This window comes from Nonomuraea sp. NPDC049141 (assembly GCF_040648415.1).
GTDB lineage: Bacteria > Actinomycetota > Actinomycetes > Streptosporangiales > Streptosporangiaceae > Nonomuraea.
Genome location: NZ_JBEZDR010000004.1, coordinates 167,653 through 398,338, shown reverse-complemented (window position 1 = coordinate 398,338; position 230,686 = coordinate 167,653). Strand labels below are relative to the sequence as shown.

Annotated in this window: 202 protein-coding genes, 2 tRNA genes and 1 riboswitch (1 of these 205 cut by a window edge); of the genes, 71 read left to right on the top strand and 133 right to left on the bottom strand. The window is 70.2% G+C overall.

Translation table 11 applies throughout. The features are described from left to right. The first annotated feature begins 308 nt into the window (after window positions 1-308). From AB0B91_RS14075 to AB0B91_RS14035, 9 genes are all read left to right on the top strand, one after another. The gene (locus AB0B91_RS14075) at window positions 309-1,178 is read left to right on the top strand and encodes an RIO1 family regulatory kinase/ATPase (RefSeq protein WP_358318666.1); all 870 of its coding nucleotides are present in this window, start codon (window positions 309-311) and stop codon (window positions 1,176-1,178) included. A gap of 322 nt (window positions 1,179-1,500) precedes the next feature. Next, window positions 1,501-2,805: a helix-turn-helix domain-containing protein gene (locus AB0B91_RS14070; protein ID WP_358318665.1), complete on the top strand. Its 1,305-nt coding sequence runs from the start codon at window positions 1,501-1,503 to the stop codon at window positions 2,803-2,805. Window positions 2,806-2,816: 11 nt separating this feature from the next. Continuing rightward, window positions 2,817-4,145, top strand: coding sequence for an extracellular solute-binding protein (locus AB0B91_RS14065; RefSeq protein WP_358318664.1), 1,329 nt, complete (start codon window positions 2,817-2,819; stop codon window positions 4,143-4,145). A 2-nt stretch (window positions 4,146-4,147) separates the two neighbouring features. Beyond that, window positions 4,148-5,053 carry a sugar ABC transporter permease gene (locus tag AB0B91_RS14060; RefSeq protein WP_358318663.1) on the top strand — a complete coding sequence of 302 codons (906 nt, stop codon included), beginning with the start codon at window positions 4,148-4,150 and terminating at the stop codon, window positions 5,051-5,053. Then, window positions 5,050-5,943 (top strand): carbohydrate ABC transporter permease, encoded by an 894-nt coding sequence (locus tag AB0B91_RS14055; RefSeq protein WP_358318662.1) that lies wholly within the window; start codon window positions 5,050-5,052, stop codon window positions 5,941-5,943. Before AB0B91_RS14060 ends, AB0B91_RS14055 begins: the two co-directional genes overlap by 4 nt. A 5-nt stretch (window positions 5,944-5,948) precedes the next feature. After that, a complete protein-coding gene (locus tag AB0B91_RS14050) occupies window positions 5,949-7,040 on the top strand; it encodes an ABC transporter ATP-binding protein (protein ID WP_358318661.1) in 1,092 nt (363 codons plus the stop codon). Window positions 7,041-7,075: 35 nt separating this feature from the next. Beyond that, complete coding sequence (locus AB0B91_RS14045) at window positions 7,076-8,002, top strand: acetylxylan esterase (RefSeq protein WP_358318660.1); 927 nt, start codon at window positions 7,076-7,078, stop codon at window positions 8,000-8,002. A 4-nt stretch (window positions 8,003-8,006) separates the two neighbouring features. Continuing rightward, window positions 8,007-8,852: an acetylxylan esterase gene (locus tag AB0B91_RS14040; RefSeq protein WP_358318659.1), complete on the top strand. Its 846-nt coding sequence runs from the start codon at window positions 8,007-8,009 to the stop codon at window positions 8,850-8,852. Further along, on the top strand, window positions 8,849-9,970 hold the full coding sequence (locus AB0B91_RS14035) for a hypothetical protein (protein ID WP_358318658.1): 1,122 nt from the start codon (window positions 8,849-8,851) through the stop codon (window positions 9,968-9,970). Before AB0B91_RS14040 ends, AB0B91_RS14035 begins: the two co-directional genes overlap by 4 nt. Window positions 9,971-10,573: 603 nt before the next feature. On the opposite strand, the gene uvrB is transcribed toward AB0B91_RS14035, so the two are convergent. The 5 genes from uvrB to AB0B91_RS14010 all read right to left on the bottom strand — a co-directional run bounded on the left by uvrB (window position 10,574) and on the right by AB0B91_RS14010 (window position 16,154). Then, window positions 10,574-12,682, bottom strand: coding sequence for an excinuclease ABC subunit UvrB (gene uvrB, locus AB0B91_RS14030; RefSeq protein ID WP_358318657.1), 2,109 nt, complete (start codon window positions 12,680-12,682; stop codon window positions 10,574-10,576). A gap of 343 nt (window positions 12,683-13,025) precedes the next feature. After that, a complete protein-coding gene (locus AB0B91_RS14025) occupies window positions 13,026-13,826 on the bottom strand; it encodes a hypothetical protein (RefSeq protein ID WP_358318656.1) in 801 nt (266 codons plus the stop codon). Between the two features lie 241 nt (window positions 13,827-14,067). Next, entirely contained in the window at window positions 14,068-14,301 is a 234-nt protein-coding gene (locus tag AB0B91_RS14020; protein ID WP_214637574.1) for a helix-turn-helix transcriptional regulator, read from the bottom strand. An 87-nt stretch (window positions 14,302-14,388) separates the two neighbouring features. Beyond that, a complete protein-coding gene (locus tag AB0B91_RS14015) occupies window positions 14,389-15,243 on the bottom strand; it encodes an ABC transporter permease (protein ID WP_358318655.1) in 855 nt (284 codons plus the stop codon). After that, window positions 15,240-16,154 (bottom strand): ABC transporter ATP-binding protein, encoded by a 915-nt coding sequence (locus AB0B91_RS14010; protein ID WP_358319190.1) that lies wholly within the window; start codon window positions 16,152-16,154, stop codon window positions 15,240-15,242. The genes AB0B91_RS14015 and AB0B91_RS14010 overlap by 4 nt, the downstream gene beginning before the upstream one ends. A gap of 151 nt (window positions 16,155-16,305) precedes the next feature. On the opposite strand from AB0B91_RS14010, the gene AB0B91_RS14005 reads away from it, so the two are divergent. The 3 genes from AB0B91_RS14005 to AB0B91_RS13995 are packed head-to-tail and all read left to right on the top strand — an operon-like array spanning window position 16,306 to window position 19,898. Beyond that, window positions 16,306-17,889, top strand: a complete 1,584-nt coding sequence (locus tag AB0B91_RS14005) for an SPFH domain-containing protein (protein WP_358318654.1) — start codon at window positions 16,306-16,308, stop codon at window positions 17,887-17,889. Further along, complete coding sequence (locus AB0B91_RS14000) at window positions 17,886-19,115, top strand: SPFH domain-containing protein (RefSeq protein ID WP_358318653.1); 1,230 nt, start codon at window positions 17,886-17,888, stop codon at window positions 19,113-19,115. Before AB0B91_RS14005 ends, AB0B91_RS14000 begins: the two co-directional genes overlap by 4 nt. Window positions 19,116-19,124: 9 nt before the next feature. Beyond that, on the top strand, window positions 19,125-19,898 hold the full coding sequence (locus AB0B91_RS13995) for a sporulation protein (protein WP_358318652.1): 774 nt from the start codon (window positions 19,125-19,127) through the stop codon (window positions 19,896-19,898). Here the strand turns inward: AB0B91_RS13995 and AB0B91_RS13990 are convergent. Beyond that, the gene (locus AB0B91_RS13990) at window positions 19,807-20,814 is read right to left on the bottom strand and encodes a PIG-L family deacetylase (RefSeq protein WP_358318651.1); all 1,008 of its coding nucleotides are present in this window, start codon (window positions 20,812-20,814) and stop codon (window positions 19,807-19,809) included. The genes AB0B91_RS13995 and AB0B91_RS13990 overlap by 92 nt on opposite strands. Window positions 20,815-21,022: 208 nt before the next feature. Here AB0B91_RS13990 and AB0B91_RS13985 point away from each other — a divergent pair, with 208 nt between their 5' ends. The 3 genes from AB0B91_RS13985 to AB0B91_RS13975 are packed head-to-tail and all read left to right on the top strand — an operon-like array spanning window position 21,023 to window position 23,503. After that, a complete protein-coding gene (locus AB0B91_RS13985) occupies window positions 21,023-22,063 on the top strand; it encodes a hypothetical protein (RefSeq protein ID WP_358318650.1) in 1,041 nt (346 codons plus the stop codon). Then, window positions 22,060-22,677, top strand: coding sequence for a hypothetical protein (locus AB0B91_RS13980; RefSeq protein ID WP_358318649.1), 618 nt, complete (start codon window positions 22,060-22,062; stop codon window positions 22,675-22,677). The genes AB0B91_RS13985 and AB0B91_RS13980 overlap by 4 nt, the downstream gene beginning before the upstream one ends. Before the next feature lie 10 nt (window positions 22,678-22,687). Next, window positions 22,688-23,503 (top strand): inositol monophosphatase family protein, encoded by an 816-nt coding sequence (locus tag AB0B91_RS13975; RefSeq protein ID WP_358318648.1) that lies wholly within the window; start codon window positions 22,688-22,690, stop codon window positions 23,501-23,503. Here the strand turns inward: AB0B91_RS13975 and AB0B91_RS13970 are convergent. After that, window positions 23,496-23,948 (bottom strand): hypothetical protein, encoded by a 453-nt coding sequence (locus AB0B91_RS13970; RefSeq protein ID WP_358318647.1) that lies wholly within the window; start codon window positions 23,946-23,948, stop codon window positions 23,496-23,498. The genes AB0B91_RS13975 and AB0B91_RS13970 overlap by 8 nt on opposite strands. A gap of 31 nt (window positions 23,949-23,979) precedes the next feature. Next, complete coding sequence (locus AB0B91_RS13965) at window positions 23,980-25,152, bottom strand: SLC13 family permease (protein WP_358318646.1); 1,173 nt, start codon at window positions 25,150-25,152, stop codon at window positions 23,980-23,982. A gap of 171 nt (window positions 25,153-25,323) precedes the next feature. On the opposite strand from AB0B91_RS13965, the gene AB0B91_RS13960 reads away from it, so the two are divergent. Continuing rightward, window positions 25,324-30,891, top strand: coding sequence for a TIR domain-containing protein (locus AB0B91_RS13960; RefSeq protein WP_358318645.1), 5,568 nt, complete (start codon window positions 25,324-25,326; stop codon window positions 30,889-30,891). A 14-nt stretch (window positions 30,892-30,905) separates the two neighbouring features. On the opposite strand, the gene coaE is transcribed toward AB0B91_RS13960, so the two are convergent. Together coaE and AB0B91_RS13950 are read right to left on the bottom strand one after the other, a co-directional pair. Then, window positions 30,906-31,508 carry a dephospho-CoA kinase gene (gene coaE, locus AB0B91_RS13955; protein ID WP_358318644.1) on the bottom strand — a complete coding sequence of 201 codons (603 nt, stop codon included), beginning with the start codon at window positions 31,506-31,508 and terminating at the stop codon, window positions 30,906-30,908. A gap of 9 nt (window positions 31,509-31,517) precedes the next feature. Next, window positions 31,518-31,979: a GNAT family N-acetyltransferase gene (locus AB0B91_RS13950; RefSeq protein ID WP_358318643.1), complete on the bottom strand. Its 462-nt coding sequence runs from the start codon at window positions 31,977-31,979 to the stop codon at window positions 31,518-31,520. Window positions 31,980-32,171: 192 nt separating this feature from the next. Here AB0B91_RS13950 and AB0B91_RS13945 point away from each other — a divergent pair, with 192 nt between their 5' ends. Together AB0B91_RS13945 and AB0B91_RS13940 are read left to right on the top strand one after the other, a co-directional pair. After that, window positions 32,172-33,899 (top strand): NAD-dependent malic enzyme, encoded by a 1,728-nt coding sequence (locus AB0B91_RS13945; protein ID WP_358318642.1) that lies wholly within the window; start codon window positions 32,172-32,174, stop codon window positions 33,897-33,899. 66 nt (window positions 33,900-33,965) lie between these two features. Then, window positions 33,966-34,157: a hypothetical protein gene (locus AB0B91_RS13940; protein WP_358318641.1), complete on the top strand. Its 192-nt coding sequence runs from the start codon at window positions 33,966-33,968 to the stop codon at window positions 34,155-34,157. Between the two features lie 44 nt (window positions 34,158-34,201). Here the strand turns inward: AB0B91_RS13940 and AB0B91_RS13935 are convergent, their stop codons facing one another. Continuing rightward, window positions 34,202-34,909, bottom strand: coding sequence for an SDR family oxidoreductase (locus AB0B91_RS13935; RefSeq protein ID WP_358318640.1), 708 nt, complete (start codon window positions 34,907-34,909; stop codon window positions 34,202-34,204). Between the two features lie 59 nt (window positions 34,910-34,968). Here AB0B91_RS13935 and AB0B91_RS13930 point away from each other — a divergent pair, with 59 nt between their 5' ends. Continuing rightward, entirely contained in the window at window positions 34,969-35,364 is a 396-nt protein-coding gene (locus tag AB0B91_RS13930; RefSeq protein ID WP_358318639.1) for a MerR family transcriptional regulator, read from the top strand. A gap of 185 nt (window positions 35,365-35,549) precedes the next feature. Here the strand turns inward: AB0B91_RS13930 and rpsA are convergent, their stop codons facing one another. From rpsA to polA, 3 genes are all read right to left on the bottom strand, one after another. Next, entirely contained in the window at window positions 35,550-37,034 is a 1,485-nt protein-coding gene (gene rpsA, locus AB0B91_RS13925) for a 30S ribosomal protein S1 (protein WP_214637589.1), read from the bottom strand. 199 nt (window positions 37,035-37,233) lie between these two features. After that, entirely contained in the window at window positions 37,234-38,373 is a 1,140-nt protein-coding gene (locus AB0B91_RS13920; protein ID WP_358318638.1) for a polysaccharide deacetylase family protein, read from the bottom strand. Window positions 38,374-38,592: 219 nt separating this feature from the next. Continuing rightward, a complete protein-coding gene (gene polA / locus AB0B91_RS13915) occupies window positions 38,593-41,283 on the bottom strand; it encodes a DNA polymerase I (protein WP_358318637.1) in 2,691 nt (896 codons plus the stop codon). A gap of 131 nt (window positions 41,284-41,414) precedes the next feature. Between polA and AB0B91_RS13910 the strand changes: the two genes are divergently transcribed. The 6 genes from AB0B91_RS13910 to AB0B91_RS13885 all read left to right on the top strand — a co-directional run bounded on the left by AB0B91_RS13910 (window position 41,415) and on the right by AB0B91_RS13885 (window position 46,658). Beyond that, complete coding sequence (locus AB0B91_RS13910; RefSeq protein ID WP_358319187.1) at window positions 41,415-41,759, top strand: hotdog fold thioesterase; 345 nt, start codon at window positions 41,415-41,417, stop codon at window positions 41,757-41,759. A gap of 402 nt (window positions 41,760-42,161) precedes the next feature. After that, entirely contained in the window at window positions 42,162-43,445 is a 1,284-nt protein-coding gene (locus AB0B91_RS13905) for a branched-chain amino acid ABC transporter permease (protein WP_358318636.1), read from the top strand. A 13-nt stretch (window positions 43,446-43,458) separates the two neighbouring features. Continuing rightward, complete coding sequence (locus AB0B91_RS13900; protein ID WP_358318635.1) at window positions 43,459-44,445, top strand: branched-chain amino acid ABC transporter permease; 987 nt, start codon at window positions 43,459-43,461, stop codon at window positions 44,443-44,445. A gap of 25 nt (window positions 44,446-44,470) precedes the next feature. Next, window positions 44,471-45,391 carry an ABC transporter ATP-binding protein gene (locus tag AB0B91_RS13895; protein WP_358319185.1) on the top strand — a complete coding sequence of 307 codons (921 nt, stop codon included), beginning with the start codon at window positions 44,471-44,473 and terminating at the stop codon, window positions 45,389-45,391. 50 nt (window positions 45,392-45,441) lie between these two features. After that, window positions 45,442-46,197 (top strand): ABC transporter ATP-binding protein, encoded by a 756-nt coding sequence (locus AB0B91_RS13890; protein ID WP_308168430.1) that lies wholly within the window; start codon window positions 45,442-45,444, stop codon window positions 46,195-46,197. A 62-nt stretch (window positions 46,198-46,259) separates the two neighbouring features. After that, complete coding sequence (locus AB0B91_RS13885; RefSeq protein ID WP_358318634.1) at window positions 46,260-46,658, top strand: hypothetical protein; 399 nt, start codon at window positions 46,260-46,262, stop codon at window positions 46,656-46,658. Between the two features lie 66 nt (window positions 46,659-46,724). Here the strand turns inward: AB0B91_RS13885 and AB0B91_RS13880 are convergent, their stop codons facing one another. Continuing rightward, complete coding sequence (locus AB0B91_RS13880; RefSeq protein ID WP_358318633.1) at window positions 46,725-47,861, bottom strand: ABC transporter substrate-binding protein; 1,137 nt, start codon at window positions 47,859-47,861, stop codon at window positions 46,725-46,727. 343 nt (window positions 47,862-48,204) lie between these two features. Between AB0B91_RS13880 and AB0B91_RS13875 the strand changes: the two genes are divergently transcribed. Continuing rightward, window positions 48,205-49,065, top strand: coding sequence for a hypothetical protein (locus AB0B91_RS13875; RefSeq protein WP_358318632.1), 861 nt, complete (start codon window positions 48,205-48,207; stop codon window positions 49,063-49,065). A 3-nt stretch (window positions 49,066-49,068) separates the two neighbouring features. Here the strand turns inward: AB0B91_RS13875 and AB0B91_RS13870 are convergent, their stop codons facing one another. The 3 genes from AB0B91_RS13870 to AB0B91_RS13860 all read right to left on the bottom strand — a co-directional run bounded on the left by AB0B91_RS13870 (window position 49,069) and on the right by AB0B91_RS13860 (window position 52,475). Continuing rightward, window positions 49,069-50,349 carry an ABC transporter substrate-binding protein gene (locus tag AB0B91_RS13870; protein ID WP_358318631.1) on the bottom strand — a complete coding sequence of 427 codons (1,281 nt, stop codon included), beginning with the start codon at window positions 50,347-50,349 and terminating at the stop codon, window positions 49,069-49,071. Between the two features lie 120 nt (window positions 50,350-50,469). Beyond that, window positions 50,470-51,759, bottom strand: a complete 1,290-nt coding sequence (locus tag AB0B91_RS13865) for an ABC transporter substrate-binding protein (protein ID WP_358318630.1) — start codon at window positions 51,757-51,759, stop codon at window positions 50,470-50,472. Between the two features lie 149 nt (window positions 51,760-51,908). Further along, complete coding sequence (locus AB0B91_RS13860) at window positions 51,909-52,475, bottom strand: response regulator (protein ID WP_219533667.1); 567 nt, start codon at window positions 52,473-52,475, stop codon at window positions 51,909-51,911. A 134-nt stretch (window positions 52,476-52,609) separates the two neighbouring features. On the opposite strand from AB0B91_RS13860, the gene AB0B91_RS13855 reads away from it, so the two are divergent. Continuing rightward, window positions 52,610-52,683, top strand: a tRNA-Leu gene (locus tag AB0B91_RS13855). 54 nt (window positions 52,684-52,737) lie between these two features. Here AB0B91_RS13855 and AB0B91_RS13850 read toward each other — a convergent pair. Continuing rightward, window positions 52,738-52,986 (bottom strand): hypothetical protein, encoded by a 249-nt coding sequence (locus AB0B91_RS13850; RefSeq protein ID WP_358318629.1) that lies wholly within the window; start codon window positions 52,984-52,986, stop codon window positions 52,738-52,740. Between the two features lie 11 nt (window positions 52,987-52,997). Between AB0B91_RS13850 and AB0B91_RS13845 the strand changes: the two genes are divergently transcribed. The 3 genes from AB0B91_RS13845 (at window position 52,998) to AB0B91_RS13835 (ending at window position 55,233) form a co-directional block, all read left to right on the top strand. Continuing rightward, on the top strand, window positions 52,998-53,204 hold the full coding sequence (locus AB0B91_RS13845; protein ID WP_358318628.1) for a hypothetical protein: 207 nt from the start codon (window positions 52,998-53,000) through the stop codon (window positions 53,202-53,204). Window positions 53,205-53,441: 237 nt separating this feature from the next. Then, window positions 53,442-54,674, top strand: a complete 1,233-nt coding sequence (locus AB0B91_RS13840) for a hypothetical protein (RefSeq protein WP_358318627.1) — start codon at window positions 53,442-53,444, stop codon at window positions 54,672-54,674. A 115-nt stretch (window positions 54,675-54,789) separates the two neighbouring features. Next, window positions 54,790-55,233, top strand: coding sequence for a hypothetical protein (locus tag AB0B91_RS13835; RefSeq protein WP_358318626.1), 444 nt, complete (start codon window positions 54,790-54,792; stop codon window positions 55,231-55,233). 298 nt (window positions 55,234-55,531) lie between these two features. On the opposite strand, the gene AB0B91_RS13830 is transcribed toward AB0B91_RS13835, so the two are convergent. The 3 genes from AB0B91_RS13830 to AB0B91_RS13820 all read right to left on the bottom strand — a co-directional run bounded on the left by AB0B91_RS13830 (window position 55,532) and on the right by AB0B91_RS13820 (window position 58,055). Continuing rightward, window positions 55,532-56,182: a helix-turn-helix domain-containing protein gene (locus AB0B91_RS13830; RefSeq protein ID WP_358318625.1), complete on the bottom strand. Its 651-nt coding sequence runs from the start codon at window positions 56,180-56,182 to the stop codon at window positions 55,532-55,534. A 539-nt stretch (window positions 56,183-56,721) separates the two neighbouring features. Then, complete coding sequence (locus tag AB0B91_RS13825; RefSeq protein ID WP_358318624.1) at window positions 56,722-57,318, bottom strand: TIGR03086 family metal-binding protein; 597 nt, start codon at window positions 57,316-57,318, stop codon at window positions 56,722-56,724. Continuing rightward, a complete protein-coding gene (locus tag AB0B91_RS13820) occupies window positions 57,312-58,055 on the bottom strand; it encodes an SDR family NAD(P)-dependent oxidoreductase (protein ID WP_358318623.1) in 744 nt (247 codons plus the stop codon). The genes AB0B91_RS13825 and AB0B91_RS13820 overlap by 7 nt, the downstream gene beginning before the upstream one ends. A gap of 70 nt (window positions 58,056-58,125) precedes the next feature. Here AB0B91_RS13820 and AB0B91_RS13815 point away from each other — a divergent pair, with 70 nt between their 5' ends. Then, window positions 58,126-59,043, top strand: a complete 918-nt coding sequence (locus AB0B91_RS13815; protein WP_358318622.1) for a LysR family transcriptional regulator — start codon at window positions 58,126-58,128, stop codon at window positions 59,041-59,043. A gap of 168 nt (window positions 59,044-59,211) precedes the next feature. After that, window positions 59,212-60,174: a 2,3,4,5-tetrahydropyridine-2,6-dicarboxylate N-succinyltransferase gene (gene dapD / locus AB0B91_RS13810; RefSeq protein WP_358318621.1), complete on the top strand. Its 963-nt coding sequence runs from the start codon at window positions 59,212-59,214 to the stop codon at window positions 60,172-60,174. A gap of 714 nt (window positions 60,175-60,888) precedes the next feature. Here the strand turns inward: dapD and pyk are convergent. From pyk to gltB, 7 genes are all read right to left on the bottom strand, one after another. Then, window positions 60,889-62,316 carry a pyruvate kinase gene (pyk, locus tag AB0B91_RS13805; RefSeq protein WP_219533618.1) on the bottom strand — a complete coding sequence of 476 codons (1,428 nt, stop codon included), beginning with the start codon at window positions 62,314-62,316 and terminating at the stop codon, window positions 60,889-60,891. A gap of 35 nt (window positions 62,317-62,351) precedes the next feature. Further along, window positions 62,352-62,702 carry a DUF2784 domain-containing protein gene (locus AB0B91_RS13800; RefSeq protein WP_358318620.1) on the bottom strand — a complete coding sequence of 117 codons (351 nt, stop codon included), beginning with the start codon at window positions 62,700-62,702 and terminating at the stop codon, window positions 62,352-62,354. Further along, window positions 62,699-64,303 carry a S8 family serine peptidase gene (locus AB0B91_RS13795; protein WP_358318619.1) on the bottom strand — a complete coding sequence of 535 codons (1,605 nt, stop codon included), beginning with the start codon at window positions 64,301-64,303 and terminating at the stop codon, window positions 62,699-62,701. The genes AB0B91_RS13800 and AB0B91_RS13795 overlap by 4 nt, the downstream gene beginning before the upstream one ends. Window positions 64,304-64,493: 190 nt before the next feature. Then, window positions 64,494-65,894: an MDR family MFS transporter gene (locus tag AB0B91_RS13790; protein WP_358318618.1), complete on the bottom strand. Its 1,401-nt coding sequence runs from the start codon at window positions 65,892-65,894 to the stop codon at window positions 64,494-64,496. A gap of 173 nt (window positions 65,895-66,067) precedes the next feature. Next, window positions 66,068-66,649: a TetR/AcrR family transcriptional regulator gene (locus tag AB0B91_RS13785; protein WP_358318617.1), complete on the bottom strand. Its 582-nt coding sequence runs from the start codon at window positions 66,647-66,649 to the stop codon at window positions 66,068-66,070. Window positions 66,650-66,938: 289 nt separating this feature from the next. After that, window positions 66,939-68,417, bottom strand: a complete 1,479-nt coding sequence (locus tag AB0B91_RS13780; protein ID WP_358318616.1) for a glutamate synthase subunit beta — start codon at window positions 68,415-68,417, stop codon at window positions 66,939-66,941. A 14-nt stretch (window positions 68,418-68,431) separates the two neighbouring features. Then, window positions 68,432-72,940 carry a glutamate synthase large subunit gene (gltB, locus tag AB0B91_RS13775; RefSeq protein WP_358318615.1) on the bottom strand — a complete coding sequence of 1,503 codons (4,509 nt, stop codon included), beginning with the start codon at window positions 72,938-72,940 and terminating at the stop codon, window positions 68,432-68,434. A gap of 211 nt (window positions 72,941-73,151) precedes the next feature. Here gltB and AB0B91_RS13770 point away from each other — a divergent pair, with 211 nt between their 5' ends. Further along, a complete protein-coding gene (locus AB0B91_RS13770; RefSeq protein WP_358318614.1) occupies window positions 73,152-74,693 on the top strand; it encodes a bis-aminopropyl spermidine synthase family protein in 1,542 nt (513 codons plus the stop codon). 199 nt (window positions 74,694-74,892) lie between these two features. Here AB0B91_RS13770 and AB0B91_RS13765 read toward each other — a convergent pair whose 3' ends face one another. The 14 genes from AB0B91_RS13765 to AB0B91_RS13700 form a co-directional block, all read right to left on the bottom strand. Next, window positions 74,893-75,486: a hypothetical protein gene (locus AB0B91_RS13765; RefSeq protein ID WP_358318613.1), complete on the bottom strand. Its 594-nt coding sequence runs from the start codon at window positions 75,484-75,486 to the stop codon at window positions 74,893-74,895. Beyond that, window positions 75,486-76,304, bottom strand: a complete 819-nt coding sequence (locus tag AB0B91_RS13760; protein WP_358318612.1) for a hypothetical protein — start codon at window positions 76,302-76,304, stop codon at window positions 75,486-75,488. Before AB0B91_RS13760 ends, AB0B91_RS13765 begins: the two co-directional genes overlap by 1 nt. Next, window positions 76,301-77,005: a VIT1/CCC1 transporter family protein gene (locus AB0B91_RS13755; protein ID WP_358318611.1), complete on the bottom strand. Its 705-nt coding sequence runs from the start codon at window positions 77,003-77,005 to the stop codon at window positions 76,301-76,303. Before AB0B91_RS13755 ends, AB0B91_RS13760 begins: the two co-directional genes overlap by 4 nt. Beyond that, window positions 77,002-78,189, bottom strand: a complete 1,188-nt coding sequence (gene lgt / locus AB0B91_RS13750; RefSeq protein ID WP_358318610.1) for a prolipoprotein diacylglyceryl transferase — start codon at window positions 78,187-78,189, stop codon at window positions 77,002-77,004. The genes AB0B91_RS13755 and lgt overlap by 4 nt, the downstream gene beginning before the upstream one ends. Window positions 78,190-78,215: 26 nt before the next feature. Then, on the bottom strand, window positions 78,216-78,989 hold the full coding sequence (locus AB0B91_RS13745) for a thioredoxin domain-containing protein (RefSeq protein ID WP_358318609.1): 774 nt from the start codon (window positions 78,987-78,989) through the stop codon (window positions 78,216-78,218). Beyond that, window positions 78,989-79,528: a MauE/DoxX family redox-associated membrane protein gene (locus tag AB0B91_RS13740; protein WP_358318608.1), complete on the bottom strand. Its 540-nt coding sequence runs from the start codon at window positions 79,526-79,528 to the stop codon at window positions 78,989-78,991. The genes AB0B91_RS13745 and AB0B91_RS13740 overlap by 1 nt, the downstream gene beginning before the upstream one ends. Window positions 79,529-79,707: 179 nt before the next feature. Then, the gene (locus AB0B91_RS13735; RefSeq protein WP_358318607.1) at window positions 79,708-83,592 is read right to left on the bottom strand and encodes an endo-alpha-N-acetylgalactosaminidase family protein; all 3,885 of its coding nucleotides are present in this window, start codon (window positions 83,590-83,592) and stop codon (window positions 79,708-79,710) included. A 137-nt stretch (window positions 83,593-83,729) separates the two neighbouring features. After that, window positions 83,730-84,530: a tryptophan synthase subunit alpha gene (gene trpA, locus AB0B91_RS13730; RefSeq protein ID WP_214637618.1), complete on the bottom strand. Its 801-nt coding sequence runs from the start codon at window positions 84,528-84,530 to the stop codon at window positions 83,730-83,732. A 112-nt stretch (window positions 84,531-84,642) separates the two neighbouring features. Then, entirely contained in the window at window positions 84,643-85,848 is a 1,206-nt protein-coding gene (gene trpB / locus AB0B91_RS13725; protein ID WP_358319182.1) for a tryptophan synthase subunit beta, read from the bottom strand. Window positions 85,849-85,886: 38 nt separating this feature from the next. Next, window positions 85,887-86,726, bottom strand: coding sequence for an indole-3-glycerol phosphate synthase TrpC (trpC, locus tag AB0B91_RS13720; RefSeq protein WP_358318606.1), 840 nt, complete (start codon window positions 86,724-86,726; stop codon window positions 85,887-85,889). 119 nt (window positions 86,727-86,845) lie between these two features. Continuing rightward, window positions 86,846-87,277, bottom strand: a complete 432-nt coding sequence (locus tag AB0B91_RS13715) for a DUF2752 domain-containing protein (RefSeq protein WP_358318605.1) — start codon at window positions 87,275-87,277, stop codon at window positions 86,846-86,848. Then, window positions 87,277-87,873: a CD225/dispanin family protein gene (locus AB0B91_RS13710; RefSeq protein ID WP_358318604.1), complete on the bottom strand. Its 597-nt coding sequence runs from the start codon at window positions 87,871-87,873 to the stop codon at window positions 87,277-87,279. Before AB0B91_RS13710 ends, AB0B91_RS13715 begins: the two co-directional genes overlap by 1 nt. 126 nt (window positions 87,874-87,999) lie before the next feature. Continuing rightward, a complete protein-coding gene (locus AB0B91_RS13705; protein WP_358318603.1) occupies window positions 88,000-88,536 on the bottom strand; it encodes a DUF4190 domain-containing protein in 537 nt (178 codons plus the stop codon). An 89-nt stretch (window positions 88,537-88,625) separates the two neighbouring features. Continuing rightward, window positions 88,626-90,080, bottom strand: a complete 1,455-nt coding sequence (locus AB0B91_RS13700; RefSeq protein WP_358318602.1) for an MFS transporter — start codon at window positions 90,078-90,080, stop codon at window positions 88,626-88,628. Between the two features lie 60 nt (window positions 90,081-90,140). On the opposite strand from AB0B91_RS13700, the gene AB0B91_RS13695 reads away from it, so the two are divergent. Further along, window positions 90,141-90,506 carry a MerR family transcriptional regulator gene (locus tag AB0B91_RS13695; RefSeq protein ID WP_358318601.1) on the top strand — a complete coding sequence of 122 codons (366 nt, stop codon included), beginning with the start codon at window positions 90,141-90,143 and terminating at the stop codon, window positions 90,504-90,506. Here AB0B91_RS13695 and AB0B91_RS13690 read toward each other — a convergent pair. The 3 genes from AB0B91_RS13690 to AB0B91_RS13680 are packed head-to-tail and all read right to left on the bottom strand — an operon-like array spanning window position 90,503 to window position 91,881. After that, the gene (locus AB0B91_RS13690) at window positions 90,503-91,141 is read right to left on the bottom strand and encodes a Trp biosynthesis-associated membrane protein (RefSeq protein WP_358318600.1); all 639 of its coding nucleotides are present in this window, start codon (window positions 91,139-91,141) and stop codon (window positions 90,503-90,505) included. The two genes, AB0B91_RS13695 and AB0B91_RS13690, sit on opposite strands and share 4 nt — an antisense overlap. Continuing rightward, window positions 91,138-91,488 carry a phosphoribosyl-AMP cyclohydrolase gene (gene hisI / locus AB0B91_RS13685; protein ID WP_358318599.1) on the bottom strand — a complete coding sequence of 117 codons (351 nt, stop codon included), beginning with the start codon at window positions 91,486-91,488 and terminating at the stop codon, window positions 91,138-91,140. The genes AB0B91_RS13690 and hisI overlap by 4 nt, the downstream gene beginning before the upstream one ends. Window positions 91,489-91,536: 48 nt before the next feature. Continuing rightward, window positions 91,537-91,881, bottom strand: coding sequence for an STAS domain-containing protein (locus tag AB0B91_RS13680; protein ID WP_358318598.1), 345 nt, complete (start codon window positions 91,879-91,881; stop codon window positions 91,537-91,539). A 154-nt stretch (window positions 91,882-92,035) separates the two neighbouring features. Here AB0B91_RS13680 and AB0B91_RS13675 point away from each other — a divergent pair, with 154 nt between their 5' ends. Together AB0B91_RS13675 and AB0B91_RS13670 are read left to right on the top strand one after the other, a co-directional pair. Continuing rightward, window positions 92,036-92,842 (top strand): MEDS domain-containing protein, encoded by an 807-nt coding sequence (locus AB0B91_RS13675; RefSeq protein ID WP_358318597.1) that lies wholly within the window; start codon window positions 92,036-92,038, stop codon window positions 92,840-92,842. Continuing rightward, on the top strand, window positions 92,835-93,257 hold the full coding sequence (locus AB0B91_RS13670; protein WP_358318596.1) for an ATP-binding protein: 423 nt from the start codon (window positions 92,835-92,837) through the stop codon (window positions 93,255-93,257). Before AB0B91_RS13675 ends, AB0B91_RS13670 begins: the two co-directional genes overlap by 8 nt. A 2-nt stretch (window positions 93,258-93,259) precedes the next feature. Here AB0B91_RS13670 and AB0B91_RS13665 read toward each other — a convergent pair whose 3' ends face one another. Further along, complete coding sequence (locus tag AB0B91_RS13665; RefSeq protein ID WP_358318595.1) at window positions 93,260-95,044, bottom strand: ABC transporter ATP-binding protein; 1,785 nt, start codon at window positions 95,042-95,044, stop codon at window positions 93,260-93,262. Beyond that, window positions 95,041-96,819: an ABC transporter ATP-binding protein gene (locus AB0B91_RS13660; RefSeq protein WP_358319179.1), complete on the bottom strand. Its 1,779-nt coding sequence runs from the start codon at window positions 96,817-96,819 to the stop codon at window positions 95,041-95,043. The genes AB0B91_RS13665 and AB0B91_RS13660 overlap by 4 nt, the downstream gene beginning before the upstream one ends. Before the next feature lie 113 nt (window positions 96,820-96,932). On the opposite strand from AB0B91_RS13660, the gene AB0B91_RS13655 reads away from it, so the two are divergent. From AB0B91_RS13655 to AB0B91_RS13645, 3 genes are all read left to right on the top strand, one after another. After that, on the top strand, window positions 96,933-97,562 hold the full coding sequence (locus AB0B91_RS13655; protein WP_358318594.1) for a TIGR03085 family metal-binding protein: 630 nt from the start codon (window positions 96,933-96,935) through the stop codon (window positions 97,560-97,562). A 171-nt stretch (window positions 97,563-97,733) separates the two neighbouring features. Further along, window positions 97,734-97,895 (top strand): hypothetical protein, encoded by a 162-nt coding sequence (locus AB0B91_RS13650; protein ID WP_358318593.1) that lies wholly within the window; start codon window positions 97,734-97,736, stop codon window positions 97,893-97,895. Window positions 97,896-97,956: 61 nt separating this feature from the next. Then, window positions 97,957-99,318 (top strand): glutamine synthetase family protein, encoded by a 1,362-nt coding sequence (locus AB0B91_RS13645; RefSeq protein ID WP_358318592.1) that lies wholly within the window; start codon window positions 97,957-97,959, stop codon window positions 99,316-99,318. Here AB0B91_RS13645 and hisF read toward each other — a convergent pair. From hisF to hisD, 9 genes are read right to left on the bottom strand one after another with little or no spacing between them, the layout of a single operon-like run. Beyond that, on the bottom strand, window positions 99,315-100,076 hold the full coding sequence (hisF, locus tag AB0B91_RS13640; protein WP_358318591.1) for an imidazole glycerol phosphate synthase subunit HisF: 762 nt from the start codon (window positions 100,074-100,076) through the stop codon (window positions 99,315-99,317). The two genes, AB0B91_RS13645 and hisF, sit on opposite strands and share 4 nt — an antisense overlap. Further along, window positions 100,073-100,465 carry a Rid family hydrolase gene (locus AB0B91_RS13635; RefSeq protein ID WP_358318590.1) on the bottom strand — a complete coding sequence of 131 codons (393 nt, stop codon included), beginning with the start codon at window positions 100,463-100,465 and terminating at the stop codon, window positions 100,073-100,075. The genes hisF and AB0B91_RS13635 overlap by 4 nt, the downstream gene beginning before the upstream one ends. Before the next feature lie 28 nt (window positions 100,466-100,493). Beyond that, complete coding sequence (gene priA / locus AB0B91_RS13630) at window positions 100,494-101,216, bottom strand: bifunctional 1-(5-phosphoribosyl)-5-((5-phosphoribosylamino)methylideneamino)imidazole-4-carboxamide isomerase/phosphoribosylanthranilate isomerase PriA (RefSeq protein WP_358318589.1); 723 nt, start codon at window positions 101,214-101,216, stop codon at window positions 100,494-100,496. After that, on the bottom strand, window positions 101,216-101,545 hold the full coding sequence (locus AB0B91_RS13625) for a hypothetical protein (RefSeq protein WP_358318588.1): 330 nt from the start codon (window positions 101,543-101,545) through the stop codon (window positions 101,216-101,218). The genes priA and AB0B91_RS13625 overlap by 1 nt, the downstream gene beginning before the upstream one ends. Then, complete coding sequence (gene hisH, locus AB0B91_RS13620) at window positions 101,538-102,173, bottom strand: imidazole glycerol phosphate synthase subunit HisH (protein WP_358318587.1); 636 nt, start codon at window positions 102,171-102,173, stop codon at window positions 101,538-101,540. Before hisH ends, AB0B91_RS13625 begins: the two co-directional genes overlap by 8 nt. Then, window positions 102,170-102,325 (bottom strand): hypothetical protein, encoded by a 156-nt coding sequence (locus AB0B91_RS13615; protein WP_358318586.1) that lies wholly within the window; start codon window positions 102,323-102,325, stop codon window positions 102,170-102,172. The genes hisH and AB0B91_RS13615 overlap by 4 nt, the downstream gene beginning before the upstream one ends. After that, a complete protein-coding gene (hisB, locus tag AB0B91_RS13610; RefSeq protein ID WP_219538427.1) occupies window positions 102,322-102,915 on the bottom strand; it encodes an imidazoleglycerol-phosphate dehydratase HisB in 594 nt (197 codons plus the stop codon). The genes AB0B91_RS13615 and hisB overlap by 4 nt, the downstream gene beginning before the upstream one ends. After that, on the bottom strand, window positions 102,912-104,006 hold the full coding sequence (locus AB0B91_RS13605; protein WP_358318585.1) for a histidinol-phosphate transaminase: 1,095 nt from the start codon (window positions 104,004-104,006) through the stop codon (window positions 102,912-102,914). The genes hisB and AB0B91_RS13605 overlap by 4 nt, the downstream gene beginning before the upstream one ends. Further along, a complete protein-coding gene (gene hisD, locus AB0B91_RS13600; RefSeq protein WP_358318584.1) occupies window positions 104,003-105,325 on the bottom strand; it encodes a histidinol dehydrogenase in 1,323 nt (440 codons plus the stop codon). Before hisD ends, AB0B91_RS13605 begins: the two co-directional genes overlap by 4 nt. A 134-nt stretch (window positions 105,326-105,459) precedes the next feature. Between hisD and ligD the strand changes: the two genes are divergently transcribed. Then, window positions 105,460-106,449 (top strand): non-homologous end-joining DNA ligase, encoded by a 990-nt coding sequence (gene ligD / locus AB0B91_RS13595; RefSeq protein ID WP_358318583.1) that lies wholly within the window; start codon window positions 105,460-105,462, stop codon window positions 106,447-106,449. A 246-nt stretch (window positions 106,450-106,695) separates the two neighbouring features. Here the strand turns inward: ligD and AB0B91_RS13590 are convergent, their stop codons facing one another. Beyond that, complete coding sequence (locus tag AB0B91_RS13590; protein WP_358318582.1) at window positions 106,696-107,931, bottom strand: MFS transporter; 1,236 nt, start codon at window positions 107,929-107,931, stop codon at window positions 106,696-106,698. On the opposite strand from AB0B91_RS13590, the gene AB0B91_RS13585 reads away from it, so the two are divergent. Both AB0B91_RS13585 and ybaK read left to right on the top strand, forming a co-directional pair. Next, entirely contained in the window at window positions 107,917-108,657 is a 741-nt protein-coding gene (locus tag AB0B91_RS13585) for a helix-turn-helix transcriptional regulator (RefSeq protein WP_358318581.1), read from the top strand. The two genes, AB0B91_RS13590 and AB0B91_RS13585, sit on opposite strands and share 15 nt — an antisense overlap. 20 nt (window positions 108,658-108,677) lie before the next feature. Continuing rightward, the gene (gene ybaK / locus AB0B91_RS13580) at window positions 108,678-109,172 is read left to right on the top strand and encodes a Cys-tRNA(Pro) deacylase (protein ID WP_358318580.1); all 495 of its coding nucleotides are present in this window, start codon (window positions 108,678-108,680) and stop codon (window positions 109,170-109,172) included. Here the strand turns inward: ybaK and AB0B91_RS13575 are convergent. Together AB0B91_RS13575 and murA are read right to left on the bottom strand one after the other, a co-directional pair. After that, window positions 109,153-111,402 (bottom strand): transglycosylase domain-containing protein, encoded by a 2,250-nt coding sequence (locus tag AB0B91_RS13575; RefSeq protein WP_358318579.1) that lies wholly within the window; start codon window positions 111,400-111,402, stop codon window positions 109,153-109,155. The two genes, ybaK and AB0B91_RS13575, sit on opposite strands and share 20 nt — an antisense overlap. 57 nt (window positions 111,403-111,459) lie before the next feature. Continuing rightward, entirely contained in the window at window positions 111,460-112,770 is a 1,311-nt protein-coding gene (murA, locus tag AB0B91_RS13570; RefSeq protein ID WP_358318578.1) for a UDP-N-acetylglucosamine 1-carboxyvinyltransferase, read from the bottom strand. 75 nt (window positions 112,771-112,845) lie between these two features. Between murA and AB0B91_RS13565 the strand changes: the two genes are divergently transcribed. Further along, window positions 112,846-113,343, top strand: a complete 498-nt coding sequence (locus AB0B91_RS13565; RefSeq protein ID WP_358318577.1) for a hypothetical protein — start codon at window positions 112,846-112,848, stop codon at window positions 113,341-113,343. 19 nt (window positions 113,344-113,362) lie between these two features. Here the strand turns inward: AB0B91_RS13565 and AB0B91_RS13560 are convergent, their stop codons facing one another. Next, complete coding sequence (locus tag AB0B91_RS13560) at window positions 113,363-114,730, bottom strand: amidase (RefSeq protein WP_358318576.1); 1,368 nt, start codon at window positions 114,728-114,730, stop codon at window positions 113,363-113,365. Here AB0B91_RS13560 and AB0B91_RS13555 point away from each other — a divergent pair. Then, window positions 114,721-115,935, top strand: a complete 1,215-nt coding sequence (locus tag AB0B91_RS13555; RefSeq protein WP_358318575.1) for an SGNH/GDSL hydrolase family protein — start codon at window positions 114,721-114,723, stop codon at window positions 115,933-115,935. The two genes, AB0B91_RS13560 and AB0B91_RS13555, sit on opposite strands and share 10 nt — an antisense overlap. Here AB0B91_RS13555 and AB0B91_RS13550 read toward each other — a convergent pair. Beyond that, window positions 115,932-116,222 (bottom strand): chorismate mutase, encoded by a 291-nt coding sequence (locus AB0B91_RS13550; protein WP_358319176.1) that lies wholly within the window; start codon window positions 116,220-116,222, stop codon window positions 115,932-115,934. The two genes, AB0B91_RS13555 and AB0B91_RS13550, sit on opposite strands and share 4 nt — an antisense overlap. Window positions 116,223-117,126: 904 nt before the next feature. Here AB0B91_RS13550 and AB0B91_RS13545 point away from each other — a divergent pair. The 6 genes from AB0B91_RS13545 to AB0B91_RS13520 are packed head-to-tail and all read left to right on the top strand — an operon-like array spanning window position 117,127 to window position 123,691. Then, window positions 117,127-118,857: a serine/threonine-protein kinase gene (locus tag AB0B91_RS13545; protein ID WP_358318574.1), complete on the top strand. Its 1,731-nt coding sequence runs from the start codon at window positions 117,127-117,129 to the stop codon at window positions 118,855-118,857. A gap of 10 nt (window positions 118,858-118,867) precedes the next feature. Continuing rightward, complete coding sequence (locus AB0B91_RS13540; RefSeq protein ID WP_358318573.1) at window positions 118,868-120,448, top strand: serine/threonine-protein kinase; 1,581 nt, start codon at window positions 118,868-118,870, stop codon at window positions 120,446-120,448. 5 nt (window positions 120,449-120,453) lie between these two features. Next, complete coding sequence (locus tag AB0B91_RS13535) at window positions 120,454-121,299, top strand: AraC family transcriptional regulator (RefSeq protein WP_358318572.1); 846 nt, start codon at window positions 120,454-120,456, stop codon at window positions 121,297-121,299. 10 nt (window positions 121,300-121,309) lie between these two features. Then, entirely contained in the window at window positions 121,310-121,972 is a 663-nt protein-coding gene (locus AB0B91_RS13530; RefSeq protein WP_358318571.1) for an AzlC family ABC transporter permease, read from the top strand. Next, a complete protein-coding gene (locus tag AB0B91_RS13525; RefSeq protein ID WP_358318570.1) occupies window positions 121,969-122,280 on the top strand; it encodes an AzlD domain-containing protein in 312 nt (103 codons plus the stop codon). Before AB0B91_RS13530 ends, AB0B91_RS13525 begins: the two co-directional genes overlap by 4 nt. Window positions 122,281-122,290: 10 nt before the next feature. Beyond that, on the top strand, window positions 122,291-123,691 hold the full coding sequence (locus AB0B91_RS13520; RefSeq protein ID WP_358318569.1) for a protein kinase: 1,401 nt from the start codon (window positions 122,291-122,293) through the stop codon (window positions 123,689-123,691). A gap of 8 nt (window positions 123,692-123,699) precedes the next feature. Here AB0B91_RS13520 and AB0B91_RS13515 read toward each other — a convergent pair whose 3' ends face one another. Genes AB0B91_RS13515 through AB0B91_RS13505 form a run of 3 tightly spaced genes read right to left on the bottom strand, consistent with a single transcriptional unit; the run spans window position 123,700 to window position 125,553 of the window. Continuing rightward, window positions 123,700-124,629 carry an RluA family pseudouridine synthase gene (locus AB0B91_RS13515; RefSeq protein ID WP_358318568.1) on the bottom strand — a complete coding sequence of 310 codons (930 nt, stop codon included), beginning with the start codon at window positions 124,627-124,629 and terminating at the stop codon, window positions 123,700-123,702. Then, complete coding sequence (gene lspA, locus AB0B91_RS13510) at window positions 124,622-125,200, bottom strand: signal peptidase II (protein ID WP_308127526.1); 579 nt, start codon at window positions 125,198-125,200, stop codon at window positions 124,622-124,624. The genes AB0B91_RS13515 and lspA overlap by 8 nt, the downstream gene beginning before the upstream one ends. Next, the gene (locus AB0B91_RS13505) at window positions 125,164-125,553 is read right to left on the bottom strand and encodes a TraR/DksA C4-type zinc finger protein (protein WP_214637658.1); all 390 of its coding nucleotides are present in this window, start codon (window positions 125,551-125,553) and stop codon (window positions 125,164-125,166) included. The genes lspA and AB0B91_RS13505 overlap by 37 nt, the downstream gene beginning before the upstream one ends. A 441-nt stretch (window positions 125,554-125,994) precedes the next feature. Here AB0B91_RS13505 and ileS point away from each other — a divergent pair, with 441 nt between their 5' ends. Then, a complete protein-coding gene (gene ileS, locus AB0B91_RS13500) occupies window positions 125,995-129,141 on the top strand; it encodes an isoleucine--tRNA ligase (RefSeq protein ID WP_358318567.1) in 3,147 nt (1,048 codons plus the stop codon). 253 nt (window positions 129,142-129,394) lie between these two features. On the opposite strand, the gene AB0B91_RS13495 is transcribed toward ileS, so the two are convergent. The 18 genes from AB0B91_RS13495 to mraZ form a co-directional block, all read right to left on the bottom strand. After that, the gene (locus AB0B91_RS13495) at window positions 129,395-131,554 is read right to left on the bottom strand and encodes a hypothetical protein (protein WP_358318566.1); all 2,160 of its coding nucleotides are present in this window, start codon (window positions 131,552-131,554) and stop codon (window positions 129,395-129,397) included. Window positions 131,555-131,595: 41 nt separating this feature from the next. Further along, window positions 131,596-132,471, bottom strand: a complete 876-nt coding sequence (locus AB0B91_RS13490) for a DivIVA domain-containing protein (RefSeq protein ID WP_219538410.1) — start codon at window positions 132,469-132,471, stop codon at window positions 131,596-131,598. 107 nt (window positions 132,472-132,578) lie between these two features. Beyond that, on the bottom strand, window positions 132,579-132,872 hold the full coding sequence (locus AB0B91_RS13485) for a YggT family protein (RefSeq protein ID WP_219538409.1): 294 nt from the start codon (window positions 132,870-132,872) through the stop codon (window positions 132,579-132,581). Between the two features lie 80 nt (window positions 132,873-132,952). Then, complete coding sequence (sepF, locus tag AB0B91_RS13480) at window positions 132,953-133,453, bottom strand: cell division protein SepF (RefSeq protein ID WP_358318565.1); 501 nt, start codon at window positions 133,451-133,453, stop codon at window positions 132,953-132,955. A gap of 142 nt (window positions 133,454-133,595) precedes the next feature. Beyond that, window positions 133,596-134,318 (bottom strand): YggS family pyridoxal phosphate-dependent enzyme, encoded by a 723-nt coding sequence (locus AB0B91_RS13475; RefSeq protein ID WP_358318564.1) that lies wholly within the window; start codon window positions 134,316-134,318, stop codon window positions 133,596-133,598. Between the two features lie 312 nt (window positions 134,319-134,630). Then, window positions 134,631-136,079, bottom strand: coding sequence for a cell division protein FtsZ (gene ftsZ / locus AB0B91_RS13470; RefSeq protein WP_358318563.1), 1,449 nt, complete (start codon window positions 136,077-136,079; stop codon window positions 134,631-134,633). Between the two features lie 458 nt (window positions 136,080-136,537). Further along, window positions 136,538-137,200 (bottom strand): FtsQ-type POTRA domain-containing protein, encoded by a 663-nt coding sequence (locus tag AB0B91_RS13465; protein WP_358318562.1) that lies wholly within the window; start codon window positions 137,198-137,200, stop codon window positions 136,538-136,540. Between the two features lie 246 nt (window positions 137,201-137,446). After that, window positions 137,447-138,847, bottom strand: a complete 1,401-nt coding sequence (gene murC / locus AB0B91_RS13460; protein WP_358318561.1) for a UDP-N-acetylmuramate--L-alanine ligase — start codon at window positions 138,845-138,847, stop codon at window positions 137,447-137,449. Beyond that, on the bottom strand, window positions 138,844-139,920 hold the full coding sequence (murG, locus tag AB0B91_RS13455; RefSeq protein ID WP_358318560.1) for an undecaprenyldiphospho-muramoylpentapeptide beta-N-acetylglucosaminyltransferase: 1,077 nt from the start codon (window positions 139,918-139,920) through the stop codon (window positions 138,844-138,846). Before murG ends, murC begins: the two co-directional genes overlap by 4 nt. Before the next feature lie 12 nt (window positions 139,921-139,932). Continuing rightward, entirely contained in the window at window positions 139,933-141,165 is a 1,233-nt protein-coding gene (gene ftsW, locus AB0B91_RS13450; protein WP_358319174.1) for a putative lipid II flippase FtsW, read from the bottom strand. Window positions 141,166-141,224: 59 nt separating this feature from the next. Next, window positions 141,225-142,604 (bottom strand): UDP-N-acetylmuramoyl-L-alanine--D-glutamate ligase, encoded by a 1,380-nt coding sequence (gene murD / locus AB0B91_RS13445; protein WP_358318559.1) that lies wholly within the window; start codon window positions 142,602-142,604, stop codon window positions 141,225-141,227. Beyond that, on the bottom strand, window positions 142,589-143,647 hold the full coding sequence (gene mraY, locus AB0B91_RS13440; protein WP_358318558.1) for a phospho-N-acetylmuramoyl-pentapeptide-transferase: 1,059 nt from the start codon (window positions 143,645-143,647) through the stop codon (window positions 142,589-142,591). The genes murD and mraY overlap by 16 nt, the downstream gene beginning before the upstream one ends. Then, window positions 143,644-145,299, bottom strand: a complete 1,656-nt coding sequence (gene murF, locus AB0B91_RS13435) for a UDP-N-acetylmuramoyl-tripeptide--D-alanyl-D-alanine ligase (protein ID WP_358318557.1) — start codon at window positions 145,297-145,299, stop codon at window positions 143,644-143,646. Before murF ends, mraY begins: the two co-directional genes overlap by 4 nt. Continuing rightward, the gene (locus AB0B91_RS13430) at window positions 145,296-146,828 is read right to left on the bottom strand and encodes a UDP-N-acetylmuramoyl-L-alanyl-D-glutamate--2,6-diaminopimelate ligase (protein WP_358318556.1); all 1,533 of its coding nucleotides are present in this window, start codon (window positions 146,826-146,828) and stop codon (window positions 145,296-145,298) included. The genes murF and AB0B91_RS13430 overlap by 4 nt, the downstream gene beginning before the upstream one ends. Window positions 146,829-146,868: 40 nt before the next feature. Then, on the bottom strand, window positions 146,869-149,571 hold the full coding sequence (locus AB0B91_RS13425) for a penicillin-binding transpeptidase domain-containing protein (RefSeq protein ID WP_358318555.1): 2,703 nt from the start codon (window positions 149,569-149,571) through the stop codon (window positions 146,869-146,871). Then, window positions 149,568-150,092, bottom strand: coding sequence for a hypothetical protein (locus tag AB0B91_RS13420; RefSeq protein ID WP_358318554.1), 525 nt, complete (start codon window positions 150,090-150,092; stop codon window positions 149,568-149,570). The genes AB0B91_RS13425 and AB0B91_RS13420 overlap by 4 nt, the downstream gene beginning before the upstream one ends. After that, window positions 150,076-151,047, bottom strand: coding sequence for a 16S rRNA (cytosine(1402)-N(4))-methyltransferase RsmH (gene rsmH / locus AB0B91_RS13415; RefSeq protein ID WP_358318553.1), 972 nt, complete (start codon window positions 151,045-151,047; stop codon window positions 150,076-150,078). Before rsmH ends, AB0B91_RS13420 begins: the two co-directional genes overlap by 17 nt. A 214-nt stretch (window positions 151,048-151,261) precedes the next feature. Then, window positions 151,262-151,693 (bottom strand): division/cell wall cluster transcriptional repressor MraZ, encoded by a 432-nt coding sequence (gene mraZ, locus AB0B91_RS13410; RefSeq protein ID WP_214637671.1) that lies wholly within the window; start codon window positions 151,691-151,693, stop codon window positions 151,262-151,264. Window positions 151,694-152,167: 474 nt separating this feature from the next. Here mraZ and AB0B91_RS13405 point away from each other — a divergent pair, with 474 nt between their 5' ends. Genes AB0B91_RS13405 through AB0B91_RS13395 form a run of 3 tightly spaced genes read left to right on the top strand, consistent with a single transcriptional unit; the run spans window position 152,168 to window position 156,830 of the window. Further along, window positions 152,168-153,145, top strand: coding sequence for a MoxR family ATPase (locus AB0B91_RS13405; RefSeq protein ID WP_358318552.1), 978 nt, complete (start codon window positions 152,168-152,170; stop codon window positions 153,143-153,145). Next, the gene (locus AB0B91_RS13400) at window positions 153,142-154,404 is read left to right on the top strand and encodes a DUF58 domain-containing protein (protein ID WP_358318551.1); all 1,263 of its coding nucleotides are present in this window, start codon (window positions 153,142-153,144) and stop codon (window positions 154,402-154,404) included. The genes AB0B91_RS13405 and AB0B91_RS13400 overlap by 4 nt, the downstream gene beginning before the upstream one ends. Then, complete coding sequence (locus AB0B91_RS13395) at window positions 154,401-156,830, top strand: DUF3488 and transglutaminase-like domain-containing protein (RefSeq protein ID WP_358318550.1); 2,430 nt, start codon at window positions 154,401-154,403, stop codon at window positions 156,828-156,830. Before AB0B91_RS13400 ends, AB0B91_RS13395 begins: the two co-directional genes overlap by 4 nt. A gap of 75 nt (window positions 156,831-156,905) precedes the next feature. Here the strand turns inward: AB0B91_RS13395 and AB0B91_RS13390 are convergent, their stop codons facing one another. The 3 genes from AB0B91_RS13390 to AB0B91_RS13380 form a co-directional block, all read right to left on the bottom strand. Further along, window positions 156,906-157,301, bottom strand: coding sequence for a DUF3040 domain-containing protein (locus AB0B91_RS13390; protein ID WP_214637675.1), 396 nt, complete (start codon window positions 157,299-157,301; stop codon window positions 156,906-156,908). Window positions 157,302-157,504: 203 nt separating this feature from the next. Further along, window positions 157,505-158,746 (bottom strand): DNA polymerase IV, encoded by a 1,242-nt coding sequence (gene dinB, locus AB0B91_RS13385; RefSeq protein ID WP_358318549.1) that lies wholly within the window; start codon window positions 158,744-158,746, stop codon window positions 157,505-157,507. A 42-nt stretch (window positions 158,747-158,788) separates the two neighbouring features. After that, window positions 158,789-159,508, bottom strand: coding sequence for a methyltransferase domain-containing protein (locus AB0B91_RS13380; RefSeq protein WP_358318548.1), 720 nt, complete (start codon window positions 159,506-159,508; stop codon window positions 158,789-158,791). A 239-nt stretch (window positions 159,509-159,747) separates the two neighbouring features. Between AB0B91_RS13380 and AB0B91_RS13375 the strand changes: the two genes are divergently transcribed. Then, entirely contained in the window at window positions 159,748-160,428 is a 681-nt protein-coding gene (locus AB0B91_RS13375) for a hypothetical protein (RefSeq protein ID WP_358318547.1), read from the top strand. Between the two features lie 326 nt (window positions 160,429-160,754). Here the strand turns inward: AB0B91_RS13375 and nusB are convergent, their stop codons facing one another. Genes nusB through AB0B91_RS13360 form a run of 3 tightly spaced genes read right to left on the bottom strand, consistent with a single transcriptional unit; the run spans window position 160,755 to window position 162,801 of the window. Beyond that, complete coding sequence (gene nusB, locus AB0B91_RS13370) at window positions 160,755-161,165, bottom strand: transcription antitermination factor NusB (RefSeq protein WP_358318546.1); 411 nt, start codon at window positions 161,163-161,165, stop codon at window positions 160,755-160,757. Window position 161,166: 1 nt separating this feature from the next. Then, entirely contained in the window at window positions 161,167-161,727 is a 561-nt protein-coding gene (gene efp, locus AB0B91_RS13365) for an elongation factor P (RefSeq protein ID WP_358318545.1), read from the bottom strand. A gap of 24 nt (window positions 161,728-161,751) precedes the next feature. Further along, the gene (locus AB0B91_RS13360) at window positions 161,752-162,801 is read right to left on the bottom strand and encodes a Xaa-Pro peptidase family protein (protein ID WP_358318544.1); all 1,050 of its coding nucleotides are present in this window, start codon (window positions 162,799-162,801) and stop codon (window positions 161,752-161,754) included. A 102-nt stretch (window positions 162,802-162,903) separates the two neighbouring features. On the opposite strand from AB0B91_RS13360, the gene AB0B91_RS13355 reads away from it, so the two are divergent. After that, window positions 162,904-164,781, top strand: coding sequence for a glycoside hydrolase family 9 protein (locus tag AB0B91_RS13355; RefSeq protein ID WP_358318543.1), 1,878 nt, complete (start codon window positions 162,904-162,906; stop codon window positions 164,779-164,781). Between the two features lie 32 nt (window positions 164,782-164,813). Here the strand turns inward: AB0B91_RS13355 and AB0B91_RS13350 are convergent, their stop codons facing one another. From AB0B91_RS13350 to AB0B91_RS13335, 4 genes are all read right to left on the bottom strand, one after another. Further along, window positions 164,814-166,298, bottom strand: coding sequence for a protein kinase (locus AB0B91_RS13350; protein WP_358318542.1), 1,485 nt, complete (start codon window positions 166,296-166,298; stop codon window positions 164,814-164,816). Between the two features lie 248 nt (window positions 166,299-166,546). Beyond that, the gene (locus tag AB0B91_RS13345; RefSeq protein WP_357639637.1) at window positions 166,547-166,852 is read right to left on the bottom strand and encodes a hypothetical protein; all 306 of its coding nucleotides are present in this window, start codon (window positions 166,850-166,852) and stop codon (window positions 166,547-166,549) included. Between the two features lie 646 nt (window positions 166,853-167,498). Then, window positions 167,499-167,575 (bottom strand) — tRNA-Met (locus tag AB0B91_RS13340). Between the two features lie 53 nt (window positions 167,576-167,628). Then, on the bottom strand, window positions 167,629-168,669 hold the full coding sequence (locus AB0B91_RS13335) for an LLM class F420-dependent oxidoreductase (RefSeq protein ID WP_358318541.1): 1,041 nt from the start codon (window positions 168,667-168,669) through the stop codon (window positions 167,629-167,631). A 104-nt stretch (window positions 168,670-168,773) separates the two neighbouring features. On the opposite strand from AB0B91_RS13335, the gene AB0B91_RS13330 reads away from it, so the two are divergent. Beyond that, window positions 168,774-169,661 carry an endonuclease/exonuclease/phosphatase family protein gene (locus tag AB0B91_RS13330; RefSeq protein WP_358318540.1) on the top strand — a complete coding sequence of 296 codons (888 nt, stop codon included), beginning with the start codon at window positions 168,774-168,776 and terminating at the stop codon, window positions 169,659-169,661. A 46-nt stretch (window positions 169,662-169,707) separates the two neighbouring features. Here AB0B91_RS13330 and AB0B91_RS13325 read toward each other — a convergent pair whose 3' ends face one another. From AB0B91_RS13325 to AB0B91_RS13275, 11 genes are all read right to left on the bottom strand, one after another. Next, window positions 169,708-170,271, bottom strand: a complete 564-nt coding sequence (locus AB0B91_RS13325) for a nucleotidyltransferase family protein (protein ID WP_358318539.1) — start codon at window positions 170,269-170,271, stop codon at window positions 169,708-169,710. Next, entirely contained in the window at window positions 170,268-171,359 is a 1,092-nt protein-coding gene (locus AB0B91_RS13320) for an XdhC/CoxI family protein (protein ID WP_358318538.1), read from the bottom strand. The genes AB0B91_RS13325 and AB0B91_RS13320 overlap by 4 nt, the downstream gene beginning before the upstream one ends. Next, window positions 171,352-172,422: a VWA domain-containing protein gene (locus AB0B91_RS13315; protein ID WP_358318537.1), complete on the bottom strand. Its 1,071-nt coding sequence runs from the start codon at window positions 172,420-172,422 to the stop codon at window positions 171,352-171,354. The genes AB0B91_RS13320 and AB0B91_RS13315 overlap by 8 nt, the downstream gene beginning before the upstream one ends. Beyond that, on the bottom strand, window positions 172,415-173,281 hold the full coding sequence (locus AB0B91_RS13310; RefSeq protein ID WP_358318536.1) for a MoxR family ATPase: 867 nt from the start codon (window positions 173,279-173,281) through the stop codon (window positions 172,415-172,417). Before AB0B91_RS13310 ends, AB0B91_RS13315 begins: the two co-directional genes overlap by 8 nt. Window positions 173,282-173,374: 93 nt before the next feature. Beyond that, the gene (locus AB0B91_RS13305) at window positions 173,375-173,827 is read right to left on the bottom strand and encodes a PH domain-containing protein (protein ID WP_358318535.1); all 453 of its coding nucleotides are present in this window, start codon (window positions 173,825-173,827) and stop codon (window positions 173,375-173,377) included. 20 nt (window positions 173,828-173,847) lie between these two features. Further along, window positions 173,848-174,318, bottom strand: a complete 471-nt coding sequence (gene ribH, locus AB0B91_RS13300; protein ID WP_358318534.1) for a 6,7-dimethyl-8-ribityllumazine synthase — start codon at window positions 174,316-174,318, stop codon at window positions 173,848-173,850. After that, on the bottom strand, window positions 174,315-175,532 hold the full coding sequence (locus AB0B91_RS13295; protein ID WP_358318533.1) for a bifunctional 3,4-dihydroxy-2-butanone-4-phosphate synthase/GTP cyclohydrolase II: 1,218 nt from the start codon (window positions 175,530-175,532) through the stop codon (window positions 174,315-174,317). Before AB0B91_RS13295 ends, ribH begins: the two co-directional genes overlap by 4 nt. Beyond that, the gene (locus AB0B91_RS13290) at window positions 175,529-176,188 is read right to left on the bottom strand and encodes a nicotinamide mononucleotide transporter family protein (RefSeq protein WP_358318532.1); all 660 of its coding nucleotides are present in this window, start codon (window positions 176,186-176,188) and stop codon (window positions 175,529-175,531) included. The genes AB0B91_RS13295 and AB0B91_RS13290 overlap by 4 nt, the downstream gene beginning before the upstream one ends. Further along, complete coding sequence (locus tag AB0B91_RS13285) at window positions 176,185-176,775, bottom strand: riboflavin synthase (RefSeq protein ID WP_219538381.1); 591 nt, start codon at window positions 176,773-176,775, stop codon at window positions 176,185-176,187. The genes AB0B91_RS13290 and AB0B91_RS13285 overlap by 4 nt, the downstream gene beginning before the upstream one ends. Next, window positions 176,775-178,289, bottom strand: coding sequence for a bifunctional diaminohydroxyphosphoribosylaminopyrimidine deaminase/5-amino-6-(5-phosphoribosylamino)uracil reductase RibD (gene ribD, locus AB0B91_RS13280; protein WP_358318531.1), 1,515 nt, complete (start codon window positions 178,287-178,289; stop codon window positions 176,775-176,777). The genes AB0B91_RS13285 and ribD overlap by 1 nt, the downstream gene beginning before the upstream one ends. A 102-nt stretch (window positions 178,290-178,391) precedes the next feature. Next, a riboswitch (FMN riboswitch) is annotated at window positions 178,392-178,522 on the bottom strand. A gap of 99 nt (window positions 178,523-178,621) precedes the next feature. Then, a complete protein-coding gene (locus AB0B91_RS13275) occupies window positions 178,622-179,431 on the bottom strand; it encodes an oxygenase MpaB family protein (RefSeq protein WP_358318530.1) in 810 nt (269 codons plus the stop codon). Between the two features lie 269 nt (window positions 179,432-179,700). Between AB0B91_RS13275 and AB0B91_RS13270 the strand changes: the two genes are divergently transcribed. The 5 genes from AB0B91_RS13270 to AB0B91_RS13250 are packed head-to-tail and all read left to right on the top strand — an operon-like array spanning window position 179,701 to window position 185,574. Beyond that, window positions 179,701-180,702, top strand: a complete 1,002-nt coding sequence (locus AB0B91_RS13270; protein WP_358318529.1) for an ABC transporter permease — start codon at window positions 179,701-179,703, stop codon at window positions 180,700-180,702. Window positions 180,703-180,711: 9 nt separating this feature from the next. Then, a complete protein-coding gene (locus tag AB0B91_RS13265; protein WP_358318528.1) occupies window positions 180,712-182,499 on the top strand; it encodes an ABC transporter substrate-binding protein in 1,788 nt (595 codons plus the stop codon). A gap of 53 nt (window positions 182,500-182,552) precedes the next feature. Next, window positions 182,553-183,533 (top strand): ABC transporter permease, encoded by a 981-nt coding sequence (locus tag AB0B91_RS13260; protein WP_358318527.1) that lies wholly within the window; start codon window positions 182,553-182,555, stop codon window positions 183,531-183,533. After that, on the top strand, window positions 183,533-184,546 hold the full coding sequence (locus AB0B91_RS13255; protein ID WP_358318526.1) for an ABC transporter ATP-binding protein: 1,014 nt from the start codon (window positions 183,533-183,535) through the stop codon (window positions 184,544-184,546). The genes AB0B91_RS13260 and AB0B91_RS13255 overlap by 1 nt, the downstream gene beginning before the upstream one ends. Then, entirely contained in the window at window positions 184,543-185,574 is a 1,032-nt protein-coding gene (locus AB0B91_RS13250) for a dipeptide ABC transporter ATP-binding protein (protein ID WP_358318525.1), read from the top strand. Before AB0B91_RS13255 ends, AB0B91_RS13250 begins: the two co-directional genes overlap by 4 nt. 204 nt (window positions 185,575-185,778) lie before the next feature. On the opposite strand, the gene rpe is transcribed toward AB0B91_RS13250, so the two are convergent. From rpe to pyrR, 23 genes are all read right to left on the bottom strand, one after another. Then, complete coding sequence (gene rpe / locus AB0B91_RS13245; protein ID WP_358318524.1) at window positions 185,779-186,447, bottom strand: ribulose-phosphate 3-epimerase; 669 nt, start codon at window positions 186,445-186,447, stop codon at window positions 185,779-185,781. Window positions 186,448-186,633: 186 nt separating this feature from the next. Continuing rightward, on the bottom strand, window positions 186,634-188,169 hold the full coding sequence (locus tag AB0B91_RS13240) for a transcription antitermination factor NusB (RefSeq protein ID WP_358318523.1): 1,536 nt from the start codon (window positions 188,167-188,169) through the stop codon (window positions 186,634-186,636). Continuing rightward, entirely contained in the window at window positions 188,127-188,477 is a 351-nt protein-coding gene (locus tag AB0B91_RS13235) for a hypothetical protein (RefSeq protein ID WP_358318522.1), read from the bottom strand. Before AB0B91_RS13235 ends, AB0B91_RS13240 begins: the two co-directional genes overlap by 43 nt. Window positions 188,478-188,537: 60 nt before the next feature. Then, window positions 188,538-189,467, bottom strand: coding sequence for a methionyl-tRNA formyltransferase (fmt, locus tag AB0B91_RS13230; RefSeq protein WP_358318521.1), 930 nt, complete (start codon window positions 189,465-189,467; stop codon window positions 188,538-188,540). A 2-nt stretch (window positions 189,468-189,469) separates the two neighbouring features. Next, complete coding sequence (gene def / locus AB0B91_RS13225) at window positions 189,470-190,018, bottom strand: peptide deformylase (RefSeq protein ID WP_219538371.1); 549 nt, start codon at window positions 190,016-190,018, stop codon at window positions 189,470-189,472. 26 nt (window positions 190,019-190,044) lie between these two features. After that, the gene (locus AB0B91_RS13220) at window positions 190,045-191,382 is read right to left on the bottom strand and encodes a hypothetical protein (RefSeq protein WP_358318520.1); all 1,338 of its coding nucleotides are present in this window, start codon (window positions 191,380-191,382) and stop codon (window positions 190,045-190,047) included. Window positions 191,383-191,419: 37 nt separating this feature from the next. After that, complete coding sequence (locus AB0B91_RS13215; protein WP_358318519.1) at window positions 191,420-192,925, bottom strand: hypothetical protein; 1,506 nt, start codon at window positions 192,923-192,925, stop codon at window positions 191,420-191,422. A gap of 49 nt (window positions 192,926-192,974) precedes the next feature. Beyond that, complete coding sequence (locus AB0B91_RS13210) at window positions 192,975-195,779, bottom strand: primosomal protein N' (RefSeq protein ID WP_358318518.1); 2,805 nt, start codon at window positions 195,777-195,779, stop codon at window positions 192,975-192,977. Window positions 195,780-195,857: 78 nt separating this feature from the next. Further along, window positions 195,858-198,062, bottom strand: a complete 2,205-nt coding sequence (locus AB0B91_RS13205) for a LuxR C-terminal-related transcriptional regulator (RefSeq protein ID WP_358318517.1) — start codon at window positions 198,060-198,062, stop codon at window positions 195,858-195,860. A 137-nt stretch (window positions 198,063-198,199) separates the two neighbouring features. After that, a complete protein-coding gene (gene metK, locus AB0B91_RS13200; protein ID WP_358318516.1) occupies window positions 198,200-199,387 on the bottom strand; it encodes a methionine adenosyltransferase in 1,188 nt (395 codons plus the stop codon). A gap of 119 nt (window positions 199,388-199,506) precedes the next feature. Further along, entirely contained in the window at window positions 199,507-199,875 is a 369-nt protein-coding gene (locus AB0B91_RS13195; protein ID WP_358318515.1) for a hypothetical protein, read from the bottom strand. A 27-nt stretch (window positions 199,876-199,902) separates the two neighbouring features. Next, window positions 199,903-201,120, bottom strand: a complete 1,218-nt coding sequence (gene coaBC / locus AB0B91_RS13190) for a bifunctional phosphopantothenoylcysteine decarboxylase/phosphopantothenate--cysteine ligase CoaBC (protein ID WP_358318514.1) — start codon at window positions 201,118-201,120, stop codon at window positions 199,903-199,905. A gap of 8 nt (window positions 201,121-201,128) precedes the next feature. Then, the gene (gene rpoZ / locus AB0B91_RS13185; protein WP_214637710.1) at window positions 201,129-201,398 is read right to left on the bottom strand and encodes a DNA-directed RNA polymerase subunit omega; all 270 of its coding nucleotides are present in this window, start codon (window positions 201,396-201,398) and stop codon (window positions 201,129-201,131) included. A 5-nt stretch (window positions 201,399-201,403) separates the two neighbouring features. After that, window positions 201,404-201,976 (bottom strand): guanylate kinase, encoded by a 573-nt coding sequence (gene gmk / locus AB0B91_RS13180; RefSeq protein WP_358319171.1) that lies wholly within the window; start codon window positions 201,974-201,976, stop codon window positions 201,404-201,406. Between the two features lie 139 nt (window positions 201,977-202,115). After that, the gene (mihF, locus tag AB0B91_RS13175) at window positions 202,116-202,439 is read right to left on the bottom strand and encodes an integration host factor, actinobacterial type (protein WP_214637712.1); all 324 of its coding nucleotides are present in this window, start codon (window positions 202,437-202,439) and stop codon (window positions 202,116-202,118) included. 966 nt (window positions 202,440-203,405) lie between these two features. Then, window positions 203,406-204,104, bottom strand: coding sequence for an orotidine-5'-phosphate decarboxylase (pyrF, locus tag AB0B91_RS13170; RefSeq protein WP_358318513.1), 699 nt, complete (start codon window positions 204,102-204,104; stop codon window positions 203,406-203,408). Then, window positions 204,101-205,078 carry a dihydroorotate dehydrogenase gene (locus AB0B91_RS13165; RefSeq protein WP_308127197.1) on the bottom strand — a complete coding sequence of 326 codons (978 nt, stop codon included), beginning with the start codon at window positions 205,076-205,078 and terminating at the stop codon, window positions 204,101-204,103. Before AB0B91_RS13165 ends, pyrF begins: the two co-directional genes overlap by 4 nt. Window positions 205,079-205,194: 116 nt before the next feature. Next, on the bottom strand, window positions 205,195-206,046 hold the full coding sequence (locus AB0B91_RS13160) for a dihydroorotate dehydrogenase electron transfer subunit (RefSeq protein WP_358318512.1): 852 nt from the start codon (window positions 206,044-206,046) through the stop codon (window positions 205,195-205,197). Window positions 206,047-206,102: 56 nt separating this feature from the next. After that, on the bottom strand, window positions 206,103-209,399 hold the full coding sequence (carB, locus tag AB0B91_RS13155) for a carbamoyl-phosphate synthase large subunit (RefSeq protein WP_358318511.1): 3,297 nt from the start codon (window positions 209,397-209,399) through the stop codon (window positions 206,103-206,105). Beyond that, complete coding sequence (carA, locus tag AB0B91_RS13150; protein ID WP_358318510.1) at window positions 209,386-210,492, bottom strand: glutamine-hydrolyzing carbamoyl-phosphate synthase small subunit; 1,107 nt, start codon at window positions 210,490-210,492, stop codon at window positions 209,386-209,388. The genes carB and carA overlap by 14 nt, the downstream gene beginning before the upstream one ends. Beyond that, window positions 210,489-211,775, bottom strand: coding sequence for a dihydroorotase (locus tag AB0B91_RS13145; protein WP_358318509.1), 1,287 nt, complete (start codon window positions 211,773-211,775; stop codon window positions 210,489-210,491). Before AB0B91_RS13145 ends, carA begins: the two co-directional genes overlap by 4 nt. Next, window positions 211,772-212,689 carry an aspartate carbamoyltransferase catalytic subunit gene (locus AB0B91_RS13140; RefSeq protein WP_358318508.1) on the bottom strand — a complete coding sequence of 306 codons (918 nt, stop codon included), beginning with the start codon at window positions 212,687-212,689 and terminating at the stop codon, window positions 211,772-211,774. Before AB0B91_RS13140 ends, AB0B91_RS13145 begins: the two co-directional genes overlap by 4 nt. Further along, window positions 212,686-213,255, bottom strand: a complete 570-nt coding sequence (gene pyrR / locus AB0B91_RS13135) for a bifunctional pyr operon transcriptional regulator/uracil phosphoribosyltransferase PyrR (RefSeq protein ID WP_219532878.1) — start codon at window positions 213,253-213,255, stop codon at window positions 212,686-212,688. The genes AB0B91_RS13140 and pyrR overlap by 4 nt, the downstream gene beginning before the upstream one ends. Before the next feature lie 237 nt (window positions 213,256-213,492). Between pyrR and AB0B91_RS13130 the strand changes: the two genes are divergently transcribed. Genes AB0B91_RS13130 through AB0B91_RS13120 form a run of 3 tightly spaced genes read left to right on the top strand, consistent with a single transcriptional unit; the run spans window position 213,493 to window position 217,135 of the window. Further along, window positions 213,493-214,737 (top strand): arginine deiminase, encoded by a 1,245-nt coding sequence (locus AB0B91_RS13130; protein ID WP_358318507.1) that lies wholly within the window; start codon window positions 213,493-213,495, stop codon window positions 214,735-214,737. A gap of 3 nt (window positions 214,738-214,740) precedes the next feature. Further along, window positions 214,741-215,676, top strand: a complete 936-nt coding sequence (gene arcC / locus AB0B91_RS13125) for a carbamate kinase (RefSeq protein ID WP_358318506.1) — start codon at window positions 214,741-214,743, stop codon at window positions 215,674-215,676. Window positions 215,677-215,695: 19 nt separating this feature from the next. Beyond that, entirely contained in the window at window positions 215,696-217,135 is a 1,440-nt protein-coding gene (locus AB0B91_RS13120; protein WP_358318505.1) for an amino acid permease, read from the top strand. Here the strand turns inward: AB0B91_RS13120 and AB0B91_RS13115 are convergent. After that, window positions 217,118-218,353, bottom strand: a complete 1,236-nt coding sequence (locus tag AB0B91_RS13115) for a transposase (RefSeq protein WP_358318504.1) — start codon at window positions 218,351-218,353, stop codon at window positions 217,118-217,120. The genes AB0B91_RS13120 and AB0B91_RS13115 overlap by 18 nt on opposite strands. Before the next feature lie 122 nt (window positions 218,354-218,475). Between AB0B91_RS13115 and AB0B91_RS13110 the strand changes: the two genes are divergently transcribed. The 3 genes from AB0B91_RS13110 (at window position 218,476) to AB0B91_RS13100 (ending at window position 221,255) form a co-directional block, all read left to right on the top strand. Next, window positions 218,476-219,342: a universal stress protein gene (locus tag AB0B91_RS13110; RefSeq protein WP_358318503.1), complete on the top strand. Its 867-nt coding sequence runs from the start codon at window positions 218,476-218,478 to the stop codon at window positions 219,340-219,342. Window positions 219,343-219,817: 475 nt separating this feature from the next. Continuing rightward, window positions 219,818-220,312: a transcriptional regulator gene (locus tag AB0B91_RS13105; protein WP_026214021.1), complete on the top strand. Its 495-nt coding sequence runs from the start codon at window positions 219,818-219,820 to the stop codon at window positions 220,310-220,312. Between the two features lie 661 nt (window positions 220,313-220,973). Continuing rightward, window positions 220,974-221,255 carry a hypothetical protein gene (locus AB0B91_RS13100; RefSeq protein ID WP_358318502.1) on the top strand — a complete coding sequence of 94 codons (282 nt, stop codon included), beginning with the start codon at window positions 220,974-220,976 and terminating at the stop codon, window positions 221,253-221,255. Between the two features lie 692 nt (window positions 221,256-221,947). Here the strand turns inward: AB0B91_RS13100 and AB0B91_RS13095 are convergent. From AB0B91_RS13095 to AB0B91_RS13085, 3 genes are all read right to left on the bottom strand, one after another. Further along, a complete protein-coding gene (locus AB0B91_RS13095) occupies window positions 221,948-222,394 on the bottom strand; it encodes an SAV_6107 family HEPN domain-containing protein (RefSeq protein ID WP_214637724.1) in 447 nt (148 codons plus the stop codon). A 967-nt stretch (window positions 222,395-223,361) separates the two neighbouring features. Beyond that, a complete protein-coding gene (locus AB0B91_RS13090; protein WP_214638051.1) occupies window positions 223,362-223,553 on the bottom strand; it encodes a ferredoxin in 192 nt (63 codons plus the stop codon). A 7-nt stretch (window positions 223,554-223,560) separates the two neighbouring features. Further along, window positions 223,561-224,751: a cytochrome P450 gene (locus tag AB0B91_RS13085; protein ID WP_358318501.1), complete on the bottom strand. Its 1,191-nt coding sequence runs from the start codon at window positions 224,749-224,751 to the stop codon at window positions 223,561-223,563. 101 nt (window positions 224,752-224,852) lie between these two features. Between AB0B91_RS13085 and AB0B91_RS13080 the strand changes: the two genes are divergently transcribed. Further along, window positions 224,853-225,458, top strand: a complete 606-nt coding sequence (locus AB0B91_RS13080; RefSeq protein WP_358318500.1) for a helix-turn-helix domain-containing protein — start codon at window positions 224,853-224,855, stop codon at window positions 225,456-225,458. Here AB0B91_RS13080 and AB0B91_RS13075 read toward each other — a convergent pair. After that, entirely contained in the window at window positions 225,447-227,525 is a 2,079-nt protein-coding gene (locus AB0B91_RS13075) for an alpha-galactosidase (protein WP_358318499.1), read from the bottom strand. The genes AB0B91_RS13080 and AB0B91_RS13075 overlap by 12 nt on opposite strands. A gap of 71 nt (window positions 227,526-227,596) precedes the next feature. On the opposite strand from AB0B91_RS13075, the gene AB0B91_RS13070 reads away from it, so the two are divergent. Further along, complete coding sequence (locus tag AB0B91_RS13070; protein ID WP_358318498.1) at window positions 227,597-228,760, top strand: ROK family transcriptional regulator; 1,164 nt, start codon at window positions 227,597-227,599, stop codon at window positions 228,758-228,760. Beyond that, on the top strand, window positions 228,760-230,517 hold the full coding sequence (locus tag AB0B91_RS13065; RefSeq protein ID WP_358318497.1) for a glycoside hydrolase family 36 protein: 1,758 nt from the start codon (window positions 228,760-228,762) through the stop codon (window positions 230,515-230,517). The genes AB0B91_RS13070 and AB0B91_RS13065 overlap by 1 nt, the downstream gene beginning before the upstream one ends. Here AB0B91_RS13065 and AB0B91_RS13060 read toward each other — a convergent pair. Next, a protein-coding gene (locus AB0B91_RS13060; RefSeq protein ID WP_358318496.1) for a hypothetical protein crosses the window boundary here: on the bottom strand, window positions 230,500-230,686 show its 3' end. The gene runs 1,397 nt beyond the window's last position; the window shows 187 of its 1,584 coding nt (coding positions 1,398-1,584); its start codon lies off the right edge, out of view — the gene reads right to left on this strand; its stop codon occupies window positions 230,500-230,502. The two genes, AB0B91_RS13065 and AB0B91_RS13060, sit on opposite strands and share 18 nt — an antisense overlap.

The window sequence follows — 230,686 nt, the reverse complement described above, 5'->3', positions numbered from 1 at the left end:
AACACACTCCGGAGCACCAGCCGGTTCCCAGTGGGAGCATTCCTCGCATCGTCGCACTCCAGCACCGTACCGGCGGCGAAAAGCCGACTTCACCTGATTATCGCGAGCCCGTAGATATTCGGTTGCACCGATCAGACGCCGCTCGGCATAATCGGCCAAGCTGATCGCAGGGCGTGTGTGGAGGGAGGTTGAGACCGTGATGACGACGACTGTTCGCGTGCCGTTTTCCGCGTCCTCTGACCTCCCCACCGGGATCTCGCCAATCTGATCGCTGAGCCGGTGGGCCTCATTTCTGGAGAAATCCCACCGTGCCCAAGCACTCCTCGCCCCGCCGCCGGGGCAAGTACGCCCTCGACGCCGATGATCTCGAATGGCTCGACAGCACTCCCGTGGACGACGGACCACCTGTGGGTGACCGCTGGTCGACCTGGGACCAGAGCACCCCCACCGAGCGCGGCCCGAAGCCGCACCCGGACTGGCTCGTCACCGAGCTAGCCGCCGTGGACACCGAACTCGGCATCCTCAAAACCGGCAAGGAAGCCGACGTCCACCTGCTCTCGCGCGGCGTACCGGATACGGACCGCGTCTGCCTGCTGGCCGCCAAACGCTACCGCTCAGCGGAACACCGCTTGTTCCACCGGGACGCCGGCTACCTGGAAGGCCGCAGCACCCGCGAAAGCCGCATGAACCGGGCCATGGCCAACCGCACCGCCTTCGGCAAGCAACTCATCGCCGGCCAGTGGGCCGCGGCCGAATTCGGCGCCCTGTGCCGGTTGACCGAGCTCGGCCTGCCGGTCCCCTACCCGGTGCAGATCGTCGGCACCGAGATCCTCCAGGAATTCATCGGCACCCCGGACGGCTACGCGGCTCCCCGCCTCGCCAACGTCTCGGACGACCTCGACGACCTGTGGGCGCAACTGGTGGAGGCGCTGGTCATCCTGGCCAGGGAGGGACTGGCGCATGGCGACCTGTCGGCGTACAACCTGCTGGTCCGCGAGGGCAGGCTGGTCATCATCGACCTTCCCCAGATCGTCGACGTGATCTCCCACCCCACGGGCCCGCAGTTCCTCGACCGGGACGCCCGCAACGTGGCCACCTGGTTCGCCGCGAAGGGCGTCGCGTCGGCGGACCCCGACGCCCTTTCCGTCCTGCTCCAGTCAGAAGCCGGGATGCTCTGACACCCACGCGCTGGACCCGCGCCGCACACACGCATCGCCTGCCGTACGCGCGAATAGCGCCCGGCCAATGATGCGCGGGCACAGCCGGCGGAGGGCGTTGACGTGAGGGTCGTGGACCAAGACCGCCACGACCCTCCAGGGGCGCGGGCCGCTTATCTCCCATAGGTCCCCGTTGACCCCACCACACCACTGCCCCTCGGCGGCCAGCTTGTTACTGGGGAATTTCATTGGGCTGATCCCTTGACCTGGGCCCCGGAAGGGGGGAGTTTGGTCGGCATCGGATTTACGAGTCACTTCCGAACCTAGTTCGCAAAGGGGTGTCGTGGCGATTGTGATCGGAGTGGTGACCCACTCGACGCACAGGGAGTTGTTCCGGGAAGCCGCGAACACGCTCGGCGGGGTCGACCTGGAGTGGGTCAGTTACGACCACGAGGACGAGATCCGCGCCAAGGTCGCCGAGTTCCTGAGCACGACCCGGCTCGACGGCTTCCTGGCCGGCCCGGTCCCGTACACGGCCAGCCGCGAACTCCTCCCACCCGACCTCCCGGTCGGTGTGATCCGCTCGTCGGCGCTTGACCTGACCCTCGCGCTCTATCGCGCCCAGGAGCGTGGCTGGGGTCGCACCCCGGTCAGCATCGACACCTTTCCCGCCGAGGCGGTCGAGGCGGTCGCCACCGCGCTCGAACTCGACGCCGACGCCATCGACTGCCTGCCGTATGCCCCCACGCAATCCGTGGAGGACATCGTTGAGTTCCACCGTTCCGCGTACCACCGGTTCGGCGACCGCAGCTACGTGATCAGCGTCCGCGCCGACGTCCGCGAGCAACTGTCCGGCGAGATCCCGATCATGAGCGGCATGCCGGTGCCGGCGACGATCCGGACCGAGCTGCACGAGCTCGCGCTCCGGATCGAGTCCGAGCGAGCCAGCGCACAACGCTTCGCCGCCGGCGTCTTCCTGATCTCGCATTCGCAGGACGAGGAACGGGCCCGGATCGGCCTGATGAATCTGTTGCTCAACACCCCCGAGTTCGCCGGCGCGTGGATCGAGGACCGCGGCCGGCGCGGTGTCGTCGTCTTCGCCCACAAGGCCTTGTTCGAGCGCATCACCCGCAACTGGGTCGCCGTACCCGCGCTCACCGAGGCGGCCACGGCGCTCGGTGCGCAGGTCTCGGCCGGGTTCGGCGTCGGCGCGTCCGCCCGCAACTGTGTGGCCCTGGCCGAACAAGCGGCCGCCCGGGCCGAGCAGGAGGGCGGGCCATGCGGCTACCTGATCGAGGACAGCGGCGTGATCATCGGCCCGATGGGTCCGGTCCGGGCGGCGCTCAGCTACTCCTACCGCGAGCACGGCGACGACATCGAACAGCTCGCGAAGTCCGTCGGCCTCAGTGCCGCGACCGTCTCCCGGCTGGCGGCACTGGACCACGAACTGGAAGGTCGCGCGATCTCGCCCGGTGAGCTCGCCGACCATCTCGGCATCACGGATCAGAGCGGGCGCCGACTGATCCGGACACTCGACGCTGGGGGCCTCGTGAGCGTCGAAGGCACAGCTCAGCACCATCCGAAAGGACGCCCGACGCGTCTGTACCGGCTACGCATCGCCCAAGCGCTACTGCGCCCCTCCCGTTGAAGGGACCCCCCATGGAGTTCAACCGCCGCCAGATCCTGAAGTACGCAGGCCTCGGCCTGGCCCTGCCCGCCGCATCGCCCCTGCTGTCCGCCTGCTCCAACGACAAGTCCGGAGGCTCAGGCGACGGCAGCGTGAAGTTCGAGGGCTGGGACTACGAGGCCGCACTCGTCCAGCAGAACCTCGACAACTTCACCAAGACCAGCAACATCAAGGTCAACTACACCCCGATCACGAGTGCGCAGTACGTGCAGAAGGTCGTCGCCGAGTTCACCGGTGGTGGCGGCCCGGACGCCCTTTACGTGTACGACGATTCCCTCGCGGGCTGGGTCGAGGGGGACTACCTGCAGCCGCTCGACGGCATGCCCGGCGTCGACGAGGTGTACGCCGCGATCTACCCGGGCAACGCGGCCGCGATGACGTACCAGGGCAAGCGCTACGGCCTGCCGTACTACACAGACTCCAACTGCCTGACCTACAACGCCGGCATCCTGGCCAAGGCCGGAATCACGAAACCCCCTGCCAGTTTGGAGGAACTGGAAGCGCAGGCGATCAAGATCAAGAAAGCCGGCCTCCTGCAGTATCCCATCGGCGTGCCGGCGCAACTGTCCGACACCTGGTGGTCCTGGGTGTGGGCGCTGGTCTTCGGCAGCGGCGGCAACATGTTCGACGACCAGCAGGCGCCGATCATGAACACCACTGACACCGTGGTGAAGGACGTCTTCGCCTGGCTGCAGCAGGCGGCGAACAAGTCGAAGGTGATCGACCCGGCTTGCCTGCAGATGACGGCGGTTCCGATAGACAACGCGATGAAGGCGAACCGGTACGCGTACACGATCGGCGCGCGGTACGCGAGCCGCGACTACAACGACGCGACCAAGTCCAAGGCCGCGGGCAAGATCCGGATGGCGCTGGTACCGAGCCTCGATGGTCAGGTGCACGGGACGGTCAGCAACACCCGGCTCTATGCGCTGGCCAAGGACACCGAGGTGAAGGACAACGCGTTCAAGCTGCTCACCTACCTGGGCGGACTCGACGCGAACAAGCAGCCTTACACCGCGAAGTTCTGGTTCCTGCAGCGTGGTCTCGGGTTCGCCTACAAGTCGATGGCGACCGACCCGGAGATCACCGCATCGCTGAAGAAGTTCGCCGACCCGGCGATCTACGCCCACCTGGGCGAGATCGCCAAGCCGCGCAACGTGCTCGGCGTGCCGTGGTACACCGAGTTCGAAATCGAGATGCACAAGGTCGTGCAGGGCGTGCTGAGCAACCAGACGCAGCCGTCCGCGGCGGTGGCGAGCTTGGCGCAGTCCGTTGACGCGCTGAAGAAGAAATACAACTGAGGATGGCTGCCCTCGCCGAACGCCGGCCGCTGGGCGACAACGCCAAGGCCTGGGCGCTGAACGCGCCGGCCATGATCGTGATCGCCCTGCTGGTTGCCTACCCGATCGCGTACTCGTTCTGGGTCAGCCTGCAGAAGAACAACCTGAAGCGCCCGCGGGCGAACAAGTTCATCGGCTTCGACAACTACCAGGCCCTGCTCAGCGATCAGGCCTTCCTGTCCGCGCTGAAGGTGTCGGCCCTGTTCGTCCTCGTGGTGCTCGGGCTGACCGTCGTACTCGCGCTGATCCTGGCGCTGGTGCTGAACGAGCAGTTCCGCGGCCGTGGTCTGTTGCTCAGCCTGGCTCTGTTGCCTTGGGCGATGCCGGGGGTGGTGAACGGCCTGATGTGGCGGACCATCTTCGACGCGAAGACCGGGGCCCTGAACGGTCTGCTGACGCAACTCGGACTGATCGACGACTATCACGCCTGGCTGACGTCCGGGACCGGCGCGTTCCTGTTCACCGCACTGGCCCAGGTGTGGAACACGCTCCCGTTCTCGGTCATCATTCTGCTCGCCGGACTGTCAACGATCCCCTCAGAGTTGTACGATGCCGCCACCGTCGACCGAGCGGGTGCGGTGCAGCGGTTCGTCCAGGTGACGTTGCCGTGGTTGCTGCACCCCCTGCTGATCGTGCTGATTCTCGAGACGATGAACGCGTTCCGCGCCTTCGACACCATCTACGTCCTGACCGGTGGCGGACCGGGGGACGCGACCACCACCATCGCCCTGCTCGACGTGCAGACCGTCCTGACCTTCACCGACTTCGGCCTGGGCAGCGCCTACGCCTGGGTGATCACCGCGATCACCCTCCTGATCTCGGTCGGCTACATCGGCCTGCTCTACCGGAAGGGGAACTTCGAGGTATGAGCACCGTGGTGAAGGTCCCCCTGCGCTACCGAATCCCCTGGAAGAAGATCTTCCTGTACGTGCTGGCGGTCGCGTTCGCGCTGTATCTGGTGTTGCCGTTCTACTGGATTGTCGCGATGAGCTTCATGCACGAGGTGGATGCGATCTCCGTTCCGCCGCACTGGATTCCGGTCCACCCGACAGTGGAGAACTATCTCGGTTTCCTGCATCCGAGTGAGGCCCAGCAACTCGTCGGCGGCCGGGCGATCGACGAGACGCCGTACTCCTTGCGGAACAGTCTGATCGTCGCCACCTCGACGGCGATCCTGAATCTCGTGCTGGCCACGTTCGCGGCGTACTCGTTCTCACGGCTGAAGTTCCGCGGCAGTCAGGTGCTGCTGATGCTCTACCTGCTCACCCGGATGGTGCCGGGGATCGCGATCATCATCCCGTTCTACCTGCTGATGCGGACGTTCGGGCTGCTGGACACCTACCTGGCGCTGATCCTTTCGTACACGACGTTCGCGCTGCCGATCACGATCTGGATCCTGAAGGACTTCTTCCGCTCGGTGCCGCGCGAGCTCGAGGAGGCGGCCCGGGTGGATCGGTGCGGCTGGTTCCGGACCATGTGGTCGGTGTTCCTGCCGGTCGCGGCGCCGGGGCTGGTCGCGGCCGCGGTGTTCGCGTTCATGACCGCGTGGAACGAGTTCATGTTCGCGTTGTTCCTGACCAGCTCGAAGGCGGCGAAGACGATCCCGGTGGTGGCGGCGAACTTCGCCACCGACTTCAACACCCAGTTCACCGTGATGGCCGCGGCCGGCGTGCTCGCGGTCGTCCCACCCCTGGTACTGGCCCTGTTCTTCCAGCGCAAGCTGGTCCAGGGCATGGCCGCCGGATCCGTGAAGGGCTGACAGAGATGGCAGAGGTTCGACTCGAAGGCATCACCAAGAGGTTCGGCGGCAAGACCGTGGTGAACGACCTGAATCTGACCATCGAGGATCAGGAGTTCCTCACCCTGGTCGGCCCGTCCGGTTGTGGAAAATCGACAACCCTGCGAATGATCTGCGGCCTGGAACGGGCCTCCGAGGGCAACATCTTCTTCGACGGCAAGCCGGTCAGCTGGCTGCCGGCCAACAAACGCGACGTCGCGATGGTTTTCCAGAGCTACGCGCTCTACCCGCACAAGACGGTCCGGCAGAACATCGGGTTCGCGCTGAAGATGATGCGGGTGCCCAAGGCGACGATCGCCGAGCAGGTGCTGCAGGCGGCCCGGACGCTGGACATCGAGGACCTGCTGGATCGCAAGCCGCGCGAGCTGTCCGGTGGTCAACGGCAACGAGTCGCGCTCGGTCGCGCGATCGTGCGGGACGCCGGTGCGTATCTGCTCGACGAGCCGTTGTCCAACCTGGACGCGCAGCTCCGGGTGCTGATGCGTGCGGAGATCAAGCGGCTGCACGTGGATGTCGCCCGGACCTTCATCTACGTCACCCACGACCAGGTCGAGGCGATGACGATGTCGGACCGGATCGCGGTGATGCGCGACGGCGTGGTCCAGCAGTGCGCGACGCCGGAGGAGATCTACGAACGCCCGGCGAACCGTTTCGTCGCCTCGTTCATGGGCTCGCCGCCGATGAACTTCGTCACCGGCGAGCTGGCCGACGTCGACGGCGTCCGGACCTTCCGCAGCGGCGCGTTGACCCAGGAACTGGGCCGGTACGACGTTTCGCCAGACGACCCGGCCGTCGTCCTGGGCGTCCGGCCGGAGGACGTGACGTTGTCGCCGACCCCGGTCGCGGGCTACCAGCCCGGGAAGGTGTTCGTGTCCGAGCCGCTCGGTCCGGATGTGCTGGTCACGGTCCGCATCGACGGCGAGCTACTGAAGGCCCGCGTCCCGGTGCCGTTCCGGCTAGGTCATGACAGCACGGTGTACGTCGGCTTCAACCAGAACCGCCTGCACTTGTTCAAGGCCTCCGACGGGACCGCGCTGCACGCACCGCAGCGGGTATAGGCACCGCCCCCGATCCCCCATCGAGAGGAACGCTCTTGAGAAACCCCGAGAACGCGATCGTCGAGGTCGAGCTGCCGGACGACTTCGACGACTTCTGGGCGGCCGGCCTGGCGGACTGCGCGTCGTACCCGCTGGACCCGGTCCTCACCGAAATGCCGTCGCTGTCCACGGGCCAGGTTATTGTCTACGATCTGCGCTACACCAGCTATGGCGGTCTGCGGATCGCCGGCTGGTACACCGTCCCGCGCGATCGGCCGGCTCAGTGCCCGGCGTTGGTGACGATCCCCGGCTACATGTCCGAGCCGACGATCCCGAAGGAATGGTCCGAGCTCGGGTACGCCGCGCTCGCGGTGGCGCCGCGCGGAAAGCTGCGGTCGAACGACGTGTTCAACCCGGGCTACCCGGGATTGCTGACGCACAACATCGTCGACCACAACACGTACGGGTATCGCGGGTTCTACCTCGATGTGGTGCGGGCGGTCGAGGTATTGCTCGATCGGCCGGAAGTCGACAGTCTGCGGATCGGACTGCAGGGGTCGAGTCAGGGCGGTGGCCTCGGGATCTCGACAGCCGCCCTCATGCCGGACGTGATCCGGTGCGTCGCGGCGGGCGCGCCGTACCTGTGCGGGATCATGACCGCGCCGACACTGACCCGGTCGTATCCGTACGAGGAGATCAACGAGTACTTGCGGGTGCATCCGAAGGACGTCGACCGGGTGCGGGAGACGGTCGCGTACTACGACGGGCTCAACTTCGCGCCGAAGGTGCGGGCGCCGACGCTGCTGTACCTCGGTCTCGAGGACGATGTGTGCCCGCCGGAGACCGGGTTCGCGCTGCAGCGGGTGCTGACGTGTGAGACCACCCTGCACGCCTACCCGCACTGCGCGCACCACGCCGGGCTGCCGGGCGTGATGCGGATCGTGGAGGACTTCCTTGCCGAACACCTCACCCCGGGACGATGAACCGATGGACTTCGACAGCTACTGGTCCGCCGTCGACGAAGAGTTGGCCACGATCCCTGCTCGGCCCGTGCTCGACCTGGTGCCGGCGCGGACGACGGCCGAGGCGACCAGCTACACCGTGCGGCTCACCAGCATCGGGCCGTACCGCGTCTTCGGTCATCTCAGCGTCCCGGCCGGTGACGGGCCGTTCCCCGCGCTCCTGAAGACGCCGCGCTACGGGAGCGTCAACGACATGCCGCACCCGAACGATCGGAGCCGGTACGTCGTGTTCGGCCTGGTGCACCGTGGTCAACGGCTGGCCGACGAAGGGTTCTCGGCGGCGTACCCGGGATTGCTGACGATGGGCATCGACGACCCGGCGTCGTACATCTATCGCGGGATCGCGGCGGACTGCCTGCGGGCCGCGGAGTTCCTGATGAGCCTGGACGAGGTCGATCCGGCGCGGGTGGCCGTGAGTGGGAACGATCTGGCGGTGCTGACGGCTGCGCGGCGGTCCGGGTTCAGCGCGGTCCGGGTCCCGGAGTTGCTGTTCTACAAGGCGGCAGAGGCACGGCTGAAGTCGAGCCGCTATCCGCTCGAGGAGCTCAACGATCACCTCCGTGCCGGCTCATCGGCGCAGATTGTTGGCAACACTCTTGCCTACTTCGATCCGGTCCGGCATGCGTCCGCGGTGACCGCTCGGACGTTGCTCGCCGTCGACGATCCCGACTGGTGTGCCGCACTGATCGAGGCCTTGCCTGCCGCGAGTGTCTACAAGCTGACCCACCTCGATGGCACCGACAACGACTTCCTGGATGCCTGGCTGGCCGAACACTCCGGCGTACCACCGATGTCGAAGTTCCTCGTATGACCCATCCCTTCGGGGTCCGGCCCGTCATCAACGCCTCCGCGACACTCACCGCACTGGGCGGCTCGCTGATGCCGCCTTCGGTGCTGAAGGCGATGACGGAGGGGGCGGCCCACTTCGTCGACCTGCCCGAACTCCACGACCACGTCGGTGAGCGCCTGGCCGCGCTCACCCGCAACGAGGCGGCCTGCGTGACGTCCGGTGCCGCGGCGGCGATCACCCTCACGGTCGCGTCGTGTGTCGGTGAGCCCGCGCGGGCGTTCCCGGCCGATGCCGAGGTCGTCATGTTCACCGGCCAACGCAACGGCTATGACTACGCGGCCCGCCTGACCGGCGCCCGCATCGTAGAAGTCGGCCCGTCGATCGAGGAGCTCCGAGCCGCCCTGGTCCGACGCCCCGCCTGCGTACTGTGGTTCGCCGGCGCCCACTACGCGGCGGATGCTCTGCCGATCGAGGACGTGATCCGAGTCGCCCGGGAGCTCACCTCGGCCGGCCCGACCCCCGCCGGTCCACCGGCTGTGCCGGTGATCGTGGATGCGGCGGCCCAGATTCCACCCCTCTCCTCGCTGTGGCGATTCACCACGGAGCTCGGTGCGGATGCCGCGATCTTCAGCGGTGGGAAAGGGTTGCGCGGACCGCAGTCCAGTGGGCTGGTGCTGGGGAAGCGGTGGATTGTCGACAGGTGCCGGGCGCACGCGTCGCCGAATCAGCAGATCGGGCGCGGGATGAAGGTCGGCAAGGAAGAGCTGCTCGGGCTGTACGCCGCGGTCGAGTGGACGCTGGAGCAAGACGAGGAGGCACTGCTCGCGAGCTATGAGCAGATCGTCGACCGGTGGATTGCCGGCTTGCGCGGGGTGCCGGGTGTCGTTGCCGAGCGCGGGTACCCGAGTGAGGCGGGCCAGCCGCACGGGCGAGCGGTTGTCCGATTGCTGGCAACCAGCGGCTGGACCCGGGACGGGTTGGTGCGGGCTTTGTGGGACGGGGACCCGCGGATCGCGGTCGGTGTGTCCGGCGTACCCGACGACGCGATCGCGCTGAACCCGCAGACGATCGAGCCGGGGGAAGACCTGGTGGTTCTCGATGCACTGGTTCGGCACCTGAGCTCTGGAGACGGTTCTTAGGGAGGGCCTCGCGGGTGACGGTCTTTGCCTCGTTCACGGTCGTACCCCGTCCGGAACGACAGCGCGCACATGTGCCACCGCACGTCAGGTGGTCGAGGGCCGGGGCCGCAGCGAGGTCTGGGCGCGGCCCCGGCCAGGACCCTGCCGGTCCGGAACGGGCAGGGTCGAATCCGGCAGCGGGCGGTCCTCAGCGGCGAGGCTCCAACTCGTCAGCAACGTTCTCGATCAGCGCGCGAGCCTCGCGACCATAGATCGCCACGTCGGCCAGCTGGGCGAAGGTGCGCAGGTACGTGCCGACTTCGGGAGCCTGGGTGCGCGGGCTTGGGCCGGGGTGGAGCGGCAGGAGTCGGTGCCGGTCTCGATGGTGGTGCCGCCAAGACAGCTCGCTCCGACCAGCCAGCCCGGCGAAGCGTTCAAAAAGGGCGTCCGAGCGGAGCGAGGTCCTTCAGGGGGCGGGCGTCAGCCCGCCTGGGATAACGTCCGGAGCGAAGCGGAGGTCCGTTGCAGGCGGGCGGGCATCAGATGGCCAAGCACCGAATCGGGTAACGGGCGGGGAGAAAGAACGCCCGCAGCAAAGCGAAGGTCCTTCCTCCGGCTGGCCGTCTACTTAACTCCCGCCTCCCGCATGTCCCGCAGCTCCCGCTTGAGCTCCTTGATCTCGTCGCGCAACCGAGCAGCCACCTCGAACTGCAGATCGGCCGCAGCCTGGTGCATCTGCTCGGTCAACGACTCGATCAACGACTCCATCTGTGCCCGGGGCATCTCTCCCGCGATGGTCTTGGCGTGCTGGCCGGCCTGGCGGGCGGCGAATCCGGGCACCGGTGCCTTGCCGCGCGACTGCTGGCGGCCGCCCCCGAGGAGCCGGTCGGTGTCGGCGTCCTCGCGCTGCAACGAGTCGAGGATGTCGGCGATCTTCTTGCGGAGCGGCTGCGGGTCGAGGCCGTTGGCCTGGTTGTAGGCGATCTGCTTGGCCCGCCGCCGGTTCGTCTCGTCGATGGCCCGCTCCATCGACGGCGTGACCTTGTCGGCGTACATGTGGACCTGTCCGGAGACGTTACGGGCGGCCCGGCCGATGGTCTGGATCAGGGAGGTCTCCGAGCGGAGGAAGCCTTCCTTGTCGGCGTCGAGGATGGCCACCAGCGACACCTCGGGCAGGTCGAGCCCCTCGCGCAGGAGGTTGATGCCGACCAGCACGTCGTAGTCGCCGGAGCGCAGCTCGCGCAGCAGCTCGATGCGGCGCAGCGTGTCAACCTCGCTGTGCAGGTAGCGGACCCGGATGCCCAGCTCGAGCAGGTAGTCGGTGAGGTCTTCCGACATCTTCTTGGTCAGCGTGGTGACCAGGACCCGCTCGTCACGGTCGGCGCGCTCGCGGATCTCGTGGACCAGGTCGTCGATCTGCCCCTTGGTGGGCTTGACGACCACCTCGGGGTCGATCAGCCCGGTCGGCCGGATGACCTGCTCGACCACGTCGCCCTTGACCCGGCCCAGCTCGTAGGAGCCCGGCGTGGCCGACAGGTAGACGGTCTGGCCGATGCGCTCCAGGAACTCCTCCCACTTCAACGGCCGGTTGTCGAGCGCCGACGGCAGGCGGAAGCCGTGGTCGACCAGGGTGCGCTTGCGAGAGGCGTCGCCCTCGTACATGGCGCCGATCTGCGGCACGGTCTGGTGGGACTCGTCGAGGACCAGCAGGAAGTCTTCGGGGAAGTAGTCGAGCAGCGTGTTGGGAGCGGTGCCCGCCTCACGGCCGTCCATGTGGCGCGAGTAGTTTTCGATGCCGGAGCAGGTGCCGATCTGGCGCATCATCTCGATGTCGTACGTGGTGCGCATGCGCAACCGCTGCGCTTCCAGCAGCTTGCCCTGCCGCTCCAGCTCGGAGAGCCGCTCGGCCAGCTCCGCCTCGATGCCGTTGACGGCCGCCGCCATCCGCGCCTCGCCGGCGACGTAGTGGGAGGCGGGGAAGATGTAGAGCTCCTCGTCCTCGGTGATGACCTCACCGGTCAGCGGATGCATGGTGGCGAGCTTCTCGATCTCGTCACCGAACATCTCGATGCGTACGGCCAGCTCCTCGTACTTCGGGATGATCTCGATCGTGTCGCCACGCACCCGGAAGGTGCCCCGGGTGAAGGCGAGGTCGTTGCGTGTGTACTGCATGTCGACCAGGCGGCGCAGCAGCTGGTCGCGGTCGATGTCCATGCCGACACGGAGCCGGGCCATGCGGTCGACGTATTCCTGCGGCGTGCCCAGGCCGTAGATGCAGGACACGGAGGCCACCACGATCGTGTCGCGGCGGGTCAGCAGCGAGTTGGTCGCCGAGTGGCGCAGCCGCTCGACCTCGTCGTTGATCGAGGAGTCCTTCTCGATGTACGTGTCGCTCTGCGGAACGTAGGCCTCAGGCTGGTAATAGTCGTAATAAGAGACGAAATATTCAACAGCGTTGTTGGGCAGCATCTCCCGCAGCTCGTTGGCGAACTGCGCGGCGAGCGTCTTGTTGGGCTGCATGACCAGCGTGGGCCGCTGCAACCGCTCGATCAGCCAGGCGATCGAGGCCGTCTTGCCGGTGCCCGTGGCGCCCAGCAGGACGTTGTCCTTCTCCCCGGCCTTGACGCGGCGCTCCAGCTCGGCGATGGCCGTCGGCTGGTCGCCGGAGGGAGTCATCTCGGTGACGACCTCGAAGGGCGCCACCTTCCGCTGCAAATCAGTGACCGGTCGCATGATGCCACTTTAGGCGGCGCCACTGACAGAAACCGTCAGCCGGGTGAGGGGGTACGCCTCTCGCCCGGCTGTGGCTTCTCTGCGCTGGTCAGAGGCTCGGCGGGGACCGCTCTCCTGGTGGCGGTCCGCAGCGCGTCCGGCCGCATGACGATGCCCTTGCCGTCGGCGCTGAGCCCAGGTGCTTTCTCGCGGAGGCAGGGTTGAGGGATATCGGCAGCACAGAAGGCGGCGATATCGGTGGCGGCGGCCACGATGATGTTCCTCGATCCGCCGTTCGCCGGGCCAGATCGCCTCTTCAGCGGTGAACGGACCCTGGGCCTCCTGGGAGAGCTGGGCTGTACGTTCATCCAGCCGTAGGGCGATCGCCGGAGAGGAGGTCGCTGAGCTGTACCACCGTGATCTCGTACTGATCGATGGCGCCGACCCAGCCGGCTACCACTGAGCACTCGAACTTCTCCAGCGGGTTGTCGGCGTCGGCGCCCAGATAGCTGAGGTCCGCGATCGGCGAGGGGTCGGAGAAGCCGCGCAGGTGCGCGCGGAGCGCCGCATCGGCCACAGCGGCGATCCGTTCCTCGCCTTCCGCGTCGATCTTGTCTTCGTAAGGGACAAGGCTTTCGGGGCCGGCACCGATGCCGGTCGCCACTCGGAGAGCGTCCATGAGCGTGCCGTTGGAGGCGATGCGCGCTTGGTAGAGGTACCAGACGTCCTCCGGCAGGTGCGGCGCGGTCAGGTCGACGCTGTGGCGTTGCAGCAGCTGCCCCAGATCGGCACCGCGGATGAGATCGGAGGAGGGCAGACTCATGGCGTCCACGTCGCGGGCGAAATCCTCGGGAAGCCCTTGCGGGTCCACTCCGAACCATGACTCCTTTGCGTCGAACCGCAAGGGCGCGTAGTCCATCTCGCCGTTGAGGAGGAGATGTTCCATGACAAGTGTTGTTTCGCCGGTCAGCGCGGCTGGGTCCAGCCATGCGGCATCTGTGCGCGCGTCGGTTTCGTAGAGCCAGTTGCCACCGTAATAGGCCGCGTAGGTATCGGCGGGGTCGTAGCTCGACAACGGACGGCTCAGCAGGACTCCGAAGGCCTGCTCCAGCGACGCCTGCCAGTCGTGGGAGGTGTTCGCGGCAGTGCGGTCATGTGGCGTCATCGCAGCACTGTAGAAGGTCTCGACGACAGTTCCGCCCCAACCTGACCGCCCCAACCAGCCGACCCGGCGAAGCGTTCTTGGAAGGCGGTCCGAGCGGAGCGAGGTCCTTCAGGGGGCGGGCGTCAGCCCGCCTGGGAGAACGTCCGGAGCGAAGCGGAGGGCCGTTGTGGGCGGGCGGGCATCAGACGGCCGACCACCCAGACGGGTAAGGGGTGGGAAGCGAAGGCCCTTTAAGGAAAGGTCAGGCAGACCGCTCTCCGATCCGTGGAAACGGCGTGGTGGAGAAGACGATCTCGACCGACACTTCGAAGTATTCGGCGATCCGCAGCGCCAGATAAAGGCTGGGGCTGTATTCGCCGCGCTCCAGATACCCCACCGTCTGGTAGTGCACGCCCAGAGCGTCGGCGAGCTGCCTGCGGGTGACACCGCGTTCGGCGCGCAGCAACGCGATGCGGTTGTAGACGATCTCGCTCATCGCCGCCTATCTTCTCAGCCGACCAACCCATCAGTCTTCTCAGCCGACCAGCCGACCAGCCGATCAGCCAGTCAGCCAGTCAGCCAGTCAGCCGATACGTTGCAGTGCTCGGTCGCGGCGCAACTGCATCAGTGAGCCGGCCTCGCGCCGGGCCATCCGGCGCAGGATCGGCGGTGCCAGCAGCAGGCCGGCCACGGACCAGGCGCCCAGTACGCCGACCGTCTCCAGGGTGTGCCAGGAGCCGCCGAGCTCCGCGGCCGCGGCGGAGGCGGGCGACAGCGCCGAGCGCATCCCGAGCCCCAGCCAGTACAGCGGGAACACGTGCGCCAGCGCCTGCAGCCAGCCCGCCAGCGCCGACAGCGGGTAGAAGATCCCGGAAATGGCGGACAAGCCACCGACGGCGAGCATCGACAGCCCGGCAGCCGTCTGCGGGCTGTTGGCCAGCGAGCCGATGATCGCGCCCAGCGGCAGCGTGGCCAGCAGCCCGAGCAGGATCACCCAGGACATGGTCAGCCAGCCGCCCGGACCGGTGCGCGTCAACGACGGCAGCAGGAACAGCCCGGCCACGAGCACGATCAGCACGCTGATCAGGGTGGTGAGCGACACCGACACGATGCGGCCGACCAGATAGCCGACCATGCCCTGCGGCAGGGCCTTGGCCCGGAGCAGCGTGCCGTCCTCCCGTTCGGCGGCCAGCGCGCCGACCGCGCCGAGCAGGGCGTTGAAGGCGGTCAGCATGCCGAGGACGCTCGGCAGGGTGACCGCGGCCAGCGAGAGGGACGTGCCGGGCAGCCTCGCGTCCCGCTGGAAGTACATCACGACGACCAAGGCGATCGAGGTGACGATGGTGAAGCCGACGTCCTGCGGGCTGACCAGGGAGTTCTTGAACTCCGTCCAGCCTCGGGACACCCCGAGCCGGGCGGCGTGCAGCGTGGGGTTCATCCCTCGTCCCTCCTGACGATCGCCATGTAGGTGTCCTCGAGCGTCGCCCGCCGTACCTCCAGATCGCCGACCTCCTCGCCGTGCTGCGCGAACAGGTCGCGGACGAAGCCGGTGGCGTCGTCGGTGGCGTGGACGAAGTGCTCGCCGCCGACGCTCCAGCGCACCTGCGCGTCGCGGGAGACCTGGCGGGCCAGGCGGTCGGCGCTGCCGTCGGCGACGATCTTCCCGCCGGCCAGGATGAGGATCCGGTCGGCGAGCTTCTCGGCCTCGTCCAGGTCGTGGGTGGTGAGCAGGATGGTGGTGTCGTCGAGGTCGGACAGCCGGTGCACGAGGTCGTGGAAGTCGCGGCGGGCCTGCGGGTCGAACCCGGCGGTGGGCTCGTCGAGGAACAGCACGTCAGGGCGCCCGACGATGCCGATGGCGACGTCGAGGCGGCGGCGCTGCCCGCCGGAGAGCCGGGCGACCCGCTTGTCGGCGTGTTCGGTGAGGCCGACGGCGGCCATCAGCTCGTCGGTGGGGAGCGGGCGGGTCCTGGCCTCATCCGAGTACGGCGCGTAGTAGCGGCCGAAGTGGTCGAGCAGGTGGCGGACCCGCCAGCGGCCGTGGTCGCGCCAGGACTGCAGCACCACTCCGAGCCGGGCCCGCCACCGCTCGTCGCCGTGGGCCGGGTCGGTGCCGAGCACGCGTGCGTCGCCGCCGGAACGTACCCGGAAGCCCTCGAGGATCTCGACCGTGGTCGTCTTGCCCGCGCCGTTCGGGCCGAGCAGCGCGATCACCTCGCCCGCGCGCACGGTGAAGTCGACGCCCTGGAGCACCTCCACCGGCCCGTAGCGCATGCGCAGATCACGGACCTCGATGACGGCGGAATCCGCCGGGTCCGCTAAGCCGGAGCCCTCATCCAGCACCCTCATGACCTTCATCAGATCCCTCCCGATAGTAGGACTACTACATTGGTAGCACACCTGCTATCGATTGCAAGAGGAGTGCGATGACCGCTTGCAAGCGAACAGTAAGTGACACCCGATACGGTCGAATCCGCCCGTAGCGGAAGAGGAAGGTGCAATGTCACGACCCAGAGAGGCATTGATCCAGGCAGGTCAGGGCATAGCCCAAGCGGTCGTTCAAGGCGGTGACATGCGTCAAGCCGTCGGCCAGGCCGTGAACCAGGCGGCGCAGGGCCAGTGGACCGGTCAGGCTCAGGCCCAGGGCTTCACGCTCAACCCGTACGACTTCGCGGCCGCCCGTGACGGCGGCGTGTCGGTGGGCACGCTGATCGAGGCCCGGACGGCGTCGCTGAACGAGGCCGGCGAGATCATCAACCGCAGCTTCGCCGAGAACGGCATGCACGTGATCTCGCCGGTGGTGATCCCCAAGGGCACCACCGCGAAGGTGGTCGTGCCGCTGGGCATCCTGGTGGTGCTCGGCCTGATCGGCGCGCTCGGCAACGTCATTCCCCGGACCGACGTGTTCTTCGGCCCGCACTACTGGGTCGTCCTGATCCTGGCCGCCGCCTTCCTGTGGTGGCGGCGCAGCGTGGTGATGGTGCCCGAGGGCTGCAAGGCGCTGATCACCAAGTTCGGCAAGCTGGTGCAGATCGCCGACCCGGGCCGGGTCACGCTGTTCAACCCGTGGAAGCGGGTCAGCTACATCGTCAACACCACCCGCGAGTACCCGTTCAACGCCCCCATCAGCGAGGCCCCCACCCAGCAGGGCGTCAAGGCGAGCGTCGACCTGTTCCTGCAGTTCAGGATCGAGAACCCGGCGGAGTTCATCTTCGTGCTCGGCTCGGTCAGCGGCTTCCAGTCCAAGCTGCAGAACGCCATCAGCGAGGTCACCCGCTCGCTCATCTACGCCCAGCGGGCCGAGGACATCTACGACCTGGTGGGCGAGAGCACCCTGGGCATGCTGGACAACCTCAACCAGCAGTTCCTGCCCGCCGTACGGCTCACCGACGTGAACATCACGCACGCCGAGCCGTCCAGCCAGGAGTACCGGATGGACCTGGCCGCGCCCGAGATGGTGCGCGTCGCCAAGGAGGCCTACACCTACGAGTACGAGCTGCAACTGCGCAAGGAGCAGAATGAGGGCGACCTGATCAAGGAGCTGGCCGGGCTGCAGGAGACGCTGAGCGCGATCCAGGCGGAGATCGCCGGCTACCAGGCGCGCATGGACACGGCGCTGGAGCGGGCATCCCACCAGGCCAAGGCGCAGGCCAGGCAGCGCCTGGTCGAGGCGGAGTCCTCCGCCAACGCCAACTCGGCGCTGCTGGAGGCGCAGGCGCTGGACATCAGGGCGCTCAGCGCGGCCGAGGCGCCGGAGATCCTCGACTACCGCTTCCAGCAGGACCTGCTGGACAAGCTGGAGTCGGTCGCGACCCGGCTGCCGCAGGTGGTGCAGGTGGGCGAGCACTCCGACATCGACTTCCTGGCGCTGGCCCAGCAGCTGGTCGGCGGCAAGGGGGCGGCGCTGTTCTCGGCGGAGGACATGGCCGCGATCCGGGGCCGGTTGGGCGAGATCGGCAAGCGCGTGGAGGGCAGGGAGGCGGAGATCACCGCACTGCTCAGGAAGGTCGCCGAAGAGGTGACCGAGGCGCCCGAGCCCGCGCTCGCCGCCGCACTGCCGACCATCGAGGGTGAGGTCCGATGAGCCGCGAGTTCTCGAAGATCAAGGAGTCGCTGGCCTCCTGGTCCGACATCCGCCAGCTGCTGCGCGGCGGCGAGCAGGGCCAGCTCGTGCCCGTCGTGATCCCCAAGGACCGGCGCGGCTTCGCCTGGATGGCCCTGGTCTTCATCGCCGTCTACTTCGCCGGGATGGCGGCGCTGGGCAACCTCGTCGTGACGGCCGCGCTGGCCGCGGTGTTCTTCCTGGCCGTCGCGCTGGTCTGGATGTGGCGCCGGGCGATCATCGAGATCGAGGAGGGCACCACCGGCGTACGCAGCCGCTGGGGCGCGATCACCGGCACGCTCCCGCCGGGCCGTCACTACCTGTGGCTGCCGTGGGACCGGGTGGACGCGGTCGTCGACACCTCCACCGAGATCCCGTACTCGGCGCCGATCGTGGCCTGCCCGACGGCCGAGAACGTGCCGCTGAAGTCGATCGAGTTCTTCCTCAAGTTCCGCATCGTGGATCCGGTCGCGTTCGTCCGCACGATCGGCGCGGGCAACTTCGACCTGGTGCTGTCGAGCGCCGTACAGGACGCGATCAGGCAGCGCAGCCGCAAGGTCAACACCGAGCGCGCGTACGACCTGCGCGGCTCCGACGTCGGCGACATGCAGGAGGCGCTCAACCGCCAGCTCGGCCGCTACGGCGTGCGCATCACCGGCGCCAACATCCCCGACGTGCAGCTGCCGGACCAGTACCAGCAGCACCTGGCCACCCGCGAGAAGGTGGCCAAGGAGCTGTCGGCCTACGAGCGCGAGTGGGAGCTGACCCGCAAGCGCCGCATCGACACCCTGCTCATGGAGATCGAGCGGTCCAAGAAGACCCGTGACGCCCGCGTGGTCGAGGTCAAGGCCGCGCACAACACCGCGCGCAAGGACGTGGCGCGCATGTTGGAAGAGCAGGAGACGGAGGCCCAGCGGGTGCGCTGGGAGATCGAGGCCCGTGGCCGCGCCGAGCTGACCTCCGCCGAGAACGAGGCCAAGGCCCTGCGCAGGCTGGCCGCCTCCTACCGTGACAACCGGGCCGTGCTGCAGTACGAGCTGGCCCGCAGGCGCCTGGACGTGGGCGCCAAACTGGCGGAGAACGCCCCTCAGCCCCTGGTGGTCCGCACCCAGCAGGGATCCGGCGACTCCGCGCTGTCGACCTTGCTCCTGGCCCAGTTGCTCCCCCGCTTCTCGGGCCATCACAACGGAGAGACCCCCGGGTCATAGGAGAACCCCATGGTGTTTCGCAAGCTGATGGCCGCGTTCGGCGCGGGCGTCGAAGTAGACACGGTGCTGACCGACAGCGGTGTACGGCCCGGCGGGACGTTGCGCGGCGTGGTGCACTTCCGCGGCGGCGGCGCCGACTACAAGGTCGAGGGCATCTACCTCGACCTGACCGCGGTGGTCGAGGTGGAGCGCGGCGACGAGGAGTACAAGACCAGCTACGGCTTCCTGCGCCAGCAGGTCGCCGGAACCTTCCAGCTCGCCGCCGGCGCGCAGCACAGCCAGCCGTTCGAGATCGTCATCCCGTGGGAGACGCCGATCAGCGCCATCGGCGGTCACCCGCTGCACGGCATGCGGCTGGGCGTGCAGACGGAGCTGGCGCTGGCCGGCGCGATGGACAAGGGCGACCTCGACCCGCTGTTCGTCAACCCGCTGCCCGCGCAGGAGCACGTCCTCGCCGCGCTCGACCGCCTGGGCTTCGGCTTCAAGAAGGCCGACCTCGAACGCGGCACGCTGCGCGGCTCGACGATGCCGTTCTTCCAGGAGATCGAGTACTACGCGGGCGGGCAGTGGCGGCGGCACTTCAACGAGCTGGAGCTGACGTTCATCGCCGGGCCGCGGCAGATGGACGTCGTCCTGGAGGCCGACAAGCGCGGCGGCTTCCTGACCTCCAGCCACGACGCCTACAACCGGTTCACGGTCCGCTATGACGACCATCCGGGCTCGGCGGACCAGGCGCTGCAGCACGCCCTGGAGCAGATGGCCCGCCGCCGCGGCTGGCTCTGATCCCTGGCACCCAGCCGCCGGGCGGCGTCGAGCGACCACTCGCGCCGCCCGGCGGCGGCCTCTTGTGAGTGACCCCGGTGATCTTGTACATGCGTTCGAACCAGGCCCCGTAGTGCCAGCCGGACCTGGCCCGGTAGTCGTGGCTCCGGTAGACGCCGAAGATCTCTCGCTTGAGCTCGCGCATCCGCCGCGGCACGTTCGGCGCCCAGACCGTCATCGGGTAGCCCCGGTAGGCCACCAGGCGCACCTGCGCGCCCTCGGCCGCGGCGGCCGCGAAGCGGGCGGAGGCCACGTGGTCGGGGTGGTCGCACATGCGGCAGTGCGGCGGCGGGTCCGGGTCGAGCGTGCGGACCACGTTCGCGTGGTACTTGCGGTAGATGGCCCGCAGCAGCCGCACCACGTCCTCCCGGCGCACGCACGGCCGGTCGGCGCCGCCGAACAGGTGCACGCAGCTCTGGCCCGCCCATAACCGGGTCAGCGCGTCACGGCCGCCGTCGGCGCGCGGGTCGCCGCCGTCCGGCAGCCCGGCGAAGATCAGCATGACCCGTGGCCGCTCGACCAGGGAGTCCACCTGGACGGCCAGCCGCCCGGCCGTCATCATCGTGCTGCGCCACGCGTTGCGCACCCCCGCCAGGTAGGCGTACGCGGCGCGCAGGCCCTCCACGCGGTCCTGCGCGTACACGAACGGATCATGGTGGTCGTCCAGCCCCGCGGTGCCCTCGCCCGCGGTGAGGTAGACCGTGACGCTCGGCCGTTCGCCCCGCACCCCGCCATACAGGTCGGGGCTCATGAACAGCAGGTCGTCGTCCGGATGGGCGACGACCTGGACGAACCGCTCCCCCAGCACCGATTCGTCGGACGGCGCGGCGGCGAGGGCCGGCGGCACCGGGCACACCGTGTACCCGACCAGCCCCATCGCCAGAGAAACCGCGCGAAAGCTCGATAAGAATCCCCTCATTCCCCACCCCCGTGGGGCAAGCGTAAAGATCAGGCGATCTCCGCGCCTTACCTATTAGGGGGAGATGTCAGGTCATCCCAGGGGAGGAGGCACGCTCTATCCGCGCGCTTGTAGCGGTCGTTACCATGATTGCGGAACTGACTGATCGTCGGATGCGGGGCAAGCGATGGCACGGTTCACGGCGGCGCTGAAGCGGATCGCCCCATGGGCGGCCCAGAACGCCGACGGTGCGATCGCGCTCGGTCTGGCCATCGTGGTCGGCGTGCTCGGCATCATGCCCGACAAGATCTTCGGCAAGGACGGCGACGACGTCCAGAAACAGCTCGTCAGCGCCGCGACCCTGGTGATCCTGGCGCTGGTGGCCACCGCGCTGCTCCGCGACCGGGCCCGCCAGGCACCGCTGGAGGAGACCGTCACCTCCGGCGCGCTCGCCCAGCTGCCCGTGCGCCTGGCCCGGCTGGAGGAGATCGAGGGCCTGGTCACCGGCACCCGGCGGGCACTCGACGCGCTGCAGCTGGTCAGGGTGCTCGGCAGCCGGCAGGAGATCGCCCAGGCCCACGCCGACGCCCGCAAGGACGCCACGAGGTGGAGCTTCAAGGGCGGCACCGGCACCTACCTGCGCGCGGTCACCCTGCCCGAGTGCGTGGCGGCGGCCAGGAAGGTCAAGCGCCACCTCACGGTCAGGATCGAGGTCATCGACCCGTCCAACGTCGAGGTGTGCGAGACCTACGCCCACTACCGCCGCTCCCTGTCCGACGTGCCCGACGGCACCGGCGAGACGTGGACGGCCGACCGGGTCAGGAAGGAGTCGTACGCCACCATCCTGGCCGCCTTCTGGCACCGCCAGCGCTACGGGCTGCTCGACATCGGCATCGGCCTGTCGTCCACGATGACGACGTTCCGCTGGGACCTGTCGACCACCCGCCTGATCATGACGGTCGAGGACCCCAACCGGGCGATGACCGCGCTGGCCGGCACCTTCTACTTCGAGAACTGCGACACCGAGCTGCGGCTCAGCTTCGAGCAGGCGCGGCTGGTGCCGCTGGAGATGTACAAGAAGGTGCAACTGAGCGACGAGCCCACGGTCGAGGAGGTGCAGGAGCTGTTCACCCGGATCTCCATCCCGCTGCCCCGGTCCTACGACGACCGCGACGTCGTCGACATCGCCCGCAAGGCGCTGCGCGCCAGGAATCCGTACGACTCATGAGTCATCACGGCGTCTACCAGCAGCTCGCCCGGGGACAGGCCCGCCCGTGGGCGCTGGCGGCGCTGTCGGGCCCCGGCATCAGGGCCGTGCGCCACCCGCTCGGCTTCGTCTGCCTGCCGCTTGAGCGAGACGGCGGCGACGGGGTATGTCTCCATCTGTGGTCGGCCACGTTCGCGCACGCGGAGAGCACCACGTCGGGCATCCACTGCCACAGCTGGGACCTGTTCAGCCACGTGCTCTACGGCCAGGTACACAACGTGCACGTGGAGGTCACCGACGCGGTGCGCGACGCCACGCACCGGGTGTTCGAGGTGGTCAGCGCCGCCGACGGGGACCACATCACGCCCACCGGCCGGACCGTACGACAGGAGACGGGGCTGGTGGAGGTGTTCGGCCCCGGCGACACCTACACGCTGCCCGCGGGCCGTTTCCACAGCAGCGTCGTGCCGGAGGGCGGCGAGGCGGCCACGATCGCACTCGGCCGGGGCCGTCCGGGCAGCCGCGATCTGTCACTGGGCCCGCTCGGCACCGGCGACCACCACGTGTCCAGGCAGCCGCTGGACGACGAGGAGACAGCACTCGCCGTCCGCCTGATAGCCGCCCACCTGAGTTGAGGGATGCCCGATGGATCTGGATCACGCTCGCGCGGTCGCCGTCGCCGCCGCCGAGGCCGCGGGCGCGCTCCTCGTGGCCGGCACCCGTGGCGCGCTCGGCGCCCGGGCCAAGGGCGGCTCGGGTGACGTGGTCACCGAGCTCGACCTGGCCTCGGAGAAACTGCTGGTCGAGCGCGTCCTGACCGCCTTCCCCACGCACTCGGTCATCGCCGAGGAGTCGGGCCTGCTGGGCGCCGCCGGCGGCGAGTGGACGTGGCTGATCGACCCGCTCGACGGCACGAACAACGTGGTGATCGGCCTGCCCGCCTACGTCGTCGGCCTGGCCCTGTGCCACTCGGGACGCCCCATGCTGGGTGTGGTGCACGACCCGGTCTCGGCCCAGACCTGGTCCGCGATCCGCGACCGCGGCGCGGTCACCTCCTCGGGGGTACGGCTGGCGCCGCCGCACCACCCCTCGCCCCACGGCCCGCTGCTGGCGTGGACCCAGGGCTACTCCGTCTCCAGGAGCGACCCGACCGCGCAGGCCATCACGCACGCCTTGGAGCTGCGCGCCCGGCGCGTGCTGCGGCTGTGGGCGCCGCTGCTGTCGTGGGCGATGCTGGCCAGGGGCGACATCGATGGCATCGTCGGCTACCGGGCCGAGGCGATCGACCTGCCCGCGGGCGCGCTCATCGCGCGGGAGGCGGGCATCGAGATCCGGGCGCTCGACGGCGGGCCGTTCGAGGACGCGTTCGACGGCACGCCTGATGACCGCAGTTTCGTGGCCACCCACCCGAGCGCCATGCCCGGCCTCCTCGACCTGCTGCGCACCCGAGCCGCTATTTGACCTTGTACTTGCACAGGCCCTTGCCGGACACGACCGTCTTCCCGTCCACGACGATGCGGCAGGCGGCGGGCTTGAGCAGACCGCTCGCGTCCTTGACCGAGCCCGACACGACGGACACCAGGCGGCCGACGCGCTGCTCGGCGCCGGTGAGCTCGATCGTGGCCGTCTTGGACCAGGGCAGGGTCGCGTCGCTCTCCGAGCCGTCCTCATCGGCCACGTAGATGATCGGCTGCATCACCTTGCCCTTGCCGAGCACCTCCAGCTTGACCGTACGCGCCGCGGCGGCCTGCGGTTCGCCCGAGGCCGAGGCGGAGGTCGAGGCGGAGGTCGAGGCGGAAGCCGAAGCGGACGCGGCGGGCTGGGCGGCGGGTGCGGGCTCCTTGGCCCCGCAACCGGCAAGCACCACGACAAGACCGAAAAATGCCATCAAACGGTAATTAGCCATGGACCGTATTGTCCCGGATCCTGACGGCTGGTCAGCCAAAAGCGACAAGGGCCCAGACGGTGGTGACCATGCCGACGACCGCCAGCCCGGCGCCGGTGGCCAGGAAGCGGCGCATCGGGACCTGTACGTCGTGGCGGCGGCACGACTCGAACCAGAGCAGCGTCGCCAGCGACGCCCACGGCGTGATCACCGGCCCCACGTTGGTGCCGACCAGCAGGGACAGCAGCCGATCCTGGTCGCTCGACGGGATGACGCTCGCGATGGCCTGGAAGGCGGGCAGATTGTTGATCAGGTTGGACAGCCCGGCGCCCACCGCCGCCGTCCGGTAGGGATCTCCCTCGGCGCCGATCATCCAGCGCATCAGGTCGGCCAGGCCGTACCGGCTGAGGGTGGGCACCACCAGGAACAGGCCGGTCGCGAAGATCAGGAGCTGCCAGGGGATCAGGCTCCACGTCAGCCGGGCGCGGTCGCGCACGAAGAAGGCCACCACGACGACCAGCGCCGCCGCCGAGGCCGCCGCGCCGACCTGGACCTTGAGCAGCAGCGCGCCGATGAACAGCAGGCAGCCCGCGCCCGCGGCGGCGAACAGCACCCGGTCGGCGACCGGCTCCAGCACCGGCGGCGTGTAACGCAGGTCGCGCCGCTGGCCCCGGCGCCAGTAGAAGACCCAGAGAAAGGCCATCGTCACGGCGATCGAGACGATCTGCGGCGCCCACATCCGCCCGGCGAACCGCTGCGCGTCAAGAGCGATCTTGTTGATGCCGAGCAGGTTCGTCAGGTTGGAGACCGGGAGCAGCAGGCTGGCGGTGTTGGCCAACCAGATCGTGGTCATCGCCAGGGGCAGCGCGGCGATGCGCGCTCTGGGCGCCAGCGCCAGCATGACCGGGGTGAGCAGCACCGCAGTCGTATCGAGATTAAGAAATATCGTAATAAATGAGGCGAAGGCGGTACAGAGGAAGAAGAGCGCGACGTAGTTACCCCGCCCCAGCACCGCCATCCGCGCCGCGATGGCGTCGAAGACCTGGGCCTCCTTGGTCAGCTCCGCCAGCACGATGATCCCGACCAGGAAGACGAGCAACGGCCCGATCTCGTCCAGGCTCGCGGTGGCCTCCCGCCACGGAAGCAGCCCGGTCGCCACGAAGACCAGGCCGAGCGCGAGCAGCCCGATCCGGATCCAGTCGAGCACACCGAGACGTCGCCACACCCGACGATGATCGCACAACCCTGTTTATGGCCTCACTTCGTGAGGCGGGCTCGGTCGCCCGATGCCGCCGTCTTCCCCCGTCGCTCTGGTCGCTACGCTCCCGGCGCTCCTCCTCCAGACGACGGCGCTCCCTCGCCTGCAAACGCCGGTCCCACAGGGGATACTGACGGAATGGCACGTGACGGCAGGCCGACAGAGATCTTCGTCAGCTATTCCCCCGCCGACACGGCCTGGGCGACCTGGATCGCCTGGGAGTTGGAGGCGGCGGGCTACAAGACCATGATCCAGGCATGGGACTTCGTGCCCGGCACGAACTTCATCGACTTCATGGACCGCGGCGTCAGCGAAGCCCAAGTGGTCGTGGCCGTGCTCTCGCGCAACTACCTGACCTCGCGCTACGGCCGCATGGAGTGGCAGGCCGCGCTCCGCGCCGACCCCGACAACCCGTCCAACAAGCTGGTCACGATCCGGCTCGAAGACGTACGCCTCGAAGGGCTGCTGTCCACGATCACCTGGGTGGACCTGCTCGGCGTCACCGATTCCGGCCAGGCCAGGGCGCTGCTGCTGGGCCGGGTCAGGGAGGCGATGTCGGGCCGGGCCAAGCCCGAGGCGGCGCCCGACTTCCCGAGGGGTGCGGGCCTGCCGCTGCCCGCGCCGACGCTGCCGCCGCCCGGCGAGCGCTCGCGGGCCCGGCGCACCCCGGTGTCGGCGCCGAAGTTCCCGCCGTCGGCCACCGCCGACCGCGGCCGCGAGTCGCTGACCGTGCTGCACATCGGCGGCCCCCGGTTCGGCCGGGCCCTGCCCGATCCGGGCGAGCCGTTCACGCCCGAGGACATGCAGGCGCGGATCTGGGCGGATCTGACGTCGATGTACGACCGGGGCATGCCACGCCCCGACCTCATGATGGTCACCGGCGACCTGACCGAGTCGGGCAGCCTTGGGCAGTTCGGGCACGCGACGCGGTTCATCACCGACCTGCGGCTGCTGATCGGCCTGGAGCCGCACCGGCTGGTGATCGTGCCGGGCCCGCGCGACGTCACCAAGGCCGCGGCCAGCGCCTACTTCCTGACCTGTGAGGCCGACGACGTCTCCCCGCAGCCCCCTTACTGGCCCAAGTGGCGGCACTTCGCGGGCCTGTTCGGCGAGGTGTACCAGGGGCTGGACGACCGGGTGTTCGACGGCGGCCAGCCGTGGACGCTGTTCGAGGTGCCGGACCTGAGGGTGGTGGTGGCCGGGCTCAACTCGACGATGGCCATGAGCCACCTCGAACGCGACGCCTATCCCCTGCTCGGCGAGGGACAGGCGGCCTGGTTCGCCGAGCGGCTGCGTCCCTACGAGGAGAGCGCCTGGCTGCGGCTCGGCGCGATCGGGCATCCGCCGTCCATCCTGCGCGACGCGCCGACCTACGACCGGGTCCTCTCCCGACGGCTCAACCTGCTCTTCCACGGCACGGGTGAGGCAGGTGAGGCGGCCGTCGCCGCGCCGCGTTCCGGCCATCACCACGTCGTCGAAATCACCAAGAACGGCCTGCGCACCTGGCTGCCCGACACCGACCGCCCCGAGCGCGTCTCGCACAGCTGGCGCTCGGCCCAGGCCACCTTCACCGGTGAGGCGCCGGCCGCCCGCGCCCCCGAGCCCGCGCCGGTCGAGCGCGAGCCGGGCCCGGTGGACCTGCTGCTCGACCGGATCACCGAGGTCTGCGAAGCCAGGCACGAGCGGGCCAGGATCCGCCGGTTCACCGCCCACCTGGTCGTCACCCACCCCGAGGACGGGTTCGTCCGGCAGACGATGATCGGCGCGCACGTGGGCGAGCTGACCGCCGCCGAGGCCGACGGCTTCGTCCGGCAGGCGCACGCGGCCGACCTCGCGGCCGAGCTGGTCTACCAGGGGTCGCCCCCGGCCAGGACGCTCCGCGACGAGCTCATGCGCAGAGGCGTGCGGCTACGCAGCTTCACCGAGTTCCAGGGCCTGCTCGACCTGTCGGGTTACGTCGCCGAGCAGACGGCCAGGCTCACCACCGACCGCCGCTACCCGCCCAGCCTGTACGTCCCCCAGCGCTACCGCGAACTCGACCGGCCGGGACACCAGGTCAGAGAAGGCCTGACGGACGAGCTGATGCGGCTGCTGTCCGCCGACCACGGCCGGTTCCTGCTGCTGCTCGGCGACTTCGGCCACGGCAAGACCTTCGCACTGCGCGAGCTGGCCAGGCGCATCCCGGCCGAGCTGCCGCACCTGACGCCGATCCTGATCGAGCTGCGGGCACTCGACAAGGCGCACTCGGTCGACGCGCTCGTCGCCGCCCACCTGGCCGGCCACGGCGAGGAGTTCATCGACCTCAAGGCGTTCCGCTACCTGCTGCGGCAGGGGCGGATCGTGCTGCTGTTCGACGGGTTCGACGAGCTGGTCACCCGGCTCACCTACGACCGGGCGGCCGACCACCTGTCGACGTTACTGGCCGCGGCCGAGGACAAGGCCAAGATCGTGGTCGCCAGCCGTACCCAGCACTTCAAGTCGCACAGCCAGGTGCTCACCTCGCTCGGCGAGATGGTCGGCGTGCTGCCGCAGCGGCGGGTGCTCAGCGTCGAGGACTTCACCCACGACCAGATCCGCACCTACCTGGCCAACCGCTTCGACGACGGCGACGCGGCGGCGGCGCGCATGTCGCTCATGGAGAGCATCACGGACCTGCTCGACCTGGCGCAGAACCCGCGGATGCTGAGCTTCATCGCCGACCTCGACGCCGACCGGCTGCGCACGGTGGCCGGCGCCCGCCACACGATCAGCCCGGCGCTGCTGTACGAGGAGATTCTCGGCTCGTGGCTGGCCTTCGAGGAGCGGCGGGCCAAGGTGCCGGGGTCGCCGACCCCGCTGACCACCGAGGAGCTGTGGCAGGTCGTGACGGCGCTCGCGCTGCGGCTGTGGGACTCGGGCGAGTCGCTGCTGGGCGTCGACGAGCTGACCGAGCTCGCCGAGACGCTGACCGGCCTGGCAGGCGGGCAGCTGTCCGCCGAGCACACCGCCCACGCGATGGGCTCGGGAAGCCTGCTGGTGCGCACCGAGGAGGGCATGTTCGGGTTCATCCACTCCTCGGTCATGGAATGGCTGATCGCCCGGCACGTCGCCGCCACCATCGAGGCGCCCCTGGTGCTGTCGCGCAGGCCGCTGTCGGCGCTGACCGTCGAATTCCTGTGCGACCTGGCCGACATCAGGGCGCTGCGGGCGTGGGTGTCCGACCCGCCCGCCGACGACGTCTCGCGGGCGAACGCGGTCAAGATCTCGGCGCGGCTGCGTACCCCCGCCCGGGCCGACCTGCGGGGCGCGAACCTCAAGGGCGAGGACCTTTCGGCCAGAGACTTGCAGGAGGTCGACCTGACCGGCGCCGACCTGACCGACGCCACGCTCGTCGGCACGAACCTGTCCCGGGCCGTCCTGCGCGACGCCAAGCTGACCGGGGCGCGGCTCGACGGCGCCAAGCTGGCGGGCGCCGACCTGACCGGGGCCGACCTGTCGGGGGCGCGGCTGGCCCATACCGACCTGAGCGACGTCTCCGCCGAGGGCGCCCGCTGGCACCGGGCCACGCTGATCAACGTGACGGGCACGCTGCCACACTTGCCGGGCGCCTCCGTCGTGCCGGGCCAGCCGGTCGAGATCCAGCTCGCGCCCGCGGCGATCGGCGTCCCGTACGGCTACCACTTCCAGACCAGCCGGCTGCCGGAGCCCATCGCGTACAGTCCCGACGGGTCCACCATCGCCGTCGGCAACGAGGACGGCGGCGTGCTGCTGTGCGTCGGCGGCGCGCCCGTACGGACGCTGCAGGGGCATCGGGGCCGCGTCTACGCGGTCTCGTTCGCCGAGAAGGTGCTGGCCACCGGCGCGAGCGACGGCCGGGTCGTGCTCTGGGACGCCCTCACCGGCGAGCACCTGCGCGAGCTGCGCGGCCATGCCGACGGGGTCTGGCCGCTACGGCTCAGTCCGTCGGGCGAGCTGGTCGCGGCGGGCGGCGGCGACGGCGTCATCCGCGTCTGGGACACCGCCACCGGCCGGCTCGTCCACGAGCTCGCGGGCCACCAGGCACCCGTCTACACGGTGTCGTTCGGCGACTCGGTGCTGGTCAGCGGTGACTCGGCGGGCGTGGTGCGGATCTGGGACCTGACGTCCGGACAGGTGACGGGCACGCTCGACGGCCACCGCGGCTCGGTCTTCCGCGCGGTCCACAGCCCGGACGGGTCGCTGCTGGCCACCGGCGACGAGGCGGGAACGGTACGCCTGTGGGACGCGGCCTCCTGGACGCTGCGCCACGAGCTCAAGGGGCACCCCGGCAGCATCTACTGCCTGACCTTCGCACCCGACGGCTCACTGCTGGCCAGCGGGGACACGGCCGGGACCGTACGACTGTGGGATCCGGCCGGCCAGGCGCACGGCGTCCACACCAGCCATGCCGGGTCCGTCTACCAGGTCGTCTTCTCCCCCGACGGCCGGACACTGGCCACCGGCGACTCCAACGGCGTCGTCCGGCTGCAGGAGGTGGGCGGTGGCCGGCGGGTCGAGCTGGCCGGGCATCGCAGCTCGGTCTGGCCGTTCGTGTTCCGCCCCGACGGCGAGCAGCTGGCCACCAGCAGCAACGACGGGACGGTACGCCTCTGGGATCCGGCCAGCGGCCAGTGCCAGCGCGTGCTGCGCGGCCACGGCAGGCGGATCTCCTCGGTCAGGTTCAGCACCGACGGCTCCATGCTGGCCACCAGCGGCAACGACGGCGTCGTGCGCCTCTGGGAGCCGCACACCGGACGCCGCCTGCGCGAGGTCACCGGCACCGCCGACCGGCTCATCTCGGCCCTGTTCTCGCCCGCCGGGCCCGTGCTGGCGACCTCCAGCAACGACGGGGGCGTACATTTCTGGAACGCCGTCACCGGCGACTACGAGCGCGAGCTCAACGCCGAGACCGACCACGTGTGGGCCGAGGCGTTCAGCCCCGACGGCACGCTGCTGGCCACGGCGAACGACGACGACAGCGTGCGGATCTGGTATCGGCCGACCAGCCGCCTGGTGAGCAACCTGGCCGACCATCGAGGCCGGGTCCGCTCGATCGCCTTCAGCCCCGACGGCCGCTTCGTGGCGACGGGCTGCGACGACCGGCTGGTACGCCTGTGGCACGTCGAGTCAGGCGGCCGGGTCGCCACCCTGGAAGGCCATACCGACCGGGTCTACTCGGTCGCCTTCTCGCCCACGGGCCGGCACCTGGCGACCGCCGGCAACGACGGCCGCGCCCTGGTGTGGGAGCTGCGCCCCGGCCAGCCGTGGCAGCCGCTCCTCCAGCACACGCTCGACAAGCACGCCGGACGGTTGTGGAGCATCGCGTTCGACGCCACGGGCGAGCGGCTGGCGACGGGCGGCGACGACCTCATGGTGCGGGTCTGGGACACGGCCACGGGTCGGGAGCTGCGCACACTGGCGGGGCACACGCGACGGGTGTGGTCGGTGGCGTTCAGCCCCGCGGCCGATCTGCTGGCCAGTGCCGGGGACGACGGGGTGGTGATCCTCTGGGCGGGGGCGGAGCGGCGGGCCACCCTGCTGGGCCTGCCGGAGGGCTGGGCGGCGCTCGCCCCCGACGGGAGGTACAAGATCCAGGGGGAGGTTTCCGGGCAGTTCTGGCACGTCATCGGGATGTCGCGGTTCGAGCTGGGTGAGCTGGATCCGTATCTGTCCGGTGTCCGTCAGGTGCCGCTCGACTCCCCGTTCTGAGAACCCCGCCCCGGTCAGCCGCGTCCGGACCGGGTCACCAGATCGTCCCAGACCTGGCTGACCCTGGCCTCCAGGTCGTCCAGATCGCCCTCGTTGTCGATCACGATGTCGGCGACCGCCAGCCGCTCCTGGCGGGTCGCCTGTGCCGCGATGCGGGCCTTGGCGTCCTGCTCCGGCATGCCGCGATGCTCGGCCAGGCGGGCGATGCGCACCTCGTCGGCGGCGTCCACGACGATGACCACGTCGTACATCGGCGCCAGCCGGTTCTCCGCGAGCAGCGGCACGTCGTAGACCACGATCGCGTCGGCGTCCGCCTGGCTCTGCAGGTCGGCGACCCGCTCCCCCACCAGCGGGTGCACGATGGCGTTGAGCGCCGCCAGCCTGTCAGGGTCGGCGAACACGATGGCGCCGAGCTTCTCCCTGTTGAGCGAGCCGTCGGGATGGAGCACCTCCTCGCCGAAGGTGGCGACGACCCGGGCCAGGCCCGGGGTGCCGGGCTCCACCACCTCACGGGCGATCTTGTCGGCGTCGATCACGACGGCGCCCCTGGCCGCGAGGCGCTTGGACACTTCGCTCTTGCCCGAACCGATGCCGCCGGTGAGCCCGATTTTCAGCACCCGGAAAGCCTATCCGTGATCGGGATCACGGCGCATGTGCACCAGCGTGAGGTGATCGTCCATGCGCTCCCTGCGGGTCTCGCGGTAGCCCAGGCGGCGGTAGAGACGCAGGTTGGCCTCAGACAGATGGCCGGTGAACAGGTCGAAGGCCGTCGCCTCCGGCGTCTGCTCGTGCAGCGTCTCCAGCAGCGCCCGGCCCAGGCCGCGACCCTGCCGGTCCGGCGCCACCACCAGGCGCCCGACCAGGCAGGTCGTGCCGGACAGTTGGCCGCGTACGGCGCCCACGATCCGGGTGCCGTCGGTGGCCTTTAACGCGATGCCGGTCTCGATGCCCTTGCGGATCTGCTCCACGGACTCCAGGAGCGGCGGCAGGAACGGGTCGCCGTAGAGCTGCGCCTCGGTCACGTACGCCGCCCGCTGCACGGTGAGGATCTCACCGGCGTCAGCGGCCCGCGCACGCTCGATCTCCACGCGAGCACCCTACTCCAGCCCTGCGCCCGCGTCATTCGCGTCCCTCAAGGTCTCTTCACGTACGACTCGTGGACCCGTGATTGGTCCTTTAGCTGGAGGTCGGCGTCCACGTGCCCGTCCGGGGAACGGCAGAGAGGAGGACATTCGCCCTGGTATGTCCGGGGCTGTGGTGCTTGCAGAAGGGGGATGACCATGTCGCCGGGGAAGAGGATGCCCAACCTGATGTTCGCGGAGCAGCCGGACGGCAGCTACGTGACGTCGCTACGGGGCCTGGCGGTGCTGCGGGAGCCGCTGCTGAACAAGGGCACGGCCTTCTCACAGGAGGAGCGGGCCGAACTGGGCCTGGAAGGGCTGCTGCCACCGGTGACCGAGACCCTGGACGAGCAGGCGCGGCGGGTGTACGCGCAGTACCGGGTACAGCCCACGAATCTGCTCAAGAACGTCTACCTGGAAGCGCTACGGGACCGGAACGAGGTGCTCTACTACCGGCTTCTGGCCGATCATCTGCGCGAGATGTTGCCCATCGTCTACGACCCGACAGTGGCCGAGGCGATCCGTACCTACAGTCACGAGTACCGCCGTCCGAGGGGCGTGTACCTGTCCGTCGACGACCCGGACGGGATCGAGCGGGCGTTCAAGAGCCTCCAGCTGGGGCCGGACGACGTCGATCTGATCGTGGCCTCCGACGCCGAGGAGATCCTGGGCATCGGGGACTGGGGAGTGGGCGGCGGCGCCGGGATCGCGGCCGGCAAGCTGGCTGTCTACAGCGCCGCCGCCGGGATCGATCCCGGCCGGGTCATCCCGGTCGCCCTCGATGTCGGCACCGACAACGAGGCGCTGTTGAACGGCCCCGACTACCTCGGCAACCGGCATGCCCGGGTGCGGGGGCAGCGCTACGACGACTTCATCGACGCCTACGTCACCGCGGCCACCCGGATGTTCCCCGGTGCCCTGCTGCACTGGGAGGACTTCGGCCCGTCCAACGCCCGGCGGATCCTGGAGAAGTACACCGGGCGCATCTGCACCTTCAACGACGACATGCAAGGCACCGGCGCGATCGTGCTGGCCGCCATGCTCAGCGCCGTCAAGGCGTCGATGACCTCGATGCGCGAGCAGCGAATCGTGATCTTCGGGTCGGGCACCGCCGGCATCGGCATCGCCGACCAGCTGCGCGATGCGATGATCCGCGACGGCCTGGACCACGAGGAGGCCATCCGGCGGATCTGGCCGATCGATCAGCAGGGCCTGCTGGTCGACGACATGACCGGCCTGCGCGACTTCCAGCAGCCCTACGCCCGGCCGCGCGACGAGGTCGCCGACTGGACCCGGGGCGAGCAGGGCATTTCGCTGGCCGAGGTCGTCGAGCGCGTCAAGCCGACCATGCTGCTCGGCACCTCCACCGCCCACGGCGCGTTCACCGAACAGATCGTGCGCATGATGGCCGCGGGGGTCGAGCGGCCGATCATTTTCCCGATCTCCAACCCGACCGAACGGATCGAGGCGACGCCCGGCGACCTCATCCGCTGGACCGACGGCCGGGCTCTGATCGCCACCGGCATCCCGGTCGAGCCGATCACCTACAACGGCATCACCTACGCCATTGGGCAGGCCAACAACGCCTTGCTGTATCCCGGCCTGGGGCTGGGTGTGGTGGTGGCACGGGCGCGCCGGGTCAGTCCCGGCATGTTCCAGGCGGCCGCCGAAGCCGTCGGCAGCCTGGTCGACGTCTCTGCCCCGGGGGCCTCGCTGCTGCCCCAGGTGGACAACCTGCGCGAGGTATCGGCCACGGTAGCGGTAGCCGTCGCCGATCGGGCAGCCGAGGAGCACCTGGCACGCACCACGCTGCGCGACACGGTCCAGCAGGTCCAAGACGCCATGTGGCAGCCGCGCTACCGGCCGATCCACGGGAACGGGCGATAGACCACTTCCGCACCTACCTGGTCGAAGGGACTCGGCTGAACACCGAGACGCTGCACCACAACATCGATGATGGTGACCGCGCTCAGCCCCGTCGTCGGTTACGACCAGGCCGCCCGCATCGCCCACTACGCCCTCGACAAGGGCCTGGCGCTCAAGGACGCCGCACTCCCATGCGGCATCACCGCGGGCCTCTACGACAAGATCGTCATCCCCGAACGCCTCACCCAGCCCGGCGTACCAACCCCGGACGGCGACTGAAGAAGGCCACGGCCGCAGGTGCCGTGACCTTCAGGATCAGCGAGTCAGGCCGTGAGGGCGGCCGCCGCCTCCCGGTAGATGACGCTCGGGTCCTTGGACAGCCACGCCTTCACCTGGCGGCTCCAGTCGTCGGCGAGCACCTCGGGCCGGTCCGCCTCGATGCCGTCGAGGGCCGACGCGACGATCACCTCGGGGGCGGTCTTGTCGCCGTTGTACCAGGCCATCATGTCGGTGTCCGCGGCGCCCAGGTGCAGGCCCGTCACCAGGGTGCGCTGGCTGGCCAGCTCCAGGCGTACGGCGTTGGTGAGCGCCCATTCGGCGGACTTCGCCGCATGGTAGGCGCCCGCGCCGTCGAAGGCGAGCCACGAGAGCGCGGACAGGACATTGAGGATCGCGCCGTCGGCCAACTGGGGCGCGAAGGCGCGGATCACGTTGAGGGTGCCGTAGAAATGGGTGTCCATCTCGCGGCGGATCGGGTCCAGGTCTCCGGTGACCAGGTTCGCCCCGGTCGAGATTCCCGCGTTGTTGATAACGATCTTCACGTCGCTCGCCGCGGCGGCCGCGGCGGCGACCGATGCCGGATCCGTGATGTCGAGGTGCAGCGGGATGACCCCTGGCACGTCGATGAGGTCCGGGCGACGGGCGGTGGCGTACACGTTTCCGGCGCCGCGATCGAGGAGGGACAGGACGAATTGCCGGCCCAGGCCGCGGTTGGCACCGGTTACCAGCACATTTGCTCCGTTTATCTTCATACCGGATAGGCTAAAACCTGACGTTGACGTCAGAGGCAAGTCTTGTGTCGGAGGTCACAGTGCGTATCGGCGAGTTGGCGGCGAGGTCGAGCGTCAGCGTGCGGGCCCTGCGCTACTACGAGGAGCAGGGTCTGCTGAACGCGAACCGGAGCGCCTCCGGGCAGCGCCACTACCCGGAGTCGGCGGCCGACCGTGTCCAGCTGATCCAGATGCTCTACGCGGCCGGCCTGTCCAGCCGGACCATCGCCGAACTGCTGCCCTGTGTCGAAGCCAAGGTCAGCACTCCGGAGTCGCGTGCCCGGCTCGCCGCCGAGCGCGAGCGCATCGATGCCCAGATCGCCGCGTTGACCCGTACCCGTGACCGCCTGGACACGGTCATCGCGCTCACGGAAATCCCCGAGAACGGCTGCACGTGGATCGCGGACCGAGGCGTCACCGCAGAGGCGAGTCATTAGCCGATGATCGCCCCTGCGGAACCTCCCCGAGCAGGACCGGCAAGCCCTCACCGCTGACCAGCTAGTTCGCATGACAACCCCGGACAACCTCGGCGGGCCAGCCGTCGAACTCCTTGAACCCTGCGCAAAAGAAAGACCCCGCACCGGATGGTGCGGGGTCCTTCTCTGCTAGCTAGCCAACCAGGTCAGCTCTGGCCACCCGCGAGCTTCTCGCGCAGAGCCGCGAGAGCCTCGTCGGAGGCGAGAGCGCCGGCCGCCGGAGCGGACGAGCCCGAGCTGCTGGCCGGAGCCGCGGTCTCGCCGGTGTAGGACGAGGGAGCGGCCTCGCCCGCCTCGGCCTCCGCCTTGCGAGCCTCTTCGATCTGCTTCTTGTGCGCCTCGAAGCGGGTCTGAGCCTCGGCGTACTGCCGCTCCCACTCCTCGCGCTGCTTGTCGAAGCCCTCGAGCCACTCACCGGTCTCCGAGTCGAAGCCCTCGGGGTAGATGTAGTTGCCCTGGTCGTCGTAGGTCGCCGCCATGCCGTAAAGCGTGGGGTCGAACTCGACCTCGGTGCCGACACCCTCGTTGGCCTGCTTCAGCGAGAGGCTGATGCGACGCCGGTCGAGGTCGATGTCGATGATCTTGACGAAGATCTCGTCGCCGACCTGGACGACCTGCTCCGGGATCTCCACGTGGCGCTCGGCCAGCTCGGAGATGTGGACCAGGCCCTCGATGCCCTCCTCGACCCGGACGAACGCGCCGAACGGCACCAGCTTGGTGACGCGGCCCGGCACGACCTGGCCGATCTGGTGGGTGCGGGCGAACTGCTGCCACGGGTCTTCCTGAGTGGCCTTGAGCGACAGGGAGACGCGCTCGCGCTCCATGTCGACGTCGAGGACCTCGACCGTGACCTCCTGGCCAACCTCGACGACCTCTGAGGGGTGGTCGATGTGCTTCCAGGACAGCTCGGACACGTGGACCAGGCCGTCGACGCCGCCGAGATCCACGAACGCACCGAAGTTGACGATCGAGGAGACGACGCCCTTGCGGACCTGCCCCTTCTGGAGGGTGTTGAGGAACGTCTGGCGAACCTCGGACTGCGTCTGCTCAAGCCACGCGCGGCGGGACAGGACCACGTTGTTGCGGTTCTTGTCCAGCTCAATGATCTTCGCCTCGAGCTCGCGGCCGACGTACGGCTGCAGGTCGCGGACACGGCGCATCTCGACCAGGGACGCCGGCAGGAAGCCACGGAGGCCGATGTCGAGGATGAGTCCACCCTTGACGACCTCGATGACGGTGCCGGTGACGATGCCGTCCTCGTCCTTGATCTTCTCGATCGTGCCCCAGGCCCGCTCGTACTGAGCGCGCTTCTTGGACAGGATCAGGCGGCCCTCTTTGTCCTCCTTCTGGAGAACGAGGGCCTCGACGTGTTCGCCGACCTCCACGACGTCAGCGGGGTCGACATCGTGCTTGATCGAAAGCTCACGCGAGGGGATGACACCCTCGGTCTTGTAGCCGATATCGAGAAGAACCTCGTCTCGATCGACCTTGACGACGGTGCCCTCGACGATGTCGCCGTCGTTGAAGTACTTGATGGTCTCGTCGATCGCTGCGAGGAAGGCTTCCTCGGACCCGATGTCGTTGACCGCTACCTGCGGGGTGCTCGAGGTGGCCTCAGTGCTGGACGTCATGTGTGGAATTGCTCCGAACGCGGACAGAAGTCGATGTGGCGGACGCGCGGCAGGCCCTCTTCCGCATCAAGCCGAGGAATGACGACATCGACGTGACCGAGCGCGAGCCCGCTCCGTCTGAGGCGCGCGCGAGCCCACAGCGCAGCGATCAGCATATGAGACCTTGAGCGTGGGGTCAATCCGACCACCCGGCCACCGGTCAATAGACAACGAGCTGGCCTCTCCGCTTTGGTGCGATATTACCCTGAAGACGCTGCGGGATAGAGATCTTCGTGGGGTCCCCGTCGGACACGTAACGCTCCCCAGGATGCTTGTCCAGCCACCCCAGCCAGTACTGCGAGCACCACTTGCGGCATTCGCCCTTGTTGCCGTTGCTCTGGATGCGCTGGATGGCCACGGGATCGAATTTTTTCGCGTACGGCGAAAGCGAGGGCTCGGCCCCGGCCAGGAAAACTCCGGCGAAGTCATAGGTGGTGCCCTCCCACTTGCCGTGGCGGGCGATCTTCTTGGGGTGCGGCATCGCCCCGAACGGCAGGGCCATGGTGATCGCCGGACCGGCTCCTAACTTCTTCAGCAGCCGTTCGAGCCGGACGATCTGCTCTTTGACCTTCTTCTTCCGCATGGCCGCCAGATTGGGGTGGGACCAGGTGTGGTTGGCCACCTCGAACCCGTGACCGACCAGCCACCGCACGGCCGCCGCCTGTTCCTCGGGCTTGCGTAACCCGAACGGGTCGTGGTTGATCCACAGCGTGGCGACCGGCCGGAATTCGGGATAGCGCCGGGCCACGTCCAAGAGCACGCCGACCGCCGTGTTCGGCTCGGGGTTGCCGCTCGCGTCGAGCCTGAAGTGACTCTCGTGCCCGTCGTCGAAGGTCAGCACGACGGGGAACCTGCCCGCGGGCACCCGGATGTCGCCGGTGGCGAACTCCTTGGCGGTGATCGGCCAGTAGCCCTGCTTGGCCAGCTTCTCCAGCTCCCTGCGCAGCTGATCGGGCGTGCGGTCGATCGAGGCGAACCGCTTCTTGAGTATCCGGTGGTACATCAGCACCGGCACCAGGCCGAGCTCGTTGGCCTTGACCTGCTTGGCGAACTCCGGCGTGGACACCACCCCGGGCGGCTCGGCGACCGTCGGTACGGGCTCGGCGACTGTCGGCACGGGCTCGGCGGGGGTGGGCTGCGCGGACTGCCCGATCCTGGCCGCCGCCGGTGGCCCGGGGACGGCCCGGCCGGAGGGCAGCTGCAGCATCAACCCTATGACCGCCACTGCCATCACACCGATGGCCGCCACCCCGATGTTCGCGATGGCGATGACCCGTGGGTAGGACGCTGACGATCGCACAAGGCTCCCGTGCCAGTCGGTGAAATTTACCCTCAGGGTAGTCCAGAACCCCGTATCGGCCGCTGTTCTCGACACGCCGGACCGCCCTGTTTCATGGCGCCGGGCCGCCGGCCGCCCCACCGTACGGAGATCGATCTGCCCCGGCGTACGGCGATAAACGTCCGGTACGGCGGACCAGAAGTACGGCGGGGCGGAACGAGACGCCCCTTAAGCGGCCCGTCAGTGGCCCGCGTCCTCCCAGGTGCGGCCGACGCCCACGGAGACCTCCAGCGGGACCCGCAGGTGGTAGGCCGCGTTCATCTGGTCGCACACGAGCCCCCTGAGCCGGTCGAGCTCGCCGGGGGCCACTTCGAACACCAGCTCGTCGTGGACCTGGAGCAGCATCCGGGAGCCCAGTCCCTCCGCGCGCATCGCCTGGGAGACGTTGAGCATGGCCACCTTGATGATGTCGGCCGCCGAGCCCTGGATGGGCGCGTTGAGCGCCATGCGCTCGGCCATCTCGCGGCGCTGCCGGTTGTCGCTGGTCAGGTCGGGCAGGTAGCGGCGCCGGCCCATGATGGTCTCGGTGTAGCCGTCGGTGCGCGCCTGCTGGACGATGGCGTGCAGGAAGTCGCGGACCCCGCCGAACTCCTGGAAGTATTCCTCCTTGAGCGCCCGCGCCTCGGCCACCGGGATGTTGAGCTGCCCGGACAGCCCGAAGTCGGACAGGCCGTAGGCGAGGCCGTAGTTCATCGCCTTGATGCGGGCCCGCAGCTCGCCGTCGATCTGCTCGGGCGGCAGGTCGAACACCCGGGCCGCGGTGGCCTGGTGGAAGTCGTGGCCCGACTCGAAGGACGCGATCAGCGCCTCGTCACCCGACAGGTGGGCCATGATGCGCAGCTCGATCTGGCTGTAGTCGGCCGTGAGCAGCGTCTCGTAGCCCTCGCCGACCACGAAGCCCTGCCGGATGCGGCGGCCCTCGGAGGTGCGGATCGGGATGTTCTGGAGGTTGGGCTTCTCCGACGACAGACGACCCGTGGCCGCGATGATCTGGTTGAACGTGGTGTGGATCCGCCCGTCGTCGGCGATCTCCTTGATCAGGCCCTCGACGGTGGTGCGCAGCTTGGTCTGGTCGCGGTGGCGCAGCATGATGATCGGCAGCTCGTGCTCGGTCTGCGTGGCCAGCCAGGCGAGCTGGTCGGCGTCGGTGCTGTAGCCGGTCTTGATCTTCTTCGTCTTGGGCAGGTTGAGCCTGGTGAAGAGGATCTCCTGCAGCTGCTTGGGCGAGCCCAGGTTGAACTGCTCGCCGACGGCCCGGTGCGCCTCCTCTACCGCGTGCTTGACCGCCGCGCCGAACTCGGCCTCCAGAGCGGTGAAGTATGCGCTGTCGACGGCGATGCCGGCGCGCTCGATCTCCGCCAGCACGGTCAGCAGCGGGAGCTCCACGTCGGTCATGAGCTGGGTGCCGCCGCGGCCCGTCAGGAAGGTCTCCAGCGCCTCGGCCAGCTCGCGCACGGCATGGGCGCGCAGCGCCAGGTCCTTGGCGGGGGCGTCCTCGTCGTCGCCGAACAGCGTGGCCTGCCCGCTGGGCTCCTCCTCGGCGCGCAGGTCGCGGTTGAGGTAGCGCCGGGCCAGGTCTTCGAGGGCGAACGTGCGCTGGCCGGGCATCGCCAGGTAGGCCGCCAGAGCCGTGTCGCAGGTCAGGCCCTTGAGGCTCATGCCCTGCGCCCAGAGCGCGAGGATGGGGCCCTTGGCGTCATGGACGGCCTTGGGCCTGTCGGCGTCGCCCAGCCAGGCCCGCAGCGCGCCCTCGTCGGACTCGGTGAGCTTGACCGGGTCGATGTGGGCGGCCGTGCCGTCGGGCGAGGCGATCGCGATGCCGTCGATGCGCCCGGTGCCGCTGCCGTAGGCGCCCTTGAAGGCGAGGCCCGCCCGGCCGGCCGGCAGCGCGGCCAGCCAGCCCGCGACGCGGTCGGGGCCGAGGATGATGGTCTCGACCTCGAAGCCCTGGTCGGGCTCCTGCTCGCCGGTGCCGAGCACCTTGAAGACGCGCTCCCGCAGCTCGCCGCGGATCTGCAGCGTGTCGAAGAGCTTGTTGACCTCTTCGCGCTCCCAGACGCCCTGCTTGAGGTCGCCCAGCTCGACCTCGAGCGGGACCTCGCGCAGCAGCTCGGTGAGCCGGCGGTTCATCAGCACCTGGGCGACGTGCTCGCGCAGCTTGTCGCCGACCTTGCCCTTGACCTCGTCGACCCGGTCGACCAGCGCGGTCAGCGAGCCGAACTCGCGCACCCACTTGGCGGCGGTCTTCTCGCCGACGCTGGGGATGCTGAGCAGGTTGTCGCTGGGGTCGCCGCGGAGCGCCGCGAAGTCGGGGTATTGGACCGGGGTCAGGCCGTACTTCTCCTCGACGGCCTCGGGCGTGAACCTGGTCATGTCGCTGATGCCGCGGCGCGTCATCAGGACCGTGACCTGCTCGTCGACCAGCTGGAGCGCGTCGCGGTCGCCGGTGACGATCAGCACGTTCATGTTCTGGGCGCTGGCGCGGGTGGCGAGCGTGGCGATGAGGTCGTCGGCCTCGAACCCGGCCTTGGACAGGTGCGGGATGCGCAGCGTGTCGAGGAGCTCGTAGATGAGCTGCATCTGGCCCCGGAAGTCTTCGGGGGTCTCGCTCCTGTTGGCCTTGTATTCGGCGTATTCCTCGTGGCGGAACGTCGGCTCCGACCGGTCGAACGCCACGGCCACGTGCGACGGCTGCTCGTCGCGCAGGATGTTGGTCAACATCGAGGTGAACCCGTAGACCGCCTCGGTGTGCTGACCGTCGGTGGTCATGAGGTTGGCGTCCTTGAGCGCGTAGAACGCGCGGTAGGCCAGGGAATGCCCGTCGAGCAGCAACAGGCACGGGCGGCTAGGGGTCACTTCACTCTTCGGCACACCAGCAGCCTAGTCTCCATCTCCGACAGAAAACCTGAGCTCGAAAGACTGGAGGACTCCCCTTGACGCGGATCGACCCGGCCGATTTCCCGGCGTTGAACGCCGTATACGAAGGCACGCTCCCCCACCGGATGGGCATCGAGTTCGTCGAGGTCAGCGCGGAGCGGGTCGTCGCCCGGATGCCGGTCGCGGGCAACACCCAGCCGTACGGCCTGCTGCACGGCGGTGCGTCGGCGGTGCTCGCCGAGACGCTGGGCTCGACCGGCGCGGCCGTCCACGCGGGCGCGGACCGCATGGCGGTCGGCATCGAGATCAACGCCACCCATCACCGATCGGCCACCTCCGGCTTCGTCACCGGCGTGGCGACCCAGTTGCACGGCGGGCGCTCGATCGCCACGTACGAGATCGAGATCACCGACGAGCAGGGGCGGCGCGTGTGCACCTCCCGGCTGACCTGCATGCTGCGTGATCGCTGAACGCCACGCGACTTTACGTCTCTCTTTGCACACGAGCCCCGTGGGTCGCTACGCTCGTCCGAGCGGAGCCCGCGGGGGAGGCCGAGTAGATAACGTGTAAGGCCGGGGAAGCCCTACATGGTCCCAAAGGTCCCCTTCCGCGGGCTCGTTCACGTTCTGCAGCGATCGTTGCGCATTCGCGCCCGGAACCGCCAGGCGTCTAGTGGGATTTAGCCCCTGACCTGGCGTCTTGTTTCCTCACATCAGCGACACGCACGTGTCACTAATTGGTGACGAACGACCCTGAACCGGGCGCGACCAGAATAAGCTCCCGCCATTGCATGCCTGTTGTTGTGCCTGCGATGCCCACGTGTCGAGATGGAGGGGCACAACCCCGCCTTGACCTATTTTGAGGGAGCACCATTGCGCAGAGCCGTGATCGCGTTCACGGCCTTCCTGGGTGGACTCATCTTCCTGCTCGCGGTCCCCGCCCAGGCGGCGGCCCCCGATCAGGGTCTGAGAGGGACACTCAAACTCCAAGGCCAACCAGTGAACGGCGTGAAAATCGTCGTGACCACCGAAGGCGGACAACCCGTCAAGGAGGTTACAAGCAACGCCCAGGGCGCGTGGGTAGTCCCGATTGACAAACCGGGAAAATACAAGGTCACGCTGGATGTCAAGACGCTTCCGCAGAACGCGATGGTTCGCGGCGGCAACGCCGTCCGCACCCCGACCGTCTTCTCCGGCAACGTGTCCACCGTCCTGTTCGCCCTGCAGCCCAAGGGCGCCGCGGGCCAACCGGAGGAGGGCGCCGAGTCCAGTCCCTTCTTGGATCAGGCGGCGCAGCTCACCTTCGAGGGCCTGAACCTCGGCCTGATCATCGCGCTGGCCGCGCTCGGCCTCTCGCTGATCTACGGCACCACCGGCCTGACCAACTTCGCCCATGGTGAGCTGGTCACGCTGGGCGCGCTGCTCGCCTACCTGTTCAACGTGACCTTCGGCCTGCATCTGATCCCGGCCGCGGTGATCGCGGTGATCGCCGGAGGCGCGCTCGGTTACCTTCAGGACCGGTTCTTCTGGGGGCAACTGCGCAGGCGCGGCACCGGCACCATCGCCATGATGATCATCTCGATCGGCGTGGCGCTCTTCCTGCGCTATGTCTTCCTGATCCTGTTCGGTGGCCAGAACGAGTCGTTCGCCCAGTACACCGCGCAGCCGGGCATCGAGATCGGCCCGATCTCCGCGGCGCCCAAGAACTTCGTCGCGATGGGCATCGAGCTGCTGGTCCTCATCATCGTCGGCTTCGCGCTGCTGCGCACCCGCACCGGCAAGGCGGCCCGCGCGGTCGCCGACAACCCGGCGCTGGCCGCCTCCTCGGGCATCAACGTCGACCGGGTCATCCGCATCATCTGGACCACCGGCGGCGCCATCGCCGCGCTGGCCGGCATCATGCTCGGCCTGTCGCAGAACCTGAAATACACCATGGGCCAGGACATCCTGCTGCTCATCTTCGCCGGTGTGACGCTCGGCGGGCTCGGCACGGCGTTCGGCGCCCTGGTGGGCTCCCTCGTGGTCGGCCTGTTCATCCAGGTCTCCACGCTCTGGGTGCCGCCAGAGCTCAAGAGCGTCGGCGCGCTGGCCGTACTCATCATCGTGCTCCTCTTCCGGCCACAGGGCATCCTGGGCCGCCGAGAGCGGATCGGCTGACGGGGGGAGTCACATGGACTGGATCACGATCATCAGCACCACCGTCAAGTCCGCCATCGGCGTCGAGACGGTGCTCTACGCGCTCGCCGCGATCGGCATCAACATCCACTTCGGCTACACGGGCCTGCTCAACTTCGGGCAGGCGGCGTTCATGGGCGTCGCGGGCTACGGCCTGGCCGTCACGGTCACCGTCCTGAACCTGCCCTTCTGGGTCGGCATCGCGGTCGGCCTCATCGCCGCGGTGCTCCTGGCCCTGCTCCTGGGCGCGCCCACACTCCGCCTGCGGGCCGACTACCTGGCCATCGTCACCATCGCGGCGGCCGAGATCGTCCGGCTCGTCTTCCGTTCGGTGCAGTTCAAGGACGTCTTCGGCGGCTCCGACGGCCAGCGCGGCTTCTCCGACGGCTTCTACGCGCTCAACCCCTTCCCGGAGGGCGAGTACGGCATCGGCTGGTTCACCTTCAACCACCGGCTGCTGTGGATCATGCTCGTCGGCTGGGTGCTGGTCGCCCTGTCGTGCGGCATCGTCTACCTGCTCATGCGCAGCCCGTGGGGCCGCGTCCTCAAGGCCATCCGCGAGGACGAGGACGCCGTGCGCAGCCTCGGCAAGAACGTCTTCTCCTACAAGATGCAGTCGCTCATCCTGGGCGGCGTCATCGGCAGCCTCGGCGGCTTCATCTACGGACTGGCGTACGCCTCGGTGCAGCCCGACGTCTTCGGCACCGAGACCACCTTCTTCGCCTACACCATCGTGATCCTCGGTGGCGCGGCCCGCGTGCTCGGCCCCGTCGTCGGATCGATGATCTTTTGGGTGCTGCTGGTGCTGGTCAACGGTGTGCTCAGTGAAGCGGTTCAGGCGGGGTACATCCCCTTCATGACCTCCATCCAGGTCGGGCCGGTCCGCTACATCCTGGTGGGTCTAGGGCTGATCCTGTTGCTCATCTTCCGGCCACAGGGCATCTTCGGTGACAAGAGGGAGATTGCTTTCGATGTCCGCTGAAACGTCGTCGACCGCTGAAACCACGATGTCCGAGCGCAAAGCCGCGGCCCTTGCGGCCTTCAAGGACCTGGCCCGCGACCCTGGTGTGCCGAAGCCCGACCCGATCCTCGTGGTCGACGGCGTCACGCGCCGATTCGGCGGCCTGACCGCCGTCGAGGTGGCGCACGTCGAGATCCAGCGCGGCTCCATCACCGCACTGATCGGCCCCAACGGCGCCGGCAAGACCACGTTCTTCAACCAGCTCACCGGTTTCGACACCGCTGACGCCGGCAAGTGGACGTTCAACGGCCAGAGCATGAGCGGCGTGCCCGCCCACCGGGTGGCCCGCGCCGGCATGGTCCGTACCTTCCAGCTCACCAAGGCGCTGTCCAGGCTGACGGTGCTGGAGAACATGCGGCTCGGCGCGCAGCACCAGCGCGGCGAGAACTTCTGGCGGGCGCTCTTTCCCGGCGCCTGGCGCGCCCAGGAGGACGCGATCACCGAGCAGGCCGAGGAACTGCTGGCCAGGTTCAAGCTCGACGCCAAGCGCGCCGACTTCGCCGGCTCGCTGTCCGGCGGCCAGCGCAAGCTGCTGGAGATGGCCCGCGCGCTCATGGTCAAGCCTGAGCTGGTCATGCTCGACGAGCCCATGGCGGGCGTCAACCCGGCGCTCACCCAGTCCCTGCTCGGCCACGTCAAGGACCTGCGCGATCAGGGCATGACCGTGCTGTTCGTCGAGCACGACATGGACATGGTCCGCGACATCAGCGACTGGGTGATCGTCATGGCCCAGGGCGCCATCATCGCCGAGGGACCACCGGACACGATCATGTCCGACGCCCGGGTCATCGACGCCTACCTCGGCGCCCACCACGACGCGCCGCTGTCGGAGAGCGAGCTCGAAGAGCAGCTCCACCAGGCGGAGGCGGCGCTGGAGGCCGAGATCGAAGAGGAGACGCAGAAGTGAACGCCGTCCCCGAGTCCGCGCCCGGCTCCGCGCCCGAGTCGAAGGCGGCGATCACCGACCGCGCCGCCCACCTGGCGGGCGCCGAGAACGCCGTGCTGCGGTGCGACGAGCTCATCGCCGGCTACCTGCCGGGCGTCAACATCCTCAACGGCTCCGACCTCTACGTCGGCGAGGGTGAGCTGATCGGCATCATCGGCCCCAACGGCGCCGGCAAGTCGACGCTGCTCAAGGCCATGTTCGGGCTGGTCAACATCCGCAGCGGCACGGTGGTGCTGAAGGGTGAGGACATCACGAACATGAAGGCGCACTCGCTGGTCTCCCGCGGGGTCGGCTACGTCCCGCAGACCAACAACGTCTTCCCCAGCCTCACCATCGAGGAGAACCTTGAGATGGGCGCCTTCCAGGTGCCCGGCAAGTTCAAGGAGCGCTTCGAGTTCGTCGCCGAGCTGTTCCCGGCGCTCAAGGAGCGGCGCAAGCAGCGGGCCGGCTCGCTGTCGGGCGGCGAGCGGCAGATGGTGGCGATGGCCAGGGCGCTCATGACCGAGCCATCGGTGCTGCTGCTGGACGAGCCGTCGGCGGGTCTGTCGCCCATGCTGCAGGACCTGGTGTTCATCCAGGCCCAGCAGATCAACAAGGCGGGCGTCACCGTCATCATGGTCGAGCAGAACGCCAGGCGCTGCCTGCAGATCTGCCATCGAGGCTATGTGCTCGACCAGGGCCGCAACGCCTACACCGGCACCGGCCGCCAGCTGGCCAACGACCCCAAGGTGATCGAGCTCTATCTCGGGACCCTGGCGAAGGCCTAGAAAGATTCCAGAACGGCGAAGGGGCTCCCCAGGAGCCCCTTCGCCGTTCTTTAATGAGCGCTGTGAGACGTTTAGCGACAATCGCGCTCCTGCTGCCCATCCTCGTCGGCTGCCAGCACACCGCCGCCTCGGCCGGTAAGTACAGCACCGGTGGAGACCCCACCGACGACCCCTGCGCGCGCGTGGTCTCCGCGATCGGCTACGCGGGCCTCATGCTGAAACCGAAGGGGCAGGAGGACAGCCAGAACTTCGAGGACGCGGTGCTCGGCCGCCTCGCGGAGGCGCGCGGCATCACGCTCCAGTTCGGCGAGCGCCTGCCCCAGTCACTGGCCGCGGCCGTGCGCACGGTCGAGTCCACCACCGCGGGTCTGTCCAGGGCCGATGTCCCGCGCGAGCGCCAGGTGAAGCTGCTGAAGGAGTACCGGGTCGCCGCGGACGAGATCACGGCGGGCTGTAAATAAGCCGAAGGGCCCGATCCAGCGGACCGGGCCCCTCAGGTGTGTCTGTGTATCGGTGTGTCCTGCGGACTAGCCGGCGATGTTGCCGGTGCGGTACTCGAGCGCCTTGGTCGGGTACTTGTTGTCCGCGCCGTACTCGTAGATGCCGATGGTGGCCACGGCCGGGTCACCGGCGTCGTTGAACTCGACCGGACCGCTCACGCCGTCGTAGTCGATGTCCTTGCCGGCCTTGAGCAGGTCGGCGCACGACTTGAAGTTGTTGCACTTCTCGCCGCCCTTGCTGACCTCGGCCAGCTTGGCGCCGATGTCCACGCCCGCGTCGCTCTTGGCGGCCTCGGCGGCCAGCGCGATCAGGTTCATGGCGTCGTAGGACTCAGGCGCGTAGCTGAAGTCCTCCAGCTTGGGGTTGACCGCCGTGAGCTTGCCCTTGAAGTCCTCGGGAGCGGCGGCGCCGGGGATGGTGCCCTTGACGCCCTTCAGGGTGCCCTTGGGCATCTTGACGTAGTTGGTGTTGGAGGTGTTGCCGTCGACCATGTACCACTTGTGCTTGCTGGCCGGCAGACCCTGCTTGATCAGCTCCTGGATGACCTTGGCGGTCTCCTCGAAGCCGATGAGCACGATGGCCTTCGGGTTCTTCGCCTTGATCTTCGCGACGTCGGCGGAGAAGTCGGCGGCCTTCGGGTCGTAGTCCACGCGCTCGACGACCTCGGCGCCACCGTCGGTGACGGTCTTGGCCACCTGGTCGGCCAGGCCGGTGCCGTAGGAGTCCTGCATGGCCAGGATGCCGACCGTGTCACTGCCGTCGGCGATGATCAGGTCGCCCAGCACGCGGCCCTGCAGCTTGTCCGGCGGAGCCGTACGGAAGTACAGCCCGTTGTCCTTGATCGTGGTGAACTTGTCGGAGGTGTTGGCCGGCGAGAAGTGGACCACACCAGCGCCGGTGATCTTGTCGATCACCGATTCCGACACGGACGAGGACGCGGCGCCGATGATGGCGTCGGCCTTCTGCGCGAGCAGCTTGTCCACCGACTGCGAAGCGATGTTCGTGGTGGTGTCACCGGAGTCGGTGTCATATTTGGTGACCGGCTTGCCAAGCACGCCGCCGGCTTCGTTGATTTCCTTGATAGCGGCGTCAACACCGGCGAACTCGGGCGGGCCGAGGAAGGCAAGCGAACCGGTCTGCGGCAGCAGCGTGCCGACGGTCAAAGTCCCGTCGCCCTTCGCTGCCGGAGCCGCACTTGATGGCGCAGCCGAAGAGGAGGCTGGCGCAGCGGTGTCGCCGCCACCACCGCAGGCTGTCAGGGCCAGGCTCGTGGCAGCCACGACAGCCAGCACCCGTCCTGCGGGAGCAATGCGGATCATGGAGTGTCTCCTTCATCTCCAGGCCGGGTCAGGTCAGCACCGCCGACGTTCCCGAACGAATGACGGAAAGCTACAGAACAAAAGGCCAGTTCAACAGACGCCAGGAAGAACTGTCGGCACTTGGATGCGGAGTCGTAATCACTCCTCAACTTACGAGGGACGGAGGATCACGCCTAATGTTCAACGAGTGAAGCGCATCGCGGCCTTCCTGCTCGTGGCGGTCTTCCCAACTGGCCTTCTCACGGCCTGTGGTGCCTCTGAGGCGCCCGCCACGCCGCCACCGGACCCTCCTGCCGGTGTGTCCATCTCGCTGGCCCAGTGGCGCTCAGACGAACCCGTGCACGCTATCGAGGTGGCCGTGCGCAACGCCACCGACACGCCGGTCTACTTCGCCGACGTCCAGCTGGTCACGCCGTCCTTCCAGACGCTTCCGCCCAAGCGGGCCGACGCGCTCCTCAAGCGGACCCCCCGCACCGACCTCCAGATCCCCTACGGCGCGGCCAAGTGCTCGCCCAAGGGCCTGCCGGCGCTCCAGCCGGCCACGGTCGTGGCCCACCTGCGCAGCGGGTCCGATCCGCTGCGCAGGGTGGTCTTCAAGGTGCCGCACCCGGACCCGCTGCTGACCAGGCTGCTGCGCGACGAGTGCTCCGCGTTCCTGATCAAGGAGGCGGCCGACATCGAGTTCGGCGCCGACTGGACGCAGGTCGGCAAGGTGATGCGCGGCAGTCTCGTCCTGACCCGGCACGGCACCGGCGTGGTGGCCGTCCAGGACGTGGGCGGCACCACCCACTACATCGCCACGCCCGTCAAGAAGAGCAAGCCGCTGGCGACCCTGGACGCCGGCGCGCAACGGGCCGAAGTGGCGCTCCAGCTCACCCCCGGCCGCTGCGACCCGCACGCGTTCGCCGAGGGCAAGAAGGCATTCCTGTTCCCCGTGCGGGCCACCATCGACGGCGGCGACGAGCGCGTGGTCATCGTCGTGCCCCCCAAGCCGCTGCAGGAGCGGCTGACCGCCTACGCGCTCAAGACGTGCGGTCTGGCTGGCTGAGCCTCAGCCCTCGATCTTGCCGGTGCGGTACTCGATCGCCTTCGTGGCGTTGTACTTGTTGTCGTCACCGTACTGGTAGATGCCGATGGTGGCGATCGACGGGTCACCGGCGGCGTTGAACTCGACCGGACCGCTCACGCCGTCGTAGTCGATGTCCTTGCCGGCCTTGAGCAGCTTGACGCAGGCCTTGAAGCTCTTGCACTTCTCCCCGCCCCCGCTCACATCGGGCAGCTTGGCCGCGATCGACCGGCCGCTGTCGTCCTTGGCCGCCTCGGCGGCCAGCGCGATGAGGATCGCCGCGTCGTACGACTCCGCCGCGTAGGTGAAGTTGGTCAGCTTGGGATCGATCGCCAGCAGCCTCTTCCGGAAGTCGTCGGGCGCCGCGGCGCCGGGAATGGTGCCCTTGACGTCCTTCAGCGTGCCCTTGGGCATCCTCAGGTAGTTGCTGTTGGACATGTTCCCGTCGACCATGTACCACTTGACCTTGTCGCTCGTCAGGCCCTGCTTGACCAGTTCGGCGATGACCTTGGCGCCCTCCTCGAAGCCGATCAGCACGACCGCCTTCGGGTTCGCCGCCTTGATCTTGGCCACGTCGGCGGAGAAGTCGGCGGCCTTCGGGTCGTAGTCCACCCGCGCCACCACCGAGGCGCCGGCCTCCTCCGCGGTCTTGGTGACCTGGTCGGCCAGGCCCGAGCCGTAGGAGTCCTGCATGGCCAGGATGCCGATCGTGTCGTTGCCGTCGGCGACGATCAGATCGCCGAGCACCCGGCCCTGCAGCTTGTCCGGCGGAGCAGTGCGGAAGTACAGCCCGTTGTCCTTGATCGTGGTGAACTTGTCCGAGGTGTTGGCCGGCGAGAACTGGACCACCCCGGCACCCGTGATCTTGTCGATCACGGACTCCGACACCGAGGACGACGCCGCGCCGATGATGGCGTCCACCTTCTGCGCGAGCAGCTTGTCCACCGACTGCGAGGCGATGTTCGTCGTCGTGTCGCCCGAGTCCGTATCGATCTTCTTCACCGGCTTGCCGAGCACCCCGCCGGCGTCGTTGATCTCCTTCACGGCCAGGTCGACCCCCGCGAAGTCGGGCGGCCCGAGGAAGGCCAGCGACCCCGTCTGCGGCAGCAGCGTGCCGATGGTCAGCGTGCCGTCACCCTTGGCCGCCGGCGCGGTCGGCACGGCCGACGTGGTCCCCTTGGCCCCCGTGCCACCGCCGCCACCGCAAGCCGCCGTCAAGGCCAGGCTGGACGCGGCCGCCAACGCCAGCAGGCGTGTGCGCATCATGAGACTCCCCCTTACCGGGGAGGAGATGTGGAGTTCTTACAATCCGTTTCTACCCATTTGTAATGTCCCAATCGCCGACGGCCCCCGATACTCGGATCGGAGGCCGTCGCTGCGGGGGCGTCACCCGGAGATGTCGCCCTTGCGATATTCGAGCGCCTTGGCGGCGTTGTATTTGTTGTCGGCGCCGTACTGATAGACGCCGATCGTCGCGACCGACGGGTCACCGGCGTCGTTGAAGTCGACCGGGCCGCTCACGCCGTCGTAGTCGATGTCCTTGCCGGCCTTGAGCAGCTCGACGCAGGCCTTGAAGTCCTTGCACTTCTCGCCGCCCTTGCTGACGTCCACGAGCTTGGCCCCGATCGCCGTGCCCGCGTCGTCCTTGGCCGCCTCGGCGGCCAGCGCGATGAGGATCGCCGCGTCGTACGACTCCGCGGCATAGGTGTAGTTGGTCAGCTTCGGGTTGATGGCCAGGAGCCGCTTCTGGAACGCCTCGGGCGCCGCCGCTCCGGGGATGGTGCCCTTGACGCCCTTCAGCGTGCCCTTGGGCATCTTCAGGTAGTTGGTGTTCGACATGTTGCCGTCGACCATGTACCACTTGTACTTGTCCGTCGTCAGGCCCTGCTTGACGAGCTCCGCCACGACCTTGGCGGTCTCCTCGAAGCCGATGAGCACGATGCCCTTCGGGTTCGCCGCCTTGATCTTGGCCACGTCGGCGGAGAAGTCGGCGGCCTTCGGGTCGTAGTCCACGCGCTCGACCACCTTGGCGCCCCCCGCCTCGGCGGTCTGGGTGACCTGGTCGGCCAGACCGGTGCCGTAGGAGTCCTGCATGGCCAGGATGCCGACCGTGTCGTCGCCGTCGGCCACCACCAGGTCACCCAGGACCCGCCCCTGTAGCTTGTCCGGCGGAGCAGTACGGAAATAGAGCCCGTCGTCCTTGATCGTGGTGAACTTGTCGGAGGTGTTGGCCGGCGAGAACTGCACGACGCCCGCCCGCGTGATCTTGTCGATGATCGACTCCGACACCGAGCTCGACGCGGCGCCTATGATGGCGTCCGCCTTCTGCGCGAGCAGCTTGTCCACCGACTGCGAGGCGATGTTCGTGGTGGTGTCGCCCGAGTCGGTGTGGATCTTGGCGACCTGCTTGCCCAGCACCCCTCCGTCGTCGTTGATCTCCTTGACGGCCAGATCGACGCCGGCGTACTCGGGAGGACCGAGATAGGCCAGCGACCCCGTCTGCGGCAGCACCGTGCCGATGGTCAGCGTGCCGTCACCCTTGGCGGTCTGCCCTGTGGGCTGAACACTGGCCGTCCCCGCGGAGGTCGGCGCGGCGGTGGTGCCCCCGCTGGAACAGGCCGCCAGCGCCAGGCCCGCCGCGGTGGCGGCGGCCAGCGCCCGGGAAATGCGGATCATCGAAGCGTCTCCGTCCAGATGAGCGGATCTTCTGTCCGCCCATCAGCATGCGACTGGGACGCCTCGGGCGAAGGAGACCGAGGCCGGTTGGATGCCCACTCGTAATCGCGCCACAACCCACGGGGGTAAATCCGGTGATATGCCGCCCCTCAGCCACGCTCCGCCGCGTCGTCTATAACGATCTGGGCAACCTCGCGCATGCTCAACCGGCGATCCATCGACGCCTTCTGGATCCACCGGAACGCCTGCGGCTCGCTCCAGCCGTGCGCGGACATCAACTGCCCCTTGGCCCGCTCCACCAGCTTCCGGGTCTCCAGCCTGTCGGACAGGCTCGACACCTCGGCGGCCAGCGCCACCATCTCCTCGTGCCTGCTGACCGCCATCTCGATCGCCGGCACCAGGTCCGCCTTGGTGAACGGCTTGACCAGGTAGGCCATGGCCCCCGCGTCCCTGGCCCGCTCGACCAGGTCACGCTGGGAGAAGGCGGTCAGGATGAGGCACGGGGCGATCCGCTCGGCCACGATCCGCTCGGCCGCCGAGATGCCGTCGAGGACGGGCATCTTGACGTCGAGAATCACCAGGTCGGGCCTCAGCTCGGTGGCCAGCTGGATCGCCCGCTCGCCGTCACCGGCCTCGCCCGCGACGATGTAGCCGTCTTCCTCGAGCATCTCCTTGAGGTCGAGGCGGATCAGTGCCTCATCTTCCGCGATCACCACTCGCCGCTGCGTACTCACGAGCAAGAGAGTACCGATGTCCGCTAGATTAGAGCGACGCCGGTGGTGGGTGGCCATGGATTTCGGCTACCCTTTCGCCGTGCGATAAGGACAGATCCGGATATTTCCGGATCTTCGCCTCGGTATCCCAATTGGCAGAGGAAGCGGATTCAAAACCCGCACAGTGTGGGTTCGAGTCCCACCCGGGGCACCTGACCACCCGCCCGGTCTCCACGACCGGGCGGTGGCATGTCTGATGTGGTTCCTACTGCCGCGGCTCCCGGTCGGCTCCGCGAGCCTCCTCGGCACCGTGTCCAGCAGGAGACATCCAGCACAGGCTGGACCGCCACGCGGGCCAGATCACGTGGCGCCCCTTACCGTTCGGCGTCGAACTCGTCCAGCGGTACGTCGTCCGCGTCGGCGGCCAGCGCCCGCCGTCCACGGAGGCGAGCGCGACGACCACCTGCGGCGGCCAGCCGGCGAGCACCCGCACCACCCGTGGACCCTCTCCCACGCTGCCCCCAAGTGAGCGAGCCGCCATGCCCGGCTGTCCACGGCGGCTCGGCCGACCACCCGGCAAGGAAGGACTCGCCCAACCTGCCCGCCACGCGACCCGTTGAAGAACACGCCGACCGACTGCGACGGCTGACCCGCCGGCTCGCCGACCGGCTGCGCATCCAGCCCCACCCACCAGCCGGGCAGATCGTCTCACGCTCATTCTCGACGCCCTGATGGGCGACCGCTGGTCTGGGACGCGAGCGGTGTCTCGGCCAAGCCGCACCGGCTGCGGGCCGAGCGTGAGCGCCTGGCCGCCAAGCATCAGCAGCACGACGTGGGCCCGCTCGACGCCACACCTCTGACGCTCGGGTGATGCCGGGACCGGCGGAGCCATCAAGCCCGCCACCGCCCGCAATTGCCGGGAAACTTACGCGGCCCTGCCGTGCATAGCGGGTCAATGTATTTGCGCGGATGATCAATGACACTATCCCTATTCGTCGGCATTATTGTCCACGCCTCGATGTCCGGGGGAATGGGGAAAGGGCAATAATGCGACTGAGTGGAGCGCTCGTATTGGCGATGTGTATCGCCATGCTCATCACCGGTTGCTCCTCGGGCCGCGGCGGCGAAGGCGCCACGGGCCCGGTCGAGGTGTCGCGTCCGCCGCGAGTTCTGGACGCGAATGGTGGTGGGGCCCTGGTCTTCGATCCCGCGACGGCGACGATCAGCGGATTCGACCGTGTTCACGGCCGGGTATGGCGGGACCGGGAGATCTCGAAGACGGCGACAGACATCGTCTGCCTCGCGCAGTGTCCTGCGGTCGTCGTATCGACCGGTGTCGCGGCAGATCGGCCAAGCGCGGTGGAGGGCGGGAAGGGGACTGCGGCAGTGGTGCCGGAGGTCTCGCCGTTCCAGCTCACGGAGCGTGGACCGGTGCCTTTTCCCGTCTCCAGCCTGCCGGGGGCGCGCGTACTGACCGCCGTCTCACCTGAGGACGCGGTCGTAGAGGAGGTAGGCGCCGGTGGGCGCACCTGGATCAAGATCATCCGGCCTGATGGGAAGGGGGAACGTCGCCAGGTTCCCTACTCCGGCTACCAATGGGTGGAGTCGGCGAACGGGAGTGCCGCGTTGGCCTTCACCGGCCAGCCGAACGCGAAGAACGCCCGGCTTCTCAGATTCATCCGTAAAGCGGACGGTTGGCAGCCGGTCGGCAGAGGAACCGCATGGGATTCCATCTCGAACGCCTGCATAGCCGGAGATGGCGAAACCGTCCTAGTGATCGGGCCAGAGACGATCTTCATGCGTGGGACGTCCGATCGGCGCCGGATGGAGCCCGCGCCACCCGAGGCGCGTGAGTGCGCACTGGGGACGAGTGCGGCGGCGCTGGTCTCTCGTGCGATGAGCAGTCGTGGCGAGTCCCGGACGATCGTGTACGGAGTGGGGCTGGACGGCCGCTTGTCGTGGCAACGCGAGATCTCCGCCGAAGCAAGTGTCACGGTACATCCGACTAAGCCTTATGTCGGTATTTCGGATGGCAAGACTTTTGTCCTCGTGGACGGCCACGGCCGGACCGTGTGGAGGCGAGACGGGGTCGCCACCGCCCGGTTCACCTCCGACGGACAACTCGTCGTCGTCACCCCGGACGAGCGGGTGGCATGGCTCCCAGCCGACCTCATCGGCCAGGCCATGGCGGCACGTTCCTGAGCTCTCCTCCTGCCTTTGCGGACCATCGCCGGCTATGTAGAGAGGTGATAAGAAGCTGCATTAACACATTTCTCCAAAAATCTTATTTTGTGCGAATCCTAATTGAGGAGCAAGAATGCTTAAGAAGATCGTCGGTAGTTCCGTTCTCGCTTCCGCATTGGCGACGGCGGCCATCGTCGGAACCGCAGGCACGGCTCACGCCTCCTCCGCCACTGGCGGGTGCACCGATGGCGGCAAGAGCGGGTCCGGATGGGTTTACTACACCTACGTCTCCAGCAGTGCCCGAGACAGGATCGACAAGTTCACCTGGCAGATCAACGGTCAGGCGGGCTCAACCAAGAACGACGTGATCCTCGAGCTCAAGCAAGACAAAACCGGCTCGGACCCCGTGCTCTACTCATGGTCGACCCCGAACGCGACCAACGGTGCCGGCACCCACGTTCCCTCCCAGGCTCTGAGCGTGCCGGCGAGTTACAAGACCTACGGGCGGTTCCACTTCATCATCGACATCAACAACGCCAACGACCCGGAGTGCATCGCGGAGACCAACCGGTTCTAGCGGCATAGCCGCCAGGGCCTGAGGTCACCGATGGCGGAGCTTCGATGGCGTGCCTTCAAACCACGAAGGCCGCACGAGGCTCCGCCTGTTCGCGCGCCCGGGAGCCGGACGGTCCGGTGCCCGGCGTGATACGCCCCTGAACCGCGCAGCCACCGCGGACTGCCTCGGGGATCGATCTCCAGTCGAGCGGACTGCTCCTCAACGCGGACGGCGACTCCATGGCCATGTACCCGGCCGATGACGGTGCTTTCGCCGCCACGAAACCAAGGCGATTCACGCCTGTGGCAGCATCGTATTGTCAGCACGAGTCGGCGTAATCGCCGTCCTGAGCACGCTGCCGGCCTCTGCGCACTTGCCGGTAGGTGGCCGGAGGCACCCCGTAGGCGGCGCGAAACGCGCGGTTGAAGTGTGCGTCGCTGAGAAAGCCCCACCAGGCGCCGATGGAGCGGACGGGTACGTTGGCTTTCTTGGGATCCGCCAGATCGCGCCGACATCGCTCGAGTCGCCGTTCGCGTATCCATGTCGCGACGCTCAGGCCGTTCTGCTGGAACAGCCTCTGAAGATACCGAAGGGATACGTGATGGGCCGAGGCGATCGTTGCGGGCGACAGGTCGCGGTCTCCCAGTCGCTGCTCGATGAATCGTTGAATGCGCAGCAGCGGGACCATCTGCGGGTCATCGGTCGCCGGCGTGGCGCCCTTGCCGAGTTCGGAAGCCAGGTGGTCGGCCACCGCGTCCTGCAGCGTTGTCGAGATCCGTACCGCGTCCTCGGCGGTCACGGCGCCTTCGTCGATCAGGCGGCGGAGGAAGGCGGCGATATGCGCCCCGAGGTCGTCGCAGGCCTCGAGGAGCCGGTCCGGCGCCGTCGCGCTCGAGGCGACCGCACCATCGATGGCCGATGCGATCGCGACTCCGCAAGAAGTCAGTCCCATGCCGCTGTGGCGGTCCACGCTGACGTGTCAGTGGTCAGCGGGTGGGTATGTCGCGGCCGTTGTTGCCCTTGGCCTGGTCGTCGAGCGGGGTTATCGAGGCGATGGGGAATGCTGCGCATGTCTCTCCCGGTGACTGTCGTCGGTCAGCGCGGAGATGGTGACGCACTTGTTTGGCAAATCTCTGGCACGGCGGCTTGACCCGGGAGCTGAACGCGGAAGCCGGCCGGCAGCCTCGACACCGACGCCCAGGGATACCCCGCCGCACAGTGGCCGAGGCGGGGTTGGACGATCACGTCGAGTTCCGCGTCGAGGACGGGGGCGCGGCGCTCGCCCGCATGCCGGACGGCGCGGTCGACCTGCTCTTCCTCGACGCCGAACGCGTCGAGTACCCCTCCTGGTGGCCGGGGTGCTGCGGCAGGGCGGCGTGCTCGTGGCCGACAACGCCCTGTCTCACCCCGAGGAGATCGCCCCGCTGCGGGCCTCCTCCGATCAGAGCCGTGCCTGACCGTCACCGCCGACGAGCGGCCTCAGCGCAACGACCACGCCGGCGAGCGGCCTCAGCTTGGCGACCAGGCCGGTTGGCGGCCGAGGAGTGCCACCACCCGGTCCAGGGCCGGAGCGTCGTCCGCCGCCGCCACCCCGCTCACGAACGCCTTGCCCTCTCCACGCGTCTCCGGCGTGTCGGGCACTCGGGCGGCCACCGGCAGCGCGGCCTCGGCCAGGTCCTCGTCCACGTTCGCGGGGACGCCGAGCGCCTTGGCGAAGTCCCAGTCATGCACCACGCAGTCGACGAAGTGGAACCCGATCGCCAGCTTCGCGGGGAACGGACCGCCGTCACGGATCTCAGGCAGGTAGAACCTGCGATCGAGCACGCCCTCCACGGCGAAGGCAGCCATCACCGCTCGCGCCGACGCCGCGTACTCCTCCACCGGGTCGTCCCCCACCGGCCGCGGCTCCCACATCTCCAGCCCGGACCGCTCCCCCGAGGCGGCGAATGCGAAGCCGTGGTTCTGCACGATCTGGTGGGCGAGCAGATCGCGCACCGCCCAGCCGGCGCACGGGGTCTGCCGGTCCAGGTCGGCGGGCTTGATGGTCGCCACCAGGTCCACGGTCGCCTGCACGGATCGCCGGTTGAGCTCGATGATGTCTACCAAGGCACTGTCCCGTCATCGTCGAAGAATCCCCCCGTGGGCCCATCAGGACCCAGGGTGGCCAATCTGACGATAACGGCCGCCCCGTCGGCCGCCGTACGAGTGATGCTCAGCCCGAGATCCTTGGTGAAGTCCGTGGCGCAGGCTCCGGGAGCCGCGGCGTTGACCAGGATGCCGTCTTTGCCGAGCTCCTTGGCGTACTGGATGGTCAGCGCGTTGAGCGCCGTCTTGGACGGTGGATACCCGGCCAAGGCCGGGAGTCCTGACATGTAGTGATCTGGGGTCGTGTGGTGGGTCAGGGAGCCGACACCGCTGGAGACGTTCACGATGCGGGCGGCGGGTGCGCGCCTGAGCAGGGGCAGGAACGCGTTCGTCACCATGAGCACGCCGACGACGTTCGTCTCGAACACCTCGCGCACCAACTCGGGCCGGGTGGTGCTGGGCGCCTCGCCGGCTCGGTGGCCGGAGATACCGGCGTTGTTGACGAGCACGTCCAGGTGCCCGTAGCGGTCGGCCACGTGGGCGGCGGCCGCCTGAATGGTGGCGAGGTCGGTGACATCGAGGACGAGCGGGTGAACCTCGGCGCCGGCGGCGCGCAGCCGGGCGGCGGCCGCCTCGCCGCGCTGGGCGTCGCGGGCGGCGAGCAGCACGGTCATGCCGCTGGCCGCCAGTTGAGCGGCGACCTCGAAACCTATGCCCTTGTTCGCCCCGGTCACCAGGGCGATCGTCGTTGCGGTCATTCCCCGAGCACACCACCGCCGGCCGTCACCGGGCCAACACCACCTGGGTCAGGCTCGATACCCTACGGGTATGGAGACGCGTGAGCTGGCCTATTTCGCCGCCGTCGCCGAGGAGCTGCACTTCGGCCGGGCGGCCGAACGGCTGGGGATCGCGCAGCCGCCGCTGTCGAGGGCGATCCAGAAGCTCGAACGGCGGCTCGGCGTACTCCTCTTCGACCGCTCGGGACACCGGGTGGCGCTCACCCCGGCGGGCGAGGTACTGGCCAGGGAGGCCGCCAAGGCCCTGGACGCGGTGGCGGCGGCCGAACACCGCACCCGCAGGGCGGGGCTGACCGAGCCGCGGCTCGTGGTGGCCCTGAAGCCGGGCGGCGACGGCGCGCTGCTCCCGGACCTCCTGGCCGCCTACCAGGAGTGCCCGGACGCGCTGCCGGTGGAGGTGGTGCTGTGCGGGGTGGCGGAGCGGGCCCGGCTGCTGCGTGACGGCACGGCGGACGTGGCGTTCCTGCACAGCCCTTGGGAGGACCTGACGGGGTTCGACACGGAGCCGCTGCTGGTGGAGGGCGGGGTGGCCGTCGTGCCGACCCGGCACCCGCTGGCGGCGCGGCCGTTCGTCCACCTCGCCGACCTGGACGCCGAACCAACCCCGCGCTGGCCCGATCCCCGCACCTCTGAATCCCCAGTCGCGTCCCAGTTCGTGGGCGGGTTCGAGCCGCACGTCGCTTCGGGGCTGCGGGCGGGTGATGCCGCTCAGATCATGCAGCTCGTCGCCCTCGGCAGGCTGATCGCCGTCGTCCCCGAGTCGGCCAAGGAGCAAGTACGCCGCGATCTGGCCTGCGTCCCCGTCGTCGACGCCGCCCCCACCACGGTCGTCCTGGCCTGGCCCGAACAGACGCGCTCTCCGGCCCTGGCCGCCTTCGTCCGCACCGCCGCGGACGTCGCAGCCGGAGCTGTGGCACGGCGGCCCGCGGCCGTGCCGGGGATCAGGTGACCGACCACACGCCGGGGACCACGTGACCGACACGGCACGCGTGACCTATGTGATGCCGTCCGGTTGGAGGGGCGAGGACCGGGTGGCGCGCCCGCGCCTCGGCGGGCCGGTGGTGACACGGAGGGCTCGGGGCTCAGGGGTCAGCCTGGATGACGATAGTTTGTGCCTGTGACAGCTATCGATCCCACCGTGACCGGTGCGCACGCCATCGGGCTCGCGACCATCGCCACTGACGGCACCGTACTTGACACCTGGTTCCCCGCTCCGCAACTGGGCGACCCGCCCGTGACGGGCACCGAGCGGCTTTCCGCCGAGGAGGCCGGTGAGCTGGCCTCGCTGGTGGGGCGCGACCCGGCCAGGGGCGTCGAGGTGGTGGCCGTGCGCACCGGCATCGCCAAGCTCTCCGAGCCGCCGGCGGACGCGCACGACGCCTACCTCAGGCTGCACCTGCTCTCCGCCCGCCTGGTCAGGCCGCACGGGCTGAGTCTCGACAACCTGTTCTCCCTGCTGGCCAACGTCGTGTGGACCAACTTCGGGCCGTGCCCGGTGGAGGGGTTCGAGCAGGCCAGGCTGAGGTTGCGGGCCAGGGGCGCGGTGACGGTGTATGGGGTGGACAAGTTCCCGCGGATGGTCGACTACGTGCTGCCGACCGGCGTCCGGATCGCCGACGCCGACCGGGTACGCCTCGGCGCCCACCTGGCCACCGGCACCACGGTGATGCACGAGGGCTTCGTGAACTTCAACGCCGGCACGCTGGGCGCCTCGATGGTGGAGGGCCGCGTCTCGGCGGGCGTGCTCGTCGGCGACGGCTCCGACGTGGGCGGCGGCGCCTCGATCATGGGCACGCTCTCGGGCGGCGGCAAAGAGGTCATCTCCATCGGCGAACGCTGCCTGCTGGGCGCGAACGCGGGCATCGGCATCTCGCTGGGCGACGACTGCGTGGTGGAGGCCGGCCTCTACATCACGGCCGGCACCAAGGTCGCCCTCCCGGACGGCCGCATCGTCAAGGCCAAGTCCCTGTCCGGCACGAACGGCCTCCTGTTCCGCCGCAACTCCCAGACGGGCGCCGTGGAAGCCGCTCCCCGCGCCGGCGGCCCGGTGGAGCTCAACGCCGCGCTCCACGCCAACTAACTCAAGATCTGTACGGCCAGCCCGTTCTCCTCCAGTGGAGACGGCGCCGCACCGCGTCTTTCATCTATTACGGCCAGCCCGGTGAGCCCCACCCCCCGCACAGGGCTGAGCCCTGTCCAGGGACACGCTCCTCCGGTGGAGAGGGCTGGCCGCCGTGACGTGCGCATGGTCGGCCATGGCTTCCGTATAGTCGGCCAAGTGCGCGATCCCATCCGCTGCGGAGACCAGAGACCCACTCAGGGGCTCACTCCGACCGGGGCGTCGGTGAAGCAGGACCTGGGCGTCGCTGAAGTCGGTCGCTTACTGGTCGGCGGTCCTCGGCCGGCCGGTGCCGGTGGACACGATCTCAGCGGCTCTGTCCTCAGCGGCACTCCCTAGCGGGCAGAACCTCAGTGGACAGGACGTTCAGAAGACCTGCCCCCCGGGCACACTCCTCCAGCGGACAGGCCCCAGTGGACAGCACGTCAGAGGACCTGCCCGCCGGGCACACTCCCCCAGCGGACAGGTCCGGACACCATGACGAGCGCACCCACTCGGCACCGCGATCCACTCACCCACCGGCACGCACTGCCCACGGAGACGGCCAAGAATACGCACGTCGCGGCGGCAAGCCGGTGAGGCGGAGGAGCGTTCCCCTGGAGGGCCCTCAGCCGATCACCCAGGGTGGGTCCTCCCGGGCTGGCCGTAAAATATGCTTAAAAGGTTTTTGACCAATTAATGGTGGGAGACCGCCGAGCCGATCGTGTGGACGCGGAGGGCGTTGGTGGAGCCCGGGGTGCCGGGAGGGGAGCCTGCCACGATCACTACCTTGTCGCCCTTCTCCAGGCGGCCCAGCGTCAGCAGCGACGCCTCCACCTGGCGCACCATGTCGTCCGTGTGATGGACGAACGGCACGTGGAACGTCTCCACCCCCCACGTCAGCGACAGCTGCCCCCGCACGTGCGGCGCCGAGGTGAAGGCCAGCAGCGGGATCGGGGAGCGGTAGCGGGCCAGGCGGCGGGCCGTCTCGCCGGACATCGTGAACGCGATCAGCGCCTTGGCGCCGACGATCGCGCCGACCTCGGCGGCGGCGCGGGCGATGGCGCCGCCCGTCGTCTCCGGCAGGCGCTCCAGCGAGTGGGTGGCGTGCAGCGAGTGCTCCTCCGCCGCGCGGGCGATGCGGTCCATGGTGGAGACCGACTCGATGGGGTAGTTGCCCACCGAGGTCTCGCCCGAGAGCATGACCGCGTCGGCGCCGTCCATGACCGCGTAGGCGACGTCGGACGCCTCGGCGCGGGTGGGGCGGGGCGCGCTCATCATCGAGTCGAGCATCTGCGTGGCGACGATGACCGGGCGGGCCTTCTCGCGGCAGAGCTCGATGATGCGCCGCTGGACGATCGGCACCTGCTCCAGCGGCAGCTCGACGCCCAGATCACCGCGGGCGACCATGATGCCGTCGAACGCCTCGACGATCTCGGGCAGGCGGTCGACCGCCTGCGGCTTCTCGATCTTGGCGAGTAGCGGGAGCCGGACGGCCTCCTGCTCCATGATGTTGCGCACCACGTCGGCGTCGGACGGACGCCGGACGAAGGACAGGGCGATCATGTCGAAGCCGGTGCGCAGTGCCCAGCGCAGGTCGGCCTCGTCCTTGTCGGTGAGCGCCGGTGCGCTGACGTTGATGCCCGGCAGGTTGAGGCCCTTGTTGTCGGAGATCATGCCACCGATGACGACCCGCGTGATGACGCGGTCGCCCTCGACGGCGGTGGCCTCCAGGACGAGGCGGCCGTCGTCGACCAGGATGGTGTCGCCGGGGCGTACGTCACCCGGCAGGCCCTTGTAGGTGGTCGAGACCTGCTCCCGGTCACCCGGCACGTCTTCGGTGGTGATCGTGAAGACGTCGCCGAAACCGAGCCGGACCGGGCCTTCCTCGAACCTGCCGACGCGGATCTTGGGCCCCTGCAGGTCGGCGAGCACGCCTACACCGCGGCCGAGGTCGGCCGCCACCTCCCTGACGCGGTCGTATACCTCTCGGTGCATGTCATGGTCGCCATGACTGAGGTTGAACCGGGCCACGTCCATGCCGGCGGCGATCAGCTCGCGCAGGCGTTCAGGGGAGGACGTGGCGGGACCTAGGGTGCAGACTATTTTCGCGCGACGAGTCACGAGTCCTACCTTAATTGGTACAGACCACTTGGCTGTCATTGACGACGCAGAACGTACCCGACGTAAGAGAACAACACGAGAATGGCAACCCCCAGGCGCGCCAAGTTCGCGTATTCCTCCGGGTAGATCACGCCTTCGATGTAGTGGTCGATGAAGCCGGTGGGTGGGAGGCCCTGGAGGCCGGCGCCGCGGCGCCCCCAATCCTCTACGACCGTAAGCGGGCACTCTACACCTGTGCCCAGCGAGATCAGACCCCAGGTGACGACCGCCAGATGGACCCAGATCGTGCGCCGCCAGCGCCACGCGACATAACCGCCCACGGCCATGTAGGCCAGAAAGGCGAAGTGCACCACCATCGCGGCATCCGCGATGAGGCGATACATCATGGTCTGACGGTAGCCGCCTTCCAGGCGTCGACGATGCCGTGGCCGTAGAAACCGTTCTTGGACTTGCCGCCCTGGCAGGTCTGCTTGTCGCTCTCGCCGAAGACCTCGTAGGTGTACGTGCGGGGCGACGGGCACGCCCTGCGGTCGGCGGTCTTGTACAGGAGCTTCTCGACCGTGGCCGGGGCGAGCGTCAGACCGCCCTTGCCGGGCTTGCCGAAGCGGCTGATCAGGATCGCGGCGACACCGGTCGCGTGCGGGGCCGCCATCGAGGTGCCGTCAAGGTACTGGTAGTAGGAGCAGGTCCCACCGGCGCAGGAACGGACGACCGTGGCGCTCTTCGGCTTGCCCGACTTGTCGAGCATCCCGGTACTCCGGAGCACGGACTCGGGTGCGGCGGCCAGGATCGACCTGGTGGCCGAGGAGCCCTTGCCCTCCGACGCGTCGCCGCCGGGTGCGGCCAGGTCGTTCTGCTCGATCCCGTAGTCGCTGTAACTGGCCTTGCGGCCGGACGGGCCCACCGCGGAGACCGAGATCACGCCCTTGGACTCGGCGGGCACGTTGAGGCAGGAGTTGTCGACCTTGCGGGTCTTCTCGTCGCCGCGCGGGTAGCCGGGGCTGCTCGAGTCGACCTTGGGCTTGCCCAGGTCGGTGGAGCCGTTGCCGAGCGCGGAGATGAGCGTGACGCCCTTGTTGCGGGCGTAGTCGAGTGCCCGCTGCATGCCGGTGATGATCGCGCGCTGCTGCAGCTGCTGCTTCTTGCTGTCGGCCTTGTTGTGGGCGCAGTTGAACAGCCACGGGTCGACGTAGTAGCTCATGTTCACCACGTCCACGCCGATGTCGGCCGCGTACGTGAGCGCGTCGAGGCTGGGCTTGAGGAAGAAGAACCCGGAGTCCTGCCCCGCCCTGATGTTGACCAGCTGCACACCCGGCGCCACGCCCGCGATGCCGATGTGGTTCAGCGGGGAGCCGATCGTGCTGGCCACATGGGTGCCGTGGCCCTCGTCGTCCTCGTCGACCGGGTCCTTGCAGCTCGCCACCTCGCAGGGGCCGTCGAGGGTGTCGCCGTTCTCGTCCTTCGGCTTGTCGGTGACGAAGTTGCGGCTGAGGGCGCGGTTGAAGTTCGGGGCGATGTCGGGGTGCTTGCCGTCGATGCCGGTGTCGATGACGCCGACGAGCACCTTCTTGGTGCCGGGCGCCTTCTTGTTGGCGCGGTCGGCGCCGATCATCTTCATGTCCCACTGGCGGCCGGCGAGCGGCTCTCCCACGACGCCCCTCATGGCCGACGCGTCGGGGAACGCCCGCGGCACCAGCGAGCCCCGGACACCGGACGCGAGCACGCCCGCTGTGCTTAGGGCGCCGGCGGCGGGCGTGGTCGCGAAGCCGATCTCGCGGTCGGTCGTGACGCCGACGACGGACTGGTCCGAGCCCAGGGCGTCGACGAACGCGTCGCCGCCGCCCTTGGCCAGCACGTAGCCGAGCTTGGTGTCGGTGGTGACGATGTGGCCGCCCGCGTGCTCGACGGCGGCGAGCGCCGCACGCGCCCGCCCGTCGGCATAGAAGACGAGGTACTCCTTGTCCGGCCCGGCATCCGGCCCCGCCATGGGAGCAGCCGCGGAAGGCGCGCATGACGCGAGCGAGACTGCGACCGCCAAAGCCATGAGACCCGAGGCGAATCGCCTCATTATTCCCCCATCCACCACGTCACCCCAGAAAATGCATCTTCCCGACCTAAGTCGCCAGATGCAACTTTGTCGCAAAATTTCGTCCGTTGTTGGGCAAAATTGGTCAGCTCTATGAACTGTGCTGAGCCAGGCGAACGTTCTTCAGCGCCACGAGCAGCCCCGCGCCGAGCAGCAGGATCGGCACCAGCCAGGCGAACACCCCGGTGACCGCCCCAGAGAACGCGACCTGAGTGGCGTGCCGCGCCGCCTCCGGCAGGGCCTGGATGGCCTCGGGCGTGACCGACGCCTGCCCCGCCCCTAACCGGCCGCTGAACACGGCGCCCAGCACCGAGACTCCCACAGCCCCGCCGATGCCGCGCGCGAAGGTGACCGCTGAGGTGGCCGCTCCCCTGTCGGCCGCGGGCGTGGTCGTCTGCACGGCCAGGAGCAGGTTCTGCAGCACCATGCCGAGCCCGGCGCCGAACAGCACCATGTACGCGCTGGAGGCGAACGTGCTCGTACTGAGGTCCATGGTCGAGAACAGCGCCGCCGCGACGGCCGCGAGCAGCGTGCCCGTGACGATGAACCACTTGTACGTGCCGAACCTGGTGACGAACTGCCCGACGAAGGTCGACGAGACGATCATCCCGATCATCAGCGGGAGCAGCAGCAGCCCGGAGTTCGACGCGGTCGCGCCGGTGGCGAGCTGCAGGAACAGCGGCAGGAATGTGGCCGCGCCCAGCATGGCCGTGGCCAGCAGCGTCACCGCCGCCGCCCCGAGCGTGAACGTCCGGTCGCGGAACAGCCGCAACGGCAGCACCGGCTCCGCCGCGGTCCGCTCGACCAGCACGAACAGCACGGTCAGCAGCACCGCCCCCGCGCCGAGCCCGATGATGAGGGGCGAGGACCAGGCGTAGGAGGTGCCGGCCCAGGAGGCGAGCAGGGTCAGGCAGGTGAGAACGCCGGAGATCAGCGCGGCCCCGAGCCAGTCCACCCGGTGCGGCGACGTGCGGCGCGGCAGCCGCAGCACGGCGAAGGCCACGGCCAGCGCGACGGCGCCGAGCGGCAGGTTGATGTAGAAGATCCATCGCCACGAGACGTGCTCGGTGAGGTAACCACCGATGATCGGCCCGGCGATCGAGGCCACGCCGAAGACGGCGCCGAAGATGCCCTGGAACCTGGCCCGTTCGCGCGGTGTGGCGATGTCGGCCGAGATCGCCATGGTCAGCACCATGAGCCCGCCCGCGCCGACGCCCTGGAAGGCCCGGAACAGGATGAGCTGCGTCATGGACTGCGCGATCCCGCACAGCGCGGAGCCGATGAGGAACAGCACGATGGCCGACAGGTAGAGGCGTCGGCGGCCGTACATGTCGCTGAGCTTGCCGTAGAGGGGCGTGACGATGCCCGCGGTCAGGGCGAACGCCGTGACCAGCCAGGACAGGTTCGCCAGGCCGTGGAGCTCGCCCACGATGGTGGGCATGGCGGTCGCCACGACCGTCTGGTCGATGGCCGCCAGAAACATGATCAGCATGAGCGAGCCCATACTGATCCAAAGGTTCCGTTGTGGTGGGGACTCCGGGACGGTTGTCGATACCATGGATCGACTCCTTGCTTCTTTCGCGAGGGCAGGAGGAATCGGCGGCGATCGGGGGTGCCACCCCGGTCGCCGCTCTCTGTGGATTGTGTATGTGGGCTATGTGCGGGTCAGAGTCCGCGTTCGAGCAGCGTGAACGCCTCGTCGAGCAGCTCTTCGACCGGCTCGCCCGCGTCCAGCGACTCCTGGATGGCCGAGATCATCGCCCCGAACGACCCGATGACCAGCAGCCTGGCGTGCAGCCCACTGGTGACGCCCGGCCGCCGCCTGACGATGTCGAGGGTCTTCTCCATGACCTTCGACTGGTCGACGGCCCTGACCTTGGCGGACAGCTCCGGATGGCGGTTGTGCAACTCAATGAACGGCTGCATCTCCTCCCACACCGGCCGCTTCCGGACGCCGAGCTCCTTCGAGACCGCTTTCAGGGACTGGAAGACCGGCTCGTCGTCGGGTCGGGCCTGGAGCAGCTCCACGACCTCTTCGGGCTGCCAGACGGGCTCCATGATGAGCGCCTCTTCCTTCGAGGCGAAGTAGTTGAAGAACGTGCGCGGCGAAATGTCGGCCGCCGCGCTGATGACCTCCACCGTCGCGGCCTCGAGCCCACCGTCGAGCGCGATCCGGACGGCGGCCCTCCGGATGGCCTGCCGCTTCTCACGCCGACGCCGTTCCCGCCGCTCCTGCGGACTCTCCATACCGTGCACTCTACGCAAGACTTGCACAGTCTGCAACAGCTACACAAAGTGCAATCCTTGCGGGTTGTGCAAAGAGCAGGCATGGCCAAGAGTACGCACGTCACGGTGCCCGGCCCCGTAAACCGCGGGAGCGTGCCCCTGGACAGAGCCCGGCCACGTATGGCGGGTGGGGTCCACCGGGCTGGCCGTAAAAGAGAAGCGGGTTGAAAAAGAAGCGCCCGCCCGGACGAGCCGGACGGGCGCTTTTGAAACGGACGCGTCAAGGAACGGACGCGGTAGAACGAACGGATCAGACGAGCGGCCGAGCTGTCGGAAGGATCGGGTACGGCAGCGAGGTTTCGCCGGAGAGGAAGCGGTCCACTCCGGAGGCGGCCGCGCGGCCTTCGGCGATCGCCCAGACGATCAGCGACTGCCCACGGCCCATGTCACCGGCCACGAACACCCCCTCGACCTTGGACATGTACGACTTGTCGCGAGCCACATTGCCCCGGGCGTCGTAGAAGCCGTCCGCGCCGAGATCGGCGAGGTCTTCCAGCAGCGGGCCCTTCTCCGGGCCGAGGAAGCCCATCGAGAGCGTGACGAGCTCGGCCGGGATCTCCCGCTCGGTGCCCGGGATCGGCTTGAAGCCGTGCTGCGGCCCCTCGACCTCGACCAGCCGCAATGCGCGGATATTTCCGGACTCATCGCCGACGAACTCGGTCGTCGAGACCGCGTACACCCGCGCGCCCCCGCCGTCCTCCAGCTCCTCGTGCGCGCTCTCCATCTTGAACAGGATGGGGAACGTCGGCCACGGCTGGTTGCCGGCCCGGAGGACCGGCGGCCGCGGCATGATCTCCAGCTGGGTGACCGACTCGGCCCCCTGCCGGATCGCGGTGCCGATGCAGTCGGCCCCGGTGTCGCCGCCGCCGATGACCACGACGTGCTTGCCCTTGGCCGAGATCGGGGACTCGTCGAGGTCGCCCTCCTGCACCTTGTTCGACAGGGGCAGGTACTCCATCGCCTGGTAGACGCCGCCCAGCTCGCGCCCGGTGATCGGCAGGTCGCGCCACTGCGTGGCCCCGCCCGCCAGCACCACCGCGTCGAACTCCGCACGAAGTTGCGACGCCGTGATGTCGACGCCGACGTTCACCCCGGTGCGGAACTCGGTGCCTTCGGCCCGCATCTGGTCCAGGCGCCGCTCGATGTGGCGCTTCTCCATCTTGAACTCGGGGATGCCGTAACGCAGCAGGCCGCCGATGCGGTCCGCGCGCTCGAACACCACCACGTCGTGACCCGCCCGGGTGAGCTGCTGAGCCGCGGCCAGCCCGGCGGGACCTGAGCCGACGACCGCGACCTTCTTCCCCGTCTTGACCAGGACCGGTTGCGGGGTCACCCAGCCCTCGTCGAACGCGCGGTCGATGATCTCGACCTCGACCCGCTTGATCGCCACCGGGTCGGAGTTGATGCCGAGCACGCACGCCGCCTCACACGGAGCCGGGCAGAGCCGGCCGGTGAACTCCGGGAAGTTGTTCGTGGCGTGCAGCCGCTCGATCGCCTCCCGCCAGTCGGTGCGGTAGACGAGGTCGTTCCACTCGGGGATGAGGTTCCCGAGCGGGCACCCGTTGTGGCAGAACGGGATGCCGCAGTCCATGCAGCGAGCCGCCTGCTTGGTCAGCTTGTCCTGGGAGAAGTCCTGGTAGACCTCCCGCCAGTCGCCGATGCGGACGTCGATGGGGCGGCGCGCGGGCAGCTCCCGGTCGTGCGTGAGAAAACCCTTGGGGTCAGCCATCGGTTACGCCTCCCTTAACCCTGAACCGCGGCGGCCATGACCGCCTCGTCGATGTCCCGGCCTTCGATGCGGGCGGCCTCGGCCGCCGCCATGGCCCGCTTGTAGTCGGTCGGCATGATCTTGCCGAACCGGGCGAGCGCCGTCTGCCAGTCGGCGAGCAGCTCCTTGGCGATCGGCGAGCCCGTCTCGGCGAAGTGCTTCTCGACCGTCTCGCGCAGGAACTCGCCGTCCTCTTCGGTGAGCTCCTCGATGGCGACCATCTCGCGGTTGACCCGCACCAGGTTGAGGTCGAGCAGGTAGGCGACACCGCCGGACATGCCCGCCGCGAAGTTGCGTCCCGTCGGGCCGAGGACGACCGCCTTGCCGCCGGTCATGTACTCGCAGCCGTGGTCGCCGACGCCTTCGACGACCGCGGTGGCGCCGGAGTTGCGGACGCAGAAGCGCTCGCCGACGACGCCGCGGATGAACGCCTCCCCGGACGTGGCGCCGTAGAGGGCGACATTTCCGGAGATGATGTGACCGTCGAGCGGGGCCTCCTCGTGCGGCCGCAGCGTGATGCGCCCGCCGGAGAGGCCCTTGCCCAGGTAGTCGTTGGCGTCACCGGTCAGCCGCAGCGTGATGCCACGCGGCAGGAACGCCCCGAAGGAGTTGCCCGCCGAGCCGGTGAAGCCGATGTCGATCGTGTTCTCGGGCAGGCCCGCCCCGGCGTACCGCTTGGTGACCTGGTAGCCGAGCATGGTGCCGACGGTCCGGTTCACGTTGCGGATCGGCAGTTCCAGCGTGACCGGGGTGCCGTTGTTCAGGGCGCCTTCGGCGAGCTGGATCAGCGTGTTGTCGAGCGCGTGCTGCAGCCCGTGATCCTGCTCCACCGTGCGGCGCAGCGGGGTGCCCGCCGGCAGCTCGGGCTGGTGCAGGATCGGCGACAGGTCGAGGCCGCTGGCCTTCCAGTGGTCCTCGGCGGCCGTCATGTCGAGCAGCTCGACATGCCCGATCGCCTCGTCGAGCGAGCGGAAGCCCAGCTCGGCGAGGTATTCGCGGATCTCCTCGGCGATGAACTCGAAGAAGTTCACCACGAACTCGGGCTTGCCGGTGAAGCGCTTGCGCAGCTCGGGGTTCTGCGTGGCGACGCCCACCGGGCAGGTGTCGAGGTGGCAGACCCGCATCATCACGCAGCCGGACACGACCAGCGGAGCGGTGGCGAAGCCGTACTCCTCGGCGCCGAGCAGCGCCGCGATGACCACGTCGCGTCCGGTCTTGAGCTGGCCGTCCACCTGCACCACGATGCGGTCGCGCAGGCCGTTGAGCAGCAGCGTCTGCTGCGTCTCCGCCAGGCCGAGCTCCCACGGCGCGCCCGCGTGCTTCAGCGACGTGAGCGGCGAGGCGCCGGTGCCGCCGTCGTGCCCGGAGATGAGCACCACGTCGGCGTGCGCCTTGGACACGCCTGCCGCGACCGTGCCGACCCCGACCTCGGCCACGAGCTTGACGTGCACGCGCGACTCGGGGTTGGAGTTCTTCAGGTCGTGGATGAGCTGGGCCAGGTCCTCGATCGAGTAGATGTCATGGTGCGGCGGCGGCGAGATGAGGCCGACACCGGGCGTGGAGTGCCGGGTCTTGGCGATCCACGGGTAGACCTTGTGACCGGGCAGCTGGCCGCCCTCACCGGGCTTGGCGCCCTGGGCCATCTTGATCTGCAGGTCCGCGGCGTTGACCAGGTATTCGCTCGTCACGCCGAACCGGCCCGACGCCACCTGCTTGATGGCGCTGCGCCGCGTCGCGTCGTGCAGGCGCTCCGGGTCCTCGCCGCCCTCGCCGGTGTTGGACTTGCCGCCCAGCCGGTTCATCGCGATGGCGAGCGTCTCGTGCGCCTCCATCGAGATCGAGCCGTACGACATGGCGCCGGTGGAGAACCGCTTGACGATCTCGGAGACCGGCTCGACCTCGTCGATCGGGACCGGGGTCCGCCCTTCCTTCAGCTTGAACAGCCCACGCAGCGTCATCAGCCGCTCGGCCTGCGAGTCCACCAGGCCCGTGTACTCCTTGAAGATCTCGTAGCGGCGCGTGCGGGTGGCATGCTGCAGCTTGAAGACCGTCTCGGGGTTGAACAGGTGCGGCTCGCCCTCGCGCCGCCACTGGTACTCGCCGCCGATCTGGAGCCCGCGGTGCGCGTTCGCCACCCTGGGATAGGCGTGGGAGTGCCGCCGGGCGGCCTCTTCGGCCAGCACGTCGAAGCCGACGCCGCCGAGCCGCGAGGTGGTGCCGGTGAAGCAGGCGTCGACGACCTCCTGGCTCAGGCCGAGCGCCTCGAAGATCTGCGCACCGGTGTAGGAGGCCACGGTGGAGACGCCCATCTTGGACATCACCTTGATGACGCCCTTGCCGTAGGCCTTGATGAGGTTCCGTACGGCCTTGTGCTTGTCGACCTTGAGCGCCCCGGTGTCGACCAGGTCCTCGACGGTCTCGATGGCCAGGTACGGGTTGACCGCGCCCGCGCCGTAGCCGATGAGCAGCGCCATGTGGTGGCACTCGCGCGCCTCGCCGGTCTCGACGACGAGACCGATCTTGGTGCGGGTCTTCTCCTGGATCAGGTGGTGGTGGACCGCTCCCGTCAGCAGGAGCGACGGGATCGGCGCCAGCGTGTCGGACGAGCCGCGGTCCGACAGCACGATGATGCGGGCGCCGTTGGCGATCGCCTCCGACGCCTCGGCGCGGATCTCCTCCAGGCGGTGCAGCAGCGCCGCGCCGCCGCCCGCCACCTCGTACAGGCCAGAGATCACGTGCGGGTGGAAGCCGGGCAGGTCGTGCTCGTCGTTGATGTGGATGATCTTCGCGAGCTCGTCGTTGTCGATCACCGGGTACGGCAGGACGAGCTGACGGCACGAGGTGGGCCCGGGGTCGAGCAGGTTGCCCTCCGGCCCGAGCACGCTGGCCAGCGAGGTCACCAGTTCCTCGCGGATGGCGTCCAGCGGCGGGTTCGTGACCTGCGCGAACAGCTGCGTGAAATAGTCGAACAGCAGCCTGGGCTTCTCGCTGAGCACCGCGACGGGCGTGTCGGTGCCCATGGAGCCGATCGGCTCGGCACCGACCCTGGCCATCGGCGCCAGGATGATGCGCAGCTCCTCCTCGGTGTAGCCGAAGGTCTGCTGCCGCTTGACGAGCGCCTCGTGCGTGGGGATCTCCCGCTGCCGCGCCGGCAGCTCCTCGAAGCGGACCAGGCCGGCGTGCAGCCAGTCCTCGTACGGCAGGGCGGCCGCGAGCTCGGCCTTGATTTCGTCGTCCTCGATGATCTTGCCGCGGGCGGTGTCGATGAGGAACATCCGGCCCGGCTGCAGGCGGCCCTTGCGCACCACGTCCTCGGGCTTGAAGTCGAGCACGCCCGCCTCGGAGGCCAGCACGACCAGACCGTCGGCGGTCACCCAGAAGCGGCCCGGGCGCAGGCCGTTGCGGTCGAGCACCGCTCCGGCCAGCGTGCCGTCGGTGAAGGTGATCGACGCGGGGCCGTCCCACGCCTCCATCATCGAGGAGTGGAACTCGTAGAAGGCCCGCCGCGCGGGATCCATCTCGGTGTGGTTCTCCCACGCCTCGGGGATCATCATCAGCACGGCGTGGGGCAGGCTCCGGCCGCCGATGTGCAGCAGCTCCAGGGCCTCGTCGAAGGATGCGGTGTCGCTGCCGTCTGGGTCGCAGATCGGGAAAAGTCGCGACATGTCGCCCGGGATCTGGGCGGATTCGAGCATCGCCTCGCGGGCCCGCATCCAGTTGCGGTTGCCCTTGACCGTGTTGATCTCGCCGTTGTGGGCGATGTAACGGTACGGGTGGGCCAGCGGCCAGCTGGGGAAGGTGTTGGTGGAGAAGCGCGAGTGCACCAGCGCGATCGCGGTCTCGTAGCGCTCGTCCGACAGGTCGGGGAAGAACGGCTCGACCTGGTCAGGGGTGAGCATGCCCTTGTACACGATCGTACGGGCGCTCAGCGAGGGGAAGTAGACGTCCACCTCGTGCTCGGCCCGCTTGCGCAGGCAGTACGCCAGCCGGTCCAGCTCCAGCCCCGACTCACCGTTGGGGCTCGCCACGAACAGCTGCGTGAAGTGCGGCATGACGGCCCTGGCGCTCGGCCCGGGCAGCGCACGGTCGACCGGCACCTCGCGCCAGCCCAGGACGTTCAGGCCTTCCTCGGCGGCGATCTCCTCGATCATGCGGAAGGCGATGTCGCGCGCCTCGCCGTCGAACGGCAGGAAGGCCATGCCGACCGCGTAGTGGCCGGCCGCGGGCAGCGCGAAGCCAACGTTCGTGCGAAAGAAGGTGTCCGGGATCTGAGTCAAGATCCCGGCTCCGTCGCCTGTGTCAGGCTCGCTACCCTTGGCCCCCCGGTGATCTAGATTGCACAGCGCCGTCAGCGCCTTCACCACGATCCCGTGCCCGCGTCGGCCGGCGACGTCGGCCACCATGGCGACACCGCAGGCATCATGCTCGTTGGCGGGGTGGTAGAGGCCCTGGGGCTCGGGGAACCCGAGGTGGGCAGCAGGCATTGAATCCCTCCCGTCGTCATCGTCTGTCAAGAACTGCTCTACAGGCGGGGACGACGTTGGCCCTGCTGCGTGTGCGTAGAGGTTACAACACCCTGCCGGAATAGTTCCCGCCTGGTCCGCATTGCGAACATTGGCGACAATCCCGACATCCGGACTGCTATGTCCCAAACACCGGACCAGGGGCCCGGAATTCCCTCGATAGGGTTGGGCCATGGACCGTGACGGGGTGGAACGCCTGCTCGACGAGGCCGGAGTCGACGGCAGGCGGCTGCGGCACGCGCTGACCCTCCTCTGCGACGGGCAGTGGTGGACCCTGTCCGACCTGGTCAGGGAGACGGCCACGTCCCGGCGGACGATCGAGGCGCTGCTGCGCGAGGTCTCGCCGGAACGCTCCGGCGACAGGTTCCGGGTGCCGCTCGCGCACACTCCCGACTTCCAGGACCTGCTGGCCATGGCCCCGCCGCCGGAGGATCCGGTGGCCCACCTGCTCCCCCACTACGCGCCGGTGCTGGAGAGGCTGCGCCGCCTCATCGACGAGGCGCCACGCGCCCGCCACGCGCTGGACCACGTAGCGGCCACCCCGGAGACCGTGCTGCGCAGGGCGTTGCTGCTCGGCGCCCGCTTCTGGCTGCGGGGCGCGAAGCTGCTGTGCGTGGGCGACCACGACCTCACCTCGCTGGCCGTCAAGCTGGTCCACCCCGAGACCGACGTCACGGTGGTCGACGTGGACGAGCGCATCCTGGCCTACCTCGACGCCCAGGAGCTGGGCGTACAGACCCGGTGGGCCGACCTGCGGCTGTCGTTGCCGCCGTCGGCCCGCGGCCACGACCTGGCCATCACCGACCCGCCGTACACGCCGGAGGGGGTCGGGCTGTTCATGGCGCGCGCGGTCGAGGGGCTGAAGGACGACGGGCGGGTCCTGCTGGCGTACGGGGCGAGCGAGCGCACCCCGATGCTCGCCCTGAAGGTGCAGGACTCCCTCTCCGCGCTCAACCTCGCGTATGAAGCTATTTACCCAGATTTCAACCGCTATTTTGGGGCGGAAGCCATCGGCTCCGCCGCCGACCTCTACATCCTGCGTCCCACCACCAAGACCCGCCCCGCCGTCACCGCCCGCCTCGACCGCCTGACCACCGCCATCTACACCCAGGGCCCCCAGTCGATCGAGTCCACCGGCTCCCCGGCGGCCGACGACGGACCTGGCGCGGCGTTCGAGGCCGACCTGCTGGTGGGCGACTGGCCGAAGGAGTTGCCCCAGCCGCGGGTGAAGCTGTCCACCTGGCTGGCCAAGCCCTACGCCGCCGCGGTGGAGCGGGTCGCGATCGCACTGCCCGCCGGTCTCGAGGCGGCGCTTCCCCGCGTCCTGCTGGCCACGCGCGCGGCCAGGGTGCGGGTCCTGCTGTCCGCCCCGCCTTCCCTCCCGGACGCCCTGAGGCCCGTCTACGAGCTGACGTCCGACGGCGGCGTCCTGGACGCGGTACGCCTCCCGCAGCCGATCGGTGACGAGGCCGCGGTGCTACGGCGGATCCTCGACAACGGGCACGGCAAGCTGGCCAACACCTGGCGCGAAGGGCTCATCGCGGTGGCCCGTTCCCAGGGCAGCACACTCACCAAGAACGACGCCCGCTCCCTGATCCGGCAGGCGGCGCCGTGGGCCGAGGGCGTCACCCCGCTGGAGACCCCCCTGCACCGCCTCGCCGACCTCCCCACCACGGTCTCCGCCACGGTCACGGCCCTGTCCAAAACCGCCTGACCCCGGCCCGCACGCACCTCGGTCCCGCGGACGACGGACCCTCACACGCCAGACCCCTGAACGTCAGGCCCGCGCGCGTCGGACCCCTGGACGCGCCAGACCCCTGGACGTCAGACCTCCTGGACGTCAGACCTTCGCGCCAGACCTCTGGACGCCAAGACCCCGACGTGCAGACCTGCGCGCGTCAGACCTGGGAGCGTCAGGTCGCCGCGACCACGCGTTTCTGGATGATGTGGCCGAGCCCGTCGAGGGCCAGGAGCTGCGACATCAGATCCCCCGCCTCCCCCGGCCGCACCGGCCCCGCCCAGGCGACCGTGACGTAGTGGCCGAGCGCCCGCGCCTGCGCGCGGCTGTGCTCGGCGTCGAACGGAACCGCCTGCCGTACGAAGCCGTCCTTGGCGAGCGCCTTCACCAGCGCGTTCGCCGCCCGCCCGTCGGTGAGGTTGAAGATGACGAACTGTCCCGCCCCCGAACCGCCCGCGTACGTCGCCCGCAGCGCCTGCGTGCAACCCGCCGCCGAAGCGCCCCAGAGCGCGTCGTCGCAGTCCGCGAGCTGCTCCGCCGACTCGCGGCGCAAGGAGCCGAGCGTCTCCGTGGCGGGCGTGAACACCTCCCCCACGGTCAGCGGAGCCGCGTCGCGCTGCCGGGAGTCGATGAGCGAGTAGAGCGCCGAGGTCGGTTCACCGCGGAAGGTGGCCGGCCGAGGCTGGGGCCGCAGGAACAGCAGCCAGCTCCCTACGGCGAGCACCGCCAGCACGGCGGCGCCCAGCGGGATCGCGACGCGGGCCCGCATCACGACGCCGGCCCGGTGATCGAGACGACCCGGCGGTAGACGGCCTTCTCGGCCCCCCTGAGCGTCAGTGACAACGAGACGAGGTCGTCCTTCGTCGTCGGGTCGGCGCCGTCGGCCCGGCCGATCCAGACCAGCCCGACGTAGTGGCCCAGGGCGTAGCCGCCGCCCTCGGTGTAGCCGCCCGGCGGGAAGGCGGTCTTGCCGGTGCCGAGCGGGCGTGACCAGCCACCCCGGTAGAGGGTCTTGAGCGAGTCGACCAACTCACTGGCGGCCTTGCCGTCGCGCAGGTTGAGCAGGGTGTACTGGCCGATGTAGCGGCCGTCGGCGCTGGCGTAGACACCGCGGGCCGCCTGGGTGCACTCGCCGTCGGTGACCAGTTCGAGGAGTTGCTCGCCCCAGACGGCGGCCGAGCAGTCGGCGTCGAGCTTGCTGCCGGCGAGCTTGAGCGTGAGCTTCTTCTCCCCGGTGAGCGTCTTCTGCCCGAACACCTCCTTCTCGGTGAGCGGCGCGCGGTCCTTGGCCCGGTCGGCGATCGGCTGGAACAGCTTGGGCGAGGCCCAGCTGTGGTAGACCTCCGGCAATGTCGAGTCGCCCACCACGATGGCGGAGCCTTCCCGCTGCTCAGGTGTGTATTCGCCCAGCGAAGATATGACGACGACCAGCGCGAACGCCACGGCCAGCAGACCCACCACCGACGAGATGATCACGATGAGCTTCTGCTGCCTGGGCTGGAGTCCCAAATGGCTGAGCAGGGGGAATTCCCAGTCGGAGGGTGGGGGGCGCCGGCGCTTGCGGGTCGCCGTTCTGGGGGCCGTCACAGACCACTACCCCCGATCAGGTTGCCGAGCCCGAACGTGAGCCCGGCCGCAACCACGCCGACGATGAGCTGCCGCAGCCCGGAGTAGAGCCAGGAACGCGCGGTCACCCTGGAGACCAGCGCGCCCGCCCCGAACAGCGCCAGGCACGAGAGGATCGCCGACACCCACAGGCTCGTCACACCGAGCAGGTACGGCACCAGCGGCAGGAACGCGCCCACGCCGAAGGACAGGAACGACGAGCCCGCCGCCACCTTGGGCGAGGGCAGGTCGTGCGGGTCGACGCCGAGCTCGCTCTGGGCGTGGACCTCCAGGGCCTGGGCGGGGTTCTCGGAGATCTGCCGGGCCACCTCGGCGGCCAGCTCCGGCGTCACGCCCCGGTTGACGAAGACCTGGGCGAGCTCTTCCTGCTCGGCCTCGGGGTGGCGTTCGAGCTCGCCGCGCTCGACGGCGATCTCGGCCAGGGCCAGCTCGCGCTGGCTGGCCACCGAGACGTACTCGCCGCCGGCCATCGAGAAGGCGCCGGCCGCCAGCCCCGCGATGCCCGCGAGGGCGATGACCTTGGTGTTGGCGGTGCCGCCCGCGACACCGGCGATGAGCGCGAAGTTGGACACCAGTCCGTCCATCGCCCCGAACACCGACGGCCGCAGCCAGCCGCCGGTGACGTCACGGTGCCGGTGGTGCTGCTCCGCGCCCTCGCTCATCGCGAGTTCTTCTCCTGTTGAACGGCTTCGGGGGTCTCCTTCTGCGCCGCGACCGCTCCGTCATCGCCTGCGGACTCCTCGTCCGCCGCCGGGGACTCCGCGCGTACGTCCGCAGGCTCCGAAACGTCCGCAGAGGCCTCCTGCACGGACGCGGACTCCGACGGCGCGACCTCAGGGTCCGGAGAATCGGCCTTGACGACCTCAGGGTCCGGAGAATCCGTCGTGACGGCCTCAGGGGTGTCGTCCGTATCTCCAACCACCGAAGCGGCGGCGGCGCCGTCAGCCGAGTCGGCCTGGTCGGCCCCGTGGGCCGGATCAGGGCCGTCCGGATCGCCTGCGGCCGCGCGATCGACGGCCGGGAGGATGAACTCCTCGCTGTCCTTGTTCCGGGTCGCCCAGAAGTAGATCAGCGCCCCGATGAACACCACGATCGAGGTCCACTGGTTCAGCCGCAGGCTCAGGAACGTCACCGCGTGGTCGACCCCGCCGACGGGGTCGATCCGCAGGCCCTCGATCCAGAACCGCCCGAGCGTGTAGCCGGCCACATAGAGGGCGAACAACCGCCCATGGTGCAGCGCGAACCGCTTACCCGCCCAGAGCAGGGCGAAGCCCAGCAGAAGATCCCAGATCGACTCGTACAGGAACGTCGGGTGGTAGAGCACCCCCGGCTCGCCCCCGTGCATCTGGTCGATCTCCAGCCCCCACGGCAGCGTGGTCGGCCCGCCGTACAGCTCCTGGTTGAACCAGTTGCCCCAGCGCCCGATCGCCTGCGCGAAGGCGATGCCGGGCGCCACCGTGTCGGCCACCGCGCTGAGGGACAGGCCCCGCTTGCGGCAGGCGAGCCAGACGCCGACACCGCCGAGCGCGATCGCGCCCCAGATGCCCAGCCCGCCTTCCCAGATGAACAGGGCCTTGTAGGCCGGCTTGATCGCGCGGGCGCCGAAGTAGGTCTGCCAGTCGGTGATGACGTGGTAAAGGCGTCCGCCGATGAGCCCGAAGATCACCGCCGGCACCGAGATGTCGATGATCGTGCCCTTCTGGCCACCACGGGCGCGCCAGCGGCGCTCGCTCAGCCAGACGGCGAAGATGACACCGAGCACGATGCACAGGGCGTAGGCCCGGATCGGCACGAATCCGAGATACCAGACCCCTTGGGAAGGGCTGGGAATCGAGGCAAGGGGCATGTCAGGTGAGGGTAGCGGAAGCGGGACTACTTGGCCGCCTTCGTGACCGCATCGCGAAGATCCTTTGGTGTGAAGACGACGTTGTTGTCCATGGCCGTGCCGTTCAACTTGACGGTCGGCGTGCCCTGCAGCTTCTGCTCCTTGTTGACCTTGGCGCTGTAGTCGAGCTGGGCCTGGGCGTTCTTCTGGCCGGTGATGCAGGTGTCGATGCCCGCCGCCGTCGCCCCGGCCGACTTGGCCCAGGTCACCAACTGGTCGGTCTTGAAGCCCTCGACCGTCTCGCTGGGCTGGTTCTTGTAGAGCAGGTCGTGGAAGGCGAGCCACTGCTTGCCGTCGGTCAGGCAGCGGGCCGCGGCGCCGGCGCGCACGGAGTTGCCCTTCGTCGGCTCGGTGCTGAAGATGGTGATGGGGTGGTAGACGACCTTGGCCAGGCCCTCAGCCGCGAGGTTCCTGAACGTGCTGCCGCTCACCTCCTCCATCTGCTTGCAGGCCGGACACTGGAAGTCCTCGTAGATGTCGATCACCGGCTTGGCGACCCCGCTCTTGGCCATGACGACCGAGCCGTCGGACTGCACGGTGGTCGGCGCCGTGTCTCCGGCCAGCTCGGCCTGCGACTTGCTGGCGGCGTACCAGGCGCCGAGACCGACCGCCGCCACCGCGACCACGCCCACGGTCATGTAGGTGACGACGCGTTTGCGCTGCTCCCGCGCGCGCTCGGCGGCCTGCTGCGCTCTGATCTTCTCCCGCGCGGACTTCGCGCGCTCCCCCTTGCTCATCACGCGCTCCCCCTTGCTCATCATCAGCCCATCTCCTCCTGGCCGAGAACGTCCTGTCCGTGAACGCCTCGCCCGTGAACGTCCTGTCCGTCAACGTCTTGTCCATCAACGCGCTCGCCGCCCGCCAGCCCGAGAGCCGAGTCGAGCGCGAAGTGCCCCGGCGCGAAGCGCACGGTCCAGGCGCCGAGCACCACAAGACCGAAGTCGCGCAGGATGTCGAGCAGGTAGGCCGGCTGCTGTCCCGCCCCCAGCTGGCCGCCGCCGCCGAAGCAGCCGCAGTCGATCCGCAGGCCGTGCGCCCACGCCCAGGCGATGCCGAAGACGAAGGCGAACATGAGCAGCGCGCCGACCACCCCGGCCACCCTGGTCATCAGGCCCACGACCAGCAGCACCCCGACCACGATCTCCAGGATCGGCAGGCCGTAGCCCACGGTCGTGGCGAGCGAGTCGGGCAGCAGTTGGTAAGCCTTGACCGCCACGACGGAGTCGGACGGATTGCCGATCTTCAGCCATCCGGCCGCGATCAGCACCCCGCCCAGGACCAGCCGGGCGACGGTCGTCACCCAGGGTACCGCTGAGCGGACGTTACGTGACGGTTGCGACGCGACCACGACTAGGGCTCCTCTTTCTCTGCGCTGGAAAGCGCACAGTACCGGGAACTCATCTGACCACGCCCGGGATAAGACTCGGTTAAGACAGTTTTCGCGTACTCCAGGCGTACGCGATGCTCACTAAACCGACGTTACTCGCAGGTCAGCCTGGCGGCTCCCCAGTCCGCATGGTCATTGCCGTTGCCGTCACCGGCGTCGCCCGCCACGAGGTCCACGTAGCGGGCGCCGGTGAGGTCGGCGGTCAGTTCGTAGGCCGGGTCGGCGGCGCGCAGCACTGGGCTGTGTGCCTTGATCACCCCGTCGGCGACCACGCTGTACTCCACGGAGCCCCTGGTGGCCTGGACGTCGTCCACGCCGACGGAGGCTGTGAAGGCCGTACACCGGCCTCCGAGGTAGTAACGGACGTCGGCGGGCGCGTGCGTGCCCAGCCCCTTGGCGAACGTCTGGCCGCCGATCACGATCGGCGTGCCGTCGGCCGCGCCGAGGTCGCCGTTGGAGCGATCGCGTTCGACCGGCCCCCAGCCGTTGGCGGCGCTGACCCACTCCAGGTCGCTCGCCCAGGCGTCCGCGGTGGGCGGCGGCGGCGGCGTACGCACCGTCGCCACCGCGTCGAGCGACTTGGCGGCTCCCGCCGCGGTGTAGACGGCACGGGCCTTCAGCTCGTAGGTGGCGTAGGGCGCGTCCGCGGGCGGCGTCACCTTCCAGGTGGTCACCAGCTTGCCGCCGGGCTCCACGGTGCCGGTCCCGTTCCCGGTGACGTCCCATCCCTCGGGTACGCCCAGCGTCACCTTGACGTCCTGGGCCGTCACGTCCTCCAGGTTGACGAACGTCGTGGTGACCTCGGAGGCCGCCCCCTGCTCGAAGGCGGGTGAGGCGGGCACCACGTCCAGCGACCCGCACGCCTGGGCCTCGGGATCGGCACCGAGGTCCTTGACGGCGAAGTCGTCGAGGACGAAGTCGGCCCCGGCCTGCTCGGGCAGCAGCGAGCGGAGCCCGACCCAGGCCTCGCCACAGCCCGCGACCACCCGCTCGGCGAACCTGCCGGTGGTCCGCCGCTCGGGCACCGGTGTCCGCCGGGTCTCCACGCTGGACCCGCCCTTGTCGTAACCGGTCACCCAGGCGTAGGCGCCGGCCAGGGCGCTCTGGTAGCCGAACGACACCTCGTAGGCGTGTCCCGGCTCGAACCGGACGGTCTGCGGCACGGTCCGGTAGACCAGCCCCTGGCGCTCCTCGTGCGCCTTGAGCGACCAGTCGCCGCTGATCACGTCGTCGACGCTCTTGCCGTTCCAGCCCGCCCGCGTGTACGGATCATGCCGCTCCGACAGGTGCGTACGGGCGTCGAACGCGCCCCCGGCGTCACCCTTGACGAACGGGCCCCACCCCGGCTCGGCCGACTCGAACGTCTCGGTCTCACCCGCCGGGTCGCTCTTGAGGAGCCGTACGTCGTCCACCCGGACCTTCGCCTCACCTGCGGCGGCCGTGATCCGCAGCGTGACGGAGTCGCGCGGGGCGATGAAAGCGACCTTGACGCGCTGGAAGTAGGTGTCGTGCTTCTCGTCCGAGGCGATGTAGTTCTTCGCCGTCGAGCGCTGGATCGTCACCTTCTGGCCGCCGGCCTCCAGGGTGGTCTGCCTGGCTCGCCCGGGTTCGACCTCGACGAAGGCCGAGGCGGTGTAGGCGTGTCCAGGCTGGAGGCCGGTCAGCCGCTGCTCCAGCCGGGCCTGCGGGCCGCCGCCGAGCAGGGCCATGCGCTGGCCGAGCTCGTTCTTCTGGATACTCACCGGGCCGGTGACCTGCCAGTCGCGCAGTCCGTCGCCGTTGAAGCCGGGATCGCGGACGCCGCTCCCCTCGCCCCACCGGGGCGCGGCCTGGGCGGGCGCCCTGCCGGGGTAGAGCACGTACGGCACGCCCGCCTCGGCCCGCAGGGTGATCTTGCCGTCGGCCGGGGTGACGACGCCCACCCGGACCCGGCCCTGGTCGGTGAGCTTGTAGACGGTCAGCGGCCGGGTGGCGTCCCAGGTGGTGGTGCCGCCGGCCGGGTTGTAGTGGTAGTACTTGCCCTCCCACGGCAGCAGGTACGTGCCGCCGTCGAGCACCTTGTGACCGTCCGCGAACAACTGGCGCCTGCCGTCTGCCAACCTGCCGCTCACACCGCCGGTGAAGACGATCTCGTCGGCGTTCCAGTCGGTGATCTGGTAGTGCTGCAGGAACTTGGCCGGCAGGTTGTACTCCCAGATGTTGCGGTAGAAGGCGGTGAAGTCGTTCTCCGCGGTCCAGCCCTCGAACTCCACAATGCGGGCGTTCCCGAGAATGGGGTGGGCGTTCCAGACGTCCTTCTCACCGTTGCGGATGAACCGGATGATCTGCGAGTTCAGCCCCTTGTTGGTGGCTCCGCCGTAGTTGAGGTCGTTGGCCCAGTGTGACCAGAGCGACGAGCGCTCCAGCTTGTCGGCCCATTCGGTGGCCACCTGCCAGCCCTGTCCGCGCAGCTCGGTGAGCAGGCGGTCGGCGACCCAGCCGTGCGGCCGGTACACGTCCACGTACAGGACGGCCAGGTTCCTGTCGGTCTCGGCGCGCAGCTGCCGGAACCGCTTGGCGAGGGTGCCCCTGGTCAGGTCGCCACGCTGGTCTATCAGGTACGACTGGTCGAGCCAGTTCCAGCCCTTGGTGTCCTTGTTGACGAGCTGCTCGCTGAAGCTCTTGGCCTCGGGGTAGGACTCGGTGGCGTTGACGTGCACCCCGAAGGTGGCGTTCCAGTCTTTCCCGGTCTTGAGCAGGGTGTTGAGGTCGGCCAGGCCGCCGGCGCGCTTGTTGTAGTTGCCGCCGTAGTCGGGGTGGGCCGAGTCGTGGCCCTCCGACTGGTAGCCCTTGAGCAGGGCGAGCTGGCCCAGGCCGTCGGTGGCCAGCGAGATCCGCTTGACGTCGTCGAGCGTGCGCAGGAACGGGTGGGTGGCCTGGCTGGAGAAGTTGAACGGGATGTGCGCGATCACCCGGTCCTTGGTCTGGTCCGCGCCGGGCGCCTTGACGCCGATGCTCCTGAACGCGACCGCCCCGTCCTGCCAGTCGAGGGCGCCGTCGCCGTTGGCGTCGGGGGTGACCACGACCTTGGCCCACGGCAGGTCTTCGGTGAAGGGCGCGCCGGTGCCCCGGTAGGTCCACTGGCCGCTCCACACGCCCACCCTGACCCGGCCGCCGTCCTCCTGCCTGGCCTGGTGCCAGAAACGGGCCGCGTCCTTGTCGGTGACGCCTGAGGGGCGGTCGTAGGTGGAGTTCGACTCGACGGCGGCGGCCAGGGAGCCGGTGTTGACGATGGCGTACGAGGCGCCGATCGGGGCGGCGTCGGGCGCGGTCCGCGGGGTCACGGCGGCGAAGACGTCGGCCGTACGGGTGGAGTTGGGGTCGAGCCTGGTGAACGCGGTCGCGGCGCCCGGCTGGTCGCTCGACACCGACACCAGGTCGTGGCCCGGCAGGTCGATCGTGTTGACCCGGAACGCCTCGGTGTCGGTGACCGCGTCGATCGCGAAGGTCGTCACCCGGCCCTTGACGCGGATGCTGGCGTCCAGCGTGACCCCTGCCTCGACGGTCAGCCGGTAGCGGGCCGAGGCGCCGTCGGTGCCGCGCAGGGCGACCGTGGCTTGGTACGGCGTGCCGTTCAGCACCACGGCGGGCACCGCGGTGCTGCCGTCGAGCACGGCGCCGCTCGCCTTGTCGGTGTAACGCAGGATCCTCGGGAAGGCCGGGTCGAGCTCGACGGCCAGTTGCCCGGAGGAGATCGTGAGCGGCTCGGCTACGGTGGTGGGCTCGGGAGCCAGGTTCTGCTGCGTGGGGGGCGGGGGCGTGGGGCCGGTGGGCGACTGGTCCGGCGAGGGCAGCTCGTAGGTGGGCGTGGGCTCGGGCGCCGGGGTGGGGCTGCCCTGTACAGGGGTGGCCTGCGCGGGGGCGGCCTGCGCCGGGGCTGTCAGGGTGATCGCCGATAAGGCGAGGGCGGCCGCGAAACTAACAGGACGTCGACGCATATATGTCCCTTCAAAGGTATGCGTCGCACTGGGTGTGGCCCCGATACCCACACCCGCCGCCGCGACACGCGCCATGGACCGACGCCAGAAATACTGACACTTGTCCGGTTACGAGTCGCGGGAATTGACAGAAACAGTTAGGCGCGGGAACGGACGCCTTCGGCCATCTCGCGAGCCAGCACGGCGATCGACTCGCGACCCGCGGCCTCGTCGGGAGCGTCGAGCATCCGGCGGATGAACGCCGATCCCACGATGACGCCGTCGGCGTAGCCGGCCACCTCGGCCGCCTGCTTGCCGGTGCCGACGCCCAGGCCCACGCACACCGGCAGCGCGGTGTGCGCGCGGGTGCGCTTGACCAGGTCCTCGGCCGCCACGTTGACGGTCTCCCTGGCGCCCGTGACGCCCATCAGCGAGGCCGCGTAGACGAACCCGGTGCAGCAGTCGACGACGGCCTTGATGCGCGCCTCGGTGGAACTGGGCGCCACCAGGAACACGGTGTCGATGCCCGCCGCGGCCGAGGCCGCCCGCCACGGCTCCGACTCCTCCGGCGTCAGGTCGGGCGTGATCGTGCCGACGCCGCCCGCGTTGGCCAGGTCACGCGCGAACCGCTCGGCACCGTAGCGGTCGATCGGGTTCCAGTAGGTCATGACCAGCGTGGCCGCGCCGGTGGCGGCGACCCCCTCGACCGTCCGCATGACGTCGGCGATCCGGGTGCCGTTGAGCAGCGACCGGTGCACGGCGTCCTGGATGGTCGGCCCGTCCATGAGCGGGTCGGAGTAGGGCAGGCCGATCTCGATCACGTCGCAGCCGGCCTCGACCAGGGCGGCGGCCGCGGCGACGGCGCCCTCCTTGGACGGGAAGCCCGCGGGCAGGTAGCCGACGAGCGCGGCCCGGTTCGCCGCCTTCGCCGTGGCGAAAACCGTCTGAAGAGTAGTCATGATCGTCCGTTCTCAGTGGTCGAGGGCCGCATCGCCGCCGTCCTTGCCATGGTGCCATCGGCCGCTGTGCTCGGGCATCTCCCGGAGCCGGTGCGGCGCGAACCCCGGGCCGTCAGAGGTTGAAGTACTTCATCGCCGTGCCCATGTCCTTGTCGCCGCGCCCCGAGAGGTTGACCAGGATGGTCGCCTCGGGCCCCAGCTCACGGCCGAGCTCCAGCGCGCCCGCCAGGGCGTGGGACGACTCGATGGCCGGAATGATGCCCTCTGTCCTGGCCAGCAGCGAGAACGCCGCCATCGCCTGGTCGTCGGTGACCCCGTGGTAGGCCGCCCGTCCGCTGTCCTTGAGCCAGGCGTGCTCGGGCCCGACGCCCGGGTAGTCGAGGCCGGCCGAGATCGAGTGCGACTCGATCGTCTGGCCCTCCTCGTCCTGCAGGACGTAGGTGCGCGAGCCGTGCAGCACGCCGACCGAGCCGGCGGTGAGCGTGAGCGCGTGCTCGCCGCTCGCCAGGCCGTGGCCGGCCGCCTCGTAGCCGTGCAGCTGGACGCCCTCGTCGCCGATGAAGGCGTGGAAGATGCCGATCGCGTTGCTGCCGCCACCGACGCAGGCGCAGACCGCGTCGGGCAGCTTGCCGGTCAGCTCCAGCATCTGACGGCGGGCCTCGACGCCGATGATGCGCGCGAAGTCGCGCACGATCTCGGGGAACGGGTGCGGGCCCGCGACGGTGCCGAACAGGTAGTGGGTGGTGTCGACGTTGGTGACCCAGTCGCGGAACGCCTCGTTGATGGCGTCCTTGAGTGTCTGGGAGCCGTTGCTCACCGGCACCACCGTGGCGCCGAGCAGCTTCATCCTGGCCACGTTGAGCGCCTGGCGCTCGCAGTCGACCTCGCCCATGTAGATGACGCACTCCAGGCCGAGCAGGGCCGCCGCCGTGGCCGTGGCCACGCCGTGCTGGCCCGCGCCGGTCTCGGCGATCACTCGCTTCTTGCCGAGCCGCTTGGTCAGCAGCGCCTGGCCGAGCACGTTGTTGATCTTGTGGGCGCCGGTGTGCGTGAGGTCCTCGCGCTTGAGGATGATCCGCGCGCCGCCGGCCTGCTCGGCGAAGCGCGGCACCTCGGTCAGCGTGGTCGGCCGGCCCGCGTACGTACGCAGCAGGTGATCGAACTCGCGCAGGAACGAGGCGTCGTTCTTGGCCTTCTCGTAGACCGCGGCGACCTCGTCGAGGGCCGGGATGAGCGCCTCGGGAACGTAGCGCCCGCCGAAGATGCCGAACTTGCCGTGCACGTCGGGGTCGTTGCCGTAGGCGCCGTTACCCGCCAGGTCGGCGGCGGTGAGGATGGTGCCGTCGTTTGCCACTGCTATCCCTCTGCTCCGTGGTCGGGGCGCGTCGCGGGGTGAGCGCCGGCGGTCACCAGCGCCTCCACGGCCTTGCGTGGATCCTTGCCGGTGACCAGGCTCTCGCCCACCAGGACGGCGTCGGCGCCGACCCGCGCGTAGGCGAGCAGGTCATGCGGACCTCGAACGCCCGACTCCGCGATCTTGATCACATTATCGGGGACCTTGGGCGCCAGCTTGGCGAACACGTCGCGGTCGACCTCAAGTGTCTTCAAATTGCGGGCGTTGATCCCGATGATCCGGGCACCCGCCGCGACCGCCCGCTCCAGCTCCTCCTCGGTGTGCACCTCGACCAGCGGGGTGAGCCCGATGGACTCGGCCCGCTCGATCAGCGACACCAGGGCCTCCTGCTCCAGGCAGACCACCATCAGCAGCGCCAGGTCGGCGCCGTGGGCCCTGGCCTCCCAGAGCTGGTAGGAGGTCAGGATGAAGTCCTTGCGCAGGATCGGGATGTCGACGCGGGCACGGACCGCGGCCAGGTCCTCGAGGCTGCCGCCGAACTTGCGCCGCTCGGTCAGCACGCTGATGACGTGGGCGCCGCCCGCCTCGTAGTCGGCGGCCAGCGCGGCCGGGTCGGCGATCGCGGCCAGCGCGCCCTTGGACGGGCTGGAGCGCTTGACCTCGGCGATCACCGAGATCCGGTCGCCGCCGAGCGCGGCGATCGCGTCTTTGGGCGCGGCAGCCCGGTCGGCCCGCCGCTTGAGCTCGTCAAGCGACACGGCCTGCTGGCGGGTGGCGAGGTCGGCGCGCACCCCGTCGAGGATGTCGTCGAGGACGCTCGGCCCTTCGGTCCGCTCACTCACGCGCTTGGGGTCCCTCCGGTCGGCAGTTGGGGGCGGCAGAGAGTTCGCATCGCGTCCGCTCCCGGCCTGTCCTGCGATGGTATCGGCCCCGCACCGGTCACCTCACCACAGACCCCCGACTACGGCGCGAGGAACGCCCCGAATGGCAGGTTTCGGACCACCCAGTACACCAGCACTATGCCGAGAAACGCCCAAAGCCAAGCGGGATGCGCGAGTGTCGTCCGTCGCGGCCTTCCCTGCCAGGCGCGGACCAGCCAGCGCCCCCACCAGAACAGCAGGAAGGGGATCATCACCATGGCGAGCGGGTTGAGGCCGAGCGCGGTCACCGGGTCGAGGTGGGCCAGCGCGTGGATGGTGCGCAACGTACCGCAGCCCGGGCAGTACAGGCCGGTGGCCCACAGGAACGGGCAGGTCGGATAGTGGCCCGGCTGGTTGGGGTCGATCGTGCCGACGACCGCGAACACCGCCCCCGCCGCTGCGGCGACGCCGAGCGGCGCGAGCACGGACCTGAGCCGGTCGGTGCCGCGCCGCTCGATGTTCGCGGTGCCCATCAGTATCCGGAGGACGGCGCGTTCGCGGCGACGATCACGAACAGCAGGATGTAGCCGATGACGATGAGGATGTTGATGATCGCGCCGAAGATCAGCGCGCGCTTCCACCATGTCTTGGCCTCTTCCGAGGACTGGACGGCGCCCTGGTAGTCGCCGGCCTGCCACTTCGAGTTCACCTGTGACGACTTGACAATCGACACGATACCGAAGGGGAGGCAGCAGAACAGCGTCGTGAGGATGGCCGCGACCAGGTGGTTGTCCGGCGGGGTCTGCGGCGCGCCGTAGCCGCCGGGCTGGCCGTAGCCGCCACCGGGGGGCGGGCCGTAGCCGGGAGGCTGCTGGCCGTAGCCGCCGCCGCTCGGGGGCTGCTGACCATAGCCGCCACCGCCACTGGGCGGCTGCTGACCGTAACCGCCACCGCCACTCGGGGGCTGCTGACCGTAACCACCACCACCGCTGGGCGGCTGCTGGCCATAGCCACCGCCGGCGGGCGGCTGCTGACCGTAACCGCCACCGCCACTCGGCGGCTGCTGACCGTAACCGCCGCCGGGCGGCTGGGCGCCGTAACCGCCGTCGCCCTGGTTTCCGTAGCTCATGCTAATTGCTCCTCATGTGGTCATTCTGTGGCGAGTTGCGCGCGGCAGCCTAGCGACAAACCGCTAACGACGTGGAATAACGTCCACGTTGCGGACAATTTGTGACCGGACTGAAAGTCCTGCCGGTCAGTAGTTCCCGGCCGTGGCGGCGGTCGAGAGCCCCACCAAAGCGAGCCACATGCCGCCGAAGAAGATCCAAAGGATCACCCAGAGCACGATCGTGATGTACGAGGTGATCAGGCCGCCCATGGCCATGCCCTGGCCTTCCTCACCGGTGCGCTTGATGCGGCTGAGCGCCATGTGGCCGACGACGGCGCCGGGGATGCTGGTCAGGCCGCAGAACAGCAGGCCGACGATGCCCAGCACGAGCGAGGTGATGGCCAGCCCGCTGGTGGACCTCGGCGGAGCCCCGTACGCGCCGTAGCCGGGTTGCCCGTAGGCGCCCGGCGGCTGCTGACCATAGCCGTAGCCGGACTGCTGGCCGTACCCGTATTCACCGGATGGCTGCTGGCCGTAACCGCCCTGCCAGCCGTAGGAGCCGCTGGGCGGCTGCTGGCCATAACCGCTCGGGGGTTGCTGGCCGTATCCGGGAGGCTGACCGTAGCCCCCGCCGGGCGGCGGCGCGCCGTAACCCCCGCTGTTGCCCTCGTCCCCGTAGCTCATGCCCGTGGCTCCTCGTCCCCTCTTGACCCGTTGCAGAGGAAGCTTATTGACAAAACGTCCGGCGGTCCGGCAACGGTTCAGACCGTGGATTATTTGTGATGAGTCCGCGACAGAGAGGGATCGGCCGAGGCCGGGACCGAGGCGCTCGATCGGCCGCGCACCGCCGCCAGCACGCCGCCGAGAGCCGCCGCCGCGGTGGTGAGCAGGAAGGCGGTACGGAAGTCGCCATGGCCGGGCGACATGCCCAGAACGAGCGTCAGGACGGCCACGGTGACGGCACCGGAGAGATACTGCGACGTGGTCAGCAGCGCTCCCGCCGTGCTCTGATGGGCGGCCGGCACGTCATGGGTCCCGATGATGAACATGGACGTGTAGATGGCCCCGTGCCCGAACCCGCTGAGAAGCAGCCCGGGAAGCAGATCGGCGGCGTAGGAGTCCCCGTGCAGCGCCAGGGAGAGCCAGAGCAGACCCACGGTCGCGACGGCGAACCCGGCGACGAGCACGTTCGCCGCCCCGAACCTCCGCACCGCCCGTCCCGCCGTCGTGCTGCCGACGGTCACCATGATCGCCAGCGGCAGGAACGCCAACCCCGCTCGTACCGGCGTATATCCCTTCATTTCCTGCAGAAGCAGGGTGAGCAGGTAGAACTCCGACCCGACACTCGCCATGTAGAGCGCGGTCGCCGCCGCCCCGGCACGCAACGATCTCGTACGCCGCAGAACGGGCTCGATGAGGACGTTGGGCGAGACCCCCTCATTCCGTACGAACCCGACGAACAACACCACCGCAAGGCCGAGGCAGACGAGGGTCGCCGGCGACCCCCACCCTTGGGAGGAGCCGAGCGTCAGCCCGAGCACCAACGTGAGCACGGTGCCGGTCCCGAGCACCGAGGCGAGCACGGGAACGCGGTCGGGCGTGCCGTCGCCGGTGGCGGGCCGGGCCGAGGCGATCCAGACGGCCGCTCCCAGCGCGCACAGCAGCGTGAGCGGGACGTTGATGACGAACGTGAGCCGCCACGACGCCGCCGTCAGCAGCCCGCCGAGTATCGCCCCCACCGCCAGCCCCGAGGCGCCGACCGACCCCCACACCGCCAGCGCCCTGGCCCGCGACGCCCCCGGCGGGAACGTCGTCCCGATCAGCCCGAGCACGGCCGGCTGCAGCAGCGCCGCCCCGAGCCCCTGCACCCCCCGCGCGGCCAGCAGCAGCGTCCCGTCACCTGCCGCCCCGCCCACCGCGCTGGCGACGCCGAACAGCACGATGGAGACGACGAAGAGCCGCTTGGCGCCCACCCGATCCGACAGGCGCCCCCCGACCACGAGGAACCCGGCGAAGAGCACGGCGTAGGCGCTCACGATCCACTGGGCGAGCGCCGGTTCGAGCCGCAGGTCGGTGGCGATGCTGGGCAGGGCGATATAGATGATCGAGTAGTCGAGGGCGATGAGGAACTGCGCCACCGACAGCACGGCCAGCGTGGCGGACGCGCGCCCGGCCGCCGCGACCGCCCCCGCGGCCGCAGGCGCCGCGGTCAATTCCCGAGATGTCATGCGGACATGATCGAACCTTCACACTAGTGTGAAGGAAAGCCGTCGGGAGGAGTCGTTCCGGTGAGGATCGGAGAGCTGGCCGAGCGTACGAACGTGCCTACCCGGCTCCTGCGCTACTACGAGGAGCAAGGGCTGCTCTCCCCCAAACGGGCGGCGAACGGCTACCGCGACTATCCGGAGGAGCTCGTCGACCGGGTGACGCAGATCCGCGGCCTGCTCGACTCCGGCGTTCCGACGAGGATCATCAAGCAGATCCTCCCGTGCCTCGACAATCCCTGCACGATCCACGTCACGGACGCCACGCCGGAACTGATCGCGAGCCTCGAACAGCAGCGCGACCAGATGGACGCGCGCATCCGCTGCCTGGCCAGAAACCGCGACGCGATCAACGCCTACCTCGACGTGGTCCGCCGCGACCCGCACTAAGTCGGGTCGTCGCCGCGGTCCAGGGCGTCCCACAGGGAGCGGTCGTCGGTGGGCGGGGGTGGCTCCCGGGTGTATCGGGCGGACATGCCGGCCCATCCGCCGCCTCGTACGACGGCCACGACGCCGCCCGCGACCATCAGCGCCGCCCCGAGACCGCACACCACGGGCCACAACGCCACCGCGTCCCACTGGATCGCGCCGGTCACCCGCATGACGTTCCGCTCACGCAGCCAGCTCAGCACGCCGCTGCCGTCGGCCGCCTGCCACGCGCCGAGCCCGGCGCCCACTCCGCACAGGGCCAGCAGCACGCCGATCACCCGGCGGCCGATCGCCTTCGTGGCCAGCACGGCCACCACCCCGGCCAGCCCCGCCAGCGCCAGCGGCGTCAGCACCGGACTGAGGTCACCGCCGGTCGGCGCGGCCACCACGCCCGTCCCTGCGCCCCGGACATTCGTCACCCAGGCCCGCCCGGTGGCGACCAGCACCAGCACACACCCGAGCACCGTCCCCACCAGCCAGCCGACCAACTCCCGCCGCCCCCGCCGAACAGCGGCGTCCGTCTCCGGCCCCGTGCCCAGCTCAGCACCGATGCCCGGCTCAGGACCGGCACCCGGCTCTGGTCCGGTGTCCGTCATGGCGCGATCGTCACCTCGAGCGGATCGGCGTCGAAGCACGTGTGGTCACCGGTGTGGCAGGCCGCCCCCACCTGATCCACCTTCAGCAGCACCGTGTCACCGTCACAGTCGAGCGACACCGCCTTGACGTGCTGCACGTGTCCCGACGTATCGCCCTTCACCCAGTACGCCCCCCGGCTGCGCGACCAGTACGTGGCCCGTCCCGTGGTGAGCGTGCGATGCAGCGCCTCGTCGTCCATCCAGGCGAGCATCAGCACTTCGCCGGAGTCGTACTGCTGGACGATCGCGGGCACCAGCCCGTCGCCGTTGCGCTTGAGCCGCGCGGCGATCTTGGGGTCAAGGGACATGCCGTCATTCAACCAGCCGGAGTGGTCACTCCCCGAATCGGCTGACGGTCAGCGCAGCTGGTCGAGTGCCTGCGACAACGTCTCGTAGATCGGGAACAGCGGTGCGATGTTGGTCCGGCGCAGGCGTCTCATCACCTGTCCGTCCGTGGCCACCAGCGCCATGGTCCCGTCGCGGTCTCGCAAGGTGGCCAGCTGGCGCACCAGCACCCCCAGGCCTGTCGTGTCGATGAAGGTCACATTGCTCAGGTCGACGACCAGACGCGGTCCGTGGGTCGCGACCGCCTCGTCGAAGCATTTGCGGACCTTTGACACATTGTCCGCATCCACCTCACCCGCGAGGCTCACGACCACGCGCTCGCCATGCCGGCGTCGCGTCATTTCCAGCACATCCACGCCCATGCTCCTCATGACTCCGCCATCAGCGGGCCCCCGCGTGAAAAGGTACACGGGGCCGAGACGAGTTACCGAGGGTTTTGTGAAGAACGCATTACGTGATGGCGCGAGGCGGAGTAGTTTCCTGTGCTACGCGCGGCAGGGAGGGACGATCGTGGTGGACGTCGCGGGTTCCGTCCTCGATCCCGACCTGGGAGATCACGTCTGTCTGCCGTTCCACGGGGATCGGGAGCGGATGGCGGCGACCAGGGAGTTCACGGTGAACGGGCTGCGTCGCCACACCAGAGTGGTGATCATCACCCACACCGACACACCGGAGCGGACGCGGGAGTGGCTGGCGCCGCTCGTGCCGGGGCTGGCGGCGGCGGAGGCGGCCGGTCAGGTCGAGATCAAAGCCTGCGATCCCCGGTGGCTGCTGGGTGAGCTGGTCGCGGCCGGCGAGCAGGCCCGCGAGCACGGGCAGCGCGGCGTCTACGCGCTGGTCGACGCGGCGTGGGGGGTGCACGACGCGGTGGGGCTGGAGGGGTTCGAGGCGGCGGCCAACGCGTTGTTCGGTGAGCGGTGGCTGGCGGCCGTGTGCCAGTACGATCGCGGGCTGTTCTCGGCCGAGGCCGCGAACCGGGCGGCGGCCATCCATCCGATCGCGCCCGGGCAGGCGCTGCTGCGGTTCGCCAACCTGTGCCCGCAGCCGGGGCTGCGGCTGTCGGGTGACGTCGACATCACCAACAGGCAGGCGTTCGCCTCGGTGCTGGCGCAGTTGGAGGCGGTGGCGGCCGAGGTGGTCATCGACGCGACGGCGCTCGACTTCATCGACGCCGGGTCGGCCCAGTTGCTGGCGGTGACGGCGCTGGCCAGGACGGACCACCGCACGGTGGTGGTGTGCCGCGGGACGGTCGCGCGCGTGCTGCGGCTGATCAGGGCCGACGAGGCCGTCACCGTCCGCCGGGCCGGCGATGTATAGGCAGGTGCTGTGTACGGGATTCGCGCAAGGGCGGATCACGGCTCTGCGGAGGCTGGTCTCCGAGCACGCGGCCGAGGAGGGGCTGGCGGGCAAGCGGCTGGAGGACTTCGTGCTGGCGGTCAACGAGATCACCACGAACGCCGTGCTGCACGGCGGGGGCGGCGGGCTGCTGCGGCTGTGGCGGTACGACGACCGGTTGTGGTGCGAGGTGGCCGACAAGGGGCCCGGCCTGCCGCCGGGCTGGGTGGGCGCCTCATGCACTCCGCCGGGGCATGAGTCGCGCGGGCGGGGGTTGTGGCTGACCCGCCTGCTCTGCGACGAGGTCACGGTCCTGTCCGGCCCTGGCGGCACCAGCGTACGGTTCGCCGCCAGGGAAGCGGACAGTGAAGCCAGCGGGGAAGCCGGCAGTGAATGAGCCTACGAGTGCGCGGCCGACACCCAGGAGGCGTGCAGGTCGGCGTAGACGCCCGGCTCGGTCACCAGTTCGGCGTGCGACCCTCGCTGCACCAGCCGTCCCGTGTCGAAGACGAGCACCTCGTTGGCGTTCTCGGCCGTCGACAGCCGGTGCGCGATCGAGATGGCCGTCCGGCCCCGGGTGACGCCTTCCAGCGCCCGCGCCAGCCGTACCTCCGTCGCCGGGTCGACCGCCGAGGTGGCCTCGTCGAGCAGCAGCAGGTCGGGGTCGGCCAGGTAGGCGCGGGCGAGCGCGACGAGCTGGCGTTCGCCCGCCGAGAGCGACTCGCCGCGCTGGCCGACCGGGGTGTCGAGGCCCGCGGGCAGGCCTTCCAGCCAGTCGGCCAGGCCGAGTTCGGTCATGGCCAGCACGATCTCCTCGCGCGTGGCGGCGGGGCGGCCGTACTGGATGTTCTGCTCCAGAGTGCCGTCGAACAGGAAGCCGTCCTGCGGCACCATCACGATGCGCTCGCGCAGCGAGGAGAAGCGCACGTCGCGCAGGTCGTGGCCGTCGACGGTGACGCGGCCCGAGACCGGGTCCATGAGCCGGGTGAGCAGTTTGGCGAACGTGGTCTTGCCGGAGCCGGTCTCGCCCACGATCGCGATGCGCGAGCGCGGCGGGATCGACAGCGTGACCTCGCGCAGCACGGGGACGCCGCCGGGGTAGCTGAAGTGCACGTCCTCGAAGGCGACGGAGATCGGGCCGCGCGGCAGTTCCACGCCGGAGTCGCCGGGGTCGGCCACGTCCGGCGGCGTGTCGAGGACGCCAAGGATGCGCCGCCAGCCGGCGACCGCGTTCTGGGCCTCGTTCAGCACCTCGGTGGCGGTCTGCAGGGGCGAGACGAACAGCGTGACCAGGAACAGGAACGCCACCAGCCGCCCGGCCGTGATCTCGCCCGACAGCCCGAGCCGGACCCCGAGCAGGACGATCCCGGAGATGGCCACGGCGGCCACGATCTCGGTCAGCGGGAACACGAACCCGACGATCGTCTGCGCCTTGGTCTGCGCGGCCCTGTTGGCGTCGACGGCCGTGTCGATGCGGTCGGCGGTGCGCCGCTCGGAGGCGTACGCCCTGATGACGGTGGCGCCGACGACGGACTCGCTGACGGCGGCGAGCATGTCGCCGGTCCGCTCGCGGACGGTGGTGTAGGCGCCCGACAGCCAGCGCTGGAAGCGCGGCAGCGCGATCACCAGCGGGATGAAGCAGACCCAGACCAGCAGCGTGAGCTGCCAGGAGTAGACGAACATCAGCACGCTGGCCACGAGCACCTGGCCGAACGCCACGATGATCATCAGCCCGCCCCACTGCATGAACGTGCTGATCTGGTCGACGTCGTTGGTGACGCGGGAGACCAGGGCGCCGCGGCGCTCGGTGTTCTGGGTGAGCACGGACAGGTCGTGCACGTGGCGGAAGCCGCGGACCCGCAGGGTGGCCAGTGAGGACTCGGTCGCCTTGTAGAGGCGAACGTTCATGACATATCCGGCGATGGCGGTCAGGATCACGGCGGCGGCGCACAGGGCGACGGCCCGCCAGATGTACGGCATGTCGGGCGCGCTGCCCTTGAGGCCGGTGTCGATGGTCTGCTGCACCGCGATCGGCACGATGATCTTGCCGACGGTGGCGATGACGGCCAGCGCCAGCGTCCCTGCCAGGCCCCTGCGGAACTCCGGCGTGAGCGAGAACCCCTGGCGGATCGTGGCCAGCGCGGATCGCTCGGCGTTGCCGCGGATCCCCTGCTCCACGCTCATGCGCTGACCTCTTCCTCGGTGATCTCGATCTCGATCGCGGCCCGTTCGGCTTCCTCCCGCTCGTAGGCGGTCACCAGGTTCCGGTAGCCCTCGCAGCGCCCCAGCAGCTCCTCGTGGCCGCCTCGGTCCACGACCCGGCCCCGGTCCAGGTAGACGATCTCGTCGGCCAGGGCGATCGTGGCCATCCGGTAGGCGACGACCACGACGCTGGACGCCGCGTCGCGCAGGCCGTACAGGATCTTGGCCTCGACCTGCGGGTCGACGCTGGAGGTCGCGTCGTCGAGGATGAGCAGGCGCGGGCGGCGGACGACCGCGCGGGCCAGCGCGAGCCGCTGGCGCTGGCCGCCGGACAGTGACGTGCCGCGCTCGCCGACGCGCGTGTCGAGGCCCGAGGCGAGCCTGCCGACGAACGCGTCGGCCTGGGCCACGCGCAGCGCCGCCCACACCTCCTCGTCGTCGACGTCCAGGCCGAGCGCGATGTTGCCGCGTACGGTGTCGTCGAACAGGAAGGTCTGCTGCGGCACCAGCGCGACGGACCCGGCCAGCGCGCCGTAGGCGAGCCGCCGCACGTCGACGCCGTCGAGCAGCACCTGTCCCGAGGCCGGGTCGACCAGCCGCACGAGCAGCTGGACCAGCGTCGACTTGCCGGAGCCGGTCGGCCCCACCAGAGCGACGGTACGGCCGGCGGGCACGCCGAAGGTGACGTCGTGGAGCACCGCGTCCGTGCCGTAGGCGTAGGAGACGCCCGACACCTCCAGCTCGGCGGGCCGGGCCTCGCTCAGCTCGGCCTCGCCGTACTCCATCGACCCCTCGGCGTCCAGTACGGCCTGCACCCGCTGCCAGCCGACGACGCTGCGCGGCAGCTCGGCCAGCACCCAGCCGAGCGCCCGGATGGGAAAGGACAGCAGCGTGAACAGGTAGGCGACCTGCACCAGTTCGCCGGAGTCGATCGAGGCGGTGGACAGCCGCAGCGCGCCGACGCCGAGCACCGCGAGCACGCCGAGCGTGGGCAGCGCCTCCAGCATGGGGTCGAACAGCCCGCGTACCCGGCCGACCGCGATGTTGGCGTCGCGCAGCTCGTGCGCGCGCCGCCGGAAGCGCTCGGTCTCCGTCGCCTCCCTGCCCAGGGTCTTGACGACGAGCGCGCCGTCGAAGCTCTCATGGGCGATCTCGCTGACCTCCGCGCGCAGTTGCTGGGCGCGGGTGGCGAGCGGGCTCAGCCGGCGCTGGTACACCAGGTTCAGCACGGCGATCGCCGGGAAGATGAGGAAGCCCACCAGGGCGAGCATGGGATCGGTGAGCAGCATCCCGATCGCCGCGGTGAACAGCATGACGATCACGCCGACCGCCATGGGCAGCGGCGCCAGCGGCGCCCAGGCCGCCTCGGCGTCGGCGCTGGCGTTGGACAGCAGCTGTCCGGTCGGGTGCCGGTGGTGCCACGACAGCGGCAACTGCAGATACTGCCTGGTGACCGCGCGCCGCGACCGGGCCTGCATGCGGTACTGCATGAGCCCGGCCAGGATGCGCCGGCCCGCCACGCCGATCGACTTGAGCAGCGCGGCGCCCATGATGAGCAGCGTCCCGGTCCACAGCGCGCCCGCGGTGGCGTCGCCCTTGTCGAAGGCGGGAAGGACGACGTTCTGCGTGGCCCAGCCGAGCGCCCAGGCGGAGGCCACGGTCATGCCTCCATACAGCGCGCTGGCCAGGACGGCCGCGGCGAACACCGCCTTCTCCGCGCGAACGGCCACCCCAAGGACGCGCAACCCTTGACGCATGACAGCCGAGGTGACCTTGCTCGCCACTCGTAAAGTTTCCTTTCCCCGTCTATTTCTACATATGTGACTATCACGGCTGATCATCACGTTATTCCCGCGGGTAGGGTTGGCGGGTGACTCACGCTCGCAGCGAACGCGCCGCGCTATGCGACCTGCTCGACCGGCTCGGCCCGGACGCCCCGACGCTCTGCGAGGGCTGGAAGACCGCCGACCTGGCCGCCCACCTGGTCCTGCGCGAGCGCAGGCCCGACGCCGCGGGCGGCATCGCCCTCAGACCACTGGCCGGCTACACGGCCTCGGTGCAGGAGGGGCTGAAGGCCAAGCACCCCTACCCCGAGCTGGTCGACCTGGTCCGCACGCCGGGCGGCGTGTACGGCCTGCTCCCCTTCCTCGACGACGCCGTCAACACCCTGGAGTACTTCGTCCACCACGAGGACGTGCGCCGCGCGCAGCCGGAGTGGGAGCCACGCGAGCTGCCGGCCGACCTGGAGCAGATCATGTGGAAGCGGGTCGCCAGCGGCAGCCGGCTGATGCTGCGCAGATCCCCCGTGGGCGTGGTGCTGCACCGCCTGGGCGGCGGCGTCACGCTGGGCGGCGCGCGCCAGGGCCCGAAGGTGGAGGTGACGGGCCGGGCGGGCGAGCTGGTGCTGTTCTGCTTCGGGCGCCAGGAGCACGCGAGAGTCGAGCTGACCGGCGATGCCGACGCCATCGCCCGGCTCAAGAACGCCAGACTGGGTATGTGATCGGTACGCCAGGTTTCCGGGTTCGGTAGGCGCTCGGCCGATACCTCTTGGCCTTACCATGGCGTGAGAAACGAGCCCCCCGGTTAGGATCAAGGAACGTCTTCATAGAAGATGCCAAGGATCGCCCAGATCCGGGTATATACGGCTGGGAATGGACTGCAGGAGGCCCCCATGCAGGTCAAGAAGGTGGTCACGTACGTTGCAGTAGCGTTCGTGATCTTCTACCTTTTCACCAAGCCGACCCAGGCCGCAGCCGCGGTCAACGGCGTGTTCGACGGGATCGTCCACGGCGCCAACCAGTTGGCCGTCTTCTTTACCAATGTGTTGACCTGACGTGTGGTTCTGTCTGTGTTAGACGCTTCCCCACGATGCCAGATCGTGTTACGCAGGCAGAATGAGAGATCGTCCGAGCGTCACCAAGATCAATCAGCCTGATCCCCACGTCCGGCGCATCCTCGAACGCGCCGAGCTCGAGGGGATCGAGCTGATCCGCTTCCTGTACGCCGACCACGGAGGCGTCATCCGTGGGAAGGCGGCATCCCGGTCGCGACTCGCCGAGCGGCTCAACTCCGGGATCGGGCACACGGTGGCCATGATGGCGATGAACATGCTCGACCAGTTGCAGGAAGTCGAGCACCTCGGTCCGGTGGGCGAGGTGCGCATCGTCCCCGACCCCTCCACCTTCGTCCCCCTCCCCCACGCTCCCGGCGCCGCGGCGATGCTGTCCGATCTACGCAATCCGGACGGCTCCCCCTGGGACGCCTGCGCACGCACCTTCCTCAAGGACGCCATCGGGACACTGGCGGACGAGGGCTACACGCTGGTGGCCGCCTTCGAGCCGGAGTTCACGCTCGGGCGCCGGCTGCCCGACCCGGCGGGCGGCTTCGACCGGCTGGTGCCTCTCGACGACGCTCTCTGCTACGCCGGCACCGGCTTCGACACCGCCCACGACTACACGATCAAGCTGATGCACGCCCTGGAGACGCAGGGCCTGCGGGTCGAGCACTACCACCCCGAGCTGGGCCCGGGCCAGCAGGAACTGTCCGTACGGCACGCGCCCGCGCTGCGCGCCGCCGACAACCACGTCCTCTACCGCGAGACCGTGCGCGGAGTGGCGATGCGCATGTCGATGTGGGCGTCGCTGGCCCCCAAACCGCTGGCCGACCAGGCGGGCAACGGCGCCCACCTGCACCTGTCGCTCTGGAACGACACCCAGAACGTCTTCGCCGAAGACAGCGAGTTGCGGGAGTGCTTCATCGGCGGCCTGATCGCGCACCTGCCCGCCCTGACCGCGCTGACCTGCGGCAGCGTCAACAGCTTCCGGCGGCTGGCACCGCGCACCTGGGCCAGCGCGTACGCCGTCCACGGCCCCGACAACCGGGAGGCCGCGATCCGGATCTGCTCGCCACTCGGCGAGAGCGGCGAACCGAACCTGGAGCTGAAGCCCTCCGACTCCTCGGCCAACCCCTACCTGTCGCTCGGCGCGGTCATCCACGCCGGGCTCGACGGGATCCGCCGCAAGCTGGACCCGGGCGAGGCCGTCGACGTCGACCCCGACACGCGGCCCGGCCGCTACCGGCGCCTGCCCGCCTCATTGGACGAGGCGCTCGACGCCCTGGAGGCCGACGAACTGCTCATGGAGGCGCTCGGCCCGCTACGGCGTAGCGCGTACCTGGCCGTCAAGCGGTCCGAGGCCGCCGCGTTCGCGGCCCAGGACGCCTCCTATGAGCTGTTCCACCACATGCGGGTGTTCTAGCGGACCGGATATCCGGCCATCCGCAGCGTGTCCTTGACCTCGGAGATCTTCAGCGTCCCGAAGTGGAACACGCTCGCCGCCAGCACCGCGTCGGCGCCGGCCGCGACCGCCGGAGGGAAGTCCTCCAGCCGCCCGGCGCCGCCGCTGGCGATCACCGGCACCCGGACCGCGGCCCTGACCGCGCGCAGCATCTCGAGGTCGTAGCCGTCGAGCGTGCCGTCGCCGTCCATCGAGTTGAGCAGGATCTCACCGACGCCGAGCTCCTCACCGCGTGCGGCCCACTCGACCGCGTCGATGCCGGTGCCGCGCCGGCCGCCGTGCGTGGTCACCTCGAAGCCGCTCGGGGTGCCCGGCGCCCGGCGCGCGTCGACCGACAGCACCACACACTGCGCGCCGAAGCGCCGCGACGCCTCGGTGAGCAGCTCGGGCCTGGCGATCGCGGCGGTGTTGAGCGACACCTTGTCGGCTCCCGCGCGCAGCAGCGTGTTGACGTCGTCGACCGTGCGGATGCCACCTCCCACGGTCAGCGGGATGAACACCTGCTCGGCGGTCCTGCGCACCACGTCGAGCATGGTCTCGCGCTCGCCCGACGAGGCGGTGATGTCGAGGAAGGTCAGCTCGTCGGCGCCTTCGGCGTCATAGCGTCTGGCCAGTTCGACCGGGTCGCCCGCGTCGCGAAGGTTCGCGAAGTTGACGCCCTTGACCACGCGCCCCGCGTCCACGTCCAGACACGGGATCACCCGTACGGCTACCGTCATGCCCGCAACGCCTCAATCTCGATCTCGACCAGCATCTTCGGATCGACCAGCCCGGCGACCCGCACACCGGTGCAGGCGGGGCGTACCCGCCCGAACACCTCGCCGATCGCCCGCCCAACCTGGTCGAAGTGGCCGTGCTCGACCACGTAGTAGCGGACCATGACCACGTCTTCCCTGGTCAGGCCGCCCATCTCGACCGCTTCCAGGGCGATGTCCATGGCGGTCCTGCTCTGCAGGTAGGCGTCGTCGTGGTGACGTACCTCGCCGTCGACGGTGGCGGTGCACCCTGACACGATCACCCGGTCGCCGACGACCACCGCCCTCGCGTAGCCGTACCTCTCCTCCCAGATGCCTCCGGAGAACACCCGTCCGGTGCTTTGCATACTCATGTTGCCCATCACGCCCCCTCCCGAGGAACTAAGCGCGTACCGCGATCAGTGCGCTCTCCAGCGTGAAAGCCTGAGCGTAAAGGGCCTTTCCCACGATGGCCCCCTCCACTCCGTCCGGCACCAGGGAAGCCAGCGCGACCAGGTCGTCGAGCGAGGAGACGCCGCCGCTGGCCACGACCGGCTTGTCGGTGCGCTTGCAGACCTCGCGAAGCAGCTCCAGGTTGGGGCCGCGCAAGGTGCCGTCCTTGGTGACGTCGGTGACCACGTAGCGGGGGCAGCCGTCGGCCTCCAGCCGGTCCAGCACCTCCCACAGGTCTCCGGCGTCCTGGGTCCAGCCGCGGGCGGCGAGAGTGGTGCCCCGCACGTCGAGCCCGACGGCGATCTTGTCGCCGTGCTCTGCGATGATCCGGCGGCACCATTCGGGGTTCTCCAGCGCGGCGGTGCCGATGTTCACCCGGCGGCAGCCGGTGGCCAGCGCCGCGGCCAGCGAGGCGTCGTCGCGGATGCCGCCCGACAGCTCCACGTTCACGTCGAGCCGGCCGATCAGGTCGGTGATCAGCTCCCGGTTGGCGCCCCGGCCGAAGGCGGCATCGAGGTCGACCAGGTGGATCCACTCCGCGCCCGCCTCCTGCCAGGCCAGCGCCGCGGCCAGCGGCTCGCCGTAGCCGGTCTCGGTCCCGGCCTCACCTTGGACGAGGCGTACGGCCTGGCCGTCCGCGATGTCCACGGCAGGGAGCAATACGAGCGACATCAGGTCCTCCGGTCGAAAGCAAGAGTCATGACAACAGGCGCCAGCAGCAGGGAAAACACGAAAACCGTCAGGCTCAGGAACGGCGAGCCCCAATAGAGCCATGCCATCACCTGCACCAGCACGAAGACCAGCCCCAGTACGGCGTTCTGGCCTCGGCGGCGGCGGGCCAGCAGGCCGCCCTGCCGGGCGATCCGGACCGGGCGCGGGATCAGCCGGGCGAGTAAGGCGCGGCGGCGCACGGCGCGCGCCTGCCGTTCCTCGTTGAGCCGGATCGCGCGCACCCGTTCGGCCTCACGCTCGGCCCGGCGGCGCGCCCGCTCCTTACTCAAGGGTGCCGAGCCAGTTGGACAGCAGCGCCGCCCCGGCGTCGCCGGACTTCTCCGGATGGAACTGGGTGGCCATCAGCGGGCCGTTCTCCACGGCCGCCACGAACGGCACCCCGTGCTCCGCCCAGGTGACCAGCGGGTCGGCGAAGCCCTCACCTGCCTGCAACTCCCAGTCGCGCACGCCGTAGGAATGCACGAAGTAGAAGCGCGTCGCCTCGTCGATCCCGTCGAACAGCACGCTGGCCGCGGGCGCCTTGACGGTGTTCCAGCCCATGTGCGGCAGGACGGGCGCGTCCAGCCGCTCGACCGTGCCCGGCCACTCGGCGCAGCCCTCGGTCTCGACCCCGTGCTCCACACCCCTGGCGAACAGGATCTGCATGCCGACACAGATGCCGAGCACCGGGCGGCCACCGGCCAGACGCCGGCCGATGATCCGCTCGCCGTAGACGCTCTTGAGGCCCGCCATGCACGCCTCGAACGCGCCGACGCCCGGCACGACCAGACCGTCGCAGTCGAGCGCGGCGGCGAAGTCGGACGTGACGGTCACGTCCGCGCCCACCCTGGCCAGGGCCCGCTCCGCGGAGCGCAGGTTGCCCGAGCCGTAGTCGAGGACGACGACGTTCTTCTTCACCACCACATCACCCCCGCCGTGATCGCCAGCGCGGCGCCGACCGCGCAGGCGGCGGCACCGATCTTGAGCCCCTGCCTGGCCAGCGAGAACACGCCGCCGATGAGAAACAGCCCGATGAACACCATGGCGATGGCGATCGCGTTGTCGGTCATAGGACGCCCTTGGTGCTCGGCACGCCCGTGGCGCGCGGGTCGAGCTCCGACGCCTCGCGCAGCGCCCTGGCCAGCGCCTTGAACTGGGCCTCGACGATGTGATGGGCGTTGCGGCCGTACGGGACGCGTACGTGCAGGCAGATCGCCGCCTGGGCGACGAACGACTCCAGGACGTGGCGCGTCATCGTCGTGTCGTAGTCGGGACCGATCATCGGCGCCATGCCCTCGGGCTCGGCGTGCACCAGATAGGGGCGGCCCGACAGGTCGACGGTCACCTGGGCGAGCGACTCGTCCAGCGGGCACGACGCATTACCGAACCGCCTGATGCCCGACTTGTCGCCCAGAGCCTCGCGGAACGCGGCGCCCAGCGCGAGCGCGGTGTCCTCGATCGTGTGGTGCGAGTCGATGTGCAGGTCGCCCTCGGTCTTGACGGTCAGGTCGAACAGCCCGTGCTTGCCGAGCTGCGCCAGCATGTGGTCGAAGAAGCCGACCCCGGTCGACACGTCAACCCGGCCCGTGCCGTCGAGACCCACCTCGACCAGAACCGACGTCTCCTTCGTCGCGCGCTCGACGCGGCCTACACGACTCACAGGATCCCCTCCAGAGCGGCGCGGAACGCCGCCATCTCCTCACCGGTGCCGATCGACACCCGCAGCCATTCTGGCGGTCCCACCTCACGGATGAGCACACCGCTCGCCAGCAGGGCCTCCCACACCTTCCGCCGGTCGGGAAAACGCCCGAACAGCACGAAGTTGGCGTCGGAGTCGGCGACGGTCAACCCCTTGCCCCGCAGCCAGTCCACGATGTCGTCGCGCTCCTGCCGGAGCGTGTCGACCGTGCCGAGCAGCTCGGCCCGGTGCCGCAGCGCCACGCGGGCCGCCGTCTGGGTGAGCGTCGACAGGTGGTACGGCAGGCGTACCAGCAGCAGCGCGTCGATCACGGCCGGGTGCGCGGCCAGGTAGCCGAGCCGGGTGCCGGCCATGGCGAACGCCTTGGACATGGTCCGGGTGACGATCAGCCTCGGGTGGTCGGGCAGCAGGGTGAGCGCCGAGGGCGTGCCCTGCCTGGCGAACTCCGCGTAGGCCTCGTCGACCACGACCATGCCCGTGGCCACGTCGAGGACCCGGCTGATCGTCTCCATCGGCAGCGCGGTGCCGGTCGGGTTGTTGGGCGAGGTCAGGAACACGATGTCAGGCCGGTGCTCCTCGACCGCGGCGGCCGCCTTGCCCGGATCGAGCGAGAAGTCGGGCTCGCGGACGCCCGAGATCCACTCCGTGCTGGTGCCGGTGGTGATGATCGGGTGCATCGAGTAGGACGGCTCGAAGCCCAGCGCGGTGCGGCCATAGGAGCCGAACGCCTGCAGGATCTGCTGGAGGATCTCGTTGGAGCCGTTGGCCGCCCACACCTGGTCCTTCGTCAGCCCGTGACCCAGGTAGCCGGCCAGCTCGGCGCGGAGCGCCTCGGCGTCCCTGTCGGGGTAGCGGTTGAGCTCGGCCGCGCTGGCTCGCACCTCCTCGGCCAGGTCGGCGACCAGGGCCGGGGACGGCGCGTAGGGGTTCTCGTTGGTGTTGAGCCTGATGGGCACGTCGATCTGCGGAGCACCGTACGGCGTGCGACCCCGGAGGTCGTCGCGGATCGGGAGGTCGTCGAGATTCACGTGCTGATTCACGTGCTGATTCACGGGGTCTCTTTTCGCGATGGGACCTGCCAGTCGAAGCGGGCGCGGATGGCGGCGCCGTGCGCGGGGAGGTCCTCGGCGTCGGCGAGCACCGTCACGTGCTCGGCCGCCTCGGCCAGCGCCTCGCGGGTGTAGTCGACGACGTGGATGCCGCGCAGGAACGACTGCACCGACAGGCCACTGGAGTGGCAGGCGCAGCCCCCGGTGGGCAGCACGTGGTTGGACCCGGCCAGGTAGTCGCCCAGCGACACCGGCGCGTACGGGCCCACGAAGATCGCACCCGCGTTGCGGACCCGCGCCGCGACGGCCGCCGCGTCGGCGGTCTGGATCTCCAGGTGCTCGGCGGCGTAGGCGTCGACGACCTTGAGGCCGTCCTCGATGCTGTCGACCAGCACGATGCCGGACTGCCGGCCGCCGAGCGCCTCGGTGATGCGCTGGGCGTGCCGGGTGGCGCCGACCTGCCCCGGCAGCTCCTTCTCGACGGCCTCGGCCAGCCGGACGCTGTCGGTGACCAGCACGGCCGCCGCGATCACGTCGTGCTCGGCCTGGCTGATCAGGTCGGACGCCACGTGCACCGGATCGGCCGTGTCGTCGGCCAGGATCGCGATCTCCGTCGGCCCCGCCTCGGAGTCGATGCCGATGCGGCCCTTGAGCAGGCGCTTGGCGGCGGCGACCCAGATGTTGCCGGGCCCGGTCACCATGCTCGCGGCCGGGCACTCCTCGGTGCCGTAGGCGAACATCGCCACCGCCTGGGCGCCGCCCACGGAGTAGACCTCCTCCACGCCCAGCAGCGCGCACGCCGCCAGGATCGTGGGGTGCGGCAGCCCGCCGTGCTCCTTCTGGGCCGGGCTCGTCACGGCCAGCGACGCCACGCCCGCCTCCTGGGCCGGGACCACGTTCATGACCACGCTCGACGGGTAGACGGCGCGCCCGCCCGGAACGTAAAGTCCCACGCGGTCGACCGGCACCCACCGCTCGGTCACGGTGCCGCCCGGGACGACCTTCGTCGTGACGTCGGCGCGGCGCTGATCGCGGTGGACCAGCCTGGTGCGCCGGATCGCCTCCTCCAGCGCGGCCACGACCTCCGGCCGCAGCTGCCGCAGTGCCGCCTGGATCGCCTCCCCCGGAACGCGGGCCTGCTGGATCTCGACACCGTCGAACCTGGCGGTCAGCTCCCGTACGGCTGCCGCCCCGCGATGGCGCACCTCGTCGCAGATGGGCCGCACCTTCTCCAGGGCGGCCTCGACGTCGAGATCGGCGCGGGGCAGCACGTCGCGCAGGTTCGCCGGAAGGGAACCGCGCATGTCAATACGGGAAATCACCCTCCCAGTTTACGGAGTCCCACCCCTGAATCCGGTTCTGTCCACCATCCGGGACGGAGACCTCCTCCCTATTTGACCATCTGCAGACCTCCACCCCCTGGTGCCGATCATGAGGCAGGGGTATGCCAGGGGTCATGGCCCAGCTGCCGGTCTACGCGCCGATGCTGGCTCAGCTCGGCTCCCTGCCGTCGGTCCGCGGGGACGAGTGGGCCGTCGAGATGAAGTGGGATGGCGTGCGCGCCCTCGTCTACCTGGAGGAGCGCGGCGTGCGGCTGCTGTCGCGCAGCGGCAAGGACGTCACCGTGGCCTACCCCGAGCTGCAGCTGATGGCCGGTGCGAGCGGCGGGCGGGCGGCCGTCGTCGACGGGGAGATCGTGGCGTTCGACGAGGCGGGACGGCCCAGTTTCGGCGCGTTGCAACCGCGGATGCACCAGCGCCATCCGGCCAAGGTCGCCGAACTCGTCAGGGCCGTGCCGGTGACGTTCATGGCGTTCGACCTCCTGCACCTCGACGCCACCAGCACCGTCAGCAGGCCGTACACCGAACGTCGTGAGCTCCTGGAGCAGGTCCTGACGCCGGGCTTCCGCTGGCAGGTGCCGGTGTGGTTCCACGATCACGCCGAGCGCGCGCTGCTGTCCTCCCGTCAGCTCGGGCTGGAGGGCGTGGTGTGCAAGCGCCTGTCGTCGCCGTACCGGCCGGGCAGGCGCAGCGCCGAGTGGACGAAGGTCAAGAACCTCACGGCCGTCGAGGTGGTCATCGGCGGGTGGAAGGCCGGCGCGGGCCGGCGAGCGGGCACGATCGGCTCGCTGCTGCTCGGCGCGCACGACCGGGACGGGCGGCTGCTGTTCGTCGGCCACGTGGGCACCGGCTTCACCGAGGCGATGCTGAACGACCTGTACGAGCGGCTCACCGCACTGGAGCGGCCCGACCCGCCGTTCGACGCACCGGTGCCCCGCGAGCACGCCCGAGACGCGCACTGGGTCGAGCCGCGCCTGGTGGGCGAGGTCCGCTACGCCGAGTTGACCGGCGACGGCCGCCTGCGCCACCCCGCCTGGCGCGGACTCCGCCCCGACCGCGAGCCGGACGAGGTACGACTGGACAGCGGCGACTGGGCGACCGGCTGAAAAGCCCCGCGGCGCCGCACGTCATCACGGCCGGCCCATGTTTCCGCACTCCCCGCCGTACTGCGGCTGGGGTCCTTCTGAGGGGCGGGAGCAGCGATCGCTCAGGTCCTTCTGAGAAGCGGGCGCGGCGATCGTCCAGGTCCTTCTGGAGAGCGAGAGCGTCGATCGCCCAGGTCCTTCACACGGGAACGCGAGTGGCGATCACTCGCGGTGCCGGCGACGAAGTGGTGCGTGCGGAGAAGGCGGCTAGTCACCGGCGGCCGAGCTGCGCGCGGGGGTCGGTTCCGCCACGACCGGAGCGGGGTCCTTGAGCGTGCGGGCCAGCAGCCAGGACAGGGCCGGGAAGACGATCAGGCAGGCGAGCGCGATCCGCAGCGAGGAGGCCTCCGCCACCGCCCCGACCAGCGGGCTGGTCAGACCGCCGGCGCTCACCGCCAGGCCGAGCGTGACGCCGCTGGCCGTGCCCAGCCGGTTGGGCAGGAAGTCCTGCCCCAGCGTCACATGCAGTGAGAACGGCGCGTACAGGGTGATCGACGCGGCCGCGATGAAGACGTACGCGAAAAGACCCGGCGCGAGCACCACCCCGGCGACCGCGGGGACGGCCGCCGCGTAGGCCACCCGCATGGTGCGGACCCGCCCCCAGCGGCCCGCGAGCCGGCCGCCGAGCACCGTCCCCACGGCACCCCCGGCGAACAGCACGAACAGCGCCACCGCCCCCGCCGCGCCACCACCCATGTAGAGGGCGACGAACGCGCTCAACCCCACGTACGCGATCGACCGGAAGACGATCACCAGCGTGAGCCGGACGAACGACGCCCAGTCGTCACGCCCGGCCGAACGCGCATCGGCCCGAGCCCGCTCGCCATGACGGGCCAGCGAGCGGATCACGGTCAGCGTGAGCAGGGCGCCCACCACGGCGGGCACGACCAGCAGCGGCGAGGCGCCGAGCCCCCACAGCGACAGCAGCGGCGTGACGATGATCGGCGCGGTGGCGAAGCCGAGCGTGCCGCCCAGCGAGAACCAGCTCATCCGCACATGACTGCCCTCACTGGCGATCCTGGCCAGGCGGGCCGACTCCGGGTGGTACGCCGCCACGCCGAGACCCGACAGCGCCACCGCCAGCCAGGTGAGCGCGTACGCGTCGGTGACCCCGCTGAGCGCCACCCCGAGCCCGGCCGTGAGCATGCTGACCGGGATGAGCCACGGCATCCGCCGGCGGTCGGTCAGCGCGCCGAAGACCGGCTGCACGATCGAGGACAGCAACGTCGCGGCCAGCACGATGCCCGACGCGGCCACGTACCCGTATCCGCGCTGCGCCACGAGGAAGGGCACCAGAGCCGGGACCGCCCCCTGATAAACGTCCACACCGGCATGGCCCACGGCCAGCATCACGATCCTGTTCGCCTTCACGCCTCGATCGTCACCCCGTGACCAGGTGGCCCGCTTCCGATAAAATGCCAACCCATCATGGAAATCCGCCACCTTCCGGAGGCGCCCACCGGCATACGGCCGCTGGCGCCGGGCACCGGGATCGACGCGCACCGCCACGACACCCACCAGATCACCTACGCCTGCCGGGGCGTCCTGTCGGTGACGACGAGCGCGGGCACCTGGGTGGCCCCGGCCAACCGGGCCATCTGGGTCCCGGCCGGCACCGTCCACGAGCACCGCGCGCACGGCGACACCGACCTGCGGCTCGTCGGCCTGCCCGTCGCCGACAACCCCCTGAACCTCCAGCGGCCCGCCGTGCTCGCCGTCGGCCCGCTGCTGCGCGAGCTGATCATCGCCTACACCCAGGACCCCGACGACGGCGGCGCCGAGCGGCAGCGGCTGCGGGCCGTCCTGCTGGACCAGTTGCGCCGCTCCCCCGAGCAGCCGTTCCACCTGCCCACGGCCAGGGACCCGCGACTGGCCGCCGTCTGCGCGATCCTGCACGACGACCCGGCCGACCGCCGTACGCTCGCGCAGCTCGGCAGGCAGGCCGGCACCAGCGACCGCACGCTCGCCCGGCTCTGCCGGGGCGAGCTGGGGATGACGTTCCCGCAGTGGCGTACGCAGCTCCGCCTGCATCACGCGTTGCTGCTGCTGGCCGACGGCACCCCGGTCACCACCGTCGCGCACCGCTGCGGCTGGGCCTCCGCCAGCGCCTTCATCGACGCGTTCCGGCGAGCCCTCGGGTACACCCCGGGCCGCGCCTTTACATTGTAGATTCGCTACAATGGCATCCTGTGAGCAGAGCGAAAGCCCCAGGGGGCACTCCGGCCACGGTGGCGCTGGCGAAGGCCAAGGCGGAGTTCACCCTTCACCCGTACGCGCACGACGCCAACGCGCAGGCCTATGGCGAGGAGGCGGCCGACGCGCTCGGCGTGCCGCACGAGCAGATCTTCAAGACGCTGGTGGCCGAGGTCGAGGGCGGGCTCGCGGTGGCGGTCGTGCCGGTGTCGGGCAAGCTCGACCTCAAGGCGCTGGCGGCGGCGCTCGGCGCCAAGAAGGCGGCCATGGCCGACGCGGCGAAGGTCGAGCGCGTCACGGGCTACGTCGTCGGCGGCATCAGCCCGCTCGGCCAGCGCAAAAGGCTGCCGACCGTGGTCGACGCGTCGGCTCTGGAGTTCGGCACGATCTACTTCTCCGCGGGCAAGCGGGGGCTGCAGATCGAGACCGCGCCGGCCAACCTCATCTCGCTGACCGGCGCCGTCACCGCCGCTATCGGTAGCGCCAGTTGACCCTGTGACGCCGCTGGCGCTGTCCCGGGACGTCACGGCGATGCCGTGGTTCCAGGAAGTCGCGGCGATGGAACGGCGGCCACGGGAACGCGAAGCGCCGGCGGTGGGCGATCGTCCGGTCCTGGTCGCGGCGGGCTTTCGCCTCCGCCTCCAGAGCCTCCTTCAGGCCCGGAGTGAACCCGCCGCCGAAGCGGGACATGTCAGGACCGGGGAAACCCGACGGCCGGGTACGCCGCAGGGCCGCCCGCATCGAGTCGATCCAGATCGGGCCCGGTAGCGACGCGCCCTGGACGGCGCCGTAGTAGTCGTCGCCGATCTCCACGTCCCGCAGGGGGTAGCGGTAGGCGCCCCTGATGTCGCCGACGCTGACCGCCGCCGCCAGATCCGGGGTGTAGCCGGCGAACCACGCCGAGGTGTAGCCGTTGTTCGTGCCCGTCTTGCCCGCCGCGGGACGGTCGAGGCTCTGCCCGCGCATGGTGCCCTGGGTGAAGACGCCGCTCAGCACCCAGTTGACCGCGTCGGCCACCTCCCGCTCGATGCCCTGCTCGCAGGCGGGCGGCACCTGGGTGCGTTCGCCGGCCCGGTCGGTGATCTCCACGATCGCCAGCGGCCGGCAGTACTTCCCCCTGGCCGCGAACGCCGCGAACCCCGCCGCCACCGTCACCGGATCCATCTCGTTCACCCCGAGCGTGAACGTGGGCACCTCGCGCAGCGGCGTCCCGTCGGCTCGGGAGATGCCCAGCGCCTTGGCGGTCTTGACCACGTTGCAGAGGCCGACCTTGCGCTCCAGCATCATGTAGAAGATGTTGACCGACTTCCAGGTGCCGGTCTCCAGGCTGTGCGGGCCGCCGGTGCCCTCGCCGCTGGCGTTGTAGACGGTCGTCTTCGGGTCGTTGACGCGCCTGCCCTGGCAGTCGCGATAGCCCTGCCCAGGCGTCAGCTCCCCGGGAGTCTGGAAGCCGTCGCCGAACCGCCACCCCTGCCGCAACGCCGTGGCCAGGGTGAACACCTTGAACGTGGAGCCCGCCTGGAACCCCTGCCCGCCGCCGTGCAGCACGTCGGCCGCCAGGTTGAACGTGGTCCTGGCCCCATTCTTCCTGTTGCCCGGGTTGCGGCCGAAGCGCTTGCTGGCGGTCATCGCCGTGATCCGCCCGGTGCCCGGCTCGACCATGGCCTCGGCGGCCACCTCGGTGTCCTCGGGCCGTACCCGCCGCTGGATGGCCTGCTCGGCGGCCCGCTGCGCCAGCGGGTCGAGGCTCGTACGGATCACCAGCCCGCCCCTGCTCATCCTGGCCTGCCGCTTGGCCGCGGTGTTGCCGAACGCCGGGTTGGTCAGCAGCTCCCGCTGCACGTAATAGCAGTAGTACGGATAGGCGCTCTCCGCGCAGCCGCCGGGCTCCGGGTGCAGCCGGAGGCCGAGCCCGGTCCGCTGGGCCGCGGTCGCCTCCTGCCGCGTGATCAGGCCCACCCCGGACATCCGGTCCAGGACGATGTCGCGCCGCTGCCGCAGCCGGGCCTGCTGCCTGTCGCCCAGCGAGGGATCGGTCGAGTACGGCACGCGGACGGCCCCCGCCAGCGTGGCCGCCTGGGTCAGGGTGAGGCGGGCGGCCGTGGTCGAGAAGAACCGCCTGGCCGCCGCCTCGACGCCGTGGGCGCCGGCGCCGAAGTACGCGATGTTCAGATATTTCTCAAGAATCTCGTCCTTGCGGTACTTCTCCTCCATCGCCAGCGCGTACCGCAGCTCGGTGATCTTCCTGCCCAGGTTGGGCGCGCGGGCCCGGTCGCGTTCGGCGTCGGTGCGGGCGGCCTCCACCAGGATGTTCTTCACCAGTTGCTGGGTGAGGGAGGAGCCGCCCTGTTTGATCCCGCCCGCCTGCGTGTTGGTGAGCAGCGCCCGGATCGTGCCCTTGACGTCGAGGCCGCCGTGCTCGTAGAACCGGGCGTCCTCGATGGCCACGATCGCCTGGCGCATCACCGGCGCCACCTGGTCGAGCCGGACCGTCGTCCGGTTGGCCTCGTAGAACTGGGCGAACTGCTTGCCGTTGCGGTCGAGGAGCCTGGTCACCTGGGAGAGCGGCTCCTCACGCGGCGCGGGCGGCAGGTCGACGAACGTCAAGGCGACGTTCTTGGCGGACAGGCCCGCCCCGGTCACCACCGGCGCGGCCAGCGCCGCCGCCAGGAAGCCGCCGATCGCCCCGGCCACGGCGAGCACGCCGATGGATCTCAGCACAGTCACTCAGATGATCTGCGGCCCGGGGAACACCGGCAAACACCGGCTTCCCCGTCTTTACTGTTGTCTGCTGATATTCAGACCGAGTGACGCGAACTGCTCGAACGGCTGGTGATAGCCCCGCTCGATGTGGTTGACGCCGCGCAGCGTCGAGGTGCCGTCGGCCACCGCGGCGGCCAGCACGGCCGAGAACCCGGCCCGGATGTCGGGCAGCGTCACGTCCGCGCCCCGCAGCTGCGACACACCCCGCACGACGGCCGAGTGCCTGGCGTTGGTGTCGTGGTAGCGGCAGGCCGGGCCGCCCAGGCACTGGTCGAACACCTCGATCTCGCAGCCCATCTTCTGCAGCGCAGGGACGTACACCAGGCGGTTCTCGAAGACGGTCTCGTGCAGCACCGACATGCCCTGGCTCTGCGTGAACAGCACCATGAGCGGCGTCTGCCAGTCGGTCATGAACCCGGGGTGCGTGTCGGTCTGCACGGCCGCCGCGCGCAGCCCCTCGGGCGGCGCGGTGGCGCACAGGTACTCGTCGTTGATGTCGAACTGGGCGCCCATCCGGGCCAGCGTGGTGATCGCGGTGACCAGCCGGTCCTGCGGGCAGCCGTGCACGCGCACCTCGCCGCCGGTGATCAGGCCCGCCGCGAGGTAGGAGAACGCCTCGATGCGGTCGCCCGCCAGCCAGATGGAGGCGCCATGGAGCCGCTCGACGCCCTCGATGACGATCCTGCGGTCGGGCGAGAGCTCGATCCTGGCGCCCATCCGCTGCAGGAACAGCGCCAGCTCCACGACCTCGGGCTCCATCGCGGCGTTCTTCACCACGGTCTTGCCCTCGGCCAGCACGGCGGACATGAGGATCGTCTCGGTCGCCCCGACACTCGGATACGGCAGCTCCAGCCGGGTCCCGTTCAGGCGCTTGGCCTTGGCGAAGATCCCGGTGTCGCCCACCTCGACCTCGGCGCCCATCGCGCGCAGCGCCTCGACGTGGAAGTTAACCGGCCGCCGGCCGATGGGGTCGCCGCCGACCAGCGGCACGAACGCCTCCCCCGCCAGGTGCAGCAGCGGGCCCAGCATGAGGATGGGGATGCGGTTGAGCCCGGTGAACGCGTCGGGCACCCGCGGTCTGATCTCCGGGCCCTGCCCGATGTGGATCTCCCCCCGTTTGATCTCCACGTTGATGCCCAGCGCGTCGAGCATCGCCGCCGTGATGCCGACCTCGCCGACCTCGGGAACGTTGTGGATGATGCTCTCCCCGGTGCCCAGCATGGCCGCGACCATGTGCTTGGACACGGCGTTCTTGGAGCCGCGTACCTCGACGTCACCCCGGAGCGGGCCGGAGGGTTCGATCATCCAGACCTTGTCTTCAATCACGAAGTGAGCCTAGCCGGGAGATACGATCGACCTGATTCAGACGCGAATGTGAGGGGGAGCGGCGTGGCGAGGCATGTGCGCGCATTTGCGGTTACTGTCCTCACGCTCGCCACCCTGGCCGTACTGGCCGGGCTGCTGTGGTCACACCTGTCTCCCCGCGCGCCGTACCAGGTCACGGCGGAGGGGCCGATACTGGCGGATCCGTCCACACAGGCGCTGATCAGCGCTGACGGATGGTACGCGGTGATCACCGGCGGGCTCGGGCTGGCCTGTGGCGCGCTCGCGTGGTTCCTCGGCCGGCGGCACCAGCTCGCCGTGCTGCTGGGGCTCGGCGCCGGCGGGGTGCTGGCGGCCTTCCTCACGCTCTGGGTGGGGTCGACGTTCACGCTCGGGGTGGTGGTCGTGGAGGCGGCGGCCACGCCCGGGGTGAAGATCGTCCCCGGCTCGCTGACGCTGACGGCCACGGGTGTGATCGTGTCCTGGCCGCTGGTCGCGGTCGCCTTCTTCGGGCTGATGGAGGGCATGCACGGGTATCGCGAGTCGCCGCTGCGCAAGCCGTACGGGCTCGGCTGACGCGGTTCACCGTCAGCGCTCAGAGGGGCGGGCGGCGCAGGCCGTGTCCGGTGGCCTGCTCGAAGGCGCGGGCCGCGCGCAGCACCGTGGCGTCGGCGAACGGCCGGCCGATGATCTGCACGCCGACCGGCAGCCCCGACTGCGTGAACCCGGCGGGGACGGACGCGGCCGGCGCGTGCAGCACGCTGATCCAGTAGGCGGACCGCATCCACGCCAGGTAGTCGGGCAGCCGCACCCCGTTGATCTCACTCACGTAGGGGTCCTCGACGGGGAACGGCGGCACCTGGCTGACGGGCGCGATCAGCACGTCGTAGGTGTCGAAGAAGGCCGCCATCCGGTGGTAGAGGACGCTGCGCGACCGTTCGGCCCTGGCCAGGTCGGCGCCGGTGACCTTGCGGCCCTGCTCGACGTTCCAGCTGGTGTTGGCGCCCAGCCCGTCGAGCTCGCCGAAGGCCAGCGCGTAGTACCACGCCCGGTAGACGCGGAAGGCGTCCTCGGCCTCGGACAGGTCCAGCTCGACCTGCTCGACGCGCGCGCCGAGCCGCTCGAACACACCGGGCGCGGTCGCGGTGACCGCCGCCGTCCCGGGGTCCACCGGCAGCCCGCCCAGGTCGGGGCTCCAGGCCACGCGCAGCCCCGCGACGTCGCGCTCGTCGGGGGTGAAGTCCTCGGTGATCGAGTACGGCGAGCGAGCGTCGAATCCCGAAATAACCGACATCATCAGCGTCAGGTCGTCGACCGTCCTGGCCATCGGCCCCGGAACGGACAGCGTGTACCAGGCGGCCTGCTCCGACAGGGCGGGCACCCGGCCCGGCGTCGGCCGCAGCCCCACCACGTTGCAGAACGAGGCCGGGTTGCGCAGCGACCCGCCCATGTCGGATCCGCCGGCGAGCGGCACCATCCCGGACGCCAGCGCCGCCGCCGCCCCGCCGCTGCTGCCTCCGGCGGACCGGGTCAGGTCGTAGGGGTTGCGGGTGGCCCCGAACACCTCGTTGACGGTGTGGGAGCCGGTGCCGAACTCCGGCGTGTTGGTCTTGCCCACCAGGATCGCCCCGGCCGCCCGGAGCCGCTCCACGATCACGTCGTCCTTGTCGGGAACGTGGTCGGCGTAGAGCGGCGAGCCGTAGGTGGTGCGGATGCCCTTGGTGTCGACGAGGTCCTTGTGCGCCACCGGCACCCCGTGGAGCGGCCCCGTCGCCTCACCGGCGTCGGCCGCCTCGGCGGCGTCGAGCGCCTGCTCGGCGACCAGCGTCACGATGGCGTTGACCTGAGGGTTGGTCTGCTCGATGCGGTCGAGGTGGGCCTGGACCAGCTCGACGGCGCTCACCTGGCGGGTCTTGACCAGGTGGGCCATCTCGGTCGCGGTCAGGTAGTGCGGTGCGGTCACGTTCCGATTGTCGCTCAAGCCGCCACCCCGTCGGCGCCGGTACGGGATCGGGATCCTCACCCTCAGGGGCGGGCCGCGTCGATCACTCGTCGATTAGGCTTCCTGGCGGAGTTCGTCGCTACGTTGTCGCCGCTCGGGAGGCCGCGCTGAACGGGACGAGATGGAAGATCGTCCAGGTCGCCGCGGCCGCGCTCCTCGGTGCCGCGCTGGCCCTGGCGGGGGCTCCCCTGGGCCTCTACACGTCGCTGGCCTGCGCCACCATCGGCGCGGGCTGCCCCGCCGGGCCGCCGCACGGCCGGCTCCCGGTCCTGACCCGCCTGACGCCGGTACAGGCCGCGCAGAGCGGCACGTACGTGGCGCTGGGCGACTCCTACTCCTCCGGCGAGGGCGTCTACGACCGCGCCGCGCGGCCGATCAACAGCGGCGCCGACCGCTGCCACCGCTCGCCGGGCTCCTACGTGCCGCTCGTCGCGGGCGCCCACCGGTTCGGCGGCGGCAGCGCCTTCTGGGCCTGCAGCGGCGCCACCACCGGCCAGCTCTTCTCCGGCCAGTACGGCCAGCAGCCGCAGATCGAGCGCGTGGGCGCCGCCGCCAGCCTGGTGACGCTCAGCATCGGCGGCAACGACGCCGGGTTCACCAGCGTGCTCACCGGCTGCATCGTCAAGCTGCCCTGGTCCTCGGCCTGCCTCGACCAGCAGTCCGAGGTGACCAAGCGGATCGCGGCGCTGGGGCCGAGCATGACGAAGGTGCTGCGGGAGCTCAGACGCCGGGCACCGAGCGCGCGCATCATCGTGCTCGGCTATCCCCGGCCGTTCCCCGCCGCGCCCCCGGACGGGATCGACAATCTGACCGTCGAGGACCAGCGCTGGCTCAACGGCATGACCCGGCAGCTCAACGATGTCGCGGCGCGGGTGACCGCGGAGTTCGACCGGGAGATCGTGGCGTTCGGGGGCACGGGGAGCGTCGAGTACATCGACGCCTACGACGCCTTCGACGGGCACGAGGCGGGGCGGCCCGACCCGTACCTGAACGGGCTGGCGCTGGACCTGGACGAACTCGTCGTCAACAGCCGCAGCTTCCATCCGACCGGGGCGGGGTACCGGCGGTTCGCCGAGCTGATCAACGCGCGGATCGCGGCCGGGCCGGGGCGGCCGATGAACAACTTCCGCCTGACGACCCCGGCCCCCACCGACAGCCGCTTCTAACCGGCGGCCGACCGTTCTTCGGCAAGGCTCAGGCCCGCCTCGATGACGGCGTTCATGATGGGCGCCAGCCGGGCCTCGCCCAGTTCGGGGGCGCGGTTGGCCATCCGGGCGACGAGCGCTTGCTCGCGCCCCATGTCCCGGCCCGCGAAGCCGCCGACCGGCTTGAGGGTCTGCACGATCCCGGCGAGCGCGGCACGGCGTTCCAGCAACGTGGCCAGCGCCGCGTCCACCCGGTCGATCGCCTGCCTGCACTCGGGCAGCGTGGCGGGGGTCTCAGGACGGACCAGCGGCCCGACGAGCGTCACCGCCTCCTCCGCCAGCCGTACGCCCGCCTCACCGGCTGTGCCACGCTCATCCGCACGGTGGGCGTCGCCCGTGCCGCCCTCCGGCCCGTCCGCCGGAGGGCGGGACACGATCAGGCCGTCGGCGCCCGCCGCCACCACCGCCGCGGACAGCCCGAGGTCCGCGCTCACGTCCGCGAGCACCGGCCGCCCCGACGCCGCCCGCGCGGCCCGCAGCAGCCCCAGGTCCAGCCGTCCCGTCTCGCAAAGGATCACCCGGTCGTCGCACTCCAGGGCGCAGTAGTCGGCCAGCCCGAGCCACTCCTCCAGCGTCGCCGACGCCCGGCGCTCCACCACCACCGGCAGTCCCAGCCCGGCCACGGCCCGCACCAGCGGGATGTCGCGCGTCCACGCCGCCCCGATGACCACCCCGTCGGCCGCCCCGGCGATCGCCGGCAGGTCGGCCGCCGAGCCCGGCTCGACCAGCGTCACCCCGTCACGCGCGCGCCACATCTCGGTGGCACCGCCCGGCCCGCGCAGGCTGGTCCGGCTGATCACCACGGCCGGGCCGTCGCCCACCCGAAGCCCGCCCACGGTGACCACGTGCCGTTCCAAGGTCGATGACATTTCGGCTCCCCACATCGGCCGGCTCCCCTGGAACCGGCGGGAAATCAAAAAGGCAGAGACGATGGCGTCTCTGCCTGTTGCCGACTCCGGGTGTCGCTAGCCGACCGGCCCTCCCGGAGCCGGCTCGGTAAACGCGTAGCGACAAGTCATGTCTGAACCTTACACCCGGTCCTCCACCTGCTGGACTTCCCTTCTCACATAGCGGACTAGCCTTCAGGCGAGTCGCCGTTGATCCCTCGCTATGGGAGTATTTCTTGGCCTAGAGGAGGGTACGAGGCCGTTGATGTCGGATCGCAAGCGGGACGGACGCCGCATCGCCGGTCGTTACCAACTGCAGGAACCCATCGGCAGGGGTGGCATGGGCATCGTCTGGCGAGCCCATGACGAACTTCTCGACCGCACCGTCGCGGTCAAGGAGGTCAGATACGCCGCCGCCCTGGGTGACGAAGTGCAGTTGCTGAACCGGCGCACGATGCGCGAGGCGAGGGCCGCGGCCAGGTTCGAGCACCCCAACGTGATCGTCGTACATGACGTGATCGAAGAGGACGGTCGTCCCTGGATCGTTATGCAGCTCGTCCAGTCACGCTCCCTGGGAGCAGTGATCAAGCAGGACGGGCCGTTGCCGCCCAAACGGGTGGCTGAGATCGGCCTGGCCGTACTCGACGCGCTGCACCGCGCGCACGAGGCCGGCGTCCTGCACCGGGATGTCAAGCCGGAGAACGTGCTGCTCGCCGATGACGGCCGGGTGGTGCTCACCGACTTCGGCATCGCGACGCTGGAGACGGAGACGCAGCTCACGGTGACGGGGCTGGCGGGCACTCCGGCGTTCATCGCGCCCGAGCGGCTCAAAGGGCTGCCCGCGCGGCGCGAGTCGGACCTGTGGTCGCTCGGCGCGACCCTGTACACGGCGGTGGAAGGCCGCTCGCCACACGAGCGCGGAATGGCGCTCGCGACCATGCACGCCGTACTGACCGACGAACCCGACCCGGCGCCCCATGCCGGGCCGCTCTCCGGCGTGATCAGCGGCCTGCTGACCAAGGAGCCGGTGCAGCGCCTCGGTTACGAGGAGACCGGCGAGTTGCTGCGGGCCGTCATCACGCAGCAACGGCCACGGAAGTCCCCGATGTCGGCGCCCGCGCCGACCGCGGTGATCCCGCCCGCCGTGGACGAGACTCCGACCGACCCCGACCTGGTCGTCCCGGACGCCCCCGTCCCCGAGACCGGTTTACGGTTCACCCCGGCGACCGGCGACCGTGGCGAGGAGCAGCTCCCGTCCACCAGGAACGCCGTCAGGCCCGACGGCCGCCGGTGGGGCCCGATCATCGGCGTGCTCGTCGCGGTCGTGCTCGTGGCGGGTCTGGGCGGCTATCTCGGCCTGCGCTCGGCCAAGGGCAGCCCTGAAGACGGCGATACGAAGTCCGCGTCCGTCACCTCATCTCCCAAGGAGTCCGCCAAGCAGCCCGTGGCCAGCGCCGACCCGACGAAGAACCCGCCGAGCAGCGCCCCGCCGTCCACCCCACCCCCGTCTCCGACGCCAACGGCCACGCCCAAGCCCACCAAGACGGCCGCCTCGGCGCCGGAGGGCTGGAAGATGTACACCAACAAGAAGCTGAAGTTCTCCGTCGCGCTGCCGAAGGGCTGGACGAAGTACAGACACAGCAGCAACCAGATCGCGTTCCACGGCAAGGGCGCGGGCAGCAACGCGTACATCATGTTCGAGATGACGGAGAACCCCGGCAAGGACCCCGTCAAGGACTGGAAGAGGCAGGAGAAGACCGCCAAATACGGGTTCGGCGGCTACAAGAAGATCAGCATCAAGGCGGTCGACTACATGGACGGCGCGGCGGACTGGGACTTCACCTGGAACACCAACACCGGCCCGACCAGGGTCCGCAACCGCGGCTTCATCGCCAACGGCCGCGGCTACGCGATCTACTGGCACAACCTCTCCAGTCGGTGGAAGAAGGACAAGCACTTCTTCGACACGTTCGCCGCGACCTTCATCCCGAAGTAGGCTTTTCTGCGTGGAAAGGCAGGTCAGCAACCGCTACCGGCTCATCGAACCGCTCGGCGAGGGCGGGATGGGCGTGGTCTGGCGTGCCTACGACGAACTGCTCGACCGTACGGTCGCGATCAAGGAGGTCCGCTACACCGGCGTCGGTGACGACAAGCGGGCCGAGCTCAATCGCCGGACCATCAGGGAGGCCAGGGCGGCGGGCCGCCTCGACCACCCCTCGGTGATCGTCATCCACGACGTCGTCGAGGAGGGCGGCCGCCCGTGGATCGTCATGCAGCTGATCCGCTCGCGGTCGCTGGCCGAGGTGATCCGCGAGCACGGGCCGCTGCCGGTCGCGCAGGCCGCGCTGATCGGCGGCCGGGTGCTCGACGCGCTGCGGGCCGCGCACGCGACCGGTGTGCTGCACCGCGACGTGAAGCCCGAGAACGTGCTGCTCGCCGACGACGGCCGGGTGGTGCTCACCGACTTCGGCATCGCCTCGCTGGAGGCCGAGGCCGGTCTGACGGCCACCGGGGGCCTGGTGGGCACGCCCGCCTACATGCCGCCCGAACGCCTCAACGGTGAGCCCGCCCGGCCCGAGTCCGATCTGTGGTCGCTGGGCGCGACGCTGTACGCGGCAGTCGAGGGTGTGCCGCCGTTCAAACGGGACTCATGGGCGGCCACGGTCGCGGCGGTGCTGCGCGATCTGCCCGGACAGCCGGCCAGGGCGGGCGTGCTCGGCCCGGTGATCATGGGCCTGCTGCAGCGGGACCCGGCCGCGCGCATGTCCGCCGACGAGGCCGCCCATCTGCTGCGGGCCGCCGCGTCCGAGCCCGCCCCGTACGGATATGCCGGACCTCCGGCGCCCCCGCCCGGCCCTGGCGCGTCCTGGTCGGACGTGACCGGGCCTGGCGATCGGGGGCCCGCGGGGACCGTTTCCCTGCGGGCCCGGCGGCGTGGGTGGTTCCTGGGCGTGCCCGCGGCCGTGCTCGCCGTCGCGGCGCTGGGCACGGGCGGCTGGTACGTCGTCACCACCTCCCAGTCGCCCCCGGTGAGCACCCCGGCCCCGACACCCACCTCGACCCCCAGCCGCGAGCCGTCGTCCACCCCCACGGACACCCCCGAACCGTCCACCACCCCCGCCACGCCACGTCTGCCCACCGGCTGGCGCCGGCTCGCCAACTCCGCCGGGGACTTCTCGATCGGCATCCCCCAGGGCTGGCAGGCCAAGAAGAGCCCCAGTAGGGACAGCATCACCGTCACCGGCCCCGGCACGCCGGGCATGCTGATCGTCGAGTGGACCGTCCCCGAGAAGCCCATGGCCGATCCCGCGCGCGCCTGGGTGGAGCTGGAGAAGGAGATCCAGGCCAAGGGCGAGTTCGTCGGCTATGACCGGATCGCCATCAGGTCCACGACCTACCTCGGCCGGTCGGCCGCCGACTGGGAGTTCACCCGGCAGCGTGGCGGCACGCTGATCCACGTGATCAACCGGGGCTTCCGCACCGCCGACGGCCGCCACTACGCCCTCTACTGGGACACGACCGATGCGCGCTGGGACCAGGACCGGCGCTACTTCGACCAGTTCGTCAAGACGTTCAGGCCCGAGTGACGGCCATGGAGCAGGAACAGGCGCTCTTCTGGCGGCACCCGGCGGTGCCCCAGGTGGACCTGCTCAAGGCCCGCTACGTCACCCACCGTTTCGCCCGGCACGTGCACGACGGCTACGCGATCGGCCTCATCCTCCAGGGCGTGGAGGAGTTCGACTACCGGGGCAGCCTGCACCGGGCTGGCGCGGGCGAAGTGGTGCTGGTCAACCCGGACTCGGTGCACACCGGCCAACCCGGGATGGCGGGCGGCTGGTCGTACCGGATGCTCTACCCGTCGGTGGAGGCGCTCTCGGAGCTCGCGGCCGAGCTCGGCCTGCCGTACGCGACGCCGTTCTTCCCCGAGCAGGTGGTGCGGGACCCGGCGGTGGCGACGCTGCTCAGCCGGGCACACCTGACCGCCGAGCGCGGTGACGCGCTGGCCGCCCAGTCGCTGATGCGCGGCTTCTTCGCCCGCCTGCTGATCCGGCACGCCACGCCGCGCCCGTCCGCCGTCCTGCCCGCCGAGGGCGGGCGGGCGGTCGCCGAGGCGCTGGACCTGCTGCACGAGAGCCTGGTGGACCCGCCGTCGCTGGACGATCTCGCGCTGACCGTCGGGGCGCGGCCGTTCCCGCTGCTGCGCGCGTTCAAGGCGGCGACCGGCCTGCCGCCGCACGCCTACCTGACCTCGCTGCGGATCCAGCGGGCGCGCCACCTCCTGAACTCGGGGGTACGGCCGGCACAGGTGGCCGCCGAAGTGGGCTTCACCGACCAGGCTCACCTGAACCGCCACTTCAAGCGCATCGTGGGCGTTCCACCCGCGGCCTACCAGCGTGCAGCAGGAACGTACAAGACTGGCGATCCCCACCTCACCTAGCGTCACCTGCATGGAACAGACAACACACCGTTCCGCCGCCATACGGGACGGTCTGGGCGTGGGCCTGGCCGTGGGGCTGTCCGGGCTCGCCTTCGGCGCCGCGGCGATCACCGCGGGCCTCAGCGTGGCGCAGGCATGCGTGCTGAGCCTGCTGGCGTTCACCGGCGCCTCGCAGTTCGCGCTGGCCGGCGCGGTGGGCGCGGGCGGCGATCTGGTGGCGGCCGCCGCGGGCGCACTGCTGCTGGGCGGCCGCAACACCCTCTACGGGCTGCGCCTGGCCGATCTGCTGCGGGTACGCGGCCCGCGCAGGCTGCTCGCCGCGCAGGGCGTGATCGACGAGACCACCGCCGTCACACTCGCCCAGCCGTCGCCCGAGACGGCGCGCGTCGGATTCACGATCACGTTCGCCAGCCTGTACGTCACCTGGAACCTCACCACGCTGGCCGGAGCGCTCGGCACGTCGTTCCTCGGTGATCCGGGGATGTTCGGGCTGGACGTGGTCGGCCCGGCCACGTTCCTGGCCATCCTGTGGCCGCGCCTGGCGGGCAGCGTCCAGCTCAGGTGGCTGGCGGTGGCCGGCGCGGGGGTCGCGCTGTGCGCCACCCCGTTCTTCCCGCCGGGCGTGCCGGTGCTGCTGTCGGCGGTCGTCGTCTTGGTGGTGCTGGTCCGATGACGCTGTGGTGGGCGATCGCGGCGGTGTGCGCCGGGTGTTACGCGCTCAAACTGGCCGGGCTGGCGGCGCCGCGCCGGGTGCTCGACCATCCCCGGGTCCGCCGCTTCGCCGAACTGGTGCCCGTGGCGCTGCTGGCCGCGCTGATCGCGGTGCAGATGTTCGCCGAGCACGGCGAGCTGCGCTTCGACCCCGCCCGGACGGCCGGGCTGTGCGCGGCCGTGGTGGCGCTCCTGCTCCGCGCCCCATTCCTGGTCATTCTGGCCACAGCGGCAGCAATCACCGCGCTTGTCCGGGTCTTTATCGGGTAGACGCGGAGGCATGTCCGATTCTGCGCTGCTGGTCGGTGGACGTTACCGGCTGATCAAGACCATCGGCCAGGGTGGGATGGGAACCGTCTGGCAGGCCCATGACGAAGTGCTCGGCAGGGACGTGGCGGTGAAGGAGATCCATCCCCCTCCGGACCTGACCGACCCCGAGCGAGACGTGTTCAGCGTCCGTACCTTCCGCGAGGCCAGAGCCGCGGGGCGGGTGGCGCATCCCGGCGTCGCCACCGTCTACGACGTGCTCGAAGAGCACGGCCACCCGTGGATCGTCATGCAGCTCATCCACTCGCGCACCCTCGGCGAGCTGGTGCGCGACGACGGCCCGATGCCACCGGCCGACGCGGCCGACATCGGGGTGCAGCTGCTGGAGGCGCTGCGCGCCGCGCACGCCGCCGGGGTCCTGCACCGCGACGTCAAACCGGACAACGTGCTGCTGACCGAGGACGGCCGGGCGGTGCTCACCGACTTCGGCATCGCCACCACCGAGGGAGAGACGCCCGTCACCAGGACCGGGGTGCTGGTCGGCACGCCCGCGTTCATGGCACCCGAGCGGGCGGCGGGCGGCGAGGCACGCGTCGCCTCGGATCTGTGGGCGCTGGGCGCGACCCTGTACTTCGCCGTCGAGGGCCACTCGCCGTTCCAGCGCCCGCACGCGCTGGCCACGCTGGGCGCGGTCCTGCACTCCGAGCCGGCCCCGATGGCGCGCGCGGGCATGCTGGCCCCGGTCATACTCGGGCTGCTGCGCAAGGATCCGGCCGAGCGGATGACGCTGGACGAGGCCGAGCATCGGCTGCACCGCGTGATGATCAGCGATTCCGTGGAGTCCACCGCGCCGGTGGGCATCCCGGTGCCGCTCCAGGTGCCTGTACGGGACGCGGCGGCGGACGCGGGCGCGATGGCCGGGCCCGGCGCCATGTCCGCGCCCGACCCGGTGGATGAAGCGGCCCCAGCGGCTGGCCTCGGCACAGCCGCGCCCGGCAGGCAGCGCCGGCCGCCGCTGACCGCGGTGGCGGCGTGCACGCTCGCTCTCGCGGTCCTGACCGCGGGCGCGGCGTGGTGGACGAACCGGCAGACCGGCGTCCGCTCACCGACGACGGTCCCGGCCGTGGTGCGCACCTCCAGCGTCAGCCCTTCGGGCCCGACCCCCGCGCCGACGCGCACACGGCCGACCACCTACCAGAACCCGGTACGGCAGGACACCCCGGCCCCCACAGGCCGGACCGGGGAGCCCACCCCGAGCCCGACCGGCACGCCGACGAAGAACAAGCCGACCGAGAAGGCCTCGGCCACGCCCAGCAAGAGCAAGACCCCCGAGAAGAACACCAAGACCACGAAGAAGGCCACCGAGCCCACCGATGTCCCCCCTGCCGACGACAGCGAGGACGCCGCCGAGTAATCGGCCGGTCAGGACTCCTCGCGCACGATGTCGAGGGCCCGCCGCAGGTCATCCGGGTAGTCGGTGGAGAACGACAGCCACTCGCCCGAGCTCGGGTGCTCGAAGCCGAGTGACACCGCGTGCAGCCACTGCCGCGTGATGCCCAGCCGGGCGGAGATCGTCGGGTCGGCGCCGTACATCAGGTCGCCCACGCATGGGTGGCGGAGCGCGGCCATGTGCACCCGGATCTGGTGCGTGCGGCCGGTCTCCAGCTTGATGTCCAGCAGCGAGGCTGCCCGGAACGCCTCGATCGTGTCGTAATGGGTGACCGACGGCTTGCCCCCGGCGACCACGGCGAACCTGCCGTCGCCGGACGGGTGCCGGTCGATGGGCGCGTCGACCGTGCCCCTGAACGGGTCGGGATGGCCCTGCACGAGCGCGTGGTAGCGCTTGTCGACCGTACGCTCCTTGAAGGCGCGCTTGAGGTGGGAGTAGGCGTGCTCGCTCTTGGCCACGACCATGGCGCCGGTCGTGTTGGCGTCGAGCCGGTGCACGATGCCCTGCCGCTCGGCCGCGCCGCTGGTGGCGACCGTGTGGCCGGCGCCGAGCAGACCGCCGATCACGGTCGGTCCCGTCCAGCCGACCGTCGGGTGGGCGGCCACCCCGATGGGCTTGTTGACCACGACGATGTCGTCGTCCTCGTACACGATCGCCATGCCGGGAACCGGCTCGGCGACCGGCATCGGCATGCTGACCGGCGGCGGGAGCGTCACGTCGAGCCAGGCGCCGGCGTGCACGCGGTCGGACTTGGCGGGCGAGCGGCCGTCGACGAGCACCTCGCCCGCGACGATCAGCTCGGCGGCGCGGGTGCGGGAGAAGCCGAACAGCCGCGAGATCGCGGCGTCGAGCCGCTCACCCTCCAGCCCGTCGGGCACGGCCAGACTACGCTGGTCAGCCATGCTTGACCTCCCTGGTGCCGTCGATCTGGTAGCCCCGCCAGGCCAGGATCACCGCGAGGATCCCGCCGCACACGATGGCCGAGTCGGCCACGTTGAACACCGGGAAGTAGTCGATCACCGGGAAGTGCCCCGGCAGCACCTCGATCCAGTCGACCACGTGGCCCTGGAACTGGATGGACCTGCCGATGCCGGAGGGGTAGCGCAGCAGCCGGTCGGTCAGGTTGCCCAGCGCCCCGCCGAGCAGCAGCCCCAGGGTGATCGCCCACGGCAGGCTGCGCATCTTGCGGGCCGTGCGGAGGATCGCGATCACCACGCCCGTCGCGATGAACGTGAAGACGATCGTCATCCCGGTGCCGAGGCTGAAGGCGGCACCGGAATTGAAGATCACCCGGAGCTGCAGCACGTCCTGGATCACCACCAGGGGCGCCTTGCCCTCGAGCGTCCGCAGCACGATCGTCTTGCTGATCAGATCTGCCGCGTAGATCACGACCGCCAGCACGACGAGGACCGCGAAGAGGCGGCCGCGCCGCCCCTCTACCGGCGCTCCTCCTTCTGCTTGCAGGTCACGCACAGCGTCGCCCTCGGGAACGCCTGCAGGCGTTCCTTGCCGATCGGCTTGTGGCACGATTCGCACACTCCATAGGTCCCTGCGTCGATCCTGGCGATCGCACGTTCGTTCTGCGCGACCAGGTCGCGTGCATTCAGGGTAAGGGCGATCTCGCGTTCGCGCTCATACGTCTTGGCACCCGCGTCCGCCTGGTCGTCACCCGCTCCCTGGGTGACGTCACCCGAGGCGATCTCCGACTCATGGCGAAGAATGTCGGTGTTGAGCTCGTCGATCTCGCTCTGCAGCTGGCCGCGGACCTCGGCGAGCTCCTCCTCCGACCACATCGGCGGTGTAGCGGTCTGCGTGACTGGCGTCATGGTGCTACCTCCAGGCTGAACCAAGGCCGTAAATGGTGCGGGCAGCTTAGGTCTCCCATAACAGAACAGCAAACGACCCGCCGGACGATTTACCTCTCCCGTACTATCCCGCCCCGGCGGTTCAACGCCTCCGCTGCCGTGCGCGTTCCCACAACTTTGTCGGGCTTTACGAGTTCGCTACCTGCTCACTGCAAACGCGGAAGCTTTGCGGTCCACTCTGCGTTATCGTGTGAAGCTGCAAGGCGTTGATGGGGCCCCGCTGTGAGGGATATCACCCCGGAGCCGCCGGAAGAACGGCTCTCGCGAGCTCACTAGACCCGGCCGCAGCAAGAAATGAAGAGGGCCTCACCTGAGGTCAAGAAGGGTGGTACCGCGGAGCCGCACGGCTTCGTCCCTTCACGCCGACCTGTCAGCCAGTGATCGCGTGGAGGCCCGCCCGAGATGTCTTCCCCTTCTTTCCGCCCTCTTCCCGCGCAGGTCGACCTGCCCGCGCTCGAGCGCGAGGTCCTCGACCGGTGGCGGGACGGGAAGATCTTCGAGCGGTCCGTCGAGCAGAACGACGGCAACCCCTCCTGGACCTTCTACGAGGGCCCGCCCACCGCCAACGGCCTGCCCGGCGTCCACCACGTCGAGGCCCGGGTGTTCAAGGACCTGTTCCCCCGCTACAAGTCGATGCGCGGCTTCAGCGTGCCGCGCAAGGCGGGCTGGGACTGCCACGGCCTGCCGGTCGAGGTCGGCATCGAGCGAGAGCTCGGCCTCACCGGTAAGAAGGACATCGAGGAATACGGCATCGCGGAGTTCAACGCCAAATGCCGCGAATCCGTGCTGCGCCATGTCGACGCCTTCGAGCAGATGACCGAGCGGATGGGCTACTGGATCGACCTGTCCACCGCCTATCGGACCATGGACCCGTCCTATATCGAATCGGTCTGGTGGTCGCTCAAGGTCGTCTTCGACAAGGGCCTGTTGTTCCGCGACTTCCGCATCACTCCTTACTGCCCGCGCTGCGGCACCGGCCTGTCCGACCACGAGCTGGGCCAGCCCGGCGGCTACGAGAACGTCTCCAGCCCGTCGGTCTACGTGCGCATGCCTGTCACCTCCGGCCCGCTGAGCGAGCTCGGCGCCGCCCTGCTGGTGTGGACGACGACGCCGTGGACGCTGGTCTCCAACACCGCTGTGGCCGTACACCCCGAGGTGACCTACGTCGCGGCCCGTACGGCGGACGGCGAGGTCCTGGTCGTCGCCGAGCCGCTGCTGTCGGTGCTCGGCGAGGGCGCGACCGAGGTGGCCCGCTTCACCGGCCGCGAACTGGAGCACACCTCCTACACCCGGCCGTTCGACCTGGTCGACATCCCCGGCGCCCACTACGTGGTGCTCGGCGACTACGTGACGGTCGAGGACGGCACCGGGCTGGTCCACCAGGCTCCGGCGTTCGGCGCCGACGACCTGGTCGTGACCAAGCGTTACGACATGCCGGTCGTCAACCCGATCGGGCCCGACGGACGCTTCCTGGACGACGTGCCGATGGTCGGCGGCCAGTTCTTCAAGGACGCCGACGAGGGCCTCACCGAGGACCTTCGGGCCCGCGGCCTGCTGTTCCGCGGCGGCCACTTCGAGCACAGCTACCCGCACTGCTGGCGCTGCCACACGCCGCTGCTCTACTACGCGCTCCCCTCCTGGTACATCAGGACCACCGCGGTCAAGGACCAGATGCTGGCCGAGAACGCCAAGACCAACTGGTACCCCGACACCATCAAGTGGGGCCGCTTCGGCGAGTGGCTGCGCAACAACGTCGACTGGTCGCTGTCGCGCTCCCGCTACTGGGGGACCCCGCTGCCGCTGTGGGTGTGCACCGCCGACGAGTCCCACGTGACGTGCGTCGGGTCGATGGAGGAGCTGGGCACGCTCGCCGGCCGCGACGTCTCCGCGCTCGACCCGCACCGCCCGTACGTCGACGACGTCACCTTCCCCTGCCCGTCGTGCTCGGCCGAGGCCCGCCGCGTGCCCGACGTCATCGACGCCTGGTACGACTCCGGCTCCATGCCGTTCGCCCAGTGGGGCGCGCGCGGCAAGCCGGAGGGCGTCTACCCGGCGCAGTTCATCTGCGAGGCGACCGACCAGACGCGTGGCTGGTTCTACTCGCTGATGGCCGTGGGCACGCTGGTGTTCGGCCAGTCGTCCTACGAGAACGTGCTCTGCCTCGGGCTCATCCTGGCCGAGGACGGCCGCAAGATGAGCAAGCACCTGGGCAACATCCTGGAGCCCATGCCGCTGATGGACGAGCACGGGGCCGACGCGCTGCGCTGGTTCATGGCCTGCGGCGGCTCGCCGTGGGCGGCCCGCCGCGTGGGGCACAACGCCCTTGAGGAGATCGTCCGCAAGGTCCTGCTGACGTACTGGAACACGGCCTCCTTCTTCACCCTCTACGCCAACGCCGAGTCATGGTCTCCCGACCGCCTGGCGCAGGCGACCCCCGCGGCCGAGCGTCCGCTGCTCGACCGCTGGGCACTGGCGGAGCTGCACAGGACGGTGGCCGAGGTCACGGCCGCGCTGGACGAATTCGACACCCAGCGGGCCGGGCGCCGGCTGGCCGAGTTCCTCGACGATCTGTCCAACTGGTACGTGCGCCGCTCGCGCCGCCGCTTCTGGCAGGGGTCGGCCGACGCGTTCGCGACGCTGTACGAGTGCCTGGAGACGGTCACGCGGCTGATGGCGCCCATCGCGCCGTTCGTCACCGACTACCTGTGGGACGTGCTGCGCGGCGACGGCGCGCCCTCCTCCGTCCACCTGACCTCGTGGCCCGCCGTACGCGACGACCTGCTCGACCCCGCGCTGTCGGAGCGGATGGCACTGGTACGGCGGCTGGTGGAGCTGGGCCGCTCGGCCCGCGCCTCGTCGGGCGTCAAGACCCGCCAGCCGCTCGGCCGGGCCCTGGTCGGAGCACACGGCTGGCCCTCGCTCCCGCCGGAACTGCGCGACCTGATCGCCGACGAGCTGAACGTCCAGGCTCTCGAGGACATGTCCGGCTTCAGCGCCGATCTCGTGTCCTACACCGTCAAGCCCAACTTCCGGGCGCTCGGCAAGCGGTTCGGCTCGCAGACCAAGCTGGTGGCGGCGGCCGTCGGCACGGTGGACGCCGCCTCCCTGGCCCGCACCCTCCGCTCCGGTTCCTCCGCCACGGTGGACGTTCCGGAGCTGGGCACGGTGTCACTCGGCCCCGACGACGTGATCGTCACCGAGCAGCCCCGCTCCGGCTGGGCCGTCGAGACCGGCGCCGTCGACACGGGCACCGGCGAGACGGTGGCGCTCGACCTGGAGCTGACCGACGAGCTGCGCCAGGCCGGCCTGCTGCGCGAGGTCATCCGCCTGGTACAGGAAGCCCGCAAGTCGACCGGCCTGTCCATCACCGACCGCATCTCCCTGTGGTGGTCGGCCTCCGACCCGGCCGCGGTGCAGGCGCTGCGGTCGGGGTGGCAGGTGGTGGCGGACGAGGTACTCGCCACGACCGTCACAGAGGGCGCTGAGGACGGGCTGCCGTCACACTCGGACACGGACCTGGGGCTGACGTTCCAGCTACGCCGCGCCTGACGGAACCGTACGTTGTGGGACGCGCCATGCGGGCGCGTCCCCTTCGGCTGACGGACTCGCGGCCGTAGACCCGCGGTCCCTCAGCGAACGACCTCGCGGCCCGTTCTGGCCCACCCACTCTCGGCCGCCCGACCCACAGACTCGCGCTCGTCCGTGACGACTCACGGTCGCGCAGCCGACGGACTCCACTCGTATAGCCGGGGCAACTCACGGTCGCGCAGCCGGTTACACACGCGGACTCACTCGCAGTCGGTCAGCTGACGGACTCGCGCTCGTGCTGGCAGACGGAGCAGCTCGTCAGGCCGGCCGACTCGGCTTGCGTGATCGTCATGGTCTCCACGCCGGTTTCGCCCGCGCCTCGAATGAGGGGGCAGGCGGTGCTGTGGTAGCGGCTGGTGCCCACGATGACCTTCACGGTGACCGACCGTCCGGCCTTCGCCGCGCCTTCTCCGTCGGACTTGCCCTTGGCCGTCGTTTCCTTGGCAGGAGCGGTGTCTCCCCTGCCTGGAGTCTCCGCACCGGACGCGGAGCTGCCGCGCTTGGCAGCGGCACTGTCCGGCTTGGCGGGCGCGGGCTCGGACGTTCTGGCCGCTGCCTTGGCGCTCTCAGCCGCCTTAGCGCTCTCAGCTGCCTTGGCGCTCTCAGCCGCCTTAGCGCTTTCTGCGGGCGTGCTCTCCGCAGGCGTCGTTCCCGCAGCGGGCTTCGCCCCTGCCGGACGTGCCCCGCTCGTAGGCTCGGCACGCTCGGGCTTGGACGTAGCCCCAGAGGCCGGTCCGGACTGCACAGGCATGATCACGGTCCCGCCCACCGACTCGGACCGCTCTCCCTTGCCCCCGGACCCGCTACCGACCCCGCCAGCCCCGCTGCCGGACTCGGGCCGCTGAGGCTTGCCTGACGCGCTCGGCCCCTTAGGCAGGGGGCCCTGAGGCTTGGCAGCGGACTCGGCGGCCGAGGCGGGACGTTCGGGCACCGCGGTGGGGCGCTCGGACTGCCCCGACGACGGCCGACCGGCCTTACCCGGCGCGGAACGCTCCGGCGCGGGATCACCCGGCTGTATGGCACGCTGAGGCGCCGTCACGGGCCCCGAGTCGTCGAGGTCCGGGGCGGAATCACGATCTCGACCAGCGCGCTCGAAGGCGCCACGGTCCTGACCAGCACGCTCCGAGGCGCCACGATCTTGACCAGCACGCTCGGAGGCACCACGGTCCGCGCCGCCACGACTCTGGTCACGGCCCTCTGCGGCGAAAGCCGACGGACGCTCTCCGGACCCACCTGCTCCAGGCTTGCCGCTCCCGGGCTTACCGGTAGACGGTTGGTCACCCGTGGACTGCCCCGCCCCGGACCTGCTGGACGACGGCTGGCCACCCCTGGACGGACCGGAACCGGGCTGCCTGGATGACGGCTGACCCGCCCCGGACCTGCTGGACGAGGGTTGGTCGCCTCTGGGCTGACCGGACGGCGGCCGATCGGACCCGGGCTTGCCGGGCGATGGCGGGCCGGACGACGGCATGGTGGTGATGTAAGGGGCGAGCCTCGGACCCGCGGAGGGGTCGGCGGCCGGGGGTTCCGTGCCAGGCCCCGGAGTGGCGGGCTTTCGCGTGCCGCTCGACGGGGCGGGCTCCGCCGGGGGGCGGGCGAACCATCCGGTCGGCTCGGCCGGGGCGTCGGCGTCCGGGGCGGGGGTGGAAGCCTTCGAGTCGGGCTTCGGCTGGGCCGCACCGGCGGACACCGGGGGGCGCAGGTCGCGCGTGGACCCGGGCGCCTCGGCCCGGAGGTCCGCGGGGACCTTGGGAGCCGGCGAAGGCTCGGAGCCGGGCTTGGGGGTGACGGCGGACTCAGGGCCGCCGGGCTTGGGGGTGACGGCGGGCTCGGGGCCGGCGGCAGGCGGCAGCTGCCGTCCGCCGAGCGCTGCGTCCGGCAGGCACGCCGTGCAGGGCGTGAAGCCCTCCTCGCGCGCCTCCTCGTACGTGAGCTCCTCTTGATCCCGTCCGATCAGCTGGCGGCAACCCGGGACGTGGTAGCGCTTGCGTCCGGGGATCACCAGGACCAGCGCGTCCGGGGAGATGCCGCGCACCGCGGGACGGCGTTGCGCCGGTGCGGTGACCGTCCGCTGGAGCGTCGGTGGACGCGGCGACGGCGGCGCTCCCATGGGGGCACCGATCGGGCCTGGCTGGGTCTGGCCGTGCGGCATGCCGACAGGCGTGAGCCCCACCGGCGGGGTGGCCGGCGCAGCGGCCCGCCCACCACCGGGAAACAGCTCGTGACGCCGCAGCAGCGCCCCGATCACCAGGAACAGCGCGGACAGCACGCTGACCACGATGGACCACATGATCAGGAACGGCTTTGCCAGAACGAAGCCCGCGATCAGCAAGACAACCGCCGCGAGCACCAAACCAGCACTGATTAGGATCACAAAGGGCTCTTTCGAGTGACGGGTCCGGGTGACCCGCTACTTTACCGGCGGTCGTTGTGCGGACCGTCACCGCCGGGGAAAGCGCCCTGCGGGGATTCACCGCCGAAGGGGTTGGGGCCACCGGGAAGAGGCTGCTGAGCGCCCTGGGGGACCGCGTGCGACATGGCCGGAGCAGCCGCCGAAGGACCACCGCCCGTCATGACGGGGAAGCCACCGCTGCCTTCCGCGGAGACGTTCAGCTCGGCGAGCTGGTTCTCCAGGTAGAGCTTGAGGCGGCTGCGGTATTCGCGTTCGAAGCTGCGCAGCTCCTCGACCTTGCGCTCCAGCTCGTCGCGGGTCTGGACGAGGGAACCCATGGCCTGACGGTGGCGCTCCTGCGCGTCGCGCTCGAGCGTCTCGGCGCGGGCGCGGGCGTCGCCGATGACCTGCTCGGCCTGGCGGCGAGCCTTGGTCAGGATCTCGTCGGCCTCGCGGCGGGCGCGGGTGACGGTCTCGTCGGCCTCGCGGCGGGCGTCGGAGATCGCCTGGTCGGCGGTCTGCTGGGCCAGCGCGAGCACGCGGGCCGCGGTGTCCATGTTGTCCTCGGCCGGAGGCATGTTCATGGCGACGGGGACCGGCTGGGGCTGCTGCTGCGGCTCGGGGGCCCGCATGGGCTCCGGCTGCGGCGGCGCCATCATCTCGGGCTTCGGCTGCTCCTGGACCGGCGCGGAGGCCATGGGCATGCTCATGCCCCCGGGCACCTTTCCGCGCAGGCACTCGGCCAGCTTCGCGCGGAGCTCCTCGTTCTCTTGGATCAGGCGGTCAAGCTCAGCCTCGACTTCGTCGAGGAAGGCGTCGACCTCTTCCTCGTCGTAGCCCGGCCGTAGCCGGGTGGTACTGAACTGCTTGTTCCGCACATCAGCGGGCGTCAGCGGCATCTTTTGGTCTCCTTGGCGCGCTTGGAGTCTGTCCGGAGGGACGGTTAACCCGAATCACTTCAGCGCGGACACGAGTTGGATCACGACCGGGGGGACACGGCCCTCCATCACCGCGCGCCCAGCGATCCAGCGATCTGGATCAAGATCAGAACGACGATGAAGAGGACAGTGAAGCTTAGGTCAAAGGCCACCGTACCCAACCGGAGCGGGGGAATGAAACGGCGGAGGAACTTGAGAGGTGGGTCGGTTGCGGTGTACGTGGCCTCGGCGAGCACCAGCACGACGCCGGAGGGGCGCCACTGCCTGGCGAACGCCTGGACCGTCTCAAAGATCATCCTGCCGATGAGCAGCACCAGATACAGAGACAGGACTACGACCAAGATCTGACTTACGATCCCCACGGCCTGGCCGCGCCTCCACTTCTGATGCGCCCGCCCGGCCTCTGTGAGACCGGGTTGGGTGCGATAGACATACAGAGACTCTAACTCTGGTTGAAGAACCCGCGTTCCGCGATTCGAGCCTTGTCCTCGGCGGTCACCTCGACATTGGCTGGGGACAACAGGAACACCTTGTTGGTAACACGTTCAATGCTGCCATGTAGGCCAAAGACCAGACCTGCCGCGAAATCGACCAGGCGTTTTGCGTCGCTGTCAACCATCTCGGTCAGGTTCATGATGACCGGGGTGCCATCGCGGAAGTGCTCGCCGATCGTCCGGGCCTCGTTGTAGGTCCGGGGATGGAGCGTGGTGATGCGCGCCAGATCGGTCGTACGGCGCTCCAGGACGGTCGTGGATGGCCTCGGCGCGGGGACGCCTGTGTCAGGTTCATCGTCGCGGTCCTGGACCGCTACGGCCCGTTCCTCGCCGGTTCGCGGGGGCTCATCCTCGTAGGCGTACTCGTCCGGGTAGGTCTCGTACCTCTCGTAGCGGTCGTCCTCCACGAGACCGAGGTAGACCGCCATCTTGCGCATCGCGCCGGCCATCGCTACGTCGTCCTCCTGCTCATGGTCGCACTCGCTCGGGCCTGTCGCCGGGTCCGAGGCGGCAGCCGCACCCCCTTGGAGCTCACCGCTGATCGACCTCTACTGGGTAGTGGCGGGCCTGTAAGACCCACTTGACGGGACATTACCTGACGAAGGGCTTGCGACGACCGAGCAACGCCGTACCGACCCGAACGTGTGTCGCGCCATGCGCGACGGCCGCGCCGAGGTCATCGCTCATGCCCGCCGACAGCATCGTGGCATGGGGGTGGCGCTCCCGCACGGCGGCGGCCAACTCTCGCAGCCGGGCGAACGCCTTACCCGGCTCCTCGCCCAGCGGCGCCACGGCCATCAGCCCGCCCAGCCACAGGTGCGGAGCCGCGGCGATCAGGTCGGCGAGCTCCGGCACGTCCGCGGGCCTGGCGCCGCCTCTGGCCGGGTCGTCGTCCAGCGCCACCTGTACGAGGCAGCCGACCTGGCGCCCCTGCTTGCCGGCCTCGCGGCTGATCACCTCGACGAGCCGGGCCCGGTCCACGGAATGGATCACATCCGCGTAGGAGACCACGGAACGGACCTTGTTGGTCTGCAACTGGCCGACGAAGTGCCAGGTCAGCGGCAGGTCCTGGCATTCGCGCGCCTTGGGGGCGGCCTCCTGGTCGCGGTTCTCGCCGACCTCGCGGACGCCGAGCTCATAGAGGAGACGGATGTCGGAGGCGGGGTAGGTCTTGGTCACGGCGATCAGGGTGACCTCATCGCGATCACGCCCGGCCGCCCGGCACGCCTCGCCGATCCGCTCCCGCACCTCCGCCAGCCCGGCCGCGATCTCATCCCGCCGCGTCCGCCGGCCCTCGTCCGTACTCACGCTCACGTCCACCTCTCCGTTCGGCTCGTGTGTCTCTGTGCCACAGGCGCGCCTCCCGTGTGGTGCGGCACTCTTCTTTCCGGTACGGCAAGCCCGGTGGGCCCCACCCGCCGCACGGGGCCGGGGGCCTCCAGGAAGACGGCCGCTGACCCCGCACGGGGCCGGCCGCCGTGACGAGGCAAGTGAGTTCGATCACTCCGGCACCCCGGGCCGACGCCATGAGCGACTTCCCGAACCGACCCCGGACGCGGCTGCGCCGCTCCATTCCCCCGGTGAGGCCCCTGGAGGCCGGTGAGGAAGGAGCGGCGGAGAGTCGGGCTACTTGAGGAAGTCGGGGACGTCGAGCTCCTCCTCCTGCTCCTCGAAAACCACCGGACGGCGTTTGGCGGGCTCCGACATGCGGGAGGTGATGGGCGTGGGCGGATTGGCGGGCTCGGGCGTGGGGCGGGGGATCGAGACGGGGCCGGAGGGCTCGTCGGCGATCGGCTCGTGGACTGGCTCGGGCGCGTTGTCCATCGGACGCATCGGCTCGGCCCGGTGGTCGCCCCGGAAGTCGGAGCCATGGTCCGGGCGGGGCGGTTCGGGGCGGAGATCGGCGCGGGGCTCGGGACGAGGCTCGGGGCGAGGCTCCGGCCTGAAGTCGGCGCGCGGCTCGGGACGCGGTTCGGGACGGGGCTCGGGGCGCGGCTCGAAACGCTGCGGCGCGGGCTCGGCCTTCACGCTGGGCACGCTCGGTCGTACCGGCGACGACACGGGCGGGGCCGTGGGCGCGGCGGCCGGGCGGCTCTGCGGGCGCGGCAGCGGCTTCTCCACCGGCGGCGGCACGTCGTCGAACCCGGCGGCGATCACGGTGACCCGCACCTCGTCGCCGAGCGCGTCGTCGATGACCGTACCGAAGATGATGTTGGCGTCGAGCGCGGCCGCCATCGACACGAGCTGGGCGGCCTCGTTGATCTCGAACAGGCCGAGGTCGGAGCCGCCGGCGATCGACAGCAGCACGCCGTGAGCGCCGTCGATGCTGGCCTCCAGCAGCGGGCTGGAGACCGCCATCTCGGCCGCGGCGACCGAGCGGTCGTCACCGCGGGCGTGGCCGATGCCCATCAGCGCCGAACCCGCGCCGGACATGACCGACTTGACGTCGGCGAAGTCGAGGTTGATCAAGCCGGGCGTGGTGATCAGATCGGTGATGCCCTGCACACCGGACAGCAGCACCTGGTCGGCTGCCTTGAACGCGTCGAGCACGCTCACCTGCCGGTCGGAGATCGACAGCAGCCGGTCGTTGGGAATCACTATCAGCGTGTCGACCTCGTCGCGCAGGGTCTCGATGCCGGCCTCGGCCTGGGAGGCCCGGCGACGGCCCTCGAAGCTGAACGGCCGGGTCACTACGCCTATCGTGAGCGCGCCGAGCGATCTGGCGATGTTGGCCACGACGGGCGCGCCGCCGGTGCCGGTGCCGCCTCCCTCGCCCGCGGTCACGAAGACCATGTCGGCCCCCTTGAGGACCTCCTCGATCTCCTCGCGATGGTCTTCGGCCGCCTTGCGCCCCACATCGGGGTTGGCGCCGGCACCCAGCCCGCGCGTGAGCTCGCGGCCCACGTCGAGTTTGACGTCGGCGTCACTCATCAGCAGCGCCTGGGCGTCGGTGTTTATCGCGATGAACTCGACGCCCTTGAGTCCCTCCTCGATCATCCGGTTGACGGCGTTCACTCCGCCGCCGCCAATGCCGACGACCTTGATGACCGCGAGGTAGTTCTGCGGTGCTGCCACGACGAGGGGCCTTTCCGCTCGTTGACTTGCCATTTCGGTGCGGATCGTCTCCGCGTTCACTTGCTTCGTTAACTCTCAACCTCAAGTTGAGATTCAGATTTATGTCAACCTGAGGATTGATACGGACAGTAGGAGTTACGCTCCAGGCGGGTCAACTAACCGCGCCGCAAGCACGTCCGGCGTGTCGCGGGCTGTCCGTTTCGCTCCGTCGTCACGCCTGGTCGGGGTCCTCCTCTGCCACGCGCCGTGTTAAGGCTCTCACGCCGGGACCCCTATCCCGGACAGGCTCGGCCATCGCCCGGCGGCACGTTTGGCGCAGTTTGACGGGCGCGTCGCCCTTTATGCGACGCATATCCCCTAGGACGCCCCATCCCCATCCGTGGATCACGCCGATGGCGAACGCCGGCGATCCGCCTCGGCCCCAGCGGCTCCCGTCTCGGTGCCTGCGCCGGGCTCACTCACTTGAGCGTCACCACGTCGGGTGAGCTCACGTCATAGACGTCGGCCTTGCGCCGCAGGAGGGACGCCAGGATGCGGGCCTTGTCCGCGCCCCGGTCGGAGCCGCCCCAGACCACGCTGCGGCCGTCGGAGAGCTCCAGCGACACGCCGTCGGGTGAGGAGGCGCGGACCAGCCGTACCTTGGCGGCGAGATCGTCGGGCAGCGACTGGATCACCTGGAGCGCGGCCATGGTCGTGGGGTCTCCGGCGGCCGGTCGGTCCACCTTGAGCGCCGGCAGGCCGGGCGGGACCGTGTCCTTGATCTCGATGACGACGCCCGTCTTGTCGATCAGCGCCGCCTTCCCCCCGGCCGTGACCGCGGCGACCGGCTCGCGCTCGACCACCTCGATCCTCAGCGTGCCCGGCCAGACCCGGTCGACCTTGGCCGAGGCGAGCTGCCTGATCTTCATCACGCGGCCCTCCACCCCGGCGAGGTCGACGGTGGCCAGCGGGTGCAGTTGGGGCACTCCGGCCTGCTGTTCGATGCGCTCAGCAGGCACTGTGACATTTCCCACGATGTCAATCGAACGTACGCCGAGCACCGGTGAGAAGAACACCAGCCAGGCGGCGGTGCCGACCACTCCGGCGGTCAGCAGCGCCAGGAAAGCGTCGCGCGCCTTCATCGCCCTCCCAAGGTCGCCCGCCTCGCGCAACCGACACGCCGTGCGCCACCGAACCTACGCCGCCCGCGGCCACCGCCCACGGCGCCACGCCAGAACACACCGCCCGAGCGCCCGTGGCGCCACGCCAGAACCACCACCACCCGAGCACCCGCGACCACCGGCCCCACCATCCACCGACCGGCGGCGGCCACCGGCCATGCGGGAGCACCGTCCCTGAGAGTCCGCGGCCCCTCAGGGACCGCGGTGTCATCCCGCGGAGAGCTCCGCGAGGATCTGCGGGCCCAGCTCGGTCACGTCGCCCGCCCCCATCGTCAGCACGATGTCGCCACCCCGGGCCCGGCCCGCCACCAGGGCGGGCACGGAGGCGCGGTCCGGAGCGTAGACCACCTGTGACTCGGGCAGCCGCACGCGGTCCGCCACCATGGCGCCCGAGACGCCGGGCTCGGGGTCCTCGCGGGCCCCGTAGACGTCGAGCACGATCGCCTCGTCGGCCAGCCCGAGCGCCGCCCCGAACTCCTCGGCGAAGAACCTGGTGCGCGAGTAGAGGTGCGGCTGGAAGACCGCGATGACCCGCCCGCTGCCAGAGTAGGAGGCCACCACGTCACGCGCGGCCCGGAGGTCCGCGGACAGCTCGGTCGGGTGGTGGGCGTAGCTGTCGAACACCGCGACCCCGCCCGCCTCGCCCTTGGCCTCGAAGCGCCTCTTGGCCCCGGTGAAGGTCGCCAGCCCGTCTCTGATCTCCTCGAACGGCAGCCCCAGCGCCACGGCCACGGCGACCACGGCGGTGGCGTTGAGCGCGTTGTGCGCCCCGGGGACGGCCAGCCGGACCTCGCCCATGCCCTCGATAGTGAATGTGGTGCCGAACCCGTCGGGCCGGACATCGCTCACGCGGTAGTCGCCCGTCTCGCCGTACGTGATGACCTTGAGGCCGCGCGCCCGCGCCACGTCGGCGAGCTCCGCCGCGCCGGGGTCGTCGGCGCAGGCGATCAGCAGCGACCCGATGCGCTCGGCGAAGCGGGCGAAGCTGTCGTGCACGGCCCGCGGATCGCCGTAGTTGTCGAGGTGGTCGGCCTCGACGTTGGTCACCACGGCGATGTCGGGCGCCAGCATGAGGAACGAGCCGTCGCTCTCGTCGGCCTCGGCGATGAACACCTCGCCCGACCCCTCGTCGGCCCCCAGCCCGGTGGTGACGAGCTGGCCGCCCACGCAGTAGGACGGGTCGGCGCCGCACTTCTGCAGCGCCACGGTCAGCATCGAGGCGGTGGTGGTCTTGCCGTGGGTGCCCGCGACGGCGACGCCGGTGCGCCCGGCCATCACGGAGGCGAGCGCGGCGGCCCGCGGGATGATCCGCAGCCCCTGCTTGAGCGCCTCGCCCAGCTCGGGATTGGAGTCGCGGATCGCGGTGGACACCACCACGGTGTCGACGTCCCTGATGTGGGAGGCGGCGTGGCCGATGTGCACGATCGCGCCCAGCTCACGCAGCTCGCTCACCTGCTCGGTGCTGCGGGCGTCACTGCCGGACACGCGTACCCCGCGCTTGAGCAGGATGCGGGCGATCCCTGACATCCCCGCGCCGCCGATGCCGATGAAGTGCACGCGCCCCAGCTCTTCTGCGGCGACGGGATCGACCAGCTTGACGAGACTCATCGGACTATCTCCAACACTTTCCTGGCCAGAATGATATCGGCGTCCTTCCGGCCGAGTCTGGAGGCGGCCTCCGACAGGGCCACGACCCGCTCGGGACTGTGGAGCACCGGAAGGACGTTGTGGACGATCCAATCAGATGACAGGTCGGCGTCGCCGACCACGAACCCACCACCGCCCGCGGCGATGCGCTCGGCGTTGATCCGCTGCTCGCCGTTGCCGTGCGGCAGGGGCACGTAGGCGGCGGGCAGCCCGACCGCCGTGAGCTCGGCGCAGGTCAGCGCGCCGCTGCGGCACAGGGCGAAGTCCGCGGCCGCGTACGCGAGATCCATGCGATCGACGTAGGGCAGCAGAACGTATTGGGGGTCGCCCGGCGGCGGCTCGCGCTCGACGGTGTTCTTGGGGCCGAGCACGTGCAGCACCTGCACCCCCGCCGAGCGCAGGATGGGCGCGGCGGCCAGCGCGGCCTCGTTGAGCGACCTGGCCCCCTGGGAGCCGCCGAACACCAGCAGCGTGGGCCGGTCGGTCTGCAGCCCGAACCAGGAGCGCGCCTTGTCGCCCATCGACAGCCGGTCGAGCGTGACGATCTCGCGGCGCAGCGGGGTGCCGATGTATTCGGCCTTGCCCAGCACGTGGTCGGGGAAGCCGGTGAAGACGTGGTCGGTGAGCCGGGCGCCCAGCCGGTTGGCCAGGCCGGGCCGCGGGTTGGCCTCGTGCACCACGATCGGCAGGCCGCGCCGCTTGGCCGCCAGGTAGGCGGGGGTGGCCACGTAGCCGCCGAAGCCCACCAGGACGTCGGCCTGGACCCGGTCGAGTATCGCCGCCACCGCGTTGACCGCCCCCGCCAGTCGTCCGGGCACGGTCAGCAGCCGCGGCGTGATCGCCCTCGGCAGCGGCACGGCCGGCACCAGCTCGAGCTCGTATCCCCTGGCCGGGACCAGGCGGGTTTCGAGCCCGCGTTCGGTGCCCACGCAGGTTATGCCGATGCGCTGGTCAAGATGGCGCAGCGCGTCCGCAAGGGCGAGAGCCGGCTCGATGTGCCCGGCCGTCCCGCCACCGGCGAGGACCACCCTCATGTCGGTCACTCCCTAACGTCTCACTCGGCCTTTGGTCGTTCCCCCCAGGCCAAGCCAGCTTAGGGCCCGTGCGGCCGGTCCGGGGCCACGAGCGGCCAGAGCCTCACGTGCGCCTGGCTCGCGTTTCGCGAAGGACAGGAGCATCCCCAGGGCCGCGAGGGTGGGCAACAGCGCCGACCCGCCGTAGGAGACGAGCGGCAGCGGGATGCCGGTGATGGGCACCACGCCGAGCACCGCGCCCATGTTGACGACGGCCTGCCCGACGATCCAGGCGATGATGGCGGCGGCGGCGAGCCGGACGAAGGAGTCCTTGACCCGGGAGGCGACCCGCAGGCCCGCGTAGCCGAGCAGCCCGAACAGCACCACCACGATCAGGGTCCCCATCAGCCCGAGCTCCTCGCCGAGGATGGCGAAGATGAAGTCGCTCTCGCCGTGGGGCAGCCAGCTCCATTTCGCCCGGCTGCTGCCCAGGCCGAGCCCGAACCAGCCCCCGGAGCCCATCGCGATCTGCCCCTGCACGGCCTGGTAGCCGTCGCCCTGCGCGTCGGCCCACGGGTCGAGGAAGGCGCCGATGCGCGCCATGCGGTACGGCTCCACCTTGATCATGATCAGCGTGGCCAGCACGGCGAGCGACAGGATGCCGCCGAACAGCTTCACCGGCGCGCCCACCACCCACAGCAGCGACAGGAAGACCAGGAACAGCACCAGCGTGGTGCCCAGGTCGCGGCCGAGCATGACCATGACGGCCAGGAGCGCGGTGCCCGGCATGAGCGGGATCAGCAGCTGCCGCCACTCGATGCGGCCATGCCGCGCCCGGCGGGCCAGCAGGTCGGCTCCCCACAGCGCGAGGGCCAGCTTGGCGGGCTCCGACGGCTGGATGCTGTACGAGCCGACGTCGATCCACCGCTGCGCGCCCAGCTGGGACGTGCCGATGAACAGCACCATGACCAGGCCGATGAACGCCAGCGCCATCAGCGGGTAGCCCGCCCAGCGGAAGAACTTGTGCGGCAGCCGCGAGCAGGCCCACATGAGCAGCACGCCCATGCCGGCCGACAGCGACTGCTTGGCGAACCAGGTGAACGGGTCGCCGGTCTTCTGCATCGCCTCGATGCTGGAGGCGGACAGCACCATCATCAGCCCGAGCGCGAGCAGCAGCCCGCTGCAGCCGAGGATGAGGTAGTAGGTCGTCAGCGGCTTCTCCAGCAGCTCCTTGACCACGGCGAGCTGGTCGCGGATCCAGCCGATCGGCCCTTCGACCGCGCTCTGCGGTGGCCGCTCCGGAGCCTGCGGAGAAGTGGTCGTGCTCACGTCGCCGCCTCCAGGCCGCGTACGGCTCGCGCGAAGGCCTCCCCTCGGGCCGGGTAGTTGGCGAACATGTCCAGCGACGCGCCGGCCGGGGACAGCAGCACGGTGTCCCCTGGGGAGGCGAGCCTGGCGGCTTCGGTGACGACACGGTCCATCGCACCAGTGTCTTGGGCGGAGATGTCCACGACGGGGACATTCGGCGCGTGTCGCGCCAGAGCTTCGGCGATCCGGGCGCGGTCCACGCCGAGCAGCACGGCGCCGCGCAGCCTGGGCGCCGCCCGCCGTACCAGGTCGTCCACGTCGGCGCCCTTGAGCTGGCCGCCCGCGATCCACACGATCGAGGGGTACGACGACAGCGCCGCGGCGGCGGCGTGCGGGTTGGTGGCCTTGGAGTCGTCGACGTAGTCGACCTCGCCGACCCGCTCGACGTGCGCCATGCGGTGCGGGTCGGGCACGAAGTCGAGCAGGCCCTGCCGTACGGACTCGGCGGGGACGCCGAGCGTGCGGGCCAGCGCGGCGGCGGCCAGCGCGTTGGCCACGTTGTGCGGCGCGAGAGGGCGCACGTCGGCGAGCGTCGCGAGCTCCTCGGCGGACTCAGCGGGGTTCGGCACGAACGCCCGGTCCACCAGCAGGTCCTCCACCACGCCGAGCTGGCCCGGCTTGGGCACGAGCAGCGTGAAGCCGACCTTGTCCGGGTAGGGCGCGGCGAGCCGGGAGGCCTCGGGATCGTCGGCGTTGTAGACCACCGTGCCCGCGCGCTCGAAGATGCGGCCCTTGGCCGCGGCGTAGGCCTCCATCGAGCCGTGCCAGTCGAGATGGTCGGGCGCCAGGTTGAGTATCGCGGCGGCGTGCGGGGCGAGCGTGCTCGACCAGTGCAGCTGGAAGCTCGACAGCTCGACGGCCAGCACGTCGTACGGCTCCGCGACGGCCTCGACCACGGGCACGCCCACGTTGCCCACGGCGAGCGCCTTGCGCCCGGCGGCGAGCAGGATGGAGGTGAGCATGCGGACGACGGTCGTCTTGCCGTTGGTGCCGGTCAGCGCGAGCCACGGAGCCGCCTGGGCGGGCCGCAGCCGCCAGGCCAGCTCCACCTCCCCGACCACCTCGACGCCCGCCTCCAGAGCCGCGGCGATCAGCGGGTGGTGCGGCGCCCAGCCGGTGGTGACGAGCCGGGTGACGCCCTCCGGCAGCTCCATCGGGCCGAAGCGCACCTCGACGCCGAGCCCGGCGAGCTCGGCGGCCACGGCGCGCTGGCGTTCGCCCTCGGCGCCCTCGACCACGACGACCGGCTCGCCCCGCGCGGCGAGCACCCGCGCCACCGCGGTGCCCGACACGCCGAGCCCGGCCACGCAGGTGAGGGCCATTACTTGGGCATCCATTCGACGTAGAACAGCCCGAGCCCGAGGGCCGCGCACAACATGGCGATCAGCCAGAAGCGGACCACGATCGTGGTCTCGGCCCAGCCCTTGAGCTCGAAGTGGTGCTGCAGCGGCGCCATCCTGAACACCCGTTTACCGGTCATCTTGAAGAAGCCGACCTGAATGATCACCGACATCGTGATGATCACGCACAGCCCGGCGAGGATGATGAGCAGCAGCTGGGTGCGGGTGGTGATGGCCAGCCCGGCCAGCACGCCGCCCAGGGCCAGCGAGCCGGTGTCGCCCATGAAGATCTTCGCGGGCGGGGCGTTCCACCACAGGAACCCGATCAGCGCCCCGAGCACGGCCGCGGCCACCACGGCCAGGTCGAGCGGATCTCGTACCCAGTAGCAGTTGGGGCCGAGCTGGTCGATGCAGTTGTTGCGCAGCTGCCAGTTGCCGATCAGCACGTAGGCGCCCAGCACCACCCCGGTCGCACCGCTGGCCAGGCCGTCGAGGCCGTCGGTGAGGTTCACCGCGTTGGAGAAGCCGACGATCATGATGAGCACCCAGATGGTGAAGCCCACGAGGCCGATCGACGGCGGCCCGAAGTCGCGCAGGAACGACAGCCGGGGCTCGGCGGGGGTGATGCCGTAGATGTTGGCCTGCCGGGTCACCAGCACCGCGAAGATCGCGCCGATGACGAGCTGGCCGAGCGCCTTGGCACCGCTGCGCAGGCCGAGGCTGCGCTGCTTGTAGATCTTGATGAAGTCGTCGAGGAAGCCGACCGCGCCGAGCCCGGTCATCAGGAACAGCACCAGCATCCCCGAGACGGTCGGCGCCGCCAGCGTGGCGAGGTGGGAGCCGCCGTAGGCGAGCAGCGACGCCAGCACGATCACGGTGCCGCCCATGGTGGGCGTGCCCCGCTTGTCGTAGTGCCCTGACGGGCCCTCCTCACGGATCTCCTGACCGTAGCCGCGCCGGGAGAACAGCCGGATGGCCAGGGGCGTCCCGAGCATCGAGAGGACCAGCCCCACCGCACCGGCGATGACGATATCGATCACTGTTGGGCCCCCCCGAGCAACAGCTCGGCCGTCCGCTCCAGGCCCATCGCCCGGGGCCCCTTGACCAGCACCGCGTCACCCGGGCGCAGCCACCCGGCCAGCTCGGCCGCCGCCGCGGCGGCGTCGGGCACGTGCAGGATGAGCGTCTGCTGCGGGTTCGCGGAACCGCCGGCGAACGGTGGGCCCCCGACGACCGGCGGGACCGGCACGCCGCCCATGCCCTGCGGGCCTGCCGGGCCCTGGGGGAACACCGGTCCACCCACGTGGGGCGGAACCTGCGGTCCACCCACGGTCTGGGGGAACACCGGAGCGCCTACGGGAGGCGGGGCCTGCGGTCCCCCCATGGGGAGCGGGGGCCCGCCCGCGGCGGGCGGGAACGGTGGTGCTCCCGCGAGCGGTGGGCCCGCGGCGGAGGCCTCCTGGACGGCCGCGTAGGCGCCCTGGAGCACCGGCTGGGCGTCGGGGCCGGCGACGATGAGGCCCGCGAGCCCCGAGCCGCCCGCCAGGCGGCCCAGCTCCTCGTTCAAAGTGGCGCTCTCCTCGCCCAGCTCGCGCAGCGCGGCGATGACGGCGAAGCGGCGACGGCCCTTGCCGAGCACACCGAACGCCTCGAACGCGGCCCGCATCGAGTCGGGGTTGGCGTTGTAGGCGTCGTTGACGACCGTGACCCCGTCGGGCCGGTCGGTGACCTCCATCCGCCACCGGCTGACCGGCGTGGCCTCGGACAGCTCCGCGGCGATGGTGGCGACGGGCAGGCCGAGCTCGTAACCGGCCGCGGCGGCGGCCAGGGCGTTCTCCACGGCGTGCGCGCCGTACAGCTTGAGCCGGACCTGCCCGGAGCCCGAAGGGGTGCGCAGCGTGAACGAGGCGCGCCCGCGCTCGTCGACGGTGACGTCCTCGGCGCGGATCGCGGCGGCCTCGGACCGGCCGAACAGCGTGACCCTGGCGTCGGTGCGCGAGGCCATCTCGAGGACCAGCGGGTCGTCGGCGTTGAGCACGGCCACACCGGTCCGCGGCAGCGCCTCGACCAGCTCGCCCTTGGCCTTGGCGATGGCCTCCTTGCCGCCGAACACGCCGATGTGCGCGGTGCCGACGTTGAGCACGATGCCGATCTGCGGCGGCGCGATGCGGGCGAGGTCCTGGATGTGGCCGATGTTGCGGGCGCTGAGCTCCAGCACCAGGTAGCGGGTGTCGGCGTCGGCCCTGAGCACGGTCAGCGGGTGGCCGAGCTCGTTGTTGAACGAGCCGACGGGCGCGATGGTCGGCCCGATCCGCGCGGTCAGCCTGGCCAGGAGGTCCTTGGTGGAGGTCTTGCCGGCCGATCCGGTCACGCCGATCACGGTGACCTGGGGCAGCGCGGCGACGTGGGCCCTGGCCAGGTCGGCGAGCGCGGCGGCGGCGTCGGGGACGATCACCGTGGGCGCCTCGACCGGCCTGGTGGCCAGCACGGCGACGGCGCCGGCCCGGATGGCCTGGGCGGCGAAGTCGTGGCCGTCGACCCGCGCGCCCTTCAAGGCGACGAACAGGGATCCCGGTTCTACGCCCCGTGAGTCGATCACGACGGGACCGCGCACCACGGCGCGAGGGTCGGCCATGCCCGACAGGGCGCCCGAGGTTATCTCGGCGATCCTGGCCAGAGGCAACGGGATCATGCGTGCTTCCTGCTTTCCTTACGTGCGTCGATCGCACCGGCGACCACTTCGCGATCGTCGAAGGGGATCACCTCGCCTGAAACGTACTGGCCCTGCTCGTGACCCTTGCCTGCCACGACGATCACGTCGCCGCGCCCGGCCCGGCCGATCGCCAGGTCGATCGCGGACGCGCGGTCGGGCTCAATGATCACATGAGCGCGGTCATGCTGCGGAACGCGAAGCGCTCCCTCCATCATCGCGGCCAGAATGTCCAAAGGGTCCTCGGAACGAGGATTGTCGCTCGTGAATATGGCCACATCGGCCAGCCGCGCGGCGGACTCGCCCATGACCGGCCGCTTGCCCGCGTCCCGCTCGCCGCCACAGCCGAGCACGACGACCAGGCGGCCCGCGGTGACCTCGCGCAGCGAGCGCAGCACCGACTCGACCGCGGCGGGCTTGTGCGAGTAGTCGACGATCGCCTGGAACTCGTCGCCCGCGCCCGTGATGCGCTGCATGCGGCCGGGGACGCCGATGAGCGTGCCGACGCCGTGGACCGCGGTCTGCAGCGGCACCCCGGCCTCGACGAGCGTGACGATCGCGCCGAGCGCGTTGGCGACGTTGAACGGGCCGGGCAGCGAGATCTGCGCGTCGGCCTCGACGCCGCCGGGACCGGTCACCCGGAACGTGCTGCCGTCGGCGCCCAGCCGCACGTCGAGCGCGCGCCAGGCGGCGTCGGGCGAGCCCAGCGCGGAGAAGGTGGTCATCGGCACCTTCGCGATCGACAGCAGCTCGCGGCCGTAGGGGTCGTCGAGGTTCGTCACACCCACACGGGCCAGATCAGGCTGGAAGAGCCTGGCCTTGGCGGCGAAGTAGTCGTCGAAGTCCTTGTGGAAGTCGAGGTGGTCCTGCGACAGGTTGGTGAACAGGGCGACGTCGTAGTGGAGCCCGTCGACCCGGCCGAGCGCCAGGGCGTGGCTGGAGACTTCCATGGCCGCCGCGGTGACGCCTGTCTCTCGCATGAGCGCGAACAGGCCGTGCAGCTCGGTGGCCTCGGGGGTGGTGAGCCGTGGCTCGAAGCGGAGCTGACCGGCGCGGATCTCGACGCCGCCGACCAGCCCCGTGCTGTGGCCCGCGGCGCGCAGGCCGGCTTCGAGCAGGAACGTGGTGGTGGACTTGCCGCTGGTGCCGGTGACGCCGAGCAACTGGATGTGGTCGGCCGGCCGGCCGTACACCCAGGAGGCGACCTGCCCGAGCACGGCCCGGACGTCGGGCACGACGAGGACGGGCAGGCCGGTCGCGGCGGCGGCCGCGCGGCCGCCGGGATCGGTCAGGACGGCCACGGCGCCGCGCGCCATGGCCTCGGCGGCGAAATCGGCGCCGTGGGACTGGTTGCCCGGCAAAGCCACGTAGAGATCTCCGTGCCGGACCTGGCGGGAGTCGATCGTGACACCGGTGAGCGGGGCGTGTGGCGACCGCGACGTGCCGGAATCGGCGTCGAGCATGGTCGCCAGCCCGGTCAGCGGGCGGGGCGGACTGGTCGTTGGACGCATAGACGACGGGGGACGCACGGCGGCAGCGTACCTTCCCTGGTCACTGTCCCGCGCCAGCCCGCACCGCGGGCGCGGTCGAGCCGGTCGGCGGAATCTTCTTGCTCTTGATGGCGAACGTCATCACGTCCTTGAAAACGGGCGCGGCGACCAGGCCTCCGAAGTGGTCTTTCTTCGGATTCTGCAGCACGGACAGCACGACGAGCCGAGGCGCGTCGGCGGGGGCGAATCCGGCGAACGACGCCGTATAGCCGTCGTAGCGGCCGAGCTCCGCGTCATAGCGGTTGGCCGTGCCGGTCTTGCCCGCCACCCGGTATCCCGGGATGGCGGCCAGCTCGCCGGTGCCCTCGGCGCTCACCGCGGTCTCCAGCATGGTGGTGATCTCCTTGGCGGTTCTGTCGCTGACCACCCTGGTCTTCTTACCGGGAGCGGACGGTACGAACCTGCCCGACGCGTCGGTGGTGCCCGCGACGATCTGCGGCTCGATCTTGACGCCGCCGTTGGCGATCGTCTGGTAGACGCTGGCCATCTGCAACGCGGTCACGGACACGCCCTGCCCGTAGGCGATCGTGCAGCTCTGGCTGCCCGACCAGTTCTTGTAGTTGGGCAGCAGACCGGCCTCCGCGTTCGGCACGCCGCCGCCCGGCCGCTCGCCGAAGCCGAAGGCCTTCAGCATCTGGTAGAGCCGCTCGCTGCCGACCTTGCGCGCGGCCATGATGGTGGCCACGTTGCTCGACTCGGCCACGGCCTGGCGGTAGGTCATCGGCTCCGGCTTGTGCGGGTGCGCGTCGTGCAGCACCCGGTCCGCGCACTTGATGTTGTCCTTGACCTGGAAGACCGTGTCGGGCGTGACGGCCCCGGCCTCCAGGGTGGCGGCGGCGGTGATCACCTTGTTGGTGCTGCCGGGCTCGAAGACGTCCGAGGCGGCCCGGTTGATGTACTGGGAGGCGGGGGCGTTGCGCCAGTTGTTCAGGTTGAGCTCGGGGGCGTTGGCCATGGCGATGATCTGCGCGGTGCGCACGTCCATGACGATGACCGTGCCGCTGCTCGCCGCGGAGTCGGTCACCTGCTGGGCCACCGCCTGCTGGGCGGCCCATTGGATGTCGCGGTCGATGGTCAGCCGCACGTCGGCGCCGTCGACCGGGACCGTGCGCTGGCTGCTGGTCATGGGGATGCGCTGGCCGTCGCGGCCCGTCTCGACGCGCTGCTCACCGTCGCGCCCCTTCAGCAGGGTGTTGCGCGCCTGCTCCATACCGCCCAGGCCGCTCTGCTCATCACCGACGAACCCGATCAGGCTGCCCGCCAGGTCGTCTCCCGGATAGACGCGACGGTAGGTCTTCTTCGAGGTCAGCGCGGGCACGCCGGACTTGAGCACGCGGCTGGCCACGACCGGGTCGACGTCCCTGGCCAGGAGCTGGTAGCGGGTGTCGACCCTGGCCAGCTTGGCGGCCATCTCCTGCGGGGTCCGGCCGAGCTGCTTGGCGAGCAGGGCGGCGACGTTCGCCCGGACCGCGTCCTTGATCTTGGTGGGGTCGATGGCGATCTCGCGGGCCTCGACGGTGACGGCCAGCGCGTGCCCCTTGACGTCGGTGATGGTGCCGCGCTTGGCAGGGATGTCCTCGGTCTGCGTGCGCTGGCCCACCGCCCGCGCCTCGTACACCTTGGAGTCGAGGCCCTGCATCTGGATGAGCCTGCCGCCGAAGATCGACAGGATGAACGTCATGCCGATCAGGCCGATGTTGATGCGCCTGCGCGGGTTGCCCAGACGCAGCACGGGCGGCGGCTTGGGCGGGCGCGGCGGCGCGGGGGGCCTGCGGGGCGGCCCCTCGCCGCCGCGCCGCCCGAAGCTCTGCGCGCGCGTGCGATCGTCGTCCCCGCTACGGCGGAGCCTGGCGTCGTCCCCGCGGCCCTCGTCGCGGGAGCGCCGGACGTCACGGGGGGCTTCTTCGCGGGTACGGCGCAGCGGGCCGTCGTCCTGGCGGCCACGGGACCGGTCGTCCCTGGCCTGCGGGACTCGGCCACCGGCGCGTTCGGCCTCTGGGCGCGGGCGTCCGGAACGCTGGCGGGCCCGGTCCTTGGCGGCGTCGTCCCCGTCAGGCCTGGAACGCCACCTCGGCCCGTCGCCACCCGGCCGGGGACGCCCGCCGATCCCGTCCCCGCCGCCTGAGCGAGACCGCCCACGCGAACCCTCGTCCTCTCTAGAGCGCCCACGCGAACCGTCATCGTCGCGCGACCGCCCACGGGAGCCCTCGCCGTCACGAGAGCGCCCCAGCGAGCCCTCCTCGTCGCGCGACCGCCCAGGCGAGCCCTCGCCGTCGCGAGAGCGCCCACGCGAACCGTCATCCTCGCGCGACCGCCCACGCGAGCCGTCGCCGTCACGAGACCGGCCGCGGGACCCGTCGCGCTCGTCGCCACGGGAGCGGCTTCGCGGGCCGTCGGACTCGTCGTCGCGGGAGCGGCCGCGGGACCCGTCAGCCGGGTCCTGCGGGCGTCGGGCGCGGTCCTCCGCGTCCTCGCGGCCGCCGTCCCGGCCGAGAAGGCCGAAGGGGAGGTCCAGTGGGTCCGGGCGCTGCCTCGGCTCTTTGGGTGGATTGTCGGGCCGGCCCGCCCCCTCCGAGCGAGCCGACCCCGCTTGCCGGCCCTGACGCCCCGGCCCCGCCGGGGTACGGCGAGCGGCGCCGGGCCCTCCCTGAGAGCCGGCGCCGCCGCGGCCGGGACCCTGCCCCCTGCCGCCTGTGTCTCTCACCGTCCTGGGTCCACCTGGCCGCTGTCGGCCCCGGCGTCGGTCAGGACGTTGGGCTTGTCCCAGTCACGATGCTGGCCCTGCAGTTCGGCGTTGTCGGCGACCTGCTGGGGGCCGGTGTTCTTCTCGTTCGCGAGCCTGGCCTCCTCGTTGGCCTGCCGCGCCACCGCGATCTCGTCACGCAGGTTGGCCGCGGTGATGGAGTCCTGCGCGAGAACGGTGTTGAGCAGCAGCAGGCTCACCAGGCCGCCGCACATCAGCCCGACGACGAGCAGCACGAACGGAGCCCGCTGGCGCCCGCGCGACGGACGTCGCTTGAGCGCCGGGCGCGCCCGCTCGGGGCTCGCCGGGATCTCGCCGTCGCCGAGACCGGTCGTCTCCGGTCCGCCGGGACGCGAGCGCGGGATGGGCTTGGACTGGTGAGGCACGCCGGGCCTGCGCGGGCCGGTCTTGGGCGCCGTCTTCGGCAGGACGCCGCGGACGGCCGCGCCCCGCCTGCTCTCCTGCTCAGTCCTCGTGGTCAACACGGATCCTCTCTGCCGCCCGTAGCCGGGCCGAGGTCGCCCGCGGGTTGCGGGCCAACTCTTCTTCGCTTGGGAGCTCAGCTCCCCTCGTCAACAGGCGGAACCGCGGCTGATGGGCCGGCAGCGGGACAGGCAGCCCGGGGGGGCCGGTGTCCTTGGTTCGCGCCGCGAGGACCTGCTTGGTGAGCCGGTCCTCCAGGGAGTGGTAGGAGAGCACGACGACTCTCCCACCGAGCACGAGCGCGTCGAGTGCCGCGGGCAGCGCCGCCTCCAGGGCGGCGAGCTCCGCGTTGACCTCGATGCGCAGTGCCTGAAAAGTTCTCTTGGCGGGGTTGCCCCCGGTGCGCCGGGTGGCGGCTGGAATGGCCTGACGAACGATCTCGGCCAGCCGCTTAGTCGACGTTATGGGGTCCTTGGCCCTTTCCTTGATAATTAGGCCAGCGACACGCGGTGCGAACCGTTCCTCGCCGTAAACGCGGAGGATGCGGGTTAGCTCCGCAGCCGAGTAGGTATTGACCACCTTCTCGGCGGTGAGCTCTTGATCCGTATCCATCCGCATGTCGAGCGGAGCGTCATAGGAATAGGCGAACCCGCGTTCGGCCTCGTCGAGCTGCGGCGAGGACACCCCCAGGTCGAACAGCACCCCGTCGACGGCGGTGCGGCCCGCGTCGGCGAGCACGTCGGCCAGGTCGTCGGACGAGGCGTGGACCAGCGTGGTCCGGTCGGCGTAGGGGGTGAGCCTGCGCGTGGAGAACTCGATCGCGAAAGGGTCGCGGTCGATGCCGATCAGGTGAAGAGACGGATGAGCGGCGAGCAGGGCCTCCGAGTGGCCACCGAGGCCGAGGTTGGCGTCGACGACGACGGCCTCCCGGCCGGTCAGCGCCGGAGCCAAGAGCTCCAGTACGCGGTCGAGCATGACCGGAACGTGACCGCCTGTGCCTGTGTTGTCGTACATCTCCAACCCCCCTCTCGCGTCCTTGCTCGCGGACGACGCGTCCGGACGATCATCGGCCCACCTGGCCCCCACCCGGCGCCGTCCGGCCAGGTCCCCATCCGCACCCTCTTCGTGGAGCCTGCCATCTGACACCGGGGAAGGTGCATCAGCTGGCCGGCAGTGGTTGCGGGTGGAGACCTCGCCGAACGACATCTCCGACGGATCGACCGTGGCTCTAGAGAATCCCTGGCAGCACCTCCTCCGACAGATCGGCGAACGCCTGCTCCTGCGCGTCGAGATAGGTATCCCAGGCTTGGGCGTCCCAGATCTCCAGCCGGGTGTTGGCCCCGATGACCGCGCAGTCACGCACGAGGCCCGCGTATTGGCGCAAGCTCTGCGGGATCGTGATGCGCCCCTGCTTGTCAGGCGTCTCGTCGGACGCGCTGGCGAAGAAGACGCGGCTGTAGTCGCGCACCGCCTTGGCGGTGACCGGGGCGGTGCTGAGAGCCTCGGTAATGCGCTGGAACTCCTCTACGGGAAAGACGTAGAGGCATCGCTCCTGGCCTTTGGTGATCACAAGACCCTCCGCCAGCTCCTCACGGTACTTAGCCGGCAGGAACAGCCGTCCCTTGTCGTCCAGACGCGGCTGATGGGTGCCGAGGAACATCGGCCCCACCTCCCGTGCCTAGCGAAGCGCTCAGCGCTGGCGCACCGGGCCCTCCACTGCGCACCACCATACTCCACTTCTCCCCACCGTCAACTGATTCAACTGCTCTTCGTCGTCCGTCCGCCGCGCGTTACCGCAGGTCAAAGCCATGAGGTCGAGTGGGGGGCGCCAGGGCGCGGCCCAACCCTCATGGGCGTGTCGAGGGTTGAAATGACCATCGAATTAGCGGATCGCGCGCTGCGCGAAGCGCCGCGTGGTGGAAAGTGGAGCGCGCCGTCAGGGCGACTGTCACGAGATTCGACCCCGTATGCCACAAGAACCGGAACCTTGGGCAGGTTCTCTGGAATATCGGTAAAAGTCGCTCCAGAACCCGCAGCGTCGTAGGGTCGTACACACAATGGAAAAGGAATGGCATGGCTCCCGCTATCACACTCTCACGTGCGGGACTGCCGTAGCACTTCTCATGGAGGCCTGGTGGCAGTAACCCATGACGTCCCGAGCCGGCTCGATGAGCTGGTCTCCACCGCGCACCGGATCCGGCAGGCCATCGAGTCGGTGATCGAGGGCAAAGGGGACGCCGTCCGCCTCACTCTGACCGTCCTGCTGGCCGAGGGCCACCTGCTGATCGAGGACGTGCCGGGGGTCGGCAAGACCATGCTGGCCAAGGCGCTGGCGAAGTCCATCGACTGCCCGGTCCGGCGCATTCAGTTCACGCCGGACCTGCTGCCCAGCGACATCACCGGAGTGAGCGCCTACAACCAGCAGACCCGGGAGTTCGAGTTCAAGCCGGGACCCGTGTTCGCCAACATCGTGGTGGGCGACGAGATCAACCGGGCCTCGCCCAAGACGCAGTCGGCGCTGCTGGAGTGCATGGAAGAGCGCCAGGTGACGGTTGACGGGGTGACCTACCGGCTCGACGCGCCCTTCATGGTGATCGCCACGCAGAACCCGATCGAGATGGAGGGCACCTACCCTCTGCCGGAGGCGCAGCGCGACCGCTTCACCGCGCGGGTCGCGATGGGCTACCCGGAGCCGTCGGCCGAACTGGAGATGCTCGACGTGCACGGCGGCACCCCGCCGCTGGACAAGCTGGAGCCGGTCGCGACGACCGCCGAGGTGCGCGCGCTGATCGACGCGGTGCGCGGCGTCTACGTCTCGCAGCCGGTCAAGAAGTACGCCATCGACCTCGCGGTCGCCACCCGCCACTCCCCCGACCTGCGGCTGGGCGCCTCGCCGCGCTCGACGCTGCAGCTGGTCAGGGCGGCCAGGGCGAACGCGGCGCTGTCCGGGCGCGACTACGTCATCCCGGACGACCTGCAGGAGCTGGCCGTGCCGGTGCTCGCGCATCGGCTGCTGCCCAGCATCGAGGCCCAGGGCCAGCGCCGCCTGCCGGAGCAGGTGGTGGCCGAGCTCGTCAGACGCGTACCCGTGCCGGAGACGCGAGCGTCGTGAGAGACGGACTGCGGGCGCTGACCTCCAGGGGACGTTCGTTCCTGGCCTCCGGGGTGGCCGCCATGCTGATGGCCTTCCTGCTGGGCGAGAACGACCTGTTCAGGATCGGGGTGCTGGTGACGGCGCTGCCGCTGCTCGCCGCGATGGTGGTGGCGCGCACCCGCTACCGGCTGAGCTGCGCGCGGCGTCTCGACCCGGCCAGGGCGGAGGTGGGCGGCGAGGCGACCGTGACGCTGCGCCTGGAGAACGTCACCCGGCTGCCCACCGGGCTGCTGCTGATCGAGGACACCGTGCCGTACGCGCTGGGTGTGCGGCCCCGGTTCGTGCTGGACCGGGTGGAGTCGCGCGGGGTCCGGGAGATCGACTACCGGGTCCGCTCCGACCTGCGGGGCCGCTACACGATCGGCCCGCTGTCGGTGCGGATCACCGATCCGTTCGGGCTGGTGGAGCTGACCCGCGGGTTCACGATCAGCGACACGCTGGTGGTGACGCCGCAGGTGGTGGCGCTGCCCCACGTACGGCTGTCGGGCGAGTGGACCGGCGGCGGCGACAGCCGCACCAGGAGCGTGGCGGCGGCGGGCGACGACGACGTGGCCCCGCGCGAGTACCGGCAGGGCGACGACCTGCGCCGGGTGCACTGGCGCTCCACCGCCCGCCACGGCGAGCTGATGGTGCGGCGCGAGGAGCAGCAGTGGCAGAGCCGCGGCGCGCTGCTGCTGGACACGCGCCGCTACGCCCACCGCGGCGAGGGCCCGCGCTCCTCCTTCGAGGTGGCGGTCTCGGCCGCGGCCTCGATCGGCGTGCATCTCGCCCATGAGGGGCTCGGCCTGCGGCTGGTGACCGACCAGGGCGCCGAGCACCTGACCGACACCGGGCTGAGCTGGTCGCTGCTCGACACCCTCGCGGTGGTACGGAACAGCACCGCCCGCTCGCTGGAGATGGGGGTGTCCGCGCTCCGCCAGGGCGGCGGCGACGGACTGATCGTGGCGGTGCTCGGCTCGCTGGACCCGGAGGAGGCCAGGGAGCTGGCCAGGCTCCGGCACGGCGGCATCACCGGTGTGGCCGTACTCCTCGACGTGAGCACGTGGGACGGCGGCGAGCCCGGCTCCACGGAGAACTACGAGGCGGTGCAGGGCGTGCTCGCCGGTTACGGATGGCGCATCGTGCGGCTGCCCGCCGGCGTCTCGGTCGCCTCCGTCTGGCAGGACGCCGCCAACCGCGGCAGGTACGCCCTCAACTCGGCGGGAGGTGCGGCATGAGGCTGTCGGTCGCCGCGGCGGTGGCCACGTTCTGCGCGGCCGTCATGCTCTATCCGCTGTTCCAGGGCGGCTTCTGGTTCTGGGGGTCGCTGGGCGCGGTGCTCTCGGTGATGTGCGCCGGCCTGGTGAGCGGGCGGCTGTCGCTGCCCGCGTGGGCGGCGGCCCTGGTGAGCGTGGCCGCGCTGTGGATCTACCTGACCCTGTCCTTCGCCTCCGACAAGGCGTGGGCGTGGGTGGTGCCGACCAAGGGGTCGGTGGTGGAGCTGGGCAAGCTGCTGGGCACCGGCTGGGCCGACATCCAGCGGTTCGCCGCGCCGGTGCCCGCCACCGAGGGCATCGCGCTGCTGACGGCCGGCGGCGTGGGGCTCATCGCGATCGTGGTGGACCTGTTCGCCGCCCGGTTGCGGCGGGCGGCGCTGGCGGGGCTGCCGATGCTGGCGCTGGCGACGGTGCCGGCCACGATCCTGCCGGATCCGATCAGCTGGCCCGCGTTCATCATCGCCGCCCTCGGCTTCACCAGCCTGCTGATCGCCGACGGCCGCGAACGCATCGGCCACTGGGGCCGCGCGGTGCTGGTCAGGCGGACTCGCATCGCCACCTCGCCGGTGCCGGGCGCCGAGCGCGAGACGGCCGACACGCGGGGGCTGCGCCTGTCGGGCAAGCGCATCGGGTTCGCCGCGATCGCGCTGGCGGTCCTGGTGCCCGCGGCTCTGCCGGCGATGGAGCCGGTGTCGTTCTTCAGCTTCGGCGTGGGCGGCAGGGGCTCGGGCAAGGGCAACTCGATCAGCATCCCCGACCCGATCGCCGGCCTGAAGGGCCAGCTGGAGCTGCCGGAACGGCGCACCGTGCTGTCCTACACCAACAGCGACGACCAGCCCCGGTACCTGCGGATCTACTCGCTCGACACCTTCGACGGCGAGAAGTTCGGCATGACGGAGCCGAAGGGCGCGCCGGACAACAAGACGGAGAACGGCCCGCTGCCCGCTCCGCCCGGCCTGTCTCCGGCGACCAAGGTCTCGAACGTGACGACCAGGATCCAGATCAGCGACGAGATCGAGCGGCTGGTGTTCCTGCCCCTGCCGTACCCGGCGCGGCAGATCCGCATCGACGGCGACTGGCGCGCGGACGTCAGCACGCTGATGGTCTTCTCCACCAGGGACGAGGCCGCCGGCCTCGGCTACGACGTGCTCACCACCGAGCCCGACGTGACCTCGGCCCAGCTCGACGCGCTGCCGCAGGCCAGGGCCGCGGCCAGCGACCCGCGCTACCTGAAGCTGCCGGAGAACCTCCCCTCGGAGATCAGGGACCTGGCGCTCAAGGTGACCGCGAACGCCCATACGAGCTACGAGGCCGCGGTGAAGATCCAGGAGTTCTTCACCAAGACCGGCGACTTCACCTACAGCCTCAGGACGCAGGGCTCCGGCAACTCCGCGCTGAAGGACTTCCTGCTGCGCAGCAGGGCGGGTTACTGCGAGCAGTTCGCCGCGTCGATGGCGCTGCTGGCCAGGATCGCGGGCATCCCCTCCAGGGTGGCGATCGGCTACACGGGAGGTACGAAGGTCGGCGACAGGTGGACGGTCGGCACGAACGACTCCCACTCGTGGCCGGAGCTGTACTTCGACGGCGTGGGCTGGCTGCCGTTCGAGCCCACCCCGACGGGCTCACTCGGCCAGGGCAGCGCCCGGGTGCCCGCCTACACGCAGCCGCTCCCCCGCTCGACGAGTGACAACGCCTCACCGACGCCCGGAGCGACCAGCACGGGCGACGACTCGCCGCTCAACCCGCAGAACCGGGAGAACCCCCGCGTACTCGACCGCGAGGCCACCCTCGCCGACAGCGGGCTGCCCGTGGACGACTCGATGCCGCTGATCGGCAAGCTCGGCATCGGCGCGGGCGTGCTCCTGCTCATCCTGCTGATCCCGGCCGGGATCCGGCTGGTCACCAGGAGCAGGCGGGTCCGCGCGCTGAGCTGGAAGGTGTCCGAGCCGTCGGACGAGGTGACGGCCAAGGTGGTGGCGGGCAGCCACCCGTCCGTGGCGGCCGCCTGGGCGGAGCTGGACGACGTGCTGTTCGACTACGGAATGGCCCGCCAGCCCAGCGAGACGCCCCGGGCCCTGGCGCGGCGGCTGACCGAACGCTATGAGTTCGACGCCGAGTCGGCCGCGTCCGTTTCTGCGATCGCTTCGGCGGTCGAGCGGGCGCTGTTCGCGCGGAACGTCGGCGAGCTCACGCCGATGCGGAAGGACCTGCGGAAGGTACGGCAGGCGCTGGCGGCCACGGTGTCGCGCCGGCGGCGGGTGCGGGCCGTGCTGCTGCCCCCCTCGACGCTGCGGCGGCTGCGGCGGATGGGCGAGCGGGTGCTCGACGGATTCGACCGGCTGGAGAACATCAGGTTGCGGCGGACGGCAGCCCAGAAGGGCTCATGACCGTCTGACTCGACCGTGCGGTCGTTCCCCCTCGCCGGGGGGCGGCCGCACGGTCGTATGGAGGCTCTTTCGCGCTCAGCGCTCGTCGTGACGACGGCGCCAGCGCTCTTCCATGCGCTCCATGAAGCTGCCACGGTTGCCCCGGCGGGCCGGCTTGCCCGAAACGGACGCCCCCGAGGCGGGCGCGGCGTCACCGAACCCGTTCATGCGTTTCCAGCTCGACAGACCCCACAGACACGCGGCGAGCATGACCACGAAACCGCCGACGCCGAGCGGAATCAAATTGATCACTACGCCGACCATCAGCAGGACGACGCCGAGGGCAAAGCCGATGGAGGCCTTGATGAGGCGACGCTTGTAATGGCTGCGCGGGTCACTGATCCTTACGGTGTTGGCCCACTTCGGGTCCTCGGCGTAGAGGGCCTGCTCGATCTGGTCGAGCAAGCGCTGCTCGTGCTCAGAGAGCGGCACGGCGCCTCCCAAGGACGGCCCCAGGACGGGGAAGACGGCTACGGACGACACGGGGTGTCCGAACCTCGCGGTCGGTTATCCCCAGAATACGAGGCTGTAGGCGTGGGCGAAAGCAAACGCCCAACGCAGACCAAACCGGAGGTGACGTCATGACTCCATTGTGGGTCATCCGCCGCCCCTCCCCAGAAATCCTGACATTGACGTCATGCCTCCATTTCATCAAGTCTGCCGCGTACAAGCGACGCTGGGAGCACCGCATCAGGACCAAATCTTCGGATCGCCTGATCCATGGCTTGCTCGGCCTCCCGCCAGCCGGTCTCCCGATCGCCCAGGCCGAGCTGGCGCGAGGCCGAATCGGCGGGGCGGAGATTCTCCATCCGGACCCCGACGAGGCGCAGTCGCACCCGCTCAAGCCCTGCCGCCTCGAAGAGCTCGCAGGCGGTCGCGTAGATCTCCTGGGCCACGTCGGTCGGCTCTCTGAGGGTCCTGGACCGGTTGATGGTGGAGAAATCGGCACGGCGCAGCTTCACGCTCACAGTCCTGCCCACGTGGCCGGCCTTACGCATCCGGGAGGCCACTCGCTCGGACAGACGCAGCAACTCGCGTTTGATCACTTCGGGGTCGTCGATGTCGGCCGCGAAGGTCTCCTCGTTGCCGATGCTCTTGTCGGGCACGTGCGCGGTCACCGGGCGCTCGTCGCGCCCCCAGGCCAGCGCGGCCAGATGGCCTCCCACGGCCTGGCCCAGCTCGCGCCGAAGGGTAGGGACGGGGACCCTGGCCAGATCGCCGACCGTGCGGATGCCGAGACGCACCAGGGACTGCTCTGTGCGCTCACCGACGCCCCACAGCGCCGACACGGGCAGCGGGTGGAGGAAATCCACCACCTCGCCCTCAGGGACCACCAGGAGGCCGTCTGGCTTGCACTGTTTTGAGGCGAGTTTCGCCACGAATTTGCTGCTCGCCACACCCACCGAACACGTGATGCCGTAACGCTCCAGCACCTGGGCCCTGATCATCGAGGCGATCGCGACGGGCGAGCCCAGCCTGCGCCGGGCACCGCCGACGTCGAGGAACGCCTCGTCGGAGGCGATCGGCTCGACCATCGGGGTGATCGCGTGGAAGACCTCCATGACACCCTTGGAGACCTCGGAGTATTTGCCGTGGCTGGGCGGGATGATCGTGGCCTGCGGGCACATCCTGCGCGCCCTGCTCATCGGCATCGCCGAGTGCACGCCGAAGGACCTGGCCTCATAGGTGGCGCTGAGCACCACGCCGCGCCCGGCCGGCGAGCCGACGATCACCGGACGCCCCCGCAGCTCCGGGCGGTCGAGCAGCTCGACGCTGGCGAAGAAGGCGTCCATGTCGACATGCAGGATCGGGCAGCCGCCGTCATCGGCCCCGGTCTGTGGAGCGGGGCCGATGCCCGTGATCTGCTTACGAGACACGCCACCATTCTATCCGAACACGCGTTCTATGCTAGGAGCTGATCAGCCACAATGGCCGAGGACGTGGAGCTGAGTGGCGATGTCACGCAGCACGGGGTGGGCCGCGGCGGCCTGTTCGAGAGCGACGAGGGCCTCGGCCGCGCCCGGCTCGCCGTCGACCAGCCTGCTGGGCACCAGGTCGGCGAACACCCGCACGCCGTGCACCTCCCCGACCGTGAAGCCGGTCGCGGCCAGCAACTGGGCGAGCGCCTCGGCGGTGTAGCGGCGCGGCGTGGGGTCGCGGTCGCCCCAACTGCCCCGCGGGTCGCTCAGCACGGCCCTGGCCTCGTCGAACTGCCCCGCGAGCGCCCGGTGGATGGCACTGGCCACCGGGTTGGCGGCCAGCACGCTGACCGCGCCGCCCGCGCGCAGCACGCCGGCCACGGCCGTCAGCGCGCTGATCGGGTCTTCCACGTATTCGAGCACGCTGTGGCAGAGGACCAGGTCGACGCTGTCGCGGTCGAGCAGGTCGCCCAGGTCGGCGGCGTCGCCCTGCAGGGCGCGCACGCCCACGCCCTTCTCCTTGGCCCTGCGCTCCAGCGCGGCCAGCGAGTCGGGACTCGGGTCGACCACGGTGACCGTGTGGCCCAGCTCGGCCAGCGGCACGGCGAACCCGCCGGTCCCGCCGCCGGCGTCGACGATGTCGAGGTCATCACGCCCCGTGGCGGCCGCCCGCTCGGCCAGCACCGCCCGCAGCGCCGCCCAGACGACGGCGGTCCGCACCGCCGGAGTCCTCGTGACGCCTGCGGCACGTCCTTCAGCACGCAACGTCGGCTCGCCTCCCTTTGCTCCCACAACCCCGCCCCAGCCTACGCGGTGTGGGAGATCGCCCGCTCCGCCTCCTCGCTTCCAGGATCGTCGAAGCGCGCCCGCGGGTGACGCCTGATGCGGTGGGGTCGGGAGCTACTTATCTACATACAGAGGGATTTATGAGGATTTTGTGGCGAATCTCGCTATTTGCGGTGGTGCTGGGGTCGCCGGCGGCCGTACCGGCTCAGGCCGAGACGGTGGGTGAGGTCTACGGCGCGTACTCGCGGATGACCTCGCGCAGCGCCGGTCAGTTCTGGGCCGATGGGCGGGCGGCCGGGCAGTGGGCCTGGAAGCCGCTGTCGGCCACCACATCGGAGATCAGCTGGGGCGACCCCGCCAAGTGGCCGCCGAACTACGCGGAGAAGTTCGTCCACGAGGGCGGCTGGGTCATGCTCGACGGCTGGCGCGACAACGGCACCTACTACCGCCTGCGGATCACCAAGGAGCAGATCGGCGACGCCAAGTGCGGGAACCTGCGCACGCTGGCTACCAGCGGCCGACAGCACTACGTGAAGTGGGACATCCCCAGCCAGATCTACTGCCTCAAGGCCTGGGGCAGCATCACCGAGGAGTCATCGGGCAAGGTCGTCGACTTCGGCCACACACAGATCTGGTCGCCGCCCGCGCCCTGCGACAACGCGAAGTACGGCGCGCAGACCTGCGTCAAGCAGTGGGAGTCCTGGTGGGACAACCAGGGGCAGCCCGGCAAGCCGATCACCAGGAAGCTGGAGCGTGACCAGTTCATCGCCCGGGGCATCGGCATGGCCTTCGCCATCCGGCAGTACTTCCCCAAGGCGTGGCAGGCCGACGCGCACTCCGACTGGACCTGGTAGGACACCGGTGCCCCGCCGGCTGGGATGGACCGGCGGGGCGTTTTGTGGGGCGTCGGCGCCCATGGCCAGCGCTGAGTTCCTGACGCGGGACGGGACCGGGGCGGGTGGGCTCCTGTCGAAGCCGCACGGTCAACCAGGCGACAGCAGGCATCGAACGGTTGACCGTGCGGTGTACACGTCCCTCGCCTAGCGCAAGCCGTGCAGGCCGCGTGTCTGGAACGTACCTCGCCCATATGGACGGCCTTCGGGGCAGAAGTAGGAATTTCTTCTACCCGGAGGGACAGGAATCCCCCGACGGTAGAACCGGATTCACCTGAAGAGGGTGTCTAAAGGGTGATACTTGGCTTCAGTTGCTTGAAGCGGGCCAGCAGCCCGTTCACGAACTGGGGCGACTCGTCCGTGGACAGCTCGCCCGCCAGGTGCACCCACTCGCTGATGACCACGCCCTCGGGGACGTCGGGCATCCACAGGAGCTCGTAGGTGCCCCCACGCAGCAGGTTGCGGTCGACCGCGGGCATGCGGTCGAGGGTCCAGCCTTCGGAGTAGGTGGTGATGAGCTCGTCGATGCGGGCCTGGTGACGGGCGACGCCCTCGACGATGGTCGAGGTGTATTCGTTGACCGGGGGGTCCTGCCGTTCGACCCGCTCGGCGAGGATCCGCAGGGGATCCTCGCTGCGGAGTTCGGACTCGAAGAGGATGTCGAGCGCGCGCCTGCGTGCTTTGCCTCGTGCCGACACCTCAGGCCCGGCCGAGGTATTCGCCGCTGCGCGTGTCGACCTTGATCTTCTCGCCGGTGGTGATGAAGAGCGGGACCTTGACCTCGGCGCCGGTCTCCAGCGTGGCGGGCTTGGTGCCGCCGGTGGAGCGGTCGCCCTGCAGGCCGGGCTCGGTGTTGGAGATGGTCAGCTCGACCGCGGCGGGCAGATCGACGTAGAGCGCGGAGCCCTCGTTGAAGGCGATCGTGGCCAGGGTGTTCTCGAGCATGTAGTTGGCGGCGGTCCCGACCGTGCCGGTGGGCACGTTGACCATGTCGTAGGTCTCGGTGTCCATGAAGACGAAGTCGTCGCCGTCCTTGTAGGAATACTGCATCTCGCGCTTGTCGACGTTGGCCACGTCGACCTTCACGCCGGCGTTGAAGGTCTTGTCGACGACCTTGCCCGAGAGCACGTTCTTGAGCTTGGTGCGGACGAACGCGCCGCCCTTGCCCGGCTTGACGTGCTGGAACTCCACAACGGCCCACAGCTCACCGCCGTCGAGCTTCAACACCATGCCGTTCTTGAGGTCGTTGGTCGTCGCCACTCGTATTCTCCCGCGTGTGGCCGCTCAAAGGACGAGCAGCTCCTTGGTCGTCTTCGTGAGGAGTTCCGGCCCGCCCGTGCGGGTCACAAGGGTGTCCTCGATGCGAACACCGCCCCGGTCCGGGAGGTAGACCCCCGGCTCGACGGTGACAGGAACTCGATCCTCTAGTCTACCGGTCCGCAACGGGCCCAGGAACGGGTCCTCGTGGATCTCCAGTCCGACGCCGTGACCGAGCCCGTGCCTGAAGTGACCGCCGTGGCCGGCCGCCTCGATGACCGAACGGGCGGCCGCGTCCACCTCCTTGGCCGTCGCCCCCGGTGCCAGGGCCTTCCTGCCAGCGCGCTGCGCGTCGGCGACCAGGTCGTAGATCTCCCGCTGCCAGGCGGCGGGGACGCCCAGGGCGACCGTACGCGTCATGTCCGCGTGGTAGCCCTGGTAGCAGGCGCCGAAGTCGATGGTGATCAGGTCGCCGGTGCGCAGTTCCCTGCCGGTGGGCGCGTGGTGCGGGATGGCGCCGTTCTCGCCCGCCGCGACGATGGTGGCGAAGGCCGGCCCGTCGGCGCCGAGCTCGATCATGCGGGCTTCGAGCAGCCGGGCGACGTCCCGCTCGGTGACGCCCGGGCCGATGTTGCCCGTGACGTCGGCGAACGCCTGGTCGCTGATCGCGCAGGCCGTACGGAGGAGCTCCAGCTCGTCGTCGTCCTTGACCGCCCGCAGCAGCTCCACGAGCGGCTCCAGGGGCACCGGCCCGCTCTCCAGCAGGCTGCTCAGCCGGTTGAACGTCGCCACGGTCATGCTCGCCGCCTCGATCCCGATGCCGGGCGCGGCCAGCCTGGCCGCCACGTCGGACGCCTCCACGGCCGCCACGTCCAGCCCGCGCGTCTTCTCGATGTAGCGGTTGTCGGTCACCAGCAGCGCGGAGCCGTCGGCCTTGATGAGCACGGCGGCGTTCGAGCTCTCCAGCCCGGTGAGGTAGCGCACGTTGACGCCCGAGGTGACGAGGATCGCGTCGACCTCGCGCGCGGGCAGCATTTCCGCGACCCGCGCCCGGCGTTCCGGATAATTGACGGTCATTTCGTCAATGTACGTGTATTAACCCTCGCGCCACTATTGACCTCCCCTGTCACACGCGAATACCGTGCTGAACGCTGTTCACATAATTCCATGGAGCGCCCCATGATGAGGTCCGCCTTAGCTGTCGCCTTGACCGTCCTGACCATGGGGAGCACCCCGGCCGTCGCCGCGCCTCCGCCTCCCGGTCATATCCGGGTCGATCAAGTCGGTTTCGCGCCCGCCGAGTCCAAGCACGCGTACCTGATGACCCGCGCGGGGTCCGCGGGCGCCCGCTTCAGCGTCGTCCGCGACGACGGGCGCGAGGTGCTCAAGGGTACGGCGGGCAGCGACCTGGGCTCGTGGAACAGCGCGTACAAGCACGTGTACGGCCTGGACCTCACCCCGCTGAAGGAACCGGGCCGCTACCGGATCAAGTCGGGCACGATGACCTCCCCAGCCTTCCAGATCGCGCCCGCCTCGCCCACCTCGAAGATTCTCACCTTCTTCGAAGGGCAGCGGGACGGCGGTCGCCGGCACCGCAACGACAAGGCCGCCTCGGTCTATGACTGGCCGGTGTTCACCGGGGCGGACACCGACGAGATCAAGGGCAAGCTGACGAAAATCGGCGGGCCCGTGAACGTCGAGGGCGGATGGTTCGACGCCGGTGACTATCTCAAGTTCACCCACATCCTGGCTTATGTCGACACGCTGCTCTGGGCCTCGGCACGAGACGGCGGACCCGACCAACGCCTCAGCAGCGAAGCCACCCACGGCCTGAAATATCTGGACAAAATGTGGGACGGCGCTTCTAAGACTCTCTACATCCAGGTCGGCATCGGCGCGGGCAACGAGGAGGCCACCTACGTCGGCGACCATGACGTCTGGCGGCTGCCCGAGTCCGACGACTCCTCCCGGCACCGCTTCCTGCGCCATCGGCCGGTGTTCCGCGCGGCCGCCCCCGGCAAGCCGATCAGTCCCAACCTGGCCGGCCGTACCGCGGCGGCCTTCGCGCTGGCCGCGCAGGTGGAGCCGTCCCCCGAGCGGGCGGCGGCGCTGCTGGGCAAGGCGGCGGCGGTCTACGCGATGGCCAAGACGGAGAAGGTCGGGCAGCTCGTCACATCGCTGCCGCACGCCTTCTACCCGGAGAGCGCCTGGCGCGACGACATGGAGCTGGGCGCCGCCGAGCTGGCGCTGGCGGCGCAGCGGCTGGGCGACGACCGGGCCGCGGGCTGGCTGGAGAAGGCGGCGCACTGGGCCGGGCAGTACCTGGAGCACGAGGCCGGGGACGACACGTTCAACCTGTACGACGTGAGCGCGCTCGCCCACACCGACCTGATCAAGGGGATCCGGCAGGCGGACGCGGCCGGCTCGGTGCAGGCCATCCAGGTGACGGGCCCCGACGGGCAGCCGGCGCTGGTCGGCACGTCGGGTCAGCAGCAGATCTCCGACGGGCTCGCCGTCTCCGAGTGGCAACTGGTGGACGATCTACGGGCGCAGCTGGAGATCGGTTCCGCGCGGGCCGGGAAGGATCCGTTCCGCGCGGGGGCCGCCTACTCCGAGTTCGACGCGGTGCCGCACGCGTTCGGGATGGCGGCGACGTCGCGGCTGTACCGGTCGGTGAGCGGGGACCGAGCGTATGACGCCTTCGGGACGCGGCAGCGCGGGTGGGTGTTCGGCGCCAACGCGTGGGGCGTGTCGTTCGTCGCCGGGGCGGGTGAGAACGCGATCCGCTGCCCGCACTACCAGATCTCCGACATCACCCGGAAGCCCGCCACGGGGGCCGTGGTGAACGGGCCGAACGACGCGTCCCTGTTCCACGACGGGCTGGGCGACCATCTGGAAGGGATGGTGCCGTGCCCGAAGGACGGCGTGGACCGGTACGCGCCGTTCACCGGGCGGGGCAGCCGGTTCGTGGACGATGTGCGGTCCTGGCAGGCGTCGGAACCGGCGGACGACTTCGCGGCCATCGGCGTCTACGCGCTGACGCTGATGTCGCGATAGCCGCCGCCGGTCGCCGGCGCCGGTTGCCGGGGTCAGGGTTTCCAGTCGTCGAGGAACTCCGCGAGGGGTCCGGAGGAGGGCACATCACCCTTCTCCTGGGCCTTGCGCAGGTCGCGCATGATGTCCGCGATCTGGTTGAATGCCGGGCTGCCGGGTTTCTGCACGAGTTTCCGGCCGACCTTCCTGATCTTTTCGTGGGCCTTTCTGGCGACACCGGGCTCGATGTCGCCGATGGTCTCCTGAGACGTCACGGCCTTGTCGAACTCGCCCAGCCAATGCGCCCAGCCTCCGGACGGGACGCTGTTTCCCAGGGTCCCCTTGGGGGTGGGTGTGGGGCCTCCTGGATCGGTGGGGATGGGTGCGACGGACGTGCTCGGTTCGGGGGTCTCGGTCGGCTCCGGGGCCGGGGCGCTGGTGGCGGCCGTCGGTGAGGGGGTCGGCTCGGCCACGGGTTCACCGCGTGATCCCGCCCACAGGATCAGGCCCACGGTGACCGCCGCGATGGCGGCCAGGGCCACGCCCAGTTGCACGAACAGGCGGCGGTTGGACGACGGCTCGGGTGGCGGCGCGTCGTAGATCGCGGTGTCGCCCTTGCGCGGGCCGCCACTGTCGTGAAACACCCCGGCGGGCATGACGTGCGTTTCACCGGCCCCCATCCCGGCCGCACCCGCCGCATGCCCGCCAGCGCCTGGCCCGCCCGGCTGGGCCATGGCCTGGCCGGGCTGGGGGCGAGATGGCCGGGCGATGGCGGCCAGCGCTCTACGTACCGGCTCGCCACCGGCCGGCCGGGCGGCGGGGTCCTTGGCCAGCATGGCCAGCACCAGCCGGTCCAGCTCGCCCGGCACCTCCGCCCGATGGCTGCTCGGCGGGGCGGGCTCGGCGTGCAGGTGCAGCTCGCCCACCTCTTCCGGCGACCCTTCGAAAGGCGGGCGCCCGCACAACACCTCGTAACAGACGCACCCCAGCGCGTACAGGTCGGCGGGGGCCGCCCCGCCGCGCCCGTCGATCACCTCGGGCGCCCGATACCGTACGCCGTCATCCGACGGCACCTGGTCGGCCAGCCCGAACCCTACGACCTTGAGCACCCCGCTCCCGGCCCGCCGGAAGCTGTCGGGCCCGATCTGGCCGTGCACCACACCGGCCCGGTGCGCCGCCTCCAGCCCCGCGGCCGCCTGCCCGATGAGGTCACACGCCTCCACGATGGGCAGCGGCCCCTCCCCTGCCACCTCCTCACCGAGGCTCTCCCCCGTCAGGAACTCCATCACCAGGTACGGCGCTCCCTCGTGGTCGCCCACGTCGAGCACCATGGCCACGTTCGGGTGGATCACCCGGGCCACGGCCTGGGCATGCTGCCGGAGCACTTCGGGCGTGGCCGCCCGCGTGTCCAGCACCTTCACGGCCACGGTCCAGTCGGCGCGCTGGTCGTACCCGCGCCACACCTCACCCGTCGGCCCGCTGCCGATGAGCTCATCAAGCCGGTACCGGCCGGCGATCACGGACGGCGTCGCGTCGGACATATCTCCGCCAATAACTACAGAAACGGCAATTTCTGCCCCACACTAGGCCCCCACGGACCTCACCCGCCCCACAACACGGCTTGTCGGCTCCGGCACAGTCGGTGCCGGGACCCGGTCGCCGTCCCTGTCAACCCATCGGTTCGCGAAGGCGTCTCACAACACGGGGCCGGTGCGGCCCATGGCGATCGAAGGACGGTGGTGCGCAGATTCCAGGACGTTCGCCGTACGGCATGTGACGGGCCCGGGCCTCACGCCCGGGGCGCATCGTCCTCGGGCCAGTCCTCGGCGTAGATCAGCGCGAGCTCTTGCCACACCTCTTCCACCGGCCGTCCCTGGACCCGTGCGAGATGCCGTACGAGCAGGAGGATGAGATGCAGGGACGCCATCGCGGCGACCTCCCGTGGCACCTCGTTGATGACCCGGCTGATCACCTGCAGGCCGACCGGGTCGCTGGTGTCGCCGCTCTCCCGTGCTTCCAGAGCGACGGTGACCATCGCCAGCACGGCGTTCATGTGCTCTTTGAGGAAAGCGCCCCGCTGAGGGCTGCCTGTCATGACGCATGCACCTTCCGGCATGGAGGGATGGCGCCCTTGGGCGCCCGAACCAGCATGCCGTCTCGGCCGGTGCGATGCGCATCGATTCGCCCAGGAGACCGCTTACCGTCACGGGCAGTCTTTCTCACCTCACACCCGCCATGCCAACTGCCGTACGCCCGGATTCGATGACGCGCCGACGACCGACACATCCGACGCACGACATGAAGAACGCCCGCCCTCGCGGAGGAGAGCAAGGCGCATTGTGACCGGGGCAGAATTTGAACCTGCGACCTCTGGGTTCACCAGCAGGTTGCCAGACGCCTCAGGCGTCGTATCCGCTCTCGCCCCGACTCCACCACAGCGACATCGTACGCATGCCGCCGCCCCTGGCATGAAGGTCTCCATGCGGCCCGGCACATCAACTACGTCAACCAAAATCTCATGAGTCCGATAGAGCGGGCCACCGGTTGCGGGCCTTGGAGGTCGAGGTCCGGGCGAGTGATCATGGCCGTCGACTCCGGTCAACAGGCGGCCGCAAGCGCCGACCGTAGGGGGTTGCGCGCCGAAGGCGCGCCCGAGGAAGGCGGTCCGAGCGAAGCGAGGCCCATTGTGAATGAACGCGCGAAAAGGCCCTCCAGGATGATCCTGAAGGGCCTTTTCGTCCTGGTAGCGGGGGCAGGATTTGAACCTGCGACCTCTGGGTTATGAGCCCAGCGAGCTACCGAACTGCTCCACCCCGCGTCGCAAGAGAAAGACTATCGGGTCCTGGGAGTGCTTCGGTCGCCCGAAGGGGATCAGGAGGCGATTTCCTTGATCTGCTCGATCAGTTTCACCCGATCTTCGTGCGTCGCCCCGAACGGCGCGATGTTGAGCGTCGTCACCCCCGACTCCTTCATCGCCGCCACCCGGTCCCGCACGAACCCCTCACTGCCGATGAGCGACATGCTCTCCAGCAGCTCGTGCGGCACCAGCGCCGCCGCCTCGGTCTTCTTCCCGTCGAGGTAGAGCTCCTGGATCGCCTCCGCCTCCTTCTCGTAGCCGTAGCGCCGCGCGAGGTCGTTGTAGAAGTTGCGGCCCTTGGCGCCCATCCCGCCGATGTACAGCGCGGCCATCGGCCGGCCGAACTCCAGCAGCCCCGCCACGTCGTCGCCGATCGCCAGCGACGCCTGCGCGATCACGTCCAGCTCGCCGAGCTCGTCCTGCCGCTTGGCCCGCCCGGCGGCCAGCGACGGGCCCCACACGTCGGCGGCCTTCTCGGGGACGTAGAAGATCGGCTCCCAGCCCTCTGCGAGCTCCGCGGCCAGTTCGACGTTCTTGGGGCCGATGGCCGCGACCACGATCGGGATGCGGGGGCGTACCGGATGGTTGATCAGCTTCAGCGGCTTGCCGAGCCCGGTCCCCTGGCCGGGCGGCAGCGGCAGCGTGTAGTGCTTGCCCTCGTACTCCAGCCGCTCGCGCCGCCACACCCGGCGGCAGATCTCGATGATCTCCCTCGTACGGCCCAGCGGCGCCGTGTACGGCACGCCGTGGAAGCCCTCGATCACCTGCGGCCCCGAGGCGCCGAGGCCCAGCGTGAAGCGCCCGTCGGAGACGTAGTCCATGCCCGCGGCGGTCATCGCCAGCAGCGTCGGGGTGCGCGAGTAGATCGGCAGGATGCCGGAGGCGATCTCCAGGCGCTCGGTCCTGGCGGCGATGTAGCCCATCTGGCTCACGGCGTCGAAGCTGTAGGCCTCGGCGACGAAGACGATGTCGAGGCCCGCCTTCTCGTAGTCGGCCAGCTCGGCGACCGACTCCTTGAAACCGCCGGAGTAGTTGAGTGCCATACCGATGCGCATGCCGGGCTCCCGATGAACCGAAAGATGAACCGAATGTTGTTCCGTTGCGACGGCAACAGGTTAGCGCGCCGCGTCCCCGGCAGCGAGCGGCTAGCCTGGGTCGAATGCTGAAGCGCCTCGTCATCGTCGTGTCAGCCGTGCTCGCCGTGAGCCTGGCGGGGCACCAGCTGATCCCGGCGCTAGGTGGGTTCACTCCTGTGATGGAGAGCCTGCTGCCCTGGTTCGGGATCATCGTGCCGCTGCTCATCGTGGGTGGCCTCGTGTCCCGGTCCACGGTGGCCACGGTGGCGGCGCTCGTGCCGGGGGTGGTGTGGGCGGCCATGTTCGGCGCCACGCTGATGCGCACCCCGCCCGGCGGCCAGAGCGATCTGGCGGTCGGCACGGTGAACGTGGGCGTCACCAACGACGCCTCGGGCGAGGCCGTACGCCGCATCGCCGAAGACCTCGACCTGCTGGCGGCGCAGGAGCTCACCAGCGGCGGCCCGGCCGCCAAGCAGCTCAACAAGATGTTCAAGTACCACTATCCGGTGAGCACGGTCGGCCTGTGGAGCCGCTACCCGATCACCGAGACCAAGCCGCTCGACGTCGGCATGGGCTGGCCGCGCGCGCTGCGGGCCGTGGTGGCCACGCCCAAGGGCAAGGTCACCGTGTACGTCATGCACCTGGCCTCCGCCCGCCCCGGCCAGACCGCCTCGCGCGACGAATCTCTGGCCTCCGCCCGCAAGCTCATCGACGCCGACCCGAGCCAGCGGATCCTGCTGCTGGGCGACCTCAACACCGCCACCACCGACCGGGGTATGCAGGGGCTCACCCCACCGCTGATCGACGCGCAGGTCACGGCGGGCGACGGTTTCGGGTTCACCTGGCCGTCGGAGTTCCCGATCACCAGGCCGGACCACATCCTGTTCAAAGGGATGACGGCGACCAAGGCCGGGGTGGCCCCGGCGACGGGCAGCGACCACCGAGCCGCGGTGGCCTCGCTCCGTCTCTGAGCGCACATCTCCGAGCCCACGTCTCCGAGCGCACGCTTCCGAGCGTCTACGTCTCCAGGAGTGACAGGTCCCCGGGCGTGTCGATGTCCGCCGGGTCGCCCAGGCCGTCGCACGGCACCTCGGTGACCAGCTCGGGATGCGCCTTCAGGAACGGCCGCGCGCCCACGTCACCCACGGCCAGCGCGGCGACCTCACCGAAGTGGCGGCGGGCGATCAGCACGGGGTTCCTGCGCTTGCCGCCGTAGGTCGCCACGGCCACCTCGGCCTGGCCGGCGATCAGGGCACGGACCGCCTCGGGCCTGATGAACGGCTGGTCCACCAGCGCGATGACCACCGACTCCGCCTCCTCGGGCAGCGCGGCCAGCCCCACTCTCAGGGACGAGCCCATGCCCGTCGGCCAGTCCGGATTGCGTACCGTCACCGCCCTGCGCACCTGTACGGTAGCCGCGCCGAGCACGACCACCACGGGATGGCAGCCGCCCTCCTCCAACAGCCGCACGCCCCGGTCGACCAGCCGTTCGCCCTCATACTCGACCAGCGCCTTGGGCGTGCCCAGCCGGGCGCCCTGCCCGGCGGCGAGCAGCAGCCCGGCCACCCGGGAGCCTCTCATGGCGTCTCCTGGTGGATGCGCCCCTCGGTGTGGGTCAGCGGCCGTCCCGAACCGCCCCAGCGGAGCTGGATCAGCTCGGCGGCGATCGACACCGCCGTCTCCTCCGGGGTCCGGGCGCCCAGGTCGAGGCCGATGGGCGACCTCAGCCGGGCCAGCTCCTCCTCGGTCAGGCCCGCCTCGCGCAGCCGGTCCAGCCGGTCCTCGTGGGTGCGGCGGGAGCCCATGGCGCCGACGTAGCCCGCGCCGGTGCGCAGCGCCACCTCCAGCAGCGGCACGTCGAACTTGGGGTCGTGGGTGAGCACGCAGATGACCGTGCGCTCGTCCACCTGTACCGAGGCCAGGTAGTCGTGGGGCCACTTGACCACCACCTCGTCGGCCTCGGGGAAGCGCTTGGGGGTGGCGAAGACGGGCCGCGCGTCGCAGACGGTCACGTGATAGCCCAGGAACTTGCCCACCCGCGCCACCGCCGCGGCGAAGTCGATCGCGCCGAACACCAGCATGCGCGGCGGCGGCGCGAACGAGTGCACGAACACCGCGAGGTCGTCCAGCCGCCGCTCGCCCTGCCCGCCGTAGTGCCTGATGCCGGTCGTGCCCTGGGCCAGCATGCCGCGGGCGTCGTCGTCGACGGCCTCGTCGAGGCGGTCCACGCCGAGCGTGCCCGAGGAGCGGTCCGGCCAGATGACGCGGCGGGCGCCCATCCGGCCGGGGCCGGAGACGATCGTGGCGACCGCCACGGGCTCGTGCGCGTTCACGGAGGCCGAGATCTCCCCCAGTTCGGGGAACGTCTCGATCGAGATGGGCTCGACGAGGACGTCGATGATGCCGCCGCAGGTCAGCCCGACGGCGAACGCGTCGTCGTCGCTCACGCCGTACCTCTGCAGGACGGGCGTGTCGATCTCGGCGGCCAGCTCGAACACCGCGCCCTCGACGCACCCGCCGGACACGCTGCCGACCACCTCGTCGCCGCGTACCGCCATGGCCGCGCCGGGCGGCCGGGGCGCGCTGCTGAACGTGCTCACCACCGTGGCGAGCCCGAACCTGAGCCCCGACCGCCACCAGGGCATGATCTCCGACAGCACATCACGCATGGGCGAGCCTCTCGCTCAGTTCCTCGAAGGCGGCCAGGCTGTGGCCGGCCACCAGATCGTCCAGGTACGGCAGAGCGGCTCGCATGCCGCCGGTCAGCGGCTGGTAGTCCGCGTACCCCTTGTGCGGGTTGACCCAGATGACCCGATGCGCCTGCCGGGCCAGCCGGGCCATCTGGGTGCCCAGGAGCTCCGGATCGCCGCGTTCCCAGCCGTCCGAGGCGATCACCGCGATCGCCCCCCGCGCGCTGGACCGGGTGAGGTACTCCCTGAGCTCCTCGCCCAGCCTGGTCCCGCCGCTCCAGTCGGGCACGGCCTTGGACACCTCGTTCAGCGCCGTGCCGGGGTCGCGGTGGCGCAGCTCGGCGGTGATCGGGGTGAGCCTGGTGCCGATCGAGTACACCCGGGTGGCCCGCGGCTCGCTCCTGACCAGGGCGTGCGCGAAGCGCAGCAGCGTCTCGGCGTAGGGCGCCATGGAGCCGCTGACGTCCACGAGCAGCACGACGCGGCGCGGCCTGGTGGCGTGCCGTTTGCGCCGCAACCGCGCGACGTCGCCCTTCCTGAGCGCCTCCCGGATCGTGCGCCGCTGGTCCAGGACTCCCCGGTGCGCGGCCGCGAACCGCCGCGAGCGCCGCTGCGCGCGCCGGCCGCGCAGCAGCGACAGCATCCGGTGCACCTCCGCCCGCTCGGCCTCGGTCAGCCTGGCCACGTCCCGGTGCCGCAGGATCTCGATACGGCTGGCGGTGCCGGGCACGGCATCCGCCTCCCCTTCCTGCTCGTCCTGGTCGGCCGCGGCGGTGTGGCGGGTGACGGTCGTGGTGCTCGTACGGCTGACCTTCGCGGTCCTGCCGCCGAAGTAGGCGGCGAAGCAGCGGTCGTACCTGGGCAGGTCGTCGGGGGTGGCGCAGAGCGTGAAGCGGCCGGCCCAGTAGACCTCGGCCGGAGCGGTCACGTCGAGGTGGTCCAGGGCCAGCAGCAGGTTGCGGGTCCGCTCGTGGTCGGCGGCGACGCCCGCCGCGCGCAGCGTCCTGGCGAAGCCCGTCATGGTCGCGGCCAGCTCATCCATGATTGAGCAGCCCGTTGTTCAGAACGTTCTCGACGTCCTCGCGGTACTTCAGCGCGGCGCCCAGCGTGGCGGCGGCGCGGCCGGGGTCGAGCTCCTTCGCGCCCAGCGTGAGCAGCGCCTCGGTCCAGTCGAGCGTCTCGGCGACGCCCGGCGGCTTGACCAGCCCGGCCCGCCGCAGCCGCGCCGCCGCCTGGGCCACCTGTACGGCCAGCGTCTCGGTGCACTCGGGCAGGCGGCGCAGCAGGATCGCCACCTCTCTGTCGAAGTCCGGGTGCTCCAGCCAGTGGTAGAGGCAGCGGCGCTTGAGCGCGTCGTGCACCTCACGGGTCCGGTTGGAGGTGACGACGACCACCGGCGGCGTCCTGGCGCTGATCGTGCCCAACTCGGGGATGGAGATCGTGAAGTCGGACAGCACTTCGAGCAGGAACGCCTCGAACTCGTCGTCGGCCCGGTCGATCTCGTCCACCAGCAGCACGCTGGGCTGCGTCTCGACGGCCTTGAGCAGCGGCCTGGCGATCAGGAACCGGCGGTCGTAGATCTCGCCTTCGAGCCGGCCCACGTCGGTGATCCCGGCGGCCTCGGCGGCCTTGAGGTGGAGCAACTGGCGAGCGAAGTCCCAGTCGTAGAGCGCCTGGGCGGCGTCGAGCCCCTCGTAGCACTGCAGCCGGATCAGCGGCGCCTTCAGCAGCGCGGCCAGCGTCTTGGCCAGCTCGGTCTTCCCTACCCCCGCCTCACCTTCGAGGAAGAGCGGCCGTCCCATCCTGAGCGCCAGGAACGCGGCTGTGGCCAGTCCCTCGTCGGCCAGATAGGCGTGCCGGTCGAGCAGCTCGATGAGCTTCTCCGGAGACTCGATGTCCATTGCCCTGATTGTCCGCCGCAGCACGCCTTCAGGCTACGCGCCGCTCGGTCTTCGCGAGAATTCGCGACCTCATTCGGACGTAGATCAGGAGGCTCAGTCCTCCCTCGCCTCACCGCGCTCGCGGATCAGGGCCGCCAGCTCGGCCGTGGCCCGGCGGGCGCGGGCCTTCTCCGAGCCCTGGATGCCCATCGCGCCGATGCTGCGGCCGTCGGAGAAGTCCAGCTTGGGCCACGGCTCGCCGACCAGCAGGGTCACGTCCAGGACCTCCGGCCAGCTGTAGCGGTGCGTGCGGATGGCGTTGACGATCGTCAGGCCCGTCTCGTCGGCCTCGACCCGCACCCGGCCCAGCAGGTGCAGGACGAAGGCCACGAGACAGCCGAACAGCACGAGCATGATCCGGTCCGGCAGCTGGAACGGCTCGGCGATGAGGGCGGCCATCACCACCGAGCCCAGGACGACCAGCGTCGCGAAGCCGTACGCGACGATTCTCCCCCGGCGGGGACGCCAGGTGATGGGCAACGGCGGGGGAGGCAGCGGATCGGACACGAACGGAAACCTACCGCAGGTCAGTGGAGGTCCCGCAGGAGGAGTGCGGTCTCCAGCGCGGCGATGGTCGACTCATACCCCTTGTCCTCCTTGCTGTCCGGCAGGCCCGAGCGGTCGAGTGCCTGGTCGAGCGTCTCGCAGGTGAGTACGCCGTTGCCGACCGGGGTCTCCTCGTCGAGCGAGATCCGGGTCAGACCGGCGGTCACCGAGTCGCAGACGTACGCGAAATGCGCGGTCTCCCCCTTGATGACCGCACCCAGCGCCACCACCGCATCGCAGCGGCGGGCCAGCGCCTGGACGACGACCGGGATCTCCAGCGAGCCGGGCACCCGTACGACGGTGGCCGTGGCGCCGCTGTCGTCGCACGCCTGCAGCGCCCGCGCGAGGAGCTGGTCGGTGATCTTGGCGTGCCAGGAAGCGGCGACCACGCCCACCGTCAGGCCCGCGGCGTCCGGCACGGCGGATACCGCGGGACGTCCCTGCCCGCTCATGAAGCCTCCGAGATGTCATGGCCGAGGCGGTCGCGCTTGGCCTTCAGGTAACGCTCGTTGTAGGGGTTCATCGCGACCGGCATGGGTTCGCGGCCGAGCACCTTGATGCCGTAGCCGTCCATGCCCTTGAGCTTGGCCGGGTTGTTGGTGAGCAGCCGCACGGACTTGACGCCGAGGTCGGCCAGGATCTGCGCGGCGTTGGAGAACTCTCGGGCGTCGACCGGCAGTCCCAGCTCGATGTTCGCGTCGACGGTGTCGCTGCCGTTGTCCTGGAGGCTGTACGCCCTGAGCTTGGCCAGCAGGCCGATGCCCCGGCCCTCGTGGCCGCGCAGATAGACGACGACGCCGCGGCCCTCCTCGGCGATCGCGGACATGGCGTGTTCGAGCTGGACGCCGCAGTCGCAGCGCAGCGAGCCGAACACGTCGCCGGTCAGGCATTCGGAGTGGGCGCGGACCAGGATGTTCTCGCCGTCGGACAGGTCGCCGTAGGCGAGCGCGATGTGCTCGCCGCCGTCGAGCGCGCTGGCGTAGCCGTAGGCCCGCCACATCCCGTACGCGTTGGGCACGTTCGTCTCGGCGACCCTGGTGACCATGCTCTCGGTCCTGCGCCGGTAGTCGACCAGTTGCTCGATGGAGATGAGCGCCAGGTCGTGCTCGTCGGCGAAGGTCCGCAGCTCGGGCAGCCTGGCCATGGTGCCGTCGTCGTTGACGATCTCGGCCAGGACGCCCGCGGGGGACAGCCCGGCGAGCCTGGCCAGGTCGACGGCGGCCTCGGTGTGACCGCGCCGGCTCAGCACGCCGCCCTCGTGGTAGCGCAGCGGGAAGACGTGGCCCGGCCGGACCAGCTCGTAGGGCTCGGTCGCGGAGTCGGCGAGCGTGCGGATCGTCCTGGCGCGGTCGGCGGCGGAGATGCCGGTGCTCACGCCGTCACGGGCGTCGACGCTGATCGTGTACGCCGTGCGCAGCCGCTCCCGGTTCTGGAACACCATGAGGGGCAGGCCCAGCCGGTCCAGCTCCTTGCCCTCCATGGGCACGCAGATGACGCCGCTGGTGTGCCTGATCGTGAACGTGAGCAGCTCGGGAGTGGCCTTGGAGGCGGCGAAGATGATGTCGCCCTCGTTCTCCCTGTTCTCGTCGTCGACGACCAGGACGGGCTTGCCGTTACGGATGTCCTCGATGGCCCGTTCGACCGGGTCGAGAATGGTCTCGGTCATGACGCCACCACCAGATCCTTGGGAACGCTCTGGTACTCCCTCAGCCACTTCACGAAGCCGATCAGCACGAGGACGAAGAACACGCCATAGACGGCGCCGGAGACGACCAGCCCCGAGCTGAACGCCAGCGGCACGCCGACCAGGTCGACGGCCACCCACACGATCCAGAAGTCGACCAGCGCCCTGCCCTGCGCCCAGGTGGCGACCGCGCTGCCGACGAAGATGTAGGCGTCGGCGGCCACCAGGAACGCGCCCTTCGGCAGCGGCACGGCGGCCCCCCATGACAGGTGCGTGACGAAGAACAGCACGCCGACGAGCGCGGTGCCCAGCACCATCGCGGTGATGTAGCCGGTCCGCTCCCGTGCCGTGGCCGGCCGCACGGCCAGTTGCTTGCCGTCCTGCGTGCCGCGCCGCCACGCCCACCAGCCATAGACGGCCAGCGCCCCGAACATCGCCTGCTTGAGCGCGTTGCCGGTGATGTTCGCGTTGATCGAGGCGATGAACAACAGCACCGAGCCGGTCAACTGCACCGGCCACGTCCACATCGACTTGCGCATCGCCAGCAGGACGGTGCTCAACGCGGCGATGTTGCCGACCAGGTCCGTCCAGAGGACGTGCGTGCCGAATACCTCGAATCCGGCGTTAGCCCAGTTCACTGCTTGCCCACCAGCCTTTCCACATACTTCGCGATCACGTCGACCTCGATGTTCACCGTGTCGCCCACTGCGAGCTCGCCCATCGTGGTCAGCTTCAACGTGGTGGGGATGAGACTCACGCCGAAGCTGTCGTCGTCAACCGTGGTGACCGTCAGGCTGATTCCGTCGATGGCGATCGAACCCTTCTCCGCCACGTACCGGGCGAAGGACTCGGGGAGGGAGAAGCGGAGGTTGTCCCAGTTCGCTCCGGGTTCCCTGGAGCGCAGTACGGCGGTGCCGTCGACGTGGCCCTGCACGATGTGGCCGCCGAGGCGCTGGTCGGCCCGTACGGCGCGCTCCAGGTTCACCGCGGAGCCCGCGTCCAGGGCGCCGAGCGAACTGCGGTCGAGCGACTCCTTGATCACGTCCACGGTGAACACGTCGCCCTGGACGTCCACGACCGTCAGGCAGACGCCGTTGACGGCGATCGAGTCGCCGTGGCGCGCGTCGGAGGAGACGATCGGGCCGCGGACGGACAGCCGCGCCGAGTCGCCCACCGCCTCGACGGCCACTATGTCGCCCTTTTCCTCGATGATTCCGGTGAACATCAACTCTCCTTGCGTGGTGGTGCGAGCACCGGCCGCGCGGTCAGCCGCAGGTCCGGTCCAATGGGGGAAATGTCGTCGAAGACCAGCCGGTGGGTGCCGGCGATGGTCGCCACGCCCGCGTCGCCGAGCGCGGCGGGCCCGGCGCCCAGCAGCGCCGGGGCCAGGTAGGCGATGACGCGGTCGATCAGGCCCTGGCGCAGGAACGAGCCCGCGAGCGTCGGGCCGCCTTCCAGGAACACGCTGACGACCTGGCGCGCGGCCAGCTCGCGGAGGAGCGCGTGCAGATCGAGGCCGCCGTCGTGACGGGGCAACCGGATCAGCTCCGCTCTGTGGCCGGCCTCGCCGGAGCTGGTCTGGGCAAGATCGGTCTGGGCGAGGCCCGTCTGGGCGAGGCCGGTCTCGATGTCGTCGGCGATCGCGATGAGCGCGGGCGCCTCACCGTCGAGCACCCTGGCGCCGGGCGGGGTCCGCCCCTCGGAGTCCACCACGACCCGCAACGGCACCCGCGCGGCGGCCCGCGTGCCGCCACCCTGGCTCGCCGGATGGCTGGGGCCGACAGGGCTGCTCGCCCCGGCAGGGCCGATCGGGTCAGCCGGGCCGATCGGGTCAGCCGGGCCGATCGGGTCAGCCGGGCCGCCCACATGGCTCAGGTCAGCCGGGCCGCTTGAGTCGGCCGGGGTGACCGTCGGACTCGGGTCGGCTGGGGTGGGTGGGCGGGCGGTGAGGCGGGCGTTGTCGGTGAGGACCGTGCCGATGCCGGCGATGATCGCGTCGGACTCGGCGCGCAGCCGGTGGACGTCGGCTCGGGCCTCGGGGGAGGTGATCCACTGGCTGGTGCCGTCCGGGGCGGCCGACCTGCCGTCGAGGGTGGCGGCGAACTTCCAGGTCACGTACGGCCTGCCGAGCCGGGCGTAGGTGAGCCACTCGGCGTTGACCCGCTCCGCTTCCTCGGCGAGCACCCCGAACTCCACCACGACTCCGTGCGCTCGCAGCCTCGCGCCCCCGCCGGCGGCCTTCGGGGTGGGATCGGCGACCGCCACGACCACCCGGGCGATGCCCGCGTCGAGCAGCGTCAGGCTGCACGGCCCAGTCCGGCCGGTGTGGTCGCACGGCTCGAGCGTCACGTACGCGGTGCCGCCACGCGCCCGCTCGCCCGCCGCACGCAACGCGACGACCTCGGCATGCGGGCCACCGGCGTAGGCGTGGAAGCCCTCCCCCGCGACATTGCCGTCCGCGTCGAGCACGACGCAGCCGACCACGGGGTTCGGACTGGTGGCCCCACGCCCGCACGCGGCCAGCTCGACGGCCCGCGCCATGTGCACGGCGTCAGGAACGAGCTGCGCTTTGCGGACGGCGTCCGAATCAGCATGCGCTTCGTGTGCGACGTCGGTGGCGGCCTGCGCTTCGCGGACGGTGTCGGAAACGGCATGCGCTTCGTGTGCGGCGTCGGTGACGGCCTGCACCTCAGTGACCGCGCGCGCCGAATGCGCGGCGTCCTCAGCGGGTGTCTCCACCCCGGGCCTCCTACTCGCCAGTAGCTCCAAGCCACGGCGGGCCCCGGGGGGTATGGCGGTGCGCGTACGCACCACTGCGGCGCCCGGCTCGACACCGGACACCCGCGCGCTTCCTCCCATCCGGACTTTAACCGTCGGTCCCGGAATTTCACCGAGTCAACCGGCCGATGGCATCGGCCGGGTCGCGGACTATCACCGCCGGTTCGGAATTTCACCGACCCCGGAGCACGCTAGCTCTCTTCTCACACCAGTCTGCCATGCCGGAAAAACCGGATGCGACCGCCCCCCACTATGACAACCAAGCGCTCGCTTGGTCAATACGCCCAGGGCGGTCAGGCGGCCATGAGCCGGCGGGCCAGCCGGGCGGCCGGGCTGTAGCGGACCTGCGCCGGGACCAGCCCCAGCCCGGTGTGCAGCGCCTTCAGCGTGGCCGTCGCCCACAGGTCGCCGACCGGTGTGGCGGGCAGGCCGTACAGCCTCCTCGCCCAGCGCGGGAGCGTCGCGAACGCCAGCAGCGTCACCCCCGGCACGACCGGCTTGAGCGGGGTGAGCAGCAGCGGGAGCGGCGCGTTGAGCGACAGGCGCAGCGGGTGCGCCGCCTCGGGGACGAACCGCAGGCCGGGGCGCTCCCCCTCGATATAGTCGTGCAGCTCGCCCACCGTGCCGGGGACGGAGGCCGGGTCGAGGCCGACGACCTCGGCGGCCCGCCGCCATTCCGCCACGAACGTGTCCGCCTCGGCGTCCGTCAGCTTGACGCCGCCCCGGCGGGCCACCGACAGGTAGGAGTCGACCTCACCCGCGTGCACCCAGCGCAGCGCGGCCGGGTCGTCGAGGTGGAACCGCTCGCCCGTGTCGGGATCACACGCGGTCAGCGTGGCGTGGATCTTGCGGACCCGGCGGCCGGCCCGCTCGACCTCCTCGCGCGTGCCGTACGTGCGGACGCGGACGAATTCCGTCGTGCGCACGAAACGCGACCACGCCTCATTCGGATCCATCAGTGAGGAGTTCTGCAGTACGCCGCGCATCGCCCTGGGGTGCAATCCCTGCATCAGCAGCGCGCGGAACCCGCCTATCAGCAGGATCGGCTCGCCCATGACCCGCCAGGTCACCGAGCGGGGCCCGAAGAGCCCGTGGTCCACCATAAGTGGACAGTTACCCAGGTGAGCCAGAGTTCATGTCACGACAGCATCTTGTTTATGCCTTGATTCCGTGATTAAGCAGCCTCTACCTACATAGATCATGACATCCCATATATACGCAGGTCAACGGTATATATGGCACGACCGGGTCGACATTGCACAACGAAATAGTGAAGCCTCTGGAAACCATTGCCCCGGGGTGATCTGGCCTGCAAATGTGCCATATGGCCTGATACTTCCAGTTCTGGCATGTTGCTTGGGGGCCCTGTTAGATGACCACACCGACGTCCACCGCACCAGAGATCGACGCGACGTCCGTGACCCGAACACCGGAGGCCGTAGGCCGCTCGCCCGGCCAGCTCATGTGGCTGCGCTTCCGGCGGGACCGCACCGGGGTCATCTCGGCCGTGATCGTGATCTTCTTCTTCCTGGTCGCCATCCTCGCGCCCGTCATCTCCTTGGTGTACGGCAAGGACCCGTACACCCTGTACGGCCAGGACCGGCCAGGACTGCTCAACGACTTCGGCTACGCGATGGCGCCCAACGGCGGGATCAGCTCGGAGTTCTGGTTCGGCATCGAGCCCAACCTGGGCCGTGACGTGTTCATGCAGCTCGTCTACGGCATCAGGACCTCGCTGCTGATCGCGGTGGTGGTGACGATCCTCACGGCCGCCATCGGTGTCGTCGTCGGCATCGTCGCCGGGTACGTCGGCGGCAAGACCGACTACTTCGTCGGCCGGGTCATCGACCTGATGCTGTCGTTCCCGCAGGTCCTGTTCATCATCGCGTTCACGCCGGTGGTGGACCAGTTCCTGGTGCCGTCCAACGAGGAGACCCCGGTGTGGCTGCGGGCGGTCACGCTGACCATCCTGCTCACCGTCTTCGGCTGGGCCGGGCTGGCCAGGCTGCTGCGTGGCCAGGTGCTGTCGATGCGCGAGCGGGAGTTCGTGGAGGCGGCCAAGGTCACCGGCGCCTCCCCCGCCAGGATCGTGTTCAAGGAGCTGCTGCCCAACCTCTGGACCCCGATCCTCATCCAGTCGACGCTGCTGCTGCCCGCCATGGTCACGGCCGAGGCGGCGCTGTCCTTCCTGGGGGTCGGGATGGGCGAGGGAGTCCCCGACTGGGGCCGGATGTTCCTGCGCGCCACACAGGTCTACCAGAACGACATCACCTACCTCATCTTCCCGGGCGTCGCACTGCTGATCTTCGTCATCGCCTTCAACCTGCTCGGTGACTCGGTCCGCGACGCCTTCGACCCCAAGATCAAGCGCTAGAGGAGAGAAATGAATCACCGCAAACGGTCGGCTCTCGCGGTTCTCGCGTCGGCCTCGCTGGCGTTGGTCGGCGCCTGCGCGCCGGGAAACGCGGGCGCCCCGTCGAGCGCTCCCGCCAGCGCGGGCGCCTCGTCGGCGCCGGCGGCGGAGGCGTACAAGCCCCCGACGATCACCCTGGGCACCGCGGAGGACTCCAAGGGCCCCGCCATCCCCCCGGAGGGCGTGGTCAAGGGCGGCACCGTCACCATGATCGACCGGGATGACTTCGCCCACTTCGACCCGGCCCAGATCTACGTGAACACCGACGCGAACTTCGGCCTGCTCATCAACCGCGGCCTGACCGGTTACAAGCGGGTCGCCAAGGGCGACTACAAGCTGGTCGGCGACCTGGCCACGGACGCGGGCACGGTCTCCGACGCCGGCAAGACCTGGACGTTCACCCTGAAGGACGGGGTGAAGTGGCAGGACGGCAGCCCGATCACCTCCGCCGACGTGAAGTGGTCCGTCGAACGGATGTTCGCCCCCTTCGTCACGTTCGGGCCGAACTACATTCAGACATGGCTCACCTCCGAGAACTACAAGAAGGACTACCCCGGCCCGTACGGCGGCAAGGAACTCGACAACGTCGAGACCCCTGACGACAAGACCATCGTCTTCAAGTTCAAGACCCCGCACGCCGACGCCAACTACGCCTTCGCCATGGCCGGCTACAACATCGTGCCCAAGGCCAAGGACACCAAGGAGAAGTACGACAAGGAGCCCGTCTCCTCCGGCCCGTACATCATCAAGTCGCACGTCGTCGACAAGTCGCTCGAGCTGGCCCGCAACCCCAACTGGGACGCCGCCACCGACCCGATCCGCGGCGCGTACCCGGACGTGTGGAAGATGGAGTTCGGCCAGGAGGCCACCCAGGTGACCGACCGGTTCGTGGCCGACTCGGGGCCCGACCAGACGGCGTTCACGTTCTACTCCAACACCCCGGCGGAGCGGCTGCAGCAGGTGCTGGGCGACGCCAGCCTGGCCGACCGCCGCATGATCAGCCCGTCGCCGTACGGCAACTACTACTACTTCAACCTCGACCGGGTGAAGGACCAGAAGATCCGCCAGGCGATCAACTACGCCTGGCCGTCCAAGCAGATCCAGCAGGCGCTGGGTGGCCCGCAGGCCGTGGCGCTGCCGACGACGATCCTCAACGAGAACACCACGGTCGGCTACAAGCCGTACGACCTGTTCGGGAAGCTGGCCAAGCCCGAGGGCGACATCGAGAAGGCCAAGCAGCTGCTGGCCGAGTCGAGCAACCCCCACCCGACCATCGTCTACGCCTACAACAACCTGCCCACCCAGGAGCCGGTCACCTTGGTGATCAAGAACGCCCTGGAGAAGGCCGGGATCAAGGTCGTGGCCAAGTCGCTGGACCGTAAGACGTACTACGACTCGATCAGCCAGACGAAGAACGAGTTCGACCTGTACTGGGGCGGCTGGGGCGCCGACTGGCCGTCCGGCTCCACCGTGATGCCGATCATCTTCGGCCCGGTCTCCGACGGCGGCCAGAACATGAGCCACCTCAACGACCCGACGGTCAAGGCCGAGATGAAGAAGATCGAGGAGAACCCGGACATCGACGCGGCCAACGCGGCGTGGATGAACCTCGACAAGCAGATCCAGGAGACGATCACCCCGATGGTCGTGGCCGAGAACCGGATCGGCACCTTCCTGCACGGCTCCAAGGTGGGCGGCGCCGAGATCGATCCGCAGCAGTGGATCGTCTCGCCGAACACCATCTTCGTGAAGCAGTAGCACCCCCGCTCCGGGCGCCGCCACGGCGCCCGGAGCACCCTTTTGGAGATCTCGTGCTTCGATTCCTGACCCGTCGCATCATCGGCGCCGCGGTCATCCTCGTGATCATCTCGGGGGTGACCTTCTTCCTGTTCTTCGTGATCCCCGCCGATCCGGCGCGGCTCGCGTGCGGCAAGGTCTGCCCACCGGAGACCCTGGCGCAGGCCAAGCACAACCTGGGCCTGGACCAGCCGGTCGTGGTGCAGTTCGTGTCGTGGCTCGGGGGGATCTTCGTCGGCCGGGACTACCCTGGCCTCGGCCACTGCCCCGCGCCCTGCCTCGGCTACTCCTTCGTCAACCGCGCCCCGGTCTTCGAGACCATCATCGACCGGCTGCCCGTCACCATCGCGCTGACGATCGGCGCCTCGGTGATCTTCCTGACGTTCGGCGTGGCCACCGGCATCGTCGCCGCGCTGCGCCAGGGCAAGCCGCTCGACAAGATCGCCAGCATCTCGTCGCTGGTCGGCGCCTCGATGCAGATCTACTTCGTGGGCACGCTGGCCATGTACTTCTTCGTCTACCAGGCGCACGTCTTCCCTCAGCCCAAGTACATCCCGATCACCGAGGATCCGGTCGGCTGGTTCAGCGGTCTGCTCCTGCCCTGGATCGTGCTGGCGATCATCTTCACCGCCAACTACACCAGGATGACCCGCTCCACGATGGTGGAGAACCTCAGCGAGGACTACGTCCGGACCGCCCGGGCCAAGGGCATGTCCGGCAGGAGCGTGGTGATGCGCTTCGCCCTGCGCGGCACGCTGACCCCGATCGTCACCATCTTCGGCGTGGACCTGGGCCAGCTCATCGGCGGCGCGATCATCACCGAGACCACCTTCGGGCTGCAGGGGATCGGCCGCCTGTCGGTCCGCGCGGTCGACTACTCCGACCTGCCCACCCTGATGGCCACCGTCCTGGTCGCGGCGGGTGCGATCGTGGTGATGAACATCGTCGTCGACGCCCTGTACGCCGTCATCGATCCCCGCGTGAGGCTGAGCTGATGTTCCTTGAGGTCAACGAGCTCACCGTCGACTTCCACACCGAGGACGGCGTGGTCCACGCGGTGGACCGGCTCTCGTTCCAGGTGGAGCGCGGGAGCACGCTCGGCATCGTGGGAGAGTCGGGCTCGGGCAAGTCGGTGACGAACCTGGCCGTGCTCGGCCTGCACAACCCGGAGACCGCGAAGATCTCCGGCAGCATCACCTTCGACGGCCAAGAGCTGATCGGCGCGTCCAGGTCGACGATGGAGAAGCTGCGCGGCGACCGGATCGCGATGATCTTCCAGGACCCGCTGACGTCGCTGTCGCCGTTCCACACGATCGGCGCGCAGATCGCCGAGGTGTACCGCAAGCACAAGGGCGTCTCGCGCTCGTCCGCGCGGGACCGGGCGATCGAGATGCTGGACCGGGTCGGCATCCCACAGCCCAAGCTCCGCGTCGACGACTATCCGCACCAGTTCTCCGGGGGCATGCGCCAGCGCGCGATGATCGCCATGGCGCTGGTCTGCGACCCGGGCCTGCTCATCGCCGACGAGCCGACCACCGCGCTCGACGTCACCGTACAGGCGCAGATCCTCGACCTGCTGAGCGAGCTGCAGGAGCAGTCGGGCATGGCGATCGTCCTGATCACCCACGACCTGGGCGTGGTGGCGAACACCGCGCACAACGTGCTGGTCATGTACGCGGGACGGGCCGTGGAGCGGGGCACGACGCGGGAGGTGCTGCGTGAGCCGCGCCATCCGTACACGTGGGGGCTGCTGGGCTCCATGCCCAGCCTGCGGCGCCCGGTGGACCTGCCGCTGGCGCCGGTGCGCGGCACCCCGCCCAGCCTGATCAATCTGCCGTCCGGCTGCCCGTTCCACCCGCGCTGCGACTACGTGAAGCTGCTGGGCAAGGAGGTGTGCGCCGGCGAGCGGCCCGAGCTGTCGCCGGAACACGGCCACGGCGACGCCTGCTACCTGACGCTCAAGCAGAAGGCGGAGCTGCGCGACCCATCAGTTGAGGAGACGAAGTGACGGAGAAGCTGCTGGAGCTGTCCGGGGTGGTCAAGCACTTCCCCGTCAGAGGCGGCTTCCTGCTCAAGCACCAGGTCGGCGTGGTGCACGCGGTGGACGGCATCGACCTGACCGTACACGCGGGCGAGACGCTCGGCCTGGTCGGCGAGTCGGGCTGCGGCAAGTCGACGACCGGCCGGCTGGCGGCCCGGCTGCTGGAGCCGACCGGCGGCAGCATCACCTACGACGGCCGCGACATCACCCACGCGGGCCGCCGCGAGCTCAAGCCGATCAGGCCCGAGATCCAGATGGTCTTCCAGGACCCGTACTCGTCGCTGAACCCCCGGCACACCGTCGGCTCGATCATCCGCGGCCCGATGGACATCAACGGCATCAACCCGGCCGGCGGCCGGGAGGCCCGGGCCAGGGAACTGCTGGAGATCGTCGGCCTGAACCCTGAGCACTACAACCGCTTCCCGCACGAGTTCTCCGGCGGCCAGCGGCAGCGCATCGGCGTCGCCCGCGCGCTGGCCCTGGAGCCGCGGCTGATCGTCGCCGACGAGCCGGTGTCCGCGCTGGACGTCTCGATCCAGGCTCAGGTGATCAACCTGCTGCAGCAGTTGCAGCGGGACATGGGGATCGCGTTCCTGTTCATCGCGCACGACCTGGCGGTGGTCAGGCACTTCTCGCAGCGGGTCGCGGTCATGTACCTGGGGAAGATCGTCGAGATCGCGGACCGGGACTCCCTGTACGAGCGACCGCGCCATCCATACACGCACGCGCTGCTGTCGGCGGTGCCGGACGCGGACGTGGAGGGGCCCGCGCGGCAGCGCATCCGGCTGGCGGGGGACGTCCCGTCGCCGCTCAACCCGCCGTCCGGGTGCCGCTTCCGTACGAGGTGCTGGAAGGCGCAGGAGAAGTGCGCGGTGGAGGAGCCGCCGCTGACGCGACTGTCCGGCAACCACGAGGGCCACCTGACCGCCTGCCACTTCCCCGAGGCCCCGACCACCCAGGGCGAAGACGTGGTACTGGATCCGGCGCTGGCGTAATCTCTCATTTTCGTACCGGCCCGCCGTACTCCCACTGCGGGCCGGACGTCTTTTCTCGTACCGGCCCGCCGTACTCCCGCTGCGGGCCGGACGTCTTTCACCAGCATTTCTCTTGTACGGCAAGCATGGGGAACCCGCCACCCGCCGACCGTGGCTGAGGGCCTCCAGGAAGACGGCCTCTGACCGGATGGTGGCCGGGCGCCGTTACGCCCCGCCGGCAGCCCGTTCGGCCTGGAACCGGAGGGCCTCGACCGCTGCCGCCGGGTCGGAGGCGCCATAGACGGCACTGCCCGCCACGAAGACGTCCGCGCCCGCCACCACGCAGCGTTCGATGGTGCCCGCGTCCACGCCACCGTCCACCTGGAGCCAGATCTGGCCACCGTGCCGCTCGATCAGGGCGCGCGCCCGACGGATCTTGGGCAACACCATGTCGAGGAACTTCTGCCCCCCGAACCCCGGCTCGACCGTCATCAGGAGCAGCATGTCGATCTCACCCAGCAGCCCCTCGTAGGGCTCGATCGCCGTCGCCGGGTTGAGCGCGAGACCCGCCCTCGCGCCCAGCGAACGGATCTCGCGCAGCGTCCGCACCGGGGACTTCGCCGCCTCCGCGTGGATCGTGACGCTGCCCGCACCCGCCTCGGCGTACGGCGGTGCCCAGCGGTCGGGATCCTCGATCATGAGGTGGCAGTCGAGCGGTGTCGAGGTCGCCTTGCGCAACGACTCGACCACGGGCAGCCCGAGAGTCAGGTTGGGCACGAAGTGGTTGTCCATGACATCCACGTGCAGCCAGTCGGCGTTGGGAACGGCTGCGGCTTCGTCAGCGAGCCTGGCGAAGTCGGCGGCGAGGATGCTGGGAGAGATCTGTACGGCCATGATGCTCCGAGTCTATTGAACGGCGCCCACCCGAGTAGCCCGCGCCCCGATCCCAAGCCTGACGAACGCCACAGCTTTCTCGGGTTGAGGCGCCTCAGAACGGACACTCACGCCGGAAGGCGAGGACCGCTTGAGGTACCTCAAAACGGACACTCACGCCAGAGGGCAACGACCGCTTGAGGTACCTCAGACCGGAAGCTTGCGCAGAAGGGCGAGGAACATCGCGTCGGTGCCGTGACGGTGCGGCCAGAACTGGGCGTGCGGACCGTCGCCCAGCCCGTCGATCTCCGGCAGGTAGTCGCGCGCGTCGAGCTGCTCCACGTCACCGCGCCGACCGGCGACGTCACCGACGACGACCCGGGTCTCGGCGAGGTGCGGCGAGCAGGTGACGTACGCGACGACCCCACCGGGCCGTACGGCGTCGAGCGCTGCGTCGAGCAGCCGCCGCTGCAGCCGGCCCAGCTCGGCGATGCCCGCGGGATCGCGACGCCACCGCGCTTCGGGGCGACGGCGCAACGCTCCCAGCCCGGTGCAGGGCGCGTCGAGCATGATCCGATCGAACGCCCCCGGCCGCCAGGCAGGCTCGGTCCCGTCAGCGGTGACCACGGCGGCGTCCCGAGTGGTCTGCCAGACCAGCCGCGCCCGGTGATACTGAACATCAGCAGCCACCAACCGCGCCCCACCCGGATAAGCCACCGCCCGTCCACCAAGCCCGACCTGCCCTCCGGAACCGGCGGACCCGAAGGCCACCCGCCCCCCGGAGCCCGGACCACCATCGGAGCCCGCATATGCGCTGGACTCGGCATCGTCGCCCGAGCCCGCGCTCCCACTGAAACCCGCACGATCGCCGGAAGCGGGGATGTTGCCGGCGGCATCACGGTCGCCGGCATCGGCGAAGTCGTGGCCGCCGGAGGCCGCTAGGTCGCCGTAGGTGGCGATGGCGTCGAGGAGGCCTGCCTTGCCGCCCGGTCCGGCGCACATATCGAGCCACAGCTCGTCCCGGCCGTCGATCGGCACGCGGGTCAGGGCGAGCGCCACGAGCTGGCTGGCCTCGTCCTGGACGGCGGCGCGGGTCTCGGCGACCGCCGGGATCCTGCCAGGGTCGCCTTCCGGCAGGTAGGCGGCGTACGGCGAGTAGCGGCCGGGGTCGGCGCCGCTCTCCGTCAGCTCCTCGACCGAGCTGCGGCCGGGCCTGGCGACCAGCGTCACCAGCGGCCGCTCGTTGTCGGCCGCGAGCAGGTCGGCCACCTCGCCGGCCCGGCCGCCCAGAGCGTCGCGGAACGCGCTCACGATCCACCGCGGATGGCTGTAGGCGACGGAGAGGTGCCCGGCCGGGTCGCGGGCCTCGTCGGGCGCCACGATCGGGATCCACTCTTCGATGGTCCGCGAGCCGATCTTGCGCAGCACGGCGTTGACGAACTTGGCGGCACCCGCCCCGATACGCAGCCGTACGAGATCGACCGTGGTGCCGACGGCGGCGTGCGGCGGGACGCGCATCTTGAGCAGCTGGTGGGCGCCGAGCCGCAGGGCGTCGCGCACGTCGGGATCGGGCGCCCGGTCGACGCACATCTCGATGATCGCGTCGTACGTCCCGAGCCCGCGCAGCGTCCCGTAGGCCAGCTCGGTCGCCAGCGCCGCGTCGCGCCCCTTCACGCCGCGCTCGCGCAGCAGGCGCGGCATCAGCAGGTTGGCGTACGAGTCGCGCTCGTCGACGGCTCGCATGACGTCGAAGGCGGCATTGCGCGCCTGATCACGCGCCGGCCCCCGCGACCGGCCACGCGCCTGACCCCGGCCACCGCCACGACCTCCGCCCTGACCGCCGCGACCAGCCTGGCCACCGTCCTGACCGCCCCGGCCACCGCCATGACCGGCCGAGCCGCCCTGACCACCCCGAGCACCGCCTTGACCGGCCGGGCCGCCGCCCTGACCACCCCGGGCGCTCCCCTGGCCGGCCGAGCCGCCATGACCGGCCCGAGCACTACCCTGACCGGCCTGGCCGCCCCGAGCACTGCCCTGACCGCCCCGGCCACCGCCCTGCCCGGTCGGCGTTGCCTCGTTGCGGTGGCGCGGGCCCTGTCCCATGTCGTTTCTCACTCGAACCTGTCGTCGCTCTCAGGACGCACACCGCGCGCCCACTCCCCCGCGCTCATCAGCCGCTTCCCCTGCGGCTGGAGCTCGCCCAGCTCGACCGGATGGGTCGCGGTGCCGACCAGCACGGTGTTCTTGGTGACGGCGAAGGCGCCGGGGGCGAGCGGCTCGGCCGAGGGGACGACCCGGATCGGGCCGAGCTTCAGCCGGTGGCCGCGGAACTCGCTCCAGGCGCCCGGGTTGGGCGTGCAGGCGCGGATGAGGCGGTCGACGCGCATGGCGGGCGCGGACCAGTCGACGCGGGCGTCGGTCACGTTGATCTTGGGTGCGATGCTGACCCCGTCAGCGGGCTGGGGACGTGCCTCCAGCTTGCCGTCGGCCACCCCGTCGAGCGTGGCCGACAGCAGCTCGGCGCCCGAGAACGACAGCCGTTCGAGCAGGGTGCCGCTGGTGTCGTCGGACCGGATCTCCTCGGTGACCACGCCGTAGACGTCGCCGGCGTCGAGCGCCTTGACGATCTGGAACGTCGAGGCGCCGGTGATCTCGTCCCCGTGCAGGATCGCGTGCTGGACCGGCGCGGCGCCCCGCCAGGCGGGCAGGATCGAGAAATGGAGGTTGATCCAGCCGAACCGCGGCACGTCGAGCGCGGACTGCGGCAGCAGCGCCCCGTAGGCGACCACGGGGCAGCAGTCGGGCTCCAGCCCGCGCAGCCGGTCGAGAAACTCGGGGTCGCCGGCCTTGGCCGGGCGCAGCACCTCGATGCCCGCCTCCTCGGCCAGCTCGGCGACCGGCGACGGGTGCACCTTGCGGCCGCGCCCCGACTGGGCGTCGGGCCGGGTGACGACCGCGACCACCTCGTGCCGTGGCGAGTCGATCAGTGTACGCAGTGACGGCAGCGCCGTCTCGGGCGTGCCCGCGAAGACCAGGCGCATCGTCAGAGTGCCCTCCCGCCGGTGATGTGCGGGGAGAACTTGACCGCGGGAACGGACAGGCCGCTCCACTCCGCCTCGCGGACGGCCTTCATCGCCAGCTTGCGCTGCTTGGGGTCCATCCGGTCGATGAACAGGATGCCGTCGAGGTGGTCGGTCTCGTGCTGGAAGCAGCGGGCCATCAGGTCCGTGCCCTCCAGCGTGACCGGCTCGCCGTACATGTCGAAGCCCTTGGCGACGGCGCGGATGGCCCGCGGCGTCGGGAACGACAGGCCGGGGAAGGACAGGCAGCCCTCCTCGCCCTCCTCGTCGATGTCGGCGGAGAGGTCGAGATCGGGGTTGATCAGGTGGCCGAGCTGCTCGTCGACGTAGTAGGTGAACACCCGCAGCCCGACGCCGATCTGCGGGGCCGCCAGCCCGGCACCGGGGGCGTCCATCATCGTGTCGGTGAGGTCTTTGACCAGCTTGCGGAGCTCCTTGTCGAAGTCGACGACCGGCGCCGCCGCGGTGGTCAGCACCGGGTCTCCGAACAGGCGGATCGACTGGATCGCCAAGGGGGTCACTCCGTTTCGTCAGTGGGTCAGCCCAGTTTAGTGTGCGCCAGCGATCGGGCTTTCATCGCGGCTTTGCGGGCTGCCTTGACGACGGCCTTGTCGTCGTGCGCGGTGGCGAGCATGTCGAGCACCGCGATCGTGTCGGGGTGCTCGACGGCGGGCATCTCGGTGACGAGCCGGATGAGGTCCTCGCCCGGTTCGGGCGGGTCCAGGCGGCCCGCGGCGGGGGCGGACAGGTGCATGAGTGCGGCCAGCGAGTCGACCGCGATCCAGGTGTGGTCGTCGGTGCTGAGCGTGGGGGCGTCCAGGTCGCGGATGTGCAGCCAGGACGCGGCGTAGCGGCGCATCAGCGGCAGGCCGAGCGCCTCGCGGACGGGAGCCTCGGCCTCGGGCCCCAGCTCCTCCAGGATGGCGCCGACGGCGCCGCGCTGCCCCGCCGTGCCCTCCGCCGCGATCTCGATGAGGTCGTGCGCGGCCTGCGCGGGCGGACGGCGCTCCAGCCAGCCGGCGACGGCGCTCTGGGTGGCGGAGCCCTTGACGAGGGCCTCGACGAGCTCGGCGGCGGACAGGTCGGCGAACACCTCCACCTCGGCCGTCGTCGGCGCGTCGTGCCCCTCGCGCAGCAGGTCCCTGCGGATGGCCCAGACGCCGAGCGGGGTGAGCGCGGTGCGCCCGGCCGCGGTCTGCTCGACCAGGCCGCAGTAGGCCAGCAGCGACAGGGCGTCGAGCAGCTCGGCGGGCAGCGAGGCGGCGAGCCTGCGCATCTCGACGGCGCCCGGCTCGCAGGCGACCTCGTGCGACTGCAGGATGCCTCTGGCGAGGTTGGCGATCGCGACACCGGAACGTACGGAGTAGACCGTGGCCAGCATCTCGGCCAGGTGCTCGTCGACGACGGCCGAGCCGGTCAGCCCGTCGTCGGCGCGGTCGAGCACGTCCATGACCACGCCGTCCCAGAACTCCAGCGTGGCCTCGGTCGTGAGCCGCGCCGGCAGCGGCCCGCGCGAGACTCGGCCGCCGGAGATCTGGAGCAGCCCGGTGTTGACGGCGACGATCCACACGAGGCGCAGCCGGACGGCGTCGATGCCGAGCTCGGCGGCGGCGGCGCGGGCATCGGCCTCGGCCGGCAGCCCTTCCGGGGTGACCTCGCGGGTGCCGGTCCAGCTCATGAGCCGGATGGCGTCGGCGACGAGCGGCACCGTGGGAACGATCTCGGCCAGCTCGGCATCGGCGGCCAGCAGGACGGGCGGAAAGGTCAGCGCCTCTTGCTCCACCTCGGGGGTCTCCTCAGGTGGCCGTGGGGCCACGGCGGCCTGCTCATCGATCAGCTTCCGCAGCTCGGCGAGGTCGAAGACATTGTTTGCCACCTACGAAACTTACTGCACACGAGTCACATGAACGTACTCAACGGATGGCTCTGGAGCGCGCTTTGAAGGCGGCCTTGCGCGCGGCCTTGGCCACCGTACCGTCGGGCAGCGAGCGTCCGAGCAGCTCCAGCACATCGACGACGTCCGGGTGGTCCACCCGCCACATCTCTTCGATGAGGTGGGCGGGCGGGCCGGAGGCGGACATGTTCTCGGCGAAGATCTCGGGGTCCTCTTCGGCCGCGGGCAGCGCCAGGGCCAGCATGTCGATGCTGACCCACAGCAGCTCCTCCTGGCTGAGCTGCGGGGCGGCCAGCCCCCTGGCGGTCAGCCAGTGGATGGCGTGCGGGCGCAGCTCCTGGTCCTCCAGGCAGGCGCGTACCTCGGGCTCCGCCTCGGCGCCGAGCCGGTCGACGATGGTCACCGCGATGCCGCGCGCCACCGCCGGGGCGCCGGACGCGGCGGCGAGCAGTTCGGCCGCCGCCGTGATCGGGGTGCGCCCGGCCAGCCAGCGGCTGATGTCCTCTTCGGCCAGCTCGGTGGGCATGCCGTCGAGCAGCCCCTCGATGAGCCCGGTCGCGTCGGCCTCGGCCAGGTCGGCGGCCTGCGGGGCGTCCAGGCCGAGCGCCAGGTAGTGTTCGCGCAGCCCCCACACCGCCAGCGGGGAGAGCCCGGCGCTGTCGCCCTCGACCACGACCATCCCGCACCAGGCCAGCCGGTCGAGCACCGCGCCCAGATCGGCGCCGCCCGCGTCGGCGACCTCCTCCAGGTAGTCGCCGATCATGGTGACGGGCGCGGGCGCCCGCAGCCGGTAGAGCATGTCGAACAGGTCGTAGAGCTCCTCGTCGAGCTCGGCCGCGCCGGTGATCGTGCCGCACGTGTCGCGTTCGACGACATGGGCGACGATCTCGGCCCAGGTCTGGAGCGGATCGTCACCACCATCACGCCACAGCTCTTCTCGCAGCTCTTCGTACGGTCCGGCGTCTCCCCCGGCCAGGAGCGGCACGTTCGCCAGCTCGGCCAGGAGCGTGCCGGGCTCGGCCAGCCGTACGGCGGGCAGCGGGGCGCACCCCGGGCAGTCGCAGGGCGCCTCTCCGAGGTCGGGCAGCTCGCCCGAGGGGATGGCGACCGACTGCTCAAGCGACTCGGGGCCGATGGAGCTGAACAGGCTCTTGGCCATGCCGAAGTTGGCCGTGTCGGCGAGCGCCTCCGGCATCTTCGGCTCGATGCCGGCCAGCTCCTCACGCATGGCCGCCACGGTCTCCGCATCGACCGCGCCGGACTGCTGCAGGTAGTCGACGAGGGTACGGGCGGCGGCGACGGTCTCCTGCGCGCTCTCGGGCGGCGCGATGACCTTGCGGGGGTAGATGGACAGCAGCAGCTCGTCGAAGGTCGCGGGAGTGAAGTCGCCCAGTTCGTTGACGTTGAGATAGTCGCTGGCGTAGTCGCAGAGCAAGCGGACCTCGTCCGCGTCCACCACGACACCCCGCGCACGCCCCCAGGCACGGAGGTCGTCGATGGCCTGGTTCACCCATTCGATCGACACAGGGGCACGCTAACGGCTGGCTTACAGATGAGCGAATCGGGGAAACCGCCTAAATCAGGTCGAGGGGGTCAACGCTCACCCGGACGACATCAGGCGCCTTACGCGCCGCACGTACCCCACTGGCCCCTTTGAGCGCGGCGGCCAGCGCGGCGCCGCCGCCGCGCGGAACGCGGATCATGGCGCGTTCCCGGCCCACCTCGTCCACCGGCACGGGGCCGAGCACCTGCGCGCCGTCCGGCAGGCGGGTCTCGTCGAGCATCTGCCGGACGGCGGCGGCCGCACCCGTGAGCGTCGCCATCCGTACCGCGGGCGGGAAGCCCAGCTCGGCGCGTTCGGCCAGCTCGCGCTCGGCGTGGGTGATCGGGTCCCAGCGCACCAGCGCCTGTACGGCCGGCAGCCCGGCGTCACCGAGCACCACCACCTCGGCGCCGGGCCGGAGCAGGGCGGCGGCGTTCGTCCAGCGGCGCAGCGCCTCCTCGGCGGCCCGCAGGTCGGCCCGGCCGAGCAGCGCCCACCCGTCGAGGAGCACGGCCGCCGCGTAACCGCCCTCGGCCACCGGCTCGGCGCCGGGCGTGGCGACGACCAGGGCGCGGGTGGCGGGCACGGTGGCGAGGACGCCGTCGCGGCCGGACGTGCGTACCGGGACCGACGGGAACGCCCTGCCCAGCTCCTCGGCGGTACGGCGGGCGCCCACGACGACGGCACGGAGTCGGCGGCCACCACAGTTCGGGCACCGCCAACCGGCGTCCACGCGGCCGCACCAGCGGCAGTAGGGGGCGGTGTGACCGCCTCGGAGGGCGAGCGGGCCATGACAGGACGGGCTCCGCGACCCCTCGCCGATGGAGGTGGGGCCTCCGAGACTCTCAGCCGGTCCGCGACTGGATCCCGGCCCTTCGACCGAGCTGTCACGTGATCCCGGCCGGTCGGCCGATCGGTCACTGGACCCCGGCCCTCCGACCGGCCGGTCACCGGACCCAGGCCCTCCGCCCAGCCGGTCACCGGGCCCCGATCTTCCGCCCGGGCGGTCACCGGACCCCGATCTTCCGCCCGGGCGGTCACCGGACCCCGGCCTTTCGTTCGGACGGTCACCGGCCCCTGGCAGGCCACCCGCCCGGCCGCCGGACCCCGGCAGGTCGGCCAGCCCGCTGCCGAGCCATAGACCTTCCGCGGATCCGCCGCCGGAAGCCGGCCCTGCGGCTGATCCGCCCGCGTCCTTCGCCGCTCCGCGCCTCGTTCCTCCGTTTTTCGCGCCTCCGTTTTTCGTCCCGACGGCCGACCTGCGGCCGGCCGTCGTCGCCACCGCGAGGCCCGGTACGGCGTGCGACTCGTTCGCCTGGGCGTCGGAAGCCGTGGGGACGCTGAGGCGGGTGGGCGGGAGCGCGCAGCGGGCGGGGGCGCGGCAGTTCTGGCAGGCCAGCGCGGGCAGGTAGCCGCGCCGGGGCACCTGGACCAGCACCGGACCGGACTCCAGCCCCTGGCGAAGCACCCGCCAGGCCAGGCTGGGCAGCCTCGCCTGCCGTGCGGCCTGGTCCTTGGCGAGCTCGGCGTCCTCTCCGGCGGGATGTACACGGGGGGCGAGGCTCCTGATCGTGGCGCGGGGGGCGACGATCGGCCTGGCCCAGCGGCTGGCGATGAGCTGCGTGGCCTCGGCGGTACGCGTGTAGCCACCGATCAGCATGGCCGCGCCCGTACGGTGGGCCCTCAGGGCGAGGACCTCGCGGGCGTGCGGGTAGGGAGCCAGCCGTTCGGCGTGAAGGTCGTCCCCGTCGTCCCAGATGGCCACCAGGCCGAGCGCGGCCACGGGGGCGAACATGGCGGCCCGGGTCCCCACGACCGCCCTTACCTGCCCTCTCAGGACGCGCAGCCAACGCCGGTAGCGTTCCGCCGGGCCCAGGTCGGCGGTGAGCGCCACGTGCATCCCGTCGCCGAGCACCCGGGTGAGCTCGGCGTCGGCCAGCGCCACGTCCTTGCCGTCGGGCACCACGACGACCGCTCCCCGCCCACCGTCGAGCGTCGCCCGCACCGCCTCGGCCACCGCCCCGGCCCAGCCCTTGGCGCCGGGCAGCGCCGACCAGACGGCCCTGGGCGCTCTGCCGTTCCGGAGCGCGTCGAGAAACGACGGCCCCATCGGGTAGTCGTCCCAGGGCCCGGCGGACGCGCGGTCAGACCCGTCCCCGGCCTCGACCGCCGCGCTCCGGGGCCTGTTCCCGGCCTCGACCGGCGCGCTCCGGGGCCCGCCGCCGGCAGCCGGGCCGTGCCCGCTGTCCGCTCCGGCCGGAGTGCCTCCGGGTGTGTCGCTCGTGGGACGGCTGGATGGGCCGGCAACCGGACCGCTGGAGATGTCATTGGCTGGGGCAGCCGGGCCGGCGGGCTGGGCCGGCGAAGCCGTGGGTGTGCCGGCCGTGGCGGCGGGCTTAGGGGTGGTCGCTTCGGCTCTGGCGTGGCGGGGTGGGATGGCCAGGCGGAGGACGTCGGCGAGCGTGCCCGCGTAGCGGTCGGCGACCGCCCTGGCCAGACCCGCGATCTCCCCGGTCAGCACCTGCTCACCCGACACGACCCGTTCGAGGGCGGTGAGCTTGCCCGTGTGGTCGCTCTCCTCGACCCGTTCGAGCACGAACCCGTCCACCAACTGGCTCGCGAACCGCACCCGCACCCGCACCCCCGGCTCGGCCGTCTCGTGCATCGACGCCGGCACCAGGTAGTCGAACGGCCGGTCGAGGTGCGGCAGCGGGTTGTCGACCGCCACCCGGGCCACCGGCCGCGAGGGAGCGGGGACCGGCGCTCCCTTGCCGGGCTTCGACGGCTCTACCCTCCGCACGGCGTCGAGCGGCAGGAGGGCATCGGAGTCGGTCACGCATTACGTCTACCAGACCCAGCCAGTAGGCAACGCCCGCTACCTGTCGGACCGGTGGCTCCCAGGAGGCCCTCGGGCTCAGCCGTTCTCCCGCTGCCGCCGCCCCATCACCCACGCGGCGACCTGACCCCGTCCGGAGAATCCGAGTTTGGCGAAAATGTTCTCCATGTGGGAGTCCACTGTGCGCCGGGCGACGAGCAGCCGCTGCGCGATCAGCCGGTTGGTCAGCCCGTCGGCGACCAGTTCGGCGACGTCCGCCTCGCGCGGGGTGAGCGGCGCCCAGAACGGTACGACCGCGACCGGTGGGGCGCCGCCCGCGGAGAGCGCCTCGGCGATCGCCTCCTCGGCCGACATGGCGCGGCCTGCCGCGACGGCCTTGCCGTACTGGCGGCCGAGGGTCTCGCGTAGTTCCCGCTGGTCGGGGTCGCGTTCGGCGGCGAGGATCGGCGCGCCGAGCAGCGGGTTCACCTCGTACCCCCACAAACGTTGCACTGCGCTCAGCAGCCGTACGGCGCGCGCGGGGCGGCCCTGGTCGGCGGCGAGCCGGCCGAGGACCTCGACGCAGAGCGCCCGCCCGAACGTGATGTGCAGCGCCACCTGCGTCCGCAGCGCCGCCGTGGCCAGGGTGTCCGCCTCCGCGTACCGGCCGGCCGCCCGCCGGGCCAGGGCGAGTGCGAGCTCCGTCCAGGCCGCGGTGGCGGCGTCGCCTGATTCCCCACAGAGCGCGCGGGCTCGGGTGAGGACCTCGTCCGCTTCTCCGGTACGGGCGGCGAGCATGAGCGTGACGCCCAGTTCGACGGTGGCGTCGACCACGCCGTCGGGCGACAGGCCCTTGATGCTCTCGGTCAGGTGGCGTTCGGCCGCTGCCAGGTCGCCCTCGCAGAGGCTGACCGTGCCGCGCGTCTTGGCCAGGTGGCAGCCGCCGCGCGCGCCCACTCGGGCCGCGGGCGCCTCGGCCTCGTCGAGAGCCCCGCGCGCCGCGGTCAGGTCGCCTCCACCCGCCGCCAGCTGGGCGACCTGCAGCAGGGCGCGGAGCCGTACCGAATCGGGGCACGAGGTGATGGGCAGCAGGCGCGCCAGGTAGCGACGGCCGTATCGGGCCGGCCCGCCGAACGCCCACAGGCGGCCCAGCCGCAGCCCCATCCTCAGCCCGCGCTCGCGGGTGGCCGGGTCGGCGGCGAAGGACTCCAGCGCGGCCCGCAGGTTCGCCCAGTCGGCCCGGCCGCCCGGCCACTCGGCGCCGAATGCCTCGGCGACGGCGTAGTAGTGCTCGCGGTGGCGTGTCCGCAGCCGTTCCTGCTCGCCGGTGCCCTCCAGGCGGTCGGCGGCGAATTCGCGCACGCTGTCGGGCATGCCGTACGCCGTGCGCCGCTCGTCCCGCTCCTCGGTCACGATCGACTTCTCGACCAGCGCCGCCAGCGTGGGGTACACCCGTGCGGCGGGCAGCGCGCCGCCGGAGCAGACGGCCTCGGCCGCCGCCCGCTCGAACGTCCCCGCGAACACGGTCAGCCGCTCCCACAGCAGGCGTTCCTCGGGCGAGCAGAGCTCGTGGCTCCACGCGATCACCGCCCGCATGGTCGAGTGGCCACGCTGCGAACCCAGCGGACCGTACGCGTCCATCAGCGTCAGCAGTTCGTCCACGGGCAGGTGCCGCGCACGGGCGGCCACCAGCTCGATGGCCAGCGGGATGCCCTCCAGGCGGCGGCAGACCTCGGCGACGGCCGCCGCGTTCCGCTCGGTGAGCTCGAAGCCGGGATCGACGGCCGCGATCCGGTCCAGCAGCAGCGACACCGACTCGACCCGCGCCACGTCGGCGAGCGCCGACTCGCCACCGGGTACGGCCAGCGGCCGGACGATGAGCGCCTGCCCGCCGGGGACACGCAGCGCCTGCCTGCTCGTGGCCAGCACGTGCAGGCCGGGGGCGGCGCGCAGCAGCGAGCGTACGAGGCCGGAGCACGCGTCGGCCAGGTGTTCGCAGGTGTCGAGCACCAGGAGCTGGCGACGGCGCGACAGTTGCGCGGTCAGGTCACCCGTGACGTCCAGGGCCTGGGCGATGACCTGTTCGAGGGAGGCGGGGTCGGTGTGCCCGGACAGGTCGACGAACTCGACGCCGTCGGTGAAGGCCCGCCGCATGAGCTGGGCCGCCCGGATGGCCACCCGGGTCTTGCCGACGCCGGCGATGCCGGTGACGCTGACGAGGCGGCGGCGCTGGAGCATCCGCCGGACGTCCGCGACCTCCTGACGGCGACCCACGAAGCTGGTCGGCGTGGCACGCCATGGCATGATCCATTCCTCAGTTTCCGGAAGATCCAAGAAGACCACGTTACGTGCCCCCAGGTTCGCCTCCGGGGACGGCCCCCGCCGTGAACGCGCAGATGCCGCACCCCACAGTCGGGGATGCGGCATCCAGCGCGATCGCGTTACAGACCGGCGGCGGACCTCAGCGCCTCGGCGCGGTCGGTCGACTCCCAGGAGAAGCCCTCGCGGCCGAAGTGCCCGTAGGCGGCGGTCTCGGAGTAGATCGGGCGCAGCAGGTCGAGGTCGCGAATGATCGCGGCCGGGCGCAGGTCGAACACCTGGAGCACGGCGGCCTGGATCTTCTCGACCGGCAGCTTCTCGGTGCCGAAGCACTCGACGAACAGGCCGACCGGCTGAGCCTTGCCGATGGCGTAGGCGACCTGGACCTCGCAGCGGTCGGCGAGCCCGGCGGCCACGACGTTCTTGGCGACCCAGCGCATGGCGTAGGCGGCCGAGCGGTCGACCTTGGACGGGTCCTTGCCGGAGAACGCGCCGCCACCGTGACGGGCCATGCCGCCGTAGGTGTCGATGATGATCTTGCGGCCGGTGAGGCCGGCGTCGCCCATCGGGCCGCCGATCTCGAACCGGCCGGTCGGGTTGACCAGCAGGCGGTAGCCCTCGATGTCGATGTCGAGGCCCGCGAGCACGGGGTCGACCACGTGCTCCTTGATGTCGGGCGTCAGCATCTCCTTGAGGTCGATCTCGGCCGCGTGCTGCGTCGAGACGACCACGGTGTCGAGCCGGACCGGCTGGTCACCGTCGTACTCGATGGTGACCTGGGTCTTGCCGTCGGGCCGCAGGTAGGGGACGGTGCCGGACTTGCGCACCTCGGACAGGCGCTGGGCCAGCCGGTGCGCGAGCGTGATCGGCAGCGGCATCAGCTCGGGCGTCTCGCGGCACGCGTAGCCGAACATCAGACCCTGGTCGCCCGCGCCCTGACGGTCGAGCTCGTCGATGTCACCGTCGACACGGTGCTCGTAGGCGTCGTCGACGCCCTGGGCGATGTCCGGCGACTGCGCCCCGATGGACACCGACACGCCACAGGAGGCGCCGTCGAAGCCCTTGTGGGAGGCGTCATAGCCGATTTCCAGGATCTTCTCCCGGATGACGCCGGGGATGTCGACGTAGGTCTCGGTCGTGACCTCGCCTGCGACATGGACCTGGCCGGTAGTGATCATCGTCTCGACGGCGACCCGGCTCTTGGGGTCGTCCTTGAGCATGGTGTCGAGAATCGCGTCACTGATCTGGTCGGCGATCTTGTCCGGGTGGCCTTCGGTGACCGACTCGGAGGTGAACAGGCGACGTGACAACTCAGTGGCTCCTCATGCAGCGGCTGCTGACGGACGTGCGGGCTCCGGCGACTGTACACCCCGGCCAGTGCCTCGCCGAAGTCTAGCCCTACCCACCGGCATGTCGCGAAACGGGCCCTTCACAGGTCGGGCAGGGGATCGGGGGGCAGTGTCTCCGGCGCGAAGATCTCCGCGTCGGCGGCGGCCACCACGGCGGCGTACTCCTCCTCGAACTCGAAGGCCATCACGCCCAGCTCGATCACCGGCAGGGAAGCCTGCATGATCGGCCCGAGCCTGGTGTGGCGCGGGAACGTCGCGTGGACCGCGACCGGGCGGTCACTTCTGAGCATCCTGGTGGCGAGGATGGAGATGGCCTTGTCGGTGACCACGATCAGGAAGTTCGCCGTGTCCTGCGGTCCTAAGGACAGCGCGGGGAAGACGTAACGGATCTCCCCCTGTTCGCCGAGCAACGTCCTGCAGCGTTCCCTGACAGCGGAACTCACCGGCATTCCCCGCCCCCTTTTGCCCCCTTTTGACTAAGTATCGGCAGGCGTTCGGGGATGCCGCAACAGGTTGGCGACTTGATCCCAGACGGCGTCGGCGACGTCGTCCTTGGGACCGCGCGGGATCTCCACCGGCTCGCCGCCCGCGACGAGCACGGTCGCGGCGTTGTCGGGCGTGCCGAAGGCCAGGTGGGGGCCCACCTGGTTGACGACGAGCAGATCGCAGCCCTTGCGGGCGAGCTTGGCCTGTCCGTTGGCGAGCACGTCGTCGGTCTCGGCCGCGAACCCGACGATCACCTCGGGCTTCGGCCCGCCGGCGTGTCGGCGCTCCCCCAACTCAGCCAGGATGTCCGGATTTTTCACCAGATGGATGGGGTCGGGGTCGCTGTCGGACTTCTTGATCTTGGAGTCGTGCCGGGCGGCGGGCCGGAAGTCGGCCACGGCCGCCGCCATCACCACCACGTCCGCGGCGGTGGAGGCGGTCAGCACCGCCTCGCGCAGCTCGGCCGCCGACTCGACCCGCACCACGTCGGCCCCTGCCGGATCGGGCAGCGACACGTTGGCCGCCACCAGGGTCACGCGGGCCCCGCGGGCGACGGCGGTGCGGGCCAGGGCGTAGCCCTGCAGCCCGGAGGATCGGTTGCCCAGGTAGCGGACCGGATCGATGGCTTCGCGGGTGCCGCCGGCGGAGACGACGACATGCCGCCCGGCCAGGTCTCGCGGACGTCCGGCCAGTACGCGCAGGCAGATCTGGAAGATCTCGGCGGGATCGGGCAGACGCCCGGGCCCGCTGTCGGCGCCGGTGAGGCGCCCGACCGCGGGATCGATCACCACGGAGCCCCGCTCGCGCAGCGTCGAGACGTTGGCGCGGGTGGCGGGGTGCTGCCACATCTCGGTGTGCATCGCGGGCGCGAACACCACCGGGCAGCGCGCGGTCAGCAGCGTGTTGGTGAGCAGGTCGCCCGCCAGGCCGTGGGCGGCCTTGGCGAGCACGTCGGCGGTCGCGGGCGCCACCACGACGAGGTCGGCCCGCTGGCCGATCCGCACGTGGGGCACCTCGTGAACGTCATCCCACACGTCGGTCGTCACCGGGTTGCCGGACAGTGCCGCCCAGGTGGGCTCGCCCACGAATCGCAGGGCGTCGCGGGTCGGGACGACCCGCACCTCGTGCCCGGACTCGGTGAACAGGCGCAACAACTCACACGCCTTGTACGCGGCGATGCCCCCGCTGACGCCCAGGACGACCTTCATGTGAAGGGTCAGACCGCGCCTTCGATGGGCTCGGCGTTGAGCAGGCCCTCGGCGACCTCGCGCAGGGCGATGGACAGCGGCTTCTCCTGCGCGTGCGTCTCGACCAGCGGTCCGACGTATTCGAGCAGGCCCTCGCCGAGCTGGGAGTAGTAGGCGTTGATCTGGCGGGCGCGCTTGGCACCCATGATCACCAGGGAATACTTGCTGTCGACGATGTCGAGCAGCGCGTCGATCGGCGGGTTGGTGATGCCCTCTGCGACCGGGGCAATTCCTGCCACGATTGTCAGACCTCTCGGTTGGTGGTTTTGATGACCCCCTGAGGGTCAGTCATCAAGGCTATCAGCCGGCGGCACACCTCTTTGACACTCGTGTTCACCAGCGTGAGGTCGAATTCCTTCTCGGCCGCCATCTCGACGTGTCCGGCCTCCAGCCGGCGGGCGATGACGTCCTCGGGCTCGGTGCCGCGGCCGCGGAGCCGCTTCTCCAGCTCCTCCCAGGAGGGCGGGGCCAGGAAGACCAGCAGGGCGTCCGGCATGCTCCGGCGTACCTGCCTGGCGCCTTCCAGGTCGATCTCGAGCAGCGTGGGCATGCCCTGGGCGAGCCGGTCGAGCACGGCCGCGCGCGGCGTGCCGTACCTGTTGCCCGCGAACTCCGCCCATTCCAGCAGCTCACCCGACTCCACGAGCCGGTCGAACTCCTCGTCGTCGGCGAAGAAGTAGTGGATCCCGTGCACCTCGCCGGGCCGGGGTTTTCTGGTTGTCACCGAGACCGACAGCCACACCTCAGGGTGTGCCCGCCGAATCTCGGCGACGACCGTTGACTTACCGACGCCCGACGGTCCCGACAGGACCGTCAGGCGCCGCTCACTCGAGGGGAGGAAGTCGCCGACCCTCGTTCCAGATCCAACTGCCTCATGGGCCCAAACACTGCCAGACCTGGACCGGTCGGTCACTTCCTACCCCCCATTGAACCTGCGCTTTCGTGTGGAACCGAGATTAGCTCTCGTTGCCACCGAACTCGCGCTCGAGGGAGGCCCTCTGGTTCGCACCGAGACCCCGCACGCGGCGGGACTCGGCGATGGCAAGCCGCTCCATGAGCTGCTTGGCGCGGACTTTGCCCACGCCTGGGAGCGATTCCAACAAGGCCGACACCTTCATCTTGCCGATGACGTCGTCGGTCTGCCCATCCTTGAGCACCTCAGCCAGAGAAACCGCGCCATGCTTGAGCCGGTTCTTGACCTCGGCACGCTCTTTACGGGCCTTGGCAGCCTTTTGCAGGGCTGCGGCGCGCTGCTCAGGGGTCAGGGGAGGAAGAGCCACGCCGGGTCACCTCGAATTTCTGTCGATGTACTCGGACGGGAAGGGAAACTAGCTGGTCATCGCCCCCTAAGCAACGTCAAACCCAGTTTCTCCCCTCACAAAATCCACTTCATCACTCTCTGTGTCTGGAAAACTACAGACTGCTGATCAAATCGCCTTCACTTCCCGCTTCTTCCTTACACACAGGAAGCGCGGGCGGGGTACGATGATGATCACCTACCCGTCAGGGAGAGGTGTCCGAAACGTGCGCGGGATCGGGTCCGAAACCCCGCCCGAGGTGGGCGTCCGCGCGCGCTGCGGGAGTGTTTTCACGATCATGTACGGTCGCTGTGAGGCATCCCCGGGCACCGCCATCTCTCCGGGGAGGCGCTCACCGTGCGTACACGGCCACCCGCCGTAGCGCGTGTCCACGGAGGGCGGCCTACGTGGGTCCGCGTCGCCGTGGGCCCGAGCCGTACCCGCATGCTCCGCACACCCCGCGGTGGCGCGCAGGGCACCACCGCATGACGTCCGGCCGACCCGGCACCGGGCTGACGCTTCACGACCAGAGCGGCCGCCAGCCCTGCCCCTACGGGGGCCCGAGCCACACGTGGCCGGTCGGCCCGCCAAAGGCGGTGGCGCGCCTTGGACATCGGCGCACGACGTCCAGGCGGCCTTGCGCGAGGGCTGAAGGCGCACCACGACGGGAGTCGCTGCCCGGCTCGCCCGGGGTCCGAGCCCCACGCGAGCGCGAGTGGCAGTTCCCCTCACGCCCTCACAGACCGGGCCCACGAACAGGCGCCCGAACTCACCAACAGGTCCGAGCCCCCTGACAGACAGCCCCTCGCCTTCACGAGTGGCCCTTCACGAACGGGCCCTCATCCTCACAAGCGAACCCTCACAGACAGGCCCCCGCCCTCACAAACGGGTTCTCACGGACGGACCCCTATGAAAGAAGGACCACCCCATGAAGGGCGCCAGAAGCCCTCAGGAGGGGATCGTGCGGCGCAAGGAGGACGCGATGGCGGCCGCCGTGGCGCCCGGGTCCGGGGAGGCGGTGATCGGGCGGCCGATGACCAGGAGGTCGGCGCCGTCCGCCAGCGCCTGTTCGGGCGTCGCGACCCGCGCCTGGTCCTGGCTGTCGGCCCCGACCGGTCGTACGCCGGGCGTGATGAGCGTGATCTCCGGCCCCACCTCCGACCGTAGGGCGACGACCTCGTGCGGCGAGCACACCAGGGCGGTGGCCCCTGACTCGACCGACAGGGCGGCCAGGCGACGGACCGCGTCCGAGGCGGGGCCCGCGAGCCCGATGCGGCCCAGGTCGGCCTCCGACAGCGACGTGAGAACCGTCACCGCCGCGATCTGGGTGTCCGGGGCCGCCTCGACGGCCGCGCGGATCATCGCGGGGCCGCCCGCCGCGTGGACCGTGAGGATGGCCGGGCGCAGGCGGGAGACCGCTTTGGCCGCGCCGGCGACCGTGTTGGGGATGTCGTGCAGCTTCAGGTCCAGGAAGACCTGTACGCCGCTCGCGCCGCGGACCGAGGCGATCACGTCGGGGCCGTAGCGCAGATAGAGCTCCAGCCCGATCTTCACCGTGGTGACGTGCGGTGTCACCAGGGCGGCCCATCTGGCGGCGGTCTCCAGGTCGGGGGCGTCGAGGGCGACGGCAATAGGTGCGGGCGTCAAGGGGAGCTCTCCTCGGAGTCGACGAGCAGGTGCCGGGGGGCGCTCCCCGGCGGACGGTGGGCCAGGCCGACCGCGTCGGCCAGGCGCTGGAAGCCGCGTGCCCTCAGCAGGTCCTCAAGCTCTCGCTCGATGCGCAGGCACGCGTAGGGGTCGTGGAACAGCGCCGTCCCCACTCCGACCGCGCAGGCGCCCGCCAGGATGAGCTGGAAGGCGTCCCTGCCGGTCGTCACGCCGCCGACGCCGATCAACGGCACCCCGGGCAGGGCGGCGTGCACCTGCCACACGCACCGTACAGCCAGGGGCAGGATGGCCGGTCCCGACAGCCCGCCGGTCACGGCCGCGAGCGAGGGCCGCAGCGCCTCGGTGTCGATGGCCATGCCGAGCGGGTTGTTGATCATGGACAGCGCGTCGGCTCCGGCGTCGACGCAGGCTCGGGCGACCGACACGATGTCGGCCACGTCGGGGGCGAGTTTGGCGACCACCGGCACGTCGTACCGCATGATGGACCGCACCGACGCGATCACCTCGGCGGCGGCGCTGCCTTCGCGGGCGAAGACCCGGCCGCGGTCCTCGATGTTCGGGCAGGACAGGTTCACCTCCAGCGCCGTGACGCCGGGCGCGTCGGCCAGCCTGCGGGCCAGCGCGGAGTACTCGGCCACGGTGCCGCCGCCGATCGACACGATGGTCCTGATGCCGCGCTGGGCCAGCCAGGGCAGCTCGCGTTCGAGGAAGGCGTCGATGCCTGGGCCCTGGAGGCCGACGGCGTTGAGCATGCCTGAGGGGGTCTCGGCCATCCGGGGGGTGGGGCGGCCGGCGCGCGGGGCCATGGTGATCGAGCTGGTGGTCAGGGCGCCCAGGCGGTGGAGGTCGAAGAACTGGGCCAGCTCGCGGCCCGAGGCGGCGCAGCCGGCGGCGGTGGTGATGGGGTTGGCCAGCTCGACGTGCGCCAGGAAGGTCCGCATATCTACTGACACGTCAGGTCACCGCCGCAGAGAGAACTGCGCCATCGACAACAAGGCGGAGGTCCTTCGGGGCACACGGGAGTGAAGATCCTTGGCGCCGTACGAAGCCGAGACGCGGGCCGCAGGGGTCAGCCCGCATGGCGAGCACCGCCCCCGGGCGCCCCCAGCGCGTCGAACGGGATCGTCCCCACGTCCTCGAACCGCACCCGCTCCCCCCGGAACACCGGCCCCTCGGCGCAGGCCCGCACCATCCGGGTCACCCCGTCGTCGCCGATGACCGGCAGCACGCACGTCATGCAGACCCCGATCCCGCAGGCCATCGCCTCTTCCACCGCCACCTGCACCGGGATGTCGAACTCCATCGCCACCGCCGTGACCGCCCGCAGCGTCTCCATGGGCGCGCACGCGTAGACCACGTCGGCCCGCGTGTCGGCGATCACCGCGGGCAGCGCGTCGGTCACCCTGCCGCGCAGCCCGAGCGAGCCGTCCTCGGTGGTGAGTGTGGTGGTCTGCGCCATCCGCCTGGCCCGCATGGCGCCGAACACCCGGTCCGCGCTGGCCCCGCCCAGGACGAAGTCGACCCGGCAGCCGCGTTCGATGAGCTGGTCGGCCACCGGGAACAGCACCGCCGAGCCGTACTCGGAGCCGACCAGCACGCAGTGGACCGGGTCGCGGGGCAGCGGGAAGGGCCGGCCGAGCGGCCCGACGAGGTCGATCGTGTCACGCGCGCGGCGTTCGGCCAGCCACGCGGTGCCGGGCCCGCGCACGGTGAAGACGAGCTCCACCGTGCCGCCGTAGTCGGGCTTGACGTCGTGGATGGAGAAGGCCCGCCGCGTCACCATGGACGTGTGAGCCCCGCCCACGGCGACGGACACGAAGTGGCCGGGGCGGTAGCGCTCGGCGATGCCGGGCGCCACCACGGTCAGCGCATGGAAGGCGTCGACCCGGCGCGTCGTCAGCACCGTGCCCGTCACCTGCACCGGGGTGCCGGCCAGTCCTCTTCACCTCCCGCGGGAGCCTGCCGTCGATCGAGCCCCTACGCCCCTGCCGCCCGCAGCGCCCGCGCGTGCTCCTGGAGGGACCGTACGCCGACATCGCCCCGCACGATGGCCTGGATGCCCGCGGCCGCGGCGGCGAGCCCGGCGACCGTGGTGATGCACGGGATGCCGCGCAGCACGGCTGCGGTGCGGATGTCGTAGCCGTCGAGCCGCGGACCCGACTGGCCCGGGCTGCCGAACGGTGTGTTGACGATCAGGTCGACCTCGCCGTCGAGGATGTACTGCACACTTGTGGGCTCACCTCCCGGTCCGGGCCCCTCGCTCTGCTTTCGCACGATCTTGGCATGGACACCGTTGCGGCGCAGCACCTCAGCGGTCCCCTCGGTGGCCAGGATCTCGAAACCGAGGTCGGCCAGCGCGCGCACCGGGAAGATCATCGCACGCTTGTCCCGGTTGGCCACGGACACGAACGCCCGGCCCTTGGTGGGCAGCTCGCCGTAGGCGGCCGCCTGCGACTTGGCGTAGGCGACGCCGAAGGACTCGTCGATGCCCATGACCTCGCCCGTGGAGCGCATCTCGGGGCCGAGCACGATGTCGACGCCGCGGAACCGGTTGAACGGCAGCACCGCCTCCTTCACCGCGATCGACGCCTCCAGCGGCAGGGTGCCGCCGTCTCCGGTGGCGGGCAGCATGCCCTCCTCCCGCAGCGAGGCGATCGAGGCGCCCAGCATCACGCGAGCCGCCGCCTTCGCCAGCGGCACCGCCGTCGCCTTGGAGACGAACGGCACGGTACGGCTGGCGCGCGGGTTGGCCTCCAGGACGTACAGGACGCCGGCCGACATGGCGTACTGGACGTTCAGCAGCCCGCGGACCCCGACGCCGCGGGCGATGCCCTCGGTGGCGGCGCGGATGCGCTTGATGTCGTTGCTGCCGAGTGTGATCGGCGGCAGCGCGCACGCCGAGTCGCCGGAGTGGATCCCGGCCTCCTCGATGTGCTCCATGACGCCGCCCAGGTAGAGCTCGTCGCCGTCGAACAGCGCGTCCACGTCGATCTCGATGGCCTCGTCGAGGAACTTGTCGACCAGCACCGGGTGGCCGCCCTCCTGGGCCGCCATGTAGGTGGTCAGGGTCGCGTCGTCGTAGACGATGGCCATGCCGGCGCCGCCGAGCACGTACGAGGGCCGCACGAGCACGGGGTAGCCGATCTCCTCGGCCACGGCCAGCGCCTCGGCCACGGTCGTCGCGGTGCCGTGCTTGGGCGCGGGCAGCTGCGCCTCCGCGAGCACCCGGCCGAACGCGCCGCGCTCCTCCGCCAGATGGATCGACTCGGGCGAGGTGCCGACCACGGGCACGCCCGCGTCCTTGAGCGCCTGCGCCAGGCCGAGCGGCGTCTGCCCGCCGAGCTGCACGATCACGCCCGCGACCGGGCCGGTCTGCTGCTCGGCGTGTACGACCTCCAGCACGTCCTCCAGGGTGAGCGGCTCGAAGTAGAGCCGGTCGGAGGTGTCGTAGTCGGTCGAGACCGTCTCCGGGTTGCAGTTGACCATGACGGTCTCGAACCCGGCCCGCGACAGCTCGAAGGAGGCGTGCACGCAGGCGTAGTCGAACTCGATGCCCTGGCCGATGCGGTTCGGTCCGGAGCCGAGGATGATGACCTTCTCCCGCTCGCCGTACGGGACCTCGCTCTCCTCGTCGTAGGCCGAGTAGAGGTAGGGGGTCTTGGCGGCGAACTCGGCGGCGCAGGTGTCGACCGTGTTGTAGACCGGCCGCAGGCCGAGCGCGTGGCGCAGGTCGCGCACGCGCGCCTCGTCGATGCCGCGGATCTCGCCGAGCTGGGCGTCGCTGAAGCCGTGACGCTTGGCCCGCTCCAGCACCTCGGCGGTCAGCTCGGTCGCCTCGCCGACGGCCCGCGCCTCCTCGTCGATCAGGAACAGCTGGTCGAGGAACCAGGGATCGACATTGGTGGCCTCGAAGAGCTCCTCGGCCGTGGCGCCGGCCCGGATGGCCTGCTGCATGGTGCGCAGCCGGCCGTCGTGCGGGACCCGCGACTCGTCGAGCAGCTCGGCCTTGGGCCGGGGGGAGCCGGTCCAGGAGAAGGAGGAGTCCTTCTTCTCCAGCGACCGCAGCGCCTTCTGCAGCGCCTCGGGGAAGGAGCGGCCGATGGCCATGGCCTCGCCCACGGACTTCATGTGCGTGGTGAGGGTCTGGTCGGCGCCCTTGAACTTCTCGAAGGCGAAGCGCGGCACCTTGACCACGATGTAGTCGAGCGTGGGCTCGAACGACGCCGGGGTCTCCTTGGTGATGTCGTTGGGGATCTCGTCGAGCGTGTAGCCGATGGCCAGCTTGGCGGCGATCTTCGCGATCGGGAAGCCGGTGGCCTTCGAGGCCAGGGCGCTCGATCGGGACACGCGCGGGTTCATCTCGATGACGATCATGCGGCCGGTCGCCGGGTTGACCGCGAACTGGATGTTGCAGCCGCCGGTGTCGACGCCGACCTCGCGGATGACCGCGATCGCGACGTCCCGCATGTTCTGGTATTCGCGGTCGGTCAGCGTGAGCGCGGGGGCGACGGTGACGCTGTCGCCGGTGTGGACGCCCATCGGGTCGATGTTCTCGATGGAGCAGACGATGACCACGTTGTCGTGCTTGTCACGCATGACCTCGAGCTCGTACTCCTTCCATCCGAGGATCGACTCCTCCAGGAGCACCTCGGTGGTCGGCGAGGCGTCCAGCCCGGCGCCTGCGATGCGCCGCAGGTCGCTCTCGTCGTAGGCGAACCCGGACCCGACGCCGCCCATCGTGAAGGACGGCCGCACGACCAGCGGGAAGCCGAGCTCCGTGGCGGCGGCCAGGCACTCGTCCATCGTGTGGCAGACGACCGAGCTGGCCGACTCGGCGTTCAGGCCGTGCTCGCGGGCGACCTTGGCGACGATCCCCTTGAACAGCTCGCGGTTCTCGCCCGCCTGGATCGCGTCGAAGTCGGCGCCGATCAGCTCGACCTCGTAGCGCTCCAGCGCGCCCGACTCGTGCAGCGCGACCGCGGTGTTGAGCGCGGTCTGCCCGCCCAGCGTCGGCAGCAGCGCGTCGGGGCGCTCCTTGGCGATGATCTTCTCGACGTACTCGGGGGTGATCGGCTCGACGTAGGTGGCGTCGGCGAACTCGGGGTCGGTCATGATCGTCGCCGGGTTGCTGTTGACGAGGATCACGCGGAACCCCTCGTCGCGCAGCACGCGGCAGGCCTGGGTGCCCGAGTAGTCGAACTCGCACGCCTGTCCGATCACGATCGGCCCCGAGCCGATCACCAGGACGGACCTGATGTCATCACGCTTGGGCACGGCTCATGACCTCACAGAACTCGTCGAAAAGGTAGGCGGCGTCGTGAGGCCCGGCGGCGGCCTCCGGGTGGTACTGGACGCTGAAGGCGCGCCCGTCGAGCAGGCGCAGCCCTTCCACGCAACGGTCGTTGAGGTTGACGTGGCTGACCTCGGCCCGGCCGTAGGGGGTGTCGAACGGCTCACCGAGCGGCGCCTCGACGGCGAAGCCGTGGTTGTGCGCGGAGATCTCCACTTTTCCGGTCCGTACGTCCTGGACCGGCTGGTTGACCCCGCGGTGCCCGTAACGCAGCTTGTACGTGGACAGCCCCAGGGCGCGGCCGAAGATCTGGTTGCCGAAGCAGATGCCGAAGAACGGCACCCCGGCCTCCAGCACCCGCCGCAGCGGCGTGACGTCGACGGTGGCCGGGTCGCCGGGCCCGTTGGACAGGAACACCCCGTCCGGCTCGACCGCCATGATCTGCTCGAACGTGGCGCCGGCCGGCAGCACGTGCACCTCGCAGCCGCGCTCGGCCATCCGGTGCGGCGTCATGCCCTTGATGCCCAGGTCCACGGCCGCGACCGTGAACCGCTTCGCGCCGATGGCGGGCACGATGTACGGCTCGGTCGTGGCCACCTCGGCGGACAGGTTGGCGCCCTCCATGAGCGGCGCCTGCCGTACGCGCTCGATGAGGTCCTCGACCGGCTCGGCGGGAGCCGTGAAGATGCCGGCGCGCATGGCGCCGCGCTCGCGCAGGTGGCGGGTGAGCGCGCGGGTGCCGGGCATCGCGATGCCGACGACGCCCTGCTCCTTGAGGTAGTCGTCGAGCGAGCGGTTGGCCCGCCAGTTGGAGACCACGCGGGACGGCTCACGTACGACGTAGCCGGCCACCCAGACGCGGCCCGACTCGGGGTCCTCGTCGTTGACGCCGGTGTTGCCGATGTGCGGGGCCGTCATCGCGACGATCTGCCGGTGGTAGGACGGGTCGGTGAGGGTCTCCTGATAACCGGTCATGCCGGTGTTGAAGACCATCTCGCCGAACGTCTCGCCCTCGGCGCCATAGGGGGTTCCGTGGAAGACACGACCGTCTTCCAGAACGAGTAGCGCTGAAGTCACACCAGCTTCCCTTCAAGTACTGTCGGCTTGCCGCGCAGGAACGTCGCCACGACCCGGCCGGGCAGCGTCATCCCCTCGTACGGCGTGTTGCGGCTCTTCGACGCGAAGGCGGACGGATCCACCTCGGTGCGGACGGACGGGTCGTACAAGGTGAGGTTGGCCGGCACACCCACCTCGATCGGCTGCCCGTGCCCCGACAGACGGCCGATACGCGCGGGGACGATCGACATGCGATCGGCGACGCCCGCCCAGTCGAGCAGCCCGGTGTCCACCATGGCCTCCTGCACCACGCTGAGCGCGGTCTCCAGGCCGACCATGCCCATGGCCGCGGCCGACCACTCGGTCTCCTTGTCCTCGACCGGGTGGGGGGCGTGGTCGGTGGCGACGATGTCGATCGTGCCGTCGGCCAGCGCCGCGCGCAGCGCCTCGACGTCGGCGCGGGTGCGCAGCGGCGGGTTGACCTTGTAGATGGGGTTGTAGGCGCCGACCGGCGAGTCCTCGACGAGGTCGTCGGTGAGCAGCAGGTGGTGCGGGGTGACCTCGGCGGTGATGTTCCAGCCCTTGGACTTGGCCCAGCGCAGGATCTCCACGGAGCCGGCCGTGGAGACGTGGCAGACGTGCAGCCGGGAGCCGACGTGGGCGGCCAGCAGGCAGTCGCGGGCGATGATCGCCTCCTCGGCGACCGCCGGCCACCCGGTCAGGCCGAGCCGTCCGGAGATGACGCCCTCGTTCATCTGCGCGCCGCCGGTGAGCCTGGGCTCCTGGGCGTGCTGGGCGATCACGCCGTCGAACGCCTTGACGTACTCCAGGGCGCGGCGCATCAGCACGGCGTCGTCGACGCACCTGCCGTCGTCGGAGAAGACGCGGACCCGGGCGGCGGAGTCGGCCATCGCGCCGAGCTCGGCCAGTTGCCGGCCCTCCAGGCCGACGGTGACCGCGCCGACCGGCTGGACGTCGCAGTGGGCGAACTCGCGGCCGAGCCGCCAGACCTGCTCGACCACTCCGGCGGTGTCGGCGACGGGCGAGGTGTTGGCCATGGCGTGCACGGCGGTGTAGCCGCCGCGGGCGGCCGACTGGGTGCCGGTCTGCACGGTCTCGGCGTCTTCGCGGCCCGGCTCGCGCAGGTGGGTGTGCAGGTCGACGAGGCCGGGCAGCACGATCGCGCCGCCGCCGTCGATCCCCGGCTCACCCTCGATCCGCGGCGCGATCTCGGCGATCACCCCGTCCTCGATCCGGAGGTCGACGGGCTCCCCGCCGAGGATCCTGACGTTGCGGACGATCATGCGGTCTCTCCCCCGAGGAGCAGGTACAGGACGGCCATGCGGATGGTCACACCGTTGGCGACCTGCTCGACGATGGTCGAGCGCGGTGAGTCGGCCACTTCGGCGGCGATCTCCATGCCCCGGTTCATCGGGCCGGGGTGCATCACGATGGCCTCGTCGGGCATCTTGGCGAAGCGGTCGCGGTCGAGGCCGTAGCGGCGGGAGTATTCGCGCTCGCTCGGGAAGTAGGCGGCGTTCATCCGCTCCTTCTGCACCCGCAGCATCATCACCACGTCGGACTTGGGCAGCACCGCGTCGAGGTCGTAGGAGACCGCGCACGGCCAGGTGTCGACCGCGACCGGCAGCAGCGTGGGCGGTGCCACCAGCGTGACGTCGGCGCCGAGCGTGGCCAGGAGCAGCACGTTGGAGCGGGCGACCCTGCTGTGCAGCACGTCGCCGACGATCGTGACCTTGCGGCCGTCGAGGCCACCCAGGCGGCGGCGCATGGAGAAGGCGTCGAGCAGCGCCTGCGTGGGGTGCTCGTGGGTGCCGTCGCCGGCGTTGACGACGCTGCCGTGCACCCAGTTGGCCAGGCGGTGCGGCGCGCCGGAGGCGCCGTGGCGGATGACGACCGCGTCGGCGCCCATCGCCTCCAGGGTCAGCGCGGTGTCCTTCAGCGACTCGCCCTTGGAGACGCTGGAGCCCTTGGCGGAGAAGTTGATCACGTCGGCCGACAGCCGCTTGGCCGCCGCCTCGAACGAGATGCGGGTCCGGGTGGAGTCCTCGAAGAACAGGTTGACCACCGTACGGCCGCGCAGCGTCGGCAGCTTCTTGATGGAGCGTTCCGAGACCCTCGCCAGCTCCTCGGCCGTGTCGAGGATGAGCAGGGCGTCGTCCTTGCCGAGGTCGCCCGCGGAGATGAGATGGCGGTTCACTTGGCGTCCTCCTTCATGAGGAGCACCGCGTCACGCCCGTCGGTCTCCTGCAGATAGACCTTCACCTTCTCGCTCTTGGCGGTCGGCAGGTTCTTGCCGACGTAGTCGGCGCGGATGGGCAGCTCGCGGTGGCCGCGATCGACCAGCGTGGCCAGTTGTACGGCGGTCGGGCGGCCGAGGTCGTTGAGCGCGTCGAGCGCGGCGCGGACGGTGCGGCCGGAGTAGAGGACGTCGTCGACCAGGACGACGATCCTGCCGTCGATGCCGTCGGGCGGCAGCTCGGTGTGGCCGAGCGGCCTGGCGGGCTTGAGCCGGAGGTCGTCGCGGTACATGGTGATGTCGATCGAGCCGACGGGGATCTTGACGCCTTCGAAGCGTTCGATGCGGTCACCCAGCCGGCGGGCCAGGGTGGCGCCGCGGGTCGGGATGCCGAGGAGGACGACGCCGTCGGCGCCCTTGGTTCGTTCGAGGATCTCGTGCGCGATACGGGTCAGCGCCCGATGAATGTCCGGGCCCTCCAGGACTGCCCTCGAATGGGGCGTCTGGTCGGTCGGGAAGTCGGACACGGCAGAGCTCACCACCTTTCCCGCCTCACGGGACGGGTCTTAAAAGGGTGTTGGTCGGGACACACAGTACCAGGGGCTACCAGCCAGAACTCGGGCGGGCCATTGCCCGTGGCGGCCCGCGATTCGGTAATTTCCCGCCCTTTCCCGTGTTGGCACCCCCCGCGCGGGGCACGTCATCGGCATCGCGGGCGGCGCCGGCGCGTTGACGTCCGCCTGCTTCGAGGGGATACAGAGACAATGACCTTCCATGTCGACTCCGAGGTGGGCAAGCTCTACCAGGTGCTGCTGCACAAGCCTGACCTGGCGCTCAAGCGGCTCACCCCGACCAACAAGGACGCGTTCCTCTTCGACGACGTGCTGTGGGTGCAGCGCGCGATGGAGGAGCACGAGGAGTTCCAGCAGGTGCTGCGGAAGCGCGGCGTCAAGGTCCACATGCTCGCGGACCTGCTCCAAGAGACGATCGAGATCCCCGAGGCGCGCAAGCACATCCTCGACGGGATCCTGGACGAGCGCTTCCTGGGCCCGCTGGCCGTCGACGACATCCGCAACACGCTCGACGCCATGGACTCCAAGACCCTGCAGCTCTACCTGACCGGCGGCATCACCAAGCGCGAGATGGTCGAGGCCGGCTGCGACCCGAAATCGATGTCCTACCACGCGGCCGGCGACGACGACTTCATCCTGCCGCCCCTGCCGAACCACCTGTTCACCCGCGACACCTCCTGCTGGGTGTACGACGGCGTCTCGATCAACGCGATGAAGAAGAAGGCGCGGATGCGCGAGACGGTGAACATGGAGGCCATCTACGAGTTCCACCCGACCTTCGCCGACGGGTTCGGCCGGCCGCAGAAGGACGGTTTCCACGTGTGGCTGCCCGGCCAGTCCATCGCCCCGGCCACGCTGGAGGGCGGCGACGTGCTGGTTCTCGGGCGCGGCGTGGTGCTGATCGGGATGAGCGAGCGCACCCAGCCGCAGGCCATCGAGATGCTGGCGCAGCGGCTGTTCCAGGCCGGCTCCGCGCGGAAGATCATCGCCATGAACATGCCGAAGGCCCGCGCGTTCATGCACCTGGACACCGTGATGACGATGGTGGACGTGGGCGTGTTCACCAAGTACGCGGGGCTCGGCATGCTGGCCTCGTACACGATCGAGCCGGGCGACTCCGAGAAGGAGCTCAAGGTCACCGACCACCCGCCGCAGGACATGCACCGCGCCATCGCGCGGGCCCTGGAGCTGGACGACATCAAGGTCCTCACCCCCACGCAGGACGTCTACGCCGCCGAGCGGGAGCAGTGGGACGACGGCTGCAACGCGCTGGCCGTCGAGCCGGGCGTGGTCATCGCCTACGAGCGCAACACCACGACCAACAACTTCCTGCGCGACAATGGCATCGAGGTCATCACGATCCGGGGCAGCGAGCTCGGCCGGGGCCGGGGCGGCCCGCGCTGCATGAGCTGCCCGCTAGAGCGAGACGGCATCTGACCGATGAGGGTCATCGTCGCTCTGGGAGGCAACGCGGTGCTGCGGCGGAGCCAGAAGGCCGACGCCGAGCCGCAGGTCGCCAACATCGCCAACGCGGTCAAGACGCTGGCCAAGCTCGCGGAGAAGCACGAGCTGATCATCACCCACGGGAACGGCCCGCAGGTGGGCCTGCTGGCGCTGGAGAGCGCCAACGACCCCCGCCTGACCAAGCCCTACCCGTTCGACACGCTCGGCGCCGAGACCCAGGGCATGATCGGCTACTGGATGCTGCAGGCCCTGCAGAACGCGCTGCCCGGCCGGCAGGTCCTGGCCATGGTGACCCAGACGCTCGTGTCGGCGGTCGATCCGGCCTTCGAGAACCCGACCAAGTTCGTCGGCCCCGTCTACGAGCAGGACGAGGCCGCCAAGCTGGTCAAGGAGTACGGCTGGACGGTCGCGGCCGACGGCCGCTACTGGCGGCGCGTCGTCCCCTCCCCCGCCCCGCGGCGCGTGGTGGAGACCCGGCTGATCAGCAAGATGGTCCGCGAGGGGGTCGTGGTGATCTGCGCGGGCGGCGGCGGCATCCCGGTCATCCGCGACGAGCACGGCCGCCTGTCGGGCGTCGAGGCGGTCATCGACAAGGATTCCACGGCGTCGATGCTGGCCGAGGCGCTCGAATGCGACGCGTTCCTCATCCTGACCGACGTGCCGCGCGTGCTGAAGGACTTCGGCACCGCGCGGCAGAGCGAGCTCGCGCACACCACACCGCACGAACTACGCGCCCTCGACTTCCCAGCCGGCTCCATGGGGCCGAAAGTGGAAGCGGTCTGCCGTTTCGTGGAGACCACCGGCGACATGGCGGCCATCGGCGAACTCGGTCAGGCGGAGCAGATCCTGGAGGGCTCCGCGGGCACGATCGTCACGCCGAACGCCCGCTGGCCGCTGACCAGCACGCTATAGGGCTCAAGGAGGTTTCGAAGTGGCACTCGCCCAACGGCTCTTCCGTACCAAGCCCACCGAACAGATCGTGGCCGAAGGCGGCCACGGCGAGGGCGGTGAGCTGCGCCGCACGATGACGCTGTGGCAGCTCACGCTGTTCAGCGTCGGCGCCACGCTCGGCACCGGCATCTTCGTCATTCTCGGCCAGGCCGTGCCGAAGGCGGGTCCCGCCGTCGTGCTGGCCTTCGTGCTGGCGGCGATCACGGCGCTGTTCTCCGCGCTCTCCTACGCGGAGCTGGCCGGCTCGATCCCGGTGTCCGGCTCGTCCTATTCCTACGCGTACGCGACGCTGGGCGAGCTCGTCGCCTGGATCTGCGGCTGGTGCCTCATGCTCGAGTACGCGGTGTCGGTCGCGGCGGTGTCCGTCGGCTGGGGCGAATACCTGAACTCGTTCCTGCAGGGCCTGTTCGGCTGGTCGCTGCCCGATGCGATCACCCGCTCCCCCGGCCAGGACGGCGGCGTGGTCAACGTCACCGCGATCCTCATCGTGCTGCTGGCCACCTGGCTGCTGCTGCGCGGGGCGTCGGAGAGCGCCACGGCCAACGCCGTGTTCGTGCTCATCAAGATCGCGGTGCTGATCTTCTTCTGCGTGGTGGCGTTTTCCGCGTTCAGGGCCGGGCACTTCTCGCCGTTCGCGCCCATGGGGGTCGCGGGCGTCACGGCCGCCGCCTCGCAGGTGTTCTTCTCCTACATCGGCTTCGACGCGGCCTCCACCGCCGGCGAGGAGGCCAAGAACCCCAAGCGCGACCTGCCGCTGGCCATCATCCTGTCCCTGGCCATCGTCACGATCGTCTACGTCCTGGTGGCCGTGGCCGCGATCGGCGCCATGCCGTGGACCGACTTCGACCCGGAGCGGACCGAAGCCAGCCTCTCCTACATCGTGAACCTCGCCACCGGTGCCACCTGGCCGGGCCTGATCGTCTCCTTCGGCGCGGTCGTGGCGATCGCCAGCGTCGTCCTGACCGTCATCTACGGCCAGACCCGCATCCTGTTCGCGATGTCCCGCGACGGGCTCATCCCGCACATCTTCCAGAAGGTGAACCCGCGCCACCAGGTACCGGTCGCCAACACTCTCATCGTGGCCGCGTTCATCTCGGTGCTGGCCGGGCTGGTGCCGCTGGGCCAGCTCGCCGAGGCCACGAGCATAGGGACGCTGTTCGCGTTCGCCATCGTCAACATCGGCGTGCTCGTGCTCCGCTACCGCAGCCCCGAGCTGCCGCGCAGCTTCCGCACGCCGCTCTTCCCGGCCACTCCGATCCTCGGCACGATCTTCTGCGTCATCGTGATGGCCGGTCTCGCCGGCGTCACCTGGCTCGCATTCGGCCTCTGGATGCTGGTGGGCCTGATCTGTTACTTCCTGTACGGCTTTAGCCACTCACGGTTGAACACCGAGGTGCCCAGATCAACTACCAACGGCTGAAGCCGGTGGTTTGCTCTCACGGTCCCGTCTGGGTGAAGGGAGGCCGGTAGCGTGTGGCTGGTTGACGGCAGCCCAGCCCGCTGCGCCGCGTGTGGCGATGTTGCGGGCCGCGATGTGGTCGGCGTGCCCAGCGAGGCCACACCCGGTGCAGACGAACCGGCCCCGCGCCGGCCGATTCGCCCTGGCCACCCACCCGCACTCCGGACAGCCCTGCGAGGTATACGCAGGGTCGACCAGCAGGAAGGCGACTCCGGCGCGGGCGGCTTTGTAGCGGGTGAAGGTGATCTGCTGGGCGAAGGCCCAGGTGTGCAGGGTGCGCCGCTGGAGCCGGTGAGCCCTGACCCGGCCGCGGATGCCCTGCAGATCCTCCAGGGCGATCCCACGGCCGGTGCGTTCGGCTTGACGCACCACATACTTGCTGATTTGGTGGTTGAGGTCGGTCATCATCCGGCGTTCACGCCCGGACAGGCGGCGCAGCACCCGCCGCGCCGCAGGGGTGCCCTTCTTCTGCAGCCGTCGGCGTTGGCGGTGCCGCCGCTCGCGCAGGGTGCGGACGTGCCCGTTGCCGCCGATCGGCCCGGCCAGGACGGGGCCGGGCAGCACCCCGCCGTCGCAGGTGACCGACAGGTTCGCCGCCCCTTGATCCACCCCAAGAAAGCCGTCGACCGGCTCGCGCACCGCCGGTTGGGGCAGGGTGAGGGTGAGGGTGACCTGCAGCAGCCACACCCCGCGCCGGCAGATCAGGTCGGCCTCACCGAGCGGCAGCCCATCCACAGCCTTGAGGTCTTCGGGCCGGCCGGTGTAGGACACGGCGACGCGGCCGGCGGGGGACCACAGCGACACGGTCCGGGCGTCACGGTTCCAGCTGAGCAGTCGGGCGTCATAGGGGACGGCGCCGTGCGGCCGGAAGATGTGAGCGCGTTTCTTGGTGGAGCGCCGGTTGGCGTAGGCGTCGGCAACCCGGGCGATCGCCCGCACCGCCGCCTGCGCACCCAGCCCGGCCACCTGCGCCCGCACCTCGTAGTAGGCCAGCCGATGCAACTCCACCACAGAGAACACACGATGCTGCCAGGCCAGCCGGGACACGACAGTGGCCGCCTGGTTGCACAGCAGCACCGCCGCGGCCAGCGCCTCAGCTTGGGCCGGTGTGGGCGTGAGCCGCAGTTGCACGACGGTGGGCAGGCCGTGCCGTTTGGTGGCGGAGCGGCGAATCGCCATCGCGCACCTCCTGTCACATTGCTCTCACCCACCGCACACATTACCGAACGTGACCGAGACTTTCCATACTGTTTTCGAAAGGAGGGGTGGCGCTTCCTCCCGACCCTGGCGCCACCATTCAGATGAAGCTCGAAAGCGTACTGGCCGGATTCATCCCCGAGCCGAGAGGACGTGACGCGCTGGCGCTGGCCGTACTCCTGGCCGGACAGGTCAAGGGGCAGCTGACGGTGGCGTACGTGCAGCCGCCCGTGTGGACCACGCCAGGGCCCGCGCGCGCCGACCTGACCGAGTGGCGCAAATATTTGCAGGAACAGGCGCAGGCCACGCTCGAACAGGCCCGGGCGCTGACCGGCGACAGGGCCGGCTACGTCGTCCACACCCACAAAGGCAGCGGGCGCGGGCTGGTGGAGCTGGCCCGCCGGCGCGCGGCCGATGTCGTCGTGATCGGCTCCGCGCCGGGTGGCGGCAAGGGCCGCATCGCGGTCGGCAGCACCGCCGACCAGTTGCTGCACTCTTCGTCGGTGCCGGTCCTGCTGGCCCCGCGCGGCTACGCGGACGCGCCGGCCCCGGCCTTCGAGCGGATCACCGTCGCCTACCGCCGGGGTCCCTGCGCGGACGCCGCCGTCAGGGACGCCGCCAAGACGGCGGTCACCCTGGACGTGCCGCTGCGGCTGGTCACGCTGGTGATCCGCGGTGTACGCCGCCACAAGGTCGAGGAGGACATGCTCACCCGGCTCCGCGACCAGGTGGCGGCCGACCTCTCGGAGGCGGCCAGCGGGCATCGGCCGCTTCTCCGGGCGGAGTTCGAGATCCTGGAGGGCCGCGACGTGGCAGAGGCCATGGGGCAGACGTCATGGCTGCCGGGCGAACTGCTCATCTGCGCCTCCAGCAACGCGGGGCCGTTGCGGCGGGTCTTCCTGGGGGACACGTCGCTCAAGATCGTACGCGCGGCCACGTCTCCGGTGATGATCCTAACCCGTCAAGCCTGACCCCGGCGCCACGCGCTTCGCGGCTTATCGGGCCGTCCGACGTCCCTTGTCGCGTGCCCGCCCCGCCCTGCCGCGCCCTCTTGGCCGCTCCCCGCCGACCCTCCCCAATGCCCTCTTACCACCCCTCACCTCGACCTCTACGCGATCACTGACACGGATTTCGAGGTGATTTCACCATGGATGTCACTGGGGCAAACAGTGACGAAGTAGTGTTACCAGTGGGACAAGAGGGGCTATTAAGTCGTTCCATCCCGGATCGGATTCGGCATCTTTTTTCCAATCAGCTTGACCTTAGGCGTCCACCCCTTTACCGTCACTGTGCGTAACCACACTGCGCGGCGTTATGGGGTAAACCCAGAGCCATGGCTACCGATGGTGCCGAGCCAGGCACCACACCCCCCGGTGGCACGGGCATTCGCCGCAAGGGAGCACAATCTACTGAGAGCGATACATACGAGAGCCGGGGGGCCACACGATGCCGTCTGAGTACGCAAAGTCGCTGGGTGCACGACTCCGCGCCATCCGCACCCAGCAGGGGCTGTCCCTGCATGGAGTCGAAGAGAAGTCGCGTGGCAGGTGGAAAGCCGTGGTCGTAGGTTCGTACGAGCGTGGCGACCGCGCTGTAACGGTTCAGAAGCTTGCCGAGCTTGCCGACTTCTACGGGGTGCCCGTCTCCGAGCTGCTGCCCGGCGGTGCCGCGCCCAGCCCGCTCGGCCCGACACCCAAGCTTGTGATCGACCTGGAACGCCTTGCGACGCTGCCGAAGGAGAAGGCCGGGGCACTCGCCCGTTACGCGGCCACCATCCAGAGCCAGCGTGGTGACTACAACGGGAAGGTCCTGTCGATCCGCCAGGAGGACCTGCGCTCCCTGGCCGTGATCTACGACAAGTCGCCTAGCGAACTGACGGAGGAGCTCATCAGCTGGGGCGTCCTCGACGCAGAGGCCCGCCGAGCCGTCGAGTCCTTCTGACCACTCCTGTTTTCGGGGCGCGCCATGTGATCGGCGCGCCCCGCTTTCATGCCCTCTGTCGTACGTCAGCATGAGTGGCCCCTTGTTCAGCGGCGCCGCATTCCCCTGGTGATGGCATGACGGCGGGTGTCATCCGCCATCCGCAGGGGAGACGCCGCCGGTTCGTCAGTTGCCTGCAGCCGAGGCCCGTACAACCTATTGGCGGAGACGGCACCGCTTGACGGAGACGGCACCGCGCACGTCCGGTCGCACATCCCCACCGCAGAGGCCCGCCCGCACATCCCCACCGCGCAGGCCGCCCGCACACCTCCACCGCGCAGGCCCGCCACACATAGCCGTCGGCACCTCGCACAGACACCCGGCGCAGCGCAGCCATGCACACCCCGGCGGAACGCCCGCGTTCCCGCGTTGAGCCATGCCGGGCGGATCCACCAGCAGGCCCACTCGCGGGCCTCTCTCCCTCACTGATCCCCCAACGCATGCATCCGCCCTCGCAAGGCCGGCCCGCGCAAGCTCACCGCGCAGACGCAGCCACGTAGGTCCACCGGCGCACGCCCAGCCGCCGCCCGACCGTGTTCACCCAGATCGGAAGAGGGAAGCGGATCGGGAGAGGGAAGCGATCTCCCTAGCGATATCGAACTCCAGTTCGTACAATGGACCAATGCATCTCGACACGAAAGGCCTACCAGGACTGTGGCGACCGCCCATCGTCGAACATGCCGAGTCGATGTTCCCGATCACCGGCACCGGTGAGGCGCGATACCTGCTGGCGTGGGGCGATGCGGAAGGAGAACGGTGGGGATTCCTGCTCTGGCCCCCGCAGACGGTGAACACCGACGACGGCAGCGAGCACATGGGCCAGGCCCACTGGGTGCGCTGGCAGGACATCCGCCCAGTAGCCGGCGAGGACTACAGCACCGTGCCGCTGTGCGATCCGATGTGAACGACCCCTGCCGCGCCACCTAGGACATGCGGGCAGACCTGTCCGGACATCGCGTGTCGATCACATGGGTATTCGCACGCGCGCGAGCCTGGACACGTAGGTCGGATCGGGCCGCGCAGGACAAGCAGCTAAGCGCGGCGACGAAGGCGGGACACACGGGCTCGCCTTCGCCGCCGCGTGGCCACATCTAGCGTGTCCCCGCCCAAAAGGGGCGTCCGCGTATGTCGATCGCCTGCGGATTGAGGCGCCCAGCCCCGATTCCCGGCTTAGCGGGTCACCCACGTTCAGAATCGGCCCCGCCCGCGTCAGCGCGCTCGCTTGAGGCGTCCCGCTTGTCTCCTATCGGTTTGGCGTCGGCATGTTGCGCATGCTTGGAAAGGATCGCTCCGCCTTTGCCGATTTGTCATGGTCATGCACGTTCGGGAGATTTGGCCTTGCGTGCGTCGATAGGTTCGCGAACGCTTGGAGCGTCCCGCTTGCCTTCTTGCCGACTTGGCGTGATCATGCACGTTCGGGACGTTCGCGTACATCGGTGTATTCGCGCACGCCTGGAACGGATCGCTCTGCCGGTTTGGCGTGGTCGTACTTGGTCGGAGTGTTCGGGGATCCCTCGCCCGCGTCGGCGTGTTCGCTCGTGTTGGAGTCGTCCGGCTGCCCACTCACCGCCGATGCCGGCGGCGCGAGCGGTGTGGTCAGCCGGCCAGGGGGACCTCGACCGGGAGTTGGGGTTGAGCGGGGACGCCCAGAATGTCCTGCACCACGGCGACGAAGGTGTCCGCCTCGGCCAGGAGCTCGTCCGCGTCGGCCGCGCTGACGCCACGGACCATGCCGGCCTCGGCGGCGGCGCGCTTGGCGGCGCTCACCGAGAAGTAGGCGGCCCACTCCGCGAGCCTGGGCTCCGCCTCTGGGAGCAGCTCCCACGCGCTGCGCAGGCGGCGCCTGCGGCCTTCCATGGGGCGGGGACGGGCGGCCAGGATCGCCGCCGCCGCTCGCAGAGCTGCCAGATGTGCTGCCACATATCGGGATGCCGGGGTGCGAGCGGTCGCCGCCTCCGCCAGGCAGGAACGTGAATCCGTCAGGTGTGCCCGCACTGCGGGCGACAGCCGGGGCCCCTGCGTATCGCCGAGCCGTTGTGCCATCTTGCGCGCCTCCTTGGAGTCGTGGCGGCTCCCGGCGTCTCCGCCGGTGGAGTCAACGTTCGCAGACCCCACCGACAATTCCGCCGGGCTGGCTGGACGAGGAGCTTCCCCACTCCCCGTCCAGCCAGGACGCGCCCACTCGTCTCCGCCGACGACGAGGACACGCCCTTCGCCCTGGAGCCTGATCGCGGGTCTCGCTTGGGGGAAGCGAACGGCCCGCGACCAGGTCCTACGACGTGAGCCGCGAGCCTCACGCCACTAGGTCGAACATAATTTCGATCACGCTCGGTGTCAACCTGTTCTACGAACACAGATTCGATCAACCTGGAGGACGAAAGAGCCTATGCCCTTCGACGTGCGAATCCGCCCTGGGAGAGGCCTCCGCCCTGGGTCGGGGCCGCCTGGGGGTGGGGGTCCGCTCTGGAGGGGTCCGCCTGGGTCGGGGCTACCGGGGGTCCGCTCTGGAGGGGCCGCCTGGGGGTGGGGGTCCGCTCGGGAGGGGCCCGCCCTGGAGGGAAACCGCCGCGCGTGGGGAAACCGCCGCGCGTTGGGGAAACCGCCGCGCGTTGGGGAAACCGCCGTGTCGGGGCGCGCCGCCGAGAGGCCGCAAGGGGCCGAAGGCGGGCAGAAGGGCCGCAGGGACCGAGGGCGCGAGGGCGTGGAAGAGACGGGCTCGGGGCGCGCCGCCGAAGGGCCACAAGGGCCGAGAGTGTGAGCCTCTGGAGCTACGGCCCGAGAAGCCCGGGCGGGGCGTGAGGCTCTGGAGCTACGGCCCGAGAGCCCAGGGGGTGTGTGCCAGGGCAGGAGAGGCCGTGGAGTGTGGCGTGAAGCGTCAGGGAGCCGCGTCGACGGCGGTGTGTCCCGGCCTGGCCGGATCGTAAGGCAATGCGTCCGGTCAGAACGTAGGACAAAAGAGAGCCCGCCGTCGGCGCGGTAATAGCCGGCAAATCGTGAAAAACGCGTGGAATCAGACCACCGAGATGGCCCCGGACGGGCACAGTGTCACGGCGCGGCGGACGGCGTCCTCCAGCTCGGCCGGTGGGGTGGAGTCAAGGACCACCACCGTCCCCTCGTCCTCGCTCTGGTCGAATATCGCCGGCACCGTCAGCGCGCACATGCCCGCACCGATGCACACCGTCGTGTCTGCCTTGATCTCCATCATTGACCTACCAGGTGACAGGGAGGCGGTGCACTCCATAGATGCTCATGTCCGAGCGCATCGGCACCTCCTCCGGTGATACAGCCAAGCGTAGGCCGGGGAAGCGCCGCAGCAGCGCGGGGTAGCCGATGCGCATCTCGGCCCGGGCCAGTTGCTGGCCGAGGCACTGGTGGATGCCGTGGCCGAACGTCAGGTGGCCGGTGGCGGGCCTGGCGAGGTCGAGGTGTTCGCCGTCCGGGAAGCGGGACGGGTCGCGGTTGATCACCGGCAGGTGGAGCATGACCGATTCGCCGGCCTTGATGACCTGGCCCTCGATCTCGACGTCGGTCAGTGCGCTCCTGATCGGGCCGAGGTGGATGATCGTGAGGTAGCGCAGCAGTTCCTCGACGCCGTTCTCGACCGCGGACGGGTCGTCGCGCATGACGGCGAGCTGGGCGGGGTTGGTGAGCAGCGCGTAGGTGCCGAGGCCGAGCATGTTGGCGGTGGTCTCGTGGCCTGCCACCAGCAGCAGGAACGCGACGCCGGTGAGCTCCTCGTCGTTCAGCTCGCCGCTCTCGACGAGGCCGCTGAGCAGGTCGTCCGTCGGCTTGGCGCGCTTGCGCTGGATCAGCCCGTAGAGGTACGCGGAGATCCGGGTCATCGCGCCGATGGCGTCCTCGGCCTTGACCTCCAGGTTGACGAGCACCTTGGTGTCTTCCTGGAACTGCGCCCGATCCTCGTACGGCACGCCGAGCAGCTCGCAGATCACCAGCGACGGGATGGGCAGCGCGAACTCCTGCACCAGGTCCACCGGCTTGCCCGCGGACTCCATGGCGTCGAGGCAGGCCTCGGCGATCTCGGCGATCCTCGGCTCCAGCTCCTTCATCCGGCGCACGGTGAACTGGCCGGTGAGGAGTTTGCGGTAGCGGGTGTGCTCGGGCGCGTCCATCCGCAGGAAGAACCCGGGCGGAACGCGGAAGCCCCCCTCCTGGGCGAGCGCCATCCGGGCCGGGATCGGCGGGTGCATGCGCTCGGGGCGGTTGCTGAAGCGCGCGTCGGCGAGCACGGCGCGCGCGGCGGAGTAGCCGGTCACGAGCCAGCCGAGGTGCCCGTCAGCGTAGGTCATGCGGTGGAGCGCTGCTTTTGGCCGTAGCTCGGCGATTTCGTCGGGCGGATCGAAGGGGCGTTGGCGGGTGGTGGTGAGAGTCAGATCAGACATGCTGCGGTTCCCTTTCTCATCGTCAACCTCTCCAGAAAACCTCATCCGTTGCAAAATTTCAATGGATGCAACAAACGGAGATTGACGGTAAAGTTCGCGACATGGTGGGACTGCGGGAGCGTAAGAAACAGCGCACGCGCCGGGCGCTGATCGAGGCCGCGCTCCGGCTGTTCGACGAGAAGGGCTTCGAGGAGACCACGCTGGCCGAGATCGCGGCCGAGGCCGAGGTGTCGACGCGGACGTTCTTCAGCTACTTCGCCAGCAAGGAGGACGTGCTGTTCTACGACGGCGAGTCGCGCATGGCGCTGGCCATGGAGCTGATCGCGTCCAGGATGCCCGGCGAGCACCTGGCGGACCTGCTGCTGCGGCTCGTACGGGCGAGCGTGGACCTGGCCTCCGGCGAAGACAGCATCTCCGTCGAGGAGGTGCCCCTGCGGATGCGGCTCGTGATGACCGTCCCCTCGTTGCAGGCGCGGGCGCTGCACCTGCTGTTCGACAGCCAGCTCCGGCTGGCGCGGGCGCTGGAGGACGCCTTCCCCGACGAGCTCGACCACGTGGACGCGGCGGCGGCCGTGGGCGCGCTGATCGGCGCCACCAAGCTCGCGGTCATCTCCAGCATCAACCGAGGCGGATCGCTGGAGCAGGCGCAGAAGGCGGCCATGCGCGCCGCCCAGCTCACCCTGCGCGGCCTGTCGTCAATCGGATGAGCCAGGACCGACCGCGCGCAGGCGGATCAGCGTGCTGGCGTAGTCACCCGCGGGCAGGTCCGGCAGCAGGCCCGGCGCCATGAGCAGGGCCCCGTGGTGCAGCGCCCCGGTGTCCTCGTCGCGGTAGCGGCCGAGCGGGTCGAGCCCGGCCAGGCGGAGCGGCACGAGCGGCGTTCCGTGCGCGACGGGCCCCCGCCAGACGAGGACGACCACCCGGTCGCCATGGGTGTACTGCACGCCGTACTCGAGCCTGTCCTGTCGCCCGAGCTGGACGACGGGCCTGATCTCCTTGTAGCGGCCGACCAGCGCGGCGGCCTCGGCCAGCTCGGCGGGGGTCCACTTCAGCAGGTCGCCGCCGAGGCCCAGCGCGCCGGCCATCGCGACGTGGAAGCGGAAGCTCAGCGGGGTGACCCGGCGGGTGAGGGGGTTCGGGCTGTCGGTGACCCAGGCGGCCATCACGCGGGCCGGGTAGATCTGGCTGAAGCCGTGCTGGATGGCGATGCGATCGTGGGCGTCGGTGTTGTCGGAGGTCCACACCTGGTCGGTACGGGCGAGGATGCCCAGGTCGGTACGGCCGCCGCCACCCGCGCACGCCTCGATGCGCAGGTGCGGATGGTCGGCGCGGAGCCGGTCCATGATCGAGTAGACGGCTCTGACGTGGTCGATCCAGAGCCGGTCCTGGTCGGCGGCGCCGGGCTGGCCCGCCTCGGTGAAGGCCCGGTTGAAGTCCCACTTCAGGAAGTCGACGCCGTGCTCGCCGACCAGCCGGTGGAGCCACTTGTGCGCCCAGTCCGCGACGTCGGGCCGGGCGAAGTTGAGGACGAGCTGGTTGCGCAGCAGCGTGCGCGGGCGGCCGGGCATGTGCAGCACCCAGTCCGGGTGCGCTCGGTAGAGGTCGCTGTCGGGGTTGACCATCTCGGGTTCGACCCACAGGCCGAACCGCATGCCCAGGCCGTGCACCTCGTCGATGAGCGGAGCCAGCCCGTTGGGGAAGCGGTCCGGGTTCGGCCACCAGTCGCCCAGTCCGGCGCTGTCGCCGGTGCGCCCGCCGAACCAGGCGTCGTCCATGACGAACAGCTCCACACCGGCACGGGCCGCGAGCACGGCGAGCTCCTTCTGGTTCGACTCTGCCACGTCGAACCCGACGGCCTCCCAGGCGTTGTAGACCACCGGGCGCAGCTCGTCCGGCTCGGGCAGCACGTTCTGGGTGACGTGGTCGTGCCAGCGGCGGCTGGCCCCGCCGAACCCGTCAGGGGCGTAGACACCGGCGAACACCGGCGTGACCCACTCCTCCCCCGGCTCCAGCCGCCAGGTGAGGCCCTCGTGGCCGAACCCGCCCGTCCACCCCGTACTCCCCGAGGGGGTGCGGGTGACCGTGACGCGCCAGCTACCGCTCCAGGCGAGCGCGCAGCTCCACACCTCGCCGTGCCGCTCACCGGCGTCGCCGCCGTCGACGGCGAGCCAGGGGTTGGCGTGGTGGCTGGTCACCCCGCGCCTGCTGGTCAGCGTCGTCTCGCCCACGGTGAGGTCGGTACGGCGCAGCTGATGCTCGGCGCTCCACCCGCCGGTGGCGTGGCTGAGCCGGTAGCCGGACAGCGACGGAACGCTCCACGCGGCGGAGTCGCAACGCGGGATCGTCACGGGCACCTCGGACCGCAGCCCGATCCACCGTTCCAGGACGTCGCCGCGCACCCGGTAGTGCAGGTCCACCTCGAACGGCTGGACGGCGTCCCGGAAGCGGACCGTCAGGTGTCCCCCGTCGATCGTGTGACCGAGATGGCGCCAGTCGACGCCCCGGGCACCGTCGGGGAAGGCGATCTGCAGCGACGGAGTGCCGAAGCGGGCACCCGCCTCGGTGCCGAGCTCCTCAGCCGGTCCCGCGCCGTCGAAACTGCTCGCGCGGGGCGCTGCCGGCCGGGGCAGCGAGGCGGCCTGCTCCTGGGTCAGAACGGGCCCCCAGTGCAGGTGGACGGGCGTATCCTCGGCGTCGAGGCCGAAGACGTAGCTGGTGGTGGAGGTACGCAGCAGGTACGTACGGCTGGCGGCGTCGAAGGTCACCGAAGGCATGTCCGGAGCCTAGATCGACGTGCCCTTCGAATCAATTCTTAACGAAGTTAATTAGTGTTACGATGCCCATCATGCCTGCACCGCTCACCACTCCCGCGGCGGCCACCGTGTTCACCATGGTGCTGACGCAGGGGCCGGTCTCCCGGGTCGAGATCGCCAGGCGGACGGGGCTGTCGTCCGCCGCAGTCACCAAGGCGGCCCGCCCGTTCATCGAGGCGGGCTATCTGGAAGAGCTGGAGGCCACCGACCGGCCGGGCCCCGGCGCGGGCCGCCCGGCCAGCCCGTTGGCCATCAAGCCGGACCGGGAGTTCTTCGCCGGCGTGAAGATCACCGACGACGAGCTCATCGGCGTCGTCACCGACCTGCGCGCCCAGGTGCTCGTCGGCGCGCATCGCCCGCTGACGGCGACCTCGCCCGAGGGCGTGGTGGCCACACTGGCCGATCTCGTGGCCGAGCTGCTCGCCGCCGACCCGGCGTACCGGCAGCGCTGTCACGCGCTGGGCCTGGCCGTGTCGGGCGACGTCGACAAGGCGCACGGCATGGTGCGCTACTCCCCCTTCCTCGGCTGGCGGCAGGTGCCGCTGGCCAAACTGGCCGCCGCGGCGACGGGCCTGCGGGTCACGGTCGAGAACGACGTCAAGTCCCTCACCGTCGCCGAGCAGTGGTTCGGCGAGGGCATCGGCGCGTCGTCGTTCGCCCTGGTCACGGTGGGGGTGGGGATCGGCTGCGGACTGGTGGTGAACGACCGGATCGTCGCCGGTTCGCACGGCGTCGCCGGAGAGATCGGGCACATCCCGGTCGGCGGCGAGGCGCCCGAGTGCCACTGCGGAGGGCGCGGCTGCGTCGAGGCGATCGCCGGGACCGCGCCCATCGTGACCGCGGTCCGCGAGGCCCTCGGTGACGCGGAGCTGACCATCGACGCGGCCATCGACGCCGCGCACGCGGGCGACGTGGCGGCGCGCGAGGTGTTCGCCAGGGCCGGGCACGCGATCGGGCTGGCCATGGCCGCCATGGCGAACCTGATCGGGCCCGAGCGCATCATCGTGACCGGCGACGTGCAGGGGCTGGCGGCCTACGACCTGTTCGAGGAGCAGATCAGCCGGTCGTTCGCGAGCCAGGCGTTCGGGGCGGCGGCGGACTGCCGGATCTTCCTGCGCCCCCGGCCGTTCGAGCAGTGGGCGCGCGGCGCGGCCTCGGTCGCCATCCAGACCTTCTTCACCCTCCAGGAGCGCTGATGACCACGGCGACCGGGATCTGGCAGCCGCACGACCGGGCTCCGGCGGAGACCCGCGAGGTACGCATCGTCGCGGGCGGGACGGAGCTGACGGCGACGGCCGCGGCCGAGCTCGCCTGGACCGTGACCGAGGATGCCGAGGGCGTCCACGAGGTGCGGATCACGCCGGACCGGCCCGCGGCCGTCCGCGTGGCGTGGCGGGTGCCGTGCGTGGCCGCGACCGCGTTCTGGGCGCCCGACGGCGGCGAGCACCGAGGGCTGCCGCCGTTCTGGCGCAAGCCACGGGTGGCCGCCCTGGAGAAGAACGCTCCCGTGGGGTGCCTGGTGGGCGCCGGGGACGTGTCGCTGTGCACGTACGCCGTCGGCGAGGTGATCCGGCCGGTCCACCTCCGCACCGGGGTGGTGGAGGAGACCGGCGACTTCGGCTTCTGGGCCGAGCACGACGCCGAGCCCGGGACCGGCCTGGTGCTGCGGCTGGATCTCACCGGACGGCACTTCGCCCGCACGCTCGCGGACGTGGCCGCGTGGTGGCGGGGCTCGGTGGCGGACGTTCCCGAGGTGGCGCGGATGCCCGCCTACTCGACCTGGTACGCCATGCAGCAGCACGTCGACGCCGCCGGCGTCGAACGGCAGGCCGCTCCGGCGGCCGAGCTGGGCTGCGAGGCGATCATCGTGGACGACGGCTGGCACAGCGACGACCGCGGGCGCGGCTACGGCCACGTCGGCGAGTGGGAGCCGTCCGCCACGTCTTTTCCCGATATTTCTGGACACGTGGCGGCGGTCAAGCAGGCGGGGCTCGCCTACCTGCTCTGGTACGCGCTGCCGTTCGTCGGCCGCCACACCGCGCTCTGGGACCGCGTACAGCCGTACTCGCTGGCCTACAAGGAGCACATGAACGCGGTCATCGTCGACCCGCGCTACCCGTACATCCGCGAGCTCCTCGCCGGCCACCTGACCCGGGCGGTCCGGGAGTGGGGCATGGACGGCCTGAAGATCGATTTCATCGACCAGTTCGCCGTGGAGGACCCGCCCGAGCCGGGGCCCGAGGCCGACTGCGCGACGGTCAACGAGGGCGTGCGGCGGCTGCTGGCCCTGTTACCCACGGACTGCCTGGTGGAGCTCCGCCAGCCGTACGTGAGCCCGGGGCTGTGGCCGTACGCGACGATGGTCCGCGCCTCGGACTGCCCGCTCAGCCCCGCGCACAACCGCCAGCGCACCGTGGACCTGCGCCTGATCGCCGGGCCGCTGGCCGTGCACGCCGACATGCTGATGTGGCACCTCGAGGAGACTCCCGAGCGGGTGGCGGCGCAGCTGGTCAACGTGCTGTTCGCGGTGCCGCAGATCTCGGTGGACCTCACCACGCAGACGCCGGCGCAGCTGGAGGTGCTGCGGTTCTGGCTGGGCTTCGTCAAGGAGCACGCCGAGGTGCTGCAGCGCGGCGCGTTCGAGCCGGCCCGGCCCGACCTGGTCTACCCGCAGGTGACGGCCCGCTCGGCGGACACGGTGATCACGGCCCGCTACGCACCGCTGCCGGTGGCGGTCCCGGAGGCGGGCACGTTGTGGCTGGCCAACGCCGACGACTCGGCCGACGTGCTGCTCCAGGCGGGCCACTCCGGTACGGCCCGCGCCAGGGTCCAGACCTGCCGGGGCCGTACGGTGAACGACACGACGCTGGAGCTGTCGCCCGGCACACACCTGATCACGGTGCCCACGGGCGGGCTGCTCCGGCTGGACCTGGGCTCAGAAGCCGCCCCGTAGCCGGTCGAGGAACTGCGCCTCGTACAGCGAGGGCGGGAGGAGCCCCTGCTGTCCGGTGCCTTCGATGTACCCGGCGGGCTGCTGGAAGGGGCCGTCTCCGGTGACCGTGCCCAGGCAGCCGATCGCGTAGTTCTGGGCGGTCGGGGGCTTCTGGACGATGAGCCTGCTG

What these genes read in the sequence shown, in the direction of transcription:
- AB0B91_RS14065 (WP_358318664.1), top strand. Translation starts at nt 2,817, where the DNA reads ATGGAGTTCAACCGCCGCCAGATCCTGAAGTACGCAGGCCTCGGCCTG.
- AB0B91_RS14060 (WP_358318663.1), top strand. Translation starts at nt 4,148, where the DNA reads ATGGCTGCCCTCGCCGAACGCCGGCCGCTGGGCGACAACGCCAAGGCC.
- AB0B91_RS14055 (WP_358318662.1), top strand. Translation starts at nt 5,050, where the DNA reads ATGAGCACCGTGGTGAAGGTCCCCCTGCGCTACCGAATCCCCTGGAAG.
- AB0B91_RS14050 (WP_358318661.1), top strand. Translation starts at nt 5,949, where the DNA reads ATGGCAGAGGTTCGACTCGAAGGCATCACCAAGAGGTTCGGCGGCAAG.
- AB0B91_RS14040 (WP_358318659.1), top strand. Translation starts at nt 8,007, where the DNA reads ATGGACTTCGACAGCTACTGGTCCGCCGTCGACGAAGAGTTGGCCACG.
- AB0B91_RS14035 (WP_358318658.1), top strand. Translation starts at nt 8,849, where the DNA reads ATGACCCATCCCTTCGGGGTCCGGCCCGTCATCAACGCCTCCGCGACA.
- uvrB (WP_358318657.1), bottom strand. Translation starts at nt 12,682, where the DNA reads ATGCGACCGGTCACTGATTTGCAGCGGAAGGTGGCGCCCTTCGAGGTC.
- AB0B91_RS14025 (WP_358318656.1), bottom strand. Translation starts at nt 13,826, where the DNA reads ATGACGCCACATGACCGCACTGCCGCGAACACCTCCCACGACTGGCAG.
- AB0B91_RS14020 (WP_214637574.1), bottom strand. Translation starts at nt 14,301, where the DNA reads ATGAGCGAGATCGTCTACAACCGCATCGCGTTGCTGCGCGCCGAACGC.
- AB0B91_RS14015 (WP_358318655.1), bottom strand. Translation starts at nt 15,243, where the DNA reads ATGAACCCCACGCTGCACGCCGCCCGGCTCGGGGTGTCCCGAGGCTGG.
- AB0B91_RS14010 (WP_358319190.1), bottom strand. Translation starts at nt 16,154, where the DNA reads ATGAGGGTGCTGGATGAGGGCTCCGGCTTAGCGGACCCGGCGGATTCC.
- AB0B91_RS14005 (WP_358318654.1), top strand. Translation starts at nt 16,306, where the DNA reads ATGTCACGACCCAGAGAGGCATTGATCCAGGCAGGTCAGGGCATAGCC.
- AB0B91_RS14000 (WP_358318653.1), top strand. Translation starts at nt 17,886, where the DNA reads ATGAGCCGCGAGTTCTCGAAGATCAAGGAGTCGCTGGCCTCCTGGTCC.
- AB0B91_RS13995 (WP_358318652.1), top strand. Translation starts at nt 19,125, where the DNA reads ATGGTGTTTCGCAAGCTGATGGCCGCGTTCGGCGCGGGCGTCGAAGTA.
- AB0B91_RS13990 (WP_358318651.1), bottom strand. Translation starts at nt 20,814, where the DNA reads ATGGGGCTGGTCGGGTACACGGTGTGCCCGGTGCCGCCGGCCCTCGCC.
- AB0B91_RS13985 (WP_358318650.1), top strand. Translation starts at nt 21,023, where the DNA reads ATGGCACGGTTCACGGCGGCGCTGAAGCGGATCGCCCCATGGGCGGCC.
- AB0B91_RS13980 (WP_358318649.1), top strand. Translation starts at nt 22,060, where the DNA reads ATGAGTCATCACGGCGTCTACCAGCAGCTCGCCCGGGGACAGGCCCGC.
- AB0B91_RS13975 (WP_358318648.1), top strand. Translation starts at nt 22,688, where the DNA reads ATGGATCTGGATCACGCTCGCGCGGTCGCCGTCGCCGCCGCCGAGGCC.
- AB0B91_RS13970 (WP_358318647.1), bottom strand. Translation starts at nt 23,948, where the DNA reads ATGGCTAATTACCGTTTGATGGCATTTTTCGGTCTTGTCGTGGTGCTT.
- AB0B91_RS13960 (WP_358318645.1), top strand. Translation starts at nt 25,324, where the DNA reads ATGGCACGTGACGGCAGGCCGACAGAGATCTTCGTCAGCTATTCCCCC.
- AB0B91_RS13945 (WP_358318642.1), top strand. Translation starts at nt 32,172, where the DNA reads ATGTCGCCGGGGAAGAGGATGCCCAACCTGATGTTCGCGGAGCAGCCG.
- AB0B91_RS13940 (WP_358318641.1), top strand. Translation starts at nt 33,966, where the DNA reads ATGATGGTGACCGCGCTCAGCCCCGTCGTCGGTTACGACCAGGCCGCC.
- AB0B91_RS13935 (WP_358318640.1), bottom strand. Translation starts at nt 34,909, where the DNA reads ATGAAGATAAACGGAGCAAATGTGCTGGTAACCGGTGCCAACCGCGGC.
- rpsA (WP_214637589.1), bottom strand. Translation starts at nt 37,034, where the DNA reads ATGACGTCCAGCACTGAGGCCACCTCGAGCACCCCGCAGGTAGCGGTC.
- AB0B91_RS13910 (WP_358319187.1), top strand. Translation starts at nt 41,415, where the DNA reads ATGGGCATCGAGTTCGTCGAGGTCAGCGCGGAGCGGGTCGTCGCCCGG.
- AB0B91_RS13900 (WP_358318635.1), top strand. Translation starts at nt 43,459, where the DNA reads ATGGACTGGATCACGATCATCAGCACCACCGTCAAGTCCGCCATCGGC.
- AB0B91_RS13895 (WP_358319185.1), top strand. Translation starts at nt 44,471, where the DNA reads ATGTCCGAGCGCAAAGCCGCGGCCCTTGCGGCCTTCAAGGACCTGGCC.
- AB0B91_RS13870 (WP_358318631.1), bottom strand. Translation starts at nt 50,349, where the DNA reads ATGATGCGCACACGCCTGCTGGCGTTGGCGGCCGCGTCCAGCCTGGCC.
- AB0B91_RS13865 (WP_358318630.1), bottom strand. Translation starts at nt 51,759, where the DNA reads ATGATCCGCATTTCCCGGGCGCTGGCCGCCGCCACCGCGGCGGGCCTG.
- AB0B91_RS13840 (WP_358318627.1), top strand. Translation starts at nt 53,442, where the DNA reads ATGATCAATGACACTATCCCTATTCGTCGGCATTATTGTCCACGCCTC.
- AB0B91_RS13835 (WP_358318626.1), top strand. Translation starts at nt 54,790, where the DNA reads ATGCTTAAGAAGATCGTCGGTAGTTCCGTTCTCGCTTCCGCATTGGCG.
- AB0B91_RS13820 (WP_358318623.1), bottom strand. Translation starts at nt 58,055, where the DNA reads ATGACCGCAACGACGATCGCCCTGGTGACCGGGGCGAACAAGGGCATA.
- AB0B91_RS13815 (WP_358318622.1), top strand. Translation starts at nt 58,126, where the DNA reads ATGGAGACGCGTGAGCTGGCCTATTTCGCCGCCGTCGCCGAGGAGCTG.
- AB0B91_RS13800 (WP_358318620.1), bottom strand. Translation starts at nt 62,702, where the DNA reads ATGATGTATCGCCTCATCGCGGATGCCGCGATGGTGGTGCACTTCGCC.
- AB0B91_RS13795 (WP_358318619.1), bottom strand. Translation starts at nt 64,303, where the DNA reads ATGGCGGGGCCGGATGCCGGGCCGGACAAGGAGTACCTCGTCTTCTAT.
- AB0B91_RS13790 (WP_358318618.1), bottom strand. Translation starts at nt 65,894, where the DNA reads ATGCTGATCATGTTTCTGGCGGCCATCGACCAGACGGTCGTGGCGACC.
- AB0B91_RS13785 (WP_358318617.1), bottom strand. Translation starts at nt 66,649, where the DNA reads ATGGAGAGTCCGCAGGAGCGGCGGGAACGGCGTCGGCGTGAGAAGCGG.
- AB0B91_RS13780 (WP_358318616.1), bottom strand. Translation starts at nt 68,417, where the DNA reads ATGGCTGACCCCAAGGGTTTTCTCACGCACGACCGGGAGCTGCCCGCG.
- gltB (WP_358318615.1), bottom strand. Translation starts at nt 72,940, where the DNA reads ATGCCTGCTGCCCACCTCGGGTTCCCCGAGCCCCAGGGCCTCTACCAC.
- AB0B91_RS13770 (WP_358318614.1), top strand. Translation starts at nt 73,152, where the DNA reads ATGGACCGTGACGGGGTGGAACGCCTGCTCGACGAGGCCGGAGTCGAC.
- AB0B91_RS13765 (WP_358318613.1), bottom strand. Translation starts at nt 75,486, where the DNA reads ATGCGGGCCCGCGTCGCGATCCCGCTGGGCGCCGCCGTGCTGGCGGTG.
- AB0B91_RS13755 (WP_358318611.1), bottom strand. Translation starts at nt 77,005, where the DNA reads ATGAGCGAGGGCGCGGAGCAGCACCACCGGCACCGTGACGTCACCGGC.
- lgt (WP_358318610.1), bottom strand. Translation starts at nt 78,189, where the DNA reads ATGCCCCTTGCCTCGATTCCCAGCCCTTCCCAAGGGGTCTGGTATCTC.
- AB0B91_RS13745 (WP_358318609.1), bottom strand. Translation starts at nt 78,989, where the DNA reads ATGATGAGCAAGGGGGAGCGCGTGATGAGCAAGGGGGAGCGCGCGAAG.
- AB0B91_RS13735 (WP_358318607.1), bottom strand. Translation starts at nt 83,592, where the DNA reads ATGCGTCGACGTCCTGTTAGTTTCGCGGCCGCCCTCGCCTTATCGGCG.
- trpA (WP_214637618.1), bottom strand. Translation starts at nt 84,530, where the DNA reads ATGACTACTCTTCAGACGGTTTTCGCCACGGCGAAGGCGGCGAACCGG.
- AB0B91_RS13715 (WP_358318605.1), bottom strand. Translation starts at nt 87,277, where the DNA reads ATGGGCACCGCGAACATCGAGCGGCGCGGCACCGACCGGCTCAGGTCC.
- AB0B91_RS13710 (WP_358318604.1), bottom strand. Translation starts at nt 87,873, where the DNA reads ATGAGCTACGGAAACCAGGGCGACGGCGGTTACGGCGCCCAGCCGCCC.
- AB0B91_RS13705 (WP_358318603.1), bottom strand. Translation starts at nt 88,536, where the DNA reads ATGAGCTACGGGGACGAGGGCAACAGCGGGGGTTACGGCGCGCCGCCG.
- AB0B91_RS13700 (WP_358318602.1), bottom strand. Translation starts at nt 90,080, where the DNA reads ATGACATCTCGGGAATTGACCGCGGCGCCTGCGGCCGCGGGGGCGGTC.
- AB0B91_RS13690 (WP_358318600.1), bottom strand. Translation starts at nt 91,141, where the DNA reads ATGACGGACACCGGACCAGAGCCGGGTGCCGGTCCTGAGCCGGGCATC.
- hisI (WP_358318599.1), bottom strand. Translation starts at nt 91,488, where the DNA reads ATGTCCCTTGACCCCAAGATCGCCGCGCGGCTCAAGCGCAACGGCGAC.
- AB0B91_RS13670 (WP_358318596.1), top strand. Translation starts at nt 92,835, where the DNA reads ATGTATAGGCAGGTGCTGTGTACGGGATTCGCGCAAGGGCGGATCACG.
- AB0B91_RS13665 (WP_358318595.1), bottom strand. Translation starts at nt 95,044, where the DNA reads ATGAGCGTGGAGCAGGGGATCCGCGGCAACGCCGAGCGATCCGCGCTG.
- AB0B91_RS13660 (WP_358319179.1), bottom strand. Translation starts at nt 96,819, where the DNA reads ATGCGTCAAGGGTTGCGCGTCCTTGGGGTGGCCGTTCGCGCGGAGAAG.
- AB0B91_RS13650 (WP_358318593.1), top strand. Translation starts at nt 97,734, where the DNA reads ATGCAGGTCAAGAAGGTGGTCACGTACGTTGCAGTAGCGTTCGTGATC.
- AB0B91_RS13645 (WP_358318592.1), top strand. Translation starts at nt 97,957, where the DNA reads ATGAGAGATCGTCCGAGCGTCACCAAGATCAATCAGCCTGATCCCCAC.
- hisF (WP_358318591.1), bottom strand. Translation starts at nt 100,076, where the DNA reads ATGACGGTAGCCGTACGGGTGATCCCGTGTCTGGACGTGGACGCGGGG.
- AB0B91_RS13635 (WP_358318590.1), bottom strand. Translation starts at nt 100,465, where the DNA reads ATGAGTATGCAAAGCACCGGACGGGTGTTCTCCGGAGGCATCTGGGAG.
- priA (WP_358318589.1), bottom strand. Translation starts at nt 101,216, where the DNA reads ATGTCGCTCGTATTGCTCCCTGCCGTGGACATCGCGGACGGCCAGGCC.
- AB0B91_RS13615 (WP_358318586.1), bottom strand. Translation starts at nt 102,325, where the DNA reads ATGACCGACAACGCGATCGCCATCGCCATGGTGTTCATCGGGCTGTTT.
- ligD (WP_358318583.1), top strand. Translation starts at nt 105,460, where the DNA reads ATGGCCCAGCTGCCGGTCTACGCGCCGATGCTGGCTCAGCTCGGCTCC.
- AB0B91_RS13585 (WP_358318581.1), top strand. Translation starts at nt 107,917, where the DNA reads ATGGAAATCCGCCACCTTCCGGAGGCGCCCACCGGCATACGGCCGCTG.
- AB0B91_RS13545 (WP_358318574.1), top strand. Translation starts at nt 117,127, where the DNA reads ATGTCGGATCGCAAGCGGGACGGACGCCGCATCGCCGGTCGTTACCAA.
- AB0B91_RS13535 (WP_358318572.1), top strand. Translation starts at nt 120,454, where the DNA reads ATGGAGCAGGAACAGGCGCTCTTCTGGCGGCACCCGGCGGTGCCCCAG.
- AB0B91_RS13530 (WP_358318571.1), top strand. Translation starts at nt 121,310, where the DNA reads ATGGAACAGACAACACACCGTTCCGCCGCCATACGGGACGGTCTGGGC.
- AB0B91_RS13525 (WP_358318570.1), top strand. Translation starts at nt 121,969, where the DNA reads ATGACGCTGTGGTGGGCGATCGCGGCGGTGTGCGCCGGGTGTTACGCG.
- AB0B91_RS13520 (WP_358318569.1), top strand. Translation starts at nt 122,291, where the DNA reads ATGTCCGATTCTGCGCTGCTGGTCGGTGGACGTTACCGGCTGATCAAG.
- AB0B91_RS13515 (WP_358318568.1), bottom strand. Translation starts at nt 124,629, where the DNA reads ATGGCTGACCAGCGTAGTCTGGCCGTGCCCGACGGGCTGGAGGGTGAG.
- AB0B91_RS13505 (WP_214637658.1), bottom strand. Translation starts at nt 125,553, where the DNA reads ATGACGCCAGTCACGCAGACCGCTACACCGCCGATGTGGTCGGAGGAG.
- ileS (WP_358318567.1), top strand. Translation starts at nt 125,995, where the DNA reads ATGTCTTCCCCTTCTTTCCGCCCTCTTCCCGCGCAGGTCGACCTGCCC.
- AB0B91_RS13490 (WP_219538410.1), bottom strand. Translation starts at nt 132,471, where the DNA reads ATGCCGCTGACGCCCGCTGATGTGCGGAACAAGCAGTTCAGTACCACC.
- sepF (WP_358318565.1), bottom strand. Translation starts at nt 133,453, where the DNA reads ATGGCCGGCGCGATGCGCAAGATGGCGGTCTACCTCGGTCTCGTGGAG.
- AB0B91_RS13465 (WP_358318562.1), bottom strand. Translation starts at nt 137,200, where the DNA reads ATGAAGGCGCGCGACGCTTTCCTGGCGCTGCTGACCGCCGGAGTGGTC.
- murC (WP_358318561.1), bottom strand. Translation starts at nt 138,847, where the DNA reads ATGAGTCTCGTCAAGCTGGTCGATCCCGTCGCCGCAGAAGAGCTGGGG.
- murG (WP_358318560.1), bottom strand. Translation starts at nt 139,920, where the DNA reads ATGAGGGTGGTCCTCGCCGGTGGCGGGACGGCCGGGCACATCGAGCCG.
- murD (WP_358318559.1), bottom strand. Translation starts at nt 142,604, where the DNA reads ATGGATGCCCAAGTAATGGCCCTCACCTGCGTGGCCGGGCTCGGCGTG.
- murF (WP_358318557.1), bottom strand. Translation starts at nt 145,299, where the DNA reads ATGATCCCGTTGCCTCTGGCCAGGATCGCCGAGATAACCTCGGGCGCC.
- AB0B91_RS13430 (WP_358318556.1), bottom strand. Translation starts at nt 146,828, where the DNA reads ATGCGTCCAACGACCAGTCCGCCCCGCCCGCTGACCGGGCTGGCGACC.
- rsmH (WP_358318553.1), bottom strand. Translation starts at nt 151,047, where the DNA reads ATGTACGACAACACAGGCACAGGCGGTCACGTTCCGGTCATGCTCGAC.
- mraZ (WP_214637671.1), bottom strand. Translation starts at nt 151,693, where the DNA reads ATGTTCCTCGGCACCCATCAGCCGCGTCTGGACGACAAGGGACGGCTG.
- AB0B91_RS13395 (WP_358318550.1), top strand. Translation starts at nt 154,401, where the DNA reads ATGAGGCTGTCGGTCGCCGCGGCGGTGGCCACGTTCTGCGCGGCCGTC.
- AB0B91_RS13360 (WP_358318544.1), bottom strand. Translation starts at nt 162,801, where the DNA reads ATGACCGTCAATTATCCGGAACGCCGGGCGCGGGTCGCGGAAATGCTG.
- AB0B91_RS13355 (WP_358318543.1), top strand. Translation starts at nt 162,904, where the DNA reads ATGATGAGGTCCGCCTTAGCTGTCGCCTTGACCGTCCTGACCATGGGG.
- AB0B91_RS13350 (WP_358318542.1), bottom strand. Translation starts at nt 166,298, where the DNA reads ATGTCCGACGCGACGCCGTCCGTGATCGCCGGCCGGTACCGGCTTGAT.
- AB0B91_RS13345 (WP_357639637.1), bottom strand. Translation starts at nt 166,852, where the DNA reads ATGACAGGCAGCCCTCAGCGGGGCGCTTTCCTCAAAGAGCACATGAAC.
- AB0B91_RS13335 (WP_358318541.1), bottom strand. Translation starts at nt 168,669, where the DNA reads ATGCGCATCGGTATGGCACTCAACTACTCCGGCGGTTTCAAGGAGTCG.
- AB0B91_RS13330 (WP_358318540.1), top strand. Translation starts at nt 168,774, where the DNA reads ATGCTGAAGCGCCTCGTCATCGTCGTGTCAGCCGTGCTCGCCGTGAGC.
- AB0B91_RS13325 (WP_358318539.1), bottom strand. Translation starts at nt 170,271, where the DNA reads ATGAGAGGCTCCCGGGTGGCCGGGCTGCTGCTCGCCGCCGGGCAGGGC.
- AB0B91_RS13320 (WP_358318538.1), bottom strand. Translation starts at nt 171,359, where the DNA reads ATGCGTGATGTGCTGTCGGAGATCATGCCCTGGTGGCGGTCGGGGCTC.
- AB0B91_RS13315 (WP_358318537.1), bottom strand. Translation starts at nt 172,422, where the DNA reads ATGGATGAGCTGGCCGCGACCATGACGGGCTTCGCCAGGACGCTGCGC.
- AB0B91_RS13310 (WP_358318536.1), bottom strand. Translation starts at nt 173,281, where the DNA reads ATGGACATCGAGTCTCCGGAGAAGCTCATCGAGCTGCTCGACCGGCAC.
- ribH (WP_358318534.1), bottom strand. Translation starts at nt 174,318, where the DNA reads ATGAGCGGGCAGGGACGTCCCGCGGTATCCGCCGTGCCGGACGCCGCG.
- AB0B91_RS13295 (WP_358318533.1), bottom strand. Translation starts at nt 175,532, where the DNA reads ATGACCGAGACCATTCTCGACCCGGTCGAACGGGCCATCGAGGACATC.
- AB0B91_RS13285 (WP_219538381.1), bottom strand. Translation starts at nt 176,775, where the DNA reads ATGTTCACCGGAATCATCGAGGAAAAGGGCGACATAGTGGCCGTCGAG.
- AB0B91_RS13275 (WP_358318530.1), bottom strand. Translation starts at nt 179,431, where the DNA reads ATGGTGGACCACGGGCTCTTCGGGCCCCGCTCGGTGACCTGGCGGGTC.
- AB0B91_RS13270 (WP_358318529.1), top strand. Translation starts at nt 179,701, where the DNA reads ATGACCACACCGACGTCCACCGCACCAGAGATCGACGCGACGTCCGTG.
- AB0B91_RS13265 (WP_358318528.1), top strand. Translation starts at nt 180,712, where the DNA reads ATGAATCACCGCAAACGGTCGGCTCTCGCGGTTCTCGCGTCGGCCTCG.
- AB0B91_RS13255 (WP_358318526.1), top strand. Translation starts at nt 183,533, where the DNA reads ATGTTCCTTGAGGTCAACGAGCTCACCGTCGACTTCCACACCGAGGAC.
- rpe (WP_358318524.1), bottom strand. Translation starts at nt 186,447, where the DNA reads ATGGCCGTACAGATCTCTCCCAGCATCCTCGCCGCCGACTTCGCCAGG.
- AB0B91_RS13240 (WP_358318523.1), bottom strand. Translation starts at nt 188,169, where the DNA reads ATGCGAGCCGTCGACGAGCGCGACTCGTACGCCAACCTGCTGATGCCG.
- fmt (WP_358318521.1), bottom strand. Translation starts at nt 189,467, where the DNA reads ATGCGCCTGGTCTTCGCGGGCACGCCCGAGACGGCGCTGCCGTCACTG.
- AB0B91_RS13205 (WP_358318517.1), bottom strand. Translation starts at nt 198,062, where the DNA reads ATGCCATGGCGTGCCACGCCGACCAGCTTCGTGGGTCGCCGTCAGGAG.
- AB0B91_RS13195 (WP_358318515.1), bottom strand. Translation starts at nt 199,875, where the DNA reads ATGCCGGTGAGTTCCGCTGTCAGGGAACGCTGCAGGACGTTGCTCGGC.
- coaBC (WP_358318514.1), bottom strand. Translation starts at nt 201,120, where the DNA reads ATGAAGGTCGTCCTGGGCGTCAGCGGGGGCATCGCCGCGTACAAGGCG.
- AB0B91_RS13145 (WP_358318509.1), bottom strand. Translation starts at nt 211,775, where the DNA reads ATGATCGTCCGCAACGTCAGGATCCTCGGCGGGGAGCCCGTCGACCTC.
- AB0B91_RS13130 (WP_358318507.1), top strand. Translation starts at nt 213,493, where the DNA reads ATGACCTTCCATGTCGACTCCGAGGTGGGCAAGCTCTACCAGGTGCTG.
- arcC (WP_358318506.1), top strand. Translation starts at nt 214,741, where the DNA reads ATGAGGGTCATCGTCGCTCTGGGAGGCAACGCGGTGCTGCGGCGGAGC.
- AB0B91_RS13115 (WP_358318504.1), bottom strand. Translation starts at nt 218,353, where the DNA reads ATGGCGATTCGCCGCTCCGCCACCAAACGGCACGGCCTGCCCACCGTC.
- AB0B91_RS13110 (WP_358318503.1), top strand. Translation starts at nt 218,476, where the DNA reads ATGAAGCTCGAAAGCGTACTGGCCGGATTCATCCCCGAGCCGAGAGGA.
- AB0B91_RS13105 (WP_026214021.1), top strand. Translation starts at nt 219,818, where the DNA reads ATGCCGTCTGAGTACGCAAAGTCGCTGGGTGCACGACTCCGCGCCATC.
- AB0B91_RS13100 (WP_358318502.1), top strand. Translation starts at nt 220,974, where the DNA reads ATGCATCTCGACACGAAAGGCCTACCAGGACTGTGGCGACCGCCCATC.
- AB0B91_RS13095 (WP_214637724.1), bottom strand. Translation starts at nt 222,394, where the DNA reads ATGGCACAACGGCTCGGCGATACGCAGGGGCCCCGGCTGTCGCCCGCA.
- AB0B91_RS13090 (WP_214638051.1), bottom strand. Translation starts at nt 223,553, where the DNA reads ATGGAGATCAAGGCAGACACGACGGTGTGCATCGGTGCGGGCATGTGC.
- AB0B91_RS13085 (WP_358318501.1), bottom strand. Translation starts at nt 224,751, where the DNA reads ATGTCTGATCTGACTCTCACCACCACCCGCCAACGCCCCTTCGATCCG.
- AB0B91_RS13080 (WP_358318500.1), top strand. Translation starts at nt 224,853, where the DNA reads ATGGTGGGACTGCGGGAGCGTAAGAAACAGCGCACGCGCCGGGCGCTG.
- AB0B91_RS13075 (WP_358318499.1), bottom strand. Translation starts at nt 227,525, where the DNA reads ATGCCTTCGGTGACCTTCGACGCCGCCAGCCGTACGTACCTGCTGCGT.
- AB0B91_RS13070 (WP_358318498.1), top strand. Translation starts at nt 227,597, where the DNA reads ATGCCTGCACCGCTCACCACTCCCGCGGCGGCCACCGTGTTCACCATG.
- AB0B91_RS13065 (WP_358318497.1), top strand. Translation starts at nt 228,760, where the DNA reads ATGACCACGGCGACCGGGATCTGGCAGCCGCACGACCGGGCTCCGGCG.